This is a genomic window from Kitasatospora sp. NPDC051170, assembly GCF_044455705.1.
Classification (GTDB): domain Bacteria; phylum Actinomycetota; class Actinomycetes; order Streptomycetales; family Streptomycetaceae; genus Kitasatospora.
The window spans coordinates 57574-266761 of the sequence record NZ_JBITFA010000013.1; the positions used below are offsets into that span (position 1 = coordinate 57574).

Genomic DNA, 209188 nt, shown 5'->3' on the forward strand with positions numbered 1-209188 from the left:
TGTCTGCGGGGAGGTGGCCGGGTGCCAGTGTGCCGCACCGTGCGAACCCCCGCGCGCGTGCCCGGCCCCCCGGGCCCACGGCCCCCTCCCCCCTCCCCCCTCCCCCCTCCCCCACCCGCCCGCCGCCCGCCGCCCGCCGCCCGCGCCAGTGTTGCCCGTGCTGGGCCGGCCGGTCCCAGCACGCGGCCATCGCGCGCTCATTCACTCGCGTCGTCGCGCTCCCGCGCGACCGCGCTCCCGCATCCCTTGGCGCTCACGCTCCCGCGTGCCCCTGATGCCCTCGCGCCCTGCCCGCTGTCCCTAGGCGGGAGCCCTTCTCCCTTACCGGGGCCCGCCCCTTCTGGGCGGGCCGCTCCAGTTGGCGCGGTCCCTCTGTCCCTGGCCCGCTCCTCGGGCCCGCGCTCGCGCTGCGGCGCTTTGCTCCCGTCTCTCCTTTCCCTGCCTTCTCTGTGCCGCCTTTCCGGCGGGCCTGTCTTGAATCCGCCCTCGCTCCCGTGAGCCAGGGGGTCGGCTACCGGTTGCCGACCGCCTGTTCCCACACCCAGGCCGCGATGCCCACCCGGTTACGGGCACCGAGCTTGCGCTGGATGTTGGCGAGGTGGTTCTTCACCGTCCCTGGTGAGATGAACAATCCGGTGCCGATCTCGGCGTTGGTCGCACCGTCGGCCACCAGCTCAGCGATCTCCCTTTCTCTCGCGGTCAGTTCCTCCTCCGGACCGGCTATCAAGGGCCCGGTGACAGCGGGACCGATGCCGGCCCCGGGGCGAGCGTCCGTCTCCGTCACCGCCATGTGCCGCAGCAGCCGCACGGTGACCTGCGGGCTGATCAGCGCATCCCCGGCCATCGCCGCTCGGACCGCCTCGATCAGCAGCACCGGACCCGAGCGCTTGAGCAGGAACCCGGCCGCGCCATGCCGTAGAGCGGTGTGCACGTACTCGTCCAGGTCGAAGGTCGTCACCACGACGACCTTGCACTGCCCCTCCAACTGCCGCGTCACCTCCAGCCCGTCGAGCTTCGGCATCCGGATGTCCGCAAGCACCACATCGGGTTTCAGCCGCCTCGCCTCCTGCATCGCCGCCTCCCCGTCCGCGGCCTCCGCCACCACCGTCATGTCCGGCTGAGCGTCCAGGACCATCCGGAACGCGCTGCGGACATCCGCCTGGTCGTCGGCGATCAGGACTCGGATCGGCCCCACACCACTCCTCATACGTGCGTCTCCCTGCTACTCGCCTGATCTTGCTTCTGTGCAGACCGCTCCCGGCCGTGGCGGGCCGCCCCCTCCATGGGGAGGGAAACCGCGACCCGCCAGGAGTCCCGTCCGTGCGGACCGGCTTCGAGTGATCCGCCGAGGGCCTCCACCCGGGCCGTCAGCCCGGGCAGGCCGCTCCCGCCGCCCCGGCGTGGCCGCTCCGGGGCCTGGCCACGGCCGTCGTTGGTCACGCTCAGCTCCAGCCAGCCGCCCATGTGCCGGGCCCGGACCTCAATGGTTCGGGCGACCGGGGCATGCCGCCTGACGTTGGTCAGGGCCTCGACGACAATCCGGTGGACCGTGCCCTCGACCTCCCGGGGCACCGGCTCCTCAGGCAGCTCCAGTCGGACTTCAGCCCCGCCCGCCGCCGTGAACTGCTCGGCCACCTGAACGAGTTCGGCCAGGCCCGGCTGCGGGCCACGATCGGCGCCCTCCTCGGTGCGCAGCAGGTGGACCGTCCTGTCGAGCGATGCCAGGGCCCGCTGCCCGGCCTGCTCTATCCGTTCGAACATCTCGACCGCGCGGGCGGGGTCGATCGCCGCCAGGTAGGCCCCGGCCTGGGCCTGGGCGACCATGCCGCTCACGTCGTGGGCCACGAAGTCGTGCAGGTCGTGGGCCAGTTCGAGTCGCTGGGACCGCTTGGCCTCGGCCACCGCGCGGTGCCGGGCCTCCTCCAGGCCGCGCAGGTAGAGCCCGATGAGGATGGCCGGCAGCGACAGGAGGGACCCGAACCCGAAGAGATCGAGCGCGTCGAGCGGCCCGTCGGCCAGGCCGAAGCGGGAGGGCCAGAGCGCCACCGAGCCGCAGGCCGTCCAGACCGCCAGCGCGCAGCGCAGACCCTCCTCCGCGCGCAGGGTGAGGACCACCGCCAGCAGCAGGCCGGCCACCTCGGCCAGGCCGACCGCGCCCGGCCATCGCTGCGACTCCGTCCAGCGGCCGGCGATCCAGACGCAGCTCGTGACCGCCGCGGAGACTGCGCCGAGCGTGGCCGTGACGGCCGTCATGCCGTAGCGCCTGCTCGCCGGGCGGGCGAGCAGGAGGAAGAGCGGAAGAACCGCCGACAGGATCTGAGACATGGTCACCACCTCTCTTCGTGTGCCGACAGATTACGACAGGCGTGAGGCGGTCCGCTTGTGCCGATCGGCATATTTCACAGGGGTGTTGAGCTGGGGCGATGGGCCGATCGGCACTGCCGGGAGGCTCTGGGCGGCGGCCGGTCTCGAGTCATCGCGCCGAAGCGGGGTCGGCCGGCCCGGGAAGGGATTCGGTTCGCGCGCGACGCGACCGCCCCTTCGCGTCCTGTCGGCACACGCTACGCCGGTCTTGAGGCTGCTCCATGTGCCGATCGGCATATTTCGAGGGCTGGTTGAGCAGAGGGAACAGCCCGATCGGCACTGCCGAGGGTGCCCGATGAGCAGTCAATCTTTGGTCATCGGACCGGCGGAAGGAGCTGGTCCTCCAAAGAGGAGTCCACTGCGATGACGAAGCTCATGATCAAGGCCCGGGCCACTCACCACCTGCGCGGGGCCGCTGCCGAGCTGCAGCCCGCGCCGCGCTGGGTCGAGCTGGCGGCCAAGGCGGCCGCGCTGACCGCCGTGCCCTCGGGGGTGTGGCGGACGGTGTTCGGGTTCGGTGTTCCGGTCGGTTTCAGCGGGGCCACGTTCGACGCCTATGCCGAGCACCAGCCCGGCTGGGGAACGGTGTACTGCGTGGTGCTGAGCGCGCTGGCGGAGACGCTGGCCTTCCTGACCATAGGTCTGGTCCGGCCCTGGGGGCAGGTGGTGCCCCGCTGGATACCGGTGCTCGGCGGTCGGCGGGTGCGTCCCCTCGCCGCGATCGTCCCTGCGCTGGGGGGCTCGGTGATACTCACCGCGCTGGGAATGCTGGCGCTGTGCGGCGGCTGGGCGCACAACATGGCGGAGCCGGACTCGCCGCACGGCCTGGGCGGTGTGGTGATGACCCTGGCCTACCTGCCTCTGGTCCTCTGGGGGCCGCTGCTCGGCATCGTCGCCATCGACTACGCCCGGCGGACTCGGCGGACGCGGCTGCAGCAGCGGTGACGGCGGTCGCGAGGTCAGGCGGGGACGGACTGCGGTGATGGTTCGGCCCCGGTGGAGGGGGCCGGGGCTCGGTCCGGGGCCGGGGCGGTGCGGCGGCCCCACTCCGTCGCCACCAGCACCAGGGCCCCGCCGAGCAGGGCGAGTGGCCCCATCCGGTTGCCGGCGATGGTGATGCCGAAGACGGCCGCCCAGAGCGGCTCGGTGCCGAGCAGCAGGCTCACCCGGGACGGCGAACTCGCACGCACGGCCCAGGTCTGAACGAAGAACGCGAAGAGCGTGCAGAACAAGGAGAGGTGAAGCAGCCAGGCCCACTGGGCGGCTCCGTACGAGCGGGCGAGGGTCCAGGGGGCGGGCCCGACGGACAGGGCGACGACGGCGAACACGGAGGTGGCGGTGGCGAGTTGGATCCAGGTGATGGCGAGCGTGTCGGTGTCGCGGACGGCCCTGGCCCGGGCCGTGGCGAGGACGTACGCCGAGCGGACGAGGGCGGCGCCCAGGATCAGCAGATCGCCGAGGGTGGGCGGGCGCAGCCCGCCGTCCCCGGTCAGGAGGGCCACGCCGAGGACGGCGAGTCCGGCCGCCGCCAGGAAGGCGCGGGGTGGCGGGGTACGGCGCAGGGCGCTCTCCCCGAGTGGGGTGAGCACCATCGCGAGGCTGATGATGAGCCCCGCGTTGGTGGCGGAGGTGTGCACCGCGCCGTAGGTCTCCAGCAGGAAGATCCCGCTGAGGCCGAGGCCCAGGCCGGCGCCGCCGAACCATTCGGCCCGGGTGAGGCGGCGCAGTGCGGGCCAGGCGACGGCTCCGAGGAGCGGCAGCACCAGGCCGAACCGCAGAACGAGCATCGCCACCACCGTTCCGGGTTCGGCGACGCGTTGGACGGCGAGGAAGCTCGACCCCCACACGACCGCCACGAGGAGGACGGGCAGGTCGCGCAGCATCGACGAGGACGACGAAGACGATGAGGGCACGGACAGGGAGGCAGGCATGAGGAAGAACCCTCCGAACGTACGGAACCGGTGGGCGCGAGTACCGTACGGCGTCGGACGGACCCAGATGTCGGGCGGGAGGCCCGGCGGGGAGCGGGGTGGAGCATGGAGCCGGGGTGCGCCATCTTCCCGCATGGGCCTGCCGGTGATCAACGCCCATTCCGGGCCGCTGAGGGTCAGGCAGCGGGCCGACCGTTCGCCGCGGCACTCCGTGAGACTTCGGCAGGGGTGGCGGACTTGAGGGCGGACCTGGGGAGCGGGCGCGTCCGGTGACGGACGGGCAGGGCGGGGCTGGGCTGGGCAGCACCGGCATCGCCGGGGCGGGGCACCGTTGGAGGGGACGGCGCCGGGCCCGGAGAAGGCGGGTGGTGGTGGCTGCTGTGGCCGGGGCAGCCGCCACCGCCCGCCGGGAAGCCCCACCGGGCGCTCCGGGCCATCGGTTCACCAAGAGGCCCGTCCGGCCCTCTACCGGAGGATCACCCGGCCGTGGATGATGCCTCCATGACAATCCAGCCGTCCACCACCCCCCGGAAGGCCAGTCACGTGAAGCGCAAACACTGGGCTGTGGTCGCAGTCGCCACTGTGCTCCCGCTCGCCGTGAGCACCGGTACGGCCGTCGCGGACGCACCCCGGTCCGCGGGCGCGCCCGCCGCCGCCTGCACCTATACGCCTGCCGTGCCCGCCGACAACTTCAAGGGCATCCCGGTCTTCGACCCCGAGGAGGCCGCGGAGCCGTACCGCGCGACGCTGCGGACGAGCCAGGGTGCGATCACTTTCGAGGCCCTGACGGACAAGGCGCCCTGCACCACCTTCTCGTTCCGGTTCCTGGCCGAGAACGACTACTTCGACCGCAGTCACTGCCACCGGCTCACCACCCAGCGGCTGTTCGTGCTGCAGTGCGGGGATCCGACCGGGACGGGCAGCGGCGGCCCCGGCTACTCGTTCCCGGACGAGAACCTGACCGGCGCCACCTACCCGGCCGGCACGGTCGCGATGGCAAACGCCGGCCCGAACACCAACGGAAGCCAGTTCTTCTTCGTCTGGAAGGACACCAAACTCTCCCCCGCCTACACCCCGTTCGGCCGGGTCACGGCCGGCCTGGACGTCCTGCAGAAGATCGCCGGCGGCGGCGAGGACGACCAGAACAACCCCGGCGACGGCTTCCCCAACCTTCCCGTGAACATCCGCCACGTGAAGATCCGCACCAACTGACGCGTCGCGGCCGGCCGGGGCCGCACCCCGGTTCCCCGGCACCTCAGCTCACCGGCACCTCAGCTCACCGGCCGCCCCACGGCCGCCGCTCCCGTACGGTGACAGCACCGACCACACCGCACGGGAGCAGCGTTCGCATGGACAGCCGGATCTGGGAGAGCGTCGACCACATGGTCGCCTGGCTCGACGAGGAGAGTACGCAGTCACCCCAGGAGGAGCGCCTGTTGCGGCTCCTCAAGCTCTCGGAGGAGGTGGGAGAGGTCGGTGCGGCGGTGATCGGTGCGACGGGGCAGAACCCGCGCAAGGGTGTCACCCACACCTGGGAGGACGTCCAGCACGAGCTCTGCGACGTCGTGTTCACCGCGCTGGTGGCGCTGCGGACGCTGACTCCCGACGCGGCCCGGGTGTTCGCCGAGCGCCTGGCCTACGTCGAACGGCGCTCGGCCGCCTCCCGCGACACCGCGTAGCCCACGCCCGAGGGCGCTCCACAGAGCGCGGGCCTGCCGACCAGGAACCGGCGGGCCCGCCCCTCCCCGCCCGACGACCTCCAGACAGCCGCCCGACCACCGACCGGCGACCGCCCGACCACCGACCGACAGCCGCCCGACCACCGACCGGCGATCGCCAGACGGCCGCCCGCCTAGGAGTTCGGCGCGACCTTCGCCAGACCGTTGATGATGCGGTCCATCGCGTCGCCGCCCTGCGGGTCGGTGAGGTTGGCGAGCAGCTTGAGGGTGAAGCGCATCAGCATCGGGTGGGTGAGCCCGCGCTGGGCGGCGAGCTGCATGACCTTCGGGTTGCCGATGAGCTTCACGAAGGCGCGGCCCATCGTGTAGTAGCCGCCGTACACGTCCTTGAGGACGCGCGGGTACGCCTGCAGGGCGCGCTCGCGGCCGATGGCGGTGACCCGGGCGTGGGCCTGCACGATGACCCCGGCGGCGATCTGGCCGGATTCCATCGCGTAGGCGATGCCCTCGCCGTTGAACGGGTTGACCATGCCGCCGGCGTCGCCGACGAGCAGCAGTCCGCGGGTGTAGTGCGGCTGCCGGTTGAAGGCCATCGGCAGAGCGGCGCCGCGGATCGGGTCGGTCATGTTCTCGGGGGTGTAGCCCCACTCCTCGGGCATGCCGGCGCACCAGGCCTTGAGGACCTCGCGCCAGTCGAGTTCGCCGAAGGCGGGAGAGGAGTTGAGGATGCCGAGGCCGACGTTGGAGGTGCCGTCACCCATGCCGAAGACCCACCCGTACCCGGGCAGCAGCTTGCGCTGGCCACCGCGGGTGTCCCAGAGCTCCAGCCAGGACTCCAGGTAGTCGTCGTCGTGCCGGGGCGAGGTGAAGTACGTCCGGTAGGCGACGCCCATCGGCCGGTCCTCGCGCCGGTGCAGGCCCATGGCGAGGGAGAGCCGGGTGGAGTTGCCGTCGGCGGCGACGACCAGCGGGGCCCGGAAGGTGACGGGCCGCTTCTCGTCGCCGAGCTTGGCGGTGACGCCGACGATCCGCCCGGTGCGCTCGTCCAGGACCGGCCCGCTGACGTTGCACCGCTCGTAGAGCCGGGCGCCGGCCTTCTCGGCCTGGCGAGCCAGCACCTCGTCGAAGTCGGCGCGCTTGCGCACCAGGCCGTAGTCGGGGAAGGAGGCGAGCTCGGGCCAGTCGAGCTCCAGCCGGACGCCACCGCCGATGATGCGCAGGCCCTTGTTGTGCAGCCAGCCGTTCTCGGTGGAGACGTCGATGCCCATGTCCACCAGCTGCTTGGTGGCGCGCGGGGTCAGGCCGTCGCCGCAGACCTTCTCGCGCGGGAAAGCGGTCTTCTCCAGCAGCAGCACGTCGAGCCCGGCCTGCGCGAGGTAGTACGCGGTGGTGGACCCGGCCGGTCCCGCACCGACCACGATCACGTCCGCGGTGCTCTCGACCACGGCGTTCTCGGCCGCGGCGCCCTCCCCCGAGGCGTCCGGCTTCGTCAGATCGGCTGCTGCGGTCTCGGACACGGTGGGCACTCTCCTGGAACTGCGGACGGAACTGCGGCGGGGAAGGTCGAACGCGGAGCGAACGAGGAACAGCGGCGAACGAGCAACGGCGGGGAAGGGGGTGTCGCGGGCAGTCTACGGCCGCTCGCTAGGCGACCTTGTAGGCCCGGTGCACGGCCACGATGCCGCCGGTCAGGTTCCGCCAGGCGACCTTGGACCAGCCGGCCTCCTGCATCAGCGCGGCCAGCGAGGGCTGGTCGGGCCAGGCGCGGATGGACTCGGCGAGGTAGACGTACGCCTCCGGGTCGCTGCTGACGGCGGTGGCCAGCGGGGGCAGGGCACGCATCAGGTACTCGGTGTAGACGGTGCGGAACGGCGTCCAGGTCGGCGTCGAGAACTCGCAGACCACCACCTTGCCACCGGGCTTGGTGACCCGGAGCATCTCGCGCAGCCCGGCGACGGTGTCCTGCACGTTGCGCAGCGCGAAGGAGATGGTGACCAGGTCGAAGGTGTCGTCGGCGAAGGGCAGCCGGGTGGCGTCACCGGCGGTGAAGGCCAGTTCGGGATGGCGGTGCTTGCCCTCCGTCAGCATGCCGACGGAGAAGTCGCACGGGACGACCTTGGCCCCGGCCTCGACGAAGGGGATCGAGGAGGTGGCGGTGCCGGCTCCGAGGTCGAGCACGAGGTCGCCCGGTCCGGCGGACACCGCCTCGGTCACCGCCCGGCGCCAGGCGCGGGCCTGGCCGAGGGAGAGCACGTCGTTGGTGCGGTCGTACTTGGCCGCGACGTCGTCGAACATCGCGGCGACTTCACGCGGCTGCTTGTCCAGAGAGGCTCGGGTCACGCCCCCATTGTTCACCCTGTGACGCGGAGCCCGACCAAGGGGGCACACCAACGCGGCACACGAACCGAACGAGCGAACCGAACGAGCGACGCGAACGAACCGGGCGAACGGATGAACGGGCGAACGGGCGAACGGGCGAACGGGCGAACGGGCGAAGCCAACAGTCGAAGCGACCGGACGAAGCGGCCAGCCACCGCCTCAGTGCAGCCCGCGCCGCCCGCCCGCCCGGCGGCGGCGCCGGGAGCGCTTGCCCTGCGTTATCGCGGGCATCCCCTCGGCCAGGGCCCCGGTCGCGAGCGCGAGGTTGGCGGCCAGCCGCCCCTGCCCGCTGCGGACGGCGACGGCCCGGTGGTGCCGCCGGATGCGCACCACGCAGATCAGGAAGGCCACGACGGCGACCGGCACGCTGAAGCGGGCCAGCCCGACGCCGACCGGCTGCGGGTAGGTGTCGCCGCAGATCCGCACCGCGCCGGGGTCGTCGGCGGCGTGCTCCAGGCAGATGGTGTCGCCGAGCCTGGTGCCGTCCGCGAGCGGCAGCGCGGCCGCGGTGTGCGGCTGGCCGGACGCGCGGTAGCTGACGGCGCTGTAGCTGCCGCCGCCGGTGGGCAGCTGGGTGACGACGCCTTCGACTCTCACCGGGTGGGCCTCGATCCGGTCGGCCTGGTCGGCCTGACGCCAACCGAGCAGGCACATGCCGACGGCCAGCACGGCGCTGAGCACGGCGGCGAGGTACCAACCACGGCCCAACCGCGGGGTGCGCGGCGGGGGGACGGTCGCGGTTCGCATGGTTCCTGTCCTGGCTTGCCTTCGGGGCCGGGGACATGGCCCCGCCGCCCGCGGGCACGGGCGGTGGTGTGGTGAGGGTACGGGAGTGAGCTGTTCGGGATCGTATCCGCTGGCGGGCCCTCAGGTCACGGCGAAGCGGCAATCACTCCCCGCCCGGGAGACCGGAGTTCGGGAGCACACGAAGGAAATGCCGTCCACCGCAAGGGAATCCGACTACTGACGAGTACGTCACACTCGGGCCCGCACGAACGTCCGAAGCCCGCGAGCAGGCCCGTGCCGGGAGCCTCAGCGCCGCCGGTACACCAGGCGCCCGCCCAGCACCGTGGCCAGGCATCCGCCCGCCGCCGGTTCGACCGAACCCTCCCCCGAACCCCGGCCCTCCCCCGAACCCCGGCCATCCCCCGACCCTGGGCCGTCCCCCGAGACCGCGACGACCGCGAACACCGCGAAGTCCGCCCGCCCGCCGGCCTCCACCCGCCCGGACACGGCCTGCTGGAACGGCAGCCCCGCCAGCGGGTCCAAGGGCCCGGAACCACCGGCCCCGACCCCCGCCCCCGCCGCAGGAACCACCACGACCCCCGACCGCGCCACCGCCGTCCGCACCGAGGCCCGCTCGAAGGGCCCGGCCACCGCCGTCACCCCGTACCCGAGCATCCGCTGCAGCCCACGCCGCGCGCTGGCCCCGTACCGCACCTCGTCCGCGCAGCCGACCAGCCCGTCCGCCACCGGCTCGGCCCCGACGTCCTCGCGCGGGTCCGGGTGGTAGTCGCGCTCCAGCAGCCGGTGCCCGTACGGCTGGAGCAGCCCGGGCGCGAGCACCGAGCCCGCGCCCCAGTCCCGTTCGCGCGCGCCGGGGTGCGCACCCGCCACCGAGGCGTACGGCCCGACCGCCACCACCGTCCCCCCGCCGACCACCACCGCCCCGTCCGCCAGAACCACGGAGGACGGGGAGGACGGGGAGGACGAGGAAGCCCCCGGGGAGGGCAGCACGAAGGCCGCCCGGTGCAGGGTCAACACAGTGGCACCGGCCCTCAGTTGTCCAGGATCTTGAGCTCCGGGTGCGCCGTGCCGCCCTCGATCGCCGTGGAGGCGATGTGCGAGGCGACGCGCGGGTCGACCGGGTCGTTCGCCGGGTCGTCCAGCACCCGCAGGTGCTCGTACGTGGTGGAGCGCTGCGCCGGGACGCGGTCGGCGGCGCGGATCAGGTGGATCAGCTCGGTGAGGTTGGAGCGGTGCTTGGCGCCGGCCGCCGAGACCACGTTCTCCTCCAGCATCACCGACCCGAGGTCGTCCGCCCCGTAGTGCAGCGACAGCTGGCCCGCCTCCTTGCCGGTGGTGAGCCAGGAGCCCTGGATGTGGGCGATGTTGTCGAGGAAGAGCCGGGCGATGGCGATCATGCGCAGGTACTCGAAGACGGTGGCCTGCGTCGAGCCCTTGAGGTGGTTGTTCTGCGGCTGGTACGTGTACGGGATGAACGCGCGGAAGCCGCCGGTGCGGTCCTGCACGTCGCGGATCATCCGCAGGTGCTCGATCCGCTCGGCGTTGGTCTCGCCGGTGCCCATCAGCATGGTGGAGGTGGACTCCACGCCGAGGCCGTGGGCGGTCTCCATGATCTCCAGCCAGCGCTCACCCGACTCCTTGAGCGGGGCGATGGCCTTGCGCGGCCGCTCCGGGAGCAGCTCGGCGCCGGCGCCGGCGAAGGAGTCGAGGCCGGCCTTGTGGATGCGGGTGATGGCCTCCTCGACGGAGACGCCCGAGATCCGGGCCATGTGGTCGACCTCGGAGGCGCCCAGCGAGTGGATCACCAGCTGCGGGAAGTCGGCCTTGATCGCGGAGAAGGCGCGCTCGTAGTACTCCACGCCGTAGTCGGGGTGGTGCCCGCCCTGGAACATGATCTGGGTGCCGCCCAGTTCGACGGTCTCGGCGCAGCGGCGCAGGATCTCGTCGAGCTCGCGGGACCAGCCCTTGTCGCTCTTCGGCGGCACGTAGAAGGCGCAGAACTTGCACGCCGTCACGCACACGTTGGTGTAGTTGATGTTGCGCTCGATGATGTACGTCGCGATGTGCTCGGTGCCGGCGTAGCGGCGGCGGCGCACCGCGTCGGCGGCGGAGCCGAGCGCGTGCAGCGGCGCCGAGCGGTACAGGTCGAGCGCCTCCTCCGGGGTGATCCGGCCGCCGGCGGCGGCGCGGTCGAGCACGGCCTGCAGGTCGGTGCTGGACGCAACGAGGGCGGTGGCTGCGAGCTCGGTCACCTGGCGGCCTTCTCTCTTCTCGGGGGCGGACGACGGGGCGTCCGGGTACGGCCGAACCAGCCTACGCCAGCTCATTTCGGCCACCGGCGTCAGCCCGTCGCACCCTGCCCCGGCGTGGCCCCGTCCACCTTGTGCAGGGTGCCGGACGGGTTGCCGCCGGGCGGGTCGGCGGAGGTGAAGCGGAGGGTGCCGTCGTTCTGGAGGGTGAGCGTCTCGGCGTTGGAGCCGCTGGTGCAGGCGCCGGGGATGGAGGAGTGGGTCAGCCGGGACTGGAAGACGATCTTGCTCTCCGAGACGGACTTGAGCGTCCACGCGCCGTCGCAGCTGATCGAGATCAGTCCGGAGATGCCGTTGCGGCTGGTGGCGCCCTCCTGGCCGACGGCGACGGAGCGGACGGTGACCGTGGTGGTCCCGGCGGACAGGCCCTTCTCGGTGACCATGTCCCCGCGCCAGGTGCCCACGAACGCGGCCGGCACCACCCCTCCCGCCCCCGTCCCGGAAGCGGAAGCGGACGGAGACGGGCTCACCGGCGCCGGCTGCGGCTGCGGCACCACCGGCGACGTCGGCCCCACGACGGGCTCCGCCGGACCGTCCCGGTGCAGCCAGGCGTACAGCCCGTACCCGCCCCCGGCGAGCAGCACCGCCAGCACCCCGGCCGCGACCCCCGCCACCGCCCCGGTCCGTCTGCGCCCCCGCACCTCCCCCGAAGCCGTGTCCGACCCGGTCCCGCCCCCGGTCCCAACCCCAACCCCGACCCCAACCCCGACCCCAACCCCGGCCCCGGCCCCGACCGCCGACTCCGCATCCCCGGAACCCGCAGGACCCTCGGCAGAGACGGACCCCCCGGAGGGAGCCGCCCCCTGAGCCACTCCCTCCTCCCCCTCCAGGTCCAACAGCCCCACCGCCGCCCGCCCCACCCCCGCCGCCAGCGCGGGCGGCAGCCAGGCCCCCTGCGACAGCCGCCCTGCCGCGGAGCGGTCCGGGTCGAGCAGGATGAGCAGCTGCCGCGGCGTGGGCCGGTCGGCCGGGTCCTTGGCCAGGCACCGCAGGACGGTGGCGCGCAGCGGCCCGGTCAGCCCGGAGACGTCCGGCGCCTCGTGCAGGACGCGGTAGAGCAGGACGGCCGCGCTGACGCCCTCCCCGAACGGGTGAATCCCGGTGGCGGCGAAGGCGAGGACGGCGCCGAGCGAGAAGACGTCCCCGGCGGGGCCGACGGTCACGCCGTTCGCCTGTTCGGGCGACATGAACCCGGGCGAGCCGACGACGTACCCGGACTGGGTGAGCCCGCTGCTCGCGTCGAGGGCGCGGGCGATGCCGAAGTCGATGAGCCGGGGGCCGTCCAGGGTGAGCAGCACGTTGGACGGCTTGACGTCGCGGTGCACGAGGCCGAGCCCGTGCACGTGTCCGAGCGCCTCGGCGAGGCCGACGCCGAGGGCCCGTACGGAGGGTTCGGGCAGCGGCCCGGAGTCGCGGACGGCGGTGCCGAGGGCGGGCCCGGCGACGTAGCCGGTGGCGACCCAGGGCCGGGGGCCTTCGGTGTCGGCGTCGAGGACGGGCGCGGTCCAGGTGCCGCCGACGCGGCGGGCGGCGGCGACCTCCCGCCGGAACCGGTCGCGGAACTCGGCGTCGTCGGCGAGTTCGCCGCGCACCACCTTGACGGCGACGGTGCGCCCGCCGGCCGTGCGGCCGAGGTAGACGCGGCCCATCCCGCCCGCGCCCAGCCTCCGCAGCAGCCGGTAGGCGCCCACCTGGCGGGGGTCGTCCGCTTCCAGAGCCCGCATGCCCGTACGCTCCCCTCGCTCGCGTCGCCCTACGGCGCGCCGGGAGCAGGCCCCCCGCTCCCGGGCAGACCGTACCGGGCCCGGGCAGCCCCCGCACCGACCAACCCGCCACGTACCGCCGCACCGGCCCCGGCCCCACCCGCGCCCGAACCGCGCCCGAACCTCGCCGAACCCGACCCGACCCCCGCCCGAGCCCCACCAGGAACGCCCGTCAGGAACCCCGCCAGGAACCCCGCCAGGAGCCGCCCGTCAGACGGCCGGAGCCCCCACCGGCAGCGCCGCCGGCTCCAGCAGCCGCACCGCGACGTCCGGCGCGAACCCGCTGTCGTGCGCGACCCGCCGGGCGAACTCGGCGATCCCGGCGAGCTGCCGCTCCCCGAGCGAGAAGTCGAGCGCCTCGCTGAAGTAGCGCTCCAGCACGTCCGCCCCGAAGCTCTCCCAGCGGGCGGCCTGCTCCGCGACCTTGGCGGCCTCGACGAGCGACAGGTCGCGGGACTCCAGGAAGGCCCGGTGCACGGCCGCGGTCAGTTCGGGGCGGCGCTCGGCGAACTCGCGGCGCACGGCCCAGACGGCGAAGACGAACGGCAGGCCCGTCCACTCCTTCCACATCGCGCCGAGGTCGTGGACGGTCAGTCCGAGGTCCTCGGCCTGCCCGAGGTAGGCGCGCAGCGCCGGGTCGCCGATGAGGACGGCGGCGTCGGCCTCGGCGAGCATCTGTCCGAGTTCGGGCGGGCAGCTGAAGTAGTCGGGGCGCACGCCCTCGCGCTCCTCGAGCAGGAGGCGGGCGAGACGCACGGAGGTGCGGCTGGTGGAGCCGAGGGCGACGCGGCGGCCGTCGAGGTCGGCGAGCGGGACCTTGCTCACGATGTGGCAGGACATGACGGGTCCGTCGCTGCCCACGGCGATGTCGGGCAGGACGAGCAGGTCCTCGGCGTTGCGCAGGTATTCGACGCAGGTGATGGGGCCGATGTCGAGGGAGCCGTCGACGAGCTGGTCGCTGAGCTTCTCGGGGGTGTCCTTGGTGAGGTCGAGGTCTAGGAGGTTCCCCGTCCTGGCGAGGCCCCAGTAGAGGGGGACGCAGTTGAGGAACTGGATGTGGCCGACCCGCGGCCTGACCGGTGCTGTCACTGCGCCGCTCCCTTACTGTTCGTACGCTCCATCGCAGGGTATGCCCGTGGTCGGCGGCGGCCCGCAGCGGGCCCGCGACACGCGCGGCCGGGCCGGCCGCCGAGCCGACCGCCGGGCCCGCGCCGGGCCCTTCGAACACGCTCGCGCGCGCTTACGACACGCGCCCCGTGCACCGCAAGTCACCCCTGGTCGTCACAGCGGCCGCATGCTAGCGTTGCCCTCAGTTGCAGTTTGATTCCCCTTGCAGTACTTGAAGCCTGCGGAGCATGTAACCGCAGGCTTTTTGTAGTTTTTCAGCAATATCGAAAAACTTCGGACTCGTCCGAAGGCAGGGCGATCAGCGCAGCGGACCGGGTGCCACACGGTGTGGCCCCCGACACGCCTCGCAAGGAGAACGGCATGGCCACGGGAACCGTCAAGTGGTTCAACGCTGAGAAGGGCTTCGGCTTCATCGCCCAGGAGGGCGGCGGCCCGGACGTCTTCGTTCACTACTCCGCCATCAACGCGAGCGGCTTCCGCTCGCTGGAGGAGAACCAGGCGGTCAGCTTCGACGTCACCCAGGGTCCGAAGGGCCCGCAGGCGGAGAACGTCGTCGCGATCTGACCTTCCTCATGATGTTCTGATCGCTCTGGACCCGCGCGGGTCCGTCGGCGGCTCCCGACAGCCGCCACGATGAGCTCAAGAGCAGTACCCAAGGGGGCCCGCCCATCCCGGCGGGCCCCCTGCCTTTTCTCCGCACGGAAAGCACCGCTGCCGGGAATCCGTACCGAATGCCTGCCCGCTCCGGAATCGGCGCGAAAAGCGAAAGGCGGCCTTCGGCGCCACCGCGCCGACCGCCGCAGGGGCGTCGCGGGGCGTCATGGGGGGCGTCGCGGGGGCGTCGCACAACGGGTCGCCCGAGGGGCGTCCACTCGCCACGGCGGCGGCGACTCCGAGGTCGGCTCTTCCGCCGCGCAGTGCGAACTGCCGGCAGCAGAACGAGCCCTCCCCCACTTCAGGGGGAGGGCTCGTCCGAGCTGATCGCCTATGCGGCAGCGGCGGCCCGGGCCGGGATGGTGGCCGGCTCGTCGAGGGGGTCGGCGCTCGGGTTGTTGTACGCGGCGACGTCGAGGATCTTCTCGCGGGAGGCGACGACGATCGGGACGACGACCTGGCCGGCGACGTTGGTCGCGGTGCGCATCATGTCGAGGATCGGGTCGATGGCGAGGAGCAGGCCCACGCCCTCCAGGGGCAGGCCCAGGGTGGAGAGGGTCAGGGTCAGCATGACGATGGCGCCGGTGAGGCCCGCGGTGGCGGCGGAGCCGACGACCGAGACGAAGGCGATCAGGATGTAGTCCTTGATCCCCAGGTCGATGTTGTAGACCTGGGCGACGAAGATCGCGGCGATGGCCGGGTAGACCGCGGCGCAGCCGTCCATCTTGGTGGTGGCGCCGAACGGGACGGAGAAGGAGGCGTACTCGCTCGGGACGCCGAGGCGCTCGGTGACGCGGCGGGTGACGGGCAGGGTGCCGACCGAGGAGCGGGAGACGAAGGCCAGCTGGATGGCGGGCCAGGCGCCCTTGAAGAAGTGCAGCGGGTTGAGCCCGGCGGCGAAGCGCAGCACCAGCGAGTAGACGACGAACAGGACCAGCGCGCAGCCGACGTAGATGTCGAGGGTCAGCGTGGCGAAGGGCTTGAGCAGGTCCCAGCCGTACTTGGCGACGGACTTGCCGATGAGGCCGAGGGTGCCGAGCGGGGAGAGCCGGATGACCCACCACAGGGCGGTCTGGACCAGTTCGAGCACGGACTCGCTGAGCTTGAGGACGGGCTCGGCCTTGCCGCCGAGCTTGAGGATCGCGGCGCCGACGACGACCGCCAGGAAGACGATCTGCAGGACGTTCACCTTGGTGAAGGCGTCGACGATGTTGGTGGGGAAGATCCCGGTCAGGAAGTCGATCCAGGAGCCCTTGTCGTCGAGCGCCTTGAGGCCCTCGGTCTTGAGGTTCGTGCCCTTGCCGGGGTTGGTGAGCAGGCCCAGGCCCAGGCCGATCGCGACGGCGATCAGCGAGGTGATCATGAACCAGAGCAGGGTGCGGGTGGCGAGGCGGGCCGCGTTGGTGACGTTGCGCAGGTTGGCGACGCTGACCACGATCGCGGTGAAGACCAGCGGCGGGACGGCCAGCTTGAGCAGCTGGACGAAGATCTTGCCGATCGTCTCCAGGGTGGTCGCCAGCCAGGCGATGTCGGCGGCGCGGGCCAGGTAGCCGAGGCCGACGCCGAGCACGAGGCCGGCGACGATCTGCGCCCAGAACGGCGTCTTGCGGATGCGGGCGAGCACGGACGGCGACGAGGTCGCCTCGGGCGCTGTGGACATGGGGGTGCGACTCCGGGGGAGGGCGTGACGGTGAGGTGCGTGACGGTGACGTGCGGGGCGGGGACGGCGGCACGGCGCACGGGCCGGACGGGGAGGGTCTCGGCCCCGGTCAGGGGCGTGCCGCCTCGATACAGCAGGGGTCGGTGCAGCTCATCGCGCGACAACGGCGCGGGCTGTCCACAGCACCGGTCAGGACGCACGGGCGGGCGGCGCCGGGCTGCGGGCCCGGGCCGTTCGTCCGCAGTGCGTCTGAGGCTGTCATGGCCGACACATTAGCAGCAAACATTTGAGATGTTCAAAGTACTTGTTTGAGATGACCTTGACCGCTGAACAGTTATACGTATAACTTCGTAGCCACCACACTTCGCACGTTCCTGCCCACTGGAGAAGGACCCCACCGATGGGCTACCTCGCCCTGCTCCGCGCCCCGCACGTCACCCGGCTGCTGCTCGGCACCCTGCTCGGCCGACTGCCCGCCGGCATGACCGCCCTGGTCATCGCCCTCGCCCTGCGCGACGCCGGGGTGCCGTTCGGCCGGATCGGGCTCGCCACCTCCGCCTACGCGATCGCCGCCGCCGTCGGCGGGCCGGTGCTCGGCCGCATCGTCGACCGCACCGGGCAGCCCCGCGTCCTGCTGGCCTCCGCGGTGGTCGCCGGCGGCGGGTACGCCCTGCTCGCCCTCGCCCCCGGCTCCGCGATCGCCGCGCCGCTCGGGGCCGCGATCGCCGGTCTCGCGATGCCCCCGCTGGAGCCCTGCCTGCGCTCGCTGTGGCCGGACGTCGTCGACGAGGACCGGCTCGACACCGCGTACGCCTTCGACTCCGCCTCCCAGCAGATCCTCTACGTGGCCGGGCCGCTGGCCGTCTCCACCATCTCCGGGCTGTTCAGCCCCGCCGCCGCGCTCTGGGTCGCCGCCGGGCTCGGACTGGCCGGCGCCCTGATCGTCGCCACCGCCGGACCAGCCCGGGCCTGGCGCGCCCCCGCCCGGGAACACTCCGCCGGGCTGCTCGGGCCGCTGCGCTCCCCCGGGCTGGTGCTGCTGGTCGTGGGCCTCGCCGGGGCCGGCTGGGCCGTCGGCGCGCAGAACGTGCTGTTCATCGCCTACGCCGAGCAGCACGAGGGCGCACTGCCCGGCGGCGCCGGCACCCTGCTGGCCCTCGCCGCCCTCGGCGGGCTGCTCGGGGCGCTCGCCTACGGGATGGTCTCCTGGCGCAGCACCACGGCCACCCGCACCTGGGTGATGGCCCTCGCGATGGCCGCCTCCTACCTGCCGCTGGCCGCCCTGCCCGGCCCGTACGCGATGGCGGCGCTGGCCTTCCTGTCCGGCATCGGACTGGCCCCGCTGCTGGCCGCCGCCTTCGTCCTGGTCGCGGAGCTGGCCCCGGCCGGGACGGTGACGGAGGCGTTCGCCTGGCTGGTGACGCTCTTCGCCACCGGCAACTCGCTCGGCTACGCCGTCTCCGGCAAGCTCGCCGAGGGCTCGCTGCGCCCGGTGGCGCTGTGCGCGGTCGGCGGGATCGCCCTCGGCGCCCTGCTGCTGTTCGGCGCCCGCCGCTGGTTCCGCACCACGCCCGCCCCGGCCGCCCCCGCGCTGGCCGTCCCCTTGGCCGGTTAGGGCGCCCCCATGAACGACCGCGCCCGCCGGTGGTCTGGCCGGCGGGCGCGGTCCCCTACGTTCCGGTGCGCCCTCGGCCCGCCGCGGCCGTGGAGGCGCGCAGCACCAGCGAGGTGGCCAGCGGCGCGACCGGGGCGACGGGCTCGCCGCGCAGCAGTCCGGCCAGGGCGGCCGCGCCGGCCCGGCCCAGTTCCTCGCCGGGCAGGTCGACGGTGGTCAGCGGCGGGGCGAGCAGGGCGGCGACCGTCACGTTGTCCATGCCGACCACCGACAGGTCGTCGGGCACCCTCAACCCCCGTTCCGCCGCCGCCTGGTAGACGCCGGAGGCGACCACGTCGTCGTCGCAGACCACCGCGCGCGGGTGGTCGGGGCGCTCCAGCATGACGCCGGCCGCGCGCCGGGCGGCGGCGTGGCCCTCGTTGAGGCGCACGCCCGACTCCACCACGTCCAGGCCGAGTTCGCGCACGGCCGCCTCGAAGGCGGCCTGCCGGACGCGGAAGGTGTAGGCGGAGTGGACGGAGCGCAGGTGGCCGATGCGGCGGTGGCCGAGGGCGGCGAGGTGTTCGACGGCGCGGCGCATGCCGCCGCCGACGTCGAGTTCGACGGTGGGGCGGGTGCGGTCGGTGCCGGGGTCGGCGTCGAGGTAGACGGCGGGGGTGTCGGCGGGCAGTTCGCCGAGCTGGCTGTCGTCCGGGGAGCAGATCAGCAGGCCGTCGAAGCGGCTGCTGGTGGCGGCCTCGGCGAGGGTGGCGCCGTTCCAGCCGGAGCTGACGACGACCTCCAGGCCGTGCCGGGCGGCCTCCTGGTGGACGCCTTCGAGCACCCGGCCGAAGAAGGGGCCCTGGAGGTTGGGCACCGCCAGCATGATCATCCCGCTGCGGCCGAGCCGCAGCTGACGGCCGGCGGCCTGCGGGCGGTAGCCGAGGCTGTGGGCGGCCTGGCGCACCCGTTCCCGGGTGGCCTCGGAGACCCGGCGGCCGGCCTCGGAGCCGGAGAAGACCAGCGAGACGGTGGCCTGGGAGACGCCGGCGAGCCGGGCCACGTCCCGTCCGGTGGGCCGGCGCGCGGGGGCCGGCCAGGTCCCGGCCGCGTGCTCGGGAGCCGTGCTCTCGGGGGCGGGTCCGGAGGAGTCGTCGGTGGGCAAGGGTGCCGGTGCCGGGGTCAGCTCTGGCGGACGGCGGCCGCGCGGGCGGCGTCGTCGGCCGCGTCCTCCTCGGCGTTCTGCGCGGCGATCCGCTCGACGGTGCGGCTGCGCATCCCGGTGACCTTGGTGCTGATCTGCTCGGACATCGCGTCGCGCTGCCTGCTCAGCAGCGCGTAGCTGATCGGCGCGGAGGCGATGGCGGCCAGCAGGAACAGGAAGATCACGCCCGCCTCGCCGCTGACCGGGATGACCCCGAAGTGGCCGAGCAGCAGCGACACCAGCAGGCAGGCGAGGAAGATGCTGACCCGCAGCGAGGTGTAGCGGAGCGTGGCGTGCGACTTCTCCTGGCCGTTGCTGCTGCTCACGTCGGACACATCCTTCAAGCCGGTCGGGGGGCGAGGTCTCCCAGTGGTGTCTCCCCATGGGTCTCCCAGTGAAGCATGCCTGACGCCCGGCACCGAGGACGGGTCACCCGCCCGTGCCCGTCAGCGCAGGTCGAGCCACATGGTGATGTCGTCGCGGTCGTCGCCGGGGCCGACGCGGATCGCGGCGGGCACCCGGCCGACCTCGCGGTAGCCGCAGCGGGCGTAGAAGCGCTCCAGGCCCTGGCCGCCGCGGGCGCTGAGCCGCAGCGCGTCCAGGCCCCAGGCGCGGGCGACGCGCTCGGCCTCGGCGAGGAGCGCGGCGCCGTAGCCGTGGCCCTGGAAGTCGGGGTGGACCATGACCCGCTTGAGCATCCGCCAGTGCTCCATGAGGTCGAAGCGCATGGACTCGAAGAACAGCACCCCGACCAGCCGCCCGGTCGCCTCGTCGTGGGCGACCAGCAGCCGGTCGGGGCCCTCGGGGGCGATCCCGGCGAACTGGCGGTCGGCGCTCTCCCACACCTGGTCCTCGGTGACCGGGGCCACGAAGCCGACCGCTCCCCCGGCGTTGGTGACGTCCGTCCACAGCCTGACCACGGCCGCGCGCAGGTCGGGGTCGGGCTTGGGATCCAAAGTGAAGATGAGCGCCATGAGGCGGAGCTTAGGGCGTGTCCTGAACGTCCTGAGCGACGACTCCCCCTCGGGGTCTAGACCACCGCCGACGGAGCCGCCGCCGGGGCCGCCGTACGGCCGCCGCGCAGCGCCAGGCAGAGGCCGACCGCGACCGCGCACAGGGCGCCGGCGCCGTACCAGGTGAGGTCGTAGTCGCCGAGCGCGTCCCGGGCCGCGCCCGCCAGGCCCGCGACGACGGCGGCGCCGATCTGGTGGGCGGCCAGCACCCAGCCGAAGACGATCGGCGCGTCCTCGCCGAAGTTGCGCCGGCACAGGGCGACGGTCGGCGGCACGGTGGCCACCCAGTCCAGGCCGTAGAAGACGACGAAGGCGAGGATCGGCGGCTCCAGCGAGCCGGCGAACAGCTGCGGCAGCAGGACCAGCGACAGGCCGCGCAGCCCGTAGTAGACGGTGAGCAGCAGCCGGGAGTCGACGCGGTCGGTGAGCCAGCCGCTGAACACGGTGCCGGCCACGTCGAACAGGCCGATCAGGGCGAGCAGGCTCGCGGCGGCGGTGACGGGCATGCCGTGGTCGTGGGCGGCGGGGATGAAGTGGGTGCCGACCAGGCCGACGGTGGTGGCGCCGCAGATGGCGAAGGAGCCGGCCAGCAGCCAGAACGCCCGGGTGCGGGCCGCCCCGCGCAGCACCCGCAGGGAGCGGGCGAGCGCCCCGCCGGCCTGGGCGGGTGCGGGCGGGGCCTCGGTGGCGCCGTACGGGAGCAGGCCGAGGTCGGCGGGGCGCTCGCGCATCAGCAGCAGGACGGGCACGGCGACGGCGGTGGCGGCGAGCGAGACCACGACGACGGCCGAGCGCCAGCCGTGCTCCTCGACCAGCCAGGCGCCGACCGGCAGGAAGATCAGGTTGCCCGCCGCGCCGGCGGCGGTGAGCACGCCGGTGACGAGGCCCTGGCGGGCCTGGAACCAGCGGCCGGAGATGGTGGTGGCGAAGGCGCCGGCCATGGAGCCGCTGCCGAGGCCGACCAGCACGCCCCAGCAGAGCATCAGCTGCCAGGGCTCGCGCATCAGCATGGTGAGGCCCGCGCCCATGGAGATGGTGAGCAGGGCGCAGACGACGACCAGCCGGACGCCGAAGCGGTCCATGAGGGCGGCGGCGAAGGGGGCGGTGAGGCCGTAGAGGGTGAGGTTGACGGAGGTGGCACTGGCGATCGTCCCGTTCGACCAGCCGAACTCGTTGTGCAGGGCGTCCATCATCAGGCTGGGTGTGGAGCGGAATCCGGCCGAGCCGAGCAGCACGAGCAGGGCGACGCCGGCCACGACCCAGGCGTAGTGCACCCGGGGGCGGGAGGGTCGGCCGTCGGCGGGGGCCACGGTGGGGGCGAGGGCGCTGCGTTCGGTCACGGCGTCGAGTCTCCCGGGGCTGCGCGGCGGCGACGAGTGGCCTGAACGACAGCTTTCGCAAGAATCGGGCCAGCGCTTGGCATACGCTGGCCCGGCCCCCGAGGAGCCGGCCCTCAAGGACCCGGAGCCGAACCCCACGTACCCCGAAGGAGGAGCGACGGTATGACGCACCTGGTCGCGGTGCTCGCCCTGGACGGCGTGATCGCGTTCGAACTCGGCATCCCCGCACGGATCTTCGGCTCCGCCCGGGACGCGGACGGCCGCCCGCTGTACCGGGTCGCCACCTGCACCCTGGACGGCGAACCGGTCGCCACCAGCGCGGACTTCCGCATCGTCGTCGACCACGGGCCCGAACTGCTGGAGCGGGCCGACACGGTGGTGATCCCCGCCTCCGCCGACTCCAGCCCGGGGGCCGTGGATGCCGCCTTCACCCCCGAACTGGCCGCCGCCCTGGCCCGCATCCGGCCCGGCACCCGGCTGATGTCGATCTGCACCGGCTCCTTCCTGCTGGCCGCCGCCGGGCTGCTGGACGGCCGCCCGGCCACCACGCACTGGCGCTACACCGAGCTGTTCGCCGAGCGCTTCCCCGCGGTGCGGCTGGACCCGGACGTGCTCTACACCGACGACGGGGACGTGCTCACCTCCGGCGGGGTCGCCGCCGGGGTGGACCTGTGCCTGCACGTGGTGCGACGCGACCACGGCAGCGCGGTGGCCAACACGGTGGCCCGCAACTGCCTGGTGCCGCCGTGGCGCGAGGGCGGCCAGAAGCAGTACGTCGAGGCGCCGAGCCCGCCGGAGGCGTCCGGGCAGGGCACGGCGGCGGTGCGCGCCTGGGCGCTGGAGCACCTGGACGAACCGCTGGCACTGCGGCAGTTGGCGGAGCTGGCGGGCATGAGCGTGCGCACCTTCACCCGGCGCTTCCGGGAGGAGACCGGTGCCAGCCCCGGCCAGTGGATCACCGTGCAGCGCACCGAGCGGGCGCGGCAGTTGCTGGAGCGCACCGATCTGAGCATCGACCAGGTGGCCCGCGAGTCCGGGTTCGGCACCGCCGCCTCGCTGCGGCTGCAGCTGCGCGGCCGCCTCGACGTGGCGCCGAGCGCCTACCGGCGCACCTTCCGGGCCGTGGCGGGCTGAGGGCGACGGCCCCGGCCGGAGCACGTACGGGCGCTGCCCGGGTGGATGCCGGGCGAGGACCGGACGGCTGGCCGGAATCCGCCGCCTCGCCGCCACCGCCCGGTGCGGTGAACCGGACGGCGGCCGCCCGCGGCGCTCCGCACGCGCCACGGCCAGCCGCCGCCCGATCGCGGCGCACGGGCCCTGATCCCGCGCCGGGCGCTCCGCACTCGCCGAGGAGCGGCCCGCCTCCGGCGTTCCACGGTCCCCCCTGCTGACGCGTTCCCCCTGGACAGCAGCACCGTGGCGGCGGCCGGACGGCCCCTCGGCGTCCCCTCGCAACGGAGAGCCGCACCCAAGCGTGATCAGTCGGATACGTCACGTCAATGGGTAGTCGGAAATTCGGAATGGTTGCGTCACCTTTCGGCCGGTGATCGCCGCCGGCCCGCCGAGCCCGCCCACGGGCCGCCGCGGTAGCCGCTATTGCGCCAAAGCCGCCCAGTCGACGCCCGCCAGCGGATCGGCGGGCCGGGCGTCCGCGCCGATCTCGCACCAGACGCGCTTGCCGCTGCCGTCCGGGTACCAGCCCCAGCGCTCGCAGAGCAGCTCGACCAGTTCCAGGCCCCGCCCGTTGGTGGCGTCCTGGTCCGCACCGGCGTGCCGGGGGGCGGGCGCGATCTGGCTGGTGTCGGCGACCTCCACCCGCAGCGGGACGGTCGCCCGCTCCTGCTCCGGGGAGTCCGGCACCGGCAGACAGAGCCTCAGCACGGCCGGACAGCCGGTGTGCACGACGGCGTTGGTGACGAGCTCGGAGACCACCAGCACCACCGTCTCGGCCATCGGCGCGTCCGGGTCCACCCCGTGGTTCAGCAGCCGCGAGCGCACCCACCGGCGGGCGCGGCCCACCTCGGCCGGGTCCGCCTGCACCGCCAGCTGCACCTGAAGAACCTGCACCGCTCCACCACCCGCACTCGCAGTTCGGCCATCGTCCCGATCGGGCCGGACGGGAGGACCGGCGGGCCCTCGCACCTCGCCCGCGGCCACCCGGCCCGTCGTCTCCGTGCACCCTCGTGCACCCCGGGCACGCGCCCGCCCGCTCCGCCCACGCGGACCCGGCCGTGCCGTCCCGACCGCGCCGTCCCGACCGTCCGTCACGCACCGGCCGCGGCTCGAATACGCCTCAGGATGAGTGGGCCGGCGGCCCGCAGCAAGCGCTTCGGGCATATTCCAGCGATCGGGGGACAGGGGGTGCATACTGACCCGCTCACTCTCGCGAACCTCGCACCGGCACACGTCCGGCCCGGGCCGACCGGCCGGATTCCCGCATGCCGGGAACCTACCGCCGCACACCCCTCACACCGTCTCCGCCACTCGCGAACCACCCGTGCGACATATGTCCAGCACTTCTCGAACAGGGGCGTCGACGGACCGTCCCACCAGCGGATCGTCCCATCGTCCGACGAACCCTCCCCCGCCCGGGCCCGAACACCGCGGCAGCACCGCGACCGTGCCCGCGGATCCGCGAGAGCGGGTTCCGTTCTTGACCGATTCACGCCCGCCGCGCCCCGGCCCCGGGATACCGTGGGGGTCGCCAGAGAACCCGGGCAGGAGAGGGTGGTTCCCGATGGCCGCCCCGGACGAGAACCCGCGCTGGGACGAACAGTTGCAGCGCCGGCTCGCACGGGGCGAGGAGACCGCGCTCGGCGAACTCTACGACCGGCTCTCGCCGATGGTGCACGGCCTGGCCGGGCGCGTCCTCGGCGACCAGGCCGCCGCCGCCCAGCTCACCCGCGAGATCTTCGCCCACGCCTGGGAGCACCCCGAGGAGTTCGACCCCGCCCAGGGCTCGATGCGCTCCTGGCTCGGCACCCTCACCCACCGCCGCGCCGTCGACCGCCTGCGGGCCGCCCGCGCCGCCGAGTTCGTCCCCTCCGGGGCGGCTCCGACGGGAACGGCCCAGACAGGAACGAGCCAGACGGGAACGACCCAGACGGGGGCGACTCCGACGGAAGCGACCGAGCGCGCCGCCGAGGAGGAGATCCGCGCCGTGGCCACCGCCGCGCGCATGCAGTACGTGGTCGACTCCCTGCCCGGGCCGCTGCGTGAGACCATCGCCGTGACGTACTACGACGGCCGCACCTACCAGGAGACGGCCCGGCTGCTCGGCATCAGCGAGCAGTCCGCCAAGCAGCGGATGCGGCTCGGGCTGGACCTGCTGGCCACCGAACTGGCCGAGGAGCGCGCCCGCCACGGCGACGACCCGGGAGACCCGGGCGGCGCGGGCGGCACGGCGCACGGCGGGCCGGGGGAAGGGCGCGGGGACGGGACGGCGAACGACGGCACGACGGGGGACGGGGGCACGTGACGAGTACCGAGGAGCAGCACGACGCCCTGCGCTCGCTGCTCGGCGCCTTCGCCCTCGGCGCCTGCCCGCCGCACGAGGCGGCCGAGTTGGAGCGGCACCTGCGCGCCTGCCCGGAGTGCGCCGCCGAGGCCGCCCGGCTGCGCGAGGCGGCCGGCTGGCTCTCCCTGGACGAGCCGCTGGACCAGCCCGGCTCGCTGCGCCAGCAGGTCCTCGACTGGTGCCTGGCCCGCCGCCCGGCCCAACTGCCCGTCCCCGCCTGGGGTGTTCCGTACACGGCGGAGACCGCCAAGCTGGACGCGCTGCTGCGCGACCTCGGCCCGCAGGAGTGGCAGGAGGTCGCCGAACTGCCCTGGCACGGCGGCACCGAGCAGCTGCGCCCGGCCGAGGTGCTCTGCCACCTGAGCGCGGTGGACGGCTACCTGGCGCTGGCCCTGGGCCTGCCCGATCCGGTGCCCGCCGCACCGGGCGCGGGCACCGTGCCCCTCCCGCTCCCCCGGGTGCCGCCGCAGGACGCGGCCGCTCCCGCCCCGTACGCGGCGCCGCGGGTGCCGCCGCAGGGCGGGCCGTACGCGGGGGTGTCCGGGCGCACGGCCCGGCTGATCGCCGACCAGGCCGGGCAGCCGCCGCAGTCGGTGCGCGCCCGGTGGCGCCGGCTCACCCACGACCTGGTGCGCAGCGCCGCGCTCGCCCCGCAGGGCAACACCCCGGTCGACCTCGGCTTCGCGGTGATGCCGCTGCGCGACGCCTTCGTGGACCGCGCCTTCGAGTGCTACGTGCACGGCGAGGACGTGGCCCGCGCGGTCGCCTACCCGTACGCGCCGCCGGCGCCGCAGCACCTGCGGCAGATGGTGGACCTGACGGTGCGGCTGCTGCCCTCGGCGCTGGCCGGGCTGCGGGCCGCCCGCCCCGAGCACGCCGGTGCCCCGGCCGCGCCGGACGAGCGGGCGCCGGGCGGGCGGCGGCTGCGGCTGGTGGTCGACGGCCCGGCGGGCGGCGAGTGGATGGTGCCGCTGGACGGCCCGCAGGCGGGGCCGCCCGCCGGGGAGCCGGTGGCGACGATGCTGATGGACGCCCTGGAGCTGTGCCAGCTGGCCGCCGCCCACCGCGACCCGGACCGGCTGCCGGTCGGCTCGCACGGGGACCGGGCCGCGGTGCGCGAGGTGCTGCACGCGCTCCCGCTGCTGTCGCGGCCCTGAGCAGCTGTAGCGGGCTCGGCCGGCTTACGCGAAGACGACGGTGCGCGTGCCGTCGAGCAGCACCCGGTGCTCGCTGTGCCACTTGACCGCGCGGGCCAGCGCCTGGCACTCGACGTCCCGGCCGAGCGCCACCAGCTGGTCGGGGCTGACGTCGTGGGTGACGCGGGCCACCTCCTGCTCGATGATCGGGCCCTCGTCGAGGTCGGCGGTGACGTAGTGGGCGGTGGCCCCGATCAGCTTCACGCCGCGGGCGTGGGCCTGGTGGTAGGGCTTGGCGCCCTTGAAGCTCGGCAGGAAGGAGTGGTGGATGTTGATCACCCGGCCGGACAGCGCCGTGCACAGCTGGTCGGAGAGCACCTGCATGTAGCGGGCGAGCACGACGAGTTCGACGTTCTCCTTGGCCACGAGGTCGAGGAGCTCCTGCTCGGCCTCGGCCTTGGTGTCCCGGGTGACCGGGATGTGGTGGAAGGGGACGCCGTAGCCCTCGGTCAGGTCGCGCAGGTCGGTGTGGTTGGAGACCACGGCGGCGATCTCCACCGGCAGGGCGCCGATCCGGGTGCGGTAGAGCAGGTCGTTCAGGCAGTGCCCGAACTTGCTGACCATCAGGACGATCCGCATCTTCTCCGTGCTCGGGTGGATCTGCCAGTCCATCCCGAAGGAGGCGCCGATCGCGGCGAAGCTGGCGCGCAGCTTGTCGGCCGTGACGGGCTCGGCGGCGGAGAAGTGCACCCGCATGAAGAACAGCCCGCTGTCCCCGTCCCCGAACTGCTGGCTGTCGATGATGTTGCAGCCGGTCATGAAGAGGTAGCTGGAGACAGCGTGGACGATGCCCTGCTTGTCGGGGCAGGACAGCGTGAGGACGTACTGGGCGCTGGCCGGCTGCTGTTCCACTGGGGGTATCCCGTCCTGAGGTCGTGGGAGATCGTCGGAGATGGCCGGAGACGGCCGGAGGAGGCGGTCGGAGTTCGGTGTGGCGCGGGTGCGCGAGCGGTCCAGCCTGTCACACCCCGGGCGGCCGGTGAGCCCGCCGCCCGTACTGCAAGACGGGTTTCAGACGGAGGTGAGGATGCGCAGCACGTCGAGGGACTTGGGGGCGGCGTCGGGGTCGTCCCCGTCGCCGAGGGCCAGGGCGACGTGGGCCTCGCGGGCGGCGCGTACGGTCTCGGGCCAGCCGGGGTGGCCGAGGTAGGCGGCGGCCGGGGCGTCCGCGCCGACCTCGTGGAGCATCTGGACGGCCCGCAGCACGGCGGTGTCCACCAGGGACGCCTCGGTGGAGTCGCGCAGGATCGAGCCGACGTACTTCTCGGCGGACCAGCGGTCCAGCCAGGTGTCCTCGACGAGCCGGTAGACGGCGTCGGTGACGTCCCCGTAGCCGTCGCGGCCGGTCAGCCAGGCTTCCTGCTGGAAGCCGGGGTCGGAGAGCATGTGCAGCGCCGAGCGCAGTCGGGCTCGCCAGCGCCACCAGGGCAGGTCGTTGAGCGGCATGCCGCCCATCGTGCTGGAGCGGTGGCCCGCGCGAGAAGGGTTTCGGGCAGACCGGTACGAAGATTCTGTGCCGACGGACATGAATGACGATCGTACGTTCCCCATCCGTTTCGTCTCCACTCGCGATCTACACGCGTTCGGAACCGGAGTTCGGCTTCCGTTTCCCAACCGTTCCGTTTTCGGCCCTCTCGGCGTGTGACGCCGGGGCTTGGGTGGTTCCGGTGCGCCGAAGGGCGCTCCAGAGAGGGAAACATCGATGACCAGCCGAAGGGACCCCCACCCGGGCCGCCGTCCCGCGAGAGCGGGGCGCTCCCGGCGCCGCCCGATCGCCGCCGCCGCGACCGCGGCGGTGCTGTTCCCCACCCTCTTCTCGGCCTCCGCGTGCGGCGGACCGGCCGATGCCTCCACCAGTGGCGACCTGACGGTGATGACCTGGGCACCGTCCGGCACCGGAACCGACCGGCCCGGCATGACCGAACTCGCCGAGGCCGTCGGCAAGGACGTCAACCTCAAGGGCGGGCTGAACGGCCACCGCCTGCGGGTGCTCACCTGCAACGAGCACAACAGCGCCGACGGCGCCAAGGCCTGCGCCCAGCAGGCCGTGGACGCCAAGGCCGTCGCCGTGATCGGCTCCTACAGCCAGTTCGGCGACGACTTCATGCCCGTGCTGGAGCGCGCCGGCATCCCGCTGATCGGCGGGTACGGGCTCTCGCAGCCCGAGTTCTCCAGCCCGCTGTCCTACCCGGTGGACGGCGGCATGCCCGCCCTGATCGGCGGCAGCGGACGCCAGCTGGTCGAGGCCGGCTGCAAGTCCATCTCGCTGGTGCGGCCGGACACCCGGGCCGGCGACAACCTGCTCGGCTACCTGGCCACCGCGCTCAAGCCGTCCGGGGTCAAGCTCCTGGACGTCAAGGCGCCCGAGCAGTCCACCGACTACGCCCAGGTCGTCCGCAAGGCGGTCGGCAAGGACGAGCAGGGCAACTGCATCACCAGCGCCCTCGCCGCCCAGCCGACCGGCAACCTGCTCGACTCCTACCGCCGGCTCGCCCCGAAGAACACCCGGATCGCCTCGGTGATCGGCAGCGTCCAGCAGTCGGTGGTCGACTCCACCGGCGGGGACAACGGCCCGCTGGCCGGCGCCATGGTCACCAGCTGGTACCCGCCGGAGTCCGCGAAGATCTGGGACGGGCTGCGCGCGGTGGTGCGCGCCGACACCACCGGCGGGCGCACCATCGACGTCTCCGACCCGGGCGTGCAGACCACCTGGGTCTCGTACGAGGTGTTCCGGGTCGTCTCGGAGAAGCTCTCGGCGGCCGGCAAGCAGGTCACCGCGAAGTCGGTGACCGCGCTGCTGGACAGCGGCGAGGGCATCGACATCGGGCTCATCCCGTCGCTGAACTGGGGCCCCACCAACATGCTGCCCAGCACCGAGTCGCCCCGGCTGGTGAACACCTGGGTCACCTACCAGGTGGTCAAGGGCGGCCGGATGACCCAGGCGCAGCCCGGCTTCGTCGACGTCCGCTGGGTGCTCACCAAGGGCCGCCCGCCGGCGTAGCGCGTGTCCGTACCGGGTGGCGGCGGGGGTCCTCTCCAGGGCCCCCGCCCTTCCTTTTCGCCTACAGGCCGCCTTCGCCTACAGGTCGCCGTCGCTGCGGGTGGGCAGGCCCGTCTGGCCCGCGACGGTGCCCCACAGCGTCGAGGCCTGCTTCTTCGCCGTGGTCGCCGTGCCGCTGGAGGCCACCGCGTTCTTGTAGTGCTGGTTGTCGGTCTTCTTGGCGTCGCAGCCGCCCTGCATGTCGCCCGCCCAGGCCGCGTACTCGTCGTCGGCCGAGGCCGAGGCCGTCCAGGCCGAGTTCAGCTGGTCGACCAGCTGCTGGCCGCCGGGCAGCTTGTCCGTCTTGAGCTGGCCGAGTTTGGTCTGCAGCTCGCGCCGCTTGCCGGCCGCCGCGGTGAGCGCCTGCTGCGACTCGGGCAGCTTGTCGCACTTCTGCACGGAGGCCACGGCGGAGACCACCGAGCTGCGGCTGTCGCTGGCCGTGCCCAGCAGGTCCGAGAGGGCCTGGGCCTGGGCCTTCACGGCCGGGTCGACGGGGGCGCCCGATCCGGTGCCGCTCACGGGGCCGGCGTGGTCACTGCTGGTGGCGGCCACCGGGGTGGTCTTCTTGTCCGGCTTCGCGTCCTCCCCGCCGCTCATCAGCACGGCGACCAGGATGCCCGCCGCCGCGCAGCCGGCCACCACGCCGCCGGCGATCAGCCTGCCGGAGGGGCGGTTCCCGCGGGCGGGCGGCTCCTCGTCCGGCTGCGCCTGCGGCGCGCGGGCGGGCTCGGGCTGGTACGCGGGCTCGGGTGCGTAGGCGGGCTCGGACCGGTAGACGGACTCCGGCTGGTACGACTGCGCCTGCTGCGGGTAGCCGGCCGGAGCCGCCGCGTAACCGCCCTGCTGGTGCGGGTCCCCGCTCGGGTACGGCGGCAGGTGCTGGGTCTCCGGCGCCGGGTCGGCCTGCGGCGCCCAGCCGCCCTGCTGCTGGACCGGCGCCCCCTGGGCCGGCGGCAGGTACCCGCCGTCGCCGAAGTACTCCGGCTGCCCGGACGGCTGCTGCCCGTACGGGCCCGGCTGTGGCTGGTGGGGCTGGTGGAACGGGGGCTGCTGGGGCTGTACGGGCTGCGGCGCCACGCCGTGCGGCGGCGTCGGCTGCGCCTGCTGCTGCCCGGGTTCGGGGCGGAACAGGTCGTCCAGGTTGAAGTCCCCCGAGTTGGGGTACGAGCGTCGCTGGCTCAACGCGATTCCTCACCTGGGCCGGACCGCGCGCTGACGGCGGACCACATCTCGTCGGTTCTTGGGAGCATCACAGTTCCTTGGACGTCGCGCCCACGCTACCGGTTCGCCTCACCGGGTGACCACGTGGGCGGGACGATCCCACACGCTCCCTGCACGGACGCCGCTCCGCCCCCGAACGCCTCCAGCCGCTCCTCCAGGTGCTCCCTCCGCAGGTCAGGCCGCCTCGGCGTCCGCCCTGGCGTGGAACTCGCGCACCACCCGCTGCTCCCGGAAGGGCTCCAGCCGGCGGCGGAACTCGTCCAGGTACTCCACGCCCCGGTTGGAGCGCAGCCCGCTCAGCAGCCGCACCGCCTGGGCGCCCGTCTCGCAGGCGCGTTCCAGGTCCCGCTGCTGGAGCTGGGCGGTGGCGAGCAGCACCAGGTCCACCGCGCGGCGGCGCACCCGGGTCGGCGGGTGCAGGTCGAGCGCGCGGCGGGCGTAGTGCTCGGCCTGGCCGGCCTGTTCCAGGTCCCGGTGGCAGTGGGCGAGTTCGTCGGCGAGGTAGGCGTCGTCGAAGTGGGCGATCCAGTCCGGGTCGTCCTCGGGGCGGCGCTTCTCCATCGCCTCCAGGGCCTTGGCGGAGACCGCCTCGCAGGAGCGGGCGTCGCCGAGCAGGGCGTGGCCGCGGGCCTCGGCGGCGTAGAACATGGCCATCGCGGTGGGGGTGGCGACGCTGCGGGCGCCCTCCTGGGCGGCGCGGGCGAGTTGGGCGATCTCCCGGGGGTTGCCGAGGGTGGCGGCGAGGTGGCTCATGGAGGCGGCGAGCACGTAGCCGCCGTAGCCGCGGTCGTCGGCTGCCTGGGCGAGGCGCAGCGCCTGGATGTAGTAGCGCTGGGCGAGGCCCGGCTGGCCGGTGTCCACCGCCATGTAGCCGGCCAGTTCGGTCAACCGGGCGACGGCGGCGAAGAGTTGGCGGCCGGTCTCCTCGCGGTAGGCGCCGCCGAGCAGGCCGGAGACCACGGAGTTGAGGTAGTGGACGACGACCGGGCGCACGTGGCCGCTGCCGAAGCGGTGGTCGAGGTCGACGAGCATGTCGGTGGTGGCCTTGATCGCGGCCACGTCGGTCGGGCCGACGCGGGGCCCCCCGGCGCGGGCGACCATCGGGTCGGGCGGGGTGATGAGCCAGTCGCGGCTGGGCTCGACGAGGGCGGAGGCGGCGACCGTCGCACCGGTGAGGAAGTCGCGGCGGCCGACGTCGCTGCGCCACAGTTCGCAGACCTGCTCCAGGGCGGCGCCCAGCGTGGGTGCGAACTGGAGTCCTATGCCGGAGCTGAGGTTCTTGCCGTCGGCCATGCCGATCTCCTCGACCGACACGCTGCGGCCGAGCTTGCGTCCCAGGGCCTCGGCGATCACGGCCGGGGCCTGCCCGCGCGGCTGCTGGCCGCGCAGCCAGCGGGCGACGGAGGTCTTGTCGTAGCGCAGGTCCAGGCCGTGTTCGGCACCGCAGAGGTTGACCCTGCGGGCGAGACCGGCGTTGGAGCAACTGGCCTCCTGGATCAGTTGCTGCAGACGCTCGTTGGGCTGTCGTGCGACGAGTGGTCTCGCGGCCATCTGGACTTCGCCTCCCCACACCCTCCGGCCCGGCCGGTGGGCGACGATTCTGCTGATCTGTTGCCGACTGTCCGACCGTCAAAGGAATCTGACACCAGGTTAGCGATCAGCAACGCCAGCGGGATACCCACGGTGACGAACCGCACCCCCCACGCGCCCTGGTGAATGCCCCTGTGCGCCCCCACTGCGCCCACCCCCGCCCGCACGAACTCGGTCGAGTAACCGGATCGGGTGACATTGGCGGGATGCGGCCGACCGGGGGCCGCCGGGCCGTAACCAGCCTCACACACGGTAGTTGAGCAGCGCGTGGACGACATCCCCGACTCCCCCGCCCGACGCGAGAACGCCGGCCTGCCCCCGCTGCTGACCGAAGCCGTCAGCTACGCCGAGAACCGCCACTGGGAGGTCACCCCGGGCGCCTGGATCGTCGACGGAGACGGGCCCGCCCACTGCTCCTGCGGCGATCTGCGCTGCGCGCTGCCGGGCGCCCACCCGCTGGACGCGGACTGGGCCCGCAAGGCGAGCGCGGGCCCCGGCGCGGTGCGGCGCTGGTGGACCGAGCGGCCCCGGGCGTCGATCCTGCTGCCCACCGGCCGCTCCTTCGACGTCCTGGACGTGCCGGAGACGGCCGGCTGCCTGGCGCTGGCGCGGATGGAGCGGATGGACCTCCAGCTCGGCCCGGTCGTGGTCCTGCCCTCCTCCCCCGGCCGGGCCGGCCGGCGGCTGCACTTCCTGGTGCTGCCCGGGGTCGCGGCGAAGCTGCCGGAGATGCTGCGCAAGCTCGGCTGGCCGACCGGCCGGCTGGACCTGGTCGCCCGCGGCGAGGGGGACTGGACGGTCGCCCCGCCCTCGCGGATCGGCTCCACCGGCTACGTCCAGTGGGCGCGCTCGCCCTCCGAGTCCAACCGCTGGCTGCCGGACGCCGCCGAGCTGATCAGCCCGCTGGCGTACGCCTGCGGCCGCGAGGCGCCCGCGCAGCGGCCGCAGGCGGCCGCCCAGCCGGCGGCGGTCTGAGTCCCCCGAGCGGACGTCCTGCGCCTATCCGGGTGAGGGCGTGCCCGGTGCGACACCACGCGCCGCGACTGACGGGCCCCGCCTCCCACCGGAGGCGGGGCCCGTCACACGCATGTGCGGATAAGGCCGGGAGATACCCGCTGGTCAGAGGGGGAAAGCCGCCCGTACGAGTGACCGTGCTCAAGGATTGCCATGATCGGCCGAGGGGAGGAATGGCGGTGTGTGGGGACGCCGGAGGGGCGCTCGGACGGGGAAGCCGGGCGCGGCGGTGGAGGGGATCGGAGGGGACCGGGAGGGAACGGGGGACGGGGAGGACGGAAGGGCCCGCCGCACGTGGGGGTACTCCCAGCCGGAGGCCGGGAGGAGAGCGGCGGGCCCTTCCATGTCTTCCGGAAATCCGGCTTCCGGAAGACCGTCAGGCCTGGGCGACGAACACGTGCTGGGCGATGTCCTTGCCCAGCTCCGCCGCGTTCTCCCCGCTGCCGACCAGCACGCCGCCCACGCCGGTGCTCACCCGCACCGTGGAGCCCGGGCGCACCCCGGCCCGGCGCAGCGCGCTCATCAGCTCGGCGTCCGTCTGGATCGGCTCGCCGATCCGGCGCACGACCACGCTGGCGCCCTCCTCGCCCGGCCGGACGGTGTCCAGCGTGACGAGCGCGGCGTCGAAGCCCTCGCCCTCGGCCTTGGTGTCGCCGAGCTCGTCCAGGCCCGGGATCGGGTTGCCGTACGGGGACTGGGTGGGGTGGCCGAGCATGGCGAGCACCTTGCGCTCGACCGTCTCGCTCATCACGTGCTCCCAGCGGCAGGCCTCCTCGTGCACCTGCTCCCACTCGAGCCCGATCACGTCGACCAGCAGGCACTCGGCGATGCGGTGCTTGCGCATCACCCGCACCGCGAGCCGGCGCCCCTCCTCGGTGAGTTCGAGGTGGCGGTCGCCCGCGACCCGCAGCAGGCCGTCGCGTTCCATCCGGCCCACCGTCTGGCTGACCGTGGGGCCGCTCTGTTCCAGGCGTTCGGCGATGCGGGCGCGCATCGGAACGATGCCTTCCTCCTCCAGCTCCAGGATGGTGCGCAGGTACATCTCAGTGGTGTCGATCAGCCCAGACATCGCCGCTGGCTCCCGTTCCTCGGTGTCCTCACCGCCAATTCTGACGTACCGCGGCGACAACCGGGCCCGCCCGGTCCGGCGGGGGGCCGTTTCACCGGCTGTTGACAGCGGTGCCGCCGGGAAGCCACGGTGCTCGCCGTACCTTTCTCCACCGGCGCCCGGGCCCTCCCGCGCGCCCCACCCGGCCGGCTCCCCCACCGGCAGAGAGCGAAGGCAGCAGATGAACGACCTGGTCGGCCGGTACTTCGACGCCGCGATCGCCCACCTCCAGCGGGTCCGCGAGGAGGAGGCCGACACCATCGAGGCCGCCGCCGCGCTGCTGGCGGAGGCGGTCGCCGAGGGCCGCCGGGTGTTCACCTTCGGTGCCGGTCACTCCTCGCTGCCGGCCCAGGACGTGGTGTACCGGGCGGGCGGGCTGGTGCCGGTCAACCTGCTGAACGTGCCGGGCACGGCCGGGGTGACGACGATGCCCGCGCCGCTGTCCAGCGCCCTGGAGCGGGTGTCCGGGCTGGCGACCACCACGCTGGACCTCACCCCGGCCACCGCCGGGGACCTGCTGTTCGTGATCTCGCTCTCCGGCCGCCAGGTCATGCCCGTGGAGCTGGCCCGCTACGCCCGTGACCGGGGGCTCCGGGTCGTCGGGCTGACCTCGCTGGCGTACCCGGAGGCGGTGCCCTCCGCGCACCCCTCGGGCACGTACCTGAAGGACAACTGCGACGTGGTGCTGGACAGCAAGATCGCGCCCGGCGACGCCGAGCTGAGCCACCCCGGCGCGGGCACCGGCTTCGGCCCGGTCTCCACGATCGTGACCAGCGCGATCATGCAGGCCGTGGTCGCCTCCGCGGTCGGCCGCCTCGCCGACCGCGCGGTGGCCGGGGAGCGCCCGGCCCCGCCGCTGTTCCGCTCCGGCAACGTCCCCGGCGGCACCGAGTGGAACGCCGAGCAGATGTCCGAGAACGCCGGACGCGTCTACTACAGCTACTGAGCCGCGGCCCGGACCTCCGGACCGGCACCGGCGGCCCCGCACTCGGGCGCGGGCGCCGGTCCGGGCCCGAACTCCCGGGCGGCGACGCGGAGCACCGCGATCAGCGCCAGCAGCATCAGGGCGCCGTGGGCCGGCATCGACAGGTACGGGGACACCGGGGGCGCGATGAACTTGAGGTAGCTGCCGAAGGAGGCCAGCTGCACCAGCACCGGCAGGTACCAGAGCTGCCGGGGCCGGTGGAAGGCGAGCAGCACGCTGAGCACGTCCGCGACGTAGAAGTAGCGCTCGTGCATGGACGGCAGCAGGAACGGCACCGCGATCGCGAAGACGGTGGCCGGCAGCAGGACGGCGCCGGCCGCGTCCACCCCGCCGCCCCCGCCCGGCCGACCCGCCCGGCCCGCCCGGCCCGGCCCGGCCGACCGGTCCTCGGCGCCGCGTACCGCCCGGACGGCCAGCGCGACCAGCGCCAGCACCAGGGCGCCCGCGACCAGGACGCCCGCCTTGCGCACCGGGTCCTCCTCGCCGGAGGGCACCGAGACGAACTGGTAGACGGAGGGCGCGTTGAGCGTGAGGTCCTGGTACGTGCCCGTCTGCCGCAGGTACACCGTCAGCAGGTGCCAGGGGTCGGCGCCGAGCAGGATCGCGGGCAGGTCGAGCGCCACGTAGACGGCCGGGACGGCCAGCAGGCTCCGCCAGGTCAGCCGCCGGGTCAGCACGGCGACGAGCAGCAGCGGGAACAGGAAGACCGCCTGGAGCTTGAAGGCCAGGGCCAGCCCGAAGAAGGAGCAGGCCCACCAGGAGCGGCCGCGCATCAGGTGGAAGACGCCGCCCAGCAGGAAGGCGGTGAAGATCGCGTCGGCCTGGCCCCACCAGCCGCTGTTGGTCACGACCGTGGGCAGGAACAGCACGGTCGCCGCCGCCGCGAACGGCCGCCCGGGCCGGCGCGGCCGCCGAAGCGCCGCGATCCGGTAGGCGTAGGAGGCCAGCAGCAGGTCGAAGAGGATCGACGCGCCCTTGACGGCGGTCATCCCCGGAACCGGCAGGTAGGAGAGCGCGGCCATCAGGTACAGGTAGGGGACGTTGTAGTCCGAGAAGTCGGCGCCGCCGAGGGCGTGGAACCCGCCGTTGTCCTCGAGGTAGCGGTACCAGGGGCCGAGGAAGTAGTACCAGTCCGGCGACTCGTACGGCAGCAGCAGCGCCCGTACGAGGAGCGCGGCCGACACCAGTGACATCCCCCACAGGACCCATTCCGCCCGGGGCCGCTCCGCCCCGGGCCGTTCGGCCTCGGCCGATGCCTCCACGGACTCGCCCCCCGCGTTCATGTCCCACCCGTTCCGATTGAATGACAGTACTTCCCGTCGTTCGACGGCCAACAGTCCCCCTCGGTTCACGCACCACGGCCGCCCGCCCGCCGTCACGCGGAGTACCGGACGAATCACCGCGCCATCCAGGCCAATTGCGCACGGCCCCCGGCATGCCCAGGCGTACCGCGCGGCCGCCCGGGGCAGGAGAGCGGTGCGACCGGAGCGACGGGTGGGGGCCGAGCATGGCGTCTGGGGCTGGACGGGCCGGATGGGTGGGCGAGCACGAACTCCTGCCGGACTTCTTCCGGGCGGCCGACGCGGCCTCGCTGCACGGGCAGCGCCGCTCGGTGCTGCTCTCCGCCTGGGAGCTGGTCCTGCTGGTGGCCGCCGCCGCGACCGGCTCGGCCGACGGCGAGCCCTGGGCCTGGCCGGCCGCCGTCGCTTACCTGGGGGCGATCGTCCTCGCGGTGGTGATCAGCCGGCAGAACCCGCAGGGCCTCTGGTACGAGGGCCGGGCCGCCGCCGAGTCCGTGAAGACCCTCGCCTGGAAGTACGCGGTGCGGGCCGACGCCTACCGGCCGCCGCCGCGCGCCCTGCCCGACGCGGAGGGCCTGTACCGCTTCCAGCTCGAGCGCGTGCTCGAGGCGTTCCGGGGCAGCCGGGCGATGCCCGAACCCGGCTCCGATCCGGCCGGGATCACCGAGGGCATGCGGACGCTGCGCGGGCAGCCCCTCGCGGTGCGCCGCGAGGTGTACCTGCGCGAGCGCATCCGGGTGCAGCACGACTGGTACCGCTCCAAGTCCCGCTACTGCGCCCGCGCCGGGCACTGGGCCGGGGTGCTGGGCGTGCTGCTGCCCGCGCTGGGCCTGGTGCTGGCCCTGGCCCGGGCGCTGGGGGCGTACACCTACGACGCGCTGGGCACCGTCTCGGCGGTGGCCGCCTCGGTGACGGCCTGGGCGCAGCTGCGCCAGTACCGCCCGCTGGCCGCCGCGTACGGCCTCGCGGCGGACGAGCTGGAACTGATCAGACGCCAACTGGAGGCGCTGGACCTGGAATCGCCGGAGGCCGAGGAGCTCTGGGCGCGCCTGGCCCGGGACGCGGAGGACGCCGTCTCCCGCGAGCACACCACCTGGCAGGCCCGCCGGGAGGTCCGCACCACCACCGAACGGGAACACTGAGGAGGCGAGCGCGTGGCGTTACGGATGGTCACTGCGGAGGACGGCCGGACCCTCGCCGTCGAGTCCCTGGGCGACCCGCGCGGCCGGCCGGTGTTCCTGCTGCACGGCATGCCCGGCAGCAGGGTCGGCCCGCACCCGCGCAGCACCGTGCTGTACCGCCTGGGCGTGCGGCTGATCTCCTACGACCGCCCCGGCTACGGCGATTCGACGCGGCTGTTCGGCCGCCGGGTCTCCGCGGCGGCCGAGGACGTGCGCACCATCGCGGACCACCTCGGGCTGGACGGCTTCGCGGTGCTCGGCCGCTCCGGAGGCGGCCCGCACGCGCTGGCCTGCGCGGCGCTGCTGCCGGAACGGGTCGGCCGGGTCGCGGTGCTGGTGGGCCTGGCGCCCCGGGACGCGGCCGGGCTGGACTGGTACGCGGGCATGACGCCCTCCAACGTGCGCGCCTACCGGGAGGCGGAGCGCGGGCACGAGCGGATCGCCGACGCGATGGAGTTCCGCTCCCTCCAGATCAAGGACGACCCGGTGCGGCTGCTGAACGGGCTGCGCACCGAACTCTCCCCCGCCGACCGGGAGGTGGTCGCCGACAGCGGCCTGCGGCGGATGCTGCAGAGCAACTACCGGGAGGCGTTCCGGCACGGCGCGGACGGCTGGATCGACGACGTGCTGGCGTTCACCGCCGACTGGGGCTTCGACGTCGGCACCATCCGGGTGCCGACCTGGCTCTGGCACGGCGCGGACGACCAGTTCTCGCCGGTCGACCACTCCCGCTGGCTGGCCGACCGCATCCCCGGCGCCGAACTCTTCCTGGAGCCCGGCGCCGCGCACTTCGGCGCCTTCCGGGTGATGACCACCGCCCTGGCCTGGGCGGCCGGTTAGCGCCTCCCGTTTCTCCGCCCCCGGCTCAGCGGGGTACCGGCGTGAGCGCCTCGCCGCCGCCGAGCACGGCGAGGATGTTGTCCACGGCGAGGCCGCCCATCGCCTGCCGGGTGCGCACGGTGGCACTGCCCAGGTGCGGGGCGAGGACGGCGCGCTCCTGGGCGAGCAGGGCGGCCGGGACGGCGGGCTCGTGCTCGAAGTTGTCGACGGCGGCGGCGAACAGCGCCCCGGAGTCCAGGGCGGCGGCGAGGGCCTCCTCGTCCACCACGCCGGCGGTCATGCTGACCACCACGGCGCCGTGCGGCAGCAGGGCGAGCCGGCGCGCGTCCAGCAGGTGGCGGGTCCCGGCGCTGAACGGGCAGGTGACGACCACCACGGTGGAGGTGGCGAGCAGTTCCTCCAGCGGCTTCCAGTCGGCGCCCTCGGCCCGCTCGGTGGGCAGCGGGCGGCGGTTGTGGTAGCTGACGGGCATGTCGAAGGCCCGGGCCCGGCGGGCGACGGCCTGCCCGATGCGGCCCATGCCGATCACGCCGAGCGGGGTGCCGGCCAGCTCCATGCCGAGCAGGAAGTTCGGGCCCCAGGTCCAGGGGGTGCCGGAGCGCAGCAGCCGCTCCCCCTCGCCGAGGCGGCGGGTGGCGGCGAGCAGCAGCGCCCAGGCCATGTCGGCGGTGGCGGTGGTGAGCACGCCGGGGGTGTGGGTGACGCGCACGCCCCGGGCGGCGCAGGCGGCGACGTCCACGTTGTGGTAGCCGACGGCGTGGTTGGCGACGATCTCCAGCTGCGGGCCGGCGGCGTCGAGGAACTCGTCGTCCACGCGGTCGTCGAGGGTGGTGAGCACGGCCCTGCGGCCGGGCGCGGCCGCGAGCAGGGCGGCGCGGTCCATCGCCGTGTCGGCGTCGTGCACGGTCGCCTCGTACTGCGCGGTGAGCCGTTCGATCACCCCGGGCGCGAGCCGGCGGGTGACCAGGACGGGGGGCTGCGGAGCGCTCATGCGCCCGCCTCGCGTCGCTCGGCGGGGGCATTCGCCCATGCGCGCCTTCTGATGATTCGCTCGCTCCGCTCGCTCATGGCTCCGCAGCGTACCCGCCCTGGCCGACTACACCGGCTGCGGCTCCAGGTCCCGGTTGATGCGCTTCCAGCCGCGCGCCGAGACGGTGTTGGGGTGTTCCTCGCCGAACTGCCGGATCAGTTCGCCGATCGCCCGGGTGCGCAGTTCGGCCGCCTGGGTGTGCCGGCCGTCGGAGCGCAGGGTGATGGCCAGGTTGGCCTCGCAGGCGACGGCGTCCGGGTGCTGGGCCGAGTAGCGCTCGCAGAGCCCGTCGTAGGCGGTGCGCCCGAGTTCCTCGGCGAGGTGCAGCTGCCCGTCGTCGCCGTAGGCGTTGGCGAGGTTGATGATCGCGTTGAGGGTGTACGGGTGGTCCTGCCCGACGGAGGCGGTCAGGCCCTCGACGGTGAGCCGGCCGCGTTCGATGGCGCCGGCGACGTCGCCGCTGCCGCGCAGGTAGATGCCGAGGTTGTTGGCGCAGGCGAGGGTGAAGGGGTGCTCGTCGCCGAAGAGGCGCCGGTGGCCCTCGAAGACGGTGGCGCACAGGTCCCGGGCGGCCTCCTTGTCGCCGGAGGCGCTGTGGTCGGCGGCGAGGTTGAGCGCGCAGGCGAGCGCGTCGGGGGCGTCGGCGCCGTAGCGCTCCAGGTAGCGCTCGTACGTCTCCTTGGTGATCCGGCGGGCCTCGGCGAGCTGGCCGATGCGGCGCAGGGAGACGGCGAGGGACTTGGCGTTGCGCAGGTTCTCGGGCAGGTCGGGGTCGAGGACGTCGCCGAGGTCGGAGGTGACCTCCTGGAGGAGGTCCACCGAGCCGCGGTAGTCGCCGAGTTCGCGCAGGTCGCGGGCGAGGTTGGACTTGGTGGAGAGGGTGTAGGGGTGCTTGGGGCCGAGGACGGCGGTGCGCCGGTCGAGGGTCTCCTGGTCGAGTTCGCGGGCGGCCTCGCTGTTGCCGACGAGCCGGTAGTCGATGGCCAGGTTGTTGGCCATCGACAGGGTGCGCGGATTGTCGTCGCCGAACAACTCGCGGAACTGGTCGAGGATTTCGCGGTCGAGGTCGAGGGCGGCCTGGAAGCGGCCGAGCGCCCGGCGGTCGGCGCCGAGGGAGCCGGCCGTCATCAGGGTGTACGGGTGGTGCTCGCCTAGCAGCGCGCGCTGGCGCTCCAGGGTGGACTCGTCCAGCGCCAGGGCCTCGGCGTAGTTGCCCTGGGAGCGCAGGACGTTGGCGAGCTGGAAGCGCAGCAGCAGGGTCTGGCGGTCGTCGTCGCCGAGCTTGCTGGTCCATTCGGCGTCGAGGGCGTGGCCGAGGTCGCGGGCGCGGTCGAGTTCGCCGCGCTTCCACAGGTAGCGGACGCGGTCGATGAGCAGCTGGCGGGTGTCGGCCTCGTCGCAGTTGTGCGCCTTGGACGGGGACAGGTGGGGCCAGATCTCGTCGAAGGCGGGCCAGTTGGCCGGGTCGTCGGTGTCGCCGAGGACGGGCCGGGCGCCGGTGAGGATGCGGTGCACCTCGTGGACGGCGACCTCCTGCTCCTCGTCGCTCATGCCGGCCCGGATGACGGCCTGGACGAGCCGGTGCACCTGGAAGCTGTTGCTGCCGGCGTCGACCTTGGCGAGGGCGTAGCGGCCGATCGCCTGGATGACCTTGCCGAGCATGAACTTGTCGCTGAGGTCCGCGTCGTACTTCACCAGCGCCCGGATCATCTGGTCGCTGTAGAAGAGGTTCATGGAGATCGGCTCGGGCGCGAAGAACGCGCAGAGCTGGAGCAGGCGCACGGCGGCCGGGGACTGCTGGCGCAGCCGTCCGATGGAGACGTTCCAGGTGGCGGCGACGGGCGTGGGGTAGTCGACGGGCCGGCCGACGGCGAGGGCGCGGGCGGCCTCGGCGTGCAGCTGGCTGACGTAGGTGTCGACGGGCGTGCCGGTGGTGTCCAGCCAGGCGGCGGCGACCTCGACGGCCAGCGGCAGGTCGCCGACGGCCTCGGCGACGCGGTCGGCGTCGGCCCGGGAGAGGCTGCGGGCGCGCCGGGACAGGTGCTCGACGCTCTCGCCTCGGGTGAAGACGTCGACCTCCAGCGCCTCGGCGTGGCCGGTCCACGCCTGGTTGCGGGAGGTGACGAGGATGTGGCCGGAGCCGCCGGGGAAGAACCGGCGGATCTCGGCGGGCTCGTCGGCGTTGTCGAAGATCAGCAGCCAGCGGGAGGTGGGCACGCCCCGGCGCAGCGCCTCGCGGGCGGCCTCGGCGGCCTCGGTGACGGAGTCGCCGACGCGCAGTCCGGGCAGGCGGCGGGCGAGGTCGGCGAGGGCGGGGGCGACGAGCTCGGTCTGCTCGGCGTCGATCCACCAGACCAGGTCGTAGTCGGACATGAAGCGGTGGGCGTACTCCAGCGCCACCTGCGTCTTGCCGACGCCGCCGAGCCCGTACAGGGTCTGCGGGGTGGGCAGGACGGCCGCCATGCCGCCGCGCAGCTGGTTGCGCAGCTGCTCCAGGACGGCGGAGCGGCCGGTGAAGGAGGGGTTGCGCGGCGGGACGTCCCAGATGGAGGGCTTGGAGCCGGGGAAGCGGGGCCCGCCGGCGGGCGCCTCGGCGAGCGCGCTCTCGCCCCGGCCGAGGGCGCGCAGCAGGCTCTGGACGGACTGGTTCTCGTCGCGGCCGACGAGGTCCACGGGGTTGCGGTTGCTGAACGGCGCGGTCAGGCGCACGTCGCCGACGCGTACGGGCAGCAGCTGGCGCCGGGTGCCGGACGGGTCGGAGCTGACCACGGACTCCCACAGCGCCCGGGCCTGCGGGGAGCGCTGGTAGGCGGGCGAGAGGACGGCGACGGTGCGGTAGGCCGAGTCGATGCCGCGCTCGGTCTCCTCGCGCGGGTCGGTGCCGGCGGACAGGTCGCGCGGCAGGACGCGGAAGCCGGCCCGGGTGAGCACGGACTCGATCCAGTCCGCCCACATCCGGTCCTCGGGGACGTAGGAGAGGTAGAGGTCGGCGGGCACGGACGGGCGGCGGCGGGTGAACGCGTCGACGAAGCGCAGCCGCACCTCCTCGTCCATGGGCGGCAGCCCGGCGGCGCGGCCCTCGCTGATGACGGAGGTGAGGCGCTCGCAGGCGGCGAGCATGGAGGTGGGGGCGCCGGGCTGGTCGCCGAAGGTGGCGAGGATCTCCTCGTAGGCGTAGAAGGGCCGGTAGGGGATCTCCACCGAGCCCCAGTAGGAGGCCAGTTCCTCGCCGCCGAGGCCGGCCGGCAGGCCGTCGAAGCGGACGCGGGCGAGGGCGCGGCCGGCGTCGGCCTTCTCCTTCTCGCCCTCGTCGATGCGCATGGGGACGGGCAGGATGCGGATGCCCCGGTCGCGGTAGCGGTCGTGGATGTGCTGGGCGATGCGGGAGGCGCCGTCGATGGACTGGTCGCTGAGGGTGAAGCAGACGACGAGGTCGTCGGGCATCTGGACGGTGCAGATCTCGGCGATGTCGGACAGGCCGGTGCGCGAGTCGATCAGCACGTAGTCGTACCGCTTGGCCATGTCGGCCTTGAGCGCGTCGAAGAACTGCCCGCCGTCGAAGCGGTCGTAGAAGATGTCCCAGTCGAGGTGGGTGACGGCCTCGGAGTAGTCGCGGTTGAACTGGCCGGCGGAGAGGAAGTCGAGGCTGCCGCCGGAGGGGAAGTGCGCCCAGGCCAGGGAGAGTGCGTGCGGGTGCACCCGGGCGAAGTCCAGGTGCCAGCCCTCGGCGTGCTCGACGGGGCGCAGCGCCTCCTCGCGGTACTCGGCGATGAGGTCCATCATGCCGGTGGTCCCGGCGAGGGAGGCCGGGTCGAGGAAGGGGTGGAAGAACTTGGCGAGGCCCGGCGCCTCCAGGTCCCAGTCGACGGTGAGGACGCGGAAGCCGTTGGCGGCGAGGATCCAGGCGGTGTTGGCGAGCGCCATGGTGCGGCCGGTGCCGCCCTTGTACGAGTAGAAGGTGATGATGCGGCCGTTGCGGTCGCGTGCGGCGGCCTCCCGTTCGGCCTCGCGCTGGGCGAGGAGTTCGGCGGCGCCGATGCGGAAGTTCCTGGTGCGGTTCTCGCTCATCGGGGTCCTCGTCCTCCCAGGGGCGCCGTCCCGTCGTGGGGGTCATCGCCGTCGTCGCGGTACGGGTCGTCGTCGTTGCCGGGCTGCGGGCCGAAGGGGTCGCCTTCGGGAGGCCGGAAGGCCCCCCGCAGGTCGGGGCGGCGGGTGGGCGGCGGCTCCTCCGGTTCGGCCCGGGCGCGCACCTCGAAGGCGTACTTGGCCTTCATCGCGGCCCGGGGCAGCGCGTCGTCGAAGTCGTCGAGGCTGTTGAGCCCGGCGGAGCCGGCGGGGCCGCCCGGTCCGGTCGCGCCGAGGAAGCTCGGCCGGCTGGCCCGCCGGGTGATGCGCAGCGCCTGATCGCTCAACTCTCCCAGTTCGCCCCCGCGTTCGGCGCACTCCGGATCGTCGGCGTTCCAGGGCTCGAGGACGCCCACCCAGGTGGCGTCGGAGCGGTCGAAGCGGCGGACGAGCTCGCACCGGCGCGGGTCGCGCAGCGCCCAGCGGTCGAGCAGCAGCAGGCCCGGCGCCTCGGCGTTGCCGTCGATGATCGACTCCACCTCGTCGTCGAACTCGTGCACCGTCGGCTGGAACCCCAGCTGCCGCGCCAGCCGCACCGCGTGCTGAGCGATCGGCGAACCGGACGGCCGGTACGGGTGCCAGTCGGTGCGCCGGGCGCCGTAGAAGTCGGGGTTGCGGTCCGGCGGCACCTCGCCCTGGTGGTAGGACAGGACGGATATGCGCAGCTGCTTGGTCGGGGCGCTGACGTTGAAGGCGGAGGGCAGCGCGTTGAAGTCGAGCCGCCGCCCGACGGGGATCACCGTCTCCTCCGCCACCTGGACGATCCGCCGGGCGAGGCGGTGCACGGCCAGCTCGTAGGCGGACCGGAAGTAGCTGAGCTTCATCAGGGCGTACAGGCCCTCGGTGGCGTAGTCCTGGCCGAAACTGGCGTGATTGAACTGCAGTTCACTGGCCACCTTGGGCAGCCGGTAGCGGGACATCGGCGCCCAGAGGACGGGGACGATGCCGCTCGTCCGCTCCACGTCCATGGTCGACGGATACACGGGCCTGCGGGTGAAGGCGTGCCACTCCTGCCCGCACGGAACGCTGTTGAAGTACCGGGGCGAGTACAGCGGTACGAACACCTTGCAGATCGCCAGCTCCTCGGAGAGCCGCTCCGCCCACAACTCCCCCTGGTGCATGGACTCGTCCATGAACCCGACCGGCACGCCGGACGGCGCCGTGGTGAGCTGGAGCACCGCCTCGCACAGATCCCGGTACAGCTGCCGCACCCAGTGGTTGGGATCACCCGCGCCTCGCGCACCTGCCTTCGGGGTGTGCGCATAGGAGAGGAAGAAGTACGGCCGGGCGTCCTCCTCTTCCCAGCCACGGTCGTTCACACGCGCCTCCCCCGGGCCCGTAGGCACCCTGGTCCCCGCAGCCCCCGTGCGGCGGGGCTCCAGTGTAGGAACGACTGATACCCCAATGGAATAGCACATCGCCTCGTACGAATTGACATGACCGAAACGACGTGCTGGTCACCGCCCGTGGTTCTCGGCCATCACTTCCCGTACCTCCCCCGGCCGGTTCCGATGCACTCCTGACGCGGGGGAATGGCCTGATCACATCCGGCTCCCGCTCCCCCGGTCATCGCCCATCATGGAACCCCACACCCGAACGGAAGGGCCACCGAATCCCATGAGCCGACTCGACCACCTCGACTGGCAGCGTCCCGCCCTCAGCGAGGGCCAGGAGCTGTACCTGGAGATCGCCTCCGACGAGGAGAACGTCTACATCCGGCAGTCCGACGACCTCGACCACATCGTCACCACCACGCGGAAGAAGTTCGACGCGTGGATCAAGGGCGCGAAGGCGGGCGAGTTCGACCACTTCGTCGCCTGAGCGGGCCCTTGGTGGCCGGGCGGACAGGTCTCGCGCAGGAAGTCGGACGGGCCGACTTCCTGCGCGCGCGAGGTTGGTCAGTGGCCGAGGAGCTGGTGGGTACGCAGCCGGCAGATGCCGCCCATCAGGCATTCGACGAGCATGAGGAGCAGGAGGGCCGTCACGGCTAGAACTCCCGCAGGACCGCGAGGAGGTTGATCACGGTACTGACGGGGACGTTGCCGAGGTTGACCAGGACGCGGCCGTCGAGGGCGCGCTCACCCGGCTTGGCGGACGGCCAGAGGAGGCCGAACTCGCGGCTGACGGCTCGGAGTTCCACGAGGAGTTCGATGATCTCCGCGCGGCCGAGGTGGTTGAGGGCGGGGTCCATCGGCTGGATGGGGTGGTGGGCGTTCACGCGGCACCGTCCAGCTCGAACCAGACGCGCTTGCCGAGCTTCTGGGGTTCGGCGCCCCAGCGGTGGGTGAGGCCGGCGACGAGTTGGAGGCCACGGCCGGACTCCGAGAGGAGGTTGGGCTTCTTCTGCTCGGGGAGCGAGGGGCTCCGGTCGGCGACGGTGACGCGGAGGGTGCCGTTGGTGATGACGACCAGGACGACGGGCGAGGCGGTCAGTCCGTGCCGCCACGCGTTCACGATCAGCTCGACGAGCGCGAGTTCGGCGTCGGAGATCGAGGAGTTGGCGTACCCGGCGCGCTCCATGGCGTCGCGCAACGCCTCACGGGAGATGATGAGGGAGGGGGCGTTGAGGGTGGGGTCACACATGGGGAAGCTCCCAGCGGTGCTTGCGGATCAACGTGATTGACGATCCATCATTGAAACTGTAGGCAGATTTGCCTCAAGTCTGCAACACACTCCGCACATGCCCCTACACTCTCCGTAGGAGTAGATCGCAGGAAGGGCATGCCCATGGGGTTCAGGTCTGGGATCAGCGAACGACAGCGCCGCTTTGGCGAGGAACTTCGCCGCCTTCGGGATGCCGCAGGCATCTCAGCGTTGGAGATCGGCGAGGCGCTGGGCGTGAAGGGTCCGAACATCAGCCACACCGAAGCGGGCAGACTCGGTCTCAATGTTGAGCGATTGAACGCTTGGCTCGACATCTGCAAGGTCACGGACGCCCAGTATCGAGCTGGCCTCATCGCCATGAGCGAGAGCTCGGGGAAGGGCTGGTGGACCGAGTTCAAGCACGACACGAAGCGCAGTGCGCTCGATCTGGCCGAAGCCGAGGCGAACGCAACAGCCTTGGATACCTACGAATCGCTTCTGATCCCTGGGCTCTTGCAGACCAGGGCTTACAGCGAGGTCATCCAGGGCTACAACGAGAAGATGGTCGAGTTTCGCCACGAACGCAGCAAGGTCCTCACCGGCAACAACGCGCCTCCCTACCGCGCTGTGATCCACGAGGCAGCCCTGCACATGATGTACGGCGGGCCAGCCGTCATGCGGGACCAGCTAAACCATCTGATCGAGATGAGCAGGCTGCCCAACGTGACGATTCAGATCCTCCCGTTCGACTGCACCACGTACGCTTCGAACGACAGCTCCTTCCTGCTCATTCGGGGAACACACACCCGGCTCGACGCTGTTCTGCTCGACCACCTTCATGGGTCCGACTTCATCGGATCTCCTGAGGTCGTGACAACATTTGACCGGAAGTTCGACCGACTCAGGGGCTTGGCGCTTCCGCCCCTGTCGGCCACGACATCCGAGTCATCACCAGCCCAGCGCGACTCGCTGGGCATGCTCCAGCACATCCGCTTCAAGGTCCAGGGAAGATAGCCATGCACCAGCTCAACTGGCAGAAGTCCAGCTACAGCAACGACCAGGCCAACTGCGTCGAGATCGCTTCTGCCGATGAGCTGGTGTACATCCGTGAGTCCGACGACCCGGCCGTCGTCCTCACCACCACCCCCGCCAAGCTCAACGCCTGGATCACCAGCGCCAAGGCCGGCGACCTCGACCACCTCACCGCCTAAACCCTCGTGCCCACTCGGGGCACATTCGCACCGGCGCGGAGCGTCGGTGCGTCTCAACATCAACCCTCACTCGCCGGGGCGGGGGATATCCAGTGGCATCCCCCCGCCCCCACGGCGAGGATCGCGCGCATGCCCACCTTCCTCGAAACCGACCGGCTCGTCCTCCGCCCCTTCACCGAAGCCGATACCGACCACCTCCTCGCCCTCGACGGCGACCCCGAGGTGATGCGCTTCATCAACGGCGGCGAGCCGACCACCCTCGAAACCGTCCAAGCCCGTGTTCTCCCCCGCCTCCTCCACACCCACCCCTGCACCGGCACCCGGGGCTTCTGGGCCGCCGAAGAACGAGCCACCGGCACCTTCCTCGGCTGGTTCGAGTTCCGCCCCCTCGACGACCGGGACCCCACCGTCGTCGAACTCGGCTACCGCCTCAACCAAGCCTCCTGGGGCAAGGGTTACGCCACCGAGGGCTCCGTCGCCCTCATCCGCAAGGGCTTCACCGACCTCGGCACCACCCGCGTCACCGCCAACACCATGGCCGTGAATTCCCGCTCCCGCCGCGTCATGGAGAAGTCCGGCCTGATCTTCCTCCGCACCTTCACCGGCGGCTGGCCCGACGCCATCCCCGGCTCCGAGCACGGCGAGGTCGAGTACGACCTCACCCGCACCCAGTGGGAACAGCGCAACTGACCCTCAGGCCGAGGCTGCGGCGACGCAGAACTCGTTGCCCTCCGGGTCGGCCATCACCACGTGATGGCCCTCGAACTCCTGGAGGACAGCACCCCCCGCCTTCACCAGCCGCTCGGACTCCGCCTTGATCCGCGCCCACCGCTCACCGGGGCTGCCGTGCCCCGGCACCCGGACGTCGATGTGCAGCCGGTTCTTGGCCGTCTTCGGCTCGGGGACCTTGAGGATGGAGAGACGGGGGCCGACGCCGTCGGGATCACAGAGCCACGCCCCGTCGTCCTCGGATTCGTCCTCCGGCAGATCGAACTGCGCGAGCCATTCCTCCCGGGTGGTGAAGGGGGCGGGCGGCGGCTCGTCGATGTAGCCCAGTGCCGTCTTCCAGAACTCGGCGAGGAGCTGTGCGTCCGCGCAGTCGAGGGTCAGATCAATTTTGGCGGCCATGACAGGACCGTACTGCGCTCCCCTGACAACGGCCGTACGATCCGACCGTCCGCTCGCCACAACCGACCGAGGAAGCCACCTGCCGTGAGCACCCCCGCCGTTCCGTCCGTCCTGTTCGTCCGCGGCGTCGAGACCGGCGCATGAGCGCGGTGACCGTCACGGCGATGCTCCCCGAGCACGCCGAGCAGGTCCTGGCCGTCTACCGGCACGGCATCGACGAGGGCAACGCCACCTTCGAGACCGCCGCCCCGACCTGGGCCGCCTTCGACGCGGCCAGGCTGCCGGACCACCGCCTGGTCGCCCTCGACGCCGACGGCCGCGTCCTCGGCTGGGTCGCCGTCAGCCCCAGCTCCAGTCGGTGCGCGTACGCGGGCGTCGTCGAGCACTCCGTCTACGTCCACCCCGGCGCGCGCGGGCGGGGAGTCGGCGGCGCGCTCCTCGACGCCCTGATCGCCTCGACCGAGGCCGCCGGGATCTGGACCGTCCAGTCCGGCATCTTCCCCGAGAACGCCGCCAGCCTCGCCCTCCACGCCCGCGCCGGCTTCCGGGTCATCGGCACCCGCGAACGCGTCGGCCGCCACCACGGCGTATGGCGCGACGTCACGCTCATCGAGCGCCGGAGCCCGATCGTGTCCTGATCAGCGGCGGGCGTCACTCCCCGAAGCAGGACCAGATGATCCCGACGCCCGCGCCGCTCGCGTCCTTGCCGACCAGGATGCTGCTGGACGTGGAGGCCCAGGTGGGGAAGACCAGGGCGTTCGCGCCGCTGTCCGGGTCGACGACGACGTCGAGCACCGGGGTGCGGGAGCCCGCGTCCTGCTGGGCCTTGAACTGGGCGACGGCGTGGACCACCGGCTCCTCGGCCTCCGCGAATCCGTCGGTCCGGTGGAGGGCCCGGGCGATGACCAGGTTGCCCGGGGTGGTGGAGTAGATCGCCGAGGCTTCCCAGCTCAGGTCGTTGACGTCGTCCGACGCCTCCTCCCAGGTCGCGGTCTCCAGCGCCTCCGGGGTGGCGCCGGCGGCGACCAGCGCGACCGCGGAGACGATGAGGCCCCGCTCGTCGTCGTGGTCGAACGCCATGTACACCTCGTGCAGCCCGTCGGCGACGTCCCCGAACGAGAAGTACTCCCCGCCATCGAGCCCACACACCCCGATGTTCCCCCGGCTCAACAGCCGCCCTGCCGGCCTGAACTCGCCGGCGAACCCGGGGTTGGCCTCCGAATCGCTCGCCTTCAGCACGGCTTCGATCGCTTCGATCATCGTCATGGCGGGGAGTGTGCCACCGCCCCCTGACAGCACCAACCCGAGCGGGTTTTCCCCCTTGCAATCCTAGGGATCCTAGGATCAAACTAGGACCCCTAGGAAAGCCCTGGGAAAGCAGGTTCACATGGCACGCGCAGGACTGACGACGGAACGAGTGACGCTCGCGGGCGCCGAGTTGGCGGACGAGGTCGGGTTCGAACGGCTGACCATGTCTCAAGTCGCCAAGCGCCTGGGCGTGAAGGACGCGAGCCTCTACGCGCACGTCCGCAACCTTGAGGACCTGCGCGGGCGCATCGCGCTCCTGGCGGCGGACGAGAAGACGATCCTCATCGCCGAGGCCACCGCCGGACGGGCCGGCAGGGACGCCCTGGTCGCGTACGCGAACGCCTGGCGCGACTACGCCCACCGGCACCCGGGCCGCTACACCGCCACCCAGGTGCCGACCGAGATCGCCCCCGAACTGCTCGCCGACGCCCCCGGCCCCCGACGCGCCGTCGAGCTGACGTACGGCATGCTGCGCGCCTACGGCCTCGCCGAGCCGGACCTCACCGACGCCGTCCGCCTGCTGCGCAGCACCTTCCACGGGTTCGTCGCCCTGGAGGCGACCGGCGGCTTCGCGCACAACCGCCCCGCGCAGGACTCCTGGCTCCGCGCGCTCGACGCCCTGCACACCCTCCTGGAGCACTGGCCCACGACCGAAGAGTTCGACGAAGGAGCCCGGGCATGACCACCCTGCGCGTGAACGGCGCGACCCTGCACTACGAGGTGCGCGGCACCGGCCCGCTCCTCCTCCTGATCCCCGGCGGGACCGGCGGCGCGGCCTCCCTCGCCACGGTCGCCGCCGACCTGGCCGACACCTACACGGTCGCGGCCTACGACCCGCGCGGCATGGGGCGGAGCAGGCTCGACGACCCCGACGCCGAGCAGAGCGTCGAACAGCACGCCGAGGACGCGCTGAGGCTGCTGGACGAGCTGTCCCCCGGCGAGCCCGCCCGGGTGTTCGGCTCCAGCTCGGGCGGGATCGTCGCCCTGCACCTGCTCCTCGCCCACCCCGACCGCGTGCGGCGCGTCATCGCCCACGAACCCCCGCTGGTGGAGGTCCTCCCCGACGCCGCCGACCACCGCGCACTGCTCGCCCGCGTCCAGGACACCCTCCGCACCGAGGGCCTGATGCCCGCGATGGCCGCCTTCGCCGCCGGTCTGCGCAAGCCCGGCGAGGACCCCGCCCCCGCCCCCGCCCCCGCCCCGAAGGTCGAACTCCCGTCCCAGGCAACGGAACGCGCCGAACGGACCATGGGCGACCTGCCCTACTTCCTCGGCCGTATCGTCCCGAGTTTCATGGCGTACGCCCCCGACCTCCACCGCCTCGAAGCCCTGCCGAAGGAGCGACTCGTCCTCGCCTGCGGCGAGGACTCGCGGGGCGAACTCCCGTACCGCCCCGCCGCGTTCCTCGCCGAGCACCTCGGCACGGACCTCCTCCACTTCCCCGGCGGCCACATCGGCCTGACCACCCACCCCGCCGAGTTCGGCGCACTCCTCCGCAAGGCGTACACGGCGTACCACTGACCTCAGGCCCGGGAACTCCGGCGCCGGCCGGGGGGCTTGAGCACGGAGAGCACCACGCTCACGGTGTACACCGACAGCGCGACGGTCGGAACGATCACCAGCAGGTAGCGCGTGAACCCGAGGTGCATCTCCGCGATGCTCCCGGTCGGATGCCGGGCCACCAGATCCGCCGCCTCGTGAAGTCGCGCCGTGAGCGCGAATATCGACGCGCCGGCCGCCGCCAGGGTGAGCCAGAACTTCACCGCCACCCACCGGTACTTGAACAGCCCCCAGGGCGTACCGAGCGAGAGCAGCAGCCCGCTCAGCAGCGTGACCAGGCTCAGCGGCAGCACGAGCACGTCCCCGAGCAGCGGCATCGCCCGGTACGCGCCGCGCAGGGTGTCCGCGCTGGACGTCAGCAGCCCGGTCGCGCCGAGCGTGAGCACGCACAGCATCAGCCCGAGCCAGCCGACCGAGCTGACGATGTGCACGATCACCGCGTACTTACGGGCGGTCGGTGAGAGCCGGAAGGCGGAGGCGGTCATGCCGCCGATGCTCGCCGCCCCGCCCGCCTGCCGTCGTCCCTCCCCGGGAGTACGGCGGAAGCCTCCCGCCGGAGGACGACCGGCGCCACCCCGTAGCGGTGAACTGGGGCGCACCCGCCCCAACACCCTCGGAGGTCAACCAGCATGTCCGGCCCACGCCCCGCCGGAGCGCTCACCGGCGCCCTGTACCCCGCCCTCTTCGTCGCGAGCCTCGTCGTCCCGGCCGTCTCCGCGCCCTCCGGACAGCCCCTCGCCACCCCGTACTCGGACGACGACACGGTCCGGCGCTTCCTCGCCGCCGACCCGGACGCCCTGCACCGCTCCCTCCAGTTCTCCGGGCTGCTCCAACTGCTGTCCGCGATCGCCCTCCTGGCCTTCGTCCCCCAACTCACCGCCTTCACCGGCCGGTTCGGCACCGAGGCCCGCGCGGGCCTGGTCCGGGCGGCGGGGACGGCCTCCGCCGTCCTCCTCGCGCTGTCGGCGAGCATCAGCTGGGTCCTGTCGATGGTCAACCGGACCGCCGAACTCCCGCTCGCCCGCGCCCTCCTGGACCTCACCTTCATCACCGGCGCCGCCCCGGCGGTCGGCACGCTCGGCCTGGTCCTGTGGCAGGTGTCCCGGACAGCCCTGAACAGCCGGGCACTGCCCACCTGGGTGGCCTGGTCGGGGCTGGTGCTGGCCGTCGCGAGCCTGCTGTCCCTGGTCTCGCTGGTCGCCGAGCCCGCCACGCTGCTGATCCCGGTCGGGCGCTACCTCGGCTTCGTCTGGTTCGTCGCGGTGAGCGTGACGCTGTGGCGCGGGGACGGCGCTGCCCGGTCGGCCCCCGGGACTAGCCTGACGGCATGAGTGATCCACACCCGCTGTGGAAGTGGGACTCCAGGACGGGCCCGCCCGTCCTCTCCTGCCTGGCCGTCGCCGTCGTCCAGGTCGCCGGTACGGTCGGAGCGGGCCAGCGCCAGCCCGACCGCGTCCAGCTCGACGCCCTCGGCTACGCACTGCTGCTCCTCGGCCCCGCCCTCCTGCTCCTGCGCCGCCGCCACCCGGCGGCGGTCATGGCGGGCACCACGGCGGTCACCCTCGGCTACCTGGCGGCCGGATACCCGTACGGCCCGGCCTTCGCCTCCCTCGCCGTCGCCTTCTTCAACGCCGTACAGCGCGGCCACCGCCGCACCGCCTGGGCCTGCGGCGCCGCCTTCTACCTCGCCCAGCTCCTGCTGCCCTTCGCTGCGCCGCACCTCCGACAGCCGGGCGGCTGGCAGCAGTTGGGCATCGCGGGCATCCTGCTCCTCATCGCCACCGGCGCCGAACTGGCCCGCGTCACCCGCGAACGCGCCGCCGCCACCCGGGCGGCCGCCGAGGAGGCCCGGCGCCGCCGCGCCGACGAGGAGCGGCTGCGGATGGCCCGCGAGCTGCACGACATCCTGGCGCACAGCATCTCGCTGATCCACATCCAGGCGGGGGTGGCGCTGGAGCTGATCGACACCCGCCCCGAGCAGGCCAGGACCGCCCTGACCACCATCAAGGCCGCCAGCAAGGAGGCGCTGGGCGAGGTCCGCCAGGTCCTGGGCACCCTGCGCGGGCCCGGGAGCGCGGCCCCGCGCACCCCCGCCCCGGGCCTGGACCGGCTGGACGAGCTGGTCGAGCAGGCCGGCCGGGCGGGCCTGACCGTCACCGTCCTGCCCGAGGGCGCCCCGGAGCGGGCCCCGGCCGCCGTCCAGCGCGCCGCCTTCCGGATCGTCCAGGAGGCCCTGACCAACGTGATCCGGCACTCCACCGCCCGCACCGCCACCGTCTCCCTTTCCGCCGCGCCCGAGGCCCTCACCGTCCAGGTCGACGACCCCGGCCCGGCGGACGGCGGCCACGCGGGGGGCTCCGGCTCCGGACTGATCGGGATGCGGGAGCGCGTCGCCGCCTTCGGGGGCACCCTGGAGGCGGGACCGCACGAGGCGGGATTCCGCGTCCGGGCGCGGCTGACCCACGAGAGGTGACCGATGATCAGAGTCCTCCTGGCCGACGACCAGGCCCTGGTCCGGGCGGGCTTCCGGGCGCTGCTCGACGCCCAGCCCGACATCGAGGTGGTCGGGGAGGCGGAGGACGGCGAGCCGGCCCTGCGCCTGACGGCCGAACTGCGGCCCGACGTGGTGCTGATGGACATCCGGATGCCCCGCCTCGACGGACTGGAGGCCACCCGCCGCATCGCCGCCGACCGCGCCCTGGACGACGTCCGGGTGGTCGTCCTGACCACCTTCGAGCTCGACGAGTACGTCTTCGAGGCGCTGCGCAGCGGCGCCGTGGGCTTCCTGGTCAAGGACGCCGAACCGGCCGAGCTCCTACGGGCGGTACGCGTGGCCGCCGCCGGGGACGCGCTGCTGTCGCCGGGCGTCACCCGCCGCCTGATCGGCGAGTTCGCGGCCCGCTCGAAGGAACCGCGCGCGGTGAGCCTGGAGGTGCTGACCGACCGCGAGCGCGAGGTGCTGGCCCTGGTCGGGCTGGGCCTGTCCAACGAGGACATCGCCCGCCGCTTGGTGGTCAGCCCGCTCACCGCCAAGACGCACGTCAGCCGCGCGATGGTGAAGCTCGGCGTCCGCGACCGGGCCCAACTGGTGGTCCTCGCCTACGAGTCGGGGCTCGTCCGCCCCGGCTGGCTCAACTGAGGTCCTTCGCCTGTGCCCCGTCTCATGCGGCCAGCAGGTGCGAGGCCAGGTCCACGGCCGGACGGACGGGGATGAGCCGCGCGGTGGTGCCCCCGAGCGGGCGGGTGACGGCCAGAGCTGGCTCGGTGCTGAACAGCCGGGCGCCGAGGTCCCCGAAGTGCAGGTCGTCGAGGTCCGGCGCCTTGAAGGCCACCCATCCCTCCACGCCCACGCACCGGTACTCCCGCAGGGAGACGCCGGGTTGGCGCAGGTCGGCGAGGTGGAAGGCGGTGAAGTGGTCCATCGGCACGCCGAGCATCAGCACCCGGGCGTCGAGGTCGTAGAGCCGGCCCAGCGGCGACTCCGGCCCGAGGTGGGAGGTGAGGGGGTGCGCGGCGGTGATCTCCCGGGCGTGGCGGCCGAGCGCCGCCCAGGAGGTCTGCGGGTGGCTGCTGCGCAGGGCGCCGGGCCGGGTGCGGATGGCCTCGGAGAGGGCGCCCATGGTCGGCGAGGCCGGGGTGCTGGCCGGGTCGAAGCGCGGCATGCCGGCGCGGTGGAGCTCGGCCTCCTCGGGGGTGAGCCCCTCGACGGCGCTCTGGTGGATCCGGGAGGTGGAGGAGTTCTCGGGGGTGGCGGTGTAGGCCACCAACGTCCCCCCGGGGCCCAGGACTTCGAGCAGGGCGTCGACCACGCCGCCGGCCCCGCCCGCCACCGGCCCGAGGGAGCGCAGCGACGCCTGGACGTGCAGCACCATGCCGGGGCGGACCCCGAGGTCGGCGAGCCCGGAGACGAGGGCGGGAACGGTCAGCAACGGAACTCCTCCGTGACGCGGGTACGAGGCGGGCGGCGCGGTTCCTCAGGCGCTCGCGAGCCGCACCGCGCGGGCCCGTTCGGCCTCCTGTTCGGCCGCCGCCGGCAGGGGCACGGCGAGCCAGGGAACCAGGCTCTCACGCATCCCCTCCGCGAACCGCACCCCGAGCACGGTCAGTGCCTGCGATTCGGCGAGCCGTTCGACCGCCTCCGCCGTGTACCGGCGCCAGAGCGCGAACTGGGCGCGCGCCCGTTCGGCCGGCTCGCCCGCCAGCCCGTCGTAGGCGAGGGTGCGGGTGCCCCAGTACTCGGTGACGGCCAGGTGCGCGTACGTGCCCTGGAGGAGCGCTTCCAGGGGGCGCGGGTCGGGCCGCCAGGGCGCGAAGTAGAGCCGGTCGTCGGCGCGTTCGTACAGGTCGTACAGGTCGAGCAGTGCGCCCAGCTTGACGTGCTGGAACTCGTGGGCGAGCAGCAGCGCGAGCGTCGGCGCCGTGGCGGGCCGGGCGATGGCGACGGCGCCGTACGCCTGCCGGGCGGCCGAGCTGACGTCCCGCCCGGCGGGGCCGGGCCGCAGCGGGGTGACGGTGGTCAGTCCCGTCCGGATGCCCTCCGCGTAGGCGGGCAGGTCGCGCCCGATCAGCTCCCACGCCTCGCGCAACGCGCCCGTCCAGTCGGCCAGTTCGCCCTCGGAGAGCCGTCCGGCCACCGCGTGGTCGTGGCTGTCGCGCAGCGGGTCGACGTCCTCCAGCGCGACGGTCCAGCCCCCGGCGAGGCGCACCTGCCGAAGCGGCGCGTCCAGTTCCGTCCGGACGGTGCCGTCCGCGGCCCGCACCTCTAAGCCCTCCGGCAGTCCGGTGACGACGGCCTCGCCGTCCGGCAGCGCGAGCCGCCCGAGGGTGGGCAGGTGCAGCCATCCGCCGCGCACCGGCACGGCCACCGAGTCGCCGCGCCCGGCCCGTACGGCGGCGGCGGCGGCGAGGGAGGCCAGCGGGCCGAGCCCGGCGCCGAGGTCCCCGCCGAGGCGACGGGCGGCCCAGGTGCGGGCGTAGGGGTGGGCGAGTACGGCGTCGACGGCGGCGGGGGCCACCACGTCGAGGGCGGCGAGCAGGGCCCAGGCGTCGCCGCGGCCTCGCCCGGAGGAGTCCCAGGCGGCGGCCAGCATCTCGCGGGTGAGAGCGAGTTGGGCGTCGCCGAGGGCGGTGAGGGCCTCGGCGCCGCCGTAGCCGCGGGCGAACTCGTCGAGGTGTCCGGCGGTGAGCGGGTGCGGGCGCACCGGCTCCCGCTCGCCGGCCTGCGCGGGCACGGGCGCCGTTCCTCCCCGGTCGAACGAATCGGATGAATCGGACGAAATGCCGTTGATGAGCGTCATGAGGTCCCCGCAGTAGACGGAGGGATGGTCGAAGCCGGCCCCGTCGTCGCCCCGGTAGCGGTGGGCGTACAGCCCGCCGCCGCAGGAGCGCACCACCGGGCAGGCGCGGCAGGTGGCGCTGAGCCCGGCCAGGCCGGACTGGCGCGCGGCGATGCCGGGGTGGCGGGCGAGGTCGTCGATGCTGTGCCGGAAGACGTCCAGGCCCGTGACGGGGGCGCCGTCGTAGGCGGTCTTGAGGCTGTCGGCCTGCTCGAAGGTGCCGTCCGTCTCGACGACGGCGAGGTCGGAGGGTTCGAGGCCGAGCGATTCGGTGAGGCTGGAGAGCCCGCGCAGGGTCCGGTGGACGGACTCGAAGGTGCGGACGGCGAACGGGCGCCCGTCGGTTTCCCACAGCCTGTGGACGGCGAGCAGCCACTGCGCGTAGGGGGTGGGGCCCTGGCCGGAGGGGCGTTTCGGCGGCTCGTCCCAGGTGGCGTGCGGGAGCAGGAAGTCGACGGCGGGCGGCTCGAGTTCAGCGAGGGCCCGGTAGACGGCCACCGGGTCGTTCTCGACGTCGATCGTGCACAGCAGGCCCGCGTACAGGTGCCGGTAGGCGGGCTCGCGCAGCAGGGCGACGGCCCTGAGGACCTGGGGGTGGCTGGTGCGCCCGTCGGCGAAGCGGCGGTGGCGGTCGTTGGCGGCGCGGTCGCCGTCGAGCGAGACGCCGACCTTGACGCCGAGCTCGGCGAACAGGTCGCAGAACGCCCTGCCGAGCAGCACCCCGTTGGTGTGGATGCGCAGGTCGAGGGCGCAGCCGTCCGGGAGCGCGGCGCGCAGGGTCTCGGCGGCGCGGCGCAACCGGTCCGGGCCGGCGAGCAGGGGTTCTCCCCCGTGCAGGACGACCCGGACGGCGGACAGCCGGTGGGCGGCCGCGTGCTCGCCGATGCGCTCGGCGGTCTTGGCCAGGATCTCGTCGGCGACGACCTTCGGCCGGGCGCGCCAGCTGGTGTCGGCGTGCTCGTACACGTAGCAGTGGTCGCAGGCGAGGTCGCAACGGCTGTGCATCTTGACCACGAATTGCGTCAGCGGATGCGGAATTCGTGTCGGCATGGACCTGGTGGTGATCCGGTCTGAGTTCGGCCTGGGTTCTTTCGGCGCCGGGCCGGTCAGATCGAGGAGTTGAAGGCCGCGACGGGCACGAGGCCGGAGTCCGCGCCGGGGAGCGCGCGCTGCAGCCGGTTGGCGAGCTCCTCCGCGCCGAGTGCGGCGAGGTCGGCGAGGGACGGGCGCTCCGGCGTCTCCTGAGTGTCAGTGAGGTTGCCGGCCGGCCTGGTGCTGGTTACCGGAGTCATGTTCGTTTCCTTAGGCGCGGTTAGGACCTGCCGAGTGCGGGTAGACCACCCGGTTGCGACCAAATGTAGTGCCCGAGCGGACTCCGCGCGGCACCTTGCCGTCTCAAGTTCGTCCGCTCGGCCCGTCCACACCATACGGCGGCGCGTAAAAGGCCCGGAATTCACCCGTTCAGCGGTCGCGCACTCCGCCCGAACGCGCGCCGAATGGCGTTGACCGGGCCTGGCGTTCGAATCCACCCCCTATGCCGCCCCCATGCCGTCTCCTATGCCGTCTCCTCCGCCGCCCGCCCGGCCCCTCGGCCCCGGCGCCGCGCCCGCCGCTGTCACCGGTTCGGGGCCGAATCGTCCAGCGCCCCGGCGGCGCGCACCAGCTCCTCGGTGAATTCCCGCCCCTGCGCGGTGAGTTCGCCGGATTCCAGCAGAGTCCGCCCGGCCGCCGAGGTGTGGCCCCGCCACAGCGCGAACTCCCGCGCCGCACGCGCCGGTTCACTCACTCCCGCCGCCGCTTCGGCCGCCCAGAAGTCGGCGACCCCGAGGTGCGCGTACGTCCCCTGGAGCAGCGCCCCGACCGGGCGCAGATCGGGCCGCCAGGGGGCGTGGTAGACGGCGGCGCCGTTGGGCCGGTGCAGCGGCACCAGGTCCAGCAGGGCGCCGAGTTGGACGTGCAGGAACTCGTGCACCAGGGCCAGCGCCAACAGGACGGGCTCCGCCGGGAGCGAGGCCGCCACGGCCCCGTACGCCCGCCGCGCGGCCGCGCTGACCGCCTCCCCGCCGGGCGCCGGACGCAGCGGGACGATCACCCCGACGCAGGCCGCCACGGACCGGGCGTGCCACGGATGGCGGCGCACCAGGATCCGCCACGCCTCCTCCAACTGCTCACACCACAGCGCGAGTTCGGCCGCACTCAGCGGACCGGCCGGCGGCCGGCCGTAGTCGACCAGGCGCAGCCCGGCGTGCTCGACGGAGGGCCGCCAGCGCAGCCCGTCGCACTCCAGCTCCACAGCCTCCCCCGCCCCCTCGGCCGTGAACTCGCCCAGCAGGCCCAGCGATACGGCCTCCCCGGCCGCCAGGCCCCGCAGGCAGTCCGCCGCCCAGGCGTCCAACTCCGGCCGCAGCAGCACCTCCTCCCACCGGGCCCGGTCCCCGCGCTGCAGCTCGCACAGCCGGGCGTACGCCTCGCGGAACCCCTCGTCCTGCGGCGCCCGGCGGCGCAGCGCCAGCAGCAGCAGCGCCCGCTTGCTCAACTGCCCGGCCCGCAGCAGCCGTACGGCCTCCGGCCCGCCGCGCGCGCCCGCGATCGCCCGGAACAGCGCCCGGTCCACGCCGTGCCGGGGCAGTCCGTCCGCCCCGCGCGCGCCCGGCACCCCGGTCACCGCCACCGCCGCCGCCTCGTCCGTCTCCGCCACCGGTCGTCCTCTCTCGTGTCCGGCCCGCACCGGCCGGCCCGCCGCTGCCAGCCCGCAGTCTCCCCACCGAACGGCGGATCAGCCGGTCCGACACCGCTCATGACCCGAACGGGCGAGCGGGACGCCGACCGGGCGCCGGGCCGACCCGCCGATCTCACCGGCGGCGGTGACGGATCATCGGTCACAGATCATCGGTCACAGATCATCGGTCACTGATCATCGGTCCCGGATCACCGGTCACGGATCATCGGTCGCAGATCATCGGTCCCGGATCACCGGTCAACGAGCCAGGACACCAGCGCCCACCAGCCCCGCATCCACCAGCCCCGCGACCCCGGCCCGCAGCCGCCCGGCGATGTGCCGGATCAGCCGGTCCAGGTCCGCGCAGTACACCGACGGGTTCCCGAAGCCCCCCGCCCCCGCGTACCGGTGCGCGTACAGCCCTCCGCCGCACACCCGCGCCAGCGGGCACCGCCCGCACACCCGGGCCAGCCCCGCCGTCCCGTGCTGCCGCGCCCGGAACGCCGGGTGCGCCGCCGCCTCGTCGAACCCGTGCCGCCACACGTCCAGGCCCGTCGCGGCAGCGCCCTCGTAGGCCACCTTGAGGCTGTCCGCCTGCTCGATGGCCCCGTCCGCCTCGACCACCACCAGGTCCACCGGCGCCAGCCCGACGGCCTCGCTGGCCCCCCGCCCGCCCAGCAGCAGCACGGACAGTTCCTCGAACAGCCGCACCCCGGTCTCCCGGCGCGGCGCGTCGTACCAGCGGTCGAAGGCTTCGATCAGCCACTCCCCGTACGGCGCCGGCCCGCCTCCGCGGCCGCGCGGCGGCGCGCCGGGCAGCTCCCGGCGCCCCACGCCCGGCGGCTGCGCCTCCCAGGTGGCGTGGGGCAGCAGCAGGTCGAGCCGGGGCGGCCGGAACTCGACGAGCGCCTCGTAGGTCGCCACCGGGTCGGCCGCGAGGTCGACGACGCACAGTAGTCCGGCGAACAGCTCCCGGTGCCGCTCGGAGCCGAGCAGCCGCACCGCCGCCGCCGTCCGGGCCCAGCTGCCGCCGCCGGAGGGCAGCAGCCGGTGCCGGTCGTGCTGCGCCGGCGTCCCGTCCAGCGAGACGCCGACCGCCACCCGGTGGCGGTGCAGCACGTCGAGGAGCGCCGGATCGTCCAGCAGCCGCAGCCCGTTGGTCTGCAGGCTGAACCGCACCCGGGGCCCGGCCCCGGCCAACTCCCGTAACAGGGCGTCCAGATGGGCGGCGCCCACGAGCAGCGGCTCACCGCCGTGCAGCACCACGGTGACCTCGTCGAGCCCGTGCCGCCCGGCGTGCTCGCCGATGCGCCGCGCGGTGCGGCGCACCGTCGGCAGCTCCATCCGGCGCGGGCGCTCGCGCCAGCTCTGGTCGGCCGCCTCGTACACGTAGCAGTAGGAGCAGGCGAGGTTGCAGCGGCTGTGGATCTTCAGCAGGAACTGCCGGAACGGCACCATGGCGGGGAGCCTAGTCGCCTCCGGGAGTCCCTGCTGACCATCCGTCACCGTCCGTCACACGTGCGGGGGCTCCACGTCGGAGTCGAGCCTGGTCCCCGCCTTGACCGCCTTCGTCGTCGGGTGCTCGTCCCCGAGGGTGGCCCTCGCCCGCCGGATGCAGTCCGCCCGCAGCTCGGCGGCCCGGTCCGCGTCGCCGACCGCGGCGAGGGAGAGCGCGAGGTTGGACTTGATGCCGATGGAGTCGTAGTGGTCGGAGCCGAGCGCCTCGACCATCATCGGCGCCGCCTCCGTCTCCAGGGCCAGCGCGGCCTGCTGCTCGCCGGTGACGGCGAGGTCGTTGGCGTGGTTCATCATCGCGATCGGGATGTACAGGTGGTGTTCCCCGAGCACGGTGCGGAACTGGGCGAGCGTGCGCCGGGAGAGGTCCCTGGCCTCCTCCAGCCGCCCCGCCAGGCGCAGGTAGACGGAGAGGTTGTTGGCGCCGGCCAGCGTCACCGGGTGGTCCTCGCCGAGGTAGTCGCGGTAGCGGGCGAGGGCGCGTTCGGCGAGCGGGATGGCCCGGTCGGTGTCGCCGAGCGCGTTGAAGTCGCTGGCGAGGTTGGTGGCGGCGGCCAGGGTGTCGGGGTGTTCGGGGCCGTTGATGTCGAGGTAGCGCCGGTAGATGTCCTCGTCGATCTCCAGCGCCTCGTGGTAGCGGCCGTCCCGGCGCAGGGCGACGGCGAGGTTCTTGCGGGCGCGCAGGGTGTCGGTGTGGTTGTCGCCGATGGTCTGCTGGTAGGTGCGCACCGTCTCCTCGAGCAGGTCCAGCGCCTCGCGCAGCCGCCCGGTCTCGCGCAGGTCGCGGGCGTAGTTGGAGGCGGAGGAGAGCGCGTACAGGCTCTGCGCGCCGAGGGCGTCGCGCTGCTGGAGGTAGTTGCTGCGGTGGCGCTCCAGGGCGGCCCGGCGGTCCCCGGCGAGGTAGTCGGAGACGGCCAGGTTGTTGGTGATCATCAGGGTGCGCGGGTGGTCGGGGCCCAGGGTGCGCCGGGCGGCGTCCAGGGTGCGCCGGTCGAGCGCGCGGGCCTCGTCGTAGCGGCCGAGGAAGCGCAGGTCGGCGCCGAGGCTGTTGGCGACGGCGAGGGTGTGCGAGTGCTCCGAGCCCAGGGTCTCGGTGAAGCGCTCCAGGATGTCCCGGTCCATCTCGTACGCCTCCTGCAACGCCCCCTGGGAGCGGCGGATGTTGCTGAGCTGGGTGCGCAGCATCAGGGTCTGGGCGTCGTTGTCGACGTCGAAGCCCGGCCCGCCGTAGCCGTCCTGGCGCCAGTGCCGCAGGGTGCGCTCGGCGAGTTCGCGTCCGGCCTCGTGGAGGCTGCGCTTCCACTGGTAGCGGACGGAGTCGATGATCCACTGCCGGACGTCCTCGTCGGCGCTGTCCACGGCGCCGGAGGGCCACAGGTGCGGCAGGAGTTCGGAGTACTCGGCCCAGTAGGTCGGCACGTCCGGGTCGCCGGGGTTGGCGGCGGCCAGCGCGGCGTGGACGACCTCGCGCAGTTCGGCCTGCCGGTCGTCGCCGACCTGGTCGCGCAGCACGGCCTGGACGAGCCGGTGCACGGTGATCGTCTCGCTGCCCTGGTCGGTGCGGGCGAGCCCGAACCGGTTGATGGCGCGCAGGAACTCGCCGATGGCGAGCTTGTCGCGCGGGGCCCTGGGCGGCAGCTTGAGGGCGCGGACGACGGCCCGGCTGTAGAGCAGCCGCATCGGGATGGCGTCGGGGCCGAGGAAGGCGCAGATCTCCAGGATCTGGGCGGCCGGGGCGTTCATCCTGCGCAGCTCCTCGACGGAGATGCGCAGCGTGGCGGCGGCGGAGTGCGGGTAGTCGGCGGCGTGCAGCGCGGTGCGCTCCAGCATCTCGGTGAGGGCGCGGTCGAGTTCGCCGAGGTAGTCGGCGATGCGCATCGGCGTCTCCTGGAGCCAGACGGCGGCCTGGCCGACGGCCAGCGGCAGGTCGCCGAGCCGGGAGGCGATCTGTTCGGCGTCCTCGGCGCTGAGGCCGTGGTTGAAGCGGCGCAGCAGCCGCACGCTCTCCTCGCGCAGGAACACGTCGACCTCGACGAGCCCGGCGTGCTTGGACCAGCCCTGGTTGCGGGAGGTGATCAGCACGTGGCCGCCGCTGGCCCCGGCGGGCAGCCAGGGCGCGAGTTCCTCGGGCGTGCTGGCGTTGTCGAACACCAGCAGCCAGCGGGAGTGGGGCTGGCCGCGCCGCAGCGCGTCGAGCACGGCGGCGGCGGTGTGGGCGACGTCGTCGCTGCCGGGCACGCCCAACCTCGGTGCCAGCTTGGCGAGTTCGGCGGGGATGTTCGCCGGGTCCTCGGCGGGCACCCACCACACCACGTCGTACGCGGCCTTGAAGCGGTGGGCGTACTCGCCGGCGATCTCCGACTTCCCGGCGCCGCCGAGGCCGTACAGGACCTGGCTGCGGACGGCGGCGGGGCCGCCGGTGAAGCGGTTGCGCAGCAGTTCCAGCAGCCGGCCGCGCCCTATGAACGAGGCGTTGCGGGACCGGACTTCGAGCACCTTCGGCGCGTCGCCGGGGAAGCGGGCGGGGGCGAGGAACTCGCCGCTGTCGCCGTCCGCGACCCGGTTGGTGCCGGGGGCCTGGCCGAACTCGTGGTACAGCTGCGCCTCGGCGTGCACGGCGGCGGAGCGGGTGAGGTCGGGCACGACGTGGCCGGCGAAGGGGCGGGGCACCGGGTCGTCGGAGTCCTGGAGCCTGAGTGCGACCAACGTCGGCGCGCCGGTGGACAGTTCTCCGCCGTACAGGTGCTGCCAGACCTCGGCGGCGCGGGGCAGCGCGGTGTACTCGGGCGAGATCAGGGCGAGGAGGCGCCCCTGGCCCCCGGCCGGCCCGGCGACCTCGGGGGGCCTGGGGCCGGCGTACGGGTCGGCGGCGTTGTGCAGGGAGGTCTGGTAGCCGAAGCGGGTGAGGGTGGCGGCCGCCCATTCGGCCCACATCCGGTTCTCGGGCGCGTAGCTGACGAAGACCTGCCGGGGCACGGCGCGGGCGGAGCGCAGGTAGGCGCCGTAGAGCCGCCGCCTGGTCTCGCCGCCGAGCGGGCGCAGGTTGCGCACCCGCCCGTCGGTGATCCAGCCGGCCAGCCGCTCGAAGGCGTTGAGGAGGCTGCGGGCCTCCTGCGGCCGGTCGGCGACGGTGGCCGGCACCTCCTCGTAGGCGTAGAACGGCTTGTACGGCACCTCGACGTCGGCCCAGTAGGCGGCCCGGCGCTCGCCGCCGAGCCAGCGGCCGAGGTAGGGCGCGAAGGCTTCGCGGGCGAAGTCCCGTCCGGCTTCGAGGCGTTCCTGTTCGGCGTCCTCCACGCGCATGGGCACGGGCATCACGCGGATGGCCCGTTCCTCGGTGTCGGCGATGGTGTGGGCCGCGGCGACGCCGCCGCGGATGTTCTGGGCGCTGAAGGTGAAGCAGTCGACGACGGTGTCGGGCATCAGGACGGTACAGATGCCGGAGGTGTCGCTGACACCGGTGCGGCTGTCGATGAGCACGTAGTCGTAGTTGCGGGCCCAGCGTTCGCGCAGTTCGCGCAGGAACTCCCCGCCCCGGATGTCGCGGCCGTGGTAGAAGCTGCGCCAGTTGAAGCTGGTGACGGCGGCGGCGTAGGCGGCGTTCTGGCGCCCGGCGGGCAGGAAGTCGAGCCGGCCGCCGGGCGGCAGGTCGAGGGCGAGCCCGCAGATGTAGTCGTCCAGGCGCCCGGGCACGTCCAGCCACTCGGCCGGGGAGAGGCCCGTCGGGCCGGAGGCGGTGGGCAGCGCCTGCTTGACGTAGGAGCGCAGCAGGTCGATCAGGCCGTCCGTGGAGTGCAGTTCGGGGTCGACGAGCAGCGGGTGGTAGTAGCGGTGGAGGCCGGGCGCCTCCAGGTCCCAGTCGACGACGAGGACGCGCAGGCCGCGGCTGGCGAGGATCCAGCCAACGTTGGCGAGGGCCATGGTGCGGCCGGTGCCGCCCTTGAAGGAGTAGAACGTGACGACCGATCCCGGTCCGCGCTCCGGCCGTGCGTCGGGCTCAGTGGTCATCGCCGTGGTCTCCGTTCAGCGGGACGCCGTCGTCCTGTCGGGGCCGGCGCTGGCCGGGCAGGACGGGTGGGTGGGCCGGGTCGGGGCCCTGGCCCCGGTCGGGGGTGAGCCGTGCGAAGGGGCCCGGGCGCGGGCCGGGAGCGCCGGGTCGGGGCCCGGAGGGGATGGTCAGCCCGGGCATGTCGGGGCCGCCGGGGCCGAAGCCGAAGGAGTCGCCGTCGTCCCAGTCGAAGTTGTCGTCCATGAGCTTGTTCTGGGCGACGGTCACCATGATGTCGAGGTCGCGGTCGAAGCTCTCCCGTTTCACCTGGACGCGGAAGAGGTGCTCGGGGTCGCTGCGGCGCAGCCAGTTGCGGCGGAAGACGCCGCGCACCCCGATCCACAGGGCCTCGCGTGTCGGGCCTTCGACGGGGTCGTGGTCGCCGCTGGGCACGAGCACGCCGGTGACGGGGTGGTTCTGGTCGTCGTACTCGCGCAGCGCCTCGCGATAGCGCTCGCCGGCGGCCACCCACGGGTCCACCAGCAGCACGCTGACCTGGCTGTCCTCGCGGGCCTGGTCGAGCTTGGCGCCGAGGCCGACGCCGATCTCCTCCAGGGTGGTGGTGTGCCCGGCCGCGGTGATCACCTGCTGGGCGCGGGCGGCGAGCGAGGGGCGCGTCGGCGGGTGGTAGGGCGCCCAGTCCCAGGGCCGGGGGCCGTGGTGGGCGCCGTTGCCGGGGGCGGCCTCGGAGGCCCGGCCGGCGGCGATGAACAGCCGCACCATGCCGGGGCTGTCGGAGGGCTCCAGGGCGGGCGCGGTGGGCGGCGGGGGCGCGGGGAAGTAGCCGCGCACGGCGCCGAGGTCGAACTCCTTCAGCTCGCCGAGGCGGCGCTCGGCGGCGCCCTTGATCCGCCCGGCGACGACCCGTACGACCATGCGGTAGGCCTCGCCGCTGGGGTCGGTGCGCAGCAGGGCGCGCAGCCCGTGCCGGGCGTACGCCTCGCCCATGTCCGGCTGGGCCCACTGGATCTTGGTGACCTCCTCGTGCAGCTCGCCGGGCGCGACGGGCTCCCAGAGCACCGGGATCAGGGCGGGCACGTGCTCGCCGTGCTGCTCGTGGTGGCGGCGCACCCGGCCGCGGAAGGCCGTCCACTCCTTGCCGCAGTAGAGGCTGGCGAAGTAGGCGGGCGAGTAGAGCGCGACCAGGGTGCGGCAGCGCCCGAGCATCCGGGCCAGCTCCTGGGCCCAGTCGTCGCCGACGAACAGCCGTTCGGTGTCGCGGTAGGCGAGCTCCTCGGCCCGGGCGGCCGGCTGGGCGCGGCCGAGCTCGTCGCGCAGGTCGTTGAAGAACTGGTCGACGAAGGCGTCCTCGGCCTCGAAGTCCCGACGCGCGTAGCTGAAGAAGAAGTACGGCCGTTGGTCCCTCTGGTCCGCCGGTTCCGACATGTGCCGCTGATCCCGCTCCATCACCTGTTCCCCCGAGTCCGACGGTGCCGCGACGGCGCTGGTTACACGGCGCTGGTTTCACGGTGCTGGTTTCTTACCCAGCATGTCGTGAACTCCACCAGTACTGCAGGGAAGTTGGCGGATTCCCCTGCGTTCGGTGGTTTAACCGGGGGTCAGGCGCGCGCCCGCACTCCGGAGCGCTCCCGGCGCACGGGAGCGCGCCCTGGAGCGCGGAGTGCCGAAGGGGCGGGCGTCAGTGGTCGAGCGCCGCGTGGTCGAGCACCGCGTGGTCGAGCGCCGACTGGAACGCGGCCAGCGGCTCGGCGCCGGGTGTCAGGGCGTCCGCGACGACCCGGCGCAGCAGCTCGCCGAGGACGGTGTCGGGAAGGGCGTCGAGTTCGTCGAGCGGCAGGGCGGCTACGTCGACCAGGTCGGAGCAGAGTCCAACGGTATCGGCACCGGTGACGCCCATCAGTCCCTCACTCGATCGTGTCAGCGCTGCGGGTCACCGATCGGTGAAAAGGAAACCACCGGGGTCCGCAGGCGGATACTACACCCGCACGGTGACGGGCCATCAGTTATCGAGACCGCCGCGCCCGAGACTACGGGCAGAGCCGCTCCACCCGCCAGCCGCCCGGGGCCGCCGGATCGGCGACGTAGCGGAGCCGGTCGTGGAGCCGGTTCTCCCGCCCCTGCCAGAACTCGACGCTGGCCGGAACCACCCGGTACCCGCCCCAGAAGGGCGGTACGGGCACGCCCTCGCCCTCCGGGTAGCGGCGCTCCAGCTCCGCGTAGCGCCGCTCCAGCTCCTCCCGGCCGCCGACGGGGCTGGACTGCTCGCTGGCCCAGGCGCCGAGCTGGGAGCCGTGCGGGCGGGTGCGGAAGTACGCGGCCGTCTCGTCCCGGCCGACCTTCTCGACCCTGCCCTGGACGATGACCTGGCGGGCGAGCACGATCCACGGGAAGAGCAGGGCGGCGTGCGGGTTGGCGGAGATCTCGGAGCCCTTGCGGGAGCCGTAGTTGGTGAAGAACACGAAGCCGCGCGCGTCGTACCCCTTGAGCAGGACGGTGCGCGAGCTGGGCCGCCCCTCGGCGTCGGCGGTGGAGAGCACCATGGCGTTGGCCTCCTCCACCCCCGCGTCGGCCGCCTCCAGGAACCAACGGGTGAACTGGGCGATCGGCTCGGGCGCGAGCTGCCCCTCGACCAGGCCCTCGTGCGTGTAGTGCTTGCGCATCACGGTGAGGTCCGGCCCGGGGCGGGCCTCACCGGCCGTGGTCCGGGGGGCGGGGCTCGGGGGCGTCGACTGGGCGCGTTCCGGGGTCTGCACGGCAACATCATCCCGTACGACAAGCGGCCGACACCGCTACCTACGGACAAACCCCCGTGGGAGATAAGGTGTCCCGCCACCGTTCGGCCGCCCGCTGTGCGGGGAATCGTCCGGAATCAGAGGATTGGTTCCGGCCCTCCCTCGGGCACCACCGGTCCCACGGCGAAAAAGTCAATCGGGCCCCAGGGGAACATCACCACCGTGGTGTATGGCGCAATGCACCCCGTGCCTGCCACTCTGGCACGGAGTGCCAACCACCATTCGGTCACTGGCGGACCGCCCCACCACGGCGGAACGCCGATCGCAGAACTGAAGGAGCCGTCGCATGTCCGATTTCGTACCCGGGCTTGAGGGAGTCGTCGCGTTCGAGAGCGAGATCGCCGAGCCCGACAGGGAAGGCGGCGCCCTGCGGTACCGCGGTGTCGACATCGACGACCTGGTCGGCAACGTCTCCTTCGGCCACGTCTGGGGCCTGCTGGTCGACGGCAAGTTCAACCCCGGCCTCCCGGCCGCCGAACCCTTCCCCATCCCCGTGCACTCCGGCGACATCCGCGTCGACGTGCAGTCCGCGCTCGCCATGCTCGCCCCCGTCTGGGGCCTCAAGCCGCTGCTCGACATCGACGCCGACCAGGCCCGCGACGACCTCGCCCGCGCCGCCGTCATGGCACTGTCCTACGTCGCCCAGTCCGCCCGCGGCCAGGGCCTGCCGATGGTCCCGCAGAGCGAGATCGACAAGGCCGAGACGGTCGTCGAGCGCTTCATGATCCGCTGGCGGGGCGAGCCCGACCCCAAGCACGTCAAGGCCATCGACGCCTACTGGACCTCCGCCGCCGAGCACGGCATGAACGCCTCCACCTTCACCGCCCGCGTCATCGCCTCCACCGGCGCCGACGTGGCCGCCGCGCTCTCCGGCGCCGTCGGCGCCATGTCCGGCCCGCTGCACGGCGGCGCCCCCTCCCGCGTCCTCGGCATGATCGAGGAGATCGAGCGCACCGGCGACGCCTCCGCCTGGGTCAAGAACGCCCTGGACAAGGGCGAGCGCCTGATGGGCTTCGGCCACCGCGTCTACCGCGCCGAGGACCCGCGCGCCCGCGTGCTGCGCCGCACCGCCAAGGAGCTCGGCGCGCCGCGCTTCGAGGTCGCCGAGGCGCTGGAGAAGGCCGCCCTGGAGGAGCTGCACAACCGCCGCCCCGACCGGGTGCTCGCCACCAACGTCGAGTTCTGGGCCGCGATCATGCTGGACTTCGCCGAGGTCCCCGCGCACATGTTCACCTCGATGTTCACCTGCGCGCGCACCGCCGGCTGGTCGGCGCACATCCTGGAGCAGAAGCGCACGGGCCGGCTCGTGCGCCCCGCCGCGCGCTACATCGGCCCCGGCCCGCGCCGCCCCGAGGAGATCGAGGGCTGGGACGCCATCGCCCGCTGAACCCCCCTCGGCGTGCCCGCGAACACACCTTCGCACCGCCTCTGACCAGCGGGTCCGGCCCCGGCCGGGCCCGCTGCGCGCACGCCTCCGACCAGGGAAGATCACAGTCTCAGCGGGCGGACGACCGTTCCCCGCGCGAGGGCCCGGCCGGTAGGCTGCGCGGGTGGCTCAGATCCAGATCCCCGCTGACATCAAGCCCGCAGACGGCCGTTTCGGCTGCGGACCGTCCAAGGTGCGCCCCGAGGCACTGAGTGCCCTCGCCGCCACCCAGGCCTCCCTGCTCGGCACCTCGCACCGCCAGGCCCCGGTCAAGAACCTGGTCAAGCGCGTACGCGAGGGCGTGAGCAGCCTCTTCTCCCTGCCGGACGGCTACGAGGTCGTCCTCGGCAACGGCGGCTCCACCGCCTTCTGGGACATCGCCGCCTTCGGCCTGGTGCGGGAGAAGTCCCAGCACCTGGACTTCGGCGAGTTCTCGTCCAAGTTCGCCTCCTCGGTCAAGGCCGCCCCCTGGCTGGGCGAGCCGACCGTCATCAAGACCGCCCCGGGCACCCACCCGCTGCCGGTCGCCGAGGCCGGCGTGGACGTCTACGGGCTCACCCACAACGAGACCTCCACCGGCGTCGCGATGCCGATCAGGCGCCCCGCGGGCGCCGACGAGGGCTCGCTCGTCCTGGTGGACGCCACCTCGGGCGCCGGCGGCCTGCCCGTCGACATCACCGAGACGGACGTCTACTACTTCGCCCCGCAGAAGTCCTTCGCCTCCGAGGGCGGCCTCTGGCTGGCCAGCTTCTCCCCGGCCGCCCTGGAGCGCGCCGCCGAGATCGCCGCCTCCGGCCGGTACATCCCGCCGTTCTTCTCGCTTCCGACGGCCATCGACAACTCGTCGAAGGACCAGACGTACAACACCCCGTCGATCGCCACCCTCTTCCTGCTGGCCGACCAGCTCGAGTGGATCAACGGCAACGGCGGCCTGGACTGGGCCGTCGCCCGCACGGCCGACTCCTCCTCCCGGCTCTACGCCTGGGCCGAGAAGTCCTCCTTCGCCACCCCGTTCGTGGCGAACCCGGCCGAACGCTCCCAGGTGGTCGGCACCATCGACTTCGACGAGTCGGTGGACGCCGCCGCGGTCGCCAAGGCGCTGCGCGCCAACGGCATCGTGGACACCGAGCCCTACCGCAAGCTGGGCCGCAACCAGCTGCGCGTCGCGATGTTCCCGGCCATCGACCCGGCGGACGTCGAGGCGCTCACCCACTGCATCGACTACGTGGTCGAGCAGCTCTGAGCGACGCCCACGAGGCATGCGTGAGGGCCGCCACCCACCCGGGTGGCGGCCCTCACGCCGTTCGCGTCAGCGGTTGACCAGTGAGCTGATCAGCACGACGACCAGCAGCAGCACCAGGGTGCCGGAGACGATGCGCATTCGAGTCTTGGGGTCCACGGTCAACGAGCGTACCTCCGGCTCACCCGTCGGCCCTCTCCCGCCCCCGGTCGGCCCGGCCCTGACCGTCCCGGCCCTGACCGCCCCACTCCTGATCGGCCCGGCCCCAGTCGGCCAGCGCCCAGGAGCGCAGCGACGCGTAGTGCGCGAAGCCCCCGGCCAGGTCGCTGCGCATCAGGTGCAGCTCACCCGCCTCCCACTCCGGCCCCCGGTACGGCGCCAGCGCCGCCGTCAGGCCCTCCAGCTCGGCCGCCGCCACCCGCTGCACGGCCCTGCGGTGGCCGCGCGAGGAGCCGGCTCTGGCCAGGGTCAGGTGCGGGTGGAAGGCGTACGGGTCGGCCCGGCCGGGCAGCTCACCGGTGACGGCGTCCGTGACGGCCTCCGCGAGCCCTCGCAGCTCCCTGGTCCGCCCCTCGACCCCGGCCCAGAGCACCGTGTCCCCGAAGCTCCCGGAGCCCGCGATCCTCAGCCGGTGCACCGGCCGGGCCCGCGCCACGCCCGCCAGGGCCGTCTCCAGCCCCGGCACGCGCTCGGGCGCCACCTCGCCGAGGAAGGCCAGCGTCAGGTGCCAGCCCTCCAGGGCTGTCCAGCGCAGCCGCTCCGCCCCGGGCATCGCGCGCACCGGCTCGACGGCGTCGGCGAGCCCCTCCAGCGCCTCCGCAGGCGGCAGCACCGCCACGAACAACCTCATGGGCCCATCTTCCCGCGCTCACCCGTTTGGGGTAGAACGGATTTCCATGAAGATCCGCAACGGGGGGCCCGCGGACGTCCCCGACATCCTGTCCCTGCTCGACGACGCCGTCTCCTGGCTGGCGTCCCAGGAACGCACCGGCCAGTGGGGCGACCAGCCCTTCAGCTCCAGCCAGGCCCGGGTCGACCAGGTCGCCTCGTACACCGGGGAGTCCTTCCTGGTCCGCCTCGCGGTGGACGAGGAAGGCCGTACGGTCGGCTGCTGCGTCCTCGCCGAGGACCGCGGCCGGCTCGTCCCCGCCTCGAAGGAGCCCGAGCTCTACGTCCGGCTCCTGGTCACCGACCGCAGCCGCAAGGGCTCCGGCATCGGCGCCGCCCTGATCGCCGACGCGATCGAGGAGACCCGCCGCCGCGACCTCGACCTGCTGCGGGTGGACTGCTACGCGGGCAACGACCGCAAGCTGGTCGGCCAGTACCGGTCGCTCGGCTTCACCGAACTGGAGGGCTTCGAGGTCGAGCAGCCCGCGGGTATGTGGCCGGGCCAGCTGCTGGAGATCCGCCTCTGACGGCGCGTCACTACGGAAGTAGTGCCACTACTTCCGTAGTGACACCGCGCCCGCAGTGGCACCACCCGCCCATGACTACGCCGATAGTGGCACTACTTCCGTAGTGCCACTACCGGCGTAGTGCCGTTTCCGGCGCCACCTCAGCAGGCGGCGGCCAGCCCCGCCTTGCCCGCCGGAGCGGTGCGCGGCACGAAGGCCACCACCCGCCCGCCGCGCCCCGGGTGCAGGTCGAAGCGCACCCGCAGGTCCGCACTGCGGGCCAGCACCAGGCCCACCACGCCCGCCGCCAGGGCGGACACCAGCCCGCAGGCGAGCAGGCCCAGCCGGGGCCCGTACGAGGCGGTGACCCAGCCGACGACCGGGGCGCCGATCGGCGTGCCGCCGGTGAAGACCAGCACCAGCAGGCCCATCACCCGGCCGCGCATCTCGGGATCGGTGGCCAGCTGCAGAGCGGAGTTGACGGAGGTGTTGAAGCTCAGCCCGAACACCCCGATCAGCATCAGCAGCAGCGCGAAGGTCCAATAGTCGGGCGCGAAGGCCGCGACCACCTCCAGCGCCCCGAAGCCCAGCGCCGCGCCGACCAGCCGCCGCAGTCTCGGCGCGCCCCTGCGGGCGGCGAGCAGCGCGCCGGTCAGCGAGCCGACGGCCATCGCGGTGTTCAGCAGGCCGTACTCCCCGGCGCCCACCTTGAAGGTGTCGTACGCGAAGCCGGACAGCAGCGTCGGGAAGTTGAACCCGAAGGTGCCGATGAACCCGGCGAGCACCATCGGCCAGAGCAGCTCGGGCCGCTCCTTCACGTACCGCAGCCCCTCCCTCAGCTGCCCCTTCTCCCGGGCGATCGGCTCGGTCGGGCGCAGCTCGGACTCACGCATCGCCAGCAGCCCGCCGATCACGGCGACGAAGGAGAGCGCGTTGACGGCGAACGCCCAGCCGCTGCCGACGGCGGCGATCAGCAGGCCCGCGACGGCGGGGCCGACCAGGCGCGCGGTCTGGAAGTTGGCGGCGTTGAGGCTGACGGCGTTGGCGAGGTCCTTGGGCCCGACCATCTCGGAGACGAACGCCTGCCGGGTCGGGTTGTCCACGACGGTGACGAGCCCGAGCAGCAGCGCGAAGCCGTACACGTAGTACGGGGTCACGATCCCGCCGACGGTCAGCACGGCGAGGCCCGCGGCGAGCAGGCCCATCGCGGCCTGGGTGTGGATCAGCAGCCGGCGCTTGGGCATCCGGTCGGCGAGCACGCCGCCGAAGAGGCCGAGCAGCAGCATCGGCAGGAACTGCATCGCGGTGGTGATGCCGACCGCGAGCGGGCTGCCGGTGAGGCTCAGCACCAGCCAGTCCTGGGCGATCCGCTGCATCCAGGTGCCGGTGTTGGACACGACCTGGCCGGCGAAGTAGTAGCGGTAGTTGCGAACGCGCAGGGAGGAGAACATCCCCCCGGGCCGGGTGAAGCCGGCTCCTGTAGGGGACGAGGCCGCGTGGGTGCGGCCCTGAGCGGCGGGGTCCGCCGCGGTGCGTTCGTCGGGGTCGTCGTCGCCGTTGCCGGGCAGTCCGCTGGGGGCGGGTGCCTGGGCGTCGGCGTCCGCGGCGGCCGCCGCGGGGGTCTCGGTGGTGATGGTGTCGTCGAATCGGGTACGGGCGGCGGCGCTGGCTGCGACCGGCGGTGTCACGGTGTTCTCCCCTCGCGGCGCGACGACCCCGGCGGGGGCCGTCGCGCTCCTGGTGTCGGTGGTCGGTCCTGCGGTGATGCGGGCTCCTTCTCCTCCCGGCGGCTTGCCGGGTTCGGTGTGCCTACGGATGTGCGAGCTACGGGTGAGCCGCGGGCGAGCTCTGGGCGAGGTACGGGTGAACTACAGGTGGGCGAGCTTGTAGAGCACGGGCGCGGCCTGCCTGAGGACGGCCCACTCCTCCTCGTCGAGCCCCTGGGCGAGCTCGGCGAGCCAGACGTTTCGGCGCCGGCGGCTCTCGTCGAGGATCGCCTGGGCCTGCTCGGTGCTGCTGACGACCACCTGGCGGCGGTCCTCGGGGTGCGGCTCCCGCCGCACCAGCCCCTTCTCCTCCAGCATCGCGACGATCCTGGTCATCGAGGGGGGCTGCACGTGCTCCTTCCGGGCGAGCTCACCCGGCGTCGCCTTCCCGCACCGGGAGAGGGTGCCCAGCACCCCCATCTCGGTAGGACTCAACGACTCCTCCACCCGCTGGTGTTTGAGCCGTCGGGACAGGCGCATCGTGGACGACCGCAGCTGTGAGATCGCTGCGAGGTCCTGCTCGGACATCTCGGGCATGTCCTTAGACTACGTCATTACTCTCGCTAAATAAAATCCGTTCCCGCCGTGCCCGCCCCGCGCCCCGGTGCCATATTGGGGTCAGGGGCCACAGGCCCCCCGCTCCCAGAAGGGCCGACCAGCCATGTCCGACCTCGCCGCCGAACAGCCCGCTCCCAACGGCACCGGCTTCGCCCGCCTCGCCATGGTCACCGTCGACTGCGCCGACCCGCTCTCGCTCGCGGCGTTCTACGGCGAGCTCCTGGGCTGGGAGACCCGGCACGCGGACGACCACTTCGCCATCCTCGACAACCCCGAGGGCGGCAGCCCCCTCGCCTTCGGCCGGGTGTCCGGATACCGCCCCGAGCCGTGGACCGAGCCGGACGGCGGCAAGCACTTCCACCTCGACTTCTACGTCGACGACCTGGAGGAGAGCACCGCCAGGGCCCTCGCCCTGGGCGCGACCGAGCCGACGTTCCAGCACGGCCGCACCCTCAGGGTCCTCATCGACCCGGCGGGCCACCCCTTCGGCCTCGCACCCCTGGACTGACCGGACCCGACCATCGAACGAGCCCGGAGGCCGTGCGCAGGCACTGTCAGGGCTTGGTGCCGAGATCTTGCAGGCGACGTAAAGGTCCTTCCTGACCTGCGACTTCACGAAAACCCGGACATTGTGCCGCCGCCCGGCAGTGGTTACTGTCCCAGTTGTCAGGGGCACCACATGCCAGGTCTCCCCCGGTGGCACCCCCTTTGCGTGCCCATCCCCGCACTCTTCCCCGGCGACCCGGCCCTTCCGGCGTCCGCCCGAGCCCTGGCGCCCTCGAACCCCACATCCAGGGAGCTCAGTTGGGTGAGATCCATCATGCGGACCACGGCTGGGTGACACCGGCGGTCTCGTACTTCGTCGCCTGTCTCGGCGCCTACATCGCCCTGCGCGCGACCCGCTGGGCACTCGTCTCGCGCGGCCGCACCCGGGCCGGCTGGCTGATGTTCGCCTCGACCTCGCTCGGCGCCGGAATCTGGTCCATGCACTTCATCGCGATGCTCGGATTCTCCGTCAGGGGCGTCGAGATCACCTACCGGCCCGGGCTCACCGTCCTCAGCCTGCTGGTCGCCGTCGCCGTGGTGGGCATCGGGCTGTTCACGGTCGGATACTGGCGCGGCAAACCCGTCCTGTCGCTCATGGTCGGCGGGTTGACCACCGGACTCGGCGTCGCGGCGATGCACTACCTGGGCATGGCAGCGATGGTGCTGCCCGGCCTGCTCCGCTACGACCGCTTCACCGTGGGGCTGTCGATCGGCATCGCGGTGTTCGCCGCGACGGCCGCGCTCTGGGCCGCCCTGAACATCCGGGGCACCTCCGCCGTGCTGGCCGCGGCACCGGTGATGGGCGTGGCCGTGTGCGCCATGCACTACACCGGGATGGCCGCGCTGTCGGTCCGGCTGGACCTCTCGCACTCCACCGCGGGCGGCGTGATGGCACTGCAGTTCATCTTCCCGCTCGCGGTCGGGCTGGGCTGCTACGTCTTCCTCGGCTCCCTGGCCTTCGCCGTCTCACCGAGCAAACCCTCCGCCCGGCCCGTGCTGGCCGGCCCGGCGGCCCCGCTGCCCCCGCGGCCGCCGCGCGTGCCCCCGCAGCGGAGCCGCATGAGCAGCCGCAGGACCGTCCGGAGCTGAGACCGGACGACGGAAAGACCGAACGGCGTCCGGCCGGGTCCCCCACCCCGGCCGGACGCCGTTCGGTCCTTTCCAGTCCCGTCCAGTCCCGTTCAGCCCCGTTCAGCCCCGTTCGGTCCCCGCCGTCACTCGGGCCGGCTCAGCAGCCCCGTCAGGTGCTCCGGCGTGGCCGTCGGGCAGACCTTGTGCACGAAGTCCCGCCGCAGCCCGTGGTACGCCTCGCCCGCCCGGTAGAAGTTGGCGTGCATCCGGCGCAGTTCCTCCGCCCGGTACTCGGCCAGCGGCTTCTCCCGCTCGTGCTCGGCACGGCGGCGCTTCTTGTCCACCAGCCGCCCGGTGATCTCCGGCGAGCCGGCCAGCAGGGCCGCCTCCCGGGCCGTCCAGCGGCGGAACTCCGCCGCGTCCCCACCGGCCGTACGGTCCACCAGGCCGATCCGGCGGGCGTGTTCGGCCCCGACCGGCAGCGCCCCGGTGGTGAGCCGCTCCGCCTGCTCGGCGCCGACCCGGGCCGGCAGGGTGTACGTCCAGTACTCGGAGCCGTACAGCCCCATCAGCCGGTAGTGCGGGTTGAGCACCGCCGACTCCCGGCACCACACCTCGTCGGCGGCCAGGGCCAGCATCAGACCGCCGGCCGCCGCGTTCCCGGCCAGCGCGGTGACGGTCAGCTTGTCGTCGGTGGTCAGGATCGCCTCGACCAGGTCGTCCATCGCGTTGATGTTCTCCCAGGACTCCAGCGCCGGGAAGTCCGAGCCCTCGATGACGTTGAGGTGGATGCCGTTGGAGTAGAAGTCCCGGGGCGCGCCCAGCACCAGCACCGAGGTGGGCCGGTCGGCGGCCTCGCGGTAGGCGGCCAGCAGCCGGCGGCACTGCCCGGTGTCCATCGCCCCGCCCGCGTAGGCGAATTCGAGGAAGCCGACCTCGCCCTCCTCGTGGTAGCGCAGCTCCGACCAGGTGTCCCGGCGGCCGGCCGAGGCCGGGCTCACCCGCACCTCGCGGATCCGGCCCCACGCGTCGGCCGGCGCCGTCTCGGCCAGCACCGTCGCGGCCGGAAGCTTGAAGGTGGCGGGCCCGCCGGGGGTCCGGCGCGGGCGCAGCTGCGGGATCCACACCGCGCCGTCCACGGTGGCGCGGCAGATCGCCCCGTCCCGGGTGGCGAGCACGGCGCCGGGCTCCGGGCCGCGCAGTTCGTCCTCGGGGTGGCCGCCGTGCAGGAAGTACTCGCGCCCGTACAGCTCGTCCAGCACGCCGGGCTGGGAGTCGGCGGCGCGCAACTTGCGCAGGACGGTGGCGGTGTCGTCCACCGCCCAGTCGATCCGGCGGACGTCCTGCTTGAGGAACGGCCGCAGCCGGCCCTGCACGTCCGGGCGGTCGTAGTCGAGCGGTTCGGGGGTGAACAGGCCTCCCTGGAACCGCTGGACGGCCAGCAGGACGGCCTCGACGGCGGCCTCGGCGACCTCGTTGCGGTACAACTCGCTCTTGCCGCAGGCCGGGACGGGGAACTCGACGGACGCCCAGATGTCGCCGGCGTCCATCTCCGCGACGGCCTGGAGCACGGTGACGCCCCAGCGCTCCGCGCCCTCGGTGATCGCCCAGTCGAGCGAGGAGGGCCCGCGGTCGCCCTTCGGCCCGGGATGCACGATCAGGACGGTCCGGCTGGACCAGATGTCCTCCGGGACGGCCTTGGTCAGCATCGGGCAGATGATCAGCTCGGGATCGGTCCGGGCCACCGCCGCCCTCATCCGCTCGTCCCCGAGGGCGAGTTGCACGGCGACCTCGTGGCCGCGCTCACGCAGCTCGGTGTGCACGCGCTGGGTCAGACTGTTGAACGCGCTGGCGATCAGGAGAATGCGCAAGGAAACCTCCGGGCGAAACGTGGTCGCACGCAGGCGATGAAATCAGGGCATGGACACGTAACGATTACGTTCCGCGTCTCCCCGCCCACCCCTCACGCACCCCGCACACCTGTGCACCCGGAGCGTCTCCGCTTCGCGGTATCTCCCCACTCCCTCCCCCGAGTTGACTAGCGGGGAAACGCCCGCCGTGCCCGCCAGGTGGTGTGCTCGCGCGAGACGGCGTCCTCCGCCTCCGCGGCCAGCCGCGCCCACCGCGCCTCGGCGTCCGGCGCCTTCACGTCCAGGTCGGACAGCTGGTTGCCGACGTTGTCCAGCTCACGGGCGGCCAGCTGGTACGCGGCGGCCAGCGGGCGCAGCTGCTTGAGCTGCGTCCAGGCGATGATCGAGGCGGCCGCGGCCGAGCTGGCGCCGAAGACGTGCACCGGGAGCGCGCCGGTGGCCTGGGCGACGGCCGCCGCCGCGCCGATGATGATCAGCGCGGCGATGCCGAGCCCCCAGGAGGCGGCCTGCGAGTCGCAGGCGTCCGCGCGGGAGCGGTACCACGTGCGCTGGCTCTCCACCCGGGTGCGCAGGTAGAGGGTGCGCCGGGAGGTCAGGCTGGTGGCCCGCTGGCGCCGCATCTCGTCGGTGATCTCGGCGACGGTGCCGGGCGGCACGATCCCCGGGTCCTCGAAGGCCCGCAGCACGTCCTCGACCTGGAGCAGGTAGCCGTGGTCCACGTCCGCGGACTCCGCCGCGCCGTCGAAGGGCCGGGCCCGCACGGTGTACTTCCAGGCCAGCGTCTTCACCGACTCGGCCGCCGCCCGCGCCTCGTACCAGCGGCCCTGCGGGTTGCTGGTGCGCAGCCGGGACCAGAAGTACCCGGCGACGAGGAACGCGCCCACCGAGAACAGCGGCCACACGTCGAAGTCGCCGTCCTCGGCCGGGCCGGGGAACGACCCGATCACGGCGGCGAGCACCAGCATCACGATCAGCCCGCGGTACCAGCGCAGCGTCTCGCGCTGCCCGTCCTGCGAGGCCCGGTCCGCCGTCCAGAACAGATCCGGCAGCAACTGCGCTTCCACACCGGCGGGCGGATCTTGTCGCACCATGGATCGAGTCCCCTCCCCGTCTCCCGTCCAGCCAGTATTCCCACCACCAACTGACCTACACGGGCGCCTTTTTGACACCTGATTTCCGGCCCGTGTCACACCCCTCCGCTAGGAACGTCCCATGCCCCTGCACTGGAAACTCGTCATCGACTGCGCCGACCCGCACCGCCAGGCCGCCTTCTGGGCCGGCGCCCTCGAATACACCGTCGAGGACCACAGCGCCCTGATCGCCCGCCTCCTCTCCGCGGGCGCGGTCACCCAGGACGCCCTCACCGAGGTCGACGGCCGCCCCGGCTGGCGCACCCTCGCCGCCGTCCGCCACCCCGAGGACCCGTTCGACCCGGTCTCCGACACGGGCCTCGGCCGCCGCCTCCTCTTCCAGGCCGTCCCCGAGCCCAAGGCCGGCAAGAACCGCCTCCACCTCGACCTCCACCCCGCCCCCGCCGACCGCCCCGCCACCCTCGCCCGACTCCTCGCCGCCGGCGCCACCGTCCAGCGCGAGGTCGCCGAGCCCGGCGGCTCCTGGACCGTCATGCAAGATCCAGAGGGCAACGAGTTCTGCCTCCACTGACACCGAAGGGTTCTCCCCGCAGGATGCGGGGAGAACCCTTCGTGGCTGCGGCTTCGCAGACTCAGTCAGCCGTCCCGGCAGGCGCCACCCAGCGGGTGGGCTGACTGGTGATGGCCGCGATCATGTCGTAGTCGCCGTCGTAGTGCAGCACCGTCACTCCGTGCCGCTCGGCGGTGGCCGCGATCAGCATGTCGGCCGTCAGCAGGGCCCGGTGATCACCCCGGAAGGGCACCTGCCGCATCGCGGGCCTGTCCCAACGCGCCAGGGCCGATCTGCCGATCAGGAAACGCTCTCGGCTCCACGCAGCGGTCTGCCCGCCGACTCGCCGAGGAGCTCGAACTCCCCATTGGCAATGGCGTCCGCGAACTCCATCCGGCGGGCCAGCTTCACAGACTCCGGCAGTGCCGCGTCGGCGGTCGCGGCCCTGGTGGTCGTACTGAAGATCGGCTGTGCCTCCGCGAGGAGGTCACCGTCGAGGTCGGCAACCGTTCGGGCCATGTGTCGGATCCTCCTTGCTCACGTGCAGACCATGATGCCGCCAGGCGTCGGGTCTCGGTATCGAACAACCGTCACACAACAGCGAAGCCCCGCCCTCCGCGACGGTCGCGGAGGGCGGGGCTTCACAGCCGTACGGCGTCAGAGGAGGCCGAAGGCGGGCATCAGGTAGTAGAAGGCGAAGACGCCGGCGACGGCGTACATCGGGACGGGGACCTCGCGGCCGCGGCCGGCGGCGAGGCGCAGGACGCAGAAGGCGATGAAGCCGAAGCCGATGCCGTTGGTGATGCTGTAGGTGAAGGGCATCATCGCGATGGTCAGGAAGGCCGGGATCGCGATGGTGAAGTCGGCCCAGTCGATGTCCTTGATGGAGCCCGCGAGGATCAGGAAGCCGACGGTGACCAGGGCCGGGGTGGCGGCCTGGGCGGGGACCATGGTGGCGAGGGGGGTGAGGAAGAGGGCCACCACGAAGAGCAGGCCCGTGACGACGGAGGCGAAGCCCGTGCGGGCGCCCTCGCCGACGCCGGCGGTGGACTCGACGAAGCAGGTGTTGGCGGAGGCGGAGGTGGCGCCGCCCGCGGCGGTGGCGATGCCGTCGACCATGAGGATCTTGTTGATGCCCGGCAGGTCGCCCTTCTCGTCCAGCAGGTGGGCCTCGTCGGCGACGCCGAGGATGGTGCCCATCGCGTCGAAGAAGCAGCTCATCAGGACGGTGAAGACGAACAGGACGCCGGTGAGGACGCCGACCTTCTCGAAGCCGCCGAACAGGCTCACCTTGCCGACCAGCCCGAAGTCGGGCGCGGCGACGGGGTTGCCGGGCCAGGCCGGGACGGTCAGGCCCCACTTGGCGGCGGGGACGTCGGCCAGCTTGTCGATGACGACGGCGAGCCCGGTGGAGACGGCGATGCTGATGAGGATCGCGCCCGGCACCTTGCGGATCAGCAGGATCAGCGTCAGCAGCAGGCCGACGACGAAGATCAGCACGGGCCAGCCGAGCAGGTGCCCGTTGCCGCCGAGCTGCAGCGGGACGGTGGTGTGCGCGACGTCCGGGATGCGGCTGACGAAGCCGGAGTCGACGAGGCCGACGAGGCTGATGAACAGGCCGATGCCGATGGCGATGGCCTTGCGCAGGCCCAGCGGCACGGCGCTCATGACGCGCTCGCGCAGGCCGGTGGCGACCAGCAGCATGATCGCGAAGCCGGCGAGCACGACCATGCCCATGGCGTCGGGCCAGGTCATCTTGGGCGCGAGCTGCAGCGCCACGATGGTGTTGACGCCGAGCCCGGCGGCCAGGCCGATCGGCACGTTGCCGATGACGCCCATGAGCAGGGTGGTGAGACCCGCGGTGAGGGCGGTGGCGGTGACGAGCTGGGCGCTGTCGAGGTGGGCCCCGGTCATGTCCGTGGCGCTGGCCAGGATGATCGGGTTCAGCACCAGGATGTACGCCATGGTGAAGAAGGTGGCCACGCCGCCCCGGATCTCGCGCGGCAGGCTGGAGCCGCGCTCGGTGATCCGGAAGAAGCGGTCCAGCGGGCCCGACGGGGGCAGGGGGGCGCTGGAGGCGGGTTCGGGCGACTCGGTGGTCGGCTGGACCACAGGCATGCGTGCGTCCTCTGTGGGGGAGCTGAGGAGGGGGAGCGCCCGGGGCGACGGCGGCCAGGGCGGGACCTTCAAGTATGGTTTCCCGATCGCACACGCGCTATCTTCGCGCGTAGAGCGCCCCCCGGCCCCCGGCACCTGCGCCTCACCACGGCGGCCGCCGACGGAGACCGTACGCTAGGCCCCATGCCCAAGAAGCCGCTGCACCCCTCCCCCCCTCCGTTGGAGGCCAACGACGTCGCCATCGTCGGCGTCGGCACGGTGGTGTGGTTCGTCGCCTTCCTGGCGCTGGTCCCCTTCCAGAGCACGCTCTCCGACCACGACCACGGCAGCTGGCCCTGGATCTGCCTCTCCGGCGGCCTGCTGGGCCTGATCGGCCTCTGGTACTGCCGCGCCCGCCGCGCCGCGATCGAGCGCGACCGCGCCGGAGCGGCCGCGGCCGCCGAAGCGACGGAAGCAGCCGAAGGCATCGCGGACAACGGCCAGAATCCGGCCACCCAGTCGGACTGAATAGTCCTTTAGTAGCACGCACCGGACATAAGGCACCCGTAGAGTCGGTGCCATGACGCAGCCTGCCCACCCGGCGGAAGAGCAGCCGGACGACGCGAACCGCCCGGACGGCGCCCACCCACTCGGCCTGCTCCCCGGCCGGCGCGGCGGCCTCACCGCCGCCGAGGTGGCCGAGCGCGTCGCGAAGGGCCAGGTCAACGACGTCCCCGTACGGTCGAGCCGCTCCGCCAAGGAGATCGTCCGGGCCAACGTCTTCACCCGCTTCAACGCCATCATCGGCATCATGTTCGGGATCATCCTGGTCGTCGGCCCCCTCCAGGACGGCCTCTTCGGCCTGGTCATCGTCGCCAACACCGCGATCGGCATCATCCAGGAGCTGCGCGCCAAGAAGACCCTCGACAGCCTGGCCCTGATCGGCGAGGCCCGGCCCCAGGTCCGCCGCGACGGCACCGCCCAGCAGGTCGCCGTCTCCGAGATCGTCCTCGACGACACCGTGCTGCTCGGCATCGGCGACAAGGTGATCGTCGACGGCGCCGTCACCGAGGCGGACGGCCTGGAGATCGACGAGTCCCTGCTCACCGGCGAGCCCGACCCCGTCCTCAAGCACCCCGGCGACCAGGTGATGTCCGGCAGCTTCGTCGTCGCCGGCGCGGGCGCGTTCACCGCCACCAGGGTCGGCCGCGAGGCGTACGCCGCCCAACTGGCCGAGGAGGCCAGCAAGTTCACCCTGGTGAAGTCGGAGCTGCGCAGCGGCATCGACAGCATCCTGCGCTTCATCACCTACCTGCTGATCCCCACCGCCCTCGGCCTGATCATCAGCCAGCTCGCCGTCGAGGGCCGCGACTGGCGCGAGGCGGTGCGCCGCATGGTGGCGGGCATCGTCCCGATGGTCCCCGAGGGCCTGGTGCTGCTGACCTCCGTCGCCTTCGCGATCGGCGTCATCCGGCTGGGCCGCAAGCAGTGCCTGGTGCAGGAGCTCCCGGCGATCGAGGGCCTGGCCCGGGTGGACACCGTCTGCCTGGACAAGACCGGCACCCTCACCGAGGGCGGCATGGACGTGATCGACCTGCGGATCATCTCCGACGGCGGGGCGCCCCCCGTCGAGAAGGACACCGTCAAGCACGCCCTCGCCGTGATGGCCGGCGCCGACGCCCGCCCCAACCCGTCCATGCAGGCCGTGATCGACCGGTACGGGCGCGGCGACGACGCGCCGGGCGGCGACGGCTGGCGCGTCATCGAGGCCATGCCCTTCTCCTCCGCCCGCAAGTGGAGCGGCGTGCAGCTGCTGGAGCCGCAGGGCGGCGAGGCCAGCTGGCTGCTCGGCGCCCCCGACGTGCTGCTGCCCGCCGGGCACCCGGCGCTCGCCGAGGTCGACGAGCTGGGCGCCCAGGGCCTGCGGGTGCTGCTGCTGGGCCGCACCCCCGTGCCCCTGGACTCCCCCGACCCGGCGGCCGGTCTCGCCCCGCTCGCCCTTGTCGTGCTCCAGCAGCGGCTGCGCTCGGACGCCGCCGAGACCCTGCGCTACTTCGAGGGGCAGCAGGTCCGGGCGAAGGTGATCTCCGGCGACGCGGCCGTCTCGGTCGGCGCCGTCGCCGCCCACCTCGGCCTGCCCGGCGCCGACCACCCGCTGGACGCCCGCACCCTGCCCTCCGAGCCCGGGGCGCTGGCCGACACCGCCGAGCGCACCAGCGTCTTCGGCCGCGTCACCCCGCAGCAGAAGCGCGAGCTCGTCGGGGCGCTCCAGTCGCGCGGCCACACCGTGGCGATGACCGGCGACGGCGTCAACGACGTGCTCGCCCTCAAGGACGCCGACATCGGCGTGGCCATGGGCACCGGCTCGGACGCCACCAAGGCCGTCGCCCAGATCGTGCTGCTCGACGACTCCTTCGCCACCCTGCCCTCGGTGGTCGCCGAGGGCCGCCGGGTGATCGGCAACATCGAACGGGTCGCCTCGCTGTTCCTGGTGAAGACGGTCTACTCGGTGCTGCTGGCACTGCTGGTGATCTTCACCCACTCGCCGTACCCGTTCCTGCCCCGCCACTCCACGGTGCTCTCCACCCTCACCATCGGCGTGCCGGCCTTCTTCCTCGCCCTCGCCCCGAACAACGAGCGGGCCCGCACGGGCTTCGTGAAGCGGGTGCTGCGCCTGGCCGTCCCCGGCGGCGCGATCGCCGGGACGGGCACCTTCGTCGCCTACGCCCTGGCCCGCGCCGACCACGCGACGGACCTCAAGGCCGACACCAGCGTGGCCACCCTGACGCTGTTCCTGATCGCCATCTGGGTGCTCGCCATCATCGCCCGCCCGTACAGCTGGTGGCGGCTGCTGCTGATCGGCGCCATGGGCGGCGCCTTCGCCCTGGTGCTGGTGGTCCCGGCCTTCGCCGACTTCTTCCAGCTGCGCCTGGTCGGCTGGCGAGACCCGTGGATCGGCGTCGCCATCGCGGGCGTCTGCGGCGTCGCCCTGGAGATCACCTGGGGCTGGATGAAGCGCCGCGGCATGGAATGAGCCTTGCTCGAACCGACCGGCTTAGCATGACCCCATGGCACGCAAAGGTGGGGACCTGGAGGCGTTCGTCGCCTTCCTCGGTGGAGTGCTCGCGGCCGGAGTCACGGCCCTGGCGATGGTGGGGCTCGGCCTGACGAACGGGCCCGCGCCCGAGGTGAAGGCGGCGGCGGCGGTGACGCTCGGAGCCGTCTGGCTGACCGTCACCACCACCGTCTACCTGCGGCTCAGGCGTCAGCCCTCGAAGTCCCGGGCGGCGGACAACTCGTAGGCCCGGTCCGGCTCGCTGAGCGCCGCCAGCACCTCGAAGCGGCGGTGCCACTGGCCCACCGACCAGGCCAGCCCGGCCGCCAGGCCCTCCGGGGTGGCGGCGTGCAGCAGACCGGGCACCGGCGGCACCTCGAACTCGTCGTCCTCGTCCTCGGCTTCGGCCAGCTCGGGGTCGTACGGCGGCTCCGGAGCCCCGGCGGCCGGGTCCCAGCGCCAGTCGACGGCCGCCTCGCCGCCGTCCGGCCCCACCACCAGCAGCTCCTCGTGCTCCTCGTACGCGACGGGGCAGCCGGGCAGCAGCTCCCGCACCACGGCCGGGACGCGGTGCAGCACGCCCTCGGAGAGCACCCGCCCGCCGGCCACCTCGCTGGCCAGCGACACGTGCAGCCGCTCGGCGAGGTCGGCGGCCAGTGCCGGGGCGACGGGCAACACCGGGTGGTCGTGCAGGAGTTCGACGAGGTCCGGCGCGTCCGCGACCACGGCCTCGGTGGCATCGACGACCACCGTACGGTCGGGGCGGCGCCCCGTCGCCGGGTCCAGCGGCGCCAACGCCCGCACCACGTCCAGCGGTTCGATGCGCTCCCGCTCCACCCGGGCCAACGCGCTGTGCAGCCCGTGCAGTTGCCGGTGCCCGACCTCGGCCTCCGGGTCCGTCATCCGGTCCAGCACCTCGTCGGGCCCGTGCGGTTCGGCGAGCAGCGCGGCCAGCGTGGTGCGCACCCCGAGGGCGTGCAGGAACTGCTCGTCCAGGCCGGTGCGCGCCTCCTCGTACAGCCCGCGCAGCAGCGGGTCCGCCCCGGCGGCGCGCAGCCCGGCGGGCTCGCGGCCGTCCAGCACGGGGTGGTCGCGCAGCCACCAGGCGGTGTACGGCGGCAGGTCGGCGTAGGTGCCGTCCGGCAGCAGGGTGCGCACGGGGGTGACGACGGCCTCCCGGTACGGCGGGCGGGCGAGGGCGGCCAGTGCCTCGGGCCAGGCGTCGTCGTCGACCAGGTCGAGGTCGCGCACGGCGAGGAGTTCGGCGGCGACGGGCGGCACGCCGATCGCCTCGTCGGCGTCCAGGGCCTCCAGCACGTCCTCGGCCCATTCGGCGAGCCCGTCGGGGGCCTCGTCGATGAGCCCGGTGGGGTGGCCGCCGGCGGCGCGGTCGGCGGGGGCCGTCGGGTCCAGGCGCTCCAGGTCGTCCGGGTCGAGGACGACGTCCTCGGCGCGCACCAGCACGAAGTCGGTGGGCACCCCGGCCGCCGCGAGCACCTCGGGGCCCCAGCGCTCCAGCAGGTCGTCGTCCACCCAGCCGGCGTCCTCCTCGCGGGCGACGGCCGCCAACGGGGTGCCGGGCAGCAGGAGTTCGCCCGCGCGGGCGGGCTCGCCCTCGTCGTCCAGCAGGGCGAGGCGGGCCAGCCAGGGGTGCGCCCCGGGCTCGGGGGCGGCGGCCTTGACCAGCGCCAGGACGGCGTCGGCGAGTTCGAGCGCCGCGTCGAGGTCGTCCTCGGCCAGCTCGTAGGAGCGGGCGACGGCGGCGCGCACCTCGGGGGTGTCCAGCACCCCGGCGGGGGTGGCGGTGCCGGCGCCGAGCTTGGCCAGCAGCGGGTGCGAAGCCTCCGGGTGGGCCAGGCGCAGGTCCAGGGCGGCGAGCGCGTCGGCCAGGGACTCGGGGTACCCGGGGAAGGCCGCCCAGTCGGCGTCCTCGGAGGGCAGCAGGACGCGGCGCGGCCCGGTGACGGTGCGCCCGTCGGCGAGCGGGACGGGCAGCGCGCCCAGCGCCTCCGGGTCGGCCCCGCCGAGGGCCGCGTACAGGTTGCGCCACCAGGCGGGCTCGCGGTCCAGGCCGCCGAGCTGGTCGACCACCTCGGCCAGCGGCACCCGGCGCACGTTCAGCACCCGCAGTTCGGTGCGGCGCTCCAGGCCGGCGGGCAGCAGCCCGGGGAAGATCGGCGCCAGCGCCTCCACCACCGAGCCGTCCGCGCCCTCCAGCAGCGTCGCGTCCTGCGGCCGCAGCGCGGGCGTGCCCTGCTCGACGAGCGCCGGGTGCGGCAGGAACGGCGTGCCGGGCAGCCGGCCCAGGATCGCGGCGCGCAGCGCGTTGTCCAGCGCGCCCTGCCCGAGCGGGCCCGGCACCAGGCCGAGCGAGCCGAGGTCGGCGCCCCGGGCGCGCAGCAGGTCGGCGTAGCCGTCGGCGGCGCGCTCGGTGAGGAAGTCGGTCAGCGGCCCGGGGGCGACGTGCCGGCGGGTGGAGTCCAGCGGGTACGAGGCGATGAGCAGCGCGGGCAGGCCGATCGGCTCGTCGCTGGGGGTGGGCGCGTGCAGCACCGGCGCGATGCCGGGCTCCATCGGGCTGCCGTCCTCGCGCACCGGCACCGCCCAGGTGACGGTCCAGTACGGGCGGGCGCGCTCCTCGGTGGGGCGGTCGGCGAGCAGGGCGGCGTCCAGGGTGCCGGAGGCGCCGGCGGTCTGCCACAGGGTGCGGCGCCCGGGCAGGCCCGGCAGGTCGGTGACGGTGACGGTCACCTCGGTGACGCCGTCCGGGCGGGGCTCGGCGGCGGCCCGGGTGAGGGTGCGGGTGCCCTCGGCGGTCTCCACCACGACCTCGGCGAGGCCGGGCAGGGTGAGCAGCAGGGCGTCGTCGATGCCGTCCAGCAGGCGGCGCGTCAGGTCCTCGGCGGCGGCGTCGCGCAGCGGCAGCACCACGACGGTGTCGTAGCCCTCGGGCGCCGGGCCCTCGGCGGCGAAGGGCAGCCGCAGCAGCGGCACGTGGCCGTCGCGGCGGCGCAGCTCGTCGGCCAGCGCGGGCTGCGCCTCGGCCAGGGACAGGGCCTCGCCGAGCGACCAGCGCACCCCGCCGGCGGAGCCGAGCACGGCGGGCTCGTCGGTGACGGCGAGGACGGCGGCGAAGCCCACGCCGAAGCGGCCCACGGTGGGGGTCTCGCCGCGCTTGGAGGAGGCGCGCAGGGTGGAGAGGGACTCGACGGCGGCGGCGTCCAGCGGGGCGCCGGTGTTGGCGGCGGCGAGCACGCCGTCGGCGAGGGTCAGCCGCAGCCGCCCGGGGCCGTGCCCGGCGCGCAGGGCCGCGTCGGCCGCGTTCTGCGCCAACTCGACGACCAGGCGGTCGCGGTAGCCGCCGAGCGCCAGTTCCTCCTCGGCGTTGGCGTCCTCCCGGAACCGGGCCGGGGAGGCGGCCCAGGCGTCCAGCACGCGCCGGCGCAACGCGGCCGTCCCGAACGGGTCCGCGAGGTGCTCGTCCGTGCTGCTGCCGATGATCCGAGGTTCCACGGGACCTGCCGCCTTCCGCCGCCCTGTACGTCGTAGGGCATTCTTCCCTGCCCCACCGACTGCTCCCGACCACACGCCTCCCGGAACGCCGCGGCCCGCCCCACCGAGCCGGTGGGACGGGCCGCGGCGGGTGACTCAGGAGTGGCCGAGCTCCTCGGCCGGGGCGTCCGGCTCGACGGAGCCGGAGGTGCGGTCGGGGTGGAGCTGCAGCGGCTCGACGACCAGCTCGTCGAGGATCAGCTCGGACGGCGCCGGCGGGGCCGGGATGACGGCGGCCTCGGAGTGCCCGCCGCAGCCGTACGCGAAGGAGACGATCTGCCCGTCGGCCGGGCCGAACTCGTTGCCGCACACGCCGAATGCCTGGCCGAGCGAGCCGCCGATCGGGACCAGGAAGCCGCAGCTGCCGCAGGACGCGGGCGCGGCCTGCGCCATCGGCGTCTGCGGGCCGTGGGTCTTCTCCCAGCGCTCGGCGGCCAGGTGCAGGCCCAGGCGGGAGAGCACCCGGCTGCGGCCCAGGCCGAGCTCCTCGGCGACGGCGTTGATCCGGGCGCGGGCGGGGGCGGGCTGGACGTGCGGGTCGGTGACCACCACATCCTCCTCGGCCACCAGCGCGACCACCGAGTTCGGCGCCGGCTCGTCCTCGCCGGTCCAGCCGGGCTCGAGGCGCTCGTCGTCCGCACCGGTGGGCAGCAGGTCGCCGGGGCCCATGTCGCCCGGGCGCAGCCGCTCGCTCCACGGCACCCACTCGGGGGCGAGGACGGCGTCGTCGCCCGGCAGCAGCACGACCTCGTCGAGGGTGATGTTCTTGGCGCGCGGGGCGCGGGCGACGGTGACCGCCCAGTGCCAGCCGCGGTAGGCCGCGTCCAGGCACTCGAAGGTGTGGGTGACGACGCGGTCGGCGTCCGCCTGGACACCGAGATGTTCGCCGACGGCCTCGGCTCCGACGGCCTCCTCGGCTGCCTGGCGGGCGAGTTCGACGGCCTCGGCACAGAGCCGGTCGGGGGTACGGCTTCGCATCGCAGCACTCACGGCGTCGATTCTCTCCCAGTTCTTCTGTCGCCCACGGCGTGTTTGCCTGTTCCGTCGCGGCTGGTTGGTCCCTGGTCCATTCTGCGTGACCCGAGCCCGCCGCGGTACCGGCCGCGCCGCTCGCTCGGACCGGCCGGGCCCCCGACGCCCGACGGGGGCGGACCTTGGGCAGGCTACCCGCCGGTCGGCGCCCGGGCACAGTCCGGGGCGTACGCGGGCGCTCCGGCAGCCGCGCCGAGGGGGCCTCGATCCCGCGTCACCAGGGTGATTCTGGGGCAGGATGGGCTTGTGGCGGACGAAAACCCGTCGCAGCACGCACTGCGCGCCTCCCGGGCCGGCGGCCCCGGCGAGGCGGACGCCGTGCCGCGACCGCAGGGCCCGGTCCTCTCAGCGGGCGAACCGCAGCCGGAGGACGGAACCGCGACGCCCACGGCGCCCGCGGAGCCCGTCGACCTCACGAAACACGGGCCTCAGGAGCCCCCCGAGGACGACCACGCGGAGGACGAGCACGCGGAGGGCGAGCGCCCCGAGGACGAGCACCCGGAGCACGGCGAGGAGCCCCTCCGCCACTTCCTGATCCGCACCGCCTCCGCCGCCGGCGCCCGCACCGGCCGGGTGGTCCACGGCACCGGGCGCCGCATCCGCCGCGCCACCTCCGCCGAGGGCGCGGGCGAGTCCGGCCTCGCGAAGCTGATCGAGCTGCACGCCCTGAACTCCTTCGGCGACATGCTGATCACCATCGCCCTCGCCTCGACGATCTTCTTCTCCGTCCCCACCGGCGAGGCCCGCGGCCGCGTCGCCCTCTACCTGCTGATCACCATGGCCCCCTTCGCCCTGCTGGCCCCGGTGATCGGCCCGCTGCTGGACCGGCTCCCCCACGGCCGCCGGGCCGCCATGGCGATGTCGATGCTCGCCCGCGCCGTCCTCGCCTGGACGATGGCCGGGGTGATCACCGGCGGCGGCCTGGCGCTGTACCCGGAGGCCCTGGGCGTGCTGGTGGCGTCCAAGGCGTACGGGGTGGTGCGCAGCGTGGTGGTGCCCCGGCTGCTGCCGAGCCGGCTGTCCCTGGTGAAGGCCAACTCCCGGGTGACCCTGGCCGGGCTGCTGGCCACCGGCGTGGCGGCCGGGGTCGGCGGGCTGCTGCACCTGATCGGGCCGGGCTGGCCGCTGCGCGGCGCGTTCCTGGTGTTCGTGATCGGCACCCTGATGGCCTTCCACCTGCCGCACGAGGTCGACTCGGCCAAGGGCGAGCAGCGGGCCGTCCTGCACGCCGAGGTGCACGGCGAGGGCCCGCACCTGCTCCCCCACCGCACCGAGCCGGTGAAGGCGTCGCTGCGCGCGGTCGGCCCCTCGGTGGTGCTGGCGCTGCGGGCGATGGCGGCGATGAAGTGGCTGGTCGGCTTCCTGGTGATGTTCCTGGCGTTCCTGCTGCGCACCGACCCGATCGGCGGGCTGCGCCCGACGCTGGCGCTGGGCCTGGTGGCGCTGGCGGCGGGGATGGGCAACGCGCTGGGCTCGGTGCTGGGCTCGTGGCTGCGCACCCGGGGCCCGGAGGCGACGGTCACCGTGATGCTGCTGGTGGCGACGTGCGTGACGGTCGCGACGGCGCTCTGGTACGGCGTGGTGACGGTGCCCCTGGTGGCGGGCACGGCCGGGATGGCGGCCTCGCTGGGCAAGCTGGCGCTGGACGCCCTGATCCAGCGGGACGTCCCGGAGGTGGTGCGCACCTCGGCGTTCGCCCGTTCGGAGACGCTGATGCAGCTGTCCTGGGTGGCGGGCGGCGCGGTGGGCATCCTGCTGCCGCTGGACGGCGTGCTGGGCCTGTCGGTGGCCGCCTCGGTGGTCGCGCTGGTGCTGCTGTGGACGCTTCGCTCGCTGCTGCGCACGGGCGTGCGCCGGCGCCCCGCCGCGCCCCGGGTGGCCTGAGCGCCGGGGAAGGGCAACACGCGGTGTCCGACCCCCGCGTAGCGTGATCGGCCGGGCCCGGTAGATTCTGATCCCATGAGCCTCGATTCCCGCCTCCTCGCCGCCCTCGGCGCCGTCGTCGTGGTCGGCGCCGCCACGGTCGGCGGGTCCGTCGCCTTCGCCTCCGACCAGACGGCGCACAGCGACCACCGCGTCACGATGACGATCGGCCGCGACTCGTCGGTCCACGACCCGTTCTGCTTCAACGGCGGCCAGCCGCTGTCGCAGGCGGACCTGCGCAAGTGCAACGCGGACGCCAAGGCGGCCTTCACCGGCAACACCCTGCCGACCCTGGACGTGCGGCTGAACGACCGCATCGGCGTCGGCGTCACCCCCCCGGTCTCCGACACGGGCTGGATGGCGTCCAGCAACGGCGGTTCCGAGAGCGCCGGCGGCGAGTTCCCGCTGATGAACTACGCCAAGAAGGTCACCTTCTCGGGCCTGCAGCCGGCGACCTCCGTGCTGAACGGCTCCGGCAAGACGATCGTCAGCGTCCAGGAGGGCAGCTCCAACGGCAAGGACCTGGTCGCCCTCTGGTACTTCGTGCTGAACACCAAGGAGGACTGACGGTCCCGCGATGACCGTGCAGACCCCTGAGACGCACCGCGAGCAGTCGGACCCCGGGCGGGCCCGGCTGCTCGTCGTCGTCGCGGTCCCGGCCGAGGCGCAGGCCGTCCTGCGGGGCCTTCCCGGCGGGGCCGAGGAGCCGGCCCTGCCCGGCGGCGGGCTGTACCGCAGCCTCGGCGCCGCCGTGGACGTGCTGGCGGCCGGGGTCGGCCCCGCGGCCGCCGCCGCCGGAGCCTCCGCCGCGCTGGCCGCCCGCCCGTACGCCCTGGTGGTCTCGGCGGGCATCGCGGGCGGGTTCGCCCCGCACGCCCCCGTCGGCGCCACCGTGCTGGCGGACGCGATCGTGGCGGCCGACCTGGGCGCCGAGACCCCCGAGGGCTTCGCCGACGTCACCGAGCTGGGCTTCGGCACCGTCCGGCACACCCCTCCCCCGGCCGTCCTCGCCCTGGCCGCGCAGGCCCTGGCTTCCGGAGCCCCGGGCGATCCCGTGCTGGGCCCGGTGCTGACCGTCTCCACCGTCACCGGCACCGCCGAGCGGGCCGCCGCGCTGGCCGCCCGCCACCCGGGCGCCGCCGCCGAGGCGATGGAGGGCTTCGGCGTGGCCGAGGCCGCCGCCCGGCACGGCCTGCCCGCCCTGGAGCTGCGGACGGTCTCCAACCCCGTGGGCCCGCGCGACCGCGCCGCCTGGCGCATCGGCGAGGCGCTGGCCGCGCTGGAGCGGGCCTTCGCCGCCCTGCCCGTCCCCGCACTGATCGAGCTGACCGAGGAGGCCGGCCGTGGCTGAACGGCTGAGCATCGCGTACTCGCCCTGCCCCAACGACACCTTCGTCTTCCACGCCTGGGCCCACGGCCTGGTGCCCGGCGCGGACGCCCCCGAGGTGACCTTCGCCGACATCGACGTCACCAACGGCCTGGCGGAGCGCGGCGAGCTGGACGTCCTCAAGATCAGCTACGGGGCGCTGCCCTGGGTCCTGGACGAGTACGCGCTGCTGCCCTGCGGCGGCGCGCTGGGGCGCGGCTGCGGCCCGCTGGTGCTCACCCGCCCCGGCACGGAGCGCCCCGAGGACCTCGCGGGCAAGGTCGTGGCGGTGCCCTCCGAGCGCTCCACCGCCTACCTGCTGTTCCGGCTGTGGGCCGCGAAGGCCGTGCCGGGGGGCTTCGGCGAGATCGTCGTCCTGCCGTTCCACGAGATCATGCCCGCCGTCCGGGACGGCCGGGTGGACGCGGGCCTGGTCATCCACGAGGCCCGCTTCACGTACCAGCGCTACGGGCTGAACAGCCTGGCCGACATGGGCGAGGCGTGGGAGCGGGAGACGGGCCTGCCGATCCCGCTGGGCGCGATCGTCGCCCGGCGCTCGCTGGGCGCCGAGCGGCTGGGCGCGCTCGCCGACGCCGTGCGCGCCTCCGTCCGGCAGGCGTGGGCGGACCCGTCGGCCAGCCGGGAGTACGTGATGGCGCACGCCCAGGAGATGGACCCGGACGTCGCCGACCAGCACATCGGGCTGTACGTCACCGAGTTCACCGAGGACCTGGGTGAGGAGGGCTACGAGGCCGTCCGCGCGCTGCTCACCCGGGCCGCCGCCGAGGGGCTGGTGCCCCCGCTCGACCCGGGTGCGCTGGCGTTCGCCGGCTGATCCCTGAGAGCTGATCCCTCAGGCCCTGTCCGAACCCAGGCCGTCAGGACCGTCAGGACCGTCAGGACCGTCAGGACCGTCAGGACCGTCAGGACCGTCAGACGTCGAACTGGTCGGCCACCGCGCGCAGCAGGCCGGCCAGCTTCTGGCCGGTCGGCTTGGCCGGGTAGCGCCCGTGCTGGAGGCCCGGCAGGACGGCGTCCAGCGTGGTGATGAGGTCCTGGACGATCGGCGCCATGTCGTCCGCGCTGCGGCGCTGCGCGGCGGCGACGGAGGGCAGCGCGTCGAGCAGCTGCACGCTCATCGCCTGGTCCCCCCGGTGCCCGGCCACCACGCCGAACTCGACGCGCTGGCCCGGCTTCAGCGACGTGACTCCGGCGGGCAGCGCCTTGGTGTGGACGAAGACGTCCTCCCCGTCGTCGCGCGACAGGAAGCCGAAGCCCTTCGTCTCGTTGAACCACTTGACCTGGCCGGTGGGCATCTCGAACAGTCCTCGAATGGGTGTGAGGGATTCCCGGCCCGGGCCGGGGATCACGGGGTGGAGGGAACTACGGCCGACCTCGGCTCGGCGCCCTGTGGCGCTCACGGCCGGCTCGCCGCCGGGAGCAGACTAACGGTCCGTCACGGTGTCATCCGCGTTCCACGGGGGATCGGCGGCCCAGGGCCCGTTGAGGGCGGTACGGACGCGCGGATCTCTCGGGTGCGGCCCCGGCACTGGCACGGCCGGGGCGCGGCTCAGCGCTGTCCATCGGCACACACCCCCCGGGTCTGAGGACACGGGGCACACCGGTTGCGCCCCTCGGCAACCCGTGCATACCCCCGCCCAGCAGGGATCAAAACGCATCGCTGCCGGGAAACTGCGCAACGTGACCGCCCCGCTCCCGTGGGCGTCCGGGTGAAGCCCTTCTGCCAGACTGGGGACGACCGTCCAGGCGATTCCCGAGGAGCGAGCAGTCGTGAGCAGCGCCGTGAGCAGCCGGAGCGCCGATCCCGGCGACGTGTACGTCAAGGCCGGGACGGTCGTCTTCGGCCTGGGCATGCTCGCCACCCTGGCCACGCTCGTCCCGCTGTTCCTGCACCTGACGCCGCTGCCCAGCGTCGCCTGGTGGCTGAGCATGCTGATGCCGGCGGGCTTCCTCGCCGCGCTGGTCGGGCTGCTGCGCAACGCCCGGGCCCAGCGCCGGCGGATGCAGGAGTCCTGAGCTCCTAGGGCGCGACCTGGGCGAGGTGCCCGGCGAGCCAGGCCGGGAACTCGGTGAGGTCACCGAGCACCACGTCCGCGCCCGCCTCGCGCAGCTCCTCCGCGCCGTACGGGCCGGTGGCCACCGCGACGGCGACGGCCCCGGCGTGCCGGGCGCCCACGATGTCGCCGAGGTGGTCGCCGACGTAGACGCTCGCGCCGTGCTCGCGCAGGGCGACGCCCTTGGTCTCGGCCCACAGGTCGCCGATCACGGCGTCCGCGACGATGCCCGCGTGCTCCAGGTGCAGCCGGGCGTTCGGCTCGTACTTGCCGGTGATGACGGCGATCCGGCCGCCGTGCCCGCGGACGGCCTCGACGGCGGCCAGGGCGCCGGGCAGGGGGACGGTCGGGGCGAAGGCGTGCTCGCGGTACAGCTCGCGGTAGCGGGCGGCGGCCCGTTCGGCCTCGTCCTCGGGGAACCAGTTGCGGATCTCGTCGAGCAGCGGGGGGCCGAGGCGGGTGACCACCAGGTCGGCGTCGATGGGGGTGCCGGTCTCGGCGGAGAGCGCCAGGTAGGTGGCGCGGATACCCGGCCGGGTGTCCAGCAGCGTCATGTCAAGATCGAAGCCGACGGTGAACGGGGCGGTCGAGGTCTCGGGCATGCGGCCAGGCTATCCAACCGGCCCCGCCCGCGAGGAGGCGGTTTCCCCGGCGGTCCGGGCGACCGGGCCGAGGGCCCGAAACGGGACGGTTCACGCGAATCGCACCGCCGATCCGGACATAATCGACACGCCCCAGACCGTCCGGCAGCCCGAGGACCGCCGATGCACCGGATCACCCGCCGTACGCTGCTCACCGGTCTCGGCGCGGCCGGGCTCGCCGCCTGCGCCTCCGGCCGCCCGGCGACCCCGACCGCGGACGGGCTCGGCACGGGCACGCCCGGCGCCGCCAGCCCCGGTGCCGCCAGCCCCGGCGCCGCCAGCCCGCCGCCGGTCACGGTGACGGCCGCCACCGGGCCGGTGTCGGTGCCGGGGGCGCCGCAGAAGGTGGTCGTGCTGGACACCGACGTCCTGGACTCCGCGCTGACGCTCGGGATCACCCCGGTCGGCGCCGCGCTGCCCCTCGGAGACACCGGCTTCCCCGCGTACTGGCCGGCCTCCCGGGTCGCGGACGTCCGTCTCGTCGGCCCGGCCGGGGCGCCGGACCTGGCCGCCGTCCGGGCGCTGCGGCCGGACCTGATCCTCTCCAACCAGGCCCGCGACGGCGACCGCTACGACCAGCTGCGCGAGCTGGCCCCGACCGTGCTCACCCAGACCACCGGGGCGCCCTGGAAGGCGAACTTCCAGCTGCACGCCCAGGCGCTGAGCCGGGAGGCGGCCGGGGCGGCCTTCGTCGCCGCGTACCAGAAGCACGCGGGCCAGGTGGCGCAGGTCCTGTCCGCGGCGAAGCTGTCGGGTCACCGGGTCAGCCTGGTGCGGTTCGTCGAGGGCGGCGGCCTGCGGGCGTACGGGCGGCAGAGCTTCCCGGGGAGCGTCCTCGCCGACGCGGGGGTGGCACGGCCGGACGCGCAGAACGTCGACCAGTCCGACGTCGAACTGCCGCCGGACCAGCTCGGCCGGGCGGACGGGGACCTGCTGCTGTACTCCGTGTACGGGGACCGGGCGCGGGCGGGCGTGGACTCGGTGCTGACGGGCCCGGCGTGGCAGGCGCTGGGGGCCGTGAAGGCGCACCGGGCGTTCCCGGTGGACGACCAGCTGTGGTTCCAGGGGCTCGGCTACACGGCCGCCAACTTCATGCTGGACGAGCTGCAGCGCTTCCTGGGGGCCTGAGGTGCCGCGGGCTCAGGAAGCGCCCGCGTAGCGCGCCGGGGAGACGCCCACGGCGGCGGTGAAATCCCTGGTCAGATGGGCCTGGTCCGAGTACCCGAGCTCGGCGGCGAGCGCCGCCAGGTCCAACTCGCCCACGGCGGCGGCCCGTTCGGACGCCTCGTGCAGCCGGGCGCGGCGCAGCACCCACTTCGGGGAGGCGCCGACGTACTCGGCGAACAGCCGCTGGAGGCGGCGCACGGGCAGGCCGAACTCCCCCGCCAGGTCGTCCACCCGGTACAGGTCGGGCGAGGCGGTGATCCGCTCGACCATCGCGGCGACCTCCTCGGCCACCGGGTCGGGCGCGGGCAGCCGGGGGCGCAGGAAGGCGTCGACGAGGGACGCGTCCGGCTCGGCGGCCAGCTCCTCGTTGAGCCGGTCGGCCTCGGGCCCGAAGTGGTCGGCGGCGGGGACGGTGCGGTCGGTGAGGTCACCGACCGCGTGCCCGGCGAAGGGGCGGAAGGCGCCGGGGTGGAAGCGCACGCCGAACACGTGCCCGGCGCCCTCCAGGCGGCGGGCGAAGAGCGAGCGCTGCACCCCGTACACCTGGGCGCGCGGCGCCTCGAAGACCAGGTGGACGTTGGGGTGGCAGAGCACCTTCTGCGCGTACGGGTCGTGGCCGTCGAGGTTCCAGCGCACCACCCAGTAGTACTCGACGAACCGCGCCACCTCGGGGTGCGGCGCCGGCCGGTCCACGGTGATCAGCTCCGCGGCGCGGGCGGGGTGGAGGACTCCGCGGCCGAGGCGGGGGGATTCCATGGCGGCCAGCGTAGGCAATGTCGCGTTTCTTCAAGACCGGGCCGCGCGGCGCGGCGCAGGATCGGGGCATGACCGTTCACCCGCTGCACCCGTTCCTGGCGCGCGCCGCCGCCGTCGCGGCCGAGGTCGCCGCCGCCGTCCCGGCCGACCGTCCGCTGGACGCGCCGACCCCCTGCACGGAGTTCGACACCCGCACGCTGATCAACCACTGGGTCCTGTACACCTCCCACGGCCTGGAGCACCGGGCCCGGCGCACCGAACTGCCCGCGGAGCTGATCGCCCGCGACTTCACCGCCGACGCCGACTGGCGCACGGCGTACGCGGCGCAGCTGGAGCGGGCCGTCGCGGCCTGGGAGGCGCCGGCGGCGTGGGAGGGCGAGGTCGACCTCGGCGGGTCCCCGTTCCCGGCGCTCGGGATCGCCCGGATGCTGCTCCTGGAACTGGTGCTGCACGCCTGGGACGTGGCCCGGGCGACCGGCGCCACGGTCGGGGTGGACGGGGAACTCGCCGAGCTGGTGCGGGAGATCACCGAGGAGAACGCCGAGATGTACCGGCAGTTCCAGGGCTTCGCCGAGGTCGTGGCGCTGCCGGACGACGCCTCCGCGTGGGATCGCGCCCTGGCGGCCTCCGGGCGCGACCCGCACTGGAAGAACTAGGGCCGCGTCAGGCCATCGGCACGGCCTCGGGGGCCTGCGCTTCGGGGGCCTGGGCTTCGGCCTTGGCCCCCGAGGCCGTCCCCGAGGCCGTCCCCGGGCGCAGGACGAGGACCAGGACGGCCAGAGCGGCGAAGAGCGCCGCCGCCACGACGCCGGTGACGTGCAGGCTCGCGGTGAACGCCGCCCGGGCGGTGCGCAGCAGTTCCGCGCCCTGGTCCGCGGGCAGGTGCCCGGCCTCGGCGACGGCGCCGGCCAGCGAGTCGGAGGTGCCGCCGGTGCGGTCGCGGTAGACCACGGCGGCCAGCACACCGAGCAGCGCGAACCCGAGCGAGCCGCCGAGGTAGTTGCCGGTCTCCGACATCGACGCCACCGAGCCGGCCCGCTCCGGCGCCACCGAACCCATGACCAGCCCGGTGCCCAGGGCGAACAGCGGCCCGGTGCCCAGGGCGAGCACGGAGATGCCCGCGACGGCGAGCGGCAGCGAGCCCTGCCCGTCCACGGCCGCCAGCAGCAGGCCGCCGAGGGCCGAGACCGCCAGCCCGCCGGCGATCGCCGTGGTCCGCGGCAGGTGCCGGGCGAGCACCGGGGCCGTCATCGTCCCCGCCGCGACGGCGATGCCCATCGGGGCGAACAGCAGGGCGGAGGCGACGGGCGAGTAGCCGAGGACGCTCTGCAGGTACTGCGTCACCATCAGGCCCGTACCGGCCATCGCGACCCCGGCGAGGACGAGGGAGACGAGCACCGCCAGGAACGGGCGGTCGCGCAGCAGCCGCAGGTCCAGCAGCGGGACGTCCAGCCGCAGTTGGCGCCGTACGAACACGGCCCCGACGGCCGCGCCGACGAACAGCGCCGCCGCCGGGAGGGCCCGGACGCCCTCGGTGCCCGCCACCGCCAGCTGCTTGACGCCGTAGATCATCAGCAGCATCGCCGCCAGCGACAGCCCCACGCTGGTCAGGTCCAGCCGGCCCGAGCGCTCGCCCCGGAACTCCGGCAGCAGGAACGGCCCGGCGAGCAGCACCACCGCCATCGGCGGGACGGCGGCCAGGAAGACCGAGCCCCACCAGAAGTGCTGCAGCAGGAACCCGGCCAGGACGGGCCCCAGCGCGCCCCCGGCGAACTGGCAGGCGGCCCACAGCGCGATGGCCCGGCCGCGCTCGCGCTCCTCGCGGAACAGGTTGGTGATCAGCGCGAGGGTGGACGGGGCCAGGGCGGCGCCAGCGACGCCGAGCAGGGCCCGTACGGCGATCAGCATCAGCGGGCCGGTCGCGAGGGCCGCCACGACGGACAGGGCCGCGAAGGCCCCCGCGCCGGTCAGCAGCAGCCGGCGGCGGCCGAGGCGGTCGCCGAGCGTGCCCATGGTGATGACCAGGCCGGCGACCATGAACCCGTAGCCGTCGCTGATCCAGAGCTGCTGGACGTTGCTCGCGCCCAGGTCGGCGCTGAGCCGGGGCAGCGCGAGGAGCAGGGCGGTGGTGTCCAGCGCGACGATCAGGGTCGGCAGCATGAGGACGGCCAGTCCCAGCCGTGCCCGGGTGGATGTCGTCCCGGGGGTGGCGTCGGGGGTGGTGCCGGGGGTCATGTCGGGGCTCCGTGTTCGTTCTCCGTCGGGTGGGTCGGGGGTTGGTCGGAGCGGTCCCGTGGTTCTCGACATCGGATGCGGACGGGTCCGCGGAAGTTTTCCGCCCGAGGACGTCAAGACGGCGTCGTCGGCTCCGACCATCCGGTGAAAGGCCCCGACCGGGGCCGGTGGACACGAGGAGTCGCGAGATGAAGTTCGTGATCAGCATGCACATCAACCCCGCCGTGCTGGACGCGCTGACGGCGGAGGAGAAGGGGGCGCTCGGCGCCGGCCACGGCAAGTTCATCGAGGAGATCAAGGCGTCCGGTGAGCTGATCACCACCCTGGCCCTCGTCGACCCGTCCCAGGCCGCCGTGGTGACCGTCCGCGACGGCAGGCAGGCCGTCACCGACGGGCCGTTCCTGGAGGCCAAGGAGTTCCTCGGCGGCTTCTACCTGGTCGACGTCGAGAACCGGGAGCGGGCGATCGAGCTGGCCTCGCACATCCCGGACGTCGCGATCGAGGGCCTCGGTGTCGAGGTGCGCCAGGTGATGTTCTCCGACGGACACTTGGAGGCATGACAGCTCCGGACTTCGAGGGCCTGCTGCGTGAACTCACGCCGCAGGTCCTCGGCACGCTGGTACGCCGCCACGGGCGGGTCGAGGGCTGCTTCGAGGACTGCGAGGACGCCGTGCAGGAGGCCGTCCTCGCCGCCACCGTGCAGTGGCCCGCCGAGGGCGTGCCGGAGAGCCCGCGCGGCTGGCTGGTGACCGTCGCCTCCCGCCGGTACGTCGACCGGCTGCGCAGCGACCTCGCGCGCCGCGAGCGGGAGACGGCGACGGCCGCCGCGGAGGTGGTGCCCGAGGAGGTGCCGGACCGGGACGACACCCTGCTCCTGCTCTTCCTGTGCTGCCACCCGACGCTCACCGCCGCCTCCCAGACGGCCCTGACCCTGCGGGCGGTCGGCGGCCTGACCACCGCCGAGATCGCCCGGGCCTTCCTGGTGCCGGAGGCGACGATGGCCGCCCGGATCAGCCGGGCCAAGCAGCGCATCAGGGCCGCCGGCAGCACCTTCGGCCCGCCGGAGGGCGCCGAGCGGGCGGAGCGGCTGCGGGTCGTCCTCCAGGTGCTCTACCTGATCTTCAACGAGGGCTACACCGCCTCCTCCGGCGAACTCCTGCACCGCCCCGACCTCGCCCGCGAGGCGATCCGGCTGACCAGGGCCGTCCACGCCCAGCTGCCGCAGGACGGGGAGGTGGGCGGGCTCCTCGCCCTGATGCTGCTCACCCACGCCCGGCGGGAGACCCGCACGACGGCCGACGGCGGCCTCGTACCGCTGGACGAGCAGGACCGGGGGCGGTGGGACGCGGAGATGATCGAGGAGGGGATGGGGCTGGTCAAGGCGTCGCTGGCGGGGCCGCACCTCGGCCCGTACCTGCTCCAGGCCGCCATCGCCGCCACCCATGCCGTCGCCCCCACGGCCGCCGACACCGACTGGCGGCAGGTGCACGCGCTCTACCTGGTCCTGGAGCGCATCGCGCCCAACCCGATGGTGACCCTCAACCGGGCGATCGCCCTCGCCGAGGTCGAGGGGCCCCGGGTGGGGCTGACGGTGCTGGCCCCGCTGGACGAGGACCCCCGGCTGGCCGGGCACCACCGGCTGCTGTCCGTCCGGGCGCACCTGCTGGAGAAGGCGGGCGACACCGAGGGGGCGTACGACCACTACCGGCGGGCGGCGCGGGCCACCGACAGCCTGGCCGAGCGGCGCTTCCTGGAGGCGCGGGCGGGGCGGGTGCGGCCCGGGGGCTCCGGCTCGGGGCCGGGCACGGCCTCAGACTGACGAACCGTCCAGCGCCGTACGGAGCTTGGAGCGCAGCAGCCGTACGGCCGGGGAGCTCTGGTCCCGGCGGGCGACCAGGCCCAGCCGGGCGTGGACGGCGGCATCGGTCAGCGGGACGGCCCGCAGGCCGGAGCCCCGGGCGGAGGCGGCGCTGAGCACGGCGACGCCCGCGCCGCGCTCGGCCAGGCGCAGGAGGGCCAACGGGGAGCTGGCGTCCAGGTCCACACGGGGGCCGAGGCCGAGCTGCGCGCAGGAGCGCTCGTAGGCGGCGCGGATGCCGGTGCCCGGGCAGAGACAGAGGATCTTCTCCCCGAGCAGGTCGGCGAGTCGGAGGCTCGGCCGGTCGAGGGCGTGCCCGACGGGGACGACGGCGGCGATCGGCTCGTCGACCACGACGGTGGCCTCCAGGCCGACGGCGGCCTCCCCCGCGAAGCCGATCAGCGCCAGATCGAGGGCGCCGCCGAGGACCTGCGCCTGGAGGTGGTCGGGGTGGCCCTCGTGCAGGCTCAGTTCGATGCCGGGGTGGGTGCGGCCGAGGTCGGCGACGGCGTCCAGGAACGGCGGGATCGAGCAGCCGATGATCATCCCGAGCCGGACGCGGCCGCGCACGGCGTCGGCGAACTCGGCGGCGGTGTACTGGATCGCGTCGAGCGTGGCGAGGGCGCTCTTGGCCAGCGGCAGCACGGCCTCGCCGACGGGGGTGAGGCGGACGTGGCGGCTGGAGCGGTCGAGTAGTTTCTGGCCCAACTCGTGTTCCAGCTTGGCGACCTGGGTGCTGATGCCGGACTGGCTCACGTGCAGCCGGGCGGCTGCGGCGGTGAACGTGCCCTCGTCGACGACGGCGGCGAAGTAGCGCAGCTGGTGCATCTCCATATCTGACGATGATAGCTGGCATGTGATTCATCTGTTGGACGAATGATCCAGAACGCCGAAGAATGGAGGCATGACGACGACGAAGAGCGCACGCGAGCTGGCCGAGACCTACTTCACCGCCTGGGAGGCAGGAGACTTCGACACCATCCGGGGCATCCTCGCCGAGGACGTCGACTTCGTCGGCGCCCTCGGAACGGTCAGCGGCGTCGAGGAGGCCCTCGGCGGCCTGCGCGGCCTCGGCCAGGTCCTGGAGAAGATCGACGTGAAGGTGCGAGTCGCCGAGGGAGACGAGGTCATCACCTGGTTCGAACTCCGCACCACCATCGCCGACCCGGCCCCGACCGCCAACTGGATGCACGTGGAGAACGGCAGGATCGCCCGCATCCGCGTCACCTTCGACCCCCGCGGCCTGCTCGCGGGCTTCGAGAAGCTCGGCTGACGGGCCGGGAGGAACCCGGCGAGAGGACCTGGAGGGCGTGACCGCGACGGCGGTCACGCCCCCTCGCTTTTCCCGACGTCTCCTCCCCCGGGCGGGGGAGGCGGGTCGTCCGTGACGTCGAGGCCCGGGCGGCGGGGCCGGCCGTACGGTCTCGTAGGGGGGCCGGGATCGGCCGGGGCGGTCCGTACTGAGCGCGGGGCGCCCCGGCCGTGCGGGGGCGGCGGGGCTCAGCGGCTGGCGTGGCGGATGGTGAGGCGGCCGTAGCCCATGACGCCGGAGATGCGGATCGTCGGGCCGGTGGGCTGGGCGCGTCGGGGGAGCCGGTAGTCGACGTCCTTCCAGCCGGTGGTCAGGCCGTCCAGATCGACCACGGCGCCGAACGGGACGGTGATCTTGGCCCGGCCGGTGCCGACCTGGAGTTCGATGTCGACCACCGAGTCCTCGATGACGGCCCGGGACAGGTCCAGGTTCACGCGGCCGAACGCGGAGGCGACCGTCAGGAAGCGCGGCACCCGCCAGACGCCGCCGCGCTTGATGCGACCGCTCGCGGCGCTGATCGTGGAGGCCTTGGGCGCCGCCTCCGCCGGGAGGGCGGCCAGCACGACGTCCAACTCGGCGCCGGTCCGGGCGATGAGGACGCGGTCGAGGCAGGCGTCCATCTCCTCCAGGGAGATCACACCGTCGGCGTACGCCCCCTGCACGCGCTGCACGGCGTGGTCGCGGTCGGACTGGAGGGACAGTGGCGGCTGGTTATCCGGCGTATCCGGCAGAGAGGTCACCTGTTCAATGTAAGTCCCTTGCAGCGCATGAACGGTAGCGCCCCGGCGTGGTGCCGACGAGGTAGGTGAAGGCGGCGATGAAGCCGCTGGGGTTGGCCCACCCGCAGGCGTGCGCGGTGTGGGTGGCGTCGTGGCCCTCGGCGAGGAGCACGAGGGCGTGGTGGATGCGCAGTTGGGTGCGCCACTCGTAGAAGTTCATGCCGAGCTCCTCGCGGAACAGGCGGCTGAGGGTGCGGCTGCTCGCGCCGACGGCCCTGCCGAGGTCGGCGAGGGTGGAGTTGTCGCCGGGCGAGTCGTGCAACTGCCTTGCGACTGAGCGCAGTCGGTCGTCCCGGGGTTCGGGGAGGTGGAGGGGCTGCTCGTTAGGTTCGCGCAACTCCTCGACGAGGACGCGGAGGAGGCGGGAGCGGGCACCCTTGCTGTAACGCTCTTCGGCGGCGCCGTAGTTGCGCGGGCCGGTGAGGGCGAGCAGCACCTCGCGGGCGAGGCCGGAGGCGAGGAAGACGGCCGGGCGGTCCGGCAGGAGCCGGGCGACGGACGGCGGGAGGAAGACGATCCGCATGTCGGTGTCGCCGTGGGCGCGGTGGGTGTGGGTGACGCCGGCGGGGGTCCAGGCGACGCGGTTGGCGGGGACGATCGACGTGCCGTGCGTGCTGTGCAGGGAGAGGACGCCGCGCGCGGCGTACACCAAGTGGCCACGGGGGTGCGACTGTTCGGCGCTGGTCTCGCCGGACGAGAAGAGGTGGCGTCCCCCGGAGGGGAAGACGTGGGATTGGCCGGATACGGGCATCGGTTGGCAGCCTATCGGTAGCAAGCCATGACGGGGGCTGGCGAGAATCATCTCCGCACCCGCACCGAACTCGTGGCTGCTGGTGGGGAGATGAGGAGACGGGGATGACGACGTTCGTTCTGGTGCCCGGTGGCTGGCACGGCGCCTGGGTGTACGACCCGGTGGTCCCGCTGCTGGAACGCGCCGGCCACACCGTCCACGCACTGACGCTGACGGGCCTGCGGCCGGAGGACGACCCGGTGACGGTCGCCACCGCCGACCTCGACACCCACGCGAACGACGTGCTGGAACTGCTGGACCGCGAGGGCCTCGACGACGTGACGCTGGTCGGCCACAGCTACGGGGGGATGGTGATCACCGCAGCCGCCGACCGCGCGGGCGGCCGGATCTCGCGCCTGGTGCACCTGGACGCGTACGTGCCCAGGGACGGGGAGTCGTGCTGGACGGCGACCAACGACCTGTTCCGGGGCGTGTTCACGGCCCGGGCCGCGAAGCTCGGCTACGCCGTCCTCCCGACGGAACGCGGCGACGGCGATCCCCGCCGTCGGCCGCACCCGGTGGCGTCGCTCCTCCAGGCGATCCGGCTGACGGGAGAGGTGGAGAAGGTCCCGCGCCGGGACTTCGTGTACTGCGCGGGATGGGAGGACAGCACCTGCTTCACGGGGACCCGCGACCGGCTCGCAGCGGACCCCGGATGGCGGGTGCACGAGCTGCCGACGGGCCACAACCCGATGCGGGAGGCCCCGGAGGCCGTCGCCGCCCTGCTGCTCGACGGGGAGGTCTGACGGCGGCTCCGGTGGGCGCTACGAGTGGAGCACGATCCCGGTGACGACGAACCCGAGGAACCAGAGCAGCGGGATCAGGGCGACGTAGGCGATGGGACGGCGGAGCACCGACGCGGGGGCGGCCGTGTACTGCGGGCTTGCCGTGCGAGGGTCTCCTGATGATCCGAAAGAGTTGACGATATCCGCGTCGCATGCGCCATGAGTGCTAGTCTCGTGAGGAGACGTTGAAAGCCTTCCTCGCTCGGATGAACCTCCGGCCAGGGAGGCTTTTTTCATGCCCCTGGACTGGAGGAGTCTCATGCCGGACGTTGTTCGCCTTGCGACGGATGATGACCGCCCGACAATGGATCGGTTATGGCTGATGTATCGCCACGATCTATCGGAGTTCGATGAGTTGCTACCGAATGCGGACGGGAGCTTCCGCGACGAGTGGCTCCACCAGGCGTTCACGGAGGACGACCGGACGCCCTACCTGATCGTCTGCGACGACCGCCCTGCGGGCCTGGCGTTCGTCCGCGGGTTGAGCGGCCCGGCACGCGTACTGAACAGCTTCTTCGTCGTACGCGGAGCACGGCGAAGGGGCATCGGCATGAGGGCCGCCCAGGAAGTCCTGGCCCGACACCCCGGCGCATGGGAGATCGCCTTCCAGGACAACAACACGGGCGCCGTACGGTTCTGGCGCCGCGTTGCCACTGAGCTCGCCGGCGAGGCGTGGACCGAGGACCACCGACCGGTACCGGGGCGACCAGAGTTGCCGCCGGACACCTGGATCTCCTTCGATACCCCCACCAAGTCCCACACCTGAGCAACGCGGGGGCGTGACCGCCGATTGCGGTCACGCCCCCTTGCGCGTCAATGCTCCCTTGCGACGATCAGCAGTCACGGTCAAGGTCATGTAACTGAGCGCGATCAGATCGACACCGGGAGAGTTCGTGAAGCTGCGTTTCCTGGGGATCATTCCGAACACCCCCATCGACGACTCACCGACGATCTGGCTGGACGAGGACAGCGGTGATCTGCTGATTCAGTCATACAAAGCCACGGAGGGCGAGGTGAAGGCGTGCCAGGAGATCGGCTCAATTCCCGGCCACAGCACGGACGTCCCGGCTCATGAGACCATCATCCGGCTCCCGGCCGTGATGCTGGAGTACATTCCGCGACCGGAGGGCGGTAGCGATGAAGTACCCCGTACGTGAGGGCCTGGCCAAGGCGCGACACTCCGCCGTGCACCTGGAGATGCGCGACGGCTACACGCCGGACGATCCGGAGTTCGCCCGCTGGCGGGCCGGTCACCGGTACGAGAACGACCCGGCCAACCTTCCTGACTGGTGGGGTACTTGGGCCGACCTCGTCGCCGAGACAACGGGGCGCGGCGTGGTCATGCGCCGCGCTCGCATCGTCTCGGAACCGGTGACGGACTACATCCGGTACGAGCACGACCTCACGTTCGCCAACGTCGCGGCAGGCGAGCTGGTCCGCTGGCTGCCCCGGCGGCGGGCGGCCGACCTCTCGCTGCCCGGAACGGACCTGTGGCTCTTCGACGGATCGGCCGTGCTGTTCACGTACTTCTCCGGGGTGGGCGAAGTCGTGGACAGGGAGTGGCGGACGGACCAGGCCACGGCGGATCGGGTCGCCACCGCCTTTGAGGCCATCTGGGAGCGGGCCACACCGCATGAGGAGTACAAGCCGGCCTGAGCCCCATGCCCGCATCGGGATCGTCCCACGTCCAGGCCGCCCGCAAAGTCCTCGCAGATCGCCTCCGAGAGATGTGCGAGGACGCCGGGCTGGACGGAAAGCAGTTGGCCGCATCGTGCGGCTGGCATCCGTCCAAGGTCTCGCGGATCGCCACCGGCAAGACCTCGCCGTCGGCAGACGACCTGCGTGCGTGGTGTCACGCGTGCGGCAAGGACGAGGAGACGGCGGACGTCATCGCCTCCCTGCGGGCCGTGGAAGGCATGTGGGTGGAGTGGCGCCGCATGGAGCGTGCCGGGTTGCGAAGGGCGCAGGAGGCCGTTCTTCCCCTGTTCGAGCGCACCCACCGGTTCCGGGCCTACTCGTCGTGGCTCGTGCCCGGACTGCTCCAGACGCGCGGCTACACCGAGGACGTCCTGCGCGCGGTCCAGTTGAGACGAGTGCCGGTCGACGATGTCGCCGATGCCGTGGCCGTTCGCATGGAACGGCAGCTCGTGCTCCGCAACGGGCAGCGGCAGTTCGCTTTCCTGCTGGAGGAGTCCGTGCTCCACAACGGGCTCGGGAGCGCCGAGTCTCAGGTCGGACAGCTCGAACGGATCGTCTCCGCGAGCGCGCTGCCGAATGTCAGTGTGGGGATCATTCCTTCCCGGTTGGGCCGCACGCGGATGCCCGTGGAGGGGTTCTGGATCTTCGACACGGCTCAGGTGAACGTGGAGTTGATCTCCGGGCACCTCACGCTGACACAGCCCAGCGAGGTGGCGACGTATGCCGATGCGTTCGCCACTCTGGCGAGCATGGCGGTTCACGGCGCCAAGGCGCGCGCGCTGATCACCGCAGCGATTCACGCGATCGGGTGAGAGCGTGCAATCCCGCAGAATCGCGTAGTGGTCAACTTTCCTTCCTCTCTACCTTGTTGACCAGTGTCGCCGCGACCGTCACGGCGACAGCACCACCATCCGAGAGGAGTCCTGGACATGGGCAAGCACGGCGACGGCAAGGGCGGCGAATCCGGGGACAAGCAGCAGTCCCCGAAGGAATCGGACGGGCAGTGGACCAAGCCCGTGACCGACCCGCCCAAGAAGAAGTGAGCTTGAACTGATGGACCGATACGCACAGTTGCTCGCCGACCTCACCGCGGCCGGCGCGCTGGGCGAGGGGTGGCGGGGCGCGTTCGAGCGCGCCCCGCGCTCTGCGTTCGTGCCCGACGAGATCTGGGTGGATGACGACGGTTATCGCCTGGTCAGCAGGGCCGTGAATCCGGCCGAGTGGTGGGTGGAGGTCAACGCCGACCGGCAGGTGGTCACGCAGGTCGACGACGGTCGAGTGGGTGGGCCGGGCGTGGCCACGTCGTCGGGGTCGATGCCGTCCCTGGTCGCTTCGATGCTCCGCCATCTCGACGTCGAGGACGGCCACAGCGTCCTCGACGTCGGCACCGGTACAGGTTGGACAAGTGCCCTGCTGTGCACCCGACTCGGCGCCGGATCAGTGACGACGGTCGAGGTCGACCCGGCGGTCGCAGCCGCTGCCGGGGAGCGACTGGCCACGCTCGGACTGAGGCCCAGCCGGGTCGTCGGGGACGGGCTGCTGGGCTACCCCGCCGGGGGTCCGTACGACCGCATTCACGCGACGGCGGCCGTGCAGCGGGTGCCGCTGCCCTGGATCGAGCAGACCCGGCCCGGCGGTGTCATCGTGACCCCGTGGGGAACGCCGTACGCCAACGCCGGGCTGCTGCGGCTGGAGGTGGGCGAGCGGGGGCGGGAGTCGTACGGGCGGTTCGTCGGGGACGTGTCGTTCATGTGGATGCGGGACCAGCGGCCCCATGCGGTTGAGGCCCCGGTGGACCGGTCGCCGGACCACCGGGGGTCGTCGCCGATCGATCCCGAGCTGGCCGAGGAGAACGTGCATGCCGCCTTCGCGATCGGCCTGCGGGTGCCGGGCGTGCGGACGCTGCACTGTTGGGAGGCGGCCGATCCCTCCGGTACGCACCGGTTCCAGCTCATGGACAACGCGGGCTCCTGGACGTCCGTGCGTTTTCGGGACTGGGATGGTGTGGACGCCGTTCAACAGGCCGGCCCACGCCGACTGTGGGACGAGGTGACGGCTGCGCGCACGGCGTGGGAGAAGGACGGCAAGCCGAAGCTGACTCGTTTCGGGGTGACCGTGACGGTCGGCGGCCAGCAGCAGGTGTGGCTGGACGATCCCGAACACGTCCTGCACTGATTCCACCCACCACTTCGGCCGGCTGCCCCCACGGGCAGCCGGCCGAAGTGGTTCCGGCACAAGCACGCGGGTGAGCAGAGGCTCAGGACGAGGTGGGCGGAGCGCTGGAGGAGGCCCCGCAGCTCTTGGCCGAGCTGGAATCGCATCTGCTAACTGACGCAAGGGGGTTGTCAGTTACGCGACCTTGCCGACGATGCCTGGCCCGGCCGGGTACGTCCGGGCCATGGCATCGGCTGTCGGTCAGGAGTCCTCGTCAGGCGGGGTGGCGCGGAGGGCGGTGATGACGCCCAGGGCGACGGTGGAGAAGGCGAGGACGAGGAGGACGGCGAAGGCGGCCGTGATCAGGAATCGCACGGGGGCTCGCGGTCGGCGTCGAGGAGGAGGGTGAGGAGGTTCAGGAGGGTCGAGAGCGGCGCGGTGTTGAAGCAGACGAGCACGCAGCCGTCGATGGTGTGGTCGGTCGTGGCGGAGGGCCAGACGAGGCCGAACTTCTTGCCGCGCTCGTGGAGTTCGGAGAGGAGAGAGCGGACGTGGTCGTCCGTGAAGGCGCGGAGGCGGGGGTCGCCGGGCTTCATGGGATAGCGGCGTCGGGGGGTCGTCATCAGGCGGCCTCCCGCTCGCACTCGAACCAGACGGACTTGCCGCGCTTCTGGGGGTCGACGCCCCAGCGGCTGGTGAGGCCGGCGACGAGCTGGAGGCCCCGGCCGGACTCGGCGAGGAGGTCGGGGGCCGTCGGTGCGGGGATGACCGAGCTCTCGTCGAAGACGGTGACGCGGAGGATGCCGTGGTCGAGGGAGAGGATCTGGACGACGGGGGCGGGGGTGTCGCCGTGCCGCCAGGCGTTCACGAGCAGCTCGGCGAGGGCGAGTTGGGCGTCGAAGATGACGGAGGGGGGCCAGCCGAGGCGGGCCATCGCGTCCTGGAGGGACTGGCGGCCGAGGGTGAGGGAGGGCGTGTTGAGGTGACGCATGGGAGGACTCCCGGCGTGGTGTGGTCTGACGTGAAGATCCGGCGGACATGCGTCGCCGTGAACCAGGCCATGTCAGAAGAGGGCATGGCTGCTCTGCGGCTCCTGGCAGCAGGAGTTACTGACGATCCGTCGGATCGATGTGAGATCGACCATAGCGCAGCTTGCCTACATTTGAAGGCAAGCTGCGCTATGTTCCCCCTTCCGAGCGAAGCGCGGCAGACTGGTCCCACTTCCGCACCGAGAGGACACCATGCCGCTTCGCCGCGAACCGACCTTGCGCCAACGTCGGCTGGGCACAGAGATGCGCAGAATGCGCGAACAGGCAGGCCTCGGAGGCAGTCAGCTCGCTCGAACGCTTGGCCTGGCACCAACTCAGGTGACACAGATGGAGACCGGGAAGATCGGTGTCAGCGCTGACCGCTTGCGCACGGTTGCCGCAGCTTGCGGCTGCACTAACCGCCCCCTCATCGACGCGCTCGCAGAGATGGCAGTCGAACGCGGAAAGGGATGGTGGGAGGAGTATCGCGGGACGTTGTCCACCGACTTCCTTGAGATCGCCGAGCTTGAGGCGAACGCCCGCGAGATCTCAACCTGGGCGACCACATACATCCCCGGGCTACAGCAGACCGAGGCATACGCGGCTGCGGTGTTCTCCCGATTCATCCCCATCGCTCCGAGCCGTGACCTCGACACCCGAACGTCCTTCCGCATGCAGCGGCAAGAGGCTGTCCACCAGGGCGGAGTGCGCTGTGTGTCCTACATCCATGAAGCAGCACTGCGAATGCAGTTCGGAGGACCGCAGGTTCTTGCTGATCAGCTCGACTGCCTCATCTCCGACTCGCTCGCCGAACGGATCTCCGTCCGCGTAGTGCCCTTCGATCTCGATACCTTCCCTGGCGGCGGAGAGAACATCATGTTCCTTGAAGGCCCGGTGCCTGAGCTCGCCACTCTCCAGATGGATACTGGAGTGGGGAGCATGTACTTTGACGCCCAGCCGAGCCTGGTCTGGCATCGAGATGTGTTCGCACGCCTGAGCTCCGCCGCCCTCTCAGAACCTGAGTCGCGGGAGTTCATTCAATCCATCGGGGATGAGATGCGAGGCAAGTATGCGTGACTCCATATGGCAGAAGTCCAGCTATAGCGGGGCTTCCAATGAGTGTGTGGAAGTACGCAGAGCAGAAGGCCTCGTCGGACTCCGCGAGTCCGACGAGGCCGGCACCATTCTCCGCACCACCCCCGCCGCATTCGCCGCGCTCCTCCACGGCACCAAGCTCGGCGACTTCGACCACCACGCCTGACATTCTGGCCGCTCGCGCACCGACGCGAGCGGCCAGATCCTTCTGGAGGTCAGAATGTCCAACCAGAACTGACAGAAGTCCAACCACTCTGGCGCAAACAACGCATGCGTCGAGGTCCGCCAAGAGGGCAGCCTGATCGAACTCCGTGAGTCCGACGAAGGCCACCTCATCCTCCACACCACCCCAGCCACCTTCGCTGCGCTCCTCCACGGCATCAAGGCCGGAGGCTTCGAGCATCACACCTGGCGCCCAACACCTCGCGCCACACCACGCAAGGGACTGGACCACGGAGGCAAGCATGTCCGACTCTAAGTGGCAGAAGTCGAGCCACAGCGCGGCGAACAACGAGTGTGTCGAGGTTCGTGCGATAGACAAGCTCGTCGGACTCCGTGAGTCCGACGAAGGCCGTCTCATTCTCCGCACCACCCCTGCCGCATTCGCCGCGCTCCTGTGCGACATCAAGACCGGCGACTTCGACCACCACGCCTAACTCCTCGGCCGCTCTGGAGAAAAGCGATGCCTGATGACCACGAATGGCAGAAGTCCAGCTACAGCGGAGCTTCTAGCGAGTGCGTGGAGGTCCGCGCGGTTGGCAACCTCGTCGAACTCCGCGAATCCGACGAGGCCAGCATCATCCTCCGCAGCGCCCCCGCCACCTTCTCCGCCCTCCTCCACAGCACCAAGGCCGGCGACCTCGACCACCACGCCTAACCCCTCGGCCGCTCGCGCAACGGCGCGAGCGGCCGAGGCCCGTGCCGGTGCAGGCCACCGCTCAGCGAGACTGCGGGACGACGAATCCTCGCGCCGAGCCAGTCTGCGGTCGAGACCGGCCCGCGATCACCGTCAGAGCCTCATTGGTGATGTCCCGCCGGGTTGTGGCATCGGTGCTGTCGTACACCCTCCAACGTCCGGTCGGCTTGTCGGCATCTTCGAGGGAGACGACCCCTCGAATACCCAGGCGCCGGAGGGTGTTGGCCACTTCCCGGGCCTCGAGTTCGTCCATGCGTCCCGCTTTCTCCGTGCTCGGTGCGCCCAGGCTAGTGGGCCTTCTCCACCTCACCCTTACGACAGCCGGGGCGTAAAGTCCGGCCATGAGCGACACCCCTACACCCTGGCGCGAACTCGAACGAACCACCGTTTTCAGCAAGTTCGGCCGATCCGTGGACCAGGTCGACTTCGAACTGCCGGACGGCCGGAACGGCCAGTTCTTCCTCAAAAACGAGCGACCCGCAGGCGCGGTACTCGCCCTCACCCCCGATCGCCGAGTCATCCTCGCCCGCCAGTACCGCCCTGGTCCCGCGCGAATGCTCTACGACCTGCCCGGCGGCCTCCTCGAACCAGGCGAGGACGCACAAGCAGCCATCACTCGCGAACTCCTCGAGGAGACCGGCTACCAAGGCGATCTCCACCCCGCCGGCTGCTACTGGCTCGACGCCTACTCCAACGCCCTGCGCTACGCCTTCTACGCCACCGACTGCGTCAAAGTCGCCGAACCGCAGCTGGAGCAGAACGAGTTCATCGACGTCACCACCCTCTCCCTGGACGAGTTCCGCACCACCGTCCTCCGCAGCGGCGAGCTCACCGACGCCGCCGCGGCCTACATGGCCCTGGACGCCCTGCACCTCCTGTAGCCCGGACAGCAACCGCCCACCCGCACGGCCCCTCGCGCAGGATCGCGAGGGGCCGTGCGGGTTGGGCAAGTCGACCCCATTGCTAGCGGCGCTAGACAATCGAGCACAAGCAGGTCTAGCTTTGACCCGTGACCTAGCGGCGCTAGAAGCGTGCCGAAGCCGACCCGACCCCGCCTGGAGAGAACGATGTCGCTCAAGACCGTCAACACCGCCCTGACCGCCGCCCTGCTCCTCTTCGTCCTCTGGTTCGGGACGCGCTTCATCGTCTCCCCCGAGACCATCGCGCCGACCTTCGGCCTGCCGAGCTGGCCCTCCGGCGACGGCGACGGCTTCCTCCGGCTCAAGGGCATCCGCGACGTCGCAGGCGGCCTCCTCCTCGCGGCCCTCCTGCTGACCGGCCAACGCCGCGCCCTGGGCACGGTCATGCTGGTCGAGGCCCTCATCCCGATCGGCGACATGACCAACGTCCTCGCCCACCACGGCTCCACCACCGCCGCCTACGGCGTCCACGGCCTGACCGCGCTGGCCGTCATCGTCACGGGCCTGCTGACGCTGCACGAGACGCGCCGGACCACGACCATCGCCGCGCCCACCCCTGCCCCCGCCACGCGTTGAGCGCCCGGCGAGAACCGACCGACACGCCACGGCCCCTCGCGCCGATTCGCGCGAGGGGCCGTGGGACCGACTCCACTCAGTCCTCGTCGTCCGCCGGAGCAGTCGCGGGCAGCGGCCCCGGAACGGGCATCCCGTTGGGCCGGAGGCCGTTGCCACAGATGCGGGGCGCCCGGTCCTTCAGCCCCAGCAGCTTGAAGTAGTTCTGCCCGAGCGCGATGTCCCGGAACGCCGTGTCCCCCAGCGCCGCGTTGATCCGACTGGTGACCTCCAACTCCTGCTCGTACACCGCGTAATCCTTGTTCCGCGCCGCCACGAAATCCGTCCCCGGGATCGCCCGCTTCGGGTACCGGTCCAGGAAGGCCGCGTACTTCTCCCGATTGCCAGGCTTGCTGAAGTACAGGTCCTCCAGCACTCGCCAGCTCAAGTCGACCGTCAGGTTGGGGTGTTCGTCCAGCAGCCGCCCCAGGATGGCAATGTGCAGATCCGGGTCCATGCGGGTGAGTTCCTTGGACAACCCCATGTGCGCCCAGACGATCTTGTTGTTCGGGTACCGGTCGAGGATCTCCTCCATCAGGTGGAGGTACTTGGTGGGCTCGGCGTCGTTCCCGAGGTCCGAGTGGAAGGTCACCGGGATGCCCCGGTCCTCGTACACCTTCATGAACGGCGCCCAGCGCGGAATGTCCTCACTCGTCGCGGGCTCCGCCAGGTTGGGGAACAGGGCCTGCTTCACCACGTTCACCTCGCCGGCCCAGCGGAACATCCCCGGGTACTCGCGGTCGAGCAGCGCGATCCCGTCGGGAACCGTCTCGGGGTGGTGCAGGTCCATGAAGGTCATCGACAGCGCGAGGCTCGGGTCCGTGGGCCGGAACTCGCGCAGGCTCTCGGCGTTGGCGAAGTCGTTGCGCATGCGGGGGCGGACGGGCGTGCCGGGGCAGTCGAGGTAGTAGGTGCAGTCCGAATCGGCCGGAAGCACCTGCCCGATGCCGAACATGTTGGCGTGGTGAACACCGGTCTTGGTCAGGTACCCGTTGACCTCCTCGAAGGGGATGGCCCGGCCCCCGAACGGGCGGAAGTGCAGGTGGGCGTCGACCACGGAGGTGTACGGCCGCTTCGACCGGTCGAAGCAGTCCCGCGCCGCCGCCAGCGCCTCACCCGCCCCGGCGGGCGAGACGACGACCGCCGCCGCGGCCACGCTGACGGCGAAGGCGGTCAGCCGCCTGCCGGTCCGTTGGCTTCTCCTCATGTGCTGCCTCCACGTAGTGCCGTGAACTGCCACACAGAAGAGTTAGCTGACGAAGCATCACCACTCGACGACGCCTCGGAGTGTCGCCCGCCGACGCCCGCCCGAACGGACGCAACCCGGCCACCCGCACTCCCTAGAGCGCTTCCAGGTTCGCGCGGAGGGTGGCCATCGTTTCGGCGACGCGAGCGAGGTCGTCCTGCGACACCCCCGCCGTGAGCGCGGCGAGCTCGGCCTCGACGACCGGACGGGCGGCGGCCAGCCGTTCCTCCCCCTCGGGGGTCAGCTTCAGCAGCGACGACCTGCGGTCCTGCGGGTGCGCCTCCCGCACGCACCAGCCCGTGGCGACCAGCCGGTCGACCGCCTTGCTGACCGCGCCCACCGTGATCGCCAGCTCGCCGACCAGGTCCTGCACGCGACACCCCTGCACGCGATCGATGATCTCCAGGAACTCGAACTGCCCGAGCCCGAGGTCCAGTTCGTCGCGCAGCCGCGCGCTCACCGTGTTGTACAGGCGGGTCTCGACCCGTACCAGGTCCACGAACACCGGCGTGACGCGCATCACAGTCCTCCAATAGATTCCCGGGAATCATCTTCCCTGGAATCAGGCTACTCTTGCGGCAGATCGATTCCCAGGAATCAATCCTCGCGTCCCATCCCAACCCCGGAGGCCCGTCATGTCCGACCTCGCCACCCAGCGCGACGCGTTCGCCGCCATCATCTCCCGGCCCCTCCCGGAGGGCGTGACCGTCCGGCGGACCGTCCTCGGCGGCCGCCCGACCCTCGACCTGGAGCCCGCCGGCGCCACCGGCCCGGCCCGCCTCCTCTTCTTCCACGGCGGCAGCTACGCCCTGGGCTCCCCCGACACCCACGCCGGCTTCACCGGCGAACTGGCCCGCCGCGCCGGTGTCCGCGCCCTCTCCGTCGACTACCGGCTCGCGCCCGAGCAGCCCTTCCCCGCCGCCGTCGAGGACGGCTTCGCCGCCTACCGCGACCTCCTCGACTCCGGCACCGACCCGCGCAACCTCGTCCTGGCCGGGGACTCCGCCGGCGGCGGCCTCGTCCTCGCCACCCTGCTCCAGGCCCGGGACGCCGGGCTGCCGATGCCCGCCGCCGCCGTCCTCTTCTCCCCCTGGACCGACCTCACCGTCTCCGGAGGCAGCGCCGTCTCGAAGGAGGGCATCGACCCGATCTTCACCAAGGCCGGTATCCGCGACGGCGCCGACCTCTACCTCGGCGCGGCCGACCCCGCGCAGCCCCTGGCCAGCCCGGTGTTCGCCGACCTCACGGGCCTCCCGCCGCTGCTCATCCAGGTCGGCGCGAGCGAGCTGCTGCTCGACGACTCCGTCCGCCTGGCCGGCCGCGCGGGCGCGGACGACGTGGACGTCACCCTGGAGGTCGGGGCCCGCCTCACCCACGTCTTCCAGCTCGACTTCGCCACCAACCCCGCGGCGGACGCCGCCCTCGACCGCGCCGCCCGCTTCCTCACCGCGCACCTGTGAGCCGGGGCGCGCCACAACCCGCACCGTCGACGCCGACGGCCCCGGCGACCGAAACCTGGTCGCCGGGGCCCACCACGCGATCGTCACCCCCGTTCGAGCGCCGCAGCAGCCTCCTCCGGCGCCTCCATGACGATCGAGTGGTAGCTCTCGATCCGCGACACGATCGCCTCCCGGGGCCCGGAACGCCACGCGTCGCTCGCGTAGAACGCCTCCTCCTGCTCCCGGTGTTCCTCGATCGAGGCGAACGCCCGTATCAGGTAAGCCTCTTCGTGCCCGTCCTCGGCGACCAGCGACATCCCGCAGGCCACCACCCGGACCCCGGCCTCCTCCAGCAGCGGCACGGACTCCTCGCGCATCACGCGGACGAACTCCTCGCCGCTGCCCGGCTTCAGCCTGTACGTGCGGATCTCGAGAATCATCGTGCGGCTCCCCGTCTCGGTGCGAAGCCCCGAGGCTACTCACCGGACCGCAGCGGCTCCCCCGTCCGGTGCAGGTGCCCGAGGATCTCCCGGTACGACCGCGCCAGCCCCACCTCGTAGTACGCGATCCCCTTCTCCGCGCAGAACTGCCGGGTGATCCGCGCCGCCCGCCGCAGCGCCGGTGTCGGCATGCTCGGGAAGAGGTGGTGCTCCACCTGGTAGTTGAGGCCGCCCATCACCGAATCCACGAGCACCCCGCCCCGCACGTTGCGTGACGTCAGCACCTGCCGCCGCAGGAAGTCCAGCTTCATCTCGGGCGTCACCATCAGCATGCCCTTGTGGTTCGGGGCGAAGACGCATCCCAGGTACACGCCCAGCAGCGCCTGGTGGACGGCCAGGAAGGCCACGGCCTTGCCCGCCGGGAGCGCCGCGAACACCATCCCGAAGTACGCCAGGAAGTGCGCGACCAGCAGCGCGCCCTCCAGCAGCGGCCGCTTCATCGTCGGCCGCCGAAGCGCCCGGAAGCTGTTGTAGCTGAGGTTGAGCCCCTCCAGCAGCAGCAACGGGAAGAACAGGTACGCCTGCCGCCGCCCGATGAACCGCGCCAGCCCGCTCGCCTCCCGGGCCTGCCGCTGCGACCACACCACCAGGTCCGGCGAGACGTCCGGGTCCCGCTCCTCGTGGTTGGGGTTCGCGTGGTGGCGGGTGTGCTTGTTCATCCACCAGCCGTAGCTCATCCCCATCAGCAGGTTGGCCGCGACGAGCCCGCCGGCCTCGCTGGGCCTGCGCCGGTCGAAGACCTGGCGGTGCGCCAGATCATGGGCCATCAGGCCGACTTGGGCGAACACCACCGACAGGCCCGCCGCCAGCGCCAGCTGCCACCAGCTGTCGCCGAGCGCGAACACCGCCCACCACCCGCCGCCGAACGCGGCGAGCACCAGCCCCGACCGTGCGGCGTAGTACCCCTTCCGCCGGTCGAGCAGTCCCTCGGCCGCGATCCGGCGGCTCAGCTGCGCGAAGTCGCTGCCGTCTCCCCGCAGTTGGCGGGCGGGGGCGGGCGCCTTGGTCATGACGTCTGTGGACATGCCCCGAGTCTCGCCCGAGGGCCCACCCCGCCAGAACGGGGAAGGCACCCGTCCCGTACGGGTGTTAACCCCCGCCCGGCGGCGGGTGTCAGCCTCCCCCACGCCCGAGTCCCCGCGCCCCCGACGGCCGACGCGCGGCGGTTCGGGTGAAGTTCCCGGCGCGGCGCCCCGAAGCCTCCGGCGCCCGGGAAGCCTCCTGCGAGGCGGCCGCTCGCCCGGAGCGGCCGCACCCCCACCCGGGAGTCCCCCCGCATGCGCCTCGCCCCACGTCACGCCGTCGCGCTCGCCGCCGTCGCCGCGCTGTCCGCCGCCCTGACCACTCCCGCCAGTGCCGTCCACGGCGCTCCGCGGGGCCCGTCCGGCCGGTACGTCAACCTGCACCAGTGCGTCTACAACAGCCCGCTCTCGGACGAGACCCACTTCGACCTCATGACGACGCTGGTCCCCAGCAGCGACGGGCGGTTCGCCGCCGGGACGGACATCTCCGACACCCCCGTCCCCTCCGCGGTGTGCGGCCCGGGGGACGGGAACTACGAGCTCGACGTCTACACCGCCGCCGAGCCCTACGACCGGACGGCCGGACGCTACCTCAACCTGCACCAGTGCATCTTCTGGAGCGACTACAACAAGGACCACCTCACCACCGTGGTGGGCACCACCGACGTCAAGTTCGTCGCGGGCACCAACATCTCCGACACCCGTGACACCGCCGTCGTCTGCGGCGGAGGCGGCACCGACCACCCCATCCCCCTGCTGTCCAGCGCCACCCCCCTGGACCTGACCGCCGGGCGGTACCTCAACCTGCACCAGTGCCTGTACTACTTCGACCGCTACCGCGACCACATGACGACCTTCGCCCCCAGCGGGGACGGGCGCTTCAAGGCCGGGACGAACGTCTCCAACACCCCCGACACCAAACCGTCCTGCGGCCCCGGGGACGGGAACTACCAGCTCATCCCGCTACTCTCGGGCGTCAAGTCCCTCCCCCTGACCTGACACACCGACCGCGGGGCCGGTTCACACCGGCCCCGCCCCGGCGAACAGCTCGTCCAGGTGGTGCCGCAGGATCGCCAGCGCCTCCTCACCGTCCCGCTGGCCGCCGAGCACGCTCGATCCGAGCCCGTTGACCATCGCCAGCAGCCCGGCCGCCGCCATCGCCGTGTCCCGGCCCGGCGCGATCTGCCCGGCCTCCCGCGCCGCCGCCAACTGCCGTGCCAGGAAGCCCTCCAGGACCGCGGGCGGCTGCGCGGCCCTCGCCTCCAGCACCTCCGGATCGCTGAGCACCAGCGCGTAGTACGCCGCGTACGTGCGGGCGATCCGGCGGCTCTCCGCGTCCGTCGGCAGGATGCAGGACAGGATGGCCGTCACCACCTCACGCGGGGCCCGCGCCTCGCCGATCCAGCGCTCCATCCGGGCCTGCAAGTGGGTACCCAGCCGGGCGAGGGCGTCCAGCAACAGGCCCTGCTTCGTCGTGAAGTAGTACTGGACGAGCCGCAGCGAGACGCCCGCCTCCGTGGCGACCGCGCGCATGCTCGCCGACTGCAGCCCCTCGGTGTCGGCGATGCGCAGCAGCGCCTCGGCGATCTGCCGCCGCCGCTCCTCGTGCTCGACCTTCTCCGCCATGTCCGGCGCCCTCCTCCTCCTTGGTACACCCGTATCATGCCTGTGATACACATGTACCATGCGAATCAGCGAGTTCAGGAACGCCAAGGCCGAAGCCCGCTACCGCGCCGCCTACGACCGTGCCCTCACCCTGCTCTGGCCCGGCGCCCGCACCACCCTGACCATCCCGACGAGCTACGGCACCACCCGCGTCTACCGCGCGGGCCCCGCCACCGGGGAGCCGATCGTCCTGCTCCCCGGCTCCGGCGGCAACGCCCTCATGTGGCACGCCCACCTCGCGCCCCTCGCCCGACGGCACCCCGTCATCGCCGTCGACCCCGTCGGCGAACCCGGCGCCAGCGTGCAGAGCGCGCCCATCCGCACCGGGCAGGACGCCGCCGACTGGTTCGAGGAGCTCCTCGCCGCCCTCGGCCTCCCCACCGCCCACGTCGTCGGCTGCTCCTACGGCGGCTGGGTCGCCCTCCACCACCAGATCCGCCACCCCGGCCGCACCAGCCGCCTCACCCTCGTCGACGCGGCGGGCCTGGCCGACCTGCGCAAGGGCTTCTACCGCTGGATCATCCTCGGCGGCCTCGCCGCCCTCGCCCCGCGCGCACTCAGGCCCGCCCTCGCCCGCGGGCTGCGCAACACCGCCATCCTCGACACCGAACTGATGACCCTGCTCCGCGCCTCCACCGGCTTCCGCCGCCGCCTGCCCCTCGCCACGACCCTCACCGACGAGGAACTCCGCAGCCTCAGCGCCCCCACCCTCGCCCTGCTCGGCGAACACAGCGCCCTCCACGACGCCCCCACCACCGCCGAACGCCTGCACCGCCTCGCCCCGGCCGTCACCGTCCGCATCGTCCCCGACGCCGGGCACTCCCTCACCACGGACGCGCCCGACGCCGTCCTGAACGCCGTCCTGGACCCCGGCCTGGACCCCGGCCTCAGATAGCCGGCCCGATCCCCTCCGGGAGACCGGCCACCACCAGGGCGACGGCCTCCTCCGGAGTCCCGGTCCGCGCCACCAACTCGCCCGCGTTCCACACCTCGTACAGCCCCCCGTCCGCTCCGTACACCCCGCCCTCGTACGGGCACAGGACGTACCCGACCTTCGAGCTCGACGGCTCCTCGATCGTGGTGGAGAACCAGAGGTTGAAGTGGCTGTTGACCGGCATCAGCCCCCGCAGCACGGGCTGGGCGTACGCCGCCGCCAGCACCGCGTGGGCGCGCGGGTGCCGGTTGTACGGCGGCGTGTGGACGCGGTCGAGCTTGATGAGCCAGGCCAACTCGACCCTGCCGAAAGGTTTCTGCTCATGGGCGAGGGCCCAGGGCCGGTACCGGACGAACGAGGCGCGCGCCTTCGTCTCCTCAAGCCCCGCGCCGACCATCCACGCCGACGCCGCCCTGACCACCTTGGCCAGGTCCGAGGACGCCCCGAAGGCCAGGGGCGCCCGGTTGCCCTGGAGCCGCACGTGGAAGGCCCGCCGCCCGCTGTCGGGCGGGTACACCATCACCCGTCGGCCGCTCTCCTCGTCGACGTACTCCGCGAGACGCCCCCACTTCCCGTCCGCCTCGGGCAGTTCGAGCCCCAGCTCCGCCGCCGCACCCCTCATCGCGGCCTGCAGAGCACCGTCCTCCCACCTGACCCTGCTGCCCGCACCCGCCCCTGAGTTCATGACCCCAGTGTGCCCGAACCACCCCGCCCGAAGCCGAGGAGCCGAGGAGCCGAGGAGCCGACCGCCCTCACCCCTGCTGCGGCGGGCGGCGGCGCATCGCCACCAGGAGGAGCACCGCCGCCGTGACGCCGGCGGCGGTGCGCAGGACGTCCGGGGCCATGGACCAGCTGAACTGGCCCAGCGGGGCGGAGGTCTGGACGCCCGCGCCGGCGCCGGCGGCGTGCTTGGCGCGCTGCATGGCGAGGAGGGTGGTGACGGTCATCGTGACCATCGGGATGCCGAGGATGACGAACTTGCGCATCAGGTCGGACATCTGGCGCGACAGGTAGCCCAGGCCCCACCCCGCCAGCATGGCCGGGAAGAAGCCGGTGACGGCGCCGCCGGTCAGCAGGCCGCAGGAGAGCAGGAGCAGCGGGGACGGCTTGCGCACGCCCTTCGCCGAGGCCGAGGAAGCCTTCGCCCGGGCCTTCCGGGGGGCGGGCGCGGCCTTGGCCTTCCTCTCCCTGCGCGCCTTCTTCCCGCGCGCGGCCGGTGCGGCCTCCGGCGGTACGGGCGGCTGCGGCGGTGCCGCCGGGTCGGCCTCGCCGGTGCGCTGCTCGGGGATGGGCCTCGGCGCCGGGGCCGCGCCGCCCTCCGAGAAGTCGAACATCGTCATCGTCCACGGCCCGTGGCTCGACACCGAGGACGGCGGCGGCCCCGGCGGCGGCTGCGTGTCCGGGGTGACGCGCGGGGGCTCCAGCGGAACGGACTCGATGCCGCCCGCACTCGGCGCCGGCGGGTCGTACACGCTGTCCTCGGCAGGAGCCGCAGGAGCCGAAGGAGCCGAAGGAGCTTCAGGGGGAGCAGCAGGAGGAACCGGCGCACCCCCCGAACGGTCGCTCCACGGCCCGCTCTTGCGCCACCACTCGCCGTCCGTCATCCCGCCGACACCCCGCCTCGCCCGTACCCGACCGCCCACCGAACCGCCCTCGCCGTGACGCTACCCACCACGCCCCCACCCGCGCGAGTCCAACGCGGCCCCCGCACCGGGTGCACGGCGCTCCCCCGCCGTCGGCCCGCCCGACTAACCTAGGTCGAATGACCACACAGCAGGGCCCCCAACGCCAGGGCAGGGCAGCCGCCGGCCCCCGCACCCTCGCCGAGGAGCTGCGCGCCCGCCCCGACGACGCGCTCGCCACCCTGCTGCGCTCCCGGCCCGACCTGCTGAACCCCGTCCCCGGCGACCTCACCCAGCTGTCCGCCCGGCTCTCCTCCCGCGCCTCCGCGCTGCGCGCCCTGGAGCGGCTGGACCGCTTCACCCTCCAGACGGCCGAGGCCCTGGCCACCGCCCCGGACGGCACGAGCCTCGCCACCGTACGGACGCTGCTGACCGGCCCGACGAAGGTCAAGCCGCACCCCGGCGCCACCCCGCTCACCCCGGCCGACCGCTCCGCCGTCGCCGCCGCCCTGCCCCGGGCGCTGGCCACCCTGCGCGACCGGGCGCTGCTCTGGGGCCCCGACAACGGCCTGCGCCTGGTCCTCGCCGCCCGCGAGGCCCTCGCCCCGACGGCCGCCAACCCCGGGCGTACGGGCCTGGGCCCGACCCTCGCCGAGGCCACGGTCGGCATGTCCCCGGCCCGGCTCCAGCAGCTGCTCGCCTCCGCCGGGCAGCCCGCCACGCCGGACCCGGTCACCGCCGTCGCCGCCCTGACCGCCCTGCTCACCGACCGCGCCCGCTGCGCCGCCCTGCTGGAGACGGCCCCCGAGCCCGCGCTGCGGCTGCTGGAGCGGCTGGTCTGGGGCCCGCCCACCGGCACCGTCCCGGACGCCACCCGCCCGGTGACGGCCGAGGACGCCCAGAGCCCCGTCGAATGGCTGCTCGCCCGGGGCCTGCTGCTGCCCAGCAGCCCCGGCAGCGTCGTGCTGCCCCGCGAACTCGCCCTGCACCTGCGCGGCGGCCGCAGCCACCGCACCGTCGAGCCCGCGCCGCCGGAGCCCGCGCCCGCCGCCGCCCCGCGCGAGACCCAGGTGGTGGACGCCGCCGCGGCCGGCCAGGCGCACACCGCCGTGCGCACCGTCGAGGAACTGCTCGAGGCCTGGGGCCTCAACCCGCCGCCCACCCTGCGCGCCGGGGGCCTGGGCGTGCGCGACCTCAAGCGCACCGCGCAGACCCTGGAGACCACCGAGCGGCAGACCGCGTTCTGGCTCGAACTCGCCTACGCCGCGGGCCTGCTGGCCCCGGACGGCGAGGCCGACGAACGCTGGGCCCCCACCCCCGGCTACGACGCCTGGCTCCACCTGGACACCGCCGAGCGCTGGTCCGTCCTCGCCTCCGCCTGGCTCGCCGCCACCCGCGTGCCCGCCCTCACCGGCACCCCGGACGGCAAGGGCAAGCCCCGCGCCGCCCTCGGCCCCGAGCTCGACCGCACCCTCGCCCCGTCCGTGCGCCGCGCCGCCCTCGCCCTGCTGGCCGAACTCCCGCCCGGCACCCCGGCCACCGCCGAGGAGCTGCTCCCCACCCTGCGCTGGCAGCGCCCCCTGCGCGGTGGCCCCGTCGGCCCGGACGGCCGCGAGCTGCGCGACAACCTCGCCACCTGGGCGCTGGAGGAGGCCGAACTCCTCGGAATCACCGGCCGCGGCGCCCTCGCCGCCCCCGCCCGCGCCCTGCTCACCGCCGAGTCCGACCCGGCCGAGGTGCTCGCCCCGCTGCTGCCGCAGCCGCTGGACCACGTGATCCTCCAGCCGGACCTCACCGCGATCGCCCCCGGCCCGCTGCTCACCCCGCTCGCCCAGGCCCTCGCCCTCTGCGCCGACATCGAGTCCAAGGGCGGCGCCACCGTCTACCGCTTCACCCCGCACTCCGTACGCCGCGCCCTGGACGCCGGTCGCACCGCAGCCGACCTGCAGACCTTCCTGGCCCAGCACAGCCGCACGCCCGTCCCCCAGCCGCTGAGCTACCTGATCGACGACGTCGCCCGCCGGCACGGCATCCTGCGCGTCGGCGCCGCCTCCTCGTACCTGCGCTGCGACGACCCCTCACTGCTGAACGAGGTCCTCGCCGACCGCCGCTCCGCCGAGCTGAGGCTGCGCCTGCTCGCCCCGACCGTCCTCGCCTCCCAGGCCGCCCCGGACGTCCTGCTCTCCACCCTGCGGACCATGGGCTACGCGCCCGCCGCCGAATCCGCCGAGGGCGACGTGCTGATCACCCGCCCCGACAGCCACCGCACCCCGCCCCGCACGGCCCCGGTGCCCGTCCCGGACGGCCCGCCCACCCCGGACGACACCCTGCTCGCCGCCGCCGTCAAGGCCATCCGCGCCGGCGACCGCGCCGCCACCGCCACCCGCCGCGAGCCCGCCCCCGACCCGCGCGGACTGCCCCGCACGGCCGCCGCCGACACCCTCGCCGCGCTCCAGACCGCCGTCCTGCTCGGCGAGCGGATGTGGATCGGCTACCTCAACGCCGAGGGCATCGCCAGCCAGCGCATCATCGACCCGGTCAAGGTCGAAGGCGGGTACGTCACCGCCTTCGACCACCACGCGGACGAGCTGCGCACCTTCGCCCTGCACCGCATCACGGGCGTCGCGGAGCTCGACGAATGAACCCCTGAAAGGCTCAGTGCCCGGTCGCCCCCTTCATCTTCTCCTGCACGGCGTGGTCGGCCACGCTGCCGATCTCGCCCTGCCCGATGGGCAGCGAGCCGCCGCCCACCTGGTCGGCGATCAGGAATCCGGGCGCCGCCAGCAGCCCGCCGGGCCCCTCGCCGATGCCCGCGAGGGCGTGGGCGGAACCGGCGGAGGAGGCGGTGGCCGCGAAGGCCGTGCCCATCAGGGCGAGGGCGGTGAGAACACGCTTCGAGGTCTTCATGGCCAGCTCAACGAGCGAGCACGGACTGTGGTCACTCGAAGCGGTTGACGGGCGGTCGCACCCGGCGTAGTCCGGAAGGACAGGGGGTTTCACAGAGGAGGCATCATGCTCGGCGAACTGATCGGCGAGGTCAGCGGCAAGGACACCGGCCGACGGGTCCTCGCGGCCGCCGACGGACACGCGGTCGTCGAGGTGTCGTTCGAGGGCACCAGCGGCTACTACGGAGTCTCGGTCTCCGGCTTCGGCACCTACGAGACCGAACTGCGCGCCGACGGCACCCTGTTCGGCGACGGCCAGGGCGTCGACATGACCGCCGACGGTCAGACCGTCACCTGGCACGGCAGCGGCCTCGGCCACTTCACCGACGGAGGCGTCGTCCAGTACCGCGGCGCGATCTTCTTCTCCACCATCGCCCCGCAGCTGGAGAAGCTCAACGGCGTCGTCGGCGTCTTCGAGTTCGACGTCGCCCCGGACGGCACCTCCACCGGCAGGATCTACGAGTGGAAGTAGCCCGGCGCCCATAGCCCGGCGCCCGTAGCTCGTAGCTCGTAGCCCGTCACACGACGCCGGGAATGAGCGACACTGGAGGGTCTGCGCCAACGCAGACGTGTCAGCCAGTGGAGGGCTCCCCCGCGTGAACGACGGACCGCTCATCGTCCAGAGCGACAAAACTCTTCTCCTGGAGATCGACCACCCCAAGGCCTCCGACTGCCGCCGCGCCATCGCGCCCTTCGCCGAGCTCGAGCGCGCCCCCGAGCACGTCCACACGTACCGGGTGACACCGCTCGGCCTGTGGAACGCGCGAGCGGCCGGCCACGACGCCGAGCAGGTGGTGGACGCCCTGGTGAAGTACTCCCGCTACCCGGTGCCGCACGCGCTGCTGGTGGACGTGGCCGACACCATGGGCCGCTACGGGCGGCTCCAGCTCGTCAAGCACCCCACCCACGGACTCGTGCTCACCACCACCGACCGGCCGGTGCTGGAGGAGGTGCTGCGCTCCAAGAAGATCGTGCCGCTGGTCGGCACCCGGGTCGATCCGGACACCGTGATCGTGCACCCCTCCGAGCGCGGCCAGATCAAGCAGGTGCTGCTCAAACTCGGCTGGCCCGCCGAGGACTTCGCCGGGTACGTCGACGGCGAGGCGCACCCCATCGACCTGGACGAGGACGGCTGGCAGCTGCGCCCGTACCAGGAGCAGGCCGTCGAGGGCTTCTGGCACGGCGGCTCGGGCGTCGTCGTGCTGCCCTGCGGCGCCGGCAAGACGCTGGTCGGCGCGGCCGCGATGGCGCACGCCAAGTCGACCACGCTGATCCTGGTCACCAACACCGTCTCGGCCCGCCAGTGGAAGCACGAACTGGTCAAGCGCACCTCGCTCACCGAGGACGAGATCGGCGAGTACAGCGGCACGAGGAAGGAGATCCGCCCGGTCACCATCGCCACCTACCAGGTGATGACCACCAAGCGGAAGGGCGTCTACGCGCACCTGGAGCTGTTCGACGCCCGCAACTGGGGCCTGGTCGTCTACGACGAGGTGCACCTGCTGCCCGCACCCGTCTTCAAGTTCACCGCCGACCTCCAGGCCCGCCGCCGCCTCGGCCTGACCGCCACGCTGGTGCGCGAGGACGGCCGCGAGGGAGACGTGTTCAGCCTCATCGGCCCCAAGCGCTTCGACGCGCCGTGGAAGGAGATCGAGGCCCAGGGCTACATCGCGCCCGCCGACTGCTGCGAGGTGCGCGTCACCCTGACCGACTCCGAGCGGCTGGCCTACGCCACCGCCGAGCCGGAGGAGCGCTACCGCTTCTGCGCCACCACGGCGACCAAGCGGCGGGTGGTGGAGGCGCTGGTCAGGAAGCACGAGAAGGACCAGACGCTGATCATCGGCCAGTACATCGACCAGCTGGACGAGCTCGGCGAGGCCCTCGACGCGCCCGTGATCAAGGGCGAGACCAGCAACGCCCAGCGCGAGAAGCTCTTCGACGCCTTCCGCAACAAGGAGATCGGCGTCCTGGTCGTCTCCAAGGTCGCCAACTTCTCCATCGACCTGCCCGAGGCGACCGTCGCCATCCAGGTGTCGGGGACCTTCGGCTCCCGCCAGGAGGAGGCCCAGCGCCTCGGCCGCGTCCTGCGCCCGAAGGCGGACGGGCACTCGGCGCACTTCTACTCCGTCGTCGCCCGGGACACCGTGGACCAGGACTTCGCCGCCCACCGGCAGCGCTTCCTGGCCGAGCAGGGCTACGCGTACCGGATCATCGACGCGGACGACGTGCTGTAGCTCCTGAAACACTCAGTACCGGACACCGTCGCGCCCGAGGAAGATCACGCGCGCGGCGGTGTCCAGGGCGATCCCGACGTTGCGGAAGGCGACGCTCAGCGGGCTGCGGTGACGGGCGGCCGCGACGGTCGCACCGGCCGGGACAGTGGGGTTCTCGTCTCGTGTGCTCATGTCTTCAACGGTAGGTACCCGACCGGCCCACGGCATCACTCCGAAGGCCGTATCCACCGCGCCGCCCGTCCTCCTGCGGGTGTAGGAGCACCCCCGAGACCTGCGGGGCTGGAACCCCGAGGCGGACGGGTCTAAGATCGTCCGTCTGCCCCCTCCCGCACCGTGGTACCTGCTGAAGTCACGCAGGCAGCCGGGGGAGGCGTCGACCGCACGGCAACCGGTCGGCTCTACCCACCGTGAGCTCCATCGATCCGCTGCGCCCGCCACCGGGGCAGCCGGGAAGGTTCGCTGTGCCCGCCACCCCCACCACCGACCCCCTCCAGCGCGAACGCGACCACCTGGCCGCCTCCAGGGCCGCGCTGCGAGCGATGCGCGCGGACGTCGAGTCGCTCGACATCCGCGACGTGACCGGCACCTGGGTCACCGCCGTCATCCTCCAGAACCAGATCGAGGCCAGGATCGCCGCCCTGGCCGACCTCTCCGACACCCCGCTGTTCTTCGGCCGCCTCGACTACCTCCACGCGATCAGCGAGGAGCTCAGCGAGGGAGGAGGGGGAGAGAACTTCTACATCGGCCGCCGCCACGTCCACGACGCGGACGGCGACCCGATGGTCATCGACTGGCGCGCGCCCGTCTCCCAGCCCTTCTACCGGGCCAGCCGCACCGAGCCGATGGACGTCGACCGCCGCCGCCGCTTCGGCTACACCGGCGGCGAACTCACCGCCTACGAGGACGAGCACCTCTCCGACCCGGCGGAGAAGGAGACGGCCTCCGCCCTCCTCGCCGCCGAGATCGAGAAGCCCCGCGTCGGCCCGATGCGCGACATCGTCGCCACCATCCAGCCCGAGCAGGACGAGATCGTCCGCTCCGACATCTCCGGCACCATCTGCGTCCAGGGGGCGCCCGGCACCGGCAAGACCGCCGTGGGCCTGCACCGCGTCGCGTACCTGCTGTACGCGCACCGCGAGCGCCTCGCCCGCACCGGCACCCTGGTGATCGGCCCCAACAACGCCTTCCTCTCCTACATCGAGCAGGTGCTCCCCGCCCTCGGCGAGCTGGAGGTCGGCCAGGCGACGGTGCAGCAGCTCGTCGGCCACGTCGAGGTGCGCGGCGAGGACACCCCCGAGGCGGCCCGGCTCAAGGGCGACGCCCGGATGGCCGAGGTGCTGCGCAGGGCCGTACGGTCGGGCATCACCCTGCCCACCGAGCCCTGCGTGGTCGTCCGCGGCTCCCGCCGCTACCGCGTCCCCGTCCACGAACTCGTGCAGATCATCGAGGAGTTGAAGGCCCGCGACAGCCGCTACGGCGCCGCCAGGGACGCCCTGCCCCAGCGCATCGCGCACACCGTGCTGCTCAAGATGGAGCAGTCCGGCGAGGCCCCCGACGACCGGGTGCAGGACGCGGTGGCCCGCAACGCCGCCGTCAAGGCCGTGGCCAAGGAGTGCTGGCCCGCCGTCGACCCGGCCAAGCTGGTGCTGCGGCTGCTCTCCGACCCCGAGTTCCTCGCCGCCTGCGCCGAGGGCGTGCTGAGCGCCGAGGAGCAGGCCGCCGTCCTGTGGCCCAAGCCCGGCCGCTCGGTCAAGACCGCCCGCTGGACGCAGGCCGACGCCGTCCTCGTCGACGAGGCGACGGACCTGGTGCAGCGCACCCCCTCGCTCGGCCACGTGGTGCTCGACGAGGCCCAGGACCTCTCCCCGATGCAGTACCGCGCCGTCGGCCGCCGCTGCACCACCGGCTCGGCGACCGTCCTCGGCGACCTCGCCCAGGGCACCACCCCCTGGGCGACGGCCAGTTGGCCCGAGGCGCTGCACCACCTCGGCAAGCCGGAGGCGCACATCGAGGAGCTGACCAAGGGCTTCCGCGTGCCCGAGGAGGTCATCGTCTACGCCTCCCGGCTGCTGCCCTCGATCGCCCCGGGCCTGGCCCCGGCCACCTCGGTGCGCGAGACGCCCGGCTCGCTGGCGATCCGCGAGGTCGCCGCCGAGGAGCTGACCGAGGCCGTCCTCGACGCCTGCCGCCGGGCGCTGACCCACGAGGGCTCGACCGGCCTGATCGCCGCCGACGCCCGGATCCCGCTGTTCGCCGAGGCCCTGGAGGCGGCGGGCCTGCCGTTCCTCTCCCCCGGCACCGAGACCAGCGCGAGCGCCCGCCTCACCCTCGTCCCGGCCTCGCTGGCCAAGGGCCTGGAGTACGACTACGTGGTGCTGGACGAGCCGGCCGCCGTGGTCGCCGGGGAGCCGGACGAGCGCACGGGCCTGCGCCGGCTGTACGTGTCGCTGACCCGCGCCGTCTCCGGCCTGACGGTGCTGCACGCCGAGCCGCTGCCGGAGCAGCTGCTCTAGGCACGCGAAAGGGCCGGCACCGTGGCCGGCCCTTTCGTACGGCTTCGTACGGCGTCTCAGGCGTCGATGAGCGCCCGCCACTCGGCGACCTTGGCCGCGTCCACCGGCGTCAGCCAGCCGTCCGCGCGCACGGCCCCGCCGACGTGGAAGGCGTCGAAGCCCTCCGCCCGCAGCTCCTCGATGTGCTCGGCCCGCAGGCCCCCGCCGATCAGGATCCGCTGCCCGTAGCCCGGCTCGCCCCGGCGCGCCAGCTCGGCCGCCAGCACCTCGCGCCCGGCGTCGACCCCCGCGGCCGCGCCGGAGGTCAGGAAGGTGTCCAGGCCCGGCAGGCCGGACACGGCGGCCCGGAGGGCGGCCCGGTCGGCGCTGTGGTCGATCGCCCGGTGGAAGGTCCAGCGGCAGCCGGCCACGGCCTCGGCGACGGCCGTGGTGGCGGCCAGGTCGACGGCGCCCTCGGCGTCGAGGAACCCGAGGACGAACTCCTCGGCGCCCTCGGCCCGCAGCGCGGCGGCCCGGGCGCACAGCTCGTCCAGGTCGCCGGGGGCGAAGCCGTCCCGGATGCGGAGCATCACCCGCAGCGGGATCGCGACGGCGGCCCGGATCCGGGCGAAGTCCTCGACGGACGGGGTGAGCCCGTCGGCGGCCATGTCGGTGACCAGTTCGAGCCGGTCGGCGCCGCCCGACTCGGCGGCCTGGGCGTCCTGGGGCGTCAGCGCGATGACTTCGAAAATTGGTCTAGACATATCAGACAGCCTGCCACATCGCACGGAACGCGGCGAGCCCCCGGCACCCGGCCGGGGGCTCGCTCACGCGTACGGCGACCGAACGATCGGGCGCCCGGACTGATCAGGCACGCACCTGCCCGGGCCGCCGCCGCAACCCGTACACCGCCAGCGCCGCCATCGCCAGCAGGATCGCCACCGGCACCGCCGTCGACATCAGGTGCGAGATCCCACCCGACTCGCGCCAGATGTTGAACAGGCTGCCCGGCCCGGTCAGCGCCAGCACCGCCACGCCCACCGCGGCCGGGACGGCCCTCCCGCGCAGCGCGGTCAGGGTCAGCACCAGCGGGGCGACCAGCATCAGCACGAACCACTGCCGGTCCACCGGGAAGCCCGTGTCGTCCCAGCTCTGGACGGCCGCCAGCAGCCCACCCGAGGCCACCGAGGCCAGCACCAGGCCGCCCGCCCGCAGGGAGGGCCTGGGCAGCAGGTCGGTCGGCGCCGCGAGCAGCAGCAGCGCGGCGAACACGAACGGCAGCGTGGCCATCCCGATGTACCCCGGCCACCAGACGTCGTCGAAGTGCGAGTCGACGAAGGCCCCGCCCAGCTCGCCCAGCGCCATCACACCGAGGAACAGGGCCAGCCCGCGCGCCGCCGTCCACCGGCCCAGCGTCGCCGCCACCACGAGCAGCATGGCGCCCACCGGCTGGAAGAACACCTCCGCGTAGGCGGAGAGCGAGTGGTTCCAGCTGAGCAGGAAGGTCACCCGGTCCGGCGCGGCCAGCCAGGGCACCAGCGCCGCCCCGGCCACCGCCCCGGCGATCATCGGCGCGACCAGCGCCAGCAGCCGGCCCGCCGCCGTGGAGCCCGTCAGCCCGGCGCGCACCCGCAGGCCGTACAGCGCCAGGTCGAACACCTCCCGGGCCACGGCGGAGCGCCCGGCCCGCGCCGTGCTGTCGGCGAAGACGGCGGCCAGCTCCTCGCCCCGCTCCCGCCGGTACCCGGCCGGGTAGAGCTGGAGCACGGCCCGCAGCGCACCCGAGGGCGCCGAGGGCGCACCGATCGTCGGTGTGGTCATGTCGCACTCCCCCCTGCCGTGGACGCGCCCTTCGCGTCGGCCCCGCCCCACAGCATCGACCGGACCTTGGAGAGGCGGCGCTCCGCCTCGGTGGCCACCGCCCGCAGCCGCTCCGCCTCGGAGGCCAGCGCCGCCCGGCCGGTGGCCGTCAGCGCGTAGCTGCGCCGGGCCCGGCCGTCGACGACCTCCTCCGCGGCGACCTCGATCAGGCCCTGCTGGAGCAGCCGGTCGAGGGCGCCGTACAGGGTGCCGGTGCGCATCTTCACCCGGCCGTCCGAGATCGCGGCGACCTCCTGGATGAGCGCGTAGCCGTGCCTGGGGGCGTCGGCCAGGGCGGTGAGCAGCAGCAGCGTCGGCTCCTGCATGGAGCGTTCTGTCATACGACTACATATATCGCCGAACGGCATATCTGTCCAGAGCCCACCGCCCCGCGAACAATGAGCGCATGAACGAGCGCACGACCGAGGACCTGCTCACCGCCTGGACCGCCCTGCTGACCCGCTGCGGCGCCGCCGTCGACCCCGAGCCGTACGGGCGGGAGCTGCTGCGCCGCTGGTCCGAGCCGCAGCGCCGCTACCACGGCGTCGACCACCTGCGCGCCGTCCTGCGGCACGTCGACGACCTCGCCGCGCACGCCGCCGACGCGGACGCCGTCCGCCTCGCCGCCTGGTTCCACGACGCCGTCCACCGGCCCGACCGCACCGAGAACGAGGAGCGCAGCGCCGCCCTGGCCCACCGCGCGCTGACCGGGGCGGGCCTGCCCGCCGGACGCGTCGCCGAGGTCGAGCGCCTCGTCCTGCTCACCGTCACCCACGCCCCGGCCCCGGGCGACCGCGACGGCGAGGTGCTCTGCGACGCCGACCTCGCCGTCCTCGGCGGCTCCCCCGAGGCGTACGGGGCCTACGCGGCGGCCGTCCGCGAGGAGTACGGCTTCGTCCCCGAGCCGGACTTCCGTGCCGGGCGCGCGGCCGTCCTGCGCGCCCTCCTGGCGCTTCCAGCGCTCTTCCGCACCCCCGCCGCGAGCGCCCGCCTGGAGCAGCCCGCCCGCGCCAACCTCCAGGCCGAGTTGGCGACGCTCCAGGGCGTGCCGAAAGCCACGCTCTAACGCAACGCGCCCACCGCCGCGACGACTTCGCCCCGCTTGCCGCACACCCAGTGCGGCTCGGGGCCCAACTCCGGCTCCACACCCAGCGCGTGGGGGTCCCCGTCCTCGGCGCAGACGGTGCACAGCGGCCACCGCCCGTACGCCTCCAGCAGCGCGTCCTGCACGTCCTGGGCGACCAGCCCGAGCACGTACTCGGTGCCGTCCGGCCACTGCGCCAGCCACCACCGGCGGTGGGCCACGGCCTCCTCCACCAGCGAGACGACGGCGGCGTCCGCCACGTCCCGCGCGGTGAGGTCGGCCAGGATCAGCGCCCGGGCGTCGTGCAGGGCGGTCTCGATGTCGTCGGAAGCCATCCGCCCATTCTCCGCCCCAGGACGGCAACCCCGAAAACGCCGCGTGGGCGGCCCCCCGAAGGGAACCGCCCACGCGAACGAGGAACCAACCGATCCGTGAGGATCAGAAGTCCATGTCACCGCCCGGCATGCCGCCGCCGGCGGCCGCGGCGGCCTTCTCCGGCTTGTCGGCGATGACGGCCTCGGTGGTGAGGAACAGCGCCGCGATGGAGGCGGCGTTCTGCAGCGCGGAGCGCGTGACCTTGGCCGGGTCGATGATGCCCGCGGCGACCAGGTCGACGTACTCGTTGGTGGCGGCGTTCAGGCCGTGACCGGCGGGGAGGTTGCGCACCTTCTCCACCACGACGCCACCCTCGAGGCCGGCGTTGGTCGCGATCTGCTTGATCGGGGCCTCGAGCGCGACCTTGACGATGTTGGCACCGGTGGCCTCGTCGCCCTCCAGCTCCAGCTTGTCGAACGCGACACCGGCCTGCAGCAGCGCGACGCCACCACCGGCGACGATGCCCTCCTCGACGGCGGCCTTGGCGTTGCGGACGGCGTCCTCGATGCGGTGCTTGCGCTCCTTGAGCTCCACCTCGGTGGCCGCGCCGGCCTTGATGACGGCCACGCCGCCGGCCAGCTTGGCGAGGCGCTCCTGGAGCTTCTCGCGGTCGTAGTCCGAGTCGCTGTTCTCGATCTCGGCACGGATCTGGTTCACGCGGCCGGCGACCTGGTCGCTGTCGCCGCCACCGTCGACGATGGTGGTCTCGTCCTTGGTGATGACCACCTTGCGGGCGGTGCCCAGCAGGTCGAGACCGGCGTTCTCCAGCTTGAGGCCGACCTCCTCGGAGATCACGGTGCCACCGGTGAGGATGGCGATGTCGCCGAGCATGGCCTTGCGGCGGTCACCGAAGCCCGGGGCCTTGACGGCGACGGACTTGAAGGTGCCGCGGATCTTGTTCACGACCAGGGTCGACAGGGCCTCGCCCTCGACGTCCTCGGCGATGATGACGAGCGGCTTGCCGCTCTGCATGACCTTCTCCAGCAGCGGGAGCAGGTCCTTGACCGAGCCGATCTTGGAGTTGGCGATGAGGATGTACGGGTCCTCGAACGTCGCCTCCATGCGCTCCAGGTCGGTCGCGAAGTAGGCGGAGATGTAGCCCTTGTCGAAGCGCATGCCCTCGGTGAGCTCGAGCTCCAGACCGAAGGTGTTGCTCTCCTCGACGGTGATGACGCCTTCCTTGCCGACCTTGTCCATGGCCTCGGCGATGAGCTCGCCGATCTGGGTGTCGGCGGCCGAGATGGAGGCGGTGGAGGCGATCTGCTCCTTGGTCTCCACGTCCTTGGCCTGGGCCAGCAGCTGGTCCGAGACGGCGGCGACGGCCTTCTCGATACCGCGCTTCAGGGCCATCGGGTTGGCGCCGGCGGCGACGTTGCGCAGACCCTCGCGAACCAGGGCCTGGGCGAGCACGGTGGCGGTGGTGGTGCCGTCACCAGCGACGTCGTCCGTCTTCTTGGCGACCTCCTTGACGAGCTCCGCACCGATCTTCTCGTACGGGTCCTCGAGCTCGATCTCCTTGGCGATGGAGACACCGTCGTTGGTGATCGTGGGGGCGCCCCACTTCTTCTCCAGCACGACGTTGCGGCCCTTGGGGCCGAGCGTGACCTTCACCGCGTCGGCGAGCTGGTTCATGCCACGCTCGAGGCCGCGGCGAGCTTCCTCATCAAAGGCGATGATCTTGGCCATCAGAAGTGGTCCTCCGGGACACGGTCGACTGCTCGGACCAAGGGGTGCCCGCGACGGACGGTCCTGGTCGCGCAGGTCCATTCCCCTGCGCTCCCCGGGACCTCACCGACCCGGTCCGCTTATCACTCTCAAGCTCTGAGTGCTAACGCCAATGATTAGCACTCCGGGTGGTCGAGTGCAAGCCCCGGACACGCGAACGGGCCCGTACGACTGTCGTCGTACGGGCCCGCCGAAGAAGCGAGTGGTCACCAGCCGTGGGCCGCGACGAGCTCCTGGAGCCGGAAGGTCAGACCGCCGCGCGAACCATGTCCGCCTGCGGGCCCTTCTGTCCCTGGGAGATCTCGAACTCGACCCGCTGGCCCTCCTCGAGGGTGCGGTAGCCGTCCATCTGGATCGCGCTGTAGTGGACGAAGACGTCCGCACCACCGTCGACCGCGATGAAGCCGTAGCCCTTCTCCGCGTTGAACCACTTGACGGTGCCCTGAGCCATTCCGAACTCCCCTAGTGCTGTGCTGGCCCTTCACGCGCCCGCAGGTCGCGGGCCCGGTTCTGGTAGGCCGGCCCGGGGAACCCCCCCTGGGCGCAGCCGCGGCCGCCGTGGTACGCCGGGCGAGGCGATTACGTCGACCGCGGCTGAATGTATCCGGATCGACGCCCTCTGCAACAGAGCCAATCGCCGGGAATTCCGACGCAGCGTCAAGGGACAATCCCGAGCGAACCTGGAGGAAATCGGCATTTCAGCCCGGACACAGCGGACGAATTACCCCAATCCGCCACCGGAATTCTGACATCTGCCTGACATGTTTCACGGCCCCTGCCCCGGGCCGGTCTCAGCGGCCGGACCCCGTCCGGCGAATCGGAAAAGGAACCTCGTTCCCAACCGAGCCACACTCTACTCCCACTCGACCAGGAAATATTCCCGCCGAAATGCAAGGGCCGTCCACACATGCGGAGAATCGAATTCCGCACGCGTGAACGGCCGTTTCAAGCCCTTGCCGAGCCCTTGCCGGACCCTTGCGGGTCAGCAGCCTCCGGCGACCGCCGGAATGATCGAGACGCTCGCGCCGTCCTTGATCCCGGTCGCCAGTCCCTCGGCGAAACGCACGTCGTCGTCGTTCACGTACACGTTCACGAAACGGCGCAGCTTGCCGGTGTCGTCCAGGATGCGGGCCGCGATGCCCGGGTGGTTCTTCTCCAGGTCGGCGACGACCTCGCCCAGGGTGGCGCCCTCGGCGCTCACCTCGGCGGCGCCGCCGGTGTAGGTGCGCAGGATGGTGGGGATGCGGACGTTCGCGCTCATGGCTCTCCTATCGGGTGGTTCAGGCGGACGCGAGGCCGGCGTCGCGGAAGGACGCCAGGGTGGGGCGGATGACGGCGGTCATCCCGGCGTCGGAGACGGCGTCCAGCGTCTTGAGGCCGTCGCCGGTGTTGATCGCGACGGTCTCCTTGGCCGGGTCCAGCTGCCCGGTCTCGACCAACTTCTTGAGCACGCCGACGGTCACGCCGCCCGCGGTCTCGGCGAAGATCCCCTCCGTACGGGCCAGCAGCCGGATCGCCTCCACGACCTCCGCGTCCGTCACGTCCTCGACGGCGCCGCCGGTGCGGCGGGCGATGTCCAGCACGTACGGGCCGTCCGCCGGGTTGCCGATGGCCAGCGACTTGGCGATGGTGTCCGGCTTGACCGGCCGGATCACGTCACGGCCGTCCTTGAACGCCGTGGACACCGGGGAGCAGCCCTCGGCCTGCGCACCGAAGATCCGGTACGGCCGGTCCTCCACGAGGCCGAGCTTGATCAGCTCCTGCAGCCCCTTGTCGATCTTCGTCAGCTGCGAGCCCGAGGCGACCGGGATGACGATCTGCTCCGGCAGCCGCCAGCCGAGCTGCTCGCAGATCTCGTACGCCAGCGTCTTGGACCCCTCGCCGTAGTACGGCCGCAGGTTGACGTTCACGAAGCCCCAGCCCTCGCCGGCCGGGTCCCCGATGAGCTCCGAGCAGAAGCGGTTCACGTCGTCGTAGTTGCCCTCGATGCCGACGAGCTCGCCGCCGTACACCCCGGCCATCACGACCTTGCCCTGCTCCAGGTCGTGCGGGATGAACACGCAGGACCGGAAGCCCGCCCGGGCCGCCGCCGCGCCCACCGCACCGGCCAGGTTGCCGGTCGAGGAGCAGGACAGCGTGGTGTACCCGAAGGCCCGCGCCGCCTCGATCGCGCAGGCGACCACGCGGTCCTTGAACGAGTGCGTCGGGTTGCCGGAGTCGTCCTTGACGTGCAGCTGCGCGGTGAACCCGAGCTCGCGGCCCAGGTTGTCCGCCTTCACCAGCGGGGTCCACCCCGGGTTCAGGTTCGGCTTGGAGGCGACGTCGGCCGGCACCGGCAGCAGCGGCGCGTAGCGCCAGATGGACGCGGGCCCGGCCTCGATCCGCTTGCGCAGCTCCTCGGCGCCCTCGCTGCCGAACTCGTACGCGATCTCCAGCGGCCCGAAGCACTCCAGGCAGGCGAAGCTGGGGCCGAGCGGGAAGCGGGTTCCGCACTCCCGACAGGACAGGGCGGCGGCGGGGCCGAGGTCCACGGTCGGGGGTACCTCCGGCCGGAGGCTGGGGGTAGGTGCGGCAACGTCGATGGCCATGATGGCGGAGCCTCTCTCCTCATCTTCCCCGCGGCGCGGTCGCGCCACAGGCCGGAATTGGCACCTGTCCCGCCGGGGCCTGTCGAAGACAGCCGAGCGAGAAGGTTGCCGGGACGTCAACGGGCCGTTCCCTCAGTCCCTCTGGATGAGCTTGTGAAATTGTGGTGGTGCTCGGGCGGTTACCCCAGTGTGCCAAGGTCCGACCGCCGTACGAAGACTGTATCCGAAGGCGTCAAACCCGAATCGGGCTGTCCGCCACGCGAGATGACACGTCTCGACCAAGCCCGCCCGACCCCGTCGAGGAGAACCCCGTGCCCGCCGAACCGACCCCCGAGCTCCTCCCGCAGGCGGCGTCCTGGCTACGCCGGCGCTCCTGGGCCGCGGCGGACCGGCCGGCCCAGGACCTCCTGCGCGCCAAGGAGCGCACGGGCCACACCGTCAGCGTCGTCCTGCCCGCCCTCGACGAGGAGGCGACCGTCGGGGACATCGTCCGCACCATCCGCCGCGAACTGATGGAACGCCTCCCCCTCGTCGACGAACTCGTCGTCGTCGACTCCGGCTCCACCGACGCCACCGCCGCCGCGGCCGCCGAGGCCGGCGCCCGCGTCGAACACCGCGACGCCATCCTCCCGCGCCTGCCCGCCGTCCCCGGCAAGGGCGAGGTCCTCTGGCGCTCCCTGCTCGTCACCCACGGCGACCTCGTCTGCTTCATCGACGCCGACCTGCGCGAGTTCGACCCCGCCTTCGTCTCCGGCATCCTCGGCCCGCTGCTCACCGAGCCCGACATCCAGCTGGTCAAGGCCATGTACGACCGCCCCCTGGAGACGGAGTCGGGCGCGATCGTCCCCGCCGGCGGCGGCCGCGTCACCGAACTCGTCGCCCGCCCGCTCCTCAACCTCCACTGGCCAGAACTCGCCGGTTTCGTCCAGCCCCTGGGCGGCGAGTACGCGGCCCGCCGCTCCCTCCTCGAACGCCTGCCCTTCCCCACCGGCTACGGCGTCGAGCTCGGCCTCCTCGTCGACGCCCTCGAAACCGTCGGCCTCGACGCCCTCGCCCAGGTCGACGTCGGCGTCCGCCACCACCGCCACCAGGACGGCCAGGCCCTCGGCCGGATGGCCGCCACCATCTACCGCACCGCCCTCGAACGCCTCGACCGCACCCACCGCCTCAAGGCCGGCGCCGACCTCGTCCGCCCCCTCCTCACCCAGTTCACCCGCTCGCCCGAAACACGGGAGTTCACCGCCCACACCCTCCCCGTCACCGCCCTCGAACGCCCCCCGATGCACACCGTCCCGGAATACGCGACCCGCCACTGAGGGGTTTGCCACCCCCACCCCCCGGCAAGATGCCAACCATGGGCGATCTCACGACCGAACGTTCGAGCGCGACCGGCACCGCCCCCGTCCTGGTGGCCTCCAATCGGGGCCCGGTGTCCTTCGGCACCGCGGACGACGGCACCCTGACCCTCCGCAGAGGCGGCGGCGGCCTGGTCTCCGGCCTCTCCGCCATCGACGACCCCAACGCCGTCTGGGTCTGCGCGGCCCTGAACGACGCCGACCGCCGGGCCGCCCGGGAAGCCCCCCACGGCCGCCTCGACCTCGCCGGCCACGACGTCGGCGGCCAGGCCGTCCGGATGCTCGACCTCGACCCCGAGACCTTCGCCCACGCCTACAACGGCGTCGCCAACTCCACCCTCTGGTTCGTCCACCACCTGCTGTACGCGACCCCCACCGCCCCCGCCTTCGACGCCGGCTTCCGCACCCAGTGGGCCGACTACACCACCTACAACACGGCCTTCGCCGAAGCCCTCGCCGCCGAAGCCGCCCCCGGGGCCGCCGTCCTCGTGCAGGACTACCACCTCTCCCTGACCCCGGCCCTCCTGCGCGCCGCCCGCCCCGACCTGCGCATCGGCCACTTCTCCCACACCCCCTGGGCCCCGCCCGAGTACTACCGGCTGCTCCCCGACGACGTCGCCGCGGCCGTCCTCACCGGCATCCTCGGCGCCGACCGCGCCGGCTTCCTCACCGAACGCTGGGCCCGCGCCTTCGCCGCCTGCTGCGAATCCGTCCTCGGCGCCACCGTCGACCACGAGGCCCTCACCGTCACGCACGACGGCCGCACCACCCGGCTCGGCGTCCACGCCCTCGGCGCCGACGCCGACTTCCTCCGCGAACGCGCCCACCGCCCCGACGTCGACGAACGCCTCGCGGCCCTGCGCGAGGCCGTCGGCGAGCGCCGCACGATCGTCCGCGTCGACCGCACCGAGCTGAGCAAGAACATCGTCCGCGGCCTCCTGGCCTACCGGCACCTGCTCCGCACCCGCCCCGATTGGCAGGACCGGGTGGTCCACCTCGCCTTCGCGTACCCCTCGCGCACCGACCTCGCCGAGTACCGCGACTACACCGCCGCCGTCGAGACCCTGGCCGCCGAGATCAACGCCGAGTTCGCCACCGACACCTGGCAGCCCCTGATCCTCCACGTCAACGACGACTTCCCCCGCAGCCTCGCCGCCTACCGCCTCGCCGACGTCGCCCTCGTGAACCCCATCCGCGACGGCATGAACCTCGTCGCCAAGGAGGTCCCCGTCGTCTCCGACCACGGCTGCGCGCTCGTCCTCTCCCGCGAGGCCGGCGCCCACGCCGAACTCAAGGACGACGCCCTCGTCGTCAACCCCTACGACGTGATCGCCACCGCCGAGGCCCTCCACACGGGCCTCACCATGCCCCCCGAGGAACGCGCCGCCCGCACCAAGCGCCTGGCCGACGCCGCCACCGCCCTCCCCCCGCAGCAGTGGTTCCTCGACCAGCTCAACGCGCTCCGAACGCCCTGATCTCCTCCCCCAGGCCCCCCAGCAGCTCCACCACCCCCTCCGGCCCGGACACCACCACGTCCGCCCGCTCCGCCAGCTCCCGCACCGGCGCGTCCCCCACCGTCCCGGCGCACACCAGCACGCCCTTCAGCCCCTCCCCCCTCAACTTCTCCACCGCCGCGAACGCCGCCACGTCCCCCAGGTCGTCCCCCGCGTACAGCACCGCCCTCGCCCCCCGCTCCCGCAGGAAGCCGGTCAGCGCCGCCCCCTTGTCCACCCCCGGCGGCCGCAGCTCCAGCACCAGCCGCCCCGGCTCCACCACCAGCCCGCACTCCGCCGCCAGCTCCCCCACCGGCTGCCTCAACAGCTCCAGCGTCTCCTCCGGCGCAGCCGTCCGCCTGGTGTGCACCGCCACCGACCGCCCCTTGTCCTCCACCCACGTCCCCTCCGGCGCCCCCGCCCGCGCCAGCACCCCCGGCAGCGCCGCCCTCGCCCGCTCCACCCCCGGATCCACCCGCGGCGCGGTCAGCACCCCGTTCTCCCACCGCTCCGCCCCGTAGTGCCCCAGCACCACCACCCCGGGCACCTCCTCCAGCCCCCCGTACTCCACCGCCAACCCCGCCGGCCGCCCGGTCACCACCACCACGGCCCCCACCACCGGCGCCAGCCCCCGCAACACCCCCACCACTCCGGGATGCGCCCTGGCCGCACTCGGATCGGCCACGATCGGCGCCAACGTCCCGTCGAAGTCCAACGCGATCACCGCCTCCCCCGGCGCCCCCACGATCGCCCGCACCCCGTCCCGCCCGGCCCCGGTCCCGACCCGCTCCTCGATATCCATACCGACCCCCATACCCCCGAATCCCCACCCCTCGAACAGCAACGGGCGCGCGGACCGAAGCCCGCGCGCCCGCGACACGCCACACCCTCAGCGGGCCCCCCGCCTCGCTTCCCGCACCCGCCGCAGCCGGTTGACCAGCACCGGAGCCGTCGCCAAGGCCTCCCCCCGGTCCAGCAACCCGTTCAGCAGCTGGTAGTACCGCGTGGGCGAGAGCCCCAGCTCCTCCCGGATCGCCCGCTCCTTCGCCCCGGCCGTCCGCCACTGCCGCCCCTCGAGCGCCAGCACCGCCCGTTCCCGCTCGCTCAGCTCACCCTGCTCACTCAGCTCACCCGGCTCGCTCAGCTCACCCGGATCACTCGGATCACCCACGGACCACACCTCCTCGGAGAGCCCATTGTCCGGCGAGCCGCCGACAGGCCCTACTTCCGGACCCGGGCCGCCTCCTTCAGCGCGGCGTCCTGGATCCCCCCGAGCACCGTCTTCGGGTCCCCCGTGACGGCCTGCCCGATCCCCGCCTTGATCCGGTTGCTGACCTCACCCCAGGCCGGGTCCCCGAACGGGTAGAAGCTCGCGTTCGTCAGCCCGGCCGCGAACTGCTTCAGGTCCTCGTGCTTCGGGTCCCCCGTCATCTGCGCGAAGGCGTCCTGGGTGACCGGCAGCAGGTTGTACTGCTCGTCGAACCGCAGCTGGTGCTCCTTGCCGTACACGTAGCTGACGAACTTCTTGATCTCGTTCTTGTGCCCGTTCGCCTTGAAGGCCATCAGCCAGTCCGCGACCCCGAGGCTCCCGGTCTTCCCGACCCCGTCCTTCTTGGGGATCGGCGCCGTCCCGAAGTCGATCTTCCCGGCGGACGCCATCCGCAGCAGGGTCGGGTGCCCGTTGAGCATCGCGACCTTCCCGGCCGCGAAGTCCTGGAACACCGGGGTGCGGTTCATCTTGCCGGGCTCGTTGTACGTCAGCCCGGGCGCGACCAGGTTGTTCTTGAGCCAGGTGAAGGTCGCCTGGTTCTGCGGGCTGTCGATCGTGTAGTTGCCGACGTCGTCGGAGAGGCTCCCGCCCCCGCTCAGCGTCCACAGCATCGACTCGGCCGGCGCCTCCTCGTTCCCGAGCGGCAGCCCGTACGGCGTCACCCCGGGCACCTTGGCCTTGATCTTCTCGGCGTCCTGCCGCAGCTCGTTCCAGGTGGCCGGCGGCTGGGTGATCCCGGCCTGCCGGAAGACCGCCTTGTTGTAGAAGAGCACCCGCGAGGACGAGACGAACGGGATCCCGTACTGCGTGCCGAGCACCTGCCCGGCGTGCGCGAAGTTCTCCATGAACTTGGCCTGGGTATCCATGGAGAGCACGTCGGCCGCCGGGTAGAGCCGGTCCGCCGCGACCTGGTCGGCGAACCCGCCGGTCTGGAGGAGGTCCGGCGACTTCCCGGCCGCGACCATGTCCTCGACCTTCTTGCCGATGTCCGTCCAGCTGTCGACCTCGACGTCGACCTTGATGCCGGGGTTGGCCGATTCGAAGCCCTTGGCGATCTCGTCCCAGTAGTGCTTGGAGCTGGTCTCGTCGCTCTCCCCGTAGTCGGCGGCGACCAGCTTGAGGGTCACCGGCCCGTCGTCCTTCGCGCTGCAGGCGCTGACCGCGGTGAGCACCAGGGCTCCGGCCAGCGCAGTACCGAGCACACGGGAGGGAACGTGGGCGCGCCTGTTCAACGCGGGTACCGCCTTCAATAAGGAAAGAACTACGGCCGGAGGAGGGACTCCGGTCGGGGGGAGGCGCCACACTGCCAAACGCGGCGCCCACTGGTCCACACCACTCGACCGAGCCCACCGAGTAGTTATCGAAGTGCGGAGGTCGTTGCACGATGCGCAACAGCAGGTGAACGGACGACCTCCCGGACGCGCCGTCCGCAAAGCCACCCACTCCCCCCGATCTGCGACAAAGCTCACCCAACCTGGACCAGACCAATCCGACAACTGGACTAGACCTCTTAGACCCGACCAAGGGAAACTGTCCTCCGTGAAGCACGTCATCGCACTCGATGTAGGCGGCACCGGCATGAAGGCCGCGCTGCTCGCCCAGGACGGCTCCGTGCTGTTCGAAGCACGCCGACCGACCGGGCGGGAGCACGGCACGGACGCCGTGGTCGCCGCCATCCTCGACTTCGCCGCCGACCTCGCGGACGAGGGCCGGGCCCGCTACGGCGTCGCCCCCCTCGCCGCCGGCGTCGCCGTCCCGGGGACGATCGACGAGAGGAACGGGATCGCGGTCTACTCGGCCAACCTCGGCTGGCGAGACCTCCCGCTGCGCAAGCTCCTCGGCGAGCGCCTGGCCGCCCCCGGCGACCGGGCGATCCCGGTGGCGCTCGGCCACGACGTGCGCTCCGGCGGCCTCGCCGAGGGCCGGCTCGGCGCCGGCCGGGGCGTGGACCGCTTCCTGTTCATCGCCCTGGGCACCGGCATCGCCGGCGCCATCGGCATCGACGGCCGGATCGAGGCCGGGTCCCACGGCTACGGCGGCGAGATCGGCCACGTCGTGGTCCGCCCCGGCGGGCCCCTGTGCGGCTGCGGCGCCCGCGGCTGCCTGGAGACCCTGGCCTCCGCCTCCGCCGTCTCCCGCGCCTGGGCCGAGGCCAGCGGCGACCCCGACGCCGACGCGGCATCCTGCGCCGCCGCGGTGGACGCCGGGGACGACCGCGCCCTCGCCGTCTGGCAGGGCGCCGTCGACGCCCTGGCGGACGGCATCGTCCTCGCCCAGAGCCTGCTCGACCCGTCCACGGTGATCGTCGGCGGGGGGCTGGCCGAGGCCGGCGACACGCTCTTCACCCCGCTGCGCGCGGCGGTCACCGAGCGCCTGACCTTCCAGATGCCCCCGAAGGTCGTACCCGCCATGCTCAAAGACACCGCCGCATCCCTCGGCGCGGGCCTGCTCGCCTGGGATCTGCTCTCCTTGGAGGTGACCGCGTGACCACCGCGGACCGTGACCGTACCGCCCTCGCCGGCGCCCGCCTCGTCCTTCCCGGCGGCGTCGTGGACGGCGACCGCCTGGCCGTCGAGGGCGAGCGCATCGCCGGCCTCGGGGGCGAGACCGAACCCGGCGACCTCGACCTGAGCGGCCACACCGTCGTTCCCGGCTTCGTCGACCTGCACGTCCACGGCGGCGGCGGCGCCTCCTACGCCTCCGGCATCGCCGAGGAGGCCCTGCGGGCGGCCCGCACCCACCTGGAGCACGGCACCACCACGACGATCGCCTCCACCGTCACCGGTGAGATCGACGAGGTCGCCCGCCAGGCCGCCGTCCTCTCCGAGCTCGTCGAGGACGGCGTCCTCGCCGGCGTCCACTTCGAGGGCCCGTTCATCTCGCACAACCGCTGCGGCGCCCACCGCCCCGACCTGCTGCGCGACCCGGACCCGGCGCTGGTGCGCAAGCTCGTCGACGCCGCCCGCGGCCACGCCAAGATGGTCACCCTGGCCCCCGAGCTGCCCGGCGGCATGGAGTCCGTCCGGATGCTCGCGGACCTCGGCGTCATCGCCGCCGTCGGCCACACCGACTCGGACTACGCCACCACCCTCGAGGCCGTCGAGGCCGGCGCCACCGTCGCCACCCACCTGTTCAACGCCATGCCCGGCATCGCCCACCGCGCCCCGGGCCCGATCGTGGCGCTGCTGGAAGACGAGCGGGTCACCGTCGAGCTGATCAACGACGGCGTGCACCTGCACCCGTCCGTCCTCGACCTCGCCTACGGCACCGCCGGCGCGAACCGCGTCGCCCTGATCACCGACGCCATGGGCGCCGCCGGCATGGGCGACGGCCTGTACCCGCTCGGCCCGCTCCAGGTCGAGGTCAGGAACGGCGTCGCCCGCCTCGTCGAGGGCGGCTCCATCGCCGGCTCCACCCTCACCCTGGACGTGGCGTTCAAGCGCTCGGTCACCGTCAACCGGCTGAGCCTGAACCAGACCGTCGAGTCGCTCTCCACCACCCCGGCCCGCCTGCTCGGCCTCTCCGACTCCCTCGGCTCCCTGGAGACCGGCAAGCTCGCCGACCTGGTCGTCGTGGACTCCACCACCTACGACCTGGTCGCCGTCATGCGCCGCGGCCGGTGGATCCTCGGCGGCGACCGCTTCCCCCGGATCAAGCCCGCCTGACCCGCCCGACCCGCCCGACCCGCCCGCTCGTTGCGCGAAGGCCGCCCTCCCCACCGGGGAACGGGCGGCCTTCGCGCGTCACGGCCCGGGCACGGCCCGGCTACGGCTAGCCGGAGTACGGCTCGATGGTGATCTGGTCGATCAGCACCGGCCCGGACGGCACCGTGAAGGCCACGGTGTTCGACCCGGCCTGGAACTGCGGCAGTATCCAGGTGTTGAACCAGGCGGCCGTCTGGTCCTTGGGCGCCGTCCCGCCGTAGACCTTGTACGTGATCCCGTTCGGCCAGTCCTTGCCGTTCACCGCGACCGCGCCCTTGATGTCCGCGCCGGCGTAGTTGTAGTGCACGTTCAGCTTGTACGTCCCGGCCGTGGGGATGTCCCCGGTCCAGGTCACCGACCCGCCCGGCTGGAGCGTCAGGTAGCTGCCGTCCGCGGACTTGGCGCCCTTGACGCCGTTGCCCAGCGGCGCGTTCTGCGCCTGGAGCTGCCCGGCGTCCACGGTGCCGGAGCCCGAGCCGGCCGAGGCGCTCGCCGAGGGCGTGCCGGTGCCGGTGGTGCCCGTGGCCGGGCCGGTGGGGGCCGGCGGCGCGACCGTCGAGGTGCCGCCCTTGGCGTTCTTGTCCGTCGTGTCCGGGTCGCTGCCGGACAGCGCGATCCCGGCGCCGATGGCGATCGCCGCCACCACCGCGACGGCGCCGATCACCGCGCCCTTGCTGCGCCCGCTGCTCTGCCGGTCGCCGGGCCGCTCCTCGCCCGGCTGCGGCCGGGAGTGCTCGGCGTAGCGGTTCTGCTGGGTCGGCGCGGCGCCGTACTCGGGCTGCTGCTGGCCGTACTGCGGCTGCTGCTGCCCGTACGGGGCCTGGCCCTGCTGGCCGTACTGCTGCGGGTTCCCCTGCTGCTCGTACGGCGCCTGCGGCCCGCGCGGCGCCTGGCCGTACTGCGCCTGGCCGTACTGGGCGCGTCCGACCTCCATCGGGCGGTTGTACGAGGTCCGGGGCACACCCTGCTGCGGCTCGGCCGGCGCCGGGGACCCTTCGGCCGGGCGGTACAGGTAACCGAACGGGTCGTCGTCCTGCGGGGCACCGCCCCCCTGGCCCTCGGGCACTCCGTTGCTGCCGGCGGTCGTCACGGTGGTCTACTCCCCCATCCGGTGGGCACCGCCTGGCTGCGGGCCCGCGGCACGGATCATGGACGCTGTCGTCTGCCGGAACCCTACCTGCCGTACACGACGACGGGGAAAGAACCCTTGACAACCCACGGGTAACCTGCGCGCCCCCGGCTCGATCCCAGGGCGTGTCAGCCCGCCCGCCGGTGCGAGCGCTCCCCCCGCGCGCCGCGCACCGCGCCGCCCCTGGCCCGCTTCTCGTCGTACATCCGCTCGTCCGCGGTGTGGAGCACCTCCTCGATGCTCATCCCGCAGCCGGCCCAGCCGACGCCCAGGCTCACCCCGACGCGCATCGCCCGGCCGTCGATCCGCATCGGCGGGATGATCGCGTTGCGCAGCCGGTGGGCGAGGTCCTTGGCCTCCTCGCGCCCGATGCCGTCCGCCAGCACCACGAACTCGTCGCCGCCGAGCCGGGCCACCGTGTCGCCGTCCCGGACGGCCTGGCTCAGCCGCCGGGCGACCTCGACCAGCACCGAGTCGCCCGCGTTGTGCCCGAACCGGTCGTTGATCGACTTGAAGCCGTCCAGGTCGCAGAAGAGCACCGCGAGCCCCTTGTCCTGCGCGGCCGCGCCGCCGCGGAAGGACGCGGACCACGCCTCGCCGCCCGGCGCCTGGTCCTCGGGGACGACGGCGTGCACGTGCTCCCCGTAGCCGAGGCCAGCCGGCGCCCGGCCGTCCGCCTCCCCGTACCCGTGCACCGGCCCGCCGTACGGGTCCGCGCCCTCCAGGGCGTCGTGGGCCGCGTGCGCGCTGTACGAGTCCGACGGGTGGGCGTACGCCGCCGGGTACGCCGTCTCGACCTGCCCGCCGACCGGCCCGCCGGAGGTGGCGACCGCGCCGGAGGGCACCTCCGCGCAGAGCCGGCGCGCGAGGCGGGCCTTGAGCTCGGCGCCGTTGGGCAGGCCCGTGAGCGCGTCGTGGCTGGCCCGGTGGGCGAGCTGCAGCTCGTGCCGCTTGCGGTCCTCGATGTCCTCGACGTGGGTGAGCAGGAAGCTCGGGCCCTCGGCCGCGTCCGCCACGATCGAGTTGCGCAGACAGACCCACTGGTAGCCGCCGTCCCGCCGGGAGAGCCGCAGCTCCGCCCGGCCGCTCTCGGCGCTGGTGCGCTCCAGCAGGGCGCGGTCGTCGGGGTGGACGAGGTCGGCGAAGCTCTGCTGGCGCAGCACGGCGCGGGGGCGGCCCAGCAGGCGGCAGAGCGCGTCGTTGACGCGGGTCAGCTGCCCGCGCCCGACGCCGTGCAGTTCGGTGATCGCCATGCCGCTGGGCGCGTACTCGAAGGCCTGGCGGAAGCTTTCCTCACTGGCCCGCAGCGCCTGCTGCTCCTTCTCCAGCCTGGCCAGCGCGCGTTGCATCTCCGCGCGTAGGCGGGCGTTGCCGATGGCGATGGACGCCTGGAGGGAGAACATCTCCAGGGCCTCGCGGGTCCACGCGCCGGGCCGCTTGCCGCTGCGCGGGCGGTCCACCGAGAGCACGCCGAGCAGGTCCCCGCCGGCGCTGTACATGGGGGCGAGCAGCCCGTCGGCGGGGTGCCAGTCGTTGGCGTAGACGGGCATCGGCCCGTCCCCGATCCAGCGGGGGATGTCGCCGGCGACGGCCCAGCCGCGGTCGTACGGGAGGAAGCGCAGGGTGCCCCAGTGGTCGCTGACGCCGAGCAGCCGGTCCCAGGACTCCCGGGAGCCGACCTGGCCGAGCAGCACGGACGGGCCGCCCATGGTGCTCTCCTCGAGCTCCCAGACGGCCGCCACCACGAGGTCGCCGTCCGGGCGGACGAGGCTGACCGCGGCGGCGTCGAAGCCGAGCCCGTGCACCGCGCCCTCGACGACGGCCTGCAGCGTCCCCGCCAGGCTGCGGGCAGCGTTGAGGTCCGCCACGACCCGGTGCAAGGTGCGGAGGGTCGCGAGACGGACGTACGGCTCCGACTCGGCTTCCATGCGGGGGCTCCCCGGCTGCTTCGGATGGTTCTTGATTGGTTATCGTCCGATTGCCAGAAGAACTGAATCACAGGGAGCACAGCGTTCGGCACGCTCGGTCAGCAATAGGCCACCTGTTGTGACTTAAATCACATAGCACTAATGCGCCCTTAATCAGTTCATCCACCCATAACCGGACATCGTCCGCTATCAGGACAATTCCCGTGGTCGACCGGTACGCCCCCGCCCTGAAGACGGCTGCCGTCCGCCGGTCCCCTCGCTTCACCCCCGCGAGTGATCCCGGCGTGATCTCCGCCACGGCCCGTAACCCCGCGGCTGCGCCGGTGGTCCTACGACCAGGGCCCGATACCGCGCCACCGGGGTGACGACTACCGTGCGGTACGTGTACCCGTCCCCGCAGCCCGAAGCTGCCCCCCACGCCACGCCCGACGAGTTCCGGGCAGCACTCTCCCAGCTCGCCGCCGGCGTGAGCCTGGTGACCGTCCACGACCCCGAGGACGGCGAGGACGTCGGCATGACCGCCACGTCCTTCCTCTCGGTGTCGCTGGAGCCGCCGCTGGTGCTGATCTCGGTGCGCGAGGACTCCCGGATGGACGAGGTGCTCTCCCGCACCGACACCTGGGCGGTCTCGGTGCTCGCCGAGGGGCAGAAGACGCTCGGCTCCCGCTTCGCCATGAAGGGCCGCCTCAGCGACCGGCTGCTGTTCGCGGACACCCCGCACCGCCGCGGCGCGCACAGCGACGCCCCGCTGATCGAGGGCGCCCTGGCCACCGTCGAGTGCCGCACCGAGCAGCGCATAGCGGCCGGCGACCACACCCTGCTGGTCGGCCGCGTCCTGGAGGCCACCGTCCCCACCCCCGGCGGCCGCCCCCTGCTCTACTTCCACGGCGGCTACCGCGCCCTGGGGTGACGACTACTCGCCCTTCGGGGACCTGCGCCCCTCCTTGACCTCCGAGCGGTGCCGCTTGTTGTACAGCCGCCGCTCGACCATCCCCCGGCTCGGCTTGGTCGCCCGCCGGCTCTTCGGCGGCGGCGCGCACGCCTCGCTCAGCACCGCCGCCAGCCGCGCCGCGGCCGCCTCCCGGTTGCGCCACTGCGAACGGAACTCCGAGGCCGTCACCACCAGCACCCGGCCGTCCACCAGCCGCGGGGCCAGCCGCTCCAGCGCGCGCTCGCGCCACACCTCGGGCAGCGCCTTCGAGGCGGCCAGGTCGTAGCGCAGCTCGGCCTTGGAGTCGGAGGTGTTGACGTGCTGGCCACCGGGGCCGGAGGAACGTGAGAAGCGCCAGACGAGCTCGGCGTCGGGGACGACCACCGACCCCCGTACGCGAATGGGCTCAGGCATGCCCCCATTCTCCCGCCCCACCCCGCCGAGGTCACCCGGTTATCCATGACTCGCCCGCTCGCCTCCGGGCGCTCTTGACCCGGCGCCGACGGTCGGCGCTCCCTCGCTCCTCCGTCGCTCCCTCGCTTCTCCCTTTCGGCGCCGGCGCGCCCTTCGGCTCGGGGCGGGGCCCGGTTACCCGGGCGGCCCCCGACCCCCGACAATGGCGTACGTGATCGAGCTCGGCTACTCCCTCTCCAACCGCTTCCCCGACCCCCCGCAGACGGACTACCGCACCGCCCCCGTGCGCTCCCTGCGGTACGACCTGTTCTGCGGCGACGTCTACCTGGACGCCGAGGGCGCCGAACTCTCCACCCGCTGGGCCTGGGTGCCCGTCCTGGACTTCGCCTGGGCGCTGTGCGACATCGCCGAGGAGCTGGACCGCGACCCCGACGGCTCGCGCGCCGCCCGGGTGCAGACCGCCGACCTCGACTTCACCCAGAACACCGAGCTGCTGCGCTTCGCCCGCCGCTTCAACTGGGTCGAGATCACCGCCACCTGGCTGCCCGACGAGCCACCCGCCGTCGTCCGCCACAGCGAACTGCGGCGCGAGGCCCGCGACTTCCTCCAGGACACCCTCGCCGACCTCTTCGACATGCACCCCGACCTGGCCGACAACCCGAACGTCTGGACGCTCCAGGGCCGATTCCCGCGCATCTGACCGCTCCATTGCCCCGGCTTTGCCTCGCAATGACGCCCTTGCGCGGAATTGACGCAGAATTCCCGCCCGGCACGGAACCAAGCCCCCGAAGAACCGCGTTGTCCCGGGAAAAGCGAGCGATCGAAGGGACTGCAACGTCATGCCAGTGAGCCTCACCAAGGGTGGCAACGTCTCGCTGACCAAGGAGGCCCCCGGCCTGTCCGCGGTCAGCATCGGCCTGGGCTGGGACGTCCGCACCACCACCGGCACCGAATTCGACCTCGACGCCAGCGCGATCGTCCTGAACGCGGACGGCAAGGTGCTCACCAACGGGCACTTCGTCTTCTTCAACAACACCAGCTCGCCGGACAACACCGTCGTGCACACCGGCGACAACCGCACCGGTGAGGGCGCGGGCGACGACGAGTCGATCAACGTCAACCTCGCGGGCCTGCCCGCCGAGGCCGTCAAGATCACCTTCCCGGTGACCATCTACGACGGCACCGCCCGCGGCCAGAACTTCGGCCAGGTCCGCAACGCCTACATCCGCGTGGTCAACGCCGCCGGCGGCGCCGAGATCGCCCGCTACGACCTCTCCGAGGACGCCGCCACCGAGACGGCGATGATCTTCGGCGAGCTGTACCGCAACGGCGCCGAGTGGAAGTTCCGCGCGGTCGGCCAGGGCTACGCCTCCGGCCTGGCCGGCATCGCCCAGGACTTCGGCGTCCAGATCTGACGCCCGCGGAGAACGCCGAACGGCGCGGAAGGTCACCAGGACCCTCCGCGCCGTTCGGCGTTCACGCTCAGCGCGAGGCGCGCAGCTCCGGAAGCTGGATCAGCTCCGTCTCGTCCTCCGGCGTCAGGTCCACCACCTCGGGCACACCCGCCGCCTGCTGCTCCCCGGCCGTCGCGACCGCCTGAGGGGCCGCCTGGGGAGCCGCCTTCGGGGCGACCTCCGCGGAAGCCGCCGCCTCGGCCTTCGCCTTCGCCGCGACCGCCTCGTCCCCGACCACGTCCGCCAGGTCCGCCCGCTCGCCCAGCTCGGCGATGCTGCCCACCGCCGGCGCCGGCGCGGCGGCCTTCACGGCCGCCCCCGGGTTGCGCCCGAAGAAGCTGAAGCCCGACCCGCGCCCCTGCCCGGACTGCCCCGGGCGCGGCCGCTGCCGCTCCACCGTGGCGGGCGTCGCCGCCGCCGCGTTCGGCGTACCGCCGAGCTGACCGACCGTCGCCGTCAGCGCCGGGCGCACCGGCGCGGGCGGCACCGGGGTCGCCCGCTCGGGGGCCTCCGCCACCGGCGCCTGCGCCGGGGTGGGCACCGAGGGCGCCACCGGGGCCGGCACGGCCACCGCGGCGGGCGCAGGAGCCGCCTGCGCGGCCGGGGCGGTACGCGCCCTCAGCGCGACCTCGGCACCCGCCGTACGCGCCCGCCCGGCTTCCCGCCCGGCTTCCCGCTCGGACTCCTGCTGGGCCGCCCGCCGCTCCAGCTGCCGCAGCACCGAGGCCGCGCGGACGTACGCCGCCGGGCTCGCCGGGTGCTTGGGCCGGCTCGCGGCCAGCGCCCGCTGGGCCGCCTCGGCCTCCTTGAGCGCCTGCTCGGCCACCGTCACGGCCCGCTCGCGCAGCAGCCGGGCGATCTCCGTCTCGGCCTTCGCCAGCCGCGACTTCTCCGCCGTCAGCCGGCGCCCGAACCTGGTCGCCCGCTCCTCGGCGACCTCCGCCGCGTACTCGGCCTCCGCCAGCTGCTCCTCGAAGCGCTCCTCGGCCCGCATCCGCTGCGCGGCGGCGGTCTCGGCGGCCGCCCGGGCCGCCCGGTCCCGCTGACGCAGCAGCAGTGCGAAGCCGAGTGTCGCGATCACGGCCGCGACGCCCACCGAGCGCACCAGGATGGTGTCCTGACTGACGAGCAACGCGGCCAGAGCGGCCACGAGGAGCACGCCGGCGGCGGTGGGGGGGAAGATCCGGCCGAGGACGGAGGAATGACGGTGGCGTCCGCGAGACATGCCAAGAAACTAGCGTGCGAATTGGGGCCGTGTCAGCCCAGGGTCCCCTTCGACCCTCTCCGACCCGCTCCGGCCCTTGACAGCGCGTCCCGGCGGCTCCCGACTCCCGCCGACTCCCCACGCGTCTCAGCGGCTCTCAGCGGGTCTCAGCGGGTCTCAGCGGGTCTCAGCGGTGCGAGGCCGCCGGCCCGCCCGGGTCGTCGTGGTTCTCGGGCAGCTTGCACACGTGCTGGATCCACAGCGCCGCCGCGATCACCGCCGCCCCCGCCAGCACCGCCAGCCCGGCCGTGACGGCCTGATCCTTGCGGGCCGACACGTCCAGCTCGCCGAGCAGGTAGATCCCGGCGCCCGCGTAGACGCCGGTGACCACCGCCGAGACCAGGGCGCTGGCCTGCCCCAGCACCACCGCGCGGGCCGCCAGCAGCGGGTCCACGCCCTTGGCCCCGGGCTGGCGCTCGCGCACGGCCTTGAGGCGGGCGCGCAGCGAGAGCGCGGTGGCCAGCAGGATCACCGCCACCGCCGCCAGCACCACCGGCGCGGCCGCCGGCACCGCGGGCAGCGTGTCCAGCGAGGCCCACAGCTTGGAGCCGGCCCAGGACAGCGCCGTCGTGGCGGCGGTGATGCCGATCAGCAGACGGAGGCGAAGCAGCTTCACGCGGTGCAGGTCCTTCCCGGGGTGTCGGAGCCGCCGGCCGCCCCGGTCGGCCCGGCGCGGAGGCGCCAGGCCACCGTACCGGGCCCGGCCGGGCGGACATCTACTCGTACGGCCGGGCCCCCCGAAGGAGTTCCCGGGAGGAGTTCCCGGGAGGAGTTCCCGGGAGAGGTTCCCGGCCCGGCCCGCAGGCCCGTGCCGCCCTACTCGGGCAGCGTCAGCCGGATGTCGTCGCGCCGCTTGACGCCCTGCGCGTCCGCGCCGCCGAGCGCCGCCAGCAGCGCGTCCACCCGCCCGTGGCCGGGCACCTCGGCCTCCGGCTGGGCGTCCAGCCAGGGCGCGAGCACGAACGCGCGCTCGTGCGAGCGCGGGTGCGGCAGCAGCAGCACCGGGTCGTCGCTCAGCTCGCCCTCGTAGGCCAGGATGTCGACGTCCAGGGTGCGCGGGCCCCAGCGGACCTCCCGCACCCGCCCGAAGGCGTCCTCGATCGCGTTGCCGCGCTCCAGGAGGTCCTTCGGCGGCAGCGAGGTGCGCAGCACCACGACCGCGTTGTAGTAGTTCGGCTGCTCCTCGGGCCCGCCGACCGCCTCGGTCTCGTAGACCGCGGAGACGGCCTTGATCGCCAGCCCGGGCGTGTCGGCCAGCGCGTCGACGGCCCCCTGCAGGGTGTCCAGCCGGTTGCCCAGGTTGCTGCCCAGGGCGATCACCGCGCAGCGCTGCCCGTGCAGCGTGGTGTCGGCGGAGTCCACCCGGCTCTCCAGGTCGAACGCGTTCGGCGCGGCGGTCGGGTCACTGCTCATCGGGGAAGTCCTCTGCCTCGGGTACCAGGTGCGCGGTGGGGGTCATGCGCGGCCCCGGTGGATGGTCACGGTCACGTCGTCGAACGGCACGGTGATCGGGGCATCCGGCTTGTGCACGGTGACCTCGACCTCCTCGACCGCCTCGTGCTTGAGGCACTGGTCGGCGATGCGCTGCGCCAGGGTCTCGATCAGGTCGACCGGCTCCCCCGCGATGATCGCGGTGACCTCCTCGGCCACGATGCCGTAGTGCGCCGTGCGGGTGAGGTCGTCTCCGGACGCGGCGGGGCGGGTGTCCAGGTGGAGCACCAGATCGACCACGAAGGTCTGGCCCTCGACGCGCTCGCGCTCGAAGACGCCGTGGTGGCCCCGGGCGCGCAGGCCCCGCAGGGTGACGCGGTCCAGCAAACGAATCACTGCTCCCAGTCGGACGGGCCCGCCCGGAAAACGGCGTGAACGGGCAGGGCGGAGGCGGGCGGCACGGCCCGCCACTCCGTTTCGAATCTACCCGCGGGCGCGGACAACGCCTGACCGTCCTACCCGGCACGAACCGTCGCCACGCGCGCCGGAATGGCGATTGACGTGAACGTTCGGTGACCACTCGGGAATTCCCCGGCGACGACGCCGAGGAGATTTCCCGCAGCTCCGGGAATCGGCCCGGAATCAGTCCTCGTCGTCCTCGTCACCGCTGGTCAGGACGGGTGAACCGTGGTGCGACCAGAGCTTCCACCCCGCCGGGGTACGACGGAAGAGATTCGTCGACACCACCTTTCCGCCCACGAGCGGTCCGAGTTCCCCCTCCTCCTCGGACTCACCCCCGGAGAGGATGTTCTCGGTGCACGTGACAAGGGCCACATCACCGTGGACCTCGGCCTCGACATCCGTCAGGAAGAACTGGATGTACTCCGTGTTCATCATGATCAGCATGTACGAGCGCGTCACCTGCGCCCGGCCCCGCAAGACGGGCCAGCCGGGGTGCACGCACACCACGCCGCCCTTGTCGTCGGCTTCGGCCGCGCCGAGCCAGACGTTCTCGACGGCCTCCACGTCACCGCGCTCCAGCGCCTCGTAGAGCGCCTGGTTCGCGGCGAGCACCGCCTCGACGTCCGCCTCCCGGGCCTTCCCGGCCGTTCCGCCGCTCACCCTGCCGTCACCTGCCACAGACCCTCCCTCACCCCAGCCGCGCCGCGCGCTGCCAGGCCGCGACCACGCGGACGGCGTCCGCCGTGCCGGACACGTCGTGCACCCGTACCGCCCAGGCGCCCGCCTGGGCCGAGAGCACCGAGACGGCGGCGGTCGCGTCGTCCCGCTCCCTCGCCGGGCGCAGCTCCCCGGTTTCGGGGTCGGCGAGCAGCGTACCCAGGAACCGCTTGCGCGAAGCCGCGACGAGGACGGGGCGCCCGAGCGCGGTGAGCGCGTCGAGCCGTCCGAGCAGTGCCCAGTTGTGCTCGGCGGTCTTGGCGAAGCCGAGGCCCGGGTCGAGGATCAGCTGCTCCTCCTTGACGCCGACCGCCACCAGGGCGTCCATCCGGGCGGTCAGCTCGCCGACGACGTCGCGCACCACGTCCCCGTAGACGGCCCCGGCGTACATGTCGGCGGACTGCCCCCGCCAGTGCATCACCACGAAGGGCGCGCCGGTCTCGGCGACCACCCGGGCCATCGCCGGGTCGGCGAGCCCGCCGGAGACGTCGTTGACGACCACCGCGCCGGCCTCCACCGCCTGCTCGGCCACGGAGGCGCGCATGGTGTCCACGGACACCGGCACCCCCGCGGCGGACAGCTCCCGGACCACCGGCAGCACCCGGCGCAGCTCCTCCTCCTCGGGCACCCGCTGCGAGCCGGGCCGGGTCGACTCCCCGCCGACGTCCACCAGGTCCGCGCCGCGCGCCCGCAGGGCGAGCCCGTGCGCGATGGCCTTGGCGGGGTCGTGCCAGAGCCCGCCGTCCGAGAAGGAGTCGGGCGTGACGTTGACGACGCCCATCACGGCGCAGCGGCCGAGCCGCGGCAGCCCGGCCGGCAGGGTGTACGAGGGCGAGTTGTTCATGCCCTCATTATCGAACGGGGCCCCCGCCGGGGATTCCCGGCGGGGGCCCCGTTCAGGGCGCGGTCGCTCAGGCCGCCTCGGTGACCTCGCGGGCCGCCGGGACGGGCATCAGGCCCTCGCGCTGGCGCTTGCGGCCGAAGCGCGGCATCCCGAGGGTGATGAAGGCCTCCGCCTGCATCACGGCGAAGCCGATCCGCGGCAGGTCCCGGGTGTTCGGGAAGACCAGGAAGCGCGGCTCCCACTCGGGCTGGAACTTGGCGTTGAACTTGTACAGCGACTCGATCTGGAACCACCGCGACAGGAACACCAGCAGCCCTCGCCAGGCGCGCAGCACCGGGCCCGCACCGATGCGCTCGCCGCGGGCCAGCGCCGAGCGGAACATCGCGAAGTTGAGCGACACCCGGCGGATGCCCATGGCGCCCACCTCCTGCAGGGCGGCGACGATCAGCAGCTCGTTCAGGCCCGGGTCGGCGGCGCGGTCGCGGCGCATCAGCTCCAGCGAGATGCCGTCCGTCCCCCAGGGCACGAAGTGCAGCACGGCCTTGAGGTCGTCGCCCTCCTCGCCCTCCTCGGGGGCCTTGTGGGCGGTGACGACCACGCAGTCGTCGTCCAGCGGGTCGCCGAAGCGGCCCAGCGCCATCGAGAAGCCGCGCTCGGTGTCGGTGCCGCGCCAGCGGGCGGCGGCGTCGGCGATGCGGAACTTCTCCTCGACGGTGAGGTCGGAGACCCGGCGCACCTTGCAGGAGTAGCCGTTGCGCTCGATCCGCTTGACCATCTGGCGCACGTTGCGCATGGCCCGCCCGGCGAGCGAGAAGGTGGCGGTGTCGACGATCGCCTCGTCGCCCAGCTCCAGCGCGTCCAGGTCCGCCTCACGGGTCCAGACCTCGCCGCCGACCTCGCTGCAGCCCACCGCGGCCGGCACCCAGGCGTGCTCGCGGGCCTCGGCCATGAACACCTTGATCGCGCCGGGCCACGCCTCGACGTCGCCGACGGGATCGCCGGAGGCCAGCATCACGCCGGAGACCACGCGGTAGGAGATCGCGGCCTTGCCGGTGGGCGAGAACAGCACGCTCTTGTCGCGGCGCAGCGCGAAGTAGCCGAGCGAGTCCCGCGCGCCGTGGCGCTTGAGCAGCTCGCGGACCTTCTCCTCGTCCTCGACGGTGAGCTCCGGCTTCGGCTTGCCCGGGCGCAGCGCCAGGTAGGCGGTGGTGAAGGCGGTCAGCAGGCCCAGGCCCCCGAGCAGGTAGGCGACCAGGTCGGACATCCGCTCGTTGGTGTAGCGGATCGGCCCCTCGAAGCCGAACAGCCCGTACCCGACGTGCTGCAGCCGCTGGGCGAAGCCCGGGTGTCCGACCTCGTACTTGGTGCGGGTCCACACGATCGCCAGGCCGAGCAGGGCGCTGAGGGCGCCCATCACGACGAGGTTGACCACCGCGCCCCAGCGGGTGCGCGGATCGGCCTTGGCGTAGAACTCGCGCTGGTGCACCAGCATCACCGCGAGGACGATCAGCGAGACGACCGCCGGGCCGACCTGGTGCCAGCGCACGATGTGCAGCGCGGCGCTGAGCGGCAGCAGCACGCACACGGCGCGCCAGGCCCGCCGCTTGCGCCGGCGCAGCGCGTGCGCCAGCGGCACCAGCAGGATGCCGACCATCAGCGTGCCGACCGCGGCCAGGCTGGTGGTGCCGCCCGGCAGCTGCCCGGCGACGGTGTGCATCTTGGTGTGCCGCAGCTTGGGGAACACCGCGCTGGCGATGTCCACCAGCCCGATCAGCAGGCTGGCGTAGCCGACCGCGCCGGGGAGCCAGGACCTCGGGACGGCGGCCGCCTGGTTGCGCAGCGTCTGCAGACCGCGGCGACGGGGCGACGGCGGCTGCTCGGGGCTCGGCTCAACGGACACGGGAACGCTCATGGGTGCTCAGCGTAGAGGCTGCGGGACGGCGTCCGGTCACCCCTGTGGGCGACGCGTGATGGACCTTCATGCCTATTCCTTCATCAGGCAATGCGCATACCAAGGACCCGGAAACGGTCGGTAAACCGGGGCGGTGGCGGCGCTGCGGGTTGAGCCGGCGGTGGGAGCGGTGGCCCGCGGCCGCGTGGCGCGCCGAGGCCCCCGCGGGCGGGTTACGTACGGTGGACGCCGCATTCTAGGGCGCCGGTTGCCGGAGCTCTCCCCCACCCTCCCGGCCCACCCTGCCATCCGGACAGCCTAGCTGCGGTGGCCCGGCCTGACGGGCCGCCAGACGATGAATCCCGCATCGACAGTGTCCCACCGGAAGGCCGACGGCATGGAACTGACCAGCGACCTGCTGGTGAACTCGCTGCTCGCGCTCGGCGCCGCGGCTCTCGTCACGACCCTGTGGCTCTGGCCGCGCCTCGCACGGCAGCGCCCGCTGCCGGTGCTCGGCCGGATCGGCCTGATGACGGTCACTCAAGCCTCGGTCCTGGCGGTCCTGGCGCTGTCGGTGAACAACTCCTTCGGGTTCTACACCTCCTGGGACGACCTGCTCGACCCCGGCGGCGCCAAGCTCGCGCTGACCAGCAACGAGAACCACAAGGGCGGCACCCCGGTCTCCGACTCGCCGATCCAGCCGACCAACGAGGGCGGCCTGGAGAGCGTGACCGACCTGCCCAAGGGCCCGCCCGAGGAGGCCGGCAAGGTCGAGTCCGTCCGGGTCACCGGCAAGGACACCGGAATGTCCGACCAGATGTTCGTCTACCTGCCGCCCGAGTACTTCGACCCGAAGTTCGCCCTGGTCCGCTTCCCCGTCCTGATGACCATCGCCGGCTTCCCCGGCACCACGCTCAACCTGATGAAGGAACTGCCGGTCGTCAGGACGGCCGCGGAGCTCCAGAAGACCGGAAAGATGCCGCCCACCATCGTGGTGCTGGCCCGGCCGACCGTCGCCCCGCCGCGCAACACCGAGTGCGTGGACGTCCCCGGCGGCCCGCGCGCCGAGACCTGGTTCGTCAAGGACGTCCCCGAGGCGCTGCGCGCCACCTACCGCACCGGCCGCACGGCCGGCTCCTGGGCCGTCTTCGGCTACTCCACCGGCGGCAGCTGCGCGATGCGCCTGGCGATGCGCTTCCCGGGCGTCTACGGCAGCGCGGTGGGCCTCCACGGGGACTTCGTCGTGCACGAGGACCAGTTCACCGGCGGCAGCCTCTTCAACGGCGACAAGGCCCTCGCCCAGCAGAGCGACCTGTCCTGGCGGCTGCAGAACCTCCCCGCCCCGCCGCTGTCGATGCTGGTGGTCTCCACCCGCAAGGAGGCGGACTACCCGCAGACCGTCCGCTTCGTCGAGCAGGCCCAGCAGGTGTCCGCGGCCAGTCCGCAGTTCAGCGTGGAGTCGCTGTACCTGGACGACGGCGGCCACAACTTCGAGAGCTGGGTCCGCGAGCTGCCGGCCTCCCTCGAATGGGTGGGCACGCACCTCGGCTGAGACCGACCGGCACATGGGGGACGCCGCGACGCCGCCCCCATGTGCCGGTCGGTCTGTGGCGTGCGAGTGACTACCCGCCGGTCGGTAGGGACGCCCGGCGGCCCGGGGGTACGAATCGCGGCCGCCCGCCCGACCGGCGCGGGCGCCGCCCGTCCGCACAGGAGGCGCCGTGCTGAGCACCAGATCGCTGTTCGACGAGATCTACCGGAACGACCAGGCGTACCAGCTGTTCTGCAGCATCGCGGCCGGCGGCGAGGACCAGGGCGGCTGGGAGAACGAGCGGATCACCGCCCTCACCCGGGACGAGGTCCTCGCCCCCAAGGTCGCCCGGCACGGCGCGGACGAGCGCAAGCACGGCCGGATCTTCTCCCAGCTGCTGAACAAGCGGGGCCTGCCCAAGGTGCCCGTCCCGGACGACGCCGACTACTGCATGCTGCTGGAGCGCCAGGGCGTCGGCCTGGCGCACGAGCGGCTCAACAGCGACGTCCCGCTGACGGAGCGCGAGATCATCGTCTACCTGGCGCACAGCCGGGTCACCGAGCAGCGCGCCGCCGAGCAGATGCGCCAGCTGGTCAAGGCGTACGCCGACAACCCGGACCTCGGCCGGGCGATGCGGATGATCTCCGCCGACGAGGACAACCACCTCGCGTACTGCCACGAGGAGCTGCTGCGGCTGCGGGCGGCCGGCCACGGCCCGTACATCCGCCACGCCCTGGAGACCTGCGCCCGCGGCGAGATCCGCACCCACCGGGACGTCGGCCTGGCGGTGACCTCCCGGCTGGCGAGGATCCTGCGCTGGCCGCGCTGGCAGCTCGCCGTGGTCACCCTCGGGGTGCACGCGCTCTACCTGTACGACCGGGCCTACGGCTGGCGGCGGATGGTCGCCCTGCGGATGCCCGAGCGCCGCAACGCCCTGGGCACCCCGGCTCCGCCGCACGCGGAGCGCGAGGTGCTCTGAACGCCGCCCTACCGACCGATGCCCCTATCGCCCGATGATGAGGCTCATCGCCTCGGCCCGGGTGGCCGGGTCGCGCAGCTGGCCGCGCACGCAGGAGGTGATGGTCTTGGCGCCGGGCTTGCGGATGCCGCGCATCGACATGCACATGTGCTCGCACTCGACGACGACGATCGCCCCGCGCGGCTCCAGGATCCGCATCAGCGCGTCCGCGACCTGGCTGGTGAGCCGCTCCTGCACCTGGGGGCGGCGGGCGTAGACGTCGACCAGCCGGGCGAGCTTGGACAGGCCCGTGATCTTGCCGGCCTCGGACGGGATGTACCCGACGTGCGCCACCCCGCGGAACGGCACCAGGTGATGCTCGCAGACGGACGTCAGCTCGATGTCCTTCACGAGCACCATCTCGTCGTGCCCGAGGTCGAAGGTCGTCGTCAGGACGTCCTCCGGCTCCTGCCACAGGCCCGCGAATATCTCTTTGTACGCCCGCGCCACCCGGGCCGGGGTCTCCAGCAGACCCTCACGGTCCGGGTCCTCCCCGACGGCCAGCAGCAGCTCGCGGACGGCGTTCTCGGCCCGCTTCTGGTCGAAGGTGCCGACGGCAGACGAACCGTCGAGCGTCACCGGGTCGATCATGCGGGCCTCGCTTACGTGTGGGACGACTTGGGCTGAACAGCACGGATGCCGCGCCTCCAGGGTACAAACCCCGGTGACGCGGCATCCATTCCGTACAGGTGGTGCAGCCCTCGCGATCAGCCCTCGGTCGGGTGCTCCGGGGCCTGGAGCGGCGGGAGCTTCACGACGTCCACCGCGGCGGTCTCACCGACGGAGGCGCCGTTGGTCAGCGCCAGCTCCTTCGGCGACTGCACCGGCGGGCGGGTCGACGGCGTCCGGCGCGCGGAACCCGTCCAGGCCGGACGGTGCGGGCGCTTGACGATCGGCGCGAAGATCTCGGCGATCTGCTCCTTGTTCAGGGTCTCCTTCTCGAGGAGCTCCAGGACGAGGTTGTCGAGCACGTCGCGGTTCTCGACCAGGATCTCCCAGGCCTCGTTGTGCGCGCTCTCGATGAGCTTCTTGACCTCTTCGTCGACCAGCCCTGCGACCTCTTCCGAGTAGTCGCGCTGGTGGCCCATCTCGCGCCCCAGGAACGGCTCCGAGTTGTCGCTGCCGAACTTGATGGCACCGAGGCGCTCGGTCATGCCGTACTGGGTGACCATGGCCCGCGCCGTGGCGGTGGCCTTCTCGATGTCGTTGGAGGCACCGGTGGTCGGGTCGTGGAAGACCAGCTCCTCCGCCGCGCGCCCGCCCAGCATGTAGGCCAGCTGGTCGAGCATCTCGTTGCGGGTGGTGGAGTACTTGTCCTCGTCCGGCAGCACCATGGTGTAGCCGAGGGCCCGGCCGCGGGACAGGATCGTGATCTTGTGCACCGGGTCGCTGTACTGACAGGCCGCCGCGACCAGGGCGTGACCGCCCTCGTGGTACGCGGTGATCTTCTTCTCCTTGTCGGACATGATCCGCGTGCGCTTCTGCGGACCGGCCACGACACGGTCGATCGCCTCGTCCAGGATGCCGTTGTCGATCAGCTTCTTGTCCGAACGGGCGGTCAGCAGGGCCGCCTCGTTCAGCACGTTCGACAGGTCGGCGCCGGTGAAGCCGGGGGTGCGCTTGGCGACGGCCGAGAGGTCGACGTCGGGCGCGATCGGCTTGCCCTTCTGGTGCACCTTGAGGATGTCCAGACGGCCCTGGAGGTCGGGGCGCTCCACCGCGATCTGGCGGTCGAAGCGGCCCGGGCGCAGCAGCGCCGGGTCCAGGATGTCGGGGCGGTTGGTCGCGGCGATCAGGATCACGCCGCCCTTGACGTCGAAGCCGTCCATCTCGACGAGCAGCTGGTTGAGGGTCTGCTCGCGCTCGTCGTGGCCACCGCCGAGGCCCGCACCGCGGTGCCGGCCGACGGCGTCGATCTCGTCGACGAAGACGATCGCCGGGGCGTTCGCCTTGGCCTGCTCGAAGAGGTCGCGGACACGGCTGGCGCCGACACCGACGAACATCTCGACGAAGTCCGAGCCGGAGATCGAGTAGAACGGCACCCCGGCCTCCCCGGCGACGGCGCGCGCGAGGAGGGTCTTGCCGGTGCCGGGCGGGCCGTACAGCAGCACGCCCTTGGGGATCTTGGCGCCGACGGCCTGGAACTTGGCCGGCTCCTGCAGGAACTCCTTGATCTCGTGGAGCTCCTCCACCGCCTCGTCCGCACCCGCGACGTCCGCGAAGGTGGTCTTGGGGGTGTCCTTGGTGAGCAGCTTGGCCTTGGACTTGCCGAACTGCATGACCCGGGAGCCGCCGCCCTGCATCTGGTTCATCAGGAACAGGAAGACCAGGACGATGATCACGATCGGCAGCATCGACAGCATCAGGCTGACGAGGGTGCTCTGCTTCTCCGGGCTGACGGTGTAGCCCTCGGTGAGCGTGTTCGGGTCCTTGGCGTTGACCTGGTTCTGCAGCTTCTCGGCGAGCGCCACGCCCTGGTCCCCGATGTACGAGGCCTGGAACTTGCTGCCCGACGGGACCTTGCCCGTGCCGGCGGGCGACAGCTTGGCGCCGTCCTTCAGCTGGATCTTGATCGTGTTCGAGTCACCAGTGGTGATCTGCGCCGACTTGACGTCCTTGGCGTCGATCGCTGCGACCACCTGACCGGTGTCCACCGTCTTGTAGCCGTTCGAATCCGAAACGACCTGCATCAAAACGATGACGGCGAGGACGGCCAGCACGATCCACATGATCGGCGCACGGAAGTATCGCTTAACGTCCATCCATGCGGGGCGTTGCCGCCCCGTCCCTCCTGCCACTCAACGGCTCCGGGGGGCTGTGTGCCGACCCGGCGCATACGGTCATTGCTCATGTGAAGAGCGGTTTATGGGACCGTACCGCAGTCCGACCCGCCCATGGCGGGAGCACGGCGACACGGTTGTCGTTCTTTGTCCCCACGGTCCAACGGGCGGGAGCGGGCTCCTGTTCCCGCCGATCGCCCGAACGGGGTCCTCAGCCGCCGTAGACGTGCGGGGCGAGGGTGCCGATGAAGGGGAGGTTACGCAGCTTCTCCGCGTAGTCCAGGCCGTAGCCCACCACGAACTCGTTGGGAATGTCGAAGCCGACGTACTTCACGTCGATCTCGACCTTGGCCGCGTCGGGCTTGCGCAGCAGGGCGCAGACCTCCAGCGAGGCCGGACCGCGGGAGCCCAGGTTGCCCAGGAGCCAGGACAGCGTCAGGCCGGAGTCGATGATGTCCTCGACGATCAGGACGTCACGGCCGGCGATGTCGGTGTCCAGGTCCTTGAGGATACGCACCACGCCCGAGGACTTGGTGCCCATCCCGTAGGACGAGACGGCCATCCAGTCCATGGTCACCTGCGAGTGCAGGGCCCGGGCCAGATCGGCCATGACCATCACGGCCCCCTTGAGGACGCCGACGATCAGCAGGTCCTTGCCTGCGTAGTCCCGGTCGATGCGCTCGGCCAGCTCCAGGAGCTTGGCGTCGATCTCGTCCTTGCTGATGAGCACCTTCGCGAGGTCAGCGCCCATGTCGTTCTGGTCCACCGGGGATACGTCCTCAAACGTTCGGGGTATGTGTGGCCGGCGGCCGGCCACCCCGGGCATGCCTGCCCGTCAGTCGCCCTGTCGCCGAAAGACCAGCGTGCCACACCTGCGGGTGGCCTCGACGCCCCCGGGTAGGTGCAGCGGCCCCTGGCCGCGCCACCCGGTGACCAGCAGGTCGATCGTCTCCAGGTGCCGCGCGAACAGGTCCCCGGCCGGACAGCCCGCCCGCAGCGCGGCCCGGCGCAGCACCCGGCGGCGTACGGCGGAGGGCAGTTCGGCCAGTTTCACGGCGTCCAGGGCGCCTTCGCCCGTACGGAGGTCGCGTTCCGCCAGGGAGGCCCACTGGTCGAGGGCGTCGGCGTCGTCGCGGAACAGCCGGGCGGTACGGGCCAGCGCCTCCACCACTCCGCCGCCCAGGTGCTTCTCCAGCACCGGCAGCACCTCGTGGCGCACGCGGGAGCGGGTGTAGGCGGGATCACAGTTGTGCGGGTCGTCCCAGACGGGGATCGACTGCGCCGAGCACGCCTGCCGGGTGGCGGCGCGGTCCAGCTCCAGCAGCGGGCGGCGGTAGCGGCCCTTCTGGGCCGGCATCCCGGCGAGCGAGCGGGAGCCCGAGCCTCGGGCCAGGCCCAGCAGGACGGTCTCGGCCTGGTCGTCGCGGGTGTGGCCGAGCAGCACCGCGACGGCGCGGTGGCGTTCGGCGGCCTCGTCGAGCGCGGCGTAGCGGGCGTCCCGGGCGGCGGCCTCGGGGCCGCCCTCGCGGCCGACGCGGACCTGGACGGCCTCGACCGGGTCCAGCCCCAGCGAGCGCAGCCGCTCGGCGACCTGGGCGGCCCGCTCGCCGGAGCCGTCCTGGAGGCCGTGGTCGACGGTGACGGCGCCGACCCGCAGGCCGAGCTTGGGGGCCTCGAAGGCGGTGGCGATGGCCAGCGCCATGGAGTCCGCGCCGCCGCTCACGGCGACGAGCACCAGCGGCGAGCCGGGGGCGGCCGGGGTGCGGGGCAGGCCCGAGGGGTGGCGGGCGGCGTTGCCGATCAGCGTGGTGCCGAGGGCGGCGCCCACCAGCGGGGAGCCGGCCTGGCGCTCACGGGGGGCGCGGGCGGGCGGTGTGAAGGTGGAGCCGGCTTCGGCGGCCAGCTCGGTGAGCGTACGGCGGACGGCCAGGCGTATCGCGGCGACTGCGGGGTGAGGGCCCACGGCGGACGACTCCTCGGCGGAGGTCGGGGACAGGACGGCGGCGGACGCGGCGGGGAGCCGCGCAGCCTGTGAGCGCCGCGTTACCGGGCGCTCACAGATGGTGGCAGAAAGGAGGTGCCCGCTACGCCACCCTCGCCACCGGTACGACCACCGTCCCACGTTCGGGTGAATGGAGAAACGTATCTTCACCCTTGGCCTGCCGGATTGGACCACTCGTACGAGCGGGTTTGACCGCCACGCGGCGCTTTGCGGATGAGGGCGCCGCGGGCCTCGCGGCTCGCCCCCTCGGAGGGGTCAGCGGGCGACGCGGGCGACCCAGGCGGCCGGGTCGTGGATCTCCTCCTTGGTCGGCAGCGTGTTCGGGGAGGTCCACACCCGGTTGAACCCCTCCATCCCGACCCGCTCGACCACCCCGCGCACGAACACCGCCCCGTCCTGGTACTGGCGCAGCTTCGCGTCCATGCCCAGCAGCCGGCGCAGCATCAGGTCCAGCCGGTTCGCCCCGCGGTCCCGGCGCTGCTGGAACTTCTCCCGGATCTCCGCGACGGTCGGCACCACGGCCGGGCCCACACCGTCCATCACCACGTCCGCGTGGCCCTCCAGCAGCGACATCACCGCCGTCAGCCGGCCCAGGATCTCCCGCTGCGCGGGCGACTGGACGATCTCCAGCAGGTTGGACGACCCGGCGCCCTCGCGCTCCCGGCCGCCCGCGCCGCCCGGCAGGGCGCCGCCCAGCGAGCCCGCCGCGTCGCGCAGCCGCTCCAGCAGCGCGCCCGGGTCCACGTCCGTCTCGGCGAGGAAGGACTGCACCTCGGACTGGATGTGGTCCCGCAGCCAGGGCACCGCCGTGAACTGCGTCCGGTGCGTCTCCTCGTGCAGGCAGACCCAGAGCCGGAAGTCGGACGGGTCGACGTCCAGCTCCCGCTCCACGTGCACGATGTTCGGCGCCACCAGCAGCAGGCGGCCCGGCCCGGGGCCGTCCGGGCCCAGCCGGGGCTTGTCGAACAGCGCCGCCGGGCTGTCCGGCGCCTCCAGGGAGGGCTCCGCCGGGGCGAAGGTCTCGTACTGGCCCAGCACCTTCGTCGACAGGAACGCCAGCAGCGCCCCGACCTCGATCCCGGTGGCCTTCTCCCCGACCGAGCCGAACACCCCCGCCGCCGGACCGCCGGCCGCCCGGCGCGCCCGCAGCTTCTCCACCAGCGGCTGCACGACCGTCCGGAACCCGGCCACGTTGGCCCGCACCCAGCCGGGGCGGTCCACCACCAGGACGGGCGTCGCGGCGGCGGCCGCCAGGCTGCTCGACCGCATCCCGGTGAACGCGCGGACGTGCTCCTCGGCCTCCAGGGCGTGCCGGCGCAGCTCGGCGACGACGGCCGCCGCCTCCGCCCGGCTGACCTCCGGCCCCGGGCGCACCAACCTGGTCGCGGTTGCGACCGCGAGATTCCAGTCGACCATGTCAGCCCCGCCGCTCGCGCTCGTCATGCCCTCACCGTACGTGCTCCCCACCACCGGCGGCAGCCACCCGCCACGATCGCTTCCCGCCCTCCGGAACCGCCCCCGGGGCACGCCGGGAAGACCCTCGGAGGCGGGACGGGGGCGGCGGCGGGACGGGGGCGGCGGCGGGTCAGTGGCAGCCGCAGGCGGCGAGGCGGGCGGCTATGCGGTCGAGGGCGGCGCGGGCGGTGTCGGCGGGAGCGGTGGTGTGCGTCATGACAGCGAAGGCGAGGAGGCGGCCGTCCGCGTCGACCACGGTGCCGGCGAGGGTGTTGACGCCGTTGAGGCTGCCGGTCTTGGCCCGGATCAGCCCGGCCGCGTCGGCGGCGCCGGAGTTCGGGCCGTAGCGCTTGGCGAGGGTGCCGGTGAAGCCCGCGACGGGCAGGCCCGCGAGGACCGGGCGCAGCGCGGGGTGCTGGTCGGAGGCGGCCAGGGCCAGGAGCCGGGTGAGGACGACGGGCGGGATGGCGTTGCCCGGGTTCAGCCCGCTGCCGTCGTTGAGGGTGGTGCCGCTCATCGGCACGCCGAGCTTGGTCAGCTCCTGGGTCACCGCGGTGGCCGCGCCCTCGAAGCCGGCCGGCTGGTGGCCGGCGATCGCGGCCTGGCGGGCGATCGCCTCGGCGAGCTGGTTGTCGGAGGTGGTGAGCGCCCGTTCGACCAGGCGGGCGATGGTCGGCGAGTCGACCCGGCCGAGGACGGGCGCGTCGGCGGCGGCCGCGGCGCCGGCGGGCTTGGCCTTGCCCTCGACGGTGACGCCCTGGGCCTTGAGCAGCCCGGCGAACGCCTCGGCGGCGGAGGCGGCCGGGTCGGGGACCCGCTTGGGCGCGTCCTCGCGGCTCTTCGGGTCCACCCGGCCCTCGTCCGCCATCAGCGGGACGACCGGGGCGATGTTGGTGTCGTCGTCGTGGAACTTGTGCAGCGGGTTGCCGCTGTACAGCGAGAGGTCGTAGTCGAGCGCGACGGTGGTGGTGCCGGCGGCCTTGAGCGCGGCGGCGGTCTGCCGGGCCAGGTCGTCGAGGGAGGCGGGGGCGGTGTCCGGGTCGGCGGGCTGGCCGCCGATCTGCACCTGGTCGGCGGGCAGCGCGGTGAGCGTCGGATCCCCGCCGCCGACGAGGGTGATGCTTCCGGGCGTGGCGCCCTTGACCACCCGGGTGGTCAGCCGGGTGTCGCCGGGGAGGAGGGACAGGGCCGCGATCGAGGTGGCGATCTTGGTGGTGGAGGCGGGGGTGGAGGCGGTGTTCTCGCCCGTCCCGTAGAGGAGTTGACCGCCGGAGGCGTCCGCGACGGCGATGCTGACGGTGCCCAGGCTCTTGTCGGCGAGCAGCGGGGCGAGGGCCTGCTGGAGGCCCTGCGAGGTGGGGACGGGGGCCTCGGGGCCGGTCTCGGCGGTGGCGAGGACGGCGCCCGCGGCCGGCGCCGGGCGCGCGCCCGCGGCATCGCTCCCGCCGGTGCCTGCGGTGGGCTGCTCGGCCCGGCGGGTCGGGCTCTTGCCCTTGTCCTTGCCGTGGTCGCCCTTCTTGCCGTCCCGGCCGGTGGACCCGTCGTGGCCCTCGTCCTGGTTGTCCCGGTCGTCGTTGCCGTTGTGCGGGCTGCTGTGGCCGCCGGGCGTCGGCGAAGGCTGCGCGTACGCACCGCCCGCGCCCAGGACCGTCCCGGCGACGAGCACCGCCGCTCCGAACAGTCCGGCGGCCGTCCCCCTGCGACGGCGCGCCGCCCCCACCCGTGCTCCCACCGACCGGCCCCTTTCCCGAGCATCCACTCCCGTAGGAGACACTGGGATTCTGTCAGTACCTACCTTGGAGGAACCGTTGGAGTTCGACGTCCTTATCGAAATCCCGAAGGGCTCTCGTAACAAGTACGAGGTCGACCACGAGACCGGCCGTCTTCGGCTCGACCGGATGCTCTTCACCTCGACCCGCTACCCGGCCGACTACGGCTACGTCGAGGGCACCCTGGCGGACGACGGTGACCCGCTGGACGCCCTGGTCATCCTGGACGAGCCGACCTTCCCCGGTTGCCTGATCAAGTGCCGCGCCATCGGCATGTTCAAGATGACCGACGAGGCGGGCGGCGACGACAAGCTGCTCTGCGTCCCGGCGACGGACCCGCGCTGGGAGCACCTGCGCGACATCCACCACGTGTCGGAGTTCGACCGCCTGGAGATCCAGCACTTCTTCGAGGTCTACAAGGACCTGGAGCCGGGCAAGTCGGTCGAGGGTGCCAACTGGGTCGGCCGCACCGAGGCCGAGGCCGAGGTCACCGCTTCGATCAAGCGTCTGGCGGACCAGGGCGGCCACTGAGCCGTCGTTCCGATCTCCTCGGTCGGGACGGGTCCTGAGGCCGGGGTTCCACGGATTCGTCCGCGGTCCCCGGCCTCTGGCGTTCCCGGGGCGGATTTGCCGACAGACCGTCGGCAAATCCGGGTGGGACCGAGAGCCGGCTCAGCCCGCTCAGTCCTCGAGGCGGAAGCCGACCTTGATGCACACCTGGTAGTGCTTGACCCGGCCGTCCTCCAGGTGGCCCCGGACCTGCGAGACCTCGAACCAGTCGAGGTTGCGCAGCGTGCGGGAGGCCCGTTCCACCCCGTTGCGGATCGCGGCGTCGACGCTCTCGGTCGAGGACCCGACGATCTCGGTCACCCGGTACACATGGTCGGACATGGCGGACTCCTCAGCTGTGCGACGGCCCCCGGTCCTCCACCGTGCACCGCCGTCCGCCCGCCCGCACCCCGGCGGGCGCCGGCCCAGCGCACGCCCAGGTCAGAAGGCCGCCCGCACCCGGCCGACCGGCACCCCGCCGCCCAGCAGCACGGCCTCGCCGATCCGCTCCAGGGTCTCGTCCGCGCCGCTCACCCCGAGCCGGCGCAGCGCCGCCGCCAGGACGGGGCCGCGGGCCCGCTCGCCGCCGTCCTCGATCTTGAAGGCGAGGGCCCGGCCGTCGGGCAGCGCCACCACCTGGACGGCCTCGGCGCCCATCTTGGACAGCACGCCCGGCACGGCCCGCATCAGCCAGGTGTCGGCGCGGCGGGTGCCGGCCACGTACTCGGGGTGGGCGCGCATCGCGTCCGCCACCCGGCGCTGCTCGGTGCCCTCGGCGGCCAGCACCAGGGCCCGGTAGCCGCGCGCCAGGCCGGTCAGCGAGACGGTGAGCAGGGGCGCGCCGCAGCCGTCCACGCCCAGGTGGGCCGAGGTCTCGCCGGTGCTCTCCGCCAGGGCGTCCTGGGCCAGCCGCTGGATGGGGTGGGCCGGGTCGAGGTAGGCCTCGGTGTCCCAGCCGTTGGCGACGCAGGCGGCCAGCCAGCCGGCGTGCTTGCCGGAGCAGTCCATCAGGATCGGGGCGCGGCGGCCGCCGGAGGCCAGCAGCAGTTCGGCCTCGGTCTCGTCCAGCGGGAGGTCGGCGGGGGTCCGCAGGGCGCTCTCGTCCAGCCCGGCGGAGCCGAGTATCGCCCGGACGCCGTCGAGGTGAAACGATTCCGCAGAGTGGCTGGAGGCCGCCAGCGCCAGCAGCTCGCCCCCGATCGCCAGCCCGGCCCGCAGGGTCGCCACCGCCTGGAAGGGCTTGGCAGTGGAGCGGGGGAACACCGGGGCGTCCGGGTCACCGAGCGCGAACTCGACCGAGCCGTCCGCGGCGAGCAGCACCAGCGAACCGTGGTGACGGCCCTCGGTGAAGCCCGAACGGACGACCTCGGCGAGGACGGGCGGGGTGGCGTGCTGGGGCATGGCAGGAGCCTTCCGGGGCGAGGGTGAGCCGGGGGGCGAGCCCGGGCCCGTCCGCGCGCGGGGCCTCACCTGGTCAGAGCGGGCCGCCCGCGAGCAGGTCGTCGACCCGTGCTTCCCCATCACGGTACCTGCGGGTCATCTCGGCGTTGCAACCGTCCGCCGTGCGCAGCAGCAGCTGGCGACGGCCGGACACCTCGCGCTCGTGCGCCCGCAGCCGCTCCAGCGCGGCCACCAGGTCCTCGGCCGGGTGGGCGGCGAGGTCGGCGAGCTGGACGTCGCCCATCAGCTCGTCCGCCTCCAGCCGGGCGTCCAGGGTGCGCGGCGGGCCGAGGGTGACGTGCCGGGCCGAGCGGCGCACGGTGGAGGGGGCGTCGGTGAGGATCGCCGGCAGCCGGTCCAGCAGGTCACCGCCCGCCTGGCCCGCTTCCCGGCCCGGTGCCTCCGCCGTCGGGGCCGAATCGGCGCCGGGGGGCCCGCCGGGGTCGCGGCGGTCGAGTTCGGCGTGCAGGATGTCCATCCGGCCGTGCAGCAGGCGCCGCAGGTACGAGAGGTCGGCCTCCTGCTCCAGGGTCTCGCGGCGCAGGACGCGCAGCTCGTCCAGGCGCAGGCGCTCCAGGCCGGGATCGCTCCCCCCACCCCCGCCGCCCGTCGACCGCTCCCGCGCCGCGCTGCTCGCGTCCATCATCCAGCCACCCGCCGTCGTCCGATCCCGCCCGATAACGGCACCCCGTCCCTGCCGCCGGTCCGCCTCGCCCCCAGGTCGGGCTCGCGTCCCGTTCGTATGGTCCACCAGCGTGCCACCCCGCCCGGCGCGCGCGCACCGCCCGTGCACCCGAACGGCCCCCTGGCGAACGGGGGTGGCTGATATGACAGAGCCTTTCCCCAGGAAGAGCGGCGCCCGCCACCGCGCAGGCGCTCAGGACACGGCGTGCGCCACCCTTTCGCGCGCCCCTCTTCTGCGCCCCTCTCGTCCACCCCTCCCGCGCGCCCCGGGGCCCTCCGGGCGGGCTACGGGGCTCCGGCACAATGGGCGACATGCGAGCAGTGGTGCAGCGAGTGACCGAGGCCAGGGTGACCGTGGCCGGAGAGACCGTCGGCGCGATCGAGGGGCCGGGGCTCTGCGTCCTGGTCGGCGTCACCCACGAGGACAGCCCGGCCAAGGCGGCCCAACTGGCCCGCAAACTCTGGACTCTGCGCCTGCTGCCCGCCGACCAGGAGGGCGTGGAGCAGAGTTGCTCGGACATCGGCGCCCCGCTGCTGGTGATCAGCCAGTTCACCCTCTACGGCGACGCCCGCAAGGGCCGCCGGCCCACCTGGAACGCCGCCGCCCCCGGCCCGGTCGCCGAGCCGCTGGTGGACGAGGTGGTGGCGCAGCTGCGCGCGCTGGGGGCCAAGGTGGAGACGGGCCGGTTCGGCGCCGACATGCAGGTGGCGCTGGTGAACGACGGCCCGTTCACCGTCCTCGTCGAGGTCTGATCCCGCCGGTCTACTGCGGGACGATCACGTCCTGGGTGCCCGGCACCGTACCGGCCAGCAGCACCGCGTCCACCGGGACGTTGCGCTTGACGATCGCCAGCGCGATCGGCCCCAGCTCGTGGTGGCGCGCCGAGGAGGTGACGAAGCCGAGCGAGCGCCCGTCCGGGTCCGAGGCGAGCCGCACCTCGGTGCCGTGCGGGGGCAGCGTCTCCTCGGTGCCGTCCAGGTGCAGGAAGACCAGCCGGCGCGGCGGGCGGCCCAGGTTGTGCACCCGGGCGACGGTCTCCTGGCCCCGGTAGCAGCCCTTCTGCAGGTGGACGGCGGTGCGCAGCCAGTCCACCTCGTGCGGGATGGTGCGGTGGTCGGTCTCGAAGCCGAGCCGGGGCCGGTGGTCCTCGATGCGCAGCGCCTCGTACGCCCAGATCCCGGCGGCCGGGCCGTACCCGGCGGTGAGCTTCTCCAGGTCGGCACGCGGCACGAACAGGTCGCGTCCGTACGGGAGTTCACGGACGGCGGCGGCGCCCTCGGCGGAGCCGTCGGAGCCGGCGGGCAGGTGGACCACGGCGTAGTCGGCGGTCGCGTCGGCGACCTCCACCCGGTAGAAGAACTTCATGCTCTCCAGGTACGCCACCAGCGCGCCCTGGGTGCCGGGCTCGACGTGCGCCCAGGTGGTGGTGCCGTCGTCGACCAGGTAGAGCGCGTGCTCCACGTGCCCGTTCGGGGAGAGCACCAGCGCCTCGGCGGCCTGCTGCGGAGGCAGCTCGCTGACGTGCTGGGTGAGCAGCAGGTGCAGCCAGGTCAGCCGGTCGGCGCCGGTGACGGTGAGGACGCCGCGGTGCGAGAGGTCGACGAAGCCGGTGCCGCGTGCGAGGTTGCGTTGTTCGCGGAAGATGTCGCCGTAGTGGGCGGCGACGCCCTCGTCCGCCCCCTCGGCGGGGACGGCTCCGGGCAGGGCAAGCAGCGGGCTCTTCGGACCGGTCATACCGGCCAGCTTAGACCGGCCGGAAAACGGGGGGTGGAGCAAGGAGCGGCGTCCGGGCCGAGTCCGGGCGGCGCGACGCCGCCCCCGCTTTCCGGCCGGTCCTACGTCCGGGGGTCGGAGAGCTTGGCCGTGCAGTCGGCGCAGCGGCCGAAGATCGCGAAGTGCTTGAGGTCCGTGTCGAAGCCGTGCCGCTCGCGCAGGCTGTCGATCAGCGGCTGGGCGATCTCGGTGCCGGTCTCGGTGACCTGGTCGCAGTCCCGGCAGACCAGGTGCAGGTGGTGGTGGCGCCCGGCCAGGTGGTAGGTCGGGGCGCCGTGGCCGAGGTGGGCGTGGGAGACGAGGCCCAGCTCCTCCAGCAGCTCCAGCGTGCGGTAGACGGTGGAGATGTTGACGCCGCTGGCGGTCTGCCGCACGTGGCAGAGGATGTCGTCGGGGGTGGCGTGGTCGAGCACGTCGACGGCCTCGAGGACGAGCTGGCGCTGCGGGGTGAGCCGGTACCCGCGCTCGCGCAGGTCGGCCTTCCAGTCGCCGGAGAGCTGCCAGTCGGTGGTGCCGGTGTCCGCCACTGTCTGTCCCTGCCAAGGTCGGGGGGTCCTGATGCCAGTGTAGGGACCGGCCCGGGGCCGGTCCCTACCTCGTGCCTCGCCGGGGCCTCTACTTGAAGAAGGCGATCCCGTCGTCCGGCAGGTCGTTGATGTCCTTGATCAACTGGGCCGGGCTGAGCACCTTCTTCAGCTGCGCGGACATGTACGGCCGCAGCGGCACCTGGGGCGCGGCCTTCTCGCCGACCCAGAGCAGCTCGTTGTTGACGAAGCCGTACAGGCGCTTGCCGCCCGAGTACTCCGGGGAGCCCTCGATCCGGGCCACCGCGTCCGTGGAGACGTCGATCTGCGGCTTGCCGTCGGCCAGCTCGCCGTACCAGATCTCCACGGTGCCGTCGTCGCGGACGGAGGAGATCTCGATCCCGCGGGCACCGCTGGTGCCGTGCTGGTTGCTGGTGATGCGCCAGAACGCGTGCTCGTTCTCCAGCGGGCGGACCTTCTCGCCCTCCTCGTCCAGGACCCAGGTGCGGGACCGGAACTCCAGGAAGGGGCGGCCGTCGTGCCGGATCACGATCTCCTGGCCGAAGTTGCACTTCTCCGTGCCCGGGCCCACCTCATTGGGCAGAGGGGCGTAGACGCCCGCGCCCTCCCACGTGCCGAGGAGGAAGGCGAGCGGGACGACGTCCTGGTGGAGGTCAGAGGGGATCTCGATCATGTTCCTGGTCGCTGTCGTCGGTGTGCGGATGCCTCAACCGTACGGCAGGCTCAGCGCTGGCCCTGGTACAGCTTCATCACCGAGAAGATGGCGAACCAGGTGATCAGCACAGCCATGAGGGCCAGCAGACCGTCGAAGAAGTATTCCAGAGCGGACACGGGGGGCTCCCAGGCGACGACAGTGTGGTGGATCGTTCGCCGCTCACTCTATCCGTCGGGCATTCCCCGGTCGTGGTGAGCCCCACCACCCGGGGCGGGTCTTTCGGCGCACGCCGGGAGGGCATCCGCCGCCCAAGGTTTGCCCAAGGGATTCGAGGATGACGGCGGGCCGGGACCGCCGGAGCTCTAAGGTGTCGCCATGTCGAAGAAACTGGTCATCAAGGTCACCGCCGGGGCGGACGCGCCGGAGCGGTGCTCGCAGGCGTTCACGGTGGCGGCGGTGGCCGTCGCCAGCGGGATCGACGTCTCGCTCTGGCTGACCGGGGAGTCCTCCTGGTTCGCCCTGCCGGGGAGGGCGGCGGAGTTCGAGCTGCCGCACGCGGCGCCGCTGCCGGACCTCCTGGAGGCGATCCTGGCGTCCGGTTCGGTGACGCTGTGCACCCAGTGCGCGACCCGGCGCGGGATCGAGCAGAAGGACACCGTCGAGGGCGTCCGGATCGCGGGCGCGCAGGTCTTCGTCAGCGAGATCATGTCGGACGGCGTGCAGGCGCTCGTCTACTGACGAGGACGGTCGGGGCGGTCGCGGTCGGGACGGTCACGGTCGTGGCCGGGCTCGTCCCACTTCGGGTCGTCCCAGCGCGGGTCGTTCCACCAGTCGTCGTCCGGGTCCCTCTTGTTGGCGAACACCGCGGCGGCCGGCGGGATGACCATCGCCACCAGGCACAGGCCGATCGCCGCGCCCACCGAGAAGAACCGCACCACGCCCCAGGCCAGCACGAACAGGCCGAGGCAGACGCCCATCAGGACGTAGTACCAACGCCGCCGCCGTCTCGCCTGCACGCTTCCACGGTACGGCGGAGGGCCCCCGCTCGGCAGGGGCCCTCCGTCCGTTCCTGAAGCTGATCAGGAGCTGATCAAGGCTGATCAGACCGCGATCGCGACCTCGACGGCGGTGCCCTGGGAGGCCACCACCTGACGGTCCACGGTCTGGCCCGGCACCAGCGCGCGCAGGGTCCACTTGCCCGGGCGGGCGAAGAAGCGGAACTGCCCGGTCGCCGAGGTGGGCACCTCGGCCGTGAACTCGTTGTTCTCGTCCAGCAGCCGGACGTAGCCGTTGACCGGCTCACCGTCGCGGGTCACCGAACCCTGGATGATCGTCTCGTTCGCCACGTCTACTCCTGCCAGGTCCGGGCCGCCGGCCTTCGCACCGCACATGTCTTTCGTTTCCCTTCTGACTTACCGCGCGAGCCGGGGCTCAGTAGCTGCCGAGCTCGATCGGCACGCCGACGAGGCTGCCGTACTCGGTCCACGAACCGTCGTAGTTCTTGACGTTCTCCTGGCCGAGCAGCTCGTGCAGCACGAACCAGGTGAGCGCGGAGCGCTCGCCGATGCGGCAGTAGGCGATGGTGTCCTTCGCCAGGTCGACGCCCTCGGCCTCGTACAGGGCCTTGAGCTCGTCGTCGCTCTTGAAGGTGCCGTCGTCGTTGGCGTTCTTGGCCCACGGGATGTTGCGGGCGCTCGGCACGTGGCCGGGGCGCTGCGACTGCTCCTGCGGGAGGTGGGCCGGGGCGAGCAGCTTGCCGGAGAACTCGTCGGGCGAGCGGACGTCGACCAGGTTGAGGTCGCCGATCGCGGCGATCACGTCGTCGCGGAAGGCGCGGATGGAGGAGTCCACGGCCTGGGCCTTGTACTCGGTGGCCGGACGGGCCGGGACCTCGACGACCAGGTCGCGGGAGTCCAGCTCCCACTTCTTGCGGCCGCCGTCCAGCAGGCGGACGTCGCCGTGGCCGTACAGCTTGAAGTACCAGTAGGCGTACGAGGCGAACCAGTTGTTGTTGCCGCCGTACAGGACGACGGTGTCGTCGTTGGCGATGCCCTTGGCGCTGAGCAGCGCCTCGAAGCCGGCCTGGTCGATGAAGTCGCGGCGCACCGGGTCCTGGAGGTCCTGCTTCCAGTCGATCCGGACGGCGTTGCGGATGTGGTTCTTCTCGTAGGCGGAGGTGTCCTCGTCGACCTCGACGATGACGACCTTCGGGTCGTCCAGGTGGGCCTGGACCCAGTCGGCGTCGACCAGGACGTCGCTGCGGCTCATGGTGGTGTTCTCCATCCGAGGGCGGTGTGGCGGAAGGTGCTGCTCAGGGGGGCAGGGCTGCCGGGTGGACGCCTGTTCCGAAAGCCCGTCCGAATATCGAGACGGACGGGAGGATGCGGTACGACCGGGCGGGAGACTGCGGGTACGGCGGCGACCTGCGGCCCGAGCGGCCGGCGGAGGTCACCGGGAAGATCGGCGGCGGGCTGCAAACGCCCTGCCAGGACGCCGATTCAGCGCATTCGACACAGACAGGCGGACACGCGGCACAGGTCGACCGCCCGCCGCTTCGTGAGATCCGTCTGTCGCTTCATGCCGACGATGCTAGGGACACTCGAGGGCCGCTGTCATCAGCGTATCGAATGGCGAGACCAGGAAGCTCACATTCCGGGATTCGCCTCCCCCGCACCCGTGCCGGGCCCGGGCCGCGGCCCCGCTGCGGCGCAGAACGGGCGGAAACGACACCGCTCCGCGGGTCGCGCTGGACAGCGCGTCTCGCGGAGCGGAACGGGGCTTCGGGCAATGGAGCTTCGGGTGGGCCCGTCAGCCGTGGAGCTGGACGTCCTTGCCGTCGAAGGCCAGCCTCAGCCCCGCCTCGACCGGCACGGCGCCGTCCTTGTCGGCCAGCTTCAGCCCGGCCGGCAGCGAGTCCAGGGTGAAGCTCAGCGGCTCCACCTGCTGGCCGGACACCCCGGCGAGCGCCCCGGCCAGGCCGCTCAGCTGGAAGCCGTCCACCGTGATCGTGTTGCCCTTGGTGTGCACCGTGCCCTCGCCGACCGCCAGCGGCCCCAGCGACGCCTTCACCTTGCCGGGCCCGCCGTAGGAGAGGCTGACCCGGGAGGAGCCGCCGACCGGGAGCTTGCCGTGCACCAACTGGCTCGCCGGGGGCAGCAGTTGGGCGAGGTCCGCGTAGGTGATCACCCCGCTGCCGCTACCGCTGTCCACGGTGACGCTGCTCATCCCGTCCTTCACCTTGACCCCGGACAGCTTCGCCTCGAACGCGTGCATCGCCACCTTCTGGCCGCCCTCGCCGATGGTCACGTCGTCCGAGGTGACCCGGACGTCGTCCAGGTCCATCGACAGCGCCTGGGTGAGGAACGGGAAGCCCTCGATCGACACGTCGGGCTTCTGGTTCATCCAGCCGCTCTTCACGATCCGGTCGGCGGCCTCGTCCTCGGCCACGCCGACCGCGATCCGGTCGGCCCCCACCAGCAGGCCGCAGAGCACCGCCAGGCCGATCGTCGCCTTCAGCCATCCGCGCATCGCGCTTCCCCCGTCGTCGCCGGTCGCCGTCGTCGTTCGCCGTCACTCGGTGGCCGCCCCTGCGGCCACTCCCGCCCCGACCGTACGACGAACCGCCCCGGAGCTTGGTTCCGGGGCGGTTCGAGGTGTGCCGTGAAAGGTGCGCCGTGCGGTCGCCCGCCGTCAGGCCAGGAGATCGGTGGCGATCCAGATCAGCGGCGCGGCCACCGCCAGCGGCAGCGCCACGCCCGCCGTCAGGTGCACGAAACGGGACGGGAAGTCGTACGCCGCGACCCGGCGTCCGACCAGCGCGCCCACCGCGGCGAGCGCGCCCAGCGCGAGCGGCGCGCCCTCCACCAGGCCCAGCAGCACCGCCGCGGCCAGGCCCAGCAGCGGGCCCAGCTGCTTCGGGCCGGGCAGCGGCGCCGCGGCCAGCACCGTCGCCACCGCGACCGCGCCCACCCCGGCGGACACCCAGTCGGCCAGCAGCAGCATGGTGCACAGCGCCGTCACCACCGTCGCCGAGCCGAGCACCGTCAGCGCGTAGAACCGCTCCTTCGGGTCCGAGGGACGGAAGGTCTGCAGCACCATCACCAGCAGGAAGAACCCGCCGAGGGTGCCCACCACGGCCGCCGCCGAACCGTCCGAACCGGCCACCAGCACGGCCGCGTCCGCCGTGAACCCGGCCAGCGCGGCCAGGGCGATGCCCTGCCGGGCCGGCCACATGCCGTTCAGCCGGAACCAGCCGGCCGCCGTCAGCACCTGGAGCAGCGCCACCACCAGCGCCAGCGGCACCTGCCCGAGCGCGTCGCCTGCCGCCAGCAGGCCCGCCACGGCGGCGGTGATCAGCGCGGGCTGCAGGCCCGGGTCGATGATCGGCGAACCGGTCCGGCCGCGGGGGCCGGCCTGCGGCTGCGGCTGCTGCGGGGCCTGCGGGGGGAACGGCTGCTGCGACGGGACGCCCGGGTACGGCGGGCCGGCGGGGACGTCCGGGCGCTTGAGCGTCATGGTCGGCGGGTCGAACCCGGGCGCCGGCTGGGGCACGGGCGCGGCGGCCTGGGGCGGGAACGGGGCCTGGGCGTGCGCGGGAGCCGGGGCCTGGGCGGGGGCCGCGTGCCGTCCCTGGGACCGGGACTGCGGCTGCTGCGGCTGCTGCGGCTGCGCCGCGTGCTGCTGCCGGTACGGCGGCAGCACGCCGGGGACCACCGGCGGCAGCAGCGTCGTGGCCGCCGCGTCGTCCAGCGGCGGCACGGGCGGAAGGAGCGTGGTCGCGGCGGCGTCGTCCGTCGCCGGGACCGGCGGCAGCAGCGTCGTCGCGTCCTGGTCCGCCGGGTAGCCGTACGGCCCCGGCTGCGGGTACGGCTGGTAGCCGGGCGCCTGCGGGTGGACCTGCTGCGGCCACTCGCCGAAGCCACCCTGCTGCTGCCCGCCCTGCTGCTGCGCACCCTGTTGGGGCCCACCGTGCTGGGGCCCGCCCTGATGCGGGTTGTTCATGTCCGTCACGCCCCTCAGCCTCCCGCGAACGGCGGAAGGACCTCGACCGTCCCGCCCTCGGTCAGGGCGACCAGATTGTGGTCACGGCCGCCCACCTGCGCGCCGTCGACCAGGTACGAGCAGTGCCCGAGCAGGCGCAGCAACGCCGGCCGGTCCGCGTGCCGCTCCCGGACGCCCGCCAGCGCCTGCGCCAGCGTCGCCGCCTCGTACGGCTCCTCGGCGAGCCCGGCCCCGGACTTCGCCGCCGCCCAGTAGCGGATCGTCCCGCGCACCCGGGCGCCGCCGTCGGCGGGCTCGGTGGTCGCGCCCATCGGGCCACCCCTTCTCGTCGTCCTCGCCCGGCCCGGGAGCCCCGGTCCGGATCGCCACCGCGGCGGCCCGAAACCACCCGAACGATGGACCCGAGCTGCGCCGACGATGCGCGTCCCATGATGGCGTGTCGGCCACCACGAGCGGCAATCGCCCTGGCCGGACGGGCCCCGGCCGAGGCGCGAAGCCGTGATCAGACTCACCCGTCCGGTGCCCGGATTGGGCGATGCGCCGGGTTCGACACCTCCCGGGCCGGGCGGGGGTCAGCTATCCTCGACCACCAAGAGGGACCCGGGCAGAGTCGCCCCCGGGTCCTTTCGTGCTTACAGGACGCCAGTACGGACGTTCTTGCGATTCGTCGGCCCACCCCCGGCGCGCGCAGGGACCGCCCGCCGCTCGCGGCACGACGACGTGCCCCGTCCGGCCGGGTGTCGCCACCGGGCGCCGGGCCGCCGCCCGGCACCGGACCAGACCGGAGGTTCGCGGGAATGAGCGGGGCAGAAACGGTGCGCCAGGGGTCGCGGGCCCCGGAGCGCGTGCGCCGTCGCGCCCGGCACACCGCCCACGCCCTCCTCGCACATCGGGCTCCCGGCGTCCTCCACCCCACCCCAGCACGTGCGCCATCCGGCTGTGGCGGCAGCCGGACAGCGACCGCGACGACCCGGAAAGGGGACCACCGGGTATGAGTTCTCTGCTCCTCCTCACCAACGCGCTGCAACCCTCCGCCGAAGTGCTGCCCGCGCTCGGCCTGCTGCTCCACAACGTCCGGGTGGCCCCCGCCGAGGGCTCGGCCCTGGTGGACACCCCCAGTGCGGACGTCATCCTCGTCGACGGCCGGCGCGACCTGCCGCAGATCCGCAGCCTGTGCCAGCTGCTGCGCTCCACCGGCATCGCCTGTCCGCTGATCCTCGTGGTCACCGAGGGCGGCCTGGCCGCCGTCACCGCCGAGTGGGGCATCGACGACGTCCTGCTGGACACCGCCGGCCCGGCCGAGGTCGAGGCCCGGCTGCGGCTCGCGCTCGGCCGCCTCCAGGTCGCCGTCGACGAGAGCCCCATGGAGATCCGCAACGGCGAGCTCTCCGTGGACGAGGCCACCTACTCGGCCAAGCTCAAGGGCCGCGCGCTCGACCTCACCTTCAAGGAGTTCGAGCTGCTCAAGTACCTCGCCCAGCACCCCGGCCGGGTCTTCACCCGGGCGCAGCTGCTCCAGGAGGTCTGGGGCTACGACTACTTCGGCGGCACCCGGACGGTGGACGTCCACGTACGGCGGCTGCGCGCCAAGCTCGGCGTCGAGAACGAGCAGCTGATCGGCACGGTGCGCAACGTCGGCTACCGCTTCGTCGTCCCGGAGAAGCCCGACAAGGGCGAGCGCCCGGAGCCGGCCCCGCGCGCCACCTCACCGCTGGAAGCCTGAACGGGCGGGGGAGAACCGTTCCCCCGCCCGGCTTGTCCGGGTTCCGACCCTCACCCGTACGGCCCACACCGCCGGCGGCGAAAGGTCCCCCTGCCCAGGTGGGGACCACACGCGTAGACTCCCCCCGTGGCCAAAGTGACGCGCGACGATGTAGCCCGACTGGCTGGGACCTCGACCGCGGTCGTCAGCTACGTCATCAACAACGGGCCGCGCCCGGTCGCGCCCGCCACCCGGGAGAAGGTCCTCGCGGCGATCGACCAGCTCGGCTACCGGCCGAACAGCGTCGCCCAGGCGATGGCCTCCCGCCGCACCAACCTCATCGGCATGGTCGTCCCGGACGCCCGCCAGCCCTTCTTCGCCGAGATGGCGCACGCCGTGGAACGGGCCGCCTCCGAGCGCGGCAAGCTCGTTCTGATCGGCAACTCCGACTACGTGGACGACCGCGAGGTCCACTACGTCCGCGCCTTCCTCGGGATGCGGGTCTCGGGCCTGATCCTGGTCAGCCAGGGCCCCTCCCAGCGCGCCGCCGAGGAGTTCGCGGCGATGGAGGGCGCCAAGGTCGTGCTGCTGCACCGGCGCCCCGAGGCGATCGACGACGTCGCGGTCGTCACCGACGACGTGGCCGGCGCCGAGGCGGTCGTGCGGCACCTGCTGGAGGTGCACGGGCACCCGTACGTGGCCTGCTTCGGCGGCCCGGTCGAGTCCCCCGCCCCCGGCGACCCGGTCATCGACCACGTCGAGGGCTGGCAGCGCGCCATGGACGCGCACGGCCTCCCCACCGAACCGCACCTGATCGACGCCCCCTTCCACCGCTACGGCGCGTACGACGTGGCACTCGGCGTCCTGCGATCGCCCGACCGGCCGCGGGCGATCTTCTGCTCCACCGACGACCAGGCCATCGGCGTGCTGCGGGCCGCCCGCGAGGTCGGCCTGCGGGTGCCCGAGGACCTCGCGGTGGCCGGGTTCGACGACGTGCCCGAGGCCGCCCTCGCCGACCCGCCGCTGACCACGGTCGCCTCCGACCGGGACGCGATGGCCCGCGCCGCCGTCGACCTGGTCCTGGACGACTCACTGATGGTGCCCGGCTCGGACACCGAGCGCGTCCGCACCTTCCCGTCCCGGCTGGTCATCCGGCGCTCCTGCGGCTGCAACGGCACCGATCGAACGGAATAGCGCATTCCGCCCGAGTGCCCGCCTGACCAGGCTTTATGAGAACCGAACGGGCTTCTCGGGCCGTTCTGATCCGCTTCTCATCCGCTCCTCATGCGGCGGGCGGAGCTTGGTCGTCATGAGCGAACAGCAGCAGCCCGGCCACGACCAGCACGACCCGCGGCAGCCCGACGGCACCCCGCAGCCGTACGGCACGCACGACACGTACGGCCCGTACGGCTCCCCGGGCGCGCACGACCCCCGGGTGATCGAGGGCACCGTCCTCCACGGCGGCACCGGCACCGGCGGCTTCGACGCCCCGCCCCCGCCACCGCCCGTACCGCCCGAGCCGCCCACCATCCTCGGCCACGGGCCCGCCCACGGCCCGAACGGCCCCCAGGACCCGCAGGGCGCACAGGACCCGCAGGGCCACGGCGGCCGGGCCCGGCGCGGACTGCTGCGCGGCCGCCTCGCCCTGGTCACCGCCGTCGCCGCGGTCGCCGCCGTCCTCGGCGGGGTCACCGGCGGGCTCGTCACCTCCGAGCGGCAGTCCCGGGACACCCGGGTCTCCACCGTCGCCAGCCCGGTCTCCGCCCGCTCCGACGGCACCGCCGACGTGCCCGCCATCGCCGCGGCCGTCTCGCCCAGCGTCGTCGAGATCACCGTCAAGAACGCGGCCGGCACCGCCACCGGCACCGGCGTCGTCCTCGGCAAGGACGGCCGCATCCTCACCAACTACCACGTCATCGCCACCGCGGCCGCCGGCGGCAGGATCACCGTCACCTTCCACGACGGCTCCACCGCCCAGGCCACCGTCACCGGCACCGACAAGTCCCTCGACGTCGCCGTGATCACCGCGAGCGGCGCCACCGACCTCACCCCCGCCGTCCTCGGCGTCTCCTCCACCGTGGCGGTCGGCGACCCGGTCGTGGCCATCGGCAACCCGGACGGCCTGACCGGCACCGTCACCTCCGGCATCATCAGCGCCGAGAACCGCGACGTCACCGTCCAGCTCGACGAGGGCAGCACCAGCGGCAACGGCGGCTTCGGCCTCCCCCAGCTGCCCGGCCAGCGCGGCGGCACCCAGCAGCGCACCGGCGGCGACACCACCACCTACAAGGCGTTCCAGACCGACGCCGCCCTCAACCCCGGCAACTCCGGCGGCCCGCTGATCAACGCGAGCGGCCAGGTCATCGCCGTCAACTCCGCGATGTACGCGCCCGGCGGCTCCGGCTCCTCCGGCACCGGCCAGGCCGGCAGCGTCGGCCTCGGCTTCGCCATCCCGATCGACGCCGTCAAGCAGGTCCTGCCGAAACTTCAGGCCGGCCAGAACCTGTGACCCACCGTCCCCAGGACGGACAATTGCTCCCAGCAGGCCCCACCGCCGAGACCCAGCAGCACCAGACGAGAAAGGGCATCCGCCCATGACCCCGTCCGCCGACGACCGCACCCCCTCCGAGACCGGCCACCCCGGCGCCCGGCTCCTCGTGGTCGACGACGAACCCGCCCTCCGGGACGCCCTGGAGAGCAGCCTCGCGTTCGAGGGCTACGAGGTCGCCACCGCCACCGACGGCTACGAGGCCCTGGAATCCGTCGAACGCGACAAGCCCGACCTCGTGCTGCTGGACATCATGATGCCCCGGATGGACGGCCTCACCGCCGTCCGCCGGATGCGCTCGCGCGGGGACACCGTCCCCGTCCTCATGCTCACCGCCCGCGACGCCGTCGGCGACCGCGTCACCGGCCTCGACGTCGGCGCCGACGACTACCTCGCCAAGCCCTTCGAGCTCGACGAACTCCTCGCCCGCGTCCGCGCCCTGCTGCGCCGCAACGCCCTCGCCACCGAGGCCGCCGCCCGCGCCGCCGCCGAGGACGAGAGCGAGGTCCTCGCCTACGCCGACCTGCGGATGAACACCGCCACCCGCGAGGTCACCCGCGCCGGCAAGCCGGTCGAACTCACCCGCACCGAGTTCATGCTGCTGGAGATGTTCCTCTCCCACCCCCGCCAGGTCCTCACCCGCGAGCAGATCCTCAAGGCGGTCTGGGGCTTCGACTTCGAGCCCTCCTCCAACTCCCTGGACGTGTACGTCATGTACCTGCGCCGCAAGACCGAGCAGGGCGGCATGACCAGGCTCATCCAGACCGTCCGCGGAGTCGGCTACGCCCTGCGTCCGGCCACCACCGGCGGCACCGCCACGTGAACAAGGTGCCTCCCCCGCCCCTCGGCCCGCCCCGCACCGCACCGGGCCGACGCGCGCGCCTCGTCCACTGGCTGCGCTCCCGCTCCCTGCGCAGCCGGCTCACCTTCCTGAGCGCGGCGGCGGTGGCGGTGGCGATCGCCCTGTCGGCGCTGGCGTGCTGGTTCATCGTGGAGAAGCAGCTCTACAACCAGGTCCGCACCGACCTGGCGGACGTACAGGCGATCCCCAAGCTGCCTCCCACCCTCCCCGCGTACTGCGGCGCCACCCCCGAGGCCGCCCTGGCGCTCGAGAAGGCGACGCCGTCCGATATGGGCGGCACCCTGCGGGACGTCCAGTTCGTCGCGGCCAGGACGCACGAGGTCTGCCTGGCCCCGCGCGCCAAGAGGGCCATCGTCCTCAACGCGGACGACGGTCAGGCGTACCACCTCAAGCCCAACCAGTCGATCATCCGCGACGGCCGCTACACCAACGGGGACCCGGCGGTCGTGCGCATCTACCGAGCCGACCCGGACCCGAAGCTCGGCCCCGGGCTGATGATGATGGCCACCCCCACGAAGTCCGTCGAGGAGTCCCTCCAGGGCCTCGCGCTCCTCCTCGGCGCCGTCTCCCTCGGCGGCATCCTCCTCGCCGCCGTCGCCGGCCGACTGGTGGCGCACTCCTCGCTCAAGCCCGTCGACCAACTCACCGACGCCGTCGAGCACATCGCCCGCACCGAGGAGGTCGGCACCACCATCCCGGTGCAGGGGCAGGACGAGATCGCCCGGCTGTCCGCCTCGTTCAACTCCATGAGCACGGCCCTCGCCAACTCCCGCGAGCGCCAGACCCGGCTGATCGCCGACGCCGGACACGAACTGCGCACCCCGCTCACCTCGTTGCGCACCAACGTCGACCTGCTGATCCGCAGCAACGAGACCGGCCGCCCGCTGCCCGCGGCGACCAAGACCAAGCTGCTGGGCAACATGAAGGCCCAGATGCAGGAGCTCACCGTCCTGATCGGCGACCTGCTCCAGCTCTCCCGCCCCGACTCCCCCAAGCCGGTGCGCCAGCTCGCCGTCGTCGCCCTGCACGAGATCACCGGGCGGGCGCTCGAACGGGCGAAGCTGCGCGGGCCCGGGCTGGTCTACGACACCGGGACCGAACCCTGGTACGTGCACGGCGACGCGGCCGCGCTGGAGCGGGCGGTGATCAACCTGCTGGACAACGCCGTCAAGTACAGCCCGCCCGGCGGCACCATCGAAGTCCGGCTCCACCAGGGCGTGCTGACCGTCCGCGACCACGGGCCCGGCATCCCGGCGGACGAACTCCCCTACGTCTTCGACCGGTTCTGGCGCTCACCCTCCTCGCGCCAGCTGCCCGGCTCGGGCCTGGGCCTGTCGATCGTCGCGCAGAGCGTCAAGGAGGCGGGCGGCGAGGTCGCCCTCGGCCCGGCCGGCGACGGCGGCCCCGGCACCCTCGCCACCCTCCGCCTGCCCGGCGGGCCCGCGCCGGAATAGCAGGACGGGCGGGGCGCCCCGACAGCGCCCCGCCCGTCCCCGTCCGGTGGGATCAGTCGACGTCGGTACCCGGGCCGACGACCTTGATCCGGTCCTGCGCCGGCGCCTTCAGCGGCGAGGCCGCCGAGGAGTGCGCCGTCAGGTACGCGGTGAACACGTCCAGGTCGGAGGCGCCCACGAGCTTGTCGGTGCCCGCCGCGAAGGCCGGGAAGCCGTCGCCGCCGGCCGCCAGGAACTCGTTCGCCGCGACCCGGTACTTGCCGGCCGGGTCGATCGCCGCACCGTTCAGGCGGATCGAGTCGACGACCACGCGGTCGGCGCCGGCCTTGCGCATGTCCAGGGTGTAGTGCAGGTTCGAGGACACCTGGAGGATCTTCGGCGCCGCGGCGTTGCCACCGCTCACCTGCTGCTGGAGCAGCTGGACCAGCTGGGCGCCGGTCAGCGTCTTGATCTGCATCATGTTGGTGAACGGCTGCACGGTGAACGCCTTGCCGTACGTCACCACCCCGTCGCCCTCGCTCCCGGCGGCCTTGTAGACCAGGTCGGAGCGGATACCGCCCGGGTTCATGAAGGCCACCTGCGCGCCGCCCTTGTCGGCCGCCGACAGCTGGTCCTGCTGGGCGTCGGCGATCAGGTCACCGAGCGGCTTCTCCAGGTCGGAGCTGCCACGGCCGTTGATGTCCGAGGCGATGTAGCCCACCGGACGGTTGGCCAGCGGAGCGGCCAGCTTCTGGTAGTGCTCCACCAGCTGCGTCAGGTCCGGGGCCTTCTCGATCGTCCGGCGCACCACGTGGTTCTCGGCCTTGACCGAGGGACGCACGATCTCGCCGGTCGTCTTGTCCAGCTTCATGTTGATCTCGGTGAACAGCCGGCCGAAGGAGGCGGCGCTGGTCACCGAACGCGGCACGCCGTTCGGGTCCGGGATGGTGCACGCGTACGCGTTGTGGGTGTGGCCGGTGACGATCGCGCCGACCGACGGGTCGATCCGCTTGGCGATGTCGACGATCGGGCCGGAGATGCCCTGACCGGCCGGGCCGCAGTCGTAGTTGTACGTGCTGCTGGCCGGGTAGCCGCCCTCGTGGATCAGCGCGACGATCGAGTTGACGCCCTTCGCCTTGAGCTCGGCGGCGTACTTGTTGATCGTGGTGACCTCGTTGGCGAACTTGAGGCCCTTGACGCCCTCGGCGGTCACGATGTTCGGCGTGCCCTCCAGGGTGACGCCGATGAAGCCGACCTTCACGCCCTGGGACTTGGTCACCCAGTACGGGGGCAGCAGCGTCTTGCCGGTCTTCTCGTCGGTCACGTTGGCCGACAGGTAGTTGAAGTTGGCGCCCTTGAAGGTGCGGCCGTCCTCGTAGCAGCCGTCCTTCGGGTGGCAGCCGCCGTCCTGCTTGCGCAGGAGCTCGGCCGAACCCTGGTCGAACTCGTGGTTGCCCACGGAGGAGACGTCCAGGCCGAGCATGTCCATCGCCTCGATGGTCGGCTCGTCGTGGAACAGCGCCGAGGTCAGCGGGCTGGCGCCGACCAGGTCGCCGGCGGCGACGGTGATCGAGTCGTCGGCCGCGACGCGCGCCTCGCGCAGCGCGCCGGCCAGGTACTCGACGCCACCGGCCGGGGTCGAGACGACCTGGCCGGTGGCCGGGTCGATCTCCTTGATCGTGCCGGACGAACCGGCCGGGGGCTCCAGGTTGCCGTGGAAGTCGTTGATCGCCAGCAGCTGGAGGTTGACGGTCTTGTGACGCTTGGCACCGGCGTCGGCGGCCTGCGCGGCCGTCGGCACGACGACCGTGCCGAACAGACCTGCGGCCGCGACGACGGCGAGTGCCGCGCGTCGGGATCTGACGGAGAGCATGAAGGGTCCCCTGCACCTCGGAGGAGCACCGGCTGTGGGACAGGGCCGGGCGTTGGGCATGTGTTGCGTCCGTGAAGCCTAGGGTCAACGCGCGTAGCTGTCAGGTGGTCGGACATAACGAGAAGATGTCCCCCTGACGAACCGTCGCCGTCACCCCGGTGCGGGACCGGTGTGCGCGGCCCCTGCGCCGTACGGCTCGGACCCGGCGCAGACCCCGACTCAGACCCCGGCGCAGACCCCCGGCTCAGACCCCCGGCTCGGACGCCAACTGCCGCTCCGCACGCGTCCGTTCCGCCACCGCGTCCTCCGTCATCGCCCGGTCCGTGTACACCAGCGGCCGCTCGGTCTCGGTGATGATGTGCTTCACCACCTGCACGTTTCCGTTCACGTCCCACACCGCGATGCCCGGCGACAGGGTCGGGATGATCTCCACCGCCCAGCGCGGCAGACCCAGCACCCGCCCGGTGGCCCGCGCCTCCTCGGCCTTCTGCATGTAGATCGTCCGCGTCGAGGCCATCTTCAGGATCGCCGACGCCTCCCTCGCCGCCGCACCGTCCACCACGTCCGACAGGTGGTGCACCACCGCCACGAAGGACAGGCCCAGCCGGCGCCCGAACTTCAGCAGCCGCTGGAAGAGCTGCGCCACGAAGGGGCTGTTGATGATGTGCCACGCCTCCTCCACCAGGAAGATGCGCTTCTTGCGGTCCGGCCTGATCCAGGTGTGCTCCAGCCACACCCCGACGATCGCCATCAGGATCGGCATCGCGATCGAGTTGCGGTCGATGTGCGACAGGTCGAAGACGATCAGCGGCGCGTCCAGGTCGATGCCGTCGCTCGTCGGCCCGTCGAACATGCCCCTCAGGTCACCGTCGACCAGCCGGTCCAGCACCAGCGCCACGTCCAGACCCCAGGACTGCACCTCGTCCACCGCCACGCCCAGCGACTCCACCGAGGACAGCTCGGGGCTGCGCAGTGTGTCGATGATGTCGTCCAGCACCGGCTGGCGGTCCGTCACCGTGGCCACCACGTGCGCGTGCGCCGCCTTGAGCGCGAAGCCCGCCCGCTCCTCCAGCCCGCGCCCCATCGCCACCTCGACGATGGTGCGCAGCAGCGACAGCTGGCCCGTCTGGGTGATCGCCGGGTCAAGCGGGTTGAGCTTCACCCCGCCGTCGCGGGCCGCCATCGGGTCCAGCCGGATCGACTTTATGCCCAGCGCGTTGGCGATCAGGTTCCACTCGCCGACCCCGTCCTCGCCCTGCGCGTCCAGCACCACGACCTGCCGGTCGCGGAACCTCAACTGCCGCAGCACGTACGTCTTCTCCAGCGCCGACTTGCCGTTGCCGGACTCCCCCAGCACCAGCCAGTGCGGCGCCGGCAGCTGCTGCCCGTACAGCTGAAACGGGTCGTAGACGTACCCCTTCCCGCTGTACACCTCCCGCCCGATGATCACCCCGGAATCGCCCAGCCCCGGTGCGGCGGTGGGCAGGTAGACCGCCTGCGCCTGCCCGGTGGAGGTACGCACCGGCAGCCGGGTCGTCTCCACCTTGCCGAACAACAGGCTGGTGAACGACTCGGTGATGTTGCCGAGCGCCATGGGCGGCCTCCAGATGACAGCGGAACGGGTCGTGCGGTGCCCGTCGTACGGTGCTAGCGGCGGATGCCGGTCGCGAACGGCAGGGTGTTGACGAAGGCCCGGTGGTGCTCGCGGTCGCACCACTCCAGCTTCAGGTAGCTCTTGCCCGCCGACGCCCGGATGGTCCGCTTGTCCCGGGCCAGCGCCTCCGGACTGCGCGAGGAGACCGTGATGTACCCGACCAGGTTCACCCCGGCCGCGCCGGAGGCCAGGTCGTCACCGCGCTGGTCCACCCGGCCCGTGTGCGCCAGGTCGCGCGGGTCCACCGTCCGGTTCATCTTGGCCGCGCGGCTGGCCTCGGCCTCGTCGTTGGTCTTCTCCGTCAGCATCCGCTCGATCGCGACGTCCGTGGGCTCCAGGTCCATCGTCACCGCCACCGTCCGGATCACGTCCGGGGTGTGCACCAGCAGCGGCGCCAGGAAGTTGACGCCCACCGGGGTCAGCGGCCACTCCTTGATCCACGCCGTGGCGTGGCACCACGGGTCCCGGGTCACCGACTCACGGGTCTTCGCCTGCAGGTACTGCGGGTGCGTCGCGTCCAGCTCCGCCGGCCAGGCGTTGCGCCGCGACATCGCCTGGATGTGGTCGATCGGGTGGTCCGGGTCGTACATCGAGTGCAGCAGCGACGACAGCCGGGCCTGACCCAGCGGCTGCCGCACCCGGATGTCCGCCTCCGCCAGCCGCGCGCAGATGTCGGTCAGCTCGCGCGCCATCACCGCCGCCAGCCCGTCGTCGTCCCGCGACCGCCCGCCGCCCGAGCGCCGCTCGTAGGCGTTGCGGCCCATCGCGTGCGCCTCGGCGGCCAGGTCACGGGTGTAGTGCATGCACGCCACCAGGTACGCCCGGTGCTGCTCCGAGGAGGTCGACACCATCGACTGCAACTGGTCGTACGACTCCTGCAGCCAGCGCGGCGCCTCCGTGTCGCCGCGCCGCTCCACGTCCTTCGCGTGCGCGTCCGGATCCGCCGGCAGCGTCCGCGCCAGGATCTGCAGCCGCGTCACGAAACCGTCCCCGTTCGCGACGTGCTTGAGCAGCGTCCCGAACCGGTCGACCAGCGCCTCCTGGTCCTCCGAGTCCCGCAGACCCACGCCCGGGCCCTCGATCTCGATCGCCGCCGTCACCGTCCGCCGCTCCAGGTGCATCAGCACCCCGACCTCGTCCGGCCCGAACGGCGCCGTCAGCCAGCGCAGCCGCCCCACCCCCGGCGGCGGACCGACCTCCACCTCCCGGCCGTCCATCCGGGTGCCCGCGTCCATCGCGTCCGAACGCCACAGCCCCCGCCCGCCGCGCGCCGTCCGGCGGTACGTCCGGTTGATCTCCACCCACCTGTAGAACGTCCGCTTGCGGTACGGCACGTACACCGCCGCGATCGCGAGCACCGGGAAGCCGACCAGACCGACGATCCGCAACGGGAGGATCGGCATCAGCAGGCCCCAGACCATGCCGACGAAGGCCCCGAAGATGACCAGCACGATCTCCCCGGACTCCCGGTTCCGGCCGATCGGCGCGTTCGGGCGGGCCTTGCCGATCAGATAGGTACGGCGCTGGTGCACGTACGGCTGGGCGTACTGGGCCCCGTACTGGCCGAGCGGTTCGCTGCTCACTTACCCGTCACCCTCCCTTCGCTGGATTGCTGTCGCGGATCGGAACCGGGGCCTGCGGAGGCCCGCCCTGCGGTGGCGGCGACGGCGTCCGGCCGGCGTGCGCGGCGATGCCCGGCGCGACCGAACCGCCGCCGGCACCCCCGCCACCCCCGCCGGCACCCTGCGGGCCGCGGTCGCCGTGGGTGCTGATGCCCTGCTTCATCAGGTTCGCGGTGCCGTTGATCATCGCCGAGCCGGCCTGCACCGCGCTCGCCCGGGCGTGCCTCATGTTCATGATCTCGTCGCCGAACCCCGGCACGAAGCGGTAGACCGCGGCGCTCGCGAAGATCGACAGGAACAGGATCGCCAGCCCCGACAGCACCCGCGAGAACGTGTCGTCCGCCCCGCTCCCGCTGGCCACCGCACCCGCCAGGCCCAGGATGATCACGATGATCGGCTTCGCCAGGTCCACCGCCACCATCACCCCCGCCCACCGGCGCACGTGCTTCCACATCTGCTTGTCGACCAGCCCCGCGTACACCGCCGTACCCAGCAGCGCCCCCACGTACAGCATCGCCGCCCGGATCAGCAGCTCGATCCACAGCACCGCGGCCGCCAGCACCGCCACCAGCGACACCAGCACCAGGATCAGCGGACCGCCCCCCACGTCCCCCTTCTCCAACGTGTCGGCGAACCCGCCCAGGTACGTCCCCGTGTCCGACTTCGTCCCCACCGCGATCGCCTTGGTCAGCCCGTCCGTCACACTCACGACCGTGTACAGGATCAACGGCGTGAACGCCGAGGCCACCACCGTCAACCACAGGAACCCGATCGCCTCCGTGAACGCCGTCGTCAACGGCGCCCCCCGCACCGCCCGCTTCGTCACCGCCAGCAACCACAGCACCAGCGTGATCACCGTCGACACCGCGAACACCACGGCGTACTGCTGCAGGAACGACGCATTGGTGAAATCCACCTTCGTCGTCCCGTCGATCGCCCCCGACAGATTCCGCACCACCCAGGCCGCCGCCTGCGCACACCCCTTCGCCAACGACCCGAGGGGATCGGTGACATTGCTGCCGATGTTCCCGGGCAACGAGGTGCCGCCGGGCGGGGCACAGTAGACGTCGTTCCCGGGAAGGGGGATTCCGGGGCAGCTCGTGTTGGTGGCCCCTGGGGTGGGAGTCGGCGACGGCGCAGCCAAGGCCCGCTGCGTCGGCAGCATGACGGAGAGGGCGCCGAAGAGCGCCGTTCCCACCATTCGACCCATGACCCGTCGCACCGCGCCCGAGTTACCGTCAGCGGGCATAGCGGAAGCCTCCGAACCTATCGACGGCACCAGACATCTCCTCAGCGGTTGCGGCCTGCTGGTCCGGCGGAACGGGTGCCGGGCCCGACGCCCGGCTGTAATCGGAGAGCTTCCAGTCCGTCCCGATCCACCGCAGGCTGAGGGTGAGCGTGAACCACTCCTCGGAAACCGGCTTGATCGAACGCTCGCCGGCCACCCCGTACAGACCCGTGCACCACACGTCGACCTTGGCGCTCTCCGCGCTGTAGCCGTTGCTCCTGGCCCCGACCGGAATCGTCCGCATGACGAAGGTCATTCCCGCGGGCGGGCGTCCCTGCGCATCGACACCGAACCTGGCGGCCGTCTCCGGGGTGAACCCCTGATCGAGGCGGCTCTGCAGGGTCGGGGCGGCGCCCGGGTCGGCGATGGTGGTGATGATGGTGTGGCGGCTGTCCGTACGGAACATGTCGGCGGAGCCGAGTGCCACCGCGTAGTTGACGGCGGCCGACTGGGCGCCCTGGTCGGTGTGCGGGAAGCCGGAGGCGATGCCGTTGACGGTGGTGCCGACGGGCTGGTCGCCGCTGGGGGCGGGGCCGGCGCCGGGTGGGGCGGTGGCGGCGGCGCGGTCGGCGGAGTGGCCGGTGCCGCCGGGGTCGGGCTTGCCGCGGTTGGCGATGGAGATGGCGACCACGAGCAGCGTGACGACGAGGAGGACGGTCAGCAGGGTGCGCAGCGGCCGCGACTGACGCAGGCTCGGCTGGGGGGAGGGCTGTTCGCCGACCGGTAGCCGCGTGCGGGTGTGCGGCTGGTCGTCGGACAACGGCACGGCGGCCCTCCTGGTGCGGGGAGCCGGGGGGCTCCGGGGGCCCTCCGGCCGGGGGCGGGCGCGGACGGAGGGTGGGTACGGGGTGGGGAGGTGGAGCGGCGATCCGCCTGTCGGATCGTCAGACCGCCATACCGTAGACAATGGTGAACAGGGTGCCCAGGGATCCGATGATGAACACGCCGGTCAGCCCGGCGACGATCAGCCCCTTGCCCTGTTCGGCCCCGAAGCTGTCCCGCAGGGCGGTCGCACCGATCCGCTGCTTGGCGGCACCCCAGGCGGCGATGCCGAGGCAGATGATGATGGCCAGGGCCATGATCACCTCGACCATCACCCGGGCCTCCGACCCGAGGCTGGCGAACGGGCCCCAGTCCGGGGCGATCCCGCCGATGATGGTGTCGATATTCGGCTTCTTGGGTGGGTCCTCGGCCAGGTGGCCGGCCGCAAGGGTGTGCACGCTGCTCAGGTTCATTTCCATCTCACCGCCCGATCAGGCAAATTCAAGGGCCCGGACCCCGCCCGCGCGAAGGGTCGGTGCCTATTCTTGGCCAGATCTGATGTCGACTTGGCTACTTCTCGCGGATTGGTCGTGAGGTCTCGGACACGTACGCGAGGATGTCCACCGTACGAAGGATAGCGCTCACTCTTTGTATCTCTGATGATTGCGGTGAGCAACGCCTTCCGGGACACTTCGACTGACGATTCGTCGGGATGGTGCTGATGGTACTCCGGAAGGGCGGTACGGCCGCCGCCACAGCGGGAGTTGTTGCTCTCGGCTTCCTCGGTCTGGTGACGTTCGGGACGTATGCGGCGAGTGGGACGCCGCAGCAGTCGGCGAATCGTTCCGCCCTCTCTCCGGGCACGGTGCCCGCCGTCTACCAGGACGCGATCCAGAAGTGGGGATCGCTCTGTGGCGAGATCTCCCCGCCGATGCTCGCGGCGCAGCTGTACCAGGAAAGCGGTTTCGACCCCAAGGCCCGTTCCGGGGTGGGTGCGCAGGGATTGGCGCAGTTCATGCCGGAAACCTGGGGGGCGTACGGCACGGACGGTGACGGGGACGGCAAGAAGGACGTCTGGAACCCGTACGACGCGATCGCCTCCGCGGCGGTGTACGACTGCGCGCTCGCCAAGGACGTCGCGGGCGTCCCGGGGGATCCGCAGGCGAACATGCTGGCCGCCTACAACGCCGGCCCGTACGCGGTGACGAGGAACAGGGGCATCCCGCCGTACAAGGAGACGCAGGGGTACGTGCGGAACATCCAGGCGATGGCCCGGAGTTTCACCGCGCCGACCGCACCGGTGGAGGTGTCCGCGCAGTCGGCGGCGGCGATCTACTTCGCGCAGACCAAGCTCGGCACGCTGTACCTGTGGGGCGGCGAGGGTCTGGCCTCGCAGGGGGGCCGGTTCGACTGCTCCGGTCTGACGAGGGCCGCGTACGACAGCGTGGGCATCGAGCTGCCCCGGGTGGCGAACGACCAGTGGTACGCCGGCCCGCACCCGTCGCGGGATCAGTTGCGTCCGGGGGACCTGGTGTTCTTCGCGACGGACCTGAGCGATCCGCGCAGCATCCACCACGTGGGGATCTACGTCGGCGGCGGGTACATGATCAACGCTCCGCACACCAACGCGGTGATCCGCTACGACAAGATCGACACCCGGGAGTACATCGGGGCCACCCGGGTCACCTCGGACGGCGCCCAGGCGCTGCCCTCCCGCGACAACGGCGGCAACGGCGCGGTCAACGCCCCCCGCCGCCCGGGCACCACCGCGCCGACCTCCGCTGCGGCGACGACGGCGACGACGGCCCCCACGACGGCCGCCCGCCCCACGACGGCCGCCCGCCCCGCGGCGGCGGCCCCGCCGGCGCCGACCGCCCCGCCCACCGCCGCCACCCGCTGAGACCGGGGCGCACCTGTGTGTGCCCTGTGGACGCTGAGTCAAGTTTCCATAACCGCGCGTTTCCGTGGAACGCTGTGCCCCGGCGATGACGTTGGGTCCGGTGGCCCCCCGTCAGGATCTCCGCGCCGGGTGGGCCCGGCCGGAACGGACAGGTGCAGCGGACCAGAAGGAGGTGCGGCGTGTCGACGCCGCTTGCCGACACGACCAACCCCGACCTCGAACTGCTCTACGCCGTCAACGGGCTGGCCCAACGCGCCCCCCGGTGGCTGGACCACCTGGTCTCGTGGATCGGCGAGTACGGCATCCTGATCGGCCTGGCCGCCCTCGGTCTGACGGCCTGGCTGCAGGCCAGGCGCCGCCCGGACGCGCCGGTGGCGGTGGCCGGGCTGCTGTGGGTGCCGCTGTCGGTGGCGATCGCCGAGCTCGCGAACCTGCCGATCGCCGCGATCGTGAACCGCCCGCGCCCGTTCGTCGACCACCCCGGGCTGCTGGTGCTGGTGGAGGGCAAGGCCGGTACCCACTCCTTCGTCAGCGACCACTCGACCATGACCATGGGCGTCGCGGTGGCGCTGTTCCTGGTGAACCGCAGGCTCGGCTGGATCGCCGGGGGCCTGGCCCTGCTGCAGGGCTTCTGCCGGATGTTCATGGGCGTGCACTACCCGACGGACGTGATCGGCGGCTTCGCGCTGGCCGTGGCCGTGGTGCTGCTGCTGGCGCCGATCGCGATGGCCGTGCTCGTCCCCTTCTGCCACGCGCTGACCCGTACGGCCCTCGCCCCGCTCGTCCGGGCGCCGGAGCGGGGCGCCCGGGCTCCCCGCGGGGCGGCGCAGCGCGGACGGCGGCGCGGCCGCGGAGCGGTGCGCTCCGAGGACCAGCCGCCGGAGTCCGACCTCGCGGCGTGACGGGGTCAGTCGATCTCCCCGCCGCCGGACTCGGCCAGGTGCCCGGCACCCTCGCGGCGGGCGAGGTCGCGGGAGCGGCGGGCCGGTGCGTACCAGCCGCAGCTGCAGGTGGCGAAGGCGAAGGAGCCACGCTCGCTGATCGCGATGCGGTGGTCGGGCATCCGGGTGGTGCCGGGTGCGGCCGGCAGCTCACTGTGCACGTGGTTCACCGTAACGCGCCGGAGGCCCCGAGCGCGACGCACCGGGTCGGGGCCGGCCCGTAACCCTTCGGCTCCCAACTCGTTTGCCCGGAAAGAGCTCTGCCCTTCCGGTGCCGCCCGTCCCGGGCCGGCCCGCGGGGCAGTCGGGTCCGAGGGGGTTGTCGCGAGGATGAAGATGACCGACCAGCAGCGCACCGCGTGGCCGGCGGGCCGCCGGCTGCCGCACCTGCGTCCGGCGGCCGGGGCCGCCCTGCTCGTCGCCGCACTGGCCGTGGGCGCCGCGGGCTGCTCGGGCGGCTCCGGGAGCGGCTCCTCCGACCAGCGGTCGAGCGCCCCCGACAAGCTGGCGGCCGATCCGCTCACCGCGGTGCGCAGCGCGGCCGACATCACCGGCCGCACGGGTTCGGCGCACACCGCCTCGGAGCTGGTCACGGAGTCCGCGGAGAAGAAGGCCTCGTTCAGCGGGACGGGCGGCTACGACTACGTGAAGCGGGTCGGCCGGCTGGAGGTGCAGGTGCCGCCGGGAGCGGCGACCACCGGGAAGATCGTCGAGGTGGTCCTGCCGGGCACCGTCTACCTGCAGAACAGCGGCGCCAAGGTGCCCGAGGGCAAGTGGGTGAAGCTGGACGTGCGCCAGCTGCCGGACGGCAACCTGGTGAGCAGCGGCGCCACCGACCCGGCCTCGGCGGCGGGGGCGCTGCGCGGTGCGCAGAAGGCCGACGCGGTGGGCACCGAGACGGTGGACGGGGTGGCCCTGCACCACTACCGGGGGACGCTGGACCTGGCGAAGGCGGCGGACGCGACCGGCGGCCGGGGCGGGGACGGTCTGCGGATGGGCGGGCAGACCTTCACCGTGAAGGAGGTCCCCTACGACGCCTGGCTGGACGACCAGGGGCGGCTGCGCAAGGTGGTCGAGGTGTTCACCTTCGCCGGGGTGGCCGGGTCGAAGGAGGCCAAGGACCAGGTGAAGGTGACGTCGACGACCTCGTTGAGCGACTTCGGCAAGCCCGTGGAGGCGGCCGAGCCGCCGGCCTCGGACATCTACCAGATGAAGCCCTCGGAGAGCCCGAAGTAGGCGGCCCCGGTGCGGGTGGCCGTGCGGGGAGCGGCGGCCACCCGTTTCGGCGGCGCACAGATGGCCCGTCCGTGCCATGTGGACGGGCCCCGGAGTGCCTAGGCTGGACGTCGGGTGGCTGCCGCCCGGGCTGGCGAGGCGCTGAAGGGGTGGTGCAGGTGGTGTCGTCCACGGGTGACCGCAGCGGCGGCCACGACGACGCGGCCCTCGACGAGATCGAGCTGGCCGGCGAGCTGATGATCGCCGCGACGGCCAGCCCCGGCGACCGGCTGCCGACCGAGCGGATCGACGAGGTGCTGCTCGACCGGGTGGTGCCCCGGCCGGCCCCGGAGCCGGCCGGCGAGGCCAACGGTCACGGGGCCGACCCGCCGTCGTCCTGACCGGGTTTCCGAAGCCGGGGGGCGCGGTTCAGCTGCGCAGCAGCCGGCTGATCGCGGCCGTGGCCTCGGCGACCTTGGCGTCCAGCTCCGCGCCGCCCTCCTCGGCGGCGGCGGCCACGCAGTGCCGCAGGTGCTCCTCCAGCAGGGAGAGCGCGAAGGACTGCAGCGCCTTGGTGCTGGCGGAGACCTGGGTGAGCACGTCGATGCAGTAGACGTCCTCGTCGACCATGCGCTGGAGGCCCCGGATCTGGCCCTCGATCCGGCGCAGCCGCTTGAGGTGGGCGTCCTTCTGACCGCTGTAGCCGTGCGGGCCGTGGTGCCCGGTGGCGGCGGGGATCTGTTCGGCGTGCGGGTCGCTCCCGTGCGCGTGGTCCGGCTCGGTGCGCGCTTGCGTCGTGGTCATCGGCCCGCCTTCGTCATGAGTGCCTGGTGGCTGCGTCGGCCTCCAGTGTCCAACACCCGGACGGCGCGTGGTGTTCCGCCGGCCGACCCGGCACGTGCCAGGCGGCGGAGCGGTTGCGCCGTATGAGCGGCGCCCCCGTCTTCTGGGCCGACGACGGGGACAATCCGTGCGAGCTTCCGTCAGACTGGGGCTCCCGTCCGCACACCGGTGTGCGGCCCCGAACCACCGCCGCGGCGGCGTTACGGAACAGGAGGTTCCGGCTCCCTGTCCCACCACCCCGTTTGCGTGATCGCGCTTGGTTGCACCTAGCATCGTTCAGTCCCTACCCCGCACATCGGAGATTTCCGTGCGTTTTAGCCTGACCCCGAAGGAGACGAGCTTCTACGACATGTTCGCCGCGGCCGCGGAGAACCTCGTCGTCGGATCGAAGCTCCTGCTGGAACTGCTGGGATCAGACGTGTCGGCCCGCGCGGAGATCGTCGAGCGCATGCGCGCCGCCGAACACGCCGGGGACGACACCACCCATGCGGTGTTCCACCAGCTGAACTCCTCCTTCATCACGCCGTTCGACCGCGAGGACATCTACAGCCTGGCCTCGTCGCTGGACGACGTCATGGACTTCATGGAGGAGGCCGTCGACCTGGTCGTCCTCTACGACATCCAGGCCCTGCCGAAGGGCGTCGAGCAGCAGATCGAGGTGCTCGCGCGGGCAGCCGAGCTCACGGCCGAGGCGATGCCGAACCTGCGCAGCATGTCGAACCTCACCGAGTACTGGATCGAGGTCAACCGGCTGGAGAACCAGGCCGACCAGATCCACCGCAAGCTGCTCGCCCACCTGTTCTCGGGTCAGTACGACGCCATCGAGGTCCTCAAGCTCAAGCAGATCGTGGACGTCCTTGAGGAGGCGGCGGACGCGTTCGAGCACGTCGCCAACACGGTGGAGACCATCGCCGTCAAGGAGTCCTGACCCTCGTGGACATGGCAGCACTCATCGCCGTCATCGGCGTTGCGTTCTTCTTCACCTACACCAACGGCTTCCACGACTCGGCGAACGCGATCGCCACCTCGGTCTCCACACGGGCGCTCACGCCCAGGGCCGCGCTCGCGATGGCCGCCGTGATGAACCTGGCGGGCGCCTTCCTGGGCAGCGGGGTGGCGCACACCGTCTCCAAGGGGATCATCGAGACGCCGACCGGCAACCAGGGGATGGCGGTCCTCTTCTCCGCCCTGGTCGGCGCGATCGCCTGGAACCTGGTCACCTGGTACTTCGGTCTCCCGTCCTCCTCCTCGCACGCGCTGTTCGGCGGCATGGTGGGCGCGGCGATGGCCGGCGGGATCGACGTGATCTGGAGCGGGGTCCTCGACAAGATCGTCATCCCGATGATCGTCTCGCCGGTGGTCGGCCTGATCGGCGGCTTCCTGGTGATGCTGGCGATCCTGTGGATCTTCCGCCGGGCCAACCCGCACCGCGCCAAGCGCAACTTCCGGGTCGCCCAGACCGCCTCGGCCGCCGCGATGGCGCTGGCCCACGGTCTGCAGGACGCGCAGAAGACCATGGGCATCGTGGTCCTGGCGCTCACCATCTCGGGCCACCAGTCCACCGGGGACATCCCCGTCTGGGTGAAGATCTCCTGCGCGACGATGCTCTCGCTGGGCACCTACGCGGGCGGCTGGCGGATCATGCGGACCCTCGGCCGCAAGATCATCGAGCTGGACCCGCCGCAGGGCTTCGCCGCCGAGGCGACGGCCTCGGCGGTCATGTACATCACCTCGTTCGTCTTCAAAGCGCCGATCTCCACCACCCACGTGATCACCGCGGCGATCATGGGCGCGGGCGCCACCAAGCGCATCCGCGCGGTGCGCTGGGGCGTCGCCAAGAACATCGTCCTCGGCTGGTTCGTCACCATGCCGGCGGCCGCGGTCGTCGCGGCGCTGATGTACTGGTTCGTCCACCTCTTCTGGGGCTGACGGACCGGGGAACGACCGCACGGGACGACCGCACGGAACAGCAGCGCGGAACAACAGACAGGGCCCGCCCCCACTTCTCGGGGGCGGGCCCTTCTCGTGCTCCCCGGCGGCACCGCCATGCAGCACCGTGGAGCAGTTCGGGTACCGGCTCAGCCGAAGCGGCCGGAGATGTAGTCCTCGGTCGCCTGGACGGAGGGGTTGGAGAAGATCCGCTGGGTGTCGTCCAGCTCGATCAGCTTGCCCGGCTGGCCGACGCCCGCCAGGTTGAAGAAGGCGGTGCGGTCGCTGACGCGGGCCGCCTGCTGCATGTTGTGCGTCACGATGACGATCGTGAACTGCGACTTCAGCTCGCCGATCAGGTCCTCGATGGCGAGGGTGGAGATCGGGTCGAGCGCCGAGCAGGGCTCGTCCATCAGCAGGACCTGCGGCTCGACCGCGATGGCGCGGGCGATGCACAGGCGCTGCTGCTGACCGCCGGAGAGGCCGGCGCCCGGCTTGTTCAGCCGGGTGTGGACCTCCTTCCAGAGGTTGGCGCCCTTGAGCGAGCGCTCCACGACCTCGTCGAGGACGGCCTTCTTCCTGACGCCCGCCAGGCGCAGGCCCGCGACCACGTTGTCGTAGATCGACATGGTCGGGAACGGGTTCGGGCGCTGGAAGACCATGCCGACCGCGCGGCGCACCGCGACGGGGTCGACGTTGGCGGCGTAGAGGTTCTCGTCGTCCAGGAGGACCTTGCCCTCGACCCGGGCGCCGGGGATCACCTCGTGCATCCGGTTCAGGGTGCGCAGGAAGGTGGACTTGCCGCAGCCGGACGGGCCGATGAAGGCGGTCACCGAGCGGGGTTCGATGCTCATCGAGATGTCCTCGATGGCCTTGGTGGAGCCGTAGAAGGCGGACAGCCCGCTGACGTCGATGCGCTTGGCCATGATCGTTGCTTCTCTCGTCTGTCTCGTCGTCAGTCGGTCGCTCAGTGTCCGCCCTTGGGCGAGCGCCAGCGTGCGATGCCTCGGGCGATGAGGTTGAGCCCCATCACGAAGGCGATCAGCACCAGCGCGGCGCCCCAGGCGCGGGCGTAGCCGAAGTCGTTGTTGACCTGGGAGTACTGCATCCAGATGTACATCGGCAGGGACTGCTGGGGTCCGTCGAACGGGTTGCTGTTGATGACGTCGGCGCCGAACACCAGCATCATCACCGGGGCGGTCTCACCCGTGATGCGGGCGACCGCGAGCATCACGCCGGTGGTGATGCCACCGACCGCGGTCGGGAGGACGATCCGCAGGATGGTCTTCCAGCGCGGCACGCCGAGGGCGTACGAGGCTTCGCGCAGCTCGTTCGGGACCAGCTTGAGCATTTCCTCGGTGGAGCGGACCACGACCGGCATCATCAGGATCGCCAGGGCGAGGCTGCCCGAGAACCCGGAGTAGCTGAAGCCCAGCGCGATGTTCCAGAGCGAGAGGATGAACAGGCCCGCGACGATGGACGGGATGCCCGTCATGACGTCGACGAAGAAGGTGACGGCCTTGGCGAGCCCGCCGCGGCCGTACTCGACCAGGTAGACGGCGGTCAGCAGACCGATCGGGGCGGCCATCGCGGTGGCCAGGCCGACCTGCTGCAGGGTGCCGAGCAGCGCGTGGTAGATGCCACCGCCGGGCCCGGACTGGAGCACGCCCTTCATCGAGTGGCTCAGGAAGTCCCCGTTCACCACGCCGATGCCCTGCTGGATCGTGTAGACGGTCAGCGCGACCAGCGGGACCACGGCCAGGATGAAGGCGACCCACACGATGGAGGTGGCGAACCGGTCCTTGGCCTGGCGCCGGCCCTCGACCTGGGCCGAGAGCAGGTAGCTGATGAGCAGGAACAGGAGGGCCGAGATCAGGCCCCACTGCAGGTGGCTCTCCAGGCCGGCGACCGCGCCGATCCCGCACCCGAGGGCGATCGAGCCGGCGGCGACGGCGGCCGGGGCCCACTTGGGCAGCCGGTTGGCGCTCAGGGCGTTGCCGAGAGGACGGGCGTCCTCGACGGCGGCGGTGACGGTCATGCGTTGGCCCCCGAGTACTCCTTGCGGCGGGCGATGATCAGTCGCGCGGCACCGTTCACCAGCAGGGTGATCACGAACAGGACGAGGCCGGAGGCCATCAGCGCGTTGCGGCCGTTGTCGCCGGCCTCGGAGAACTTGAGCGCGATGTTCTGGGCGAAGGTGCCGCCGCCGGCGTCCAGGATGTGCAGCGACAGGACGCTGCTGGAGGAGAGCACCACCGCGACCGCGATGGTCTCGCCGAGCGCACGGCCGAGGCCGAGCATCGAGGCCGAGATGATGCCGGGGCGGCCGAAGGGCAGCACCGCGGTGCGGATCATCTCCCAGCGGGTCGCGCCGAGCGCGAGCGCCGCCTCCTCGTGCATCCGCGGGACCTGGCGGAACACCTCGCGGGAGACCGCGGTGATGATCGGCAGGACCATGATGGCCAGCAGGATGCCGACCGTGAACAGGTTGCGCGGGGTGCCGGTCCGGGTCTGGTCGAAGATGTACGTCCAGCCCAGGTACTCGTTGAGCCAGCTGGTCAGGCCGTCCATGTGCGGCACCAGGAAGAGCGCGCCCCAGAGGCCGTAGACGATGCTGGGGACGGCGGCGAGCAGGTCGACCAGGTAGGCGAACGGCTGGGCGATCCGGCGCGGGGCGTAGTGCGAGATGAACAGCGCGATCCCGATGGCCACCGGCACCGCGATCGCCATCGCGATGATCGCGCTGACCAGGGTGCCGACCACCAGGACGGCGATGCCGAAGACCGGCTTCGGGGCGTCCGGCGTCCACTCGAAGGTGGTGAGGAAGTTGCCCTCGTTGTTGCTCAGCGCGAGCACCGAGCGCCAGGTCAGGAACGCGGCGATGGCGCCCATGATGACGAGGAGGAAGATGCCCGATCCCCGGGCGAGGTTCATGAAGATCTTGTCGCCGACCCGGCTGTCACGCGGTCGGCGTTCCCTGCCTCGCGGGGCGGCAGGGGAGGATGAAGTCATTGGTCTACTCCGGTCTGGTGGTGCCGCCCCGGAAGGGGGTCGGCACCATGGCGGCGGTGCCCCGGACGTTGGTGCTGGGTTCGGTGCGATCCGGTGGGGCGGCCCCGGCCCCCCTCGTTACGGGGCCGACCCACCGGTGGTCCCCTCGGATCAGGCCAGGGTCGGGATGATCCCGTTGACCTTGTCCGTCAGCTCCTTGGGGAGCGGGACGTAGCCCTTCTCACCGGCGGCCTTCTGGCCCGCGTCGCTGATGGTGTAGGTCAGGAAGGACTTCAGGGTGTCGAGGGTCTCGGCCTTGTTGCCCTTGTCGCAGACGATCTCGTAGGTGACCAGGACCAGCGGGTAGGAGCCCTCGTCCTTGGTCGCGTAGTCGAGCTTGAGCGCCAGGTCGCTGCCGGTGCCGGCGATCTTCGCCTTGGCGAAGGTGTTGGCGGCGTTGGCGGCGGTGGCCTCGACCGGCTTGGAGGCGCCGGTGTTGAGGGCGGCGCTCTTGAGGTTGTTCGTCTGGGCGTAGGCCAGCTCGACGTAGCTGATCGAGTTCTTGACCTGCTTGACCTGGGCCGCGACACCGGCGCTGCCGGTGGCCGACTGGCCGTTCTTGCCCGCCCACGCCTTGGAGGCCGGGTAGGACCAGGCGCCGTTGCCGGCGGCGGCGAAGTACTTGGTCAGGTTCTCGGTGGTGCCCGAGTCCTCGGACCGGTGGAAGGTCTGGATCTCCGCGTCCGGCAGCTTGGCGCTCGGGTTCAGCGCGACGATCGCCGGGTCGTTCCACTTGGTGATCTGCGTGTCGAAGATCTTCGCGGCGGTCGGGGCGTCCAGGACGAGGCTGTCCACGCCCTCGACGTTGAAGACCAGCGAGATCAGACCGCCGGCCATCGGCAGGTCGATGCCCTGGCCACCGGTGCAGACGGCCTTGCTCGCGTCGACCTCGGCCGGCTTGAGGGCCGAGTCGGAACCGGCGAAGGTGACCTTGCCCTGGTTGAACTGCTGGATGCCCGCGCCGGAGCCGGGGGCCTGGTAGTTCACGGTGCTGCCGGAGCAGGCCGCGGCGAAGTTCGTCTTCCAGACGTCGACCGCGGTGGCCTGGGCGCTGGAACCGGCGCCGAGCAGGTTGCCGGCCTTGCCACACTTGATCGAGGAGCCAGCCGCGGCCGAGCTGGAACCGGACGTGCCGCCGGTGCCGTTGTCGTCCGAGCCGCAGGCGGCGAGCGACAGCGAGCTGACAAGCGCCATGGCACCGATGGCGAGGGCCTTGGAGCGGCCGTTCCGCTGGAGCTTCACAGGGGTGTCCCTTTCTGTGGCATTGCCCGTCGCGCAGATCGTGCGGTGCACGGAGGAGCGCGGGTTTTGCTGTGGTCCGGGGCCCGTTCGGCCCGTCGGCATTCCCGAAACTAGGCCGGGGAAGTGACACGACAGCCGGTCGCAAGTGAACGGGGAGTGAACCTCGGAGGGATGACAGGAAACTACGTCAGGTAGTAACGGTTGCGTCACGGCATGGGCGCAGGTGGATCACTTCCACCGTTCCTTCACCGGCGCCTCCCCGTCCGTCCGCACCGGCCTCGCCCCCAGCATCACCAGCAGCGCGTCGACCAGCAACCGGTCACGCTCGTGCGTCAGCCGCGCACGGGCCTTCCCCGCCGGCAGCCACTCCAGCCGGTCCACCTCCCGGTTCGGACGGAACTCCCCCGAGGCCGGCACCGCCGCCCAGTACCGGACCTCCTTCGGACGGCCCTGCGCCAGGTAGTGCTGGGCCGGCAGCTCCGCGCCCAGCCGGCAGTGGAAGCCGGTCTCCTCCCGGACCTCGCGCAGCGCCGCCTCGACCACGCCCTCCCCCGGGTCGAGCTTGCCCTTGGGAAGGCTCCAGTCGTCGTACTTCGGACGGTGGATCACCGCGATCCGCGGCCGCCCCAGCCGGCCGCTCTTCTTCGGACGGCCGGGCAGCCACAACACCGCGCCCGCCGCCAGGATCACCCGGCCGCGACCGGTCCCGGCCTCGGAGACGTCCACGGGCCGCGCGGCACCCCGCGGTTCGGCCGTCCGGGGCCGGCGCACCTCAGGCCGTCCGCGGGGAGGGGGCGTGCCCCCAGCCCTCGGCCGGCGGGATCTCCAGCCAGCCGTCCAGGCCCGGCGGCAGCTCGGGCCAGCGGCGGCCGAAGGCGTACCGCGCCGACTCCACCTCCAGCCGCTGGTCGGCGTGCACCACGCCCAGCACGTACGCCGTCGCCGGGGTGATCCGGGGCGTACGCGCCGCCGTCGCCGCCGTCACCGCCGCGTCCGCGGCCTCCTGGTGGTGGCCCAGCACCGCGTCCAGCTCGTTCAGCTCCCCGGACGGGCGGCCGCACACCTCCAGCGCGTACCGGGCCCGCTTCACCAGGATGCGCAGCCGCGCCCAGGGCGCGTCGTCGGCCGCCAGGGCCGTGTCCGCGTCCGTCGCACCCCGCGCCTGCGGCACCGGGCCCAGCCGGCGCAGCCCGTCCCCGCCGTACGGCGTCGCCGCCCGCTGGAGCGGCAGCTGCTGGGCGCTCGCCGCCAGCGCAGTGAACGCCGCGGCCGCCTGCGGCAGCAGCACCGCCGAGGCCCGGCCGCCCGCCGACTCCAGCAGCGGCGCCTCCCCGACCAGCAGGGTCATCCGGTCGGCCAGGGCGTGCAGCCGGGCCGAGCGCAGGTCCTGCAGGACCGTCGAGTGCGCCCGCGTCCGGGCCAGGGTCAGTTGCCGGTCCAGCAGCGCCCGCGCCTTGGGGGCGCCCGCGTGACCGGCCAGCATGCCGGTGCCCTCCGGGTCGGTGCCGCTCAGCGAGTCCAGCGCGCCGAGCAGCCGGGCCGAGCGGCGCACGTACCCCGGCTCCAGCGCCAGCAGGTTCAGCAGCCAGCGCAGCTCCGTGCGCGTCTCCTGCGCCCAGGTCTGGTCGAAGACGGTGCCGAAGGTGTGCAGCAGCCCGCCGATCCTGCGGACGCACCGCAGCAGATCGGCCGTGCCGGCCGCCGGCACGGCCGAGGCCGAGCCCGGTCTGGCCCCGACCTCGCCGACCGCCAGCGGCAGGGCGCGCAGGAACGCGCCGGCCTGGGAGGTGAGCCGGAGGGAAAGGATGTCCCCTGCGGTCGCGGTGGAGGCCGCCTGGGCCGTCATCGGCGCATCGGTCATGGCGTGGTAAATCCCCGTTCCCCCGGGCCCTTCCCCGAGGCTGGTGGCCGACCGCCGGAGGGAGTCCCCTTCCCCCGGCGGCTTCGCATCAGTGGTCGCGTCAGCGCGGGGTGGCGGCCCGGCGGCGCTGGCGCGAGTCGATCAAGAGGTCCTGGACGTGCCGTAGCGACCTGCCCTCGGCGTCCTGCGAGTGGCGCGTCCACGCGCCGTCCGGCCCCAGGTGCCAGGACTCGGTCTCGTCCGACACCCCGAGGTCGATCAGCCCGGACAGCTCGGCGCGGTGCGCCGGATCGGTGATCCGCAGCAGCGCCTCGATCCGGCGGTCCAGGTTGCGGTGCATCATGTCGGCGCTGCCGATCCAGACCTCCGGATCGCCGTTGTTGCCGAACACGAAGATCCGCGAGTGCTCCAGGAAGCGGCCCAGGATGCTGCGCACCCTGATGTTCTCGCTCAGCCCCGGCACCCCCGGGCGGACCGCGCAGATCCCGCGCACCCAGACGTCCACCGGCACCCCGGCCTGCGAGGCCCGGTAGAGCGCGTCGATCACGGCCTCGTCGACGATCGAGTTGACCTTGAGCTTCACGTACGCCGGACGGCCCGCGCGGTGGTGGGCGATCTCGTTGTGGATGCGGGAGACCAGACCGTCGCGCAGGCTGCGCGGAGCGGTCAGCAGGCGGCGGTAGGACTCGCGGCGGGAGTAGCCGGAGAGCCGGTTGAAGAGGTCCGAGAGGTCCGCGCCGACCTGCGGGTCGGAGGTGAGCAGACCGATGTCCTCGTACAGCCGGGCGGTCTTCGGGTGGTAGTTGCCGGTGCCGACGTGCGAGTAGCGCCGCAGGGTGTCGCCCTCCTGGCGGACCACCAGCGACAGCTTGCAGTGCGTCTTCAGCCCGACCAGGCCGTAGACGACGTGGCAGCCGGACTCCTCGAGCTTGCGGGCCCACTTGATGTTGGCCTGCTCGTCGAAGCGCGCCTTGATCTCGACCAGGACCAGCACCTGCTTGCCCGACTCGGCCGCGTCGATCAGCGCGTCCACGATCGGCGAGTCGCCGGAGGTGCGGTACAGCGTCTGCTTGATCGCCAGCACGTCCGGGTCGGCGGCGGCCTGCTCCAGGAACGCCTGCACCGAGGTGGAGAAGCTGTCGTACGGGTGGTGCAGCAGGACGTCCCGCTCGCGCATCGCGACGAAGATGTCCGGCTGGGAGGCCGACTCGACGTCGGTCAGCCCACGGGCCGTACCGGCCACGAACTTCGGGAACCGCAGCTCCGGGCGGTCCTGGTCGGCGATGCCGAACAGCCCGGTGAGGTCCAGCGGCCCGGGCAGGGGGAAGACCTCCGCCTCGGTGATGTTCAGCTCCCGCACCAGCAGGTCCAGGATGTAGGGGTCGATCGACTCCTCGACCTCGAGGCGGACCGGCGGGCCGAAGCGCCGCCGCATCAGCTCCTTCTCCAGGGCCTTGAGGATGTTCTCGGTGTCGTCCTCCTCCACCTCCAGGTCCTCGTTGCGGGTGACGCGGAAGGCGTGGTGGGCCAGCACCTCCATCCCCGGGAAGAGCTCCTCCAGGTGCGCGCCCATCACGTCCTCCAGCGGGACGAACCGCTGGGGCGAGGCCTCCAGGAAGCGGGCCAGCGACTGCGGCACCTTCACCCTGGCGAAGTGCTTGTGCCCGGACACCGGGTTGCGCACCACCACGGCCAGGTTCAGGGAGAGCCCCGATATGTACGGGAAGGGGTGCGCCGGGTCGACGGCCAGCGGTGTCAGGACCGGGAAGATCTTCTGCCGGAACAGCGTGTGCAGCCGGGCCTGCTCCTTCTCGGCCAGCTCCGGCCAGCGGACCAGGTCGATGCCCTGGGCGGCGAGGTCCGGCAGCACCTCCTGCTGGAACGCGGCGGCGTGGCGGGCCATCAGCTCGCGCGAGCGCGTCCAGATCTGGTCCAGCACCTCACGGGGCTGGAGGCCGGACGCGCTGCGCTGGGCGACGCCCGTCGCGATGCGGCGCTTGAGGCCGGCCACCCGGACCATGAAGAACTCGTCCAGGTTGCTCGCGAAGATCGCGAGGAACTTGGCCCGCTCCAGCAGCGGGATCTCCGGGTCCTCGGCAAGCTCCAGGACCCGCTCGTTGAAGGCGAGCCAACTGCGCTCACGATCGAGGAAACGTCCCTGCGGCAGGGGCTCGAACTCCAACTCGTCCGTGGCCGGCAGCTCCGGCGGATTCCCCAGCGGACTGGACATCCGCGCCGGCGGCGACAGCGGGGCAGAGACGGGGCGGGGGATGCTCATCGGTTCCAGCTCCTCCAGCAACAGGACTACGTCCGGACGCGTGTGGCTCTGCGGGCCGTCGTCCTCGCTCCGGGCCGTACCCGGGGCCAGCGCCCACCCGCCGGGCGCCGTACGTACAGGACCGGCCGACGAATCGCGGTCGACTCTGCACGAGCGAGACACTACGGACTTCATCCTGTGATCTTCGCGGCAGCAATTGAATCCACGGTAAACACCGCATGGCCAGGAGGAAAGCTGAGTCGGTCGGAGCAAGGGGTGTCGCGGTCCTCCGACGCCCTTCGACCTCGTCCGACCGCTCGCCCTGTGCTGCCCTGTGTTGCCCTGTGTTGTCCTGCGCTGCCCTGTGCTGTCCTGTCCGTCACTCGCTCGGCGGGCCGGGCCGGGCCGGGCCGGGAGGGTCAGGCCGGTCGGCCGCCCCGGTACCGGGCCCGGTACATGAGGTCCACCTCGTGGATGGTGAAGCCCAGTCGCTCGTAGACCCGGACGGCGGCCGGGTTGTCCGCGTCGACGTAGAGGAGGACCGTCCCCAGTCCGCGCTCGCCCTCGCCCGAACCGGTGAGGTGACGCAGTCCCGCGGCGGTGAGCGCGCGGCCGAGGCCACTGCCCTGCTCGGCCGGGTCCACCCCGACGACGTACACCTCGCCGAGTGCGGGCTCGGTGGCGGTGGCCGGGTGCACCTTGGTCCAGTGGAACCCGACGACCTTGCCCTCCCGGGTGGCGAGGAAGAAGCCGGCCGGGTCGAACCACGGCTCGGCGAGCCGGTCCGCCAGGTCCTGCTGCGTCCAGGCACCCTGCTCCGGGTGGTGGGCGAAGGCCAGGGCGTTGAGCCGCAGCCACTCGGCGTCGTCCTCCCCCGGACGGAAGGTCCGCAGCTCGATGCCCTCCGGGACGGCCACCGCCTCGGTCTGCGGACCGCGCCGGCGCATCTGCCGCAGCTCGCGGACCAGCTCGGCCCCGTACGCCTGCGCCAGGTGCCGGGCAGCCGGGTGACCGCCGTGCACCCAGAAGTCCACGGCGTCCCGGCCCTCACGGTGGGCCTGCTCGAGGACCGCCTCCACCAGCGGGCGGCCCAGGCCGAGCCCGCGGGCGGCCGGGTCGATCACCAGCTCGGCCGAGGGATTGGCGGACGGGGTCTCCGGGACCTCCAGCTGGCCGTAGCCGAGAACCGTCTCGCCGCCGCTGCTCTCGAGGAGGTGGATGACGCCCGGGCGGCCTTGATCGCTGTTCCGCAACCGGAGCCGGCCCTGTTCGGACACGGCCGCACGGCCGTCGAGCTCCTGGGCCTCCGCCAGAACCCGCAGGGCACCGTCGCGCTGCTCGGGGCGGAGCACGTTGTTCGCAATGACCGCTGTCTGATCGTCCATGCACCGACGATACGTCAGGGGAAATGCGAAAAGCCCCTGATCCTTGTGGATCAGGGGCTTTTCAGAAGAATTGTTCGGCGGCGTCCTACTCTCCCACAGGGTCCCCCCTGCAGTACCATCGGCGCTATGAGGCTTAGCTTCCGGGTTCGGAATGTAACCGGGC

The 209188-nt window shown here is 72.8% G+C and carries 208 protein-coding genes, 1 rRNA gene, 2 pseudogenes and 1 riboswitch; of the genes and pseudogenes, 86 read left to right on the plus strand and 125 right to left on the minus strand.

The genetic code is table 11. The features are described 5' to 3' along the window. Positions 1 to 511: 511 nt before the first annotated feature. Together ACIBCA_RS25630 and ACIBCA_RS25635 are read right to left on the minus strand one after the other, a co-directional pair. The gene (locus ACIBCA_RS25630) at positions 512 to 1207 is read right to left on the minus strand and encodes a response regulator (RefSeq protein ID WP_396285338.1); all 696 of its coding nucleotides are present in this window, start codon (positions 1205 to 1207) and stop codon (positions 512 to 514) included. Continuing rightward, on the minus strand, positions 1204 to 2325 hold the full coding sequence (locus tag ACIBCA_RS25635) for a sensor histidine kinase (protein ID WP_396285339.1): 1122 nt from the start codon (positions 2323 to 2325) through the stop codon (positions 1204 to 1206). The genes ACIBCA_RS25630 and ACIBCA_RS25635 overlap by 4 nt, the downstream gene beginning before the upstream one ends. A 402-nt stretch (positions 2326 to 2727) precedes the next feature. Here ACIBCA_RS25635 and ACIBCA_RS25640 point away from each other — a divergent pair, with 402 nt between their 5' ends. Continuing rightward, a complete protein-coding gene (locus ACIBCA_RS25640; RefSeq protein WP_396285340.1) occupies positions 2728 to 3309 on the plus strand; it encodes a hypothetical protein in 582 nt (193 codons plus the stop codon). Between the two features lie 14 nt (positions 3310 to 3323). Here ACIBCA_RS25640 and ACIBCA_RS25645 read toward each other — a convergent pair whose 3' ends face one another. Further along, entirely contained in the window at positions 3324 to 4295 is a 972-nt protein-coding gene (locus ACIBCA_RS25645; RefSeq protein WP_396285341.1) for a DMT family transporter, read from the minus strand. Positions 4296 to 4796: 501 nt separating this feature from the next. Between ACIBCA_RS25645 and ACIBCA_RS25650 the strand changes: the two genes are divergently transcribed. Both ACIBCA_RS25650 and ACIBCA_RS25655 read left to right on the plus strand, forming a co-directional pair. Then, complete coding sequence (locus ACIBCA_RS25650; protein ID WP_396285342.1) at positions 4797 to 5507, plus strand: peptidylprolyl isomerase; 711 nt, start codon at positions 4797 to 4799, stop codon at positions 5505 to 5507. A gap of 137 nt (positions 5508 to 5644) precedes the next feature. Further along, on the plus strand, positions 5645 to 5974 hold the full coding sequence (locus ACIBCA_RS25655; RefSeq protein WP_031063632.1) for a MazG-like family protein: 330 nt from the start codon (positions 5645 to 5647) through the stop codon (positions 5972 to 5974). 173 nt (positions 5975 to 6147) lie between these two features. Here ACIBCA_RS25655 and ACIBCA_RS25660 read toward each other — a convergent pair whose 3' ends face one another. From ACIBCA_RS25660 to ACIBCA_RS25690, 7 genes are all read right to left on the minus strand, one after another. After that, on the minus strand, positions 6148 to 7419 hold the full coding sequence (locus tag ACIBCA_RS25660) for a geranylgeranyl reductase family protein (protein ID WP_396285527.1): 1272 nt from the start codon (positions 7417 to 7419) through the stop codon (positions 6148 to 6150). Positions 7420 to 7618: 199 nt separating this feature from the next. Beyond that, positions 7619 to 8314, minus strand: coding sequence for a demethylmenaquinone methyltransferase (locus ACIBCA_RS25665; protein ID WP_396285343.1), 696 nt, complete (start codon positions 8312 to 8314; stop codon positions 7619 to 7621). Between the two features lie 198 nt (positions 8315 to 8512). Next, a complete protein-coding gene (locus ACIBCA_RS25670) occupies positions 8513 to 9100 on the minus strand; it encodes a hypothetical protein (RefSeq protein WP_396285344.1) in 588 nt (195 codons plus the stop codon). Positions 9101 to 9385: 285 nt separating this feature from the next. Next, complete coding sequence (locus tag ACIBCA_RS25675) at positions 9386 to 10117, minus strand: hypothetical protein (RefSeq protein WP_396285345.1); 732 nt, start codon at positions 10115 to 10117, stop codon at positions 9386 to 9388. A gap of 14 nt (positions 10118 to 10131) precedes the next feature. Continuing rightward, positions 10132 to 11352, minus strand: coding sequence for a cyclic dehypoxanthinyl futalosine synthase (gene mqnC, locus ACIBCA_RS25680; protein ID WP_396285346.1), 1221 nt, complete (start codon positions 11350 to 11352; stop codon positions 10132 to 10134). 89 nt (positions 11353 to 11441) lie between these two features. Beyond that, positions 11442 to 13133: a serine/threonine-protein kinase gene (locus tag ACIBCA_RS25685; protein ID WP_396285347.1), complete on the minus strand. Its 1692-nt coding sequence runs from the start codon at positions 13131 to 13133 to the stop codon at positions 11442 to 11444. Positions 13134 to 13382: 249 nt separating this feature from the next. Continuing rightward, positions 13383 to 14261 carry a menaquinone biosynthetic enzyme MqnA/MqnD family protein gene (locus ACIBCA_RS25690; RefSeq protein ID WP_396285348.1) on the minus strand — a complete coding sequence of 293 codons (879 nt, stop codon included), beginning with the start codon at positions 14259 to 14261 and terminating at the stop codon, positions 13383 to 13385. Positions 14262 to 14660: 399 nt separating this feature from the next. Here ACIBCA_RS25690 and ACIBCA_RS25695 point away from each other — a divergent pair, with 399 nt between their 5' ends. After that, complete coding sequence (locus ACIBCA_RS25695) at positions 14661 to 14864, plus strand: cold-shock protein (RefSeq protein WP_031063656.1); 204 nt, start codon at positions 14661 to 14663, stop codon at positions 14862 to 14864. Positions 14865 to 15285: 421 nt separating this feature from the next. Here the strand turns inward: ACIBCA_RS25695 and ACIBCA_RS25700 are convergent, their stop codons facing one another. Next, positions 15286 to 16614 carry a dicarboxylate/amino acid:cation symporter gene (locus ACIBCA_RS25700; protein ID WP_396285349.1) on the minus strand — a complete coding sequence of 443 codons (1329 nt, stop codon included), beginning with the start codon at positions 16612 to 16614 and terminating at the stop codon, positions 15286 to 15288. Between the two features lie 400 nt (positions 16615 to 17014). Between ACIBCA_RS25700 and ACIBCA_RS25705 the strand changes: the two genes are divergently transcribed. Next, a complete protein-coding gene (locus tag ACIBCA_RS25705) occupies positions 17015 to 18229 on the plus strand; it encodes an MFS transporter (protein WP_396285350.1) in 1215 nt (404 codons plus the stop codon). A 55-nt stretch (positions 18230 to 18284) separates the two neighbouring features. Here the strand turns inward: ACIBCA_RS25705 and ACIBCA_RS25710 are convergent, their stop codons facing one another. The 4 genes from ACIBCA_RS25710 to ACIBCA_RS25725 all read right to left on the minus strand — a co-directional run bounded on the left by ACIBCA_RS25710 (position 18285) and on the right by ACIBCA_RS25725 (position 21765). Then, positions 18285 to 19373, minus strand: coding sequence for a LacI family DNA-binding transcriptional regulator (locus ACIBCA_RS25710; protein WP_396285351.1), 1089 nt, complete (start codon positions 19371 to 19373; stop codon positions 18285 to 18287). Between the two features lie 17 nt (positions 19374 to 19390). Next, the gene (locus ACIBCA_RS25715) at positions 19391 to 19738 is read right to left on the minus strand and encodes a DUF4229 domain-containing protein (RefSeq protein ID WP_396285352.1); all 348 of its coding nucleotides are present in this window, start codon (positions 19736 to 19738) and stop codon (positions 19391 to 19393) included. Positions 19739 to 19858: 120 nt separating this feature from the next. Further along, on the minus strand, positions 19859 to 20386 hold the full coding sequence (locus ACIBCA_RS25720; protein ID WP_396285353.1) for a GNAT family N-acetyltransferase: 528 nt from the start codon (positions 20384 to 20386) through the stop codon (positions 19859 to 19861). A gap of 56 nt (positions 20387 to 20442) precedes the next feature. Beyond that, positions 20443 to 21765, minus strand: a complete 1323-nt coding sequence (locus ACIBCA_RS25725) for an MFS transporter (RefSeq protein WP_396285354.1) — start codon at positions 21763 to 21765, stop codon at positions 20443 to 20445. Between the two features lie 162 nt (positions 21766 to 21927). Between ACIBCA_RS25725 and ACIBCA_RS25730 the strand changes: the two genes are divergently transcribed. Beyond that, the gene (locus tag ACIBCA_RS25730) at positions 21928 to 22899 is read left to right on the plus strand and encodes a GlxA family transcriptional regulator (protein WP_396285355.1); all 972 of its coding nucleotides are present in this window, start codon (positions 21928 to 21930) and stop codon (positions 22897 to 22899) included. 459 nt (positions 22900 to 23358) lie between these two features. Here the strand turns inward: ACIBCA_RS25730 and ACIBCA_RS25735 are convergent, their stop codons facing one another. Continuing rightward, positions 23359 to 23832, minus strand: coding sequence for an ATP-binding protein (locus ACIBCA_RS25735; protein WP_396285356.1), 474 nt, complete (start codon positions 23830 to 23832; stop codon positions 23359 to 23361). 670 nt (positions 23833 to 24502) lie between these two features. Between ACIBCA_RS25735 and ACIBCA_RS25740 the strand changes: the two genes are divergently transcribed. Together ACIBCA_RS25740 and ACIBCA_RS25745 are read left to right on the plus strand one after the other, a co-directional pair. Continuing rightward, positions 24503 to 25243 (plus strand): sigma-70 family RNA polymerase sigma factor, encoded by a 741-nt coding sequence (locus ACIBCA_RS25740; RefSeq protein WP_396285357.1) that lies wholly within the window; start codon positions 24503 to 24505, stop codon positions 25241 to 25243. Continuing rightward, positions 25240 to 26439: a zf-HC2 domain-containing protein gene (locus tag ACIBCA_RS25745; RefSeq protein WP_396285358.1), complete on the plus strand. Its 1200-nt coding sequence runs from the start codon at positions 25240 to 25242 to the stop codon at positions 26437 to 26439. Before ACIBCA_RS25740 ends, ACIBCA_RS25745 begins: the two co-directional genes overlap by 4 nt. A 24-nt stretch (positions 26440 to 26463) precedes the next feature. On the opposite strand, the gene purU is transcribed toward ACIBCA_RS25745, so the two are convergent. Together purU and ACIBCA_RS25755 are read right to left on the minus strand one after the other, a co-directional pair. After that, positions 26464 to 27330 carry a formyltetrahydrofolate deformylase gene (purU, locus tag ACIBCA_RS25750; protein WP_396285359.1) on the minus strand — a complete coding sequence of 289 codons (867 nt, stop codon included), beginning with the start codon at positions 27328 to 27330 and terminating at the stop codon, positions 26464 to 26466. A gap of 159 nt (positions 27331 to 27489) precedes the next feature. Further along, positions 27490 to 28005, minus strand: a complete 516-nt coding sequence (locus tag ACIBCA_RS25755) for a hypothetical protein (protein ID WP_396285360.1) — start codon at positions 28003 to 28005, stop codon at positions 27490 to 27492. A 175-nt stretch (positions 28006 to 28180) separates the two neighbouring features. Here ACIBCA_RS25755 and ACIBCA_RS25760 point away from each other — a divergent pair, with 175 nt between their 5' ends. Further along, the gene (locus tag ACIBCA_RS25760) at positions 28181 to 29479 is read left to right on the plus strand and encodes an ABC transporter substrate-binding protein (RefSeq protein ID WP_396285361.1); all 1299 of its coding nucleotides are present in this window, start codon (positions 28181 to 28183) and stop codon (positions 29477 to 29479) included. Between the two features lie 78 nt (positions 29480 to 29557). Here the strand turns inward: ACIBCA_RS25760 and ACIBCA_RS25765 are convergent, their stop codons facing one another. Both ACIBCA_RS25765 and ACIBCA_RS25770 read right to left on the minus strand, forming a co-directional pair. Next, positions 29558 to 30703 (minus strand): hypothetical protein, encoded by a 1146-nt coding sequence (locus ACIBCA_RS25765; protein ID WP_396285362.1) that lies wholly within the window; start codon positions 30701 to 30703, stop codon positions 29558 to 29560. Positions 30704 to 30916: 213 nt separating this feature from the next. Continuing rightward, on the minus strand, positions 30917 to 32293 hold the full coding sequence (locus ACIBCA_RS25770; RefSeq protein WP_396285363.1) for a transcriptional regulator: 1377 nt from the start codon (positions 32291 to 32293) through the stop codon (positions 30917 to 30919). 306 nt (positions 32294 to 32599) lie between these two features. On the opposite strand from ACIBCA_RS25770, the gene ACIBCA_RS25775 reads away from it, so the two are divergent. Then, a complete protein-coding gene (locus tag ACIBCA_RS25775) occupies positions 32600 to 33307 on the plus strand; it encodes a bifunctional DNA primase/polymerase (protein WP_396285364.1) in 708 nt (235 codons plus the stop codon). A 415-nt stretch (positions 33308 to 33722) separates the two neighbouring features. Here the strand turns inward: ACIBCA_RS25775 and ACIBCA_RS25780 are convergent, their stop codons facing one another. Continuing rightward, positions 33723 to 34415 (minus strand): metal-dependent transcriptional regulator, encoded by a 693-nt coding sequence (locus ACIBCA_RS25780; protein ID WP_396285365.1) that lies wholly within the window; start codon positions 34413 to 34415, stop codon positions 33723 to 33725. A 220-nt stretch (positions 34416 to 34635) separates the two neighbouring features. Here ACIBCA_RS25780 and ACIBCA_RS25785 point away from each other — a divergent pair, with 220 nt between their 5' ends. Beyond that, on the plus strand, positions 34636 to 35400 hold the full coding sequence (locus ACIBCA_RS25785) for a sugar isomerase domain-containing protein (RefSeq protein ID WP_396285366.1): 765 nt from the start codon (positions 34636 to 34638) through the stop codon (positions 35398 to 35400). Here ACIBCA_RS25785 and ACIBCA_RS25790 read toward each other — a convergent pair. Next, a complete protein-coding gene (locus ACIBCA_RS25790) occupies positions 35394 to 36623 on the minus strand; it encodes a glycosyltransferase 87 family protein (protein WP_396285367.1) in 1230 nt (409 codons plus the stop codon). The genes ACIBCA_RS25785 and ACIBCA_RS25790 overlap by 7 nt on opposite strands. A gap of 323 nt (positions 36624 to 36946) precedes the next feature. Here ACIBCA_RS25790 and ACIBCA_RS25795 point away from each other — a divergent pair, with 323 nt between their 5' ends. Then, positions 36947 to 37882, plus strand: coding sequence for a DUF4231 domain-containing protein (locus tag ACIBCA_RS25795; RefSeq protein ID WP_396285368.1), 936 nt, complete (start codon positions 36947 to 36949; stop codon positions 37880 to 37882). A 24-nt stretch (positions 37883 to 37906) separates the two neighbouring features. Beyond that, positions 37907 to 38761 carry an alpha/beta fold hydrolase gene (locus ACIBCA_RS25800; RefSeq protein ID WP_396285528.1) on the plus strand — a complete coding sequence of 285 codons (855 nt, stop codon included), beginning with the start codon at positions 37907 to 37909 and terminating at the stop codon, positions 38759 to 38761. A gap of 25 nt (positions 38762 to 38786) precedes the next feature. Here the strand turns inward: ACIBCA_RS25800 and ACIBCA_RS25805 are convergent, their stop codons facing one another. The 3 genes from ACIBCA_RS25805 to ACIBCA_RS25815 form a co-directional block, all read right to left on the minus strand. Next, positions 38787 to 39752, minus strand: a complete 966-nt coding sequence (locus tag ACIBCA_RS25805) for a 2-hydroxyacid dehydrogenase (protein WP_396285369.1) — start codon at positions 39750 to 39752, stop codon at positions 38787 to 38789. Between the two features lie 105 nt (positions 39753 to 39857). After that, positions 39858 to 43859, minus strand: coding sequence for an FxSxx-COOH system tetratricopeptide repeat protein (gene fxsT / locus ACIBCA_RS25810; protein WP_396285370.1), 4002 nt, complete (start codon positions 43857 to 43859; stop codon positions 39858 to 39860). Then, on the minus strand, positions 43856 to 45235 hold the full coding sequence (locus ACIBCA_RS25815; RefSeq protein WP_396285371.1) for a TIR-like protein FxsC: 1380 nt from the start codon (positions 45233 to 45235) through the stop codon (positions 43856 to 43858). The genes fxsT (ACIBCA_RS25810) and ACIBCA_RS25815 overlap by 4 nt, the downstream gene beginning before the upstream one ends. 298 nt (positions 45236 to 45533) lie before the next feature. Between ACIBCA_RS25815 and ACIBCA_RS25820 the strand changes: the two genes are divergently transcribed. Then, positions 45534 to 45737, plus strand: coding sequence for a DUF397 domain-containing protein (locus tag ACIBCA_RS25820; RefSeq protein ID WP_396285372.1), 204 nt, complete (start codon positions 45534 to 45536; stop codon positions 45735 to 45737). Between the two features lie 166 nt (positions 45738 to 45903). Here the strand turns inward: ACIBCA_RS25820 and ACIBCA_RS25825 are convergent, their stop codons facing one another. Both ACIBCA_RS25825 and ACIBCA_RS25830 read right to left on the minus strand, forming a co-directional pair. Further along, on the minus strand, positions 45904 to 46134 hold the full coding sequence (locus ACIBCA_RS25825) for a hypothetical protein (protein WP_396285373.1): 231 nt from the start codon (positions 46132 to 46134) through the stop codon (positions 45904 to 45906). Further along, the gene (locus ACIBCA_RS25830; protein WP_396285374.1) at positions 46131 to 46499 is read right to left on the minus strand and encodes an ATP-binding protein; all 369 of its coding nucleotides are present in this window, start codon (positions 46497 to 46499) and stop codon (positions 46131 to 46133) included. Before ACIBCA_RS25830 ends, ACIBCA_RS25825 begins: the two co-directional genes overlap by 4 nt. A 138-nt stretch (positions 46500 to 46637) precedes the next feature. Between ACIBCA_RS25830 and ACIBCA_RS25835 the strand changes: the two genes are divergently transcribed. From ACIBCA_RS25835 to ACIBCA_RS25845, 3 genes are all read left to right on the plus strand, one after another. Continuing rightward, a complete protein-coding gene (locus ACIBCA_RS25835; protein ID WP_396285375.1) occupies positions 46638 to 47513 on the plus strand; it encodes a helix-turn-helix domain-containing protein in 876 nt (291 codons plus the stop codon). Between the two features lie 2 nt (positions 47514 to 47515). Continuing rightward, the gene (locus ACIBCA_RS25840) at positions 47516 to 47710 is read left to right on the plus strand and encodes a DUF397 domain-containing protein (protein WP_396285376.1); all 195 of its coding nucleotides are present in this window, start codon (positions 47516 to 47518) and stop codon (positions 47708 to 47710) included. Positions 47711 to 47839: 129 nt separating this feature from the next. After that, positions 47840 to 48400 (plus strand): GNAT family N-acetyltransferase, encoded by a 561-nt coding sequence (locus tag ACIBCA_RS25845; protein ID WP_396285377.1) that lies wholly within the window; start codon positions 47840 to 47842, stop codon positions 48398 to 48400. Positions 48401 to 48403: 3 nt separating this feature from the next. Here the strand turns inward: ACIBCA_RS25845 and ACIBCA_RS25850 are convergent, their stop codons facing one another. Then, positions 48404 to 48838 carry a VOC family protein gene (locus ACIBCA_RS25850; protein WP_396285378.1) on the minus strand — a complete coding sequence of 145 codons (435 nt, stop codon included), beginning with the start codon at positions 48836 to 48838 and terminating at the stop codon, positions 48404 to 48406. Between the two features lie 140 nt (positions 48839 to 48978). Here ACIBCA_RS25850 and ACIBCA_RS25855 point away from each other — a divergent pair, with 140 nt between their 5' ends. After that, the gene (locus ACIBCA_RS25855) at positions 48979 to 49476 is read left to right on the plus strand and encodes a GNAT family N-acetyltransferase (protein ID WP_396285379.1); all 498 of its coding nucleotides are present in this window, start codon (positions 48979 to 48981) and stop codon (positions 49474 to 49476) included. Between the two features lie 13 nt (positions 49477 to 49489). Here ACIBCA_RS25855 and ACIBCA_RS25860 read toward each other — a convergent pair whose 3' ends face one another. After that, positions 49490 to 50104 (minus strand): hypothetical protein, encoded by a 615-nt coding sequence (locus ACIBCA_RS25860; protein WP_396285380.1) that lies wholly within the window; start codon positions 50102 to 50104, stop codon positions 49490 to 49492. Positions 50105 to 50225: 121 nt separating this feature from the next. On the opposite strand from ACIBCA_RS25860, the gene ACIBCA_RS25865 reads away from it, so the two are divergent. Continuing rightward, entirely contained in the window at positions 50226 to 50828 is a 603-nt protein-coding gene (locus ACIBCA_RS25865; protein ID WP_396285381.1) for a TetR/AcrR family transcriptional regulator, read from the plus strand. Next, positions 50825 to 51667: an alpha/beta fold hydrolase gene (locus tag ACIBCA_RS25870; protein WP_396285382.1), complete on the plus strand. Its 843-nt coding sequence runs from the start codon at positions 50825 to 50827 to the stop codon at positions 51665 to 51667. Before ACIBCA_RS25865 ends, ACIBCA_RS25870 begins: the two co-directional genes overlap by 4 nt. Positions 51668 to 51669: 2 nt before the next feature. Here ACIBCA_RS25870 and ACIBCA_RS25875 read toward each other — a convergent pair whose 3' ends face one another. Continuing rightward, entirely contained in the window at positions 51670 to 52191 is a 522-nt protein-coding gene (locus ACIBCA_RS25875; protein WP_396285383.1) for a DUF2269 domain-containing protein, read from the minus strand. A 144-nt stretch (positions 52192 to 52335) separates the two neighbouring features. Here ACIBCA_RS25875 and ACIBCA_RS25880 point away from each other — a divergent pair, with 144 nt between their 5' ends. Genes ACIBCA_RS25880 through ACIBCA_RS25890 form a run of 3 tightly spaced genes read left to right on the plus strand, consistent with a single transcriptional unit; the run spans position 52336 to position 54845 of the window. Next, on the plus strand, positions 52336 to 53037 hold the full coding sequence (locus tag ACIBCA_RS25880; RefSeq protein WP_396285384.1) for a hypothetical protein: 702 nt from the start codon (positions 52336 to 52338) through the stop codon (positions 53035 to 53037). Beyond that, positions 53034 to 54179 carry a sensor histidine kinase gene (locus ACIBCA_RS25885; protein WP_396285385.1) on the plus strand — a complete coding sequence of 382 codons (1146 nt, stop codon included), beginning with the start codon at positions 53034 to 53036 and terminating at the stop codon, positions 54177 to 54179. Before ACIBCA_RS25880 ends, ACIBCA_RS25885 begins: the two co-directional genes overlap by 4 nt. A gap of 3 nt (positions 54180 to 54182) precedes the next feature. After that, positions 54183 to 54845 (plus strand): response regulator, encoded by a 663-nt coding sequence (locus ACIBCA_RS25890; RefSeq protein ID WP_396285386.1) that lies wholly within the window; start codon positions 54183 to 54185, stop codon positions 54843 to 54845. A 22-nt stretch (positions 54846 to 54867) separates the two neighbouring features. Here the strand turns inward: ACIBCA_RS25890 and ACIBCA_RS25895 are convergent, their stop codons facing one another. From ACIBCA_RS25895 to pdxH, 9 genes are all read right to left on the minus strand, one after another. After that, complete coding sequence (locus tag ACIBCA_RS25895) at positions 54868 to 55635, minus strand: aminoglycoside N(3)-acetyltransferase (protein ID WP_396285387.1); 768 nt, start codon at positions 55633 to 55635, stop codon at positions 54868 to 54870. Between the two features lie 45 nt (positions 55636 to 55680). Beyond that, positions 55681 to 58092: an FxsB family cyclophane-forming radical SAM/SPASM peptide maturase gene (locus tag ACIBCA_RS25900; RefSeq protein WP_396285388.1), complete on the minus strand. Its 2412-nt coding sequence runs from the start codon at positions 58090 to 58092 to the stop codon at positions 55681 to 55683. Positions 58093 to 58148: 56 nt separating this feature from the next. After that, positions 58149 to 58334, minus strand: coding sequence for a hypothetical protein (locus ACIBCA_RS25905; RefSeq protein WP_396285389.1), 186 nt, complete (start codon positions 58332 to 58334; stop codon positions 58149 to 58151). 323 nt (positions 58335 to 58657) lie between these two features. Beyond that, a complete protein-coding gene (locus ACIBCA_RS25910) occupies positions 58658 to 59740 on the minus strand; it encodes an aKG-HExxH-type peptide beta-hydroxylase (RefSeq protein WP_396285390.1) in 1083 nt (360 codons plus the stop codon). A 279-nt stretch (positions 59741 to 60019) separates the two neighbouring features. Beyond that, positions 60020 to 61219, minus strand: coding sequence for an FxsB family cyclophane-forming radical SAM/SPASM peptide maturase (locus ACIBCA_RS25915; protein WP_396285391.1), 1200 nt, complete (start codon positions 61217 to 61219; stop codon positions 60020 to 60022). A gap of 54 nt (positions 61220 to 61273) precedes the next feature. After that, complete coding sequence (gene fxsT, locus ACIBCA_RS25920; protein ID WP_396285392.1) at positions 61274 to 65284, minus strand: FxSxx-COOH system tetratricopeptide repeat protein; 4011 nt, start codon at positions 65282 to 65284, stop codon at positions 61274 to 61276. After that, positions 65274 to 66710: a TIR-like protein FxsC gene (locus tag ACIBCA_RS25925; RefSeq protein ID WP_396285393.1), complete on the minus strand. Its 1437-nt coding sequence runs from the start codon at positions 66708 to 66710 to the stop codon at positions 65274 to 65276. Before ACIBCA_RS25925 ends, fxsT (ACIBCA_RS25920) begins: the two co-directional genes overlap by 11 nt. Positions 66711 to 66963: 253 nt before the next feature. Beyond that, entirely contained in the window at positions 66964 to 67182 is a 219-nt protein-coding gene (fxsA, locus tag ACIBCA_RS25930) for an FxSxx-COOH cyclophane-containing RiPP peptide (RefSeq protein WP_396285394.1), read from the minus strand. A gap of 130 nt (positions 67183 to 67312) precedes the next feature. After that, the gene (pdxH, locus tag ACIBCA_RS25935) at positions 67313 to 67945 is read right to left on the minus strand and encodes a pyridoxamine 5'-phosphate oxidase (RefSeq protein ID WP_396285529.1); all 633 of its coding nucleotides are present in this window, start codon (positions 67943 to 67945) and stop codon (positions 67313 to 67315) included. Positions 67946 to 68363: 418 nt separating this feature from the next. On the opposite strand from pdxH, the gene ACIBCA_RS25940 reads away from it, so the two are divergent. Continuing rightward, the gene (locus ACIBCA_RS25940) at positions 68364 to 69464 is read left to right on the plus strand and encodes a citrate synthase 2 (RefSeq protein ID WP_396285395.1); all 1101 of its coding nucleotides are present in this window, start codon (positions 68364 to 68366) and stop codon (positions 69462 to 69464) included. A gap of 163 nt (positions 69465 to 69627) precedes the next feature. Beyond that, a complete protein-coding gene (serC, locus tag ACIBCA_RS25945; RefSeq protein ID WP_396285396.1) occupies positions 69628 to 70746 on the plus strand; it encodes a phosphoserine transaminase in 1119 nt (372 codons plus the stop codon). Positions 70747 to 70924: 178 nt separating this feature from the next. Here serC and thpR read toward each other — a convergent pair whose 3' ends face one another. Further along, complete coding sequence (gene thpR, locus ACIBCA_RS25950) at positions 70925 to 71593, minus strand: RNA 2',3'-cyclic phosphodiesterase (protein WP_396285397.1); 669 nt, start codon at positions 71591 to 71593, stop codon at positions 70925 to 70927. Positions 71594 to 71639: 46 nt separating this feature from the next. On the opposite strand from thpR, the gene ACIBCA_RS25955 reads away from it, so the two are divergent. Continuing rightward, positions 71640 to 72158 carry a GNAT family N-acetyltransferase gene (locus tag ACIBCA_RS25955; RefSeq protein WP_396285398.1) on the plus strand — a complete coding sequence of 173 codons (519 nt, stop codon included), beginning with the start codon at positions 71640 to 71642 and terminating at the stop codon, positions 72156 to 72158. Positions 72159 to 72298: 140 nt separating this feature from the next. Here ACIBCA_RS25955 and ACIBCA_RS25960 read toward each other — a convergent pair whose 3' ends face one another. Together ACIBCA_RS25960 and ACIBCA_RS25965 are read right to left on the minus strand one after the other, a co-directional pair. Continuing rightward, complete coding sequence (locus tag ACIBCA_RS25960) at positions 72299 to 73588, minus strand: MFS transporter (protein WP_396285530.1); 1290 nt, start codon at positions 73586 to 73588, stop codon at positions 72299 to 72301. Positions 73589 to 74005: 417 nt separating this feature from the next. Next, positions 74006 to 74440 (minus strand): MarR family winged helix-turn-helix transcriptional regulator, encoded by a 435-nt coding sequence (locus ACIBCA_RS25965; RefSeq protein ID WP_396285399.1) that lies wholly within the window; start codon positions 74438 to 74440, stop codon positions 74006 to 74008. A gap of 124 nt (positions 74441 to 74564) precedes the next feature. Between ACIBCA_RS25965 and ACIBCA_RS25970 the strand changes: the two genes are divergently transcribed. Together ACIBCA_RS25970 and ACIBCA_RS25975 are read left to right on the plus strand one after the other, a co-directional pair. Further along, positions 74565 to 74969, plus strand: a complete 405-nt coding sequence (locus ACIBCA_RS25970) for a VOC family protein (RefSeq protein ID WP_396285400.1) — start codon at positions 74565 to 74567, stop codon at positions 74967 to 74969. A 296-nt stretch (positions 74970 to 75265) separates the two neighbouring features. Then, positions 75266 to 76096: an MHYT domain-containing protein gene (locus ACIBCA_RS25975; protein WP_396285401.1), complete on the plus strand. Its 831-nt coding sequence runs from the start codon at positions 75266 to 75268 to the stop codon at positions 76094 to 76096. A 125-nt stretch (positions 76097 to 76221) separates the two neighbouring features. On the opposite strand, the gene ACIBCA_RS25980 is transcribed toward ACIBCA_RS25975, so the two are convergent. Both ACIBCA_RS25980 and ACIBCA_RS25985 read right to left on the minus strand, forming a co-directional pair. Further along, positions 76222 to 77949 (minus strand): hydrogenase maturation protein, encoded by a 1728-nt coding sequence (locus ACIBCA_RS25980; protein WP_396285402.1) that lies wholly within the window; start codon positions 77947 to 77949, stop codon positions 76222 to 76224. Positions 77950 to 78116: 167 nt separating this feature from the next. Next, positions 78117 to 79040 (minus strand): DUF4231 domain-containing protein, encoded by a 924-nt coding sequence (locus ACIBCA_RS25985; protein ID WP_396285403.1) that lies wholly within the window; start codon positions 79038 to 79040, stop codon positions 78117 to 78119. A gap of 121 nt (positions 79041 to 79161) precedes the next feature. On the opposite strand from ACIBCA_RS25985, the gene ACIBCA_RS25990 reads away from it, so the two are divergent. Then, positions 79162 to 79611 carry a VOC family protein gene (locus tag ACIBCA_RS25990; RefSeq protein ID WP_396285404.1) on the plus strand — a complete coding sequence of 150 codons (450 nt, stop codon included), beginning with the start codon at positions 79162 to 79164 and terminating at the stop codon, positions 79609 to 79611. Positions 79612 to 79672: 61 nt separating this feature from the next. Here ACIBCA_RS25990 and ACIBCA_RS25995 read toward each other — a convergent pair. From ACIBCA_RS25995 to ACIBCA_RS26005, 3 genes and pseudogenes are all read right to left on the minus strand, one after another. Then, positions 79673 to 79831: pseudogene (locus tag ACIBCA_RS25995) on the minus strand (PIN domain-containing protein); the annotation flags it as partial. 59 nt (positions 79832 to 79890) lie between these two features. Next, positions 79891 to 80109: a type II toxin-antitoxin system VapB family antitoxin gene (locus ACIBCA_RS26000; RefSeq protein ID WP_396285405.1), complete on the minus strand. Its 219-nt coding sequence runs from the start codon at positions 80107 to 80109 to the stop codon at positions 79891 to 79893. Positions 80110 to 80247: 138 nt separating this feature from the next. Next, positions 80248 to 81708 (minus strand): NCS2 family permease, encoded by a 1461-nt coding sequence (locus ACIBCA_RS26005; RefSeq protein ID WP_396285406.1) that lies wholly within the window; start codon positions 81706 to 81708, stop codon positions 80248 to 80250. A 183-nt stretch (positions 81709 to 81891) separates the two neighbouring features. Between ACIBCA_RS26005 and ACIBCA_RS26010 the strand changes: the two genes are divergently transcribed. Genes ACIBCA_RS26010 through ACIBCA_RS26020 form a run of 3 tightly spaced genes read left to right on the plus strand, consistent with a single transcriptional unit; the run spans position 81892 to position 84989 of the window. Beyond that, entirely contained in the window at positions 81892 to 82215 is a 324-nt protein-coding gene (locus tag ACIBCA_RS26010) for a DUF2530 domain-containing protein (protein WP_396285407.1), read from the plus strand. A gap of 52 nt (positions 82216 to 82267) precedes the next feature. Next, a complete protein-coding gene (locus ACIBCA_RS26015) occupies positions 82268 to 84721 on the plus strand; it encodes an HAD-IC family P-type ATPase (RefSeq protein WP_396285408.1) in 2454 nt (817 codons plus the stop codon). 34 nt (positions 84722 to 84755) lie between these two features. After that, positions 84756 to 84989, plus strand: a complete 234-nt coding sequence (locus ACIBCA_RS26020) for a hypothetical protein (RefSeq protein ID WP_396285409.1) — start codon at positions 84756 to 84758, stop codon at positions 84987 to 84989. On the opposite strand, the gene ACIBCA_RS26025 is transcribed toward ACIBCA_RS26020, so the two are convergent. Continuing rightward, positions 84953 to 88255, minus strand: coding sequence for a sacsin N-terminal ATP-binding-like domain-containing protein (locus ACIBCA_RS26025; protein WP_396285410.1), 3303 nt, complete (start codon positions 88253 to 88255; stop codon positions 84953 to 84955). The genes ACIBCA_RS26020 and ACIBCA_RS26025 overlap by 37 nt on opposite strands. A 135-nt stretch (positions 88256 to 88390) precedes the next feature. After that, positions 88391 to 89272 (minus strand): DUF3027 domain-containing protein, encoded by an 882-nt coding sequence (locus ACIBCA_RS26030; protein ID WP_396285531.1) that lies wholly within the window; start codon positions 89270 to 89272, stop codon positions 88391 to 88393. Between the two features lie 585 nt (positions 89273 to 89857). On the opposite strand from ACIBCA_RS26030, the gene ACIBCA_RS26035 reads away from it, so the two are divergent. The 4 genes from ACIBCA_RS26035 to ACIBCA_RS26050 all read left to right on the plus strand — a co-directional run bounded on the left by ACIBCA_RS26035 (position 89858) and on the right by ACIBCA_RS26050 (position 93450). Continuing rightward, positions 89858 to 91210, plus strand: a complete 1353-nt coding sequence (locus tag ACIBCA_RS26035; RefSeq protein ID WP_396285532.1) for an MFS transporter — start codon at positions 89858 to 89860, stop codon at positions 91208 to 91210. A 75-nt stretch (positions 91211 to 91285) separates the two neighbouring features. Beyond that, the gene (locus tag ACIBCA_RS26040; RefSeq protein ID WP_396285411.1) at positions 91286 to 91816 is read left to right on the plus strand and encodes a hypothetical protein; all 531 of its coding nucleotides are present in this window, start codon (positions 91286 to 91288) and stop codon (positions 91814 to 91816) included. Positions 91817 to 91826: 10 nt separating this feature from the next. After that, on the plus strand, positions 91827 to 92600 hold the full coding sequence (locus tag ACIBCA_RS26045; protein ID WP_396285412.1) for a futalosine hydrolase: 774 nt from the start codon (positions 91827 to 91829) through the stop codon (positions 92598 to 92600). Then, positions 92593 to 93450 carry a 1,4-dihydroxy-6-naphthoate synthase gene (locus ACIBCA_RS26050; protein WP_396285413.1) on the plus strand — a complete coding sequence of 286 codons (858 nt, stop codon included), beginning with the start codon at positions 92593 to 92595 and terminating at the stop codon, positions 93448 to 93450. Before ACIBCA_RS26045 ends, ACIBCA_RS26050 begins: the two co-directional genes overlap by 8 nt. 97 nt (positions 93451 to 93547) lie before the next feature. Here ACIBCA_RS26050 and ACIBCA_RS26055 read toward each other — a convergent pair whose 3' ends face one another. Next, positions 93548 to 93931, minus strand: coding sequence for a cold-shock protein (locus ACIBCA_RS26055; RefSeq protein ID WP_396285414.1), 384 nt, complete (start codon positions 93929 to 93931; stop codon positions 93548 to 93550). Positions 93932 to 94406: 475 nt separating this feature from the next. On the opposite strand from ACIBCA_RS26055, the gene ACIBCA_RS26060 reads away from it, so the two are divergent. Beyond that, positions 94407 to 94652: a hypothetical protein gene (locus ACIBCA_RS26060; protein WP_396285415.1), complete on the plus strand. Its 246-nt coding sequence runs from the start codon at positions 94407 to 94409 to the stop codon at positions 94650 to 94652. Positions 94653 to 94656: 4 nt separating this feature from the next. Here ACIBCA_RS26060 and ACIBCA_RS26065 read toward each other — a convergent pair whose 3' ends face one another. Next, positions 94657 to 95292 carry an HAD family hydrolase gene (locus ACIBCA_RS26065; RefSeq protein ID WP_396285416.1) on the minus strand — a complete coding sequence of 212 codons (636 nt, stop codon included), beginning with the start codon at positions 95290 to 95292 and terminating at the stop codon, positions 94657 to 94659. Between the two features lie 162 nt (positions 95293 to 95454). Here ACIBCA_RS26065 and ACIBCA_RS26070 point away from each other — a divergent pair, with 162 nt between their 5' ends. Beyond that, complete coding sequence (locus ACIBCA_RS26070) at positions 95455 to 96459, plus strand: ABC transporter substrate-binding protein (protein WP_396285417.1); 1005 nt, start codon at positions 95455 to 95457, stop codon at positions 96457 to 96459. Positions 96460 to 96471: 12 nt separating this feature from the next. Here the strand turns inward: ACIBCA_RS26070 and ACIBCA_RS26075 are convergent, their stop codons facing one another. After that, positions 96472 to 97254: a DUF6597 domain-containing transcriptional factor gene (locus ACIBCA_RS26075; protein ID WP_396285418.1), complete on the minus strand. Its 783-nt coding sequence runs from the start codon at positions 97252 to 97254 to the stop codon at positions 96472 to 96474. A 68-nt stretch (positions 97255 to 97322) separates the two neighbouring features. On the opposite strand from ACIBCA_RS26075, the gene ACIBCA_RS26080 reads away from it, so the two are divergent. Further along, positions 97323 to 97910, plus strand: a complete 588-nt coding sequence (locus tag ACIBCA_RS26080; RefSeq protein WP_396285419.1) for a TIGR03086 family metal-binding protein — start codon at positions 97323 to 97325, stop codon at positions 97908 to 97910. Between the two features lie 7 nt (positions 97911 to 97917). Here the strand turns inward: ACIBCA_RS26080 and ACIBCA_RS26085 are convergent, their stop codons facing one another. After that, complete coding sequence (locus ACIBCA_RS26085; protein WP_396285420.1) at positions 97918 to 99489, minus strand: MFS transporter; 1572 nt, start codon at positions 99487 to 99489, stop codon at positions 97918 to 97920. Between the two features lie 188 nt (positions 99490 to 99677). Between ACIBCA_RS26085 and ACIBCA_RS26090 the strand changes: the two genes are divergently transcribed. Together ACIBCA_RS26090 and ACIBCA_RS26095 are read left to right on the plus strand one after the other, a co-directional pair. Next, on the plus strand, positions 99678 to 100049 hold the full coding sequence (locus ACIBCA_RS26090; RefSeq protein WP_396285421.1) for a YciI family protein: 372 nt from the start codon (positions 99678 to 99680) through the stop codon (positions 100047 to 100049). Next, a complete protein-coding gene (locus ACIBCA_RS26095) occupies positions 100046 to 101308 on the plus strand; it encodes an RNA polymerase sigma factor (RefSeq protein ID WP_396285422.1) in 1263 nt (420 codons plus the stop codon). Before ACIBCA_RS26090 ends, ACIBCA_RS26095 begins: the two co-directional genes overlap by 4 nt. Here the strand turns inward: ACIBCA_RS26095 and ACIBCA_RS26100 are convergent. Next, positions 101300 to 102181: a LysR family transcriptional regulator gene (locus tag ACIBCA_RS26100; RefSeq protein ID WP_396285423.1), complete on the minus strand. Its 882-nt coding sequence runs from the start codon at positions 102179 to 102181 to the stop codon at positions 101300 to 101302. The two genes, ACIBCA_RS26095 and ACIBCA_RS26100, sit on opposite strands and share 9 nt — an antisense overlap. Before the next feature lie 70 nt (positions 102182 to 102251). Here ACIBCA_RS26100 and ACIBCA_RS26105 point away from each other — a divergent pair, with 70 nt between their 5' ends. After that, on the plus strand, positions 102252 to 102620 hold the full coding sequence (locus tag ACIBCA_RS26105; protein WP_396285424.1) for a nuclear transport factor 2 family protein: 369 nt from the start codon (positions 102252 to 102254) through the stop codon (positions 102618 to 102620). A gap of 227 nt (positions 102621 to 102847) precedes the next feature. On the opposite strand, the gene ACIBCA_RS26110 is transcribed toward ACIBCA_RS26105, so the two are convergent. After that, entirely contained in the window at positions 102848 to 103399 is a 552-nt protein-coding gene (locus ACIBCA_RS26110) for a DUF1707 domain-containing protein (protein WP_396285425.1), read from the minus strand. Positions 103400 to 103403: 4 nt separating this feature from the next. Further along, on the minus strand, positions 103404 to 104189 hold the full coding sequence (locus ACIBCA_RS26115) for an AraC family transcriptional regulator (RefSeq protein ID WP_396285426.1): 786 nt from the start codon (positions 104187 to 104189) through the stop codon (positions 103404 to 103406). A 104-nt stretch (positions 104190 to 104293) separates the two neighbouring features. On the opposite strand from ACIBCA_RS26115, the gene ACIBCA_RS26120 reads away from it, so the two are divergent. The 6 genes from ACIBCA_RS26120 to ACIBCA_RS26145 all read left to right on the plus strand — a co-directional run bounded on the left by ACIBCA_RS26120 (position 104294) and on the right by ACIBCA_RS26145 (position 108886). Continuing rightward, a complete protein-coding gene (locus tag ACIBCA_RS26120) occupies positions 104294 to 104974 on the plus strand; it encodes an alpha/beta fold hydrolase (protein ID WP_396285427.1) in 681 nt (226 codons plus the stop codon). Between the two features lie 298 nt (positions 104975 to 105272). Continuing rightward, positions 105273 to 105779: a GNAT family N-acetyltransferase gene (locus tag ACIBCA_RS26125; protein ID WP_396285428.1), complete on the plus strand. Its 507-nt coding sequence runs from the start codon at positions 105273 to 105275 to the stop codon at positions 105777 to 105779. A gap of 127 nt (positions 105780 to 105906) precedes the next feature. After that, positions 105907 to 106170, plus strand: coding sequence for a hypothetical protein (locus tag ACIBCA_RS26130; RefSeq protein WP_396285429.1), 264 nt, complete (start codon positions 105907 to 105909; stop codon positions 106168 to 106170). Beyond that, positions 106151 to 106669 (plus strand): DUF6879 family protein, encoded by a 519-nt coding sequence (locus tag ACIBCA_RS26135; protein ID WP_396285430.1) that lies wholly within the window; start codon positions 106151 to 106153, stop codon positions 106667 to 106669. The genes ACIBCA_RS26130 and ACIBCA_RS26135 overlap by 20 nt, the downstream gene beginning before the upstream one ends. Positions 106670 to 106674: 5 nt before the next feature. Next, complete coding sequence (locus ACIBCA_RS26140) at positions 106675 to 107523, plus strand: helix-turn-helix domain-containing protein (RefSeq protein WP_396285431.1); 849 nt, start codon at positions 106675 to 106677, stop codon at positions 107521 to 107523. A 259-nt stretch (positions 107524 to 107782) separates the two neighbouring features. Beyond that, positions 107783 to 108886 (plus strand): methyltransferase domain-containing protein, encoded by a 1104-nt coding sequence (locus ACIBCA_RS26145; protein WP_396285432.1) that lies wholly within the window; start codon positions 107783 to 107785, stop codon positions 108884 to 108886. Between the two features lie 341 nt (positions 108887 to 109227). Here ACIBCA_RS26145 and ACIBCA_RS26150 read toward each other — a convergent pair whose 3' ends face one another. Together ACIBCA_RS26150 and ACIBCA_RS26155 are read right to left on the minus strand one after the other, a co-directional pair. Next, positions 109228 to 109488: a hypothetical protein gene (locus tag ACIBCA_RS26150; protein ID WP_396285433.1), complete on the minus strand. Its 261-nt coding sequence runs from the start codon at positions 109486 to 109488 to the stop codon at positions 109228 to 109230. Beyond that, on the minus strand, positions 109488 to 109856 hold the full coding sequence (locus ACIBCA_RS26155; protein ID WP_396285434.1) for an ATP-binding protein: 369 nt from the start codon (positions 109854 to 109856) through the stop codon (positions 109488 to 109490). Before ACIBCA_RS26155 ends, ACIBCA_RS26150 begins: the two co-directional genes overlap by 1 nt. Before the next feature lie 250 nt (positions 109857 to 110106). Here ACIBCA_RS26155 and ACIBCA_RS26160 point away from each other — a divergent pair, with 250 nt between their 5' ends. From ACIBCA_RS26160 to ACIBCA_RS26180, 5 genes and pseudogenes are all read left to right on the plus strand, one after another. Beyond that, entirely contained in the window at positions 110107 to 110970 is an 864-nt protein-coding gene (locus ACIBCA_RS26160) for a helix-turn-helix domain-containing protein (protein WP_396285435.1), read from the plus strand. Then, a complete protein-coding gene (locus ACIBCA_RS26165) occupies positions 110963 to 111154 on the plus strand; it encodes a DUF397 domain-containing protein (RefSeq protein ID WP_396285436.1) in 192 nt (63 codons plus the stop codon). Before ACIBCA_RS26160 ends, ACIBCA_RS26165 begins: the two co-directional genes overlap by 8 nt. Before the next feature lie 84 nt (positions 111155 to 111238). Continuing rightward, a pseudogene (locus ACIBCA_RS26170) lies at positions 111239 to 111466 on the plus strand (DUF397 domain-containing protein); the annotation flags it as partial. After that, a complete protein-coding gene (locus ACIBCA_RS26175) occupies positions 111453 to 111644 on the plus strand; it encodes a DUF397 domain-containing protein (protein ID WP_396285437.1) in 192 nt (63 codons plus the stop codon). The pseudogene ACIBCA_RS26170 and the gene ACIBCA_RS26175, both read left to right, overlap by 14 nt. A 26-nt stretch (positions 111645 to 111670) precedes the next feature. Further along, positions 111671 to 111865: a DUF397 domain-containing protein gene (locus tag ACIBCA_RS26180; protein ID WP_396285438.1), complete on the plus strand. Its 195-nt coding sequence runs from the start codon at positions 111671 to 111673 to the stop codon at positions 111863 to 111865. A gap of 61 nt (positions 111866 to 111926) precedes the next feature. Here ACIBCA_RS26180 and ACIBCA_RS26185 read toward each other — a convergent pair whose 3' ends face one another. Then, positions 111927 to 112157: a hypothetical protein gene (locus tag ACIBCA_RS26185; protein WP_396285439.1), complete on the minus strand. Its 231-nt coding sequence runs from the start codon at positions 112155 to 112157 to the stop codon at positions 111927 to 111929. Positions 112158 to 112245: 88 nt separating this feature from the next. On the opposite strand from ACIBCA_RS26185, the gene ACIBCA_RS26190 reads away from it, so the two are divergent. Beyond that, a complete protein-coding gene (locus ACIBCA_RS26190; protein ID WP_396285440.1) occupies positions 112246 to 112785 on the plus strand; it encodes an NUDIX hydrolase in 540 nt (179 codons plus the stop codon). Between the two features lie 186 nt (positions 112786 to 112971). Beyond that, entirely contained in the window at positions 112972 to 113400 is a 429-nt protein-coding gene (locus ACIBCA_RS26195) for a DUF4267 domain-containing protein (protein WP_396285441.1), read from the plus strand. Positions 113401 to 113476: 76 nt separating this feature from the next. Here the strand turns inward: ACIBCA_RS26195 and ACIBCA_RS26200 are convergent, their stop codons facing one another. Together ACIBCA_RS26200 and ACIBCA_RS26205 are read right to left on the minus strand one after the other, a co-directional pair. Beyond that, positions 113477 to 114643, minus strand: coding sequence for an amidohydrolase family protein (locus ACIBCA_RS26200; protein ID WP_396285442.1), 1167 nt, complete (start codon positions 114641 to 114643; stop codon positions 113477 to 113479). Between the two features lie 133 nt (positions 114644 to 114776). Next, positions 114777 to 115202, minus strand: coding sequence for a MarR family winged helix-turn-helix transcriptional regulator (locus ACIBCA_RS26205; RefSeq protein ID WP_396285443.1), 426 nt, complete (start codon positions 115200 to 115202; stop codon positions 114777 to 114779). A 115-nt stretch (positions 115203 to 115317) separates the two neighbouring features. Here ACIBCA_RS26205 and ACIBCA_RS26210 point away from each other — a divergent pair, with 115 nt between their 5' ends. Beyond that, on the plus strand, positions 115318 to 116142 hold the full coding sequence (locus tag ACIBCA_RS26210) for an alpha/beta hydrolase (protein ID WP_396285444.1): 825 nt from the start codon (positions 115318 to 115320) through the stop codon (positions 116140 to 116142). 83 nt (positions 116143 to 116225) lie between these two features. Here the strand turns inward: ACIBCA_RS26210 and ACIBCA_RS26215 are convergent, their stop codons facing one another. Both ACIBCA_RS26215 and ACIBCA_RS26220 read right to left on the minus strand, forming a co-directional pair. Then, a complete protein-coding gene (locus ACIBCA_RS26215; RefSeq protein WP_396285445.1) occupies positions 116226 to 116561 on the minus strand; it encodes an NIPSNAP family protein in 336 nt (111 codons plus the stop codon). A 35-nt stretch (positions 116562 to 116596) separates the two neighbouring features. Next, on the minus strand, positions 116597 to 117646 hold the full coding sequence (locus ACIBCA_RS26220) for a fatty acid desaturase family protein (RefSeq protein ID WP_396285446.1): 1050 nt from the start codon (positions 117644 to 117646) through the stop codon (positions 116597 to 116599). A gap of 252 nt (positions 117647 to 117898) precedes the next feature. On the opposite strand from ACIBCA_RS26220, the gene ACIBCA_RS26225 reads away from it, so the two are divergent. Beyond that, on the plus strand, positions 117899 to 118642 hold the full coding sequence (locus ACIBCA_RS26225; protein ID WP_396285447.1) for a hypothetical protein: 744 nt from the start codon (positions 117899 to 117901) through the stop codon (positions 118640 to 118642). 21 nt (positions 118643 to 118663) lie between these two features. Here the strand turns inward: ACIBCA_RS26225 and ACIBCA_RS26230 are convergent, their stop codons facing one another. Then, on the minus strand, positions 118664 to 119269 hold the full coding sequence (locus ACIBCA_RS26230; protein WP_396285448.1) for a TetR/AcrR family transcriptional regulator: 606 nt from the start codon (positions 119267 to 119269) through the stop codon (positions 118664 to 118666). Positions 119270 to 119327: 58 nt separating this feature from the next. Between ACIBCA_RS26230 and ACIBCA_RS26235 the strand changes: the two genes are divergently transcribed. Continuing rightward, entirely contained in the window at positions 119328 to 120203 is an 876-nt protein-coding gene (locus ACIBCA_RS26235; RefSeq protein ID WP_396285449.1) for an alpha/beta fold hydrolase, read from the plus strand. Here ACIBCA_RS26235 and ACIBCA_RS26240 read toward each other — a convergent pair. Together ACIBCA_RS26240 and ACIBCA_RS26245 are read right to left on the minus strand one after the other, a co-directional pair. Next, complete coding sequence (locus tag ACIBCA_RS26240) at positions 120196 to 120927, minus strand: DUF6193 family natural product biosynthesis protein (protein ID WP_396285450.1); 732 nt, start codon at positions 120925 to 120927, stop codon at positions 120196 to 120198. The two genes, ACIBCA_RS26235 and ACIBCA_RS26240, sit on opposite strands and share 8 nt — an antisense overlap. Before the next feature lie 67 nt (positions 120928 to 120994). Next, positions 120995 to 121714: a hypothetical protein gene (locus ACIBCA_RS26245; protein ID WP_396285451.1), complete on the minus strand. Its 720-nt coding sequence runs from the start codon at positions 121712 to 121714 to the stop codon at positions 120995 to 120997. A gap of 290 nt (positions 121715 to 122004) precedes the next feature. On the opposite strand from ACIBCA_RS26245, the gene ACIBCA_RS26250 reads away from it, so the two are divergent. Further along, positions 122005 to 124506: a helicase-associated domain-containing protein gene (locus ACIBCA_RS26250; protein WP_396285452.1), complete on the plus strand. Its 2502-nt coding sequence runs from the start codon at positions 122005 to 122007 to the stop codon at positions 124504 to 124506. A 13-nt stretch (positions 124507 to 124519) separates the two neighbouring features. Here the strand turns inward: ACIBCA_RS26250 and ACIBCA_RS26255 are convergent, their stop codons facing one another. Next, positions 124520 to 124771, minus strand: coding sequence for a hypothetical protein (locus ACIBCA_RS26255; protein WP_031063943.1), 252 nt, complete (start codon positions 124769 to 124771; stop codon positions 124520 to 124522). 105 nt (positions 124772 to 124876) lie between these two features. Between ACIBCA_RS26255 and ACIBCA_RS26260 the strand changes: the two genes are divergently transcribed. Then, positions 124877 to 125281 carry a hypothetical protein gene (locus tag ACIBCA_RS26260; protein WP_396285453.1) on the plus strand — a complete coding sequence of 135 codons (405 nt, stop codon included), beginning with the start codon at positions 124877 to 124879 and terminating at the stop codon, positions 125279 to 125281. Between the two features lie 124 nt (positions 125282 to 125405). Then, positions 125406 to 127043 (plus strand): DNA repair helicase XPB, encoded by a 1638-nt coding sequence (locus ACIBCA_RS26265; protein WP_396285454.1) that lies wholly within the window; start codon positions 125406 to 125408, stop codon positions 127041 to 127043. Between the two features lie 12 nt (positions 127044 to 127055). On the opposite strand, the gene ACIBCA_RS26270 is transcribed toward ACIBCA_RS26265, so the two are convergent. Further along, entirely contained in the window at positions 127056 to 127214 is a 159-nt protein-coding gene (locus tag ACIBCA_RS26270) for a hypothetical protein (RefSeq protein ID WP_396285455.1), read from the minus strand. Between the two features lie 254 nt (positions 127215 to 127468). On the opposite strand from ACIBCA_RS26270, the gene ACIBCA_RS26275 reads away from it, so the two are divergent. Then, positions 127469 to 129556, plus strand: a complete 2088-nt coding sequence (locus ACIBCA_RS26275; protein ID WP_396285533.1) for a HelD family protein — start codon at positions 127469 to 127471, stop codon at positions 129554 to 129556. A gap of 56 nt (positions 129557 to 129612) precedes the next feature. Here ACIBCA_RS26275 and ACIBCA_RS26280 read toward each other — a convergent pair whose 3' ends face one another. From ACIBCA_RS26280 to ACIBCA_RS26290, 3 genes are all read right to left on the minus strand, one after another. Continuing rightward, positions 129613 to 130299 (minus strand): copper homeostasis protein CutC, encoded by a 687-nt coding sequence (locus tag ACIBCA_RS26280; RefSeq protein ID WP_396285456.1) that lies wholly within the window; start codon positions 130297 to 130299, stop codon positions 129613 to 129615. 103 nt (positions 130300 to 130402) lie between these two features. Continuing rightward, positions 130403 to 131356 (minus strand): hypothetical protein, encoded by a 954-nt coding sequence (locus ACIBCA_RS26285; protein WP_396285457.1) that lies wholly within the window; start codon positions 131354 to 131356, stop codon positions 130403 to 130405. After that, positions 131353 to 131736, minus strand: a complete 384-nt coding sequence (locus ACIBCA_RS26290) for a PadR family transcriptional regulator (RefSeq protein ID WP_396285458.1) — start codon at positions 131734 to 131736, stop codon at positions 131353 to 131355. Before ACIBCA_RS26290 ends, ACIBCA_RS26285 begins: the two co-directional genes overlap by 4 nt. A 65-nt stretch (positions 131737 to 131801) precedes the next feature. Between ACIBCA_RS26290 and ACIBCA_RS26295 the strand changes: the two genes are divergently transcribed. After that, on the plus strand, positions 131802 to 132461 hold the full coding sequence (locus ACIBCA_RS26295) for a hypothetical protein (RefSeq protein WP_396285459.1): 660 nt from the start codon (positions 131802 to 131804) through the stop codon (positions 132459 to 132461). On the opposite strand, the gene ACIBCA_RS26300 is transcribed toward ACIBCA_RS26295, so the two are convergent. From ACIBCA_RS26300 to thrC, 5 genes are all read right to left on the minus strand, one after another. Beyond that, positions 132458 to 132814: a hypothetical protein gene (locus ACIBCA_RS26300; protein WP_396285460.1), complete on the minus strand. Its 357-nt coding sequence runs from the start codon at positions 132812 to 132814 to the stop codon at positions 132458 to 132460. The genes ACIBCA_RS26295 and ACIBCA_RS26300 overlap by 4 nt on opposite strands. Before the next feature lie 103 nt (positions 132815 to 132917). Continuing rightward, the gene (groL, locus tag ACIBCA_RS26305) at positions 132918 to 134540 is read right to left on the minus strand and encodes a chaperonin GroEL (RefSeq protein WP_031063970.1); all 1623 of its coding nucleotides are present in this window, start codon (positions 134538 to 134540) and stop codon (positions 132918 to 132920) included. Between the two features lie 286 nt (positions 134541 to 134826). Continuing rightward, positions 134827 to 135030 (minus strand): cold-shock protein, encoded by a 204-nt coding sequence (locus tag ACIBCA_RS26310; protein ID WP_030289665.1) that lies wholly within the window; start codon positions 135028 to 135030, stop codon positions 134827 to 134829. A gap of 531 nt (positions 135031 to 135561) precedes the next feature. Next, positions 135562 to 135840, minus strand: a complete 279-nt coding sequence (locus ACIBCA_RS26315; RefSeq protein WP_396285461.1) for a ubiquitin-like small modifier protein 1 — start codon at positions 135838 to 135840, stop codon at positions 135562 to 135564. 19 nt (positions 135841 to 135859) lie between these two features. Beyond that, positions 135860 to 137167 carry a threonine synthase gene (gene thrC / locus ACIBCA_RS26320; protein WP_396285462.1) on the minus strand — a complete coding sequence of 436 codons (1308 nt, stop codon included), beginning with the start codon at positions 137165 to 137167 and terminating at the stop codon, positions 135860 to 135862. Between the two features lie 16 nt (positions 137168 to 137183). After that, positions 137184 to 137319, minus strand: a riboswitch (SAM riboswitch). A 159-nt stretch (positions 137320 to 137478) separates the two neighbouring features. Here thrC and ACIBCA_RS26325 point away from each other — a divergent pair. Next, positions 137479 to 138483 carry a glucosyl-3-phosphoglycerate synthase gene (locus ACIBCA_RS26325; RefSeq protein ID WP_396285463.1) on the plus strand — a complete coding sequence of 335 codons (1005 nt, stop codon included), beginning with the start codon at positions 137479 to 137481 and terminating at the stop codon, positions 138481 to 138483. Between the two features lie 38 nt (positions 138484 to 138521). Continuing rightward, complete coding sequence (locus tag ACIBCA_RS26330) at positions 138522 to 139997, plus strand: trehalose-6-phosphate synthase (RefSeq protein ID WP_396285464.1); 1476 nt, start codon at positions 138522 to 138524, stop codon at positions 139995 to 139997. Here ACIBCA_RS26330 and otsB read toward each other — a convergent pair. The 3 genes from otsB to ACIBCA_RS26345 all read right to left on the minus strand — a co-directional run bounded on the left by otsB (position 139975) and on the right by ACIBCA_RS26345 (position 142487). Then, on the minus strand, positions 139975 to 140817 hold the full coding sequence (gene otsB / locus ACIBCA_RS26335; protein WP_396285465.1) for a trehalose-phosphatase: 843 nt from the start codon (positions 140815 to 140817) through the stop codon (positions 139975 to 139977). The two genes, ACIBCA_RS26330 and otsB, sit on opposite strands and share 23 nt — an antisense overlap. Before the next feature lie 87 nt (positions 140818 to 140904). Further along, positions 140905 to 141186 carry a DUF3263 domain-containing protein gene (locus ACIBCA_RS26340; RefSeq protein WP_396285466.1) on the minus strand — a complete coding sequence of 94 codons (282 nt, stop codon included), beginning with the start codon at positions 141184 to 141186 and terminating at the stop codon, positions 140905 to 140907. A 50-nt stretch (positions 141187 to 141236) separates the two neighbouring features. Further along, complete coding sequence (locus ACIBCA_RS26345) at positions 141237 to 142487, minus strand: extracellular solute-binding protein (protein WP_396285467.1); 1251 nt, start codon at positions 142485 to 142487, stop codon at positions 141237 to 141239. Positions 142488 to 142824: 337 nt separating this feature from the next. Here ACIBCA_RS26345 and ACIBCA_RS26350 point away from each other — a divergent pair, with 337 nt between their 5' ends. Both ACIBCA_RS26350 and nagA read left to right on the plus strand, forming a co-directional pair. Next, on the plus strand, positions 142825 to 143772 hold the full coding sequence (locus ACIBCA_RS26350; protein WP_396285468.1) for an ROK family protein: 948 nt from the start codon (positions 142825 to 142827) through the stop codon (positions 143770 to 143772). Beyond that, positions 143769 to 144950 (plus strand): N-acetylglucosamine-6-phosphate deacetylase, encoded by a 1182-nt coding sequence (gene nagA / locus ACIBCA_RS26355; protein WP_396285469.1) that lies wholly within the window; start codon positions 143769 to 143771, stop codon positions 144948 to 144950. The genes ACIBCA_RS26350 and nagA overlap by 4 nt, the downstream gene beginning before the upstream one ends. Before the next feature lie 106 nt (positions 144951 to 145056). Here the strand turns inward: nagA and ACIBCA_RS26360 are convergent, their stop codons facing one another. After that, a complete protein-coding gene (locus ACIBCA_RS26360; RefSeq protein ID WP_396285470.1) occupies positions 145057 to 146079 on the minus strand; it encodes a hypothetical protein in 1023 nt (340 codons plus the stop codon). A gap of 167 nt (positions 146080 to 146246) precedes the next feature. Beyond that, complete coding sequence (locus ACIBCA_RS26365) at positions 146247 to 148046, minus strand: diguanylate cyclase domain-containing protein (RefSeq protein WP_396285471.1); 1800 nt, start codon at positions 148044 to 148046, stop codon at positions 146247 to 146249. Between the two features lie 382 nt (positions 148047 to 148428). On the opposite strand from ACIBCA_RS26365, the gene ACIBCA_RS26370 reads away from it, so the two are divergent. Then, complete coding sequence (locus tag ACIBCA_RS26370) at positions 148429 to 148956, plus strand: flavin reductase family protein (protein ID WP_396285472.1); 528 nt, start codon at positions 148429 to 148431, stop codon at positions 148954 to 148956. A gap of 3 nt (positions 148957 to 148959) precedes the next feature. Here the strand turns inward: ACIBCA_RS26370 and arfB are convergent, their stop codons facing one another. Next, on the minus strand, positions 148960 to 149391 hold the full coding sequence (gene arfB / locus ACIBCA_RS26375; protein WP_396285473.1) for an alternative ribosome rescue aminoacyl-tRNA hydrolase ArfB: 432 nt from the start codon (positions 149389 to 149391) through the stop codon (positions 148960 to 148962). Between the two features lie 202 nt (positions 149392 to 149593). Here arfB and ACIBCA_RS26380 point away from each other — a divergent pair, with 202 nt between their 5' ends. Next, positions 149594 to 150091: a hypothetical protein gene (locus ACIBCA_RS26380; RefSeq protein ID WP_396285474.1), complete on the plus strand. Its 498-nt coding sequence runs from the start codon at positions 149594 to 149596 to the stop codon at positions 150089 to 150091. 139 nt (positions 150092 to 150230) lie between these two features. Beyond that, positions 150231 to 150806 (plus strand): TerD family protein, encoded by a 576-nt coding sequence (locus ACIBCA_RS26385; protein WP_396285475.1) that lies wholly within the window; start codon positions 150231 to 150233, stop codon positions 150804 to 150806. A gap of 67 nt (positions 150807 to 150873) precedes the next feature. On the opposite strand, the gene ACIBCA_RS26390 is transcribed toward ACIBCA_RS26385, so the two are convergent. The 7 genes from ACIBCA_RS26390 to ACIBCA_RS26420 all read right to left on the minus strand — a co-directional run bounded on the left by ACIBCA_RS26390 (position 150874) and on the right by ACIBCA_RS26420 (position 157475). Continuing rightward, positions 150874 to 152070, minus strand: coding sequence for a hypothetical protein (locus tag ACIBCA_RS26390; protein WP_396285476.1), 1197 nt, complete (start codon positions 152068 to 152070; stop codon positions 150874 to 150876). Positions 152071 to 152236: 166 nt separating this feature from the next. After that, positions 152237 to 152725, minus strand: coding sequence for a DUF3180 domain-containing protein (locus ACIBCA_RS26395; protein ID WP_396285477.1), 489 nt, complete (start codon positions 152723 to 152725; stop codon positions 152237 to 152239). Between the two features lie 200 nt (positions 152726 to 152925). Then, the gene (gene folK, locus ACIBCA_RS26400; RefSeq protein ID WP_396285478.1) at positions 152926 to 153522 is read right to left on the minus strand and encodes a 2-amino-4-hydroxy-6-hydroxymethyldihydropteridine diphosphokinase; all 597 of its coding nucleotides are present in this window, start codon (positions 153520 to 153522) and stop codon (positions 152926 to 152928) included. 42 nt (positions 153523 to 153564) lie between these two features. Continuing rightward, positions 153565 to 153924, minus strand: a complete 360-nt coding sequence (folB, locus tag ACIBCA_RS26405; protein ID WP_387891786.1) for a dihydroneopterin aldolase — start codon at positions 153922 to 153924, stop codon at positions 153565 to 153567. Between the two features lie 258 nt (positions 153925 to 154182). Then, a complete protein-coding gene (locus tag ACIBCA_RS26410) occupies positions 154183 to 154662 on the minus strand; it encodes a nuclear transport factor 2 family protein (protein ID WP_396285479.1) in 480 nt (159 codons plus the stop codon). Positions 154663 to 154690: 28 nt separating this feature from the next. Then, entirely contained in the window at positions 154691 to 155563 is an 873-nt protein-coding gene (gene folP, locus ACIBCA_RS26415) for a dihydropteroate synthase (RefSeq protein WP_396285480.1), read from the minus strand. A gap of 67 nt (positions 155564 to 155630) precedes the next feature. Further along, a complete protein-coding gene (locus ACIBCA_RS26420; RefSeq protein WP_396285481.1) occupies positions 155631 to 157475 on the minus strand; it encodes a phosphatidylglycerol lysyltransferase domain-containing protein in 1845 nt (614 codons plus the stop codon). Positions 157476 to 157851: 376 nt separating this feature from the next. Here ACIBCA_RS26420 and ACIBCA_RS26425 point away from each other — a divergent pair, with 376 nt between their 5' ends. Together ACIBCA_RS26425 and ACIBCA_RS26430 are read left to right on the plus strand one after the other, a co-directional pair. Then, positions 157852 to 159006, plus strand: a complete 1155-nt coding sequence (locus ACIBCA_RS26425; protein ID WP_396285482.1) for an alpha/beta hydrolase — start codon at positions 157852 to 157854, stop codon at positions 159004 to 159006. A 169-nt stretch (positions 159007 to 159175) separates the two neighbouring features. Next, a complete protein-coding gene (locus ACIBCA_RS26430) occupies positions 159176 to 159964 on the plus strand; it encodes a ferritin-like domain-containing protein (protein ID WP_396285483.1) in 789 nt (262 codons plus the stop codon). A 24-nt stretch (positions 159965 to 159988) separates the two neighbouring features. Here ACIBCA_RS26430 and folE read toward each other — a convergent pair whose 3' ends face one another. The 6 genes from folE to dacB form a co-directional block, all read right to left on the minus strand. Then, the gene (folE, locus tag ACIBCA_RS26435) at positions 159989 to 160594 is read right to left on the minus strand and encodes a GTP cyclohydrolase I FolE (protein ID WP_396285484.1); all 606 of its coding nucleotides are present in this window, start codon (positions 160592 to 160594) and stop codon (positions 159989 to 159991) included. 116 nt (positions 160595 to 160710) lie between these two features. Further along, positions 160711 to 162765 carry an ATP-dependent zinc metalloprotease FtsH gene (ftsH, locus tag ACIBCA_RS26440; RefSeq protein ID WP_396285485.1) on the minus strand — a complete coding sequence of 685 codons (2055 nt, stop codon included), beginning with the start codon at positions 162763 to 162765 and terminating at the stop codon, positions 160711 to 160713. A gap of 229 nt (positions 162766 to 162994) precedes the next feature. Then, positions 162995 to 163549 carry a hypoxanthine phosphoribosyltransferase gene (gene hpt / locus ACIBCA_RS26445; protein ID WP_031064035.1) on the minus strand — a complete coding sequence of 185 codons (555 nt, stop codon included), beginning with the start codon at positions 163547 to 163549 and terminating at the stop codon, positions 162995 to 162997. A 69-nt stretch (positions 163550 to 163618) separates the two neighbouring features. Continuing rightward, entirely contained in the window at positions 163619 to 164746 is a 1128-nt protein-coding gene (tilS, locus tag ACIBCA_RS26450) for a tRNA lysidine(34) synthetase TilS (RefSeq protein ID WP_396285486.1), read from the minus strand. 294 nt (positions 164747 to 165040) lie between these two features. Next, positions 165041 to 166228, minus strand: coding sequence for a zinc-dependent metalloprotease (locus ACIBCA_RS26455; protein WP_396285487.1), 1188 nt, complete (start codon positions 166226 to 166228; stop codon positions 165041 to 165043). A 142-nt stretch (positions 166229 to 166370) separates the two neighbouring features. Then, on the minus strand, positions 166371 to 167972 hold the full coding sequence (gene dacB, locus ACIBCA_RS26460) for a D-alanyl-D-alanine carboxypeptidase/D-alanyl-D-alanine-endopeptidase (protein WP_396285488.1): 1602 nt from the start codon (positions 167970 to 167972) through the stop codon (positions 166371 to 166373). Between the two features lie 76 nt (positions 167973 to 168048). On the opposite strand from dacB, the gene ACIBCA_RS26465 reads away from it, so the two are divergent. Then, entirely contained in the window at positions 168049 to 168540 is a 492-nt protein-coding gene (locus ACIBCA_RS26465; protein WP_396285534.1) for an inorganic diphosphatase, read from the plus strand. Positions 168541 to 168690: 150 nt separating this feature from the next. Here the strand turns inward: ACIBCA_RS26465 and ACIBCA_RS26470 are convergent, their stop codons facing one another. The 3 genes from ACIBCA_RS26470 to ACIBCA_RS26480 all read right to left on the minus strand — a co-directional run bounded on the left by ACIBCA_RS26470 (position 168691) and on the right by ACIBCA_RS26480 (position 170644). Continuing rightward, on the minus strand, positions 168691 to 168900 hold the full coding sequence (locus ACIBCA_RS26470; protein WP_031064049.1) for a dodecin: 210 nt from the start codon (positions 168898 to 168900) through the stop codon (positions 168691 to 168693). Positions 168901 to 168999: 99 nt separating this feature from the next. Next, entirely contained in the window at positions 169000 to 169959 is a 960-nt protein-coding gene (locus tag ACIBCA_RS26475) for an asparaginase (protein WP_396285489.1), read from the minus strand. A gap of 73 nt (positions 169960 to 170032) precedes the next feature. Further along, complete coding sequence (locus ACIBCA_RS26480; protein ID WP_396285490.1) at positions 170033 to 170644, minus strand: ABC transporter substrate-binding protein; 612 nt, start codon at positions 170642 to 170644, stop codon at positions 170033 to 170035. A gap of 350 nt (positions 170645 to 170994) precedes the next feature. Here ACIBCA_RS26480 and dtd point away from each other — a divergent pair, with 350 nt between their 5' ends. Beyond that, positions 170995 to 171435, plus strand: a complete 441-nt coding sequence (dtd, locus tag ACIBCA_RS26485; protein WP_396285491.1) for a D-aminoacyl-tRNA deacylase — start codon at positions 170995 to 170997, stop codon at positions 171433 to 171435. 10 nt (positions 171436 to 171445) lie between these two features. Here the strand turns inward: dtd and ACIBCA_RS26490 are convergent, their stop codons facing one another. The 3 genes from ACIBCA_RS26490 to ACIBCA_RS26500 all read right to left on the minus strand — a co-directional run bounded on the left by ACIBCA_RS26490 (position 171446) and on the right by ACIBCA_RS26500 (position 173674). Next, entirely contained in the window at positions 171446 to 172417 is a 972-nt protein-coding gene (locus tag ACIBCA_RS26490; RefSeq protein WP_396285492.1) for a YgfZ/GcvT domain-containing protein, read from the minus strand. A 101-nt stretch (positions 172418 to 172518) separates the two neighbouring features. Beyond that, the gene (locus ACIBCA_RS26495; RefSeq protein WP_396285493.1) at positions 172519 to 172983 is read right to left on the minus strand and encodes a Fur family transcriptional regulator; all 465 of its coding nucleotides are present in this window, start codon (positions 172981 to 172983) and stop codon (positions 172519 to 172521) included. An 88-nt stretch (positions 172984 to 173071) separates the two neighbouring features. Next, on the minus strand, positions 173072 to 173674 hold the full coding sequence (locus ACIBCA_RS26500) for an FABP family protein (protein WP_031064068.1): 603 nt from the start codon (positions 173672 to 173674) through the stop codon (positions 173072 to 173074). A gap of 357 nt (positions 173675 to 174031) precedes the next feature. Here ACIBCA_RS26500 and ACIBCA_RS26505 point away from each other — a divergent pair, with 357 nt between their 5' ends. Beyond that, positions 174032 to 174394, plus strand: a complete 363-nt coding sequence (locus ACIBCA_RS26505; protein ID WP_396285494.1) for a DsrE family protein — start codon at positions 174032 to 174034, stop codon at positions 174392 to 174394. Here ACIBCA_RS26505 and ACIBCA_RS26510 read toward each other — a convergent pair. The 7 genes from ACIBCA_RS26510 to ACIBCA_RS26540 all read right to left on the minus strand — a co-directional run bounded on the left by ACIBCA_RS26510 (position 174388) and on the right by ACIBCA_RS26540 (position 178968). Further along, entirely contained in the window at positions 174388 to 174672 is a 285-nt protein-coding gene (locus ACIBCA_RS26510) for a DUF3099 domain-containing protein (protein WP_396285495.1), read from the minus strand. The genes ACIBCA_RS26505 and ACIBCA_RS26510 overlap by 7 nt on opposite strands. Before the next feature lie 84 nt (positions 174673 to 174756). Further along, positions 174757 to 175047 (minus strand): DUF1416 domain-containing protein, encoded by a 291-nt coding sequence (locus ACIBCA_RS26515; protein WP_030288989.1) that lies wholly within the window; start codon positions 175045 to 175047, stop codon positions 174757 to 174759. Between the two features lie 40 nt (positions 175048 to 175087). Next, entirely contained in the window at positions 175088 to 175924 is an 837-nt protein-coding gene (locus ACIBCA_RS26520; RefSeq protein WP_396285496.1) for a sulfurtransferase, read from the minus strand. A gap of 230 nt (positions 175925 to 176154) precedes the next feature. Then, entirely contained in the window at positions 176155 to 176235 is an 81-nt protein-coding gene (locus ACIBCA_RS26525; RefSeq protein WP_353652343.1) for an Ms5788A family Cys-rich leader peptide, read from the minus strand. A 229-nt stretch (positions 176236 to 176464) separates the two neighbouring features. Next, positions 176465 to 177184: a DUF2993 domain-containing protein gene (locus ACIBCA_RS26530; protein WP_396285497.1), complete on the minus strand. Its 720-nt coding sequence runs from the start codon at positions 177182 to 177184 to the stop codon at positions 176465 to 176467. Between the two features lie 162 nt (positions 177185 to 177346). Next, positions 177347 to 178657, minus strand: coding sequence for a hypothetical protein (locus tag ACIBCA_RS26535; protein WP_396285498.1), 1311 nt, complete (start codon positions 178655 to 178657; stop codon positions 177347 to 177349). Positions 178658 to 178671: 14 nt separating this feature from the next. Next, positions 178672 to 178968, minus strand: coding sequence for a MoaD/ThiS family protein (locus ACIBCA_RS26540; RefSeq protein WP_051836118.1), 297 nt, complete (start codon positions 178966 to 178968; stop codon positions 178672 to 178674). Between the two features lie 680 nt (positions 178969 to 179648). Between ACIBCA_RS26540 and ACIBCA_RS26545 the strand changes: the two genes are divergently transcribed. The 5 genes from ACIBCA_RS26545 to ACIBCA_RS26565 all read left to right on the plus strand — a co-directional run bounded on the left by ACIBCA_RS26545 (position 179649) and on the right by ACIBCA_RS26565 (position 185223). Then, positions 179649 to 180380, plus strand: coding sequence for a winged-helix domain-containing protein (locus ACIBCA_RS26545; RefSeq protein WP_396285499.1), 732 nt, complete (start codon positions 179649 to 179651; stop codon positions 180378 to 180380). 126 nt (positions 180381 to 180506) lie between these two features. Then, positions 180507 to 181553, plus strand: a complete 1047-nt coding sequence (locus ACIBCA_RS26550) for a LacI family DNA-binding transcriptional regulator (RefSeq protein ID WP_031064090.1) — start codon at positions 180507 to 180509, stop codon at positions 181551 to 181553. 115 nt (positions 181554 to 181668) lie between these two features. After that, a complete protein-coding gene (locus tag ACIBCA_RS26555) occupies positions 181669 to 182868 on the plus strand; it encodes a S1C family serine protease (RefSeq protein ID WP_396285500.1) in 1200 nt (399 codons plus the stop codon). A gap of 85 nt (positions 182869 to 182953) precedes the next feature. Next, positions 182954 to 183730 (plus strand): response regulator transcription factor, encoded by a 777-nt coding sequence (locus ACIBCA_RS26560; RefSeq protein WP_396285501.1) that lies wholly within the window; start codon positions 182954 to 182956, stop codon positions 183728 to 183730. A gap of 5 nt (positions 183731 to 183735) precedes the next feature. Then, on the plus strand, positions 183736 to 185223 hold the full coding sequence (locus tag ACIBCA_RS26565) for a sensor histidine kinase (protein ID WP_396285502.1): 1488 nt from the start codon (positions 183736 to 183738) through the stop codon (positions 185221 to 185223). 52 nt (positions 185224 to 185275) lie between these two features. Here ACIBCA_RS26565 and ACIBCA_RS26570 read toward each other — a convergent pair whose 3' ends face one another. The 6 genes from ACIBCA_RS26570 to ACIBCA_RS26595 form a co-directional block, all read right to left on the minus strand. Further along, positions 185276 to 187075 (minus strand): bifunctional metallophosphatase/5'-nucleotidase, encoded by a 1800-nt coding sequence (locus tag ACIBCA_RS26570; RefSeq protein WP_396285503.1) that lies wholly within the window; start codon positions 187073 to 187075, stop codon positions 185276 to 185278. Between the two features lie 244 nt (positions 187076 to 187319). Further along, entirely contained in the window at positions 187320 to 188669 is a 1350-nt protein-coding gene (locus ACIBCA_RS26575; protein WP_396285504.1) for an ATP-binding protein, read from the minus strand. Positions 188670 to 188722: 53 nt separating this feature from the next. Next, the gene (locus tag ACIBCA_RS26580) at positions 188723 to 190312 is read right to left on the minus strand and encodes an SCO6880 family protein (RefSeq protein ID WP_396285505.1); all 1590 of its coding nucleotides are present in this window, start codon (positions 190310 to 190312) and stop codon (positions 188723 to 188725) included. Positions 190313 to 190319: 7 nt separating this feature from the next. After that, positions 190320 to 191600, minus strand: a complete 1281-nt coding sequence (locus ACIBCA_RS26585) for a hypothetical protein (protein WP_396285506.1) — start codon at positions 191598 to 191600, stop codon at positions 190320 to 190322. Next, positions 191590 to 192405 (minus strand): hypothetical protein, encoded by an 816-nt coding sequence (locus tag ACIBCA_RS26590; RefSeq protein ID WP_396285507.1) that lies wholly within the window; start codon positions 192403 to 192405, stop codon positions 191590 to 191592. The genes ACIBCA_RS26585 and ACIBCA_RS26590 overlap by 11 nt, the downstream gene beginning before the upstream one ends. Positions 192406 to 192523: 118 nt before the next feature. Beyond that, positions 192524 to 192874, minus strand: coding sequence for a hypothetical protein (locus ACIBCA_RS26595; RefSeq protein WP_396285508.1), 351 nt, complete (start codon positions 192872 to 192874; stop codon positions 192524 to 192526). 248 nt (positions 192875 to 193122) lie between these two features. Here ACIBCA_RS26595 and ACIBCA_RS26600 point away from each other — a divergent pair, with 248 nt between their 5' ends. Continuing rightward, positions 193123 to 194301: an NlpC/P60 family protein gene (locus tag ACIBCA_RS26600; RefSeq protein WP_396285509.1), complete on the plus strand. Its 1179-nt coding sequence runs from the start codon at positions 193123 to 193125 to the stop codon at positions 194299 to 194301. A 179-nt stretch (positions 194302 to 194480) separates the two neighbouring features. Next, entirely contained in the window at positions 194481 to 195203 is a 723-nt protein-coding gene (locus tag ACIBCA_RS26605) for a phosphatase PAP2 family protein (RefSeq protein WP_396285510.1), read from the plus strand. Between the two features lie 5 nt (positions 195204 to 195208). On the opposite strand, the gene ACIBCA_RS26610 is transcribed toward ACIBCA_RS26605, so the two are convergent. After that, positions 195209 to 195403, minus strand: coding sequence for a hypothetical protein (locus ACIBCA_RS26610; protein ID WP_396285511.1), 195 nt, complete (start codon positions 195401 to 195403; stop codon positions 195209 to 195211). A 175-nt stretch (positions 195404 to 195578) separates the two neighbouring features. Between ACIBCA_RS26610 and ACIBCA_RS26615 the strand changes: the two genes are divergently transcribed. Further along, positions 195579 to 196478, plus strand: a complete 900-nt coding sequence (locus tag ACIBCA_RS26615; RefSeq protein WP_396285512.1) for a hypothetical protein — start codon at positions 195579 to 195581, stop codon at positions 196476 to 196478. A 158-nt stretch (positions 196479 to 196636) separates the two neighbouring features. Further along, positions 196637 to 196858 carry a hypothetical protein gene (locus tag ACIBCA_RS26620; protein ID WP_396285513.1) on the plus strand — a complete coding sequence of 74 codons (222 nt, stop codon included), beginning with the start codon at positions 196637 to 196639 and terminating at the stop codon, positions 196856 to 196858. Positions 196859 to 196886: 28 nt separating this feature from the next. Here ACIBCA_RS26620 and ACIBCA_RS26625 read toward each other — a convergent pair whose 3' ends face one another. Further along, positions 196887 to 197261 carry a metal-sensitive transcriptional regulator gene (locus ACIBCA_RS26625; RefSeq protein ID WP_396285514.1) on the minus strand — a complete coding sequence of 125 codons (375 nt, stop codon included), beginning with the start codon at positions 197259 to 197261 and terminating at the stop codon, positions 196887 to 196889. A gap of 346 nt (positions 197262 to 197607) precedes the next feature. On the opposite strand from ACIBCA_RS26625, the gene ACIBCA_RS26630 reads away from it, so the two are divergent. Continuing rightward, positions 197608 to 198228 (plus strand): DUF47 domain-containing protein, encoded by a 621-nt coding sequence (locus ACIBCA_RS26630; RefSeq protein ID WP_396285515.1) that lies wholly within the window; start codon positions 197608 to 197610, stop codon positions 198226 to 198228. A 5-nt stretch (positions 198229 to 198233) separates the two neighbouring features. Further along, on the plus strand, positions 198234 to 199229 hold the full coding sequence (locus ACIBCA_RS26635) for an anion permease (protein WP_396285516.1): 996 nt from the start codon (positions 198234 to 198236) through the stop codon (positions 199227 to 199229). 149 nt (positions 199230 to 199378) lie between these two features. On the opposite strand, the gene pstB is transcribed toward ACIBCA_RS26635, so the two are convergent. From pstB to rrf, 9 genes are all read right to left on the minus strand, one after another. Continuing rightward, complete coding sequence (gene pstB / locus ACIBCA_RS26640) at positions 199379 to 200155, minus strand: phosphate ABC transporter ATP-binding protein PstB (RefSeq protein WP_396285517.1); 777 nt, start codon at positions 200153 to 200155, stop codon at positions 199379 to 199381. Between the two features lie 41 nt (positions 200156 to 200196). Then, complete coding sequence (gene pstA / locus ACIBCA_RS26645; RefSeq protein WP_396285518.1) at positions 200197 to 201267, minus strand: phosphate ABC transporter permease PstA; 1071 nt, start codon at positions 201265 to 201267, stop codon at positions 200197 to 200199. Further along, positions 201264 to 202241: a phosphate ABC transporter permease subunit PstC gene (gene pstC, locus ACIBCA_RS26650; RefSeq protein WP_396285519.1), complete on the minus strand. Its 978-nt coding sequence runs from the start codon at positions 202239 to 202241 to the stop codon at positions 201264 to 201266. The genes pstA and pstC overlap by 4 nt, the downstream gene beginning before the upstream one ends. A gap of 150 nt (positions 202242 to 202391) precedes the next feature. Next, positions 202392 to 203522: a phosphate ABC transporter substrate-binding protein PstS gene (gene pstS / locus ACIBCA_RS26655; RefSeq protein WP_396285520.1), complete on the minus strand. Its 1131-nt coding sequence runs from the start codon at positions 203520 to 203522 to the stop codon at positions 202392 to 202394. 228 nt (positions 203523 to 203750) lie between these two features. Then, on the minus strand, positions 203751 to 204248 hold the full coding sequence (locus tag ACIBCA_RS26660) for an NUDIX hydrolase (RefSeq protein ID WP_396285521.1): 498 nt from the start codon (positions 204246 to 204248) through the stop codon (positions 203751 to 203753). 46 nt (positions 204249 to 204294) lie between these two features. Then, positions 204295 to 205383, minus strand: coding sequence for a CHAD domain-containing protein (locus tag ACIBCA_RS26665; protein WP_396285522.1), 1089 nt, complete (start codon positions 205381 to 205383; stop codon positions 204295 to 204297). Positions 205384 to 205483: 100 nt separating this feature from the next. Then, positions 205484 to 207661 (minus strand): RNA degradosome polyphosphate kinase, encoded by a 2178-nt coding sequence (locus ACIBCA_RS26670; RefSeq protein WP_396285523.1) that lies wholly within the window; start codon positions 207659 to 207661, stop codon positions 205484 to 205486. A 398-nt stretch (positions 207662 to 208059) separates the two neighbouring features. Further along, complete coding sequence (mshD, locus tag ACIBCA_RS26675) at positions 208060 to 209025, minus strand: mycothiol synthase (protein WP_396285524.1); 966 nt, start codon at positions 209023 to 209025, stop codon at positions 208060 to 208062. 72 nt (positions 209026 to 209097) lie between these two features. Continuing rightward, positions 209098 to 209188: ribosomal RNA gene (gene rrf, locus ACIBCA_RS26680) — 5S ribosomal RNA — on the minus strand; the annotation flags it as partial.

Coding starts and splice junctions, on each gene's coding strand:
- ACIBCA_RS25630 (WP_396285338.1), bottom strand. CDS start 1,207: ATGAGGAGTGGTGTGGGGCCGATCCGAGTCCTGATCGCCGACGACCAG.
- ACIBCA_RS25635 (WP_396285339.1), bottom strand. CDS start 2,325: ATGTCTCAGATCCTGTCGGCGGTTCTTCCGCTCTTCCTCCTGCTCGCC.
- ACIBCA_RS25640 (WP_396285340.1), top strand. CDS start 2,728: ATGACGAAGCTCATGATCAAGGCCCGGGCCACTCACCACCTGCGCGGG.
- ACIBCA_RS25645 (WP_396285341.1), bottom strand. CDS start 4,295: ATGCCTGCCTCCCTGTCCGTGCCCTCATCGTCTTCGTCGTCCTCGTCG.
- ACIBCA_RS25650 (WP_396285342.1), top strand. CDS start 4,797: ATGACAATCCAGCCGTCCACCACCCCCCGGAAGGCCAGTCACGTGAAG.
- ACIBCA_RS25655 (WP_031063632.1), top strand. CDS start 5,645: ATGGACAGCCGGATCTGGGAGAGCGTCGACCACATGGTCGCCTGGCTC.
- ACIBCA_RS25670 (WP_396285344.1), bottom strand. CDS start 9,100: ATGCGAACCGCGACCGTCCCCCCGCCGCGCACCCCGCGGTTGGGCCGT.
- ACIBCA_RS25685 (WP_396285347.1), bottom strand. CDS start 13,133: ATGCGGGCTCTGGAAGCGGACGACCCCCGCCAGGTGGGCGCCTACCGG.
- ACIBCA_RS25695 (WP_031063656.1), top strand. CDS start 14,661: ATGGCCACGGGAACCGTCAAGTGGTTCAACGCTGAGAAGGGCTTCGGC.
- ACIBCA_RS25700 (WP_396285349.1), bottom strand. CDS start 16,614: ATGTCCACAGCGCCCGAGGCGACCTCGTCGCCGTCCGTGCTCGCCCGC.
- ACIBCA_RS25705 (WP_396285350.1), top strand. CDS start 17,015: ATGGGCTACCTCGCCCTGCTCCGCGCCCCGCACGTCACCCGGCTGCTG.
- ACIBCA_RS25720 (WP_396285353.1), bottom strand. CDS start 20,386: ATGGCGCTCATCTTCACTTTGGATCCCAAGCCCGACCCCGACCTGCGC.
- ACIBCA_RS25730 (WP_396285355.1), top strand. CDS start 21,928: ATGACGCACCTGGTCGCGGTGCTCGCCCTGGACGGCGTGATCGCGTTC.
- ACIBCA_RS25740 (WP_396285357.1), top strand. CDS start 24,503: ATGGCCGCCCCGGACGAGAACCCGCGCTGGGACGAACAGTTGCAGCGC.
- ACIBCA_RS25755 (WP_396285360.1), bottom strand. CDS start 28,005: ATGTCCGTCGGCACAGAATCTTCGTACCGGTCTGCCCGAAACCCTTCT.
- ACIBCA_RS25760 (WP_396285361.1), top strand. CDS start 28,181: ATGACCAGCCGAAGGGACCCCCACCCGGGCCGCCGTCCCGCGAGAGCG.
- ACIBCA_RS25770 (WP_396285363.1), bottom strand. CDS start 32,293: ATGGCCGCGAGACCACTCGTCGCACGACAGCCCAACGAGCGTCTGCAG.
- ACIBCA_RS25780 (WP_396285365.1), bottom strand. CDS start 34,415: ATGTCTGGGCTGATCGACACCACTGAGATGTACCTGCGCACCATCCTG.
- ACIBCA_RS25785 (WP_396285366.1), top strand. CDS start 34,636: ATGAACGACCTGGTCGGCCGGTACTTCGACGCCGCGATCGCCCACCTC.
- ACIBCA_RS25795 (WP_396285368.1), top strand. CDS start 36,947: ATGGCGTCTGGGGCTGGACGGGCCGGATGGGTGGGCGAGCACGAACTC.
- ACIBCA_RS25800 (WP_396285528.1), top strand. CDS start 37,907: ATGGTCACTGCGGAGGACGGCCGGACCCTCGCCGTCGAGTCCCTGGGC.
- ACIBCA_RS25805 (WP_396285369.1), bottom strand. CDS start 39,752: ATGAGCGCTCCGCAGCCCCCCGTCCTGGTCACCCGCCGGCTCGCGCCC.
- fxsT (WP_396285370.1), bottom strand. CDS start 43,859: ATGAGCGAGAACCGCACCAGGAACTTCCGCATCGGCGCCGCCGAACTC.
- ACIBCA_RS25820 (WP_396285372.1), top strand. CDS start 45,534: ATGAGCCGACTCGACCACCTCGACTGGCAGCGTCCCGCCCTCAGCGAG.
- ACIBCA_RS25830 (WP_396285374.1), bottom strand. CDS start 46,499: ATGTGTGACCCCACCCTCAACGCCCCCTCCCTCATCATCTCCCGTGAG.
- ACIBCA_RS25835 (WP_396285375.1), top strand. CDS start 46,638: ATGCCCATGGGGTTCAGGTCTGGGATCAGCGAACGACAGCGCCGCTTT.
- ACIBCA_RS25840 (WP_396285376.1), top strand. CDS start 47,516: ATGCACCAGCTCAACTGGCAGAAGTCCAGCTACAGCAACGACCAGGCC.
- ACIBCA_RS25845 (WP_396285377.1), top strand. CDS start 47,840: ATGCCCACCTTCCTCGAAACCGACCGGCTCGTCCTCCGCCCCTTCACC.
- ACIBCA_RS25850 (WP_396285378.1), bottom strand. CDS start 48,838: ATGGCCGCCAAAATTGATCTGACCCTCGACTGCGCGGACGCACAGCTC.
- ACIBCA_RS25855 (WP_396285379.1), top strand. CDS start 48,979: ATGAGCGCGGTGACCGTCACGGCGATGCTCCCCGAGCACGCCGAGCAG.
- ACIBCA_RS25860 (WP_396285380.1), bottom strand. CDS start 50,104: ATGACGATGATCGAAGCGATCGAAGCCGTGCTGAAGGCGAGCGATTCG.
- ACIBCA_RS25865 (WP_396285381.1), top strand. CDS start 50,226: ATGGCACGCGCAGGACTGACGACGGAACGAGTGACGCTCGCGGGCGCC.
- ACIBCA_RS25870 (WP_396285382.1), top strand. CDS start 50,825: ATGACCACCCTGCGCGTGAACGGCGCGACCCTGCACTACGAGGTGCGC.
- ACIBCA_RS25875 (WP_396285383.1), bottom strand. CDS start 52,191: ATGACCGCCTCCGCCTTCCGGCTCTCACCGACCGCCCGTAAGTACGCG.
- ACIBCA_RS25880 (WP_396285384.1), top strand. CDS start 52,336: ATGTCCGGCCCACGCCCCGCCGGAGCGCTCACCGGCGCCCTGTACCCC.
- ACIBCA_RS25885 (WP_396285385.1), top strand. CDS start 53,034: ATGAGTGATCCACACCCGCTGTGGAAGTGGGACTCCAGGACGGGCCCG.
- ACIBCA_RS25890 (WP_396285386.1), top strand. CDS start 54,183: ATGATCAGAGTCCTCCTGGCCGACGACCAGGCCCTGGTCCGGGCGGGC.
- ACIBCA_RS25900 (WP_396285388.1), bottom strand. CDS start 58,092: ATGCCGACACGAATTCCGCATCCGCTGACGCAATTCGTGGTCAAGATG.
- ACIBCA_RS25905 (WP_396285389.1), bottom strand. CDS start 58,334: ATGACTCCGGTAACCAGCACCAGGCCGGCCGGCAACCTCACTGACACT.
- ACIBCA_RS25915 (WP_396285391.1), bottom strand. CDS start 61,219: ATGGTGCCGTTCCGGCAGTTCCTGCTGAAGATCCACAGCCGCTGCAAC.
- fxsT (WP_396285392.1), bottom strand. CDS start 65,284: ATGACCACTGAGCCCGACGCACGGCCGGAGCGCGGACCGGGATCGGTC.
- ACIBCA_RS25925 (WP_396285393.1), bottom strand. CDS start 66,710: ATGTCGGAACCGGCGGACCAGAGGGACCAACGGCCGTACTTCTTCTTC.
- fxsA (WP_396285394.1), bottom strand. CDS start 67,182: ATGGGCGTCACCGGTGCCGATACCGTTGGACTCTGCTCCGACCTGGTC.
- pdxH (WP_396285529.1), bottom strand. CDS start 67,945: ATGCGCAAGCACTACACGCACGAGGGCCTGGTCGAGGGGCAGCTCGCG.
- ACIBCA_RS25940 (WP_396285395.1), top strand. CDS start 68,364: ATGTCCGATTTCGTACCCGGGCTTGAGGGAGTCGTCGCGTTCGAGAGC.
- thpR (WP_396285397.1), bottom strand. CDS start 71,593: ATGAGGTTGTTCGTGGCGGTGCTGCCGCCTGCGGAGGCGCTGGAGGGG.
- ACIBCA_RS25955 (WP_396285398.1), top strand. CDS start 71,640: ATGAAGATCCGCAACGGGGGGCCCGCGGACGTCCCCGACATCCTGTCC.
- ACIBCA_RS25960 (WP_396285530.1), bottom strand. CDS start 73,588: ATGTTCTCCTCCCTGCGCGTTCGCAACTACCGCTACTACTTCGCCGGC.
- ACIBCA_RS25965 (WP_396285399.1), bottom strand. CDS start 74,440: ATGCCCGAGATGTCCGAGCAGGACCTCGCAGCGATCTCACAGCTGCGG.
- ACIBCA_RS25970 (WP_396285400.1), top strand. CDS start 74,565: ATGTCCGACCTCGCCGCCGAACAGCCCGCTCCCAACGGCACCGGCTTC.
- ACIBCA_RS25985 (WP_396285403.1), bottom strand. CDS start 79,040: ATGGTGCGACAAGATCCGCCCGCCGGTGTGGAAGCGCAGTTGCTGCCG.
- ACIBCA_RS25990 (WP_396285404.1), top strand. CDS start 79,162: ATGCCCCTGCACTGGAAACTCGTCATCGACTGCGCCGACCCGCACCGC.
- ACIBCA_RS26000 (WP_396285405.1), bottom strand. CDS start 80,109: ATGGCCCGAACGGTTGCCGACCTCGACGGTGACCTCCTCGCGGAGGCA.
- ACIBCA_RS26005 (WP_396285406.1), bottom strand. CDS start 81,708: ATGCCTGTGGTCCAGCCGACCACCGAGTCGCCCGAACCCGCCTCCAGC.
- ACIBCA_RS26010 (WP_396285407.1), top strand. CDS start 81,892: ATGCCCAAGAAGCCGCTGCACCCCTCCCCCCCTCCGTTGGAGGCCAAC.
- ACIBCA_RS26015 (WP_396285408.1), top strand. CDS start 82,268: ATGACGCAGCCTGCCCACCCGGCGGAAGAGCAGCCGGACGACGCGAAC.
- ACIBCA_RS26020 (WP_396285409.1), top strand. CDS start 84,756: ATGGCACGCAAAGGTGGGGACCTGGAGGCGTTCGTCGCCTTCCTCGGT.
- ACIBCA_RS26030 (WP_396285531.1), bottom strand. CDS start 89,272: ATGCGAAGCCGTACCCCCGACCGGCTCTGTGCCGAGGCCGTCGAACTC.
- ACIBCA_RS26040 (WP_396285411.1), top strand. CDS start 91,286: ATGAGCCTCGATTCCCGCCTCCTCGCCGCCCTCGGCGCCGTCGTCGTG.
- ACIBCA_RS26045 (WP_396285412.1), top strand. CDS start 91,827: ATGACCGTGCAGACCCCTGAGACGCACCGCGAGCAGTCGGACCCCGGG.
- ACIBCA_RS26055 (WP_396285414.1), bottom strand. CDS start 93,931: ATGCCCACCGGCCAGGTCAAGTGGTTCAACGAGACGAAGGGCTTCGGC.
- ACIBCA_RS26065 (WP_396285416.1), bottom strand. CDS start 95,292: ATGCCCGAGACCTCGACCGCCCCGTTCACCGTCGGCTTCGATCTTGAC.
- ACIBCA_RS26070 (WP_396285417.1), top strand. CDS start 95,455: ATGCACCGGATCACCCGCCGTACGCTGCTCACCGGTCTCGGCGCGGCC.
- ACIBCA_RS26075 (WP_396285418.1), bottom strand. CDS start 97,254: ATGGAATCCCCCCGCCTCGGCCGCGGAGTCCTCCACCCCGCCCGCGCC.
- ACIBCA_RS26080 (WP_396285419.1), top strand. CDS start 97,323: ATGACCGTTCACCCGCTGCACCCGTTCCTGGCGCGCGCCGCCGCCGTC.
- ACIBCA_RS26085 (WP_396285420.1), bottom strand. CDS start 99,489: ATGACCCCCGGCACCACCCCCGACGCCACCCCCGGGACGACATCCACC.
- ACIBCA_RS26090 (WP_396285421.1), top strand. CDS start 99,678: ATGAAGTTCGTGATCAGCATGCACATCAACCCCGCCGTGCTGGACGCG.
- ACIBCA_RS26095 (WP_396285422.1), top strand. CDS start 100,046: ATGACAGCTCCGGACTTCGAGGGCCTGCTGCGTGAACTCACGCCGCAG.
- ACIBCA_RS26100 (WP_396285423.1), bottom strand. CDS start 102,181: ATGGAGATGCACCAGCTGCGCTACTTCGCCGCCGTCGTCGACGAGGGC.
- ACIBCA_RS26105 (WP_396285424.1), top strand. CDS start 102,252: ATGACGACGACGAAGAGCGCACGCGAGCTGGCCGAGACCTACTTCACC.
- ACIBCA_RS26115 (WP_396285426.1), bottom strand. CDS start 104,189: ATGCCCGTATCCGGCCAATCCCACGTCTTCCCCTCCGGGGGACGCCAC.
- ACIBCA_RS26120 (WP_396285427.1), top strand. CDS start 104,294: ATGACGACGTTCGTTCTGGTGCCCGGTGGCTGGCACGGCGCCTGGGTG.
- ACIBCA_RS26125 (WP_396285428.1), top strand. CDS start 105,273: ATGCCGGACGTTGTTCGCCTTGCGACGGATGATGACCGCCCGACAATG.
- ACIBCA_RS26135 (WP_396285430.1), top strand. CDS start 106,151: ATGAAGTACCCCGTACGTGAGGGCCTGGCCAAGGCGCGACACTCCGCC.
- ACIBCA_RS26140 (WP_396285431.1), top strand. CDS start 106,675: ATGCCCGCATCGGGATCGTCCCACGTCCAGGCCGCCCGCAAAGTCCTC.
- ACIBCA_RS26150 (WP_396285433.1), bottom strand. CDS start 109,488: ATGACGACCCCCCGACGCCGCTATCCCATGAAGCCCGGCGACCCCCGC.
- ACIBCA_RS26155 (WP_396285434.1), bottom strand. CDS start 109,856: ATGCGTCACCTCAACACGCCCTCCCTCACCCTCGGCCGCCAGTCCCTC.
- ACIBCA_RS26160 (WP_396285435.1), top strand. CDS start 110,107: ATGCCGCTTCGCCGCGAACCGACCTTGCGCCAACGTCGGCTGGGCACA.
- ACIBCA_RS26165 (WP_396285436.1), top strand. CDS start 110,963: ATGCGTGACTCCATATGGCAGAAGTCCAGCTATAGCGGGGCTTCCAAT.
- ACIBCA_RS26175 (WP_396285437.1), top strand. CDS start 111,453: ATGTCCGACTCTAAGTGGCAGAAGTCGAGCCACAGCGCGGCGAACAAC.
- ACIBCA_RS26180 (WP_396285438.1), top strand. CDS start 111,671: ATGCCTGATGACCACGAATGGCAGAAGTCCAGCTACAGCGGAGCTTCT.
- ACIBCA_RS26185 (WP_396285439.1), bottom strand. CDS start 112,157: ATGGACGAACTCGAGGCCCGGGAAGTGGCCAACACCCTCCGGCGCCTG.
- ACIBCA_RS26190 (WP_396285440.1), top strand. CDS start 112,246: ATGAGCGACACCCCTACACCCTGGCGCGAACTCGAACGAACCACCGTT.
- ACIBCA_RS26195 (WP_396285441.1), top strand. CDS start 112,972: ATGTCGCTCAAGACCGTCAACACCGCCCTGACCGCCGCCCTGCTCCTC.
- ACIBCA_RS26200 (WP_396285442.1), bottom strand. CDS start 114,643: ATGAGGAGAAGCCAACGGACCGGCAGGCGGCTGACCGCCTTCGCCGTC.
- ACIBCA_RS26205 (WP_396285443.1), bottom strand. CDS start 115,202: ATGCGCGTCACGCCGGTGTTCGTGGACCTGGTACGGGTCGAGACCCGC.
- ACIBCA_RS26210 (WP_396285444.1), top strand. CDS start 115,318: ATGTCCGACCTCGCCACCCAGCGCGACGCGTTCGCCGCCATCATCTCC.
- ACIBCA_RS26215 (WP_396285445.1), bottom strand. CDS start 116,561: ATGATTCTCGAGATCCGCACGTACAGGCTGAAGCCGGGCAGCGGCGAG.
- ACIBCA_RS26220 (WP_396285446.1), bottom strand. CDS start 117,646: ATGTCCACAGACGTCATGACCAAGGCGCCCGCCCCCGCCCGCCAACTG.
- ACIBCA_RS26225 (WP_396285447.1), top strand. CDS start 117,899: ATGCGCCTCGCCCCACGTCACGCCGTCGCGCTCGCCGCCGTCGCCGCG.
- ACIBCA_RS26230 (WP_396285448.1), bottom strand. CDS start 119,269: ATGGCGGAGAAGGTCGAGCACGAGGAGCGGCGGCGGCAGATCGCCGAG.
- ACIBCA_RS26235 (WP_396285449.1), top strand. CDS start 119,328: ATGCGAATCAGCGAGTTCAGGAACGCCAAGGCCGAAGCCCGCTACCGC.
- ACIBCA_RS26240 (WP_396285450.1), bottom strand. CDS start 120,927: ATGAACTCAGGGGCGGGTGCGGGCAGCAGGGTCAGGTGGGAGGACGGT.
- ACIBCA_RS26250 (WP_396285452.1), top strand. CDS start 122,005: ATGACCACACAGCAGGGCCCCCAACGCCAGGGCAGGGCAGCCGCCGGC.
- ACIBCA_RS26255 (WP_031063943.1), bottom strand. CDS start 124,771: ATGAAGACCTCGAAGCGTGTTCTCACCGCCCTCGCCCTGATGGGCACG.
- ACIBCA_RS26260 (WP_396285453.1), top strand. CDS start 124,877: ATGCTCGGCGAACTGATCGGCGAGGTCAGCGGCAAGGACACCGGCCGA.
- ACIBCA_RS26270 (WP_396285455.1), bottom strand. CDS start 127,214: ATGAGCACACGAGACGAGAACCCCACTGTCCCGGCCGGTGCGACCGTC.
- ACIBCA_RS26280 (WP_396285456.1), bottom strand. CDS start 130,299: ATGTCTAGACCAATTTTCGAAGTCATCGCGCTGACGCCCCAGGACGCC.
- ACIBCA_RS26285 (WP_396285457.1), bottom strand. CDS start 131,356: ATGACCACACCGACGATCGGTGCGCCCTCGGCGCCCTCGGGTGCGCTG.
- ACIBCA_RS26290 (WP_396285458.1), bottom strand. CDS start 131,736: ATGACAGAACGCTCCATGCAGGAGCCGACGCTGCTGCTGCTCACCGCC.
- ACIBCA_RS26295 (WP_396285459.1), top strand. CDS start 131,802: ATGAACGAGCGCACGACCGAGGACCTGCTCACCGCCTGGACCGCCCTG.
- ACIBCA_RS26300 (WP_396285460.1), bottom strand. CDS start 132,814: ATGGCTTCCGACGACATCGAGACCGCCCTGCACGACGCCCGGGCGCTG.
- groL (WP_031063970.1), bottom strand. CDS start 134,540: ATGGCCAAGATCATCGCCTTTGATGAGGAAGCTCGCCGCGGCCTCGAG.
- ACIBCA_RS26310 (WP_030289665.1), bottom strand. CDS start 135,030: ATGGCTCAGGGCACCGTCAAGTGGTTCAACGCGGAGAAGGGCTACGGC.
- ACIBCA_RS26315 (WP_396285461.1), bottom strand. CDS start 135,840: ATGAGCGCGAACGTCCGCATCCCCACCATCCTGCGCACCTACACCGGC.
- thrC (WP_396285462.1), bottom strand. CDS start 137,167: ATGGCCATCGACGTTGCCGCACCTACCCCCAGCCTCCGGCCGGAGGTA.
- ACIBCA_RS26330 (WP_396285464.1), top strand. CDS start 138,522: ATGGGCGATCTCACGACCGAACGTTCGAGCGCGACCGGCACCGCCCCC.
- otsB (WP_396285465.1), bottom strand. CDS start 140,817: ATGGATATCGAGGAGCGGGTCGGGACCGGGGCCGGGCGGGACGGGGTG.
- ACIBCA_RS26365 (WP_396285471.1), bottom strand. CDS start 148,046: ATGGAAGCCGAGTCGGAGCCGTACGTCCGTCTCGCGACCCTCCGCACC.
- arfB (WP_396285473.1), bottom strand. CDS start 149,391: ATGCCTGAGCCCATTCGCGTACGGGGGTCGGTGGTCGTCCCCGACGCC.
- ACIBCA_RS26380 (WP_396285474.1), top strand. CDS start 149,594: ATGGCGTACGTGATCGAGCTCGGCTACTCCCTCTCCAACCGCTTCCCC.
- ACIBCA_RS26385 (WP_396285475.1), top strand. CDS start 150,231: ATGCCAGTGAGCCTCACCAAGGGTGGCAACGTCTCGCTGACCAAGGAG.
- ACIBCA_RS26390 (WP_396285476.1), bottom strand. CDS start 152,070: ATGTCTCGCGGACGCCACCGTCATTCCTCCGTCCTCGGCCGGATCTTC.
- folK (WP_396285478.1), bottom strand. CDS start 153,522: ATGAGCAGTGACCCGACCGCCGCGCCGAACGCGTTCGACCTGGAGAGC.
- folP (WP_396285480.1), bottom strand. CDS start 155,563: ATGAACAACTCGCCCTCGTACACCCTGCCGGCCGGGCTGCCGCGGCTC.
- ACIBCA_RS26420 (WP_396285481.1), bottom strand. CDS start 157,475: ATGAGCGTTCCCGTGTCCGTTGAGCCGAGCCCCGAGCAGCCGCCGTCG.
- ACIBCA_RS26425 (WP_396285482.1), top strand. CDS start 157,852: ATGGAACTGACCAGCGACCTGCTGGTGAACTCGCTGCTCGCGCTCGGC.
- folE (WP_396285484.1), bottom strand. CDS start 160,594: ATGATCGACCCGGTGACGCTCGACGGTTCGTCTGCCGTCGGCACCTTC.
- ftsH (WP_396285485.1), bottom strand. CDS start 162,765: ATGGACGTTAAGCGATACTTCCGTGCGCCGATCATGTGGATCGTGCTG.
- ACIBCA_RS26455 (WP_396285487.1), bottom strand. CDS start 166,228: ATGACGAGCGCGAGCGGCGGGGCTGACATGGTCGACTGGAATCTCGCG.
- ACIBCA_RS26470 (WP_031064049.1), bottom strand. CDS start 168,900: ATGTCCGACCATGTGTACCGGGTGACCGAGATCGTCGGGTCCTCGACC.
- ACIBCA_RS26475 (WP_396285489.1), bottom strand. CDS start 169,959: ATGCCCCAGCACGCCACCCCGCCCGTCCTCGCCGAGGTCGTCCGTTCG.
- ACIBCA_RS26480 (WP_396285490.1), bottom strand. CDS start 170,644: ATGATGGACGCGAGCAGCGCGGCGCGGGAGCGGTCGACGGGCGGCGGG.
- dtd (WP_396285491.1), top strand. CDS start 170,995: ATGCGAGCAGTGGTGCAGCGAGTGACCGAGGCCAGGGTGACCGTGGCC.
- ACIBCA_RS26490 (WP_396285492.1), bottom strand. CDS start 172,417: ATGACCGGTCCGAAGAGCCCGCTGCTTGCCCTGCCCGGAGCCGTCCCC.
- ACIBCA_RS26500 (WP_031064068.1), bottom strand. CDS start 173,674: ATGATCGAGATCCCCTCTGACCTCCACCAGGACGTCGTCCCGCTCGCC.
- ACIBCA_RS26505 (WP_396285494.1), top strand. CDS start 174,032: ATGTCGAAGAAACTGGTCATCAAGGTCACCGCCGGGGCGGACGCGCCG.
- ACIBCA_RS26515 (WP_030288989.1), bottom strand. CDS start 175,047: ATGTGCGGTGCGAAGGCCGGCGGCCCGGACCTGGCAGGAGTAGACGTG.
- ACIBCA_RS26520 (WP_396285496.1), bottom strand. CDS start 175,924: ATGAGCCGCAGCGACGTCCTGGTCGACGCCGACTGGGTCCAGGCCCAC.
- ACIBCA_RS26525 (WP_353652343.1), bottom strand. CDS start 176,235: ATGAAGCGACAGACGGATCTCACGAAGCGGCGGGCGGTCGACCTGTGC.
- ACIBCA_RS26530 (WP_396285497.1), bottom strand. CDS start 177,184: ATGCGCGGATGGCTGAAGGCGACGATCGGCCTGGCGGTGCTCTGCGGC.
- ACIBCA_RS26535 (WP_396285498.1), bottom strand. CDS start 178,657: ATGAACAACCCGCATCAGGGCGGGCCCCAGCACGGTGGGCCCCAACAG.
- ACIBCA_RS26540 (WP_051836118.1), bottom strand. CDS start 178,968: ATGGGCGCGACCACCGAGCCCGCCGACGGCGGCGCCCGGGTGCGCGGG.
- ACIBCA_RS26545 (WP_396285499.1), top strand. CDS start 179,649: ATGAGTTCTCTGCTCCTCCTCACCAACGCGCTGCAACCCTCCGCCGAA.
- ACIBCA_RS26555 (WP_396285500.1), top strand. CDS start 181,669: ATGAGCGAACAGCAGCAGCCCGGCCACGACCAGCACGACCCGCGGCAG.
- ACIBCA_RS26560 (WP_396285501.1), top strand. CDS start 182,954: ATGACCCCGTCCGCCGACGACCGCACCCCCTCCGAGACCGGCCACCCC.
- ACIBCA_RS26570 (WP_396285503.1), bottom strand. CDS start 187,075: ATGCTCTCCGTCAGATCCCGACGCGCGGCACTCGCCGTCGTCGCGGCC.
- ACIBCA_RS26575 (WP_396285504.1), bottom strand. CDS start 188,669: ATGGCGCTCGGCAACATCACCGAGTCGTTCACCAGCCTGTTGTTCGGC.
- ACIBCA_RS26585 (WP_396285506.1), bottom strand. CDS start 191,600: ATGCCCGCTGACGGTAACTCGGGCGCGGTGCGACGGGTCATGGGTCGA.
- ACIBCA_RS26595 (WP_396285508.1), bottom strand. CDS start 192,874: ATGAACCTGAGCAGCGTGCACACCCTTGCGGCCGGCCACCTGGCCGAG.
- ACIBCA_RS26600 (WP_396285509.1), top strand. CDS start 193,123: ATGGTACTCCGGAAGGGCGGTACGGCCGCCGCCACAGCGGGAGTTGTT.
- ACIBCA_RS26615 (WP_396285512.1), top strand. CDS start 195,579: ATGACCGACCAGCAGCGCACCGCGTGGCCGGCGGGCCGCCGGCTGCCG.
- ACIBCA_RS26625 (WP_396285514.1), bottom strand. CDS start 197,261: ATGACCACGACGCAAGCGCGCACCGAGCCGGACCACGCGCACGGGAGC.
- pstB (WP_396285517.1), bottom strand. CDS start 200,155: ATGGCCAAGCGCATCGACGTCAGCGGGCTGTCCGCCTTCTACGGCTCC.
- pstA (WP_396285518.1), bottom strand. CDS start 201,267: ATGACCGTCACCGCCGCCGTCGAGGACGCCCGTCCTCTCGGCAACGCC.
- pstC (WP_396285519.1), bottom strand. CDS start 202,241: ATGACTTCATCCTCCCCTGCCGCCCCGCGAGGCAGGGAACGCCGACCG.
- ACIBCA_RS26665 (WP_396285522.1), bottom strand. CDS start 205,383: ATGACCGATGCGCCGATGACGGCCCAGGCGGCCTCCACCGCGACCGCA.
- ACIBCA_RS26670 (WP_396285523.1), bottom strand. CDS start 207,661: ATGAGCATCCCCCGCCCCGTCTCTGCCCCGCTGTCGCCGCCGGCGCGG.
- mshD (WP_396285524.1), bottom strand. CDS start 209,025: ATGGACGATCAGACAGCGGTCATTGCGAACAACGTGCTCCGCCCCGAG.